The sequence below is a fragment of the Paraburkholderia graminis C4D1M genome, from assembly GCF_000172415.1.
Taxonomy (GTDB): Bacteria; Pseudomonadota; Gammaproteobacteria; order Burkholderiales; family Burkholderiaceae; genus Paraburkholderia; species Paraburkholderia graminis.
The window spans coordinates 1-178,818 of record NZ_ABLD01000012.1; the positions used below are offsets into that span (position 1 = coordinate 1).

162 protein-coding genes, 3 tRNA genes and 4 pseudogenes are annotated in these 178,818 nt (G+C 62.2%); 81 read left to right on the forward strand and 88 right to left on the reverse strand.

Going from position 1 to position 178,818, the window contains the following annotated elements:
• The first annotated feature begins 121 nt into the window (after positions 1 to 121).
• Positions 122 to 1,039, forward strand: a complete 918-nt coding sequence (locus BGRAMDRAFT_RS19155) for a ComEC/Rec2 family competence protein (RefSeq protein ID WP_006050464.1) — start codon at positions 122 to 124, stop codon at positions 1,037 to 1,039.
• An 11-nt stretch (positions 1,040 to 1,050) separates the two neighbouring features.
• Complete coding sequence (locus BGRAMDRAFT_RS33245) at positions 1,051 to 1,872, forward strand: hypothetical protein (protein ID WP_006050465.1); 822 nt, start codon at positions 1,051 to 1,053, stop codon at positions 1,870 to 1,872.
• Positions 1,873 to 2,242: 370 nt separating this feature from the next.
• Here the strand turns inward: BGRAMDRAFT_RS33245 and BGRAMDRAFT_RS19165 are convergent.
• From BGRAMDRAFT_RS19165 to BGRAMDRAFT_RS19185, 5 genes are all read right to left on the reverse strand, one after another.
• Positions 2,243 to 2,318 (reverse strand) — tRNA-Ala (locus BGRAMDRAFT_RS19165).
• Between the two features lie 64 nt (positions 2,319 to 2,382).
• Positions 2,383 to 2,730, reverse strand: a complete 348-nt coding sequence (locus tag BGRAMDRAFT_RS19170) for a c-type cytochrome (RefSeq protein ID WP_006050466.1) — start codon at positions 2,728 to 2,730, stop codon at positions 2,383 to 2,385.
• On the reverse strand, positions 2,730 to 3,521 hold the full coding sequence (locus BGRAMDRAFT_RS19175) for a BON domain-containing protein (RefSeq protein ID WP_006050467.1): 792 nt from the start codon (positions 3,519 to 3,521) through the stop codon (positions 2,730 to 2,732). Before BGRAMDRAFT_RS19175 ends, BGRAMDRAFT_RS19170 begins: the two co-directional genes overlap by 1 nt.
• A 25-nt stretch (positions 3,522 to 3,546) precedes the next feature.
• Positions 3,547 to 4,134 carry a phosphoheptose isomerase gene (locus BGRAMDRAFT_RS19180; protein ID WP_006050468.1) on the reverse strand — a complete coding sequence of 196 codons (588 nt, stop codon included), beginning with the start codon at positions 4,132 to 4,134 and terminating at the stop codon, positions 3,547 to 3,549.
• A 255-nt stretch (positions 4,135 to 4,389) separates the two neighbouring features.
• The gene (locus BGRAMDRAFT_RS19185) at positions 4,390 to 4,911 is read right to left on the reverse strand and encodes a YraN family protein (RefSeq protein WP_044021411.1); all 522 of its coding nucleotides are present in this window, start codon (positions 4,909 to 4,911) and stop codon (positions 4,390 to 4,392) included.
• A gap of 37 nt (positions 4,912 to 4,948) precedes the next feature.
• On the opposite strand from BGRAMDRAFT_RS19185, the gene rsmI reads away from it, so the two are divergent.
• Complete coding sequence (rsmI, locus tag BGRAMDRAFT_RS19190; protein WP_006050470.1) at positions 4,949 to 5,827, forward strand: 16S rRNA (cytidine(1402)-2'-O)-methyltransferase; 879 nt, start codon at positions 4,949 to 4,951, stop codon at positions 5,825 to 5,827.
• A 148-nt stretch (positions 5,828 to 5,975) separates the two neighbouring features.
• On the opposite strand, the gene BGRAMDRAFT_RS19195 is transcribed toward rsmI, so the two are convergent.
• Positions 5,976 to 6,578, reverse strand: coding sequence for a septal ring lytic transglycosylase RlpA family protein (locus tag BGRAMDRAFT_RS19195; RefSeq protein WP_374710149.1), 603 nt, complete (start codon positions 6,576 to 6,578; stop codon positions 5,976 to 5,978).
• 644 nt (positions 6,579 to 7,222) lie between these two features.
• On the opposite strand from BGRAMDRAFT_RS19195, the gene BGRAMDRAFT_RS19200 reads away from it, so the two are divergent.
• The 3 genes from BGRAMDRAFT_RS19200 (at position 7,223) to BGRAMDRAFT_RS19210 (ending at position 9,042) form a co-directional block, all read left to right on the forward strand.
• On the forward strand, positions 7,223 to 7,867 hold the full coding sequence (locus BGRAMDRAFT_RS19200) for an MBL fold metallo-hydrolase (protein WP_006050472.1): 645 nt from the start codon (positions 7,223 to 7,225) through the stop codon (positions 7,865 to 7,867).
• Positions 7,864 to 8,493 carry a 3'-5' exonuclease family protein gene (locus tag BGRAMDRAFT_RS19205; RefSeq protein WP_006050473.1) on the forward strand — a complete coding sequence of 210 codons (630 nt, stop codon included), beginning with the start codon at positions 7,864 to 7,866 and terminating at the stop codon, positions 8,491 to 8,493. Before BGRAMDRAFT_RS19200 ends, BGRAMDRAFT_RS19205 begins: the two co-directional genes overlap by 4 nt.
• 90 nt (positions 8,494 to 8,583) lie before the next feature.
• Positions 8,584 to 9,042: an Lrp/AsnC family transcriptional regulator gene (locus BGRAMDRAFT_RS19210; RefSeq protein WP_006050474.1), complete on the forward strand. Its 459-nt coding sequence runs from the start codon at positions 8,584 to 8,586 to the stop codon at positions 9,040 to 9,042.
• 186 nt (positions 9,043 to 9,228) lie between these two features.
• On the opposite strand, the gene BGRAMDRAFT_RS19215 is transcribed toward BGRAMDRAFT_RS19210, so the two are convergent.
• From BGRAMDRAFT_RS19215 to BGRAMDRAFT_RS19225, 3 genes are all read right to left on the reverse strand, one after another.
• Entirely contained in the window at positions 9,229 to 10,470 is a 1,242-nt protein-coding gene (locus tag BGRAMDRAFT_RS19215) for a cation diffusion facilitator family transporter (RefSeq protein ID WP_044021448.1), read from the reverse strand.
• 325 nt (positions 10,471 to 10,795) lie between these two features.
• The gene (locus BGRAMDRAFT_RS19220) at positions 10,796 to 11,098 is read right to left on the reverse strand and encodes an H-NS histone family protein (RefSeq protein ID WP_006050476.1); all 303 of its coding nucleotides are present in this window, start codon (positions 11,096 to 11,098) and stop codon (positions 10,796 to 10,798) included.
• A gap of 395 nt (positions 11,099 to 11,493) precedes the next feature.
• Positions 11,494 to 12,156, reverse strand: coding sequence for a HugZ family pyridoxamine 5'-phosphate oxidase (locus BGRAMDRAFT_RS19225; RefSeq protein ID WP_006050477.1), 663 nt, complete (start codon positions 12,154 to 12,156; stop codon positions 11,494 to 11,496).
• Between the two features lie 281 nt (positions 12,157 to 12,437).
• On the opposite strand from BGRAMDRAFT_RS19225, the gene BGRAMDRAFT_RS19230 reads away from it, so the two are divergent.
• Complete coding sequence (locus BGRAMDRAFT_RS19230; RefSeq protein WP_006050478.1) at positions 12,438 to 13,649, forward strand: MFS transporter; 1,212 nt, start codon at positions 12,438 to 12,440, stop codon at positions 13,647 to 13,649.
• A 259-nt stretch (positions 13,650 to 13,908) separates the two neighbouring features.
• Here the strand turns inward: BGRAMDRAFT_RS19230 and BGRAMDRAFT_RS19235 are convergent, their stop codons facing one another.
• Positions 13,909 to 15,054 (reverse strand): branched-chain amino acid ABC transporter substrate-binding protein, encoded by a 1,146-nt coding sequence (locus tag BGRAMDRAFT_RS19235; protein ID WP_006050479.1) that lies wholly within the window; start codon positions 15,052 to 15,054, stop codon positions 13,909 to 13,911.
• Between the two features lie 468 nt (positions 15,055 to 15,522).
• A complete protein-coding gene (locus BGRAMDRAFT_RS19240; RefSeq protein WP_006050480.1) occupies positions 15,523 to 16,635 on the reverse strand; it encodes an NAD(P)H-dependent flavin oxidoreductase in 1,113 nt (370 codons plus the stop codon).
• Positions 16,636 to 16,945: 310 nt separating this feature from the next.
• On the opposite strand from BGRAMDRAFT_RS19240, the gene BGRAMDRAFT_RS19245 reads away from it, so the two are divergent.
• Together BGRAMDRAFT_RS19245 and BGRAMDRAFT_RS19250 are read left to right on the forward strand one after the other, a co-directional pair.
• Positions 16,946 to 17,644 (forward strand): dienelactone hydrolase family protein, encoded by a 699-nt coding sequence (locus tag BGRAMDRAFT_RS19245; RefSeq protein ID WP_006050482.1) that lies wholly within the window; start codon positions 16,946 to 16,948, stop codon positions 17,642 to 17,644.
• Positions 17,645 to 17,848: 204 nt separating this feature from the next.
• On the forward strand, positions 17,849 to 19,414 hold the full coding sequence (locus tag BGRAMDRAFT_RS19250) for an amidase (protein WP_006050483.1): 1,566 nt from the start codon (positions 17,849 to 17,851) through the stop codon (positions 19,412 to 19,414).
• A gap of 33 nt (positions 19,415 to 19,447) precedes the next feature.
• Here BGRAMDRAFT_RS19250 and BGRAMDRAFT_RS35420 read toward each other — a convergent pair.
• The 4 genes and pseudogenes from BGRAMDRAFT_RS35420 to BGRAMDRAFT_RS19265 all read right to left on the reverse strand — a co-directional run.
• Positions 19,448 to 19,697, reverse strand: a pseudogene (locus BGRAMDRAFT_RS35420) (MFS transporter); the annotation flags it as partial.
• Positions 19,698 to 19,746: 49 nt separating this feature from the next.
• On the reverse strand, positions 19,747 to 20,058 hold the full coding sequence (locus BGRAMDRAFT_RS19255; RefSeq protein ID WP_006050484.1) for a high-potential iron-sulfur protein: 312 nt from the start codon (positions 20,056 to 20,058) through the stop codon (positions 19,747 to 19,749).
• A gap of 156 nt (positions 20,059 to 20,214) precedes the next feature.
• Positions 20,215 to 21,321, reverse strand: coding sequence for an NAD(P)/FAD-dependent oxidoreductase (locus tag BGRAMDRAFT_RS19260; protein ID WP_006050485.1), 1,107 nt, complete (start codon positions 21,319 to 21,321; stop codon positions 20,215 to 20,217).
• Positions 21,322 to 21,575: 254 nt separating this feature from the next.
• The gene (locus tag BGRAMDRAFT_RS19265; protein WP_029969498.1) at positions 21,576 to 22,553 is read right to left on the reverse strand and encodes an AAA family ATPase; all 978 of its coding nucleotides are present in this window, start codon (positions 22,551 to 22,553) and stop codon (positions 21,576 to 21,578) included.
• 290 nt (positions 22,554 to 22,843) lie between these two features.
• Between BGRAMDRAFT_RS19265 and BGRAMDRAFT_RS19270 the strand changes: the two genes are divergently transcribed.
• From BGRAMDRAFT_RS19270 to BGRAMDRAFT_RS19335, 13 genes are all read left to right on the forward strand, one after another.
• Positions 22,844 to 23,392, forward strand: a complete 549-nt coding sequence (locus tag BGRAMDRAFT_RS19270; RefSeq protein WP_006050487.1) for a hypothetical protein — start codon at positions 22,844 to 22,846, stop codon at positions 23,390 to 23,392.
• A 156-nt stretch (positions 23,393 to 23,548) separates the two neighbouring features.
• Positions 23,549 to 24,346 (forward strand): endonuclease/exonuclease/phosphatase family protein, encoded by a 798-nt coding sequence (locus BGRAMDRAFT_RS19275; protein WP_006050488.1) that lies wholly within the window; start codon positions 23,549 to 23,551, stop codon positions 24,344 to 24,346.
• A 697-nt stretch (positions 24,347 to 25,043) separates the two neighbouring features.
• Complete coding sequence (locus BGRAMDRAFT_RS19285; protein WP_006050489.1) at positions 25,044 to 25,814, forward strand: ferredoxin--NADP reductase; 771 nt, start codon at positions 25,044 to 25,046, stop codon at positions 25,812 to 25,814.
• A gap of 418 nt (positions 25,815 to 26,232) precedes the next feature.
• A complete protein-coding gene (locus BGRAMDRAFT_RS19290) occupies positions 26,233 to 27,123 on the forward strand; it encodes a sensor histidine kinase (RefSeq protein WP_006050490.1) in 891 nt (296 codons plus the stop codon).
• Positions 27,124 to 27,133: 10 nt separating this feature from the next.
• Complete coding sequence (gene rqpR / locus BGRAMDRAFT_RS19295; RefSeq protein WP_006050491.1) at positions 27,134 to 27,790, forward strand: response regulator transcription factor RqpR; 657 nt, start codon at positions 27,134 to 27,136, stop codon at positions 27,788 to 27,790.
• A 235-nt stretch (positions 27,791 to 28,025) separates the two neighbouring features.
• The gene (locus BGRAMDRAFT_RS19300; protein ID WP_006050492.1) at positions 28,026 to 29,417 is read left to right on the forward strand and encodes an amino acid permease; all 1,392 of its coding nucleotides are present in this window, start codon (positions 28,026 to 28,028) and stop codon (positions 29,415 to 29,417) included.
• Positions 29,418 to 30,509: 1,092 nt separating this feature from the next.
• Positions 30,510 to 31,064 carry a (2Fe-2S)-binding protein gene (locus tag BGRAMDRAFT_RS19305; RefSeq protein ID WP_006050493.1) on the forward strand — a complete coding sequence of 185 codons (555 nt, stop codon included), beginning with the start codon at positions 30,510 to 30,512 and terminating at the stop codon, positions 31,062 to 31,064.
• Between the two features lie 10 nt (positions 31,065 to 31,074).
• Entirely contained in the window at positions 31,075 to 33,462 is a 2,388-nt protein-coding gene (locus BGRAMDRAFT_RS19310) for a xanthine dehydrogenase family protein molybdopterin-binding subunit (protein WP_006050494.1), read from the forward strand.
• Positions 33,463 to 33,484: 22 nt separating this feature from the next.
• Entirely contained in the window at positions 33,485 to 34,282 is a 798-nt protein-coding gene (locus BGRAMDRAFT_RS19315) for an FAD binding domain-containing protein (RefSeq protein WP_006050495.1), read from the forward strand.
• Positions 34,283 to 34,384: 102 nt separating this feature from the next.
• The gene (locus BGRAMDRAFT_RS19320; protein WP_006050496.1) at positions 34,385 to 35,272 is read left to right on the forward strand and encodes an AAA family ATPase; all 888 of its coding nucleotides are present in this window, start codon (positions 34,385 to 34,387) and stop codon (positions 35,270 to 35,272) included.
• A 64-nt stretch (positions 35,273 to 35,336) separates the two neighbouring features.
• Positions 35,337 to 36,599, forward strand: a complete 1,263-nt coding sequence (locus BGRAMDRAFT_RS19325) for a vWA domain-containing protein (protein ID WP_044021450.1) — start codon at positions 35,337 to 35,339, stop codon at positions 36,597 to 36,599.
• Positions 36,590 to 37,198 (forward strand): CoxG family protein, encoded by a 609-nt coding sequence (locus tag BGRAMDRAFT_RS19330; RefSeq protein WP_006050498.1) that lies wholly within the window; start codon positions 36,590 to 36,592, stop codon positions 37,196 to 37,198. The genes BGRAMDRAFT_RS19325 and BGRAMDRAFT_RS19330 overlap by 10 nt, the downstream gene beginning before the upstream one ends.
• Positions 37,171 to 38,193: an XdhC family protein gene (locus BGRAMDRAFT_RS19335; protein WP_006050499.1), complete on the forward strand. Its 1,023-nt coding sequence runs from the start codon at positions 37,171 to 37,173 to the stop codon at positions 38,191 to 38,193. Before BGRAMDRAFT_RS19330 ends, BGRAMDRAFT_RS19335 begins: the two co-directional genes overlap by 28 nt.
• A gap of 55 nt (positions 38,194 to 38,248) precedes the next feature.
• On the opposite strand, the gene BGRAMDRAFT_RS19340 is transcribed toward BGRAMDRAFT_RS19335, so the two are convergent.
• From BGRAMDRAFT_RS19340 to BGRAMDRAFT_RS19350, 3 genes are all read right to left on the reverse strand, one after another.
• Complete coding sequence (locus BGRAMDRAFT_RS19340) at positions 38,249 to 38,989, reverse strand: PepSY-associated TM helix domain-containing protein (RefSeq protein ID WP_006050500.1); 741 nt, start codon at positions 38,987 to 38,989, stop codon at positions 38,249 to 38,251.
• 295 nt (positions 38,990 to 39,284) lie between these two features.
• A complete protein-coding gene (locus BGRAMDRAFT_RS19345) occupies positions 39,285 to 40,310 on the reverse strand; it encodes a serine/threonine protein kinase (RefSeq protein WP_006050501.1) in 1,026 nt (341 codons plus the stop codon).
• A gap of 96 nt (positions 40,311 to 40,406) precedes the next feature.
• Positions 40,407 to 40,619 (reverse strand): hypothetical protein, encoded by a 213-nt coding sequence (locus BGRAMDRAFT_RS19350; protein ID WP_006050502.1) that lies wholly within the window; start codon positions 40,617 to 40,619, stop codon positions 40,407 to 40,409.
• A gap of 430 nt (positions 40,620 to 41,049) precedes the next feature.
• On the opposite strand from BGRAMDRAFT_RS19350, the gene BGRAMDRAFT_RS19355 reads away from it, so the two are divergent.
• Together BGRAMDRAFT_RS19355 and BGRAMDRAFT_RS19360 are read left to right on the forward strand one after the other, a co-directional pair.
• Entirely contained in the window at positions 41,050 to 42,315 is a 1,266-nt protein-coding gene (locus BGRAMDRAFT_RS19355) for an MFS transporter (protein WP_006050503.1), read from the forward strand.
• Between the two features lie 325 nt (positions 42,316 to 42,640).
• Positions 42,641 to 42,826: a hypothetical protein gene (locus tag BGRAMDRAFT_RS19360; RefSeq protein WP_006050504.1), complete on the forward strand. Its 186-nt coding sequence runs from the start codon at positions 42,641 to 42,643 to the stop codon at positions 42,824 to 42,826.
• A gap of 78 nt (positions 42,827 to 42,904) precedes the next feature.
• On the opposite strand, the gene mgrA is transcribed toward BGRAMDRAFT_RS19360, so the two are convergent.
• The gene (gene mgrA / locus BGRAMDRAFT_RS19365; protein WP_006050505.1) at positions 42,905 to 43,948 is read right to left on the reverse strand and encodes an L-glyceraldehyde 3-phosphate reductase; all 1,044 of its coding nucleotides are present in this window, start codon (positions 43,946 to 43,948) and stop codon (positions 42,905 to 42,907) included.
• A 210-nt stretch (positions 43,949 to 44,158) separates the two neighbouring features.
• Between mgrA and BGRAMDRAFT_RS19370 the strand changes: the two genes are divergently transcribed.
• The gene (locus BGRAMDRAFT_RS19370; RefSeq protein ID WP_006050506.1) at positions 44,159 to 44,365 is read left to right on the forward strand and encodes a DUF3185 family protein; all 207 of its coding nucleotides are present in this window, start codon (positions 44,159 to 44,161) and stop codon (positions 44,363 to 44,365) included.
• Between the two features lie 80 nt (positions 44,366 to 44,445).
• Here the strand turns inward: BGRAMDRAFT_RS19370 and BGRAMDRAFT_RS19375 are convergent, their stop codons facing one another.
• Positions 44,446 to 45,207 carry a phytanoyl-CoA dioxygenase family protein gene (locus BGRAMDRAFT_RS19375; RefSeq protein WP_006050507.1) on the reverse strand — a complete coding sequence of 254 codons (762 nt, stop codon included), beginning with the start codon at positions 45,205 to 45,207 and terminating at the stop codon, positions 44,446 to 44,448.
• A 497-nt stretch (positions 45,208 to 45,704) separates the two neighbouring features.
• Here BGRAMDRAFT_RS19375 and BGRAMDRAFT_RS19380 point away from each other — a divergent pair, with 497 nt between their 5' ends.
• Positions 45,705 to 46,076, forward strand: coding sequence for a hypothetical protein (locus BGRAMDRAFT_RS19380; protein WP_006050508.1), 372 nt, complete (start codon positions 45,705 to 45,707; stop codon positions 46,074 to 46,076).
• Positions 46,077 to 46,158: 82 nt separating this feature from the next.
• Here the strand turns inward: BGRAMDRAFT_RS19380 and metK are convergent, their stop codons facing one another.
• Positions 46,159 to 47,349 (reverse strand): methionine adenosyltransferase, encoded by a 1,191-nt coding sequence (gene metK, locus BGRAMDRAFT_RS19385; RefSeq protein ID WP_006050509.1) that lies wholly within the window; start codon positions 47,347 to 47,349, stop codon positions 46,159 to 46,161.
• A gap of 273 nt (positions 47,350 to 47,622) precedes the next feature.
• Here metK and BGRAMDRAFT_RS19390 point away from each other — a divergent pair, with 273 nt between their 5' ends.
• The 9 genes from BGRAMDRAFT_RS19390 to hslU all read left to right on the forward strand — a co-directional run bounded on the left by BGRAMDRAFT_RS19390 (position 47,623) and on the right by hslU (position 57,015).
• Positions 47,623 to 48,507 carry a lipid A biosynthesis lauroyl acyltransferase gene (locus BGRAMDRAFT_RS19390; protein WP_006050510.1) on the forward strand — a complete coding sequence of 295 codons (885 nt, stop codon included), beginning with the start codon at positions 47,623 to 47,625 and terminating at the stop codon, positions 48,505 to 48,507.
• A 35-nt stretch (positions 48,508 to 48,542) separates the two neighbouring features.
• Positions 48,543 to 49,406: a diaminopimelate epimerase gene (gene dapF / locus BGRAMDRAFT_RS19395; RefSeq protein WP_044021421.1), complete on the forward strand. Its 864-nt coding sequence runs from the start codon at positions 48,543 to 48,545 to the stop codon at positions 49,404 to 49,406.
• 93 nt (positions 49,407 to 49,499) lie between these two features.
• Entirely contained in the window at positions 49,500 to 50,219 is a 720-nt protein-coding gene (locus tag BGRAMDRAFT_RS19400) for a DUF484 family protein (protein WP_044021423.1), read from the forward strand.
• A 72-nt stretch (positions 50,220 to 50,291) separates the two neighbouring features.
• Positions 50,292 to 51,215, forward strand: coding sequence for a tyrosine recombinase XerC (gene xerC / locus BGRAMDRAFT_RS19405; RefSeq protein ID WP_006050513.1), 924 nt, complete (start codon positions 50,292 to 50,294; stop codon positions 51,213 to 51,215).
• A gap of 90 nt (positions 51,216 to 51,305) precedes the next feature.
• A complete protein-coding gene (locus tag BGRAMDRAFT_RS19410) occupies positions 51,306 to 52,508 on the forward strand; it encodes a class I SAM-dependent rRNA methyltransferase (protein WP_006050514.1) in 1,203 nt (400 codons plus the stop codon).
• A 210-nt stretch (positions 52,509 to 52,718) separates the two neighbouring features.
• Positions 52,719 to 53,831 (forward strand): CobW family GTP-binding protein, encoded by a 1,113-nt coding sequence (locus tag BGRAMDRAFT_RS19415; RefSeq protein ID WP_006050515.1) that lies wholly within the window; start codon positions 52,719 to 52,721, stop codon positions 53,829 to 53,831.
• A 608-nt stretch (positions 53,832 to 54,439) separates the two neighbouring features.
• Positions 54,440 to 54,859: an RNA polymerase-binding protein DksA gene (dksA, locus tag BGRAMDRAFT_RS19425; protein ID WP_006050516.1), complete on the forward strand. Its 420-nt coding sequence runs from the start codon at positions 54,440 to 54,442 to the stop codon at positions 54,857 to 54,859.
• 263 nt (positions 54,860 to 55,122) lie between these two features.
• Entirely contained in the window at positions 55,123 to 55,659 is a 537-nt protein-coding gene (hslV, locus tag BGRAMDRAFT_RS19430; RefSeq protein ID WP_006050517.1) for an ATP-dependent protease subunit HslV, read from the forward strand.
• Between the two features lie 9 nt (positions 55,660 to 55,668).
• Entirely contained in the window at positions 55,669 to 57,015 is a 1,347-nt protein-coding gene (gene hslU, locus BGRAMDRAFT_RS19435; protein ID WP_006050518.1) for an ATP-dependent protease ATPase subunit HslU, read from the forward strand.
• Between the two features lie 95 nt (positions 57,016 to 57,110).
• On the opposite strand, the gene BGRAMDRAFT_RS19440 is transcribed toward hslU, so the two are convergent.
• Complete coding sequence (locus BGRAMDRAFT_RS19440; RefSeq protein WP_006050519.1) at positions 57,111 to 57,653, reverse strand: response regulator transcription factor; 543 nt, start codon at positions 57,651 to 57,653, stop codon at positions 57,111 to 57,113.
• Positions 57,650 to 58,960, reverse strand: coding sequence for an ATP-binding protein (locus BGRAMDRAFT_RS19445; RefSeq protein WP_006050520.1), 1,311 nt, complete (start codon positions 58,958 to 58,960; stop codon positions 57,650 to 57,652). Before BGRAMDRAFT_RS19445 ends, BGRAMDRAFT_RS19440 begins: the two co-directional genes overlap by 4 nt.
• A 112-nt stretch (positions 58,961 to 59,072) precedes the next feature.
• Between BGRAMDRAFT_RS19445 and BGRAMDRAFT_RS19450 the strand changes: the two genes are divergently transcribed.
• Positions 59,073 to 60,701, forward strand: coding sequence for a tetratricopeptide repeat protein (locus BGRAMDRAFT_RS19450; RefSeq protein ID WP_006050521.1), 1,629 nt, complete (start codon positions 59,073 to 59,075; stop codon positions 60,699 to 60,701).
• Positions 60,702 to 60,757: 56 nt separating this feature from the next.
• On the opposite strand, the gene BGRAMDRAFT_RS33730 is transcribed toward BGRAMDRAFT_RS19450, so the two are convergent.
• A complete protein-coding gene (locus BGRAMDRAFT_RS33730; protein ID WP_081653027.1) occupies positions 60,758 to 60,982 on the reverse strand; it encodes a cysteine-rich CWC family protein in 225 nt (74 codons plus the stop codon).
• 261 nt (positions 60,983 to 61,243) lie between these two features.
• On the opposite strand from BGRAMDRAFT_RS33730, the gene argB reads away from it, so the two are divergent.
• From argB to BGRAMDRAFT_RS35015, 7 genes are all read left to right on the forward strand, one after another.
• On the forward strand, positions 61,244 to 62,143 hold the full coding sequence (gene argB / locus BGRAMDRAFT_RS19455) for an acetylglutamate kinase (RefSeq protein ID WP_006050522.1): 900 nt from the start codon (positions 61,244 to 61,246) through the stop codon (positions 62,141 to 62,143).
• Positions 62,144 to 62,246: 103 nt separating this feature from the next.
• Positions 62,247 to 63,050, forward strand: a complete 804-nt coding sequence (locus BGRAMDRAFT_RS19460; protein WP_006050523.1) for a pyrimidine 5'-nucleotidase — start codon at positions 62,247 to 62,249, stop codon at positions 63,048 to 63,050.
• Positions 63,017 to 63,691, forward strand: coding sequence for a nucleoid occlusion factor SlmA (slmA, locus tag BGRAMDRAFT_RS19465; protein WP_006050524.1), 675 nt, complete (start codon positions 63,017 to 63,019; stop codon positions 63,689 to 63,691). The genes BGRAMDRAFT_RS19460 and slmA overlap by 34 nt, the downstream gene beginning before the upstream one ends.
• Before the next feature lie 306 nt (positions 63,692 to 63,997).
• Positions 63,998 to 65,143, forward strand: a complete 1,146-nt coding sequence (gene metX, locus BGRAMDRAFT_RS19470; RefSeq protein WP_006050525.1) for a homoserine O-succinyltransferase MetX — start codon at positions 63,998 to 64,000, stop codon at positions 65,141 to 65,143.
• Positions 65,140 to 65,748 (forward strand): methionine biosynthesis protein MetW, encoded by a 609-nt coding sequence (metW, locus tag BGRAMDRAFT_RS19475; protein WP_006050526.1) that lies wholly within the window; start codon positions 65,140 to 65,142, stop codon positions 65,746 to 65,748. Before metX ends, metW begins: the two co-directional genes overlap by 4 nt.
• A 14-nt stretch (positions 65,749 to 65,762) precedes the next feature.
• Positions 65,763 to 67,157: an AmpG family muropeptide MFS transporter gene (locus BGRAMDRAFT_RS19480; RefSeq protein ID WP_006050527.1), complete on the forward strand. Its 1,395-nt coding sequence runs from the start codon at positions 65,763 to 65,765 to the stop codon at positions 67,155 to 67,157.
• Positions 67,154 to 68,425 carry a M48 family metallopeptidase gene (locus BGRAMDRAFT_RS35015; protein ID WP_006050528.1) on the forward strand — a complete coding sequence of 424 codons (1,272 nt, stop codon included), beginning with the start codon at positions 67,154 to 67,156 and terminating at the stop codon, positions 68,423 to 68,425. Before BGRAMDRAFT_RS19480 ends, BGRAMDRAFT_RS35015 begins: the two co-directional genes overlap by 4 nt.
• Before the next feature lie 113 nt (positions 68,426 to 68,538).
• Here BGRAMDRAFT_RS35015 and BGRAMDRAFT_RS19490 read toward each other — a convergent pair whose 3' ends face one another.
• The 5 genes from BGRAMDRAFT_RS19490 to gatC form a co-directional block, all read right to left on the reverse strand.
• Positions 68,539 to 69,321, reverse strand: coding sequence for an exodeoxyribonuclease III (locus BGRAMDRAFT_RS19490; RefSeq protein ID WP_006050529.1), 783 nt, complete (start codon positions 69,319 to 69,321; stop codon positions 68,539 to 68,541).
• A 67-nt stretch (positions 69,322 to 69,388) separates the two neighbouring features.
• Positions 69,389 to 70,225, reverse strand: coding sequence for a PPK2 family polyphosphate kinase (locus BGRAMDRAFT_RS19495; protein WP_006050530.1), 837 nt, complete (start codon positions 70,223 to 70,225; stop codon positions 69,389 to 69,391).
• A 175-nt stretch (positions 70,226 to 70,400) separates the two neighbouring features.
• Positions 70,401 to 71,876 carry an Asp-tRNA(Asn)/Glu-tRNA(Gln) amidotransferase subunit GatB gene (gene gatB / locus BGRAMDRAFT_RS19500; protein WP_006050531.1) on the reverse strand — a complete coding sequence of 492 codons (1,476 nt, stop codon included), beginning with the start codon at positions 71,874 to 71,876 and terminating at the stop codon, positions 70,401 to 70,403.
• 5 nt (positions 71,877 to 71,881) lie between these two features.
• Complete coding sequence (gene gatA / locus BGRAMDRAFT_RS19505; RefSeq protein ID WP_006050532.1) at positions 71,882 to 73,369, reverse strand: Asp-tRNA(Asn)/Glu-tRNA(Gln) amidotransferase subunit GatA; 1,488 nt, start codon at positions 73,367 to 73,369, stop codon at positions 71,882 to 71,884.
• A 217-nt stretch (positions 73,370 to 73,586) separates the two neighbouring features.
• Complete coding sequence (gene gatC / locus BGRAMDRAFT_RS19510; protein WP_006050533.1) at positions 73,587 to 73,886, reverse strand: Asp-tRNA(Asn)/Glu-tRNA(Gln) amidotransferase subunit GatC; 300 nt, start codon at positions 73,884 to 73,886, stop codon at positions 73,587 to 73,589.
• A 376-nt stretch (positions 73,887 to 74,262) separates the two neighbouring features.
• Between gatC and BGRAMDRAFT_RS19515 the strand changes: the two genes are divergently transcribed.
• The 5 genes from BGRAMDRAFT_RS19515 to rodA all read left to right on the forward strand — a co-directional run bounded on the left by BGRAMDRAFT_RS19515 (position 74,263) and on the right by rodA (position 80,939).
• A complete protein-coding gene (locus BGRAMDRAFT_RS19515; RefSeq protein ID WP_004189550.1) occupies positions 74,263 to 75,306 on the forward strand; it encodes a rod shape-determining protein in 1,044 nt (347 codons plus the stop codon).
• A 151-nt stretch (positions 75,307 to 75,457) separates the two neighbouring features.
• Positions 75,458 to 76,582, forward strand: coding sequence for a rod shape-determining protein MreC (gene mreC / locus BGRAMDRAFT_RS19520; protein WP_006050534.1), 1,125 nt, complete (start codon positions 75,458 to 75,460; stop codon positions 76,580 to 76,582).
• Positions 76,579 to 77,091 (forward strand): rod shape-determining protein MreD, encoded by a 513-nt coding sequence (gene mreD, locus BGRAMDRAFT_RS19525; RefSeq protein WP_006050535.1) that lies wholly within the window; start codon positions 76,579 to 76,581, stop codon positions 77,089 to 77,091. Before mreC ends, mreD begins: the two co-directional genes overlap by 4 nt.
• Before the next feature lie 139 nt (positions 77,092 to 77,230).
• Complete coding sequence (gene mrdA / locus BGRAMDRAFT_RS19530; protein ID WP_006050536.1) at positions 77,231 to 79,780, forward strand: penicillin-binding protein 2; 2,550 nt, start codon at positions 77,231 to 77,233, stop codon at positions 79,778 to 79,780.
• A gap of 10 nt (positions 79,781 to 79,790) precedes the next feature.
• Entirely contained in the window at positions 79,791 to 80,939 is a 1,149-nt protein-coding gene (rodA, locus tag BGRAMDRAFT_RS19535; RefSeq protein WP_006050537.1) for a rod shape-determining protein RodA, read from the forward strand.
• 117 nt (positions 80,940 to 81,056) lie between these two features.
• On the opposite strand, the gene BGRAMDRAFT_RS19540 is transcribed toward rodA, so the two are convergent.
• The 14 genes from BGRAMDRAFT_RS19540 to def form a co-directional block, all read right to left on the reverse strand.
• A complete protein-coding gene (locus tag BGRAMDRAFT_RS19540) occupies positions 81,057 to 81,767 on the reverse strand; it encodes a tetratricopeptide repeat protein (RefSeq protein ID WP_006050538.1) in 711 nt (236 codons plus the stop codon).
• A complete protein-coding gene (locus tag BGRAMDRAFT_RS19545) occupies positions 81,764 to 82,546 on the reverse strand; it encodes an HpcH/HpaI aldolase family protein (RefSeq protein WP_006050539.1) in 783 nt (260 codons plus the stop codon). Before BGRAMDRAFT_RS19545 ends, BGRAMDRAFT_RS19540 begins: the two co-directional genes overlap by 4 nt.
• 230 nt (positions 82,547 to 82,776) lie before the next feature.
• Positions 82,777 to 83,220, reverse strand: a complete 444-nt coding sequence (queD, locus tag BGRAMDRAFT_RS19550; RefSeq protein ID WP_085962942.1) for a 6-carboxytetrahydropterin synthase QueD — start codon at positions 83,218 to 83,220, stop codon at positions 82,777 to 82,779.
• A gap of 9 nt (positions 83,221 to 83,229) precedes the next feature.
• On the reverse strand, positions 83,230 to 83,862 hold the full coding sequence (gene queE, locus BGRAMDRAFT_RS19555; RefSeq protein WP_006050541.1) for a 7-carboxy-7-deazaguanine synthase: 633 nt from the start codon (positions 83,860 to 83,862) through the stop codon (positions 83,230 to 83,232).
• Between the two features lie 98 nt (positions 83,863 to 83,960).
• Positions 83,961 to 84,692, reverse strand: coding sequence for a 7-cyano-7-deazaguanine synthase QueC (gene queC / locus BGRAMDRAFT_RS19560; protein WP_006050542.1), 732 nt, complete (start codon positions 84,690 to 84,692; stop codon positions 83,961 to 83,963).
• A 383-nt stretch (positions 84,693 to 85,075) separates the two neighbouring features.
• Positions 85,076 to 85,151, reverse strand: a tRNA-Phe gene (locus BGRAMDRAFT_RS19565).
• 108 nt (positions 85,152 to 85,259) lie between these two features.
• Positions 85,260 to 85,949 (reverse strand): response regulator transcription factor EsaR, encoded by a 690-nt coding sequence (gene esaR, locus BGRAMDRAFT_RS19570; RefSeq protein ID WP_006050543.1) that lies wholly within the window; start codon positions 85,947 to 85,949, stop codon positions 85,260 to 85,262.
• Positions 85,950 to 88,364: a sensor histidine kinase gene (locus tag BGRAMDRAFT_RS19575; RefSeq protein ID WP_029969436.1), complete on the reverse strand. Its 2,415-nt coding sequence runs from the start codon at positions 88,362 to 88,364 to the stop codon at positions 85,950 to 85,952.
• Positions 88,354 to 88,953, reverse strand: a complete 600-nt coding sequence (locus BGRAMDRAFT_RS19580) for a DUF4390 domain-containing protein (RefSeq protein WP_006050545.1) — start codon at positions 88,951 to 88,953, stop codon at positions 88,354 to 88,356. Before BGRAMDRAFT_RS19580 ends, BGRAMDRAFT_RS19575 begins: the two co-directional genes overlap by 11 nt.
• Positions 88,950 to 90,389, reverse strand: a complete 1,440-nt coding sequence (gene rsmB, locus BGRAMDRAFT_RS19585; RefSeq protein WP_006050546.1) for a 16S rRNA (cytosine(967)-C(5))-methyltransferase RsmB — start codon at positions 90,387 to 90,389, stop codon at positions 88,950 to 88,952. Before rsmB ends, BGRAMDRAFT_RS19580 begins: the two co-directional genes overlap by 4 nt.
• 179 nt (positions 90,390 to 90,568) lie before the next feature.
• Complete coding sequence (gene htpX / locus BGRAMDRAFT_RS19590; RefSeq protein ID WP_006050547.1) at positions 90,569 to 91,426, reverse strand: zinc metalloprotease HtpX; 858 nt, start codon at positions 91,424 to 91,426, stop codon at positions 90,569 to 90,571.
• Between the two features lie 114 nt (positions 91,427 to 91,540).
• Complete coding sequence (locus tag BGRAMDRAFT_RS19595; protein ID WP_006050548.1) at positions 91,541 to 92,182, reverse strand: LysE family translocator; 642 nt, start codon at positions 92,180 to 92,182, stop codon at positions 91,541 to 91,543.
• A gap of 113 nt (positions 92,183 to 92,295) precedes the next feature.
• Entirely contained in the window at positions 92,296 to 93,282 is a 987-nt protein-coding gene (gene fmt / locus BGRAMDRAFT_RS19600; RefSeq protein WP_006050549.1) for a methionyl-tRNA formyltransferase, read from the reverse strand.
• A 37-nt stretch (positions 93,283 to 93,319) separates the two neighbouring features.
• On the reverse strand, positions 93,320 to 93,823 hold the full coding sequence (def, locus tag BGRAMDRAFT_RS19605) for a peptide deformylase (RefSeq protein WP_006050550.1): 504 nt from the start codon (positions 93,821 to 93,823) through the stop codon (positions 93,320 to 93,322).
• A 244-nt stretch (positions 93,824 to 94,067) separates the two neighbouring features.
• Here def and dprA point away from each other — a divergent pair, with 244 nt between their 5' ends.
• The 3 genes from dprA to BGRAMDRAFT_RS19620 all read left to right on the forward strand — a co-directional run bounded on the left by dprA (position 94,068) and on the right by BGRAMDRAFT_RS19620 (position 98,822).
• A complete protein-coding gene (gene dprA, locus BGRAMDRAFT_RS19610) occupies positions 94,068 to 95,363 on the forward strand; it encodes a DNA-processing protein DprA (RefSeq protein WP_006050551.1) in 1,296 nt (431 codons plus the stop codon).
• A gap of 111 nt (positions 95,364 to 95,474) precedes the next feature.
• Entirely contained in the window at positions 95,475 to 95,852 is a 378-nt protein-coding gene (locus tag BGRAMDRAFT_RS19615; protein WP_006050552.1) for a thioredoxin family protein, read from the forward strand.
• Positions 95,853 to 96,149: 297 nt separating this feature from the next.
• Positions 96,150 to 98,822: a DNA topoisomerase III gene (locus BGRAMDRAFT_RS19620; protein ID WP_006050553.1), complete on the forward strand. Its 2,673-nt coding sequence runs from the start codon at positions 96,150 to 96,152 to the stop codon at positions 98,820 to 98,822.
• A gap of 145 nt (positions 98,823 to 98,967) precedes the next feature.
• On the opposite strand, the gene BGRAMDRAFT_RS19625 is transcribed toward BGRAMDRAFT_RS19620, so the two are convergent.
• Entirely contained in the window at positions 98,968 to 100,068 is a 1,101-nt protein-coding gene (locus BGRAMDRAFT_RS19625; protein WP_006050554.1) for a LysR family transcriptional regulator, read from the reverse strand.
• A gap of 343 nt (positions 100,069 to 100,411) precedes the next feature.
• Positions 100,412 to 102,280: a phosphoenolpyruvate carboxykinase (GTP) gene (locus BGRAMDRAFT_RS19630; protein WP_006050555.1), complete on the reverse strand. Its 1,869-nt coding sequence runs from the start codon at positions 102,278 to 102,280 to the stop codon at positions 100,412 to 100,414.
• Between the two features lie 374 nt (positions 102,281 to 102,654).
• On the opposite strand from BGRAMDRAFT_RS19630, the gene BGRAMDRAFT_RS19635 reads away from it, so the two are divergent.
• Positions 102,655 to 103,668 (forward strand): D-2-hydroxyacid dehydrogenase family protein, encoded by a 1,014-nt coding sequence (locus BGRAMDRAFT_RS19635; protein WP_044021454.1) that lies wholly within the window; start codon positions 102,655 to 102,657, stop codon positions 103,666 to 103,668.
• Between the two features lie 30 nt (positions 103,669 to 103,698).
• On the opposite strand, the gene BGRAMDRAFT_RS19640 is transcribed toward BGRAMDRAFT_RS19635, so the two are convergent.
• Together BGRAMDRAFT_RS19640 and BGRAMDRAFT_RS19645 are read right to left on the reverse strand one after the other, a co-directional pair.
• Positions 103,699 to 104,562, reverse strand: coding sequence for a patatin-like phospholipase family protein (locus BGRAMDRAFT_RS19640; protein ID WP_006050557.1), 864 nt, complete (start codon positions 104,560 to 104,562; stop codon positions 103,699 to 103,701).
• Positions 104,563 to 104,604: 42 nt separating this feature from the next.
• Positions 104,605 to 105,009 carry a PaaI family thioesterase gene (locus BGRAMDRAFT_RS19645; protein WP_006050558.1) on the reverse strand — a complete coding sequence of 135 codons (405 nt, stop codon included), beginning with the start codon at positions 105,007 to 105,009 and terminating at the stop codon, positions 104,605 to 104,607.
• Between the two features lie 203 nt (positions 105,010 to 105,212).
• Between BGRAMDRAFT_RS19645 and BGRAMDRAFT_RS19650 the strand changes: the two genes are divergently transcribed.
• A tRNA-Lys gene (locus BGRAMDRAFT_RS19650) sits at positions 105,213 to 105,288 on the forward strand.
• A 72-nt stretch (positions 105,289 to 105,360) separates the two neighbouring features.
• Here BGRAMDRAFT_RS19650 and BGRAMDRAFT_RS19655 read toward each other — a convergent pair.
• Complete coding sequence (locus BGRAMDRAFT_RS19655; RefSeq protein ID WP_006050559.1) at positions 105,361 to 105,846, reverse strand: hypothetical protein; 486 nt, start codon at positions 105,844 to 105,846, stop codon at positions 105,361 to 105,363.
• Between the two features lie 405 nt (positions 105,847 to 106,251).
• Here BGRAMDRAFT_RS19655 and BGRAMDRAFT_RS19660 point away from each other — a divergent pair, with 405 nt between their 5' ends.
• From BGRAMDRAFT_RS19660 to BGRAMDRAFT_RS19680, 5 genes are all read left to right on the forward strand, one after another.
• Positions 106,252 to 108,489, forward strand: coding sequence for a TonB-dependent receptor (locus tag BGRAMDRAFT_RS19660; protein WP_006050560.1), 2,238 nt, complete (start codon positions 106,252 to 106,254; stop codon positions 108,487 to 108,489).
• A gap of 54 nt (positions 108,490 to 108,543) precedes the next feature.
• Entirely contained in the window at positions 108,544 to 109,230 is a 687-nt protein-coding gene (locus tag BGRAMDRAFT_RS19665; protein ID WP_006050561.1) for a Fe2+-dependent dioxygenase, read from the forward strand.
• Positions 109,231 to 109,516: 286 nt separating this feature from the next.
• Positions 109,517 to 110,170: a peroxiredoxin gene (locus BGRAMDRAFT_RS19670; RefSeq protein WP_006050563.1), complete on the forward strand. Its 654-nt coding sequence runs from the start codon at positions 109,517 to 109,519 to the stop codon at positions 110,168 to 110,170.
• 78 nt (positions 110,171 to 110,248) lie between these two features.
• Entirely contained in the window at positions 110,249 to 111,319 is a 1,071-nt protein-coding gene (locus BGRAMDRAFT_RS19675; protein WP_044021456.1) for an MBL fold metallo-hydrolase, read from the forward strand.
• A gap of 90 nt (positions 111,320 to 111,409) precedes the next feature.
• Positions 111,410 to 111,997, forward strand: coding sequence for a LysE family translocator (locus tag BGRAMDRAFT_RS19680; RefSeq protein ID WP_006050565.1), 588 nt, complete (start codon positions 111,410 to 111,412; stop codon positions 111,995 to 111,997).
• Between the two features lie 28 nt (positions 111,998 to 112,025).
• Here the strand turns inward: BGRAMDRAFT_RS19680 and BGRAMDRAFT_RS19685 are convergent, their stop codons facing one another.
• From BGRAMDRAFT_RS19685 to BGRAMDRAFT_RS35425, 7 genes are all read right to left on the reverse strand, one after another.
• Positions 112,026 to 112,871: a helix-turn-helix transcriptional regulator gene (locus BGRAMDRAFT_RS19685; protein ID WP_006050566.1), complete on the reverse strand. Its 846-nt coding sequence runs from the start codon at positions 112,869 to 112,871 to the stop codon at positions 112,026 to 112,028.
• Positions 112,872 to 113,022: 151 nt separating this feature from the next.
• Positions 113,023 to 113,817 carry an ABC transporter substrate-binding protein gene (locus BGRAMDRAFT_RS19690; protein WP_006050567.1) on the reverse strand — a complete coding sequence of 265 codons (795 nt, stop codon included), beginning with the start codon at positions 113,815 to 113,817 and terminating at the stop codon, positions 113,023 to 113,025.
• Positions 113,818 to 113,947: 130 nt separating this feature from the next.
• On the reverse strand, positions 113,948 to 115,102 hold the full coding sequence (locus BGRAMDRAFT_RS19695; RefSeq protein ID WP_006050568.1) for a pyridoxal phosphate-dependent aminotransferase: 1,155 nt from the start codon (positions 115,100 to 115,102) through the stop codon (positions 113,948 to 113,950).
• A 243-nt stretch (positions 115,103 to 115,345) separates the two neighbouring features.
• Entirely contained in the window at positions 115,346 to 116,749 is a 1,404-nt protein-coding gene (gene dbpA / locus BGRAMDRAFT_RS19700; RefSeq protein WP_006050569.1) for an ATP-dependent RNA helicase DbpA, read from the reverse strand.
• A gap of 35 nt (positions 116,750 to 116,784) precedes the next feature.
• Positions 116,785 to 116,985 carry a hypothetical protein gene (locus BGRAMDRAFT_RS19705; RefSeq protein ID WP_006050570.1) on the reverse strand — a complete coding sequence of 67 codons (201 nt, stop codon included), beginning with the start codon at positions 116,983 to 116,985 and terminating at the stop codon, positions 116,785 to 116,787.
• Positions 116,986 to 117,029: 44 nt separating this feature from the next.
• On the reverse strand, positions 117,030 to 117,461 hold the full coding sequence (cadR, locus tag BGRAMDRAFT_RS19710; protein WP_006050571.1) for a Cd(II)/Pb(II)-responsive transcriptional regulator: 432 nt from the start codon (positions 117,459 to 117,461) through the stop codon (positions 117,030 to 117,032).
• A gap of 48 nt (positions 117,462 to 117,509) precedes the next feature.
• A complete protein-coding gene (locus tag BGRAMDRAFT_RS35425) occupies positions 117,510 to 117,776 on the reverse strand; it encodes a hypothetical protein (protein WP_232292302.1) in 267 nt (88 codons plus the stop codon).
• Between BGRAMDRAFT_RS35425 and BGRAMDRAFT_RS19715 the strand changes: the two genes are divergently transcribed.
• Positions 117,771 to 119,882: a heavy metal translocating P-type ATPase gene (locus BGRAMDRAFT_RS19715; protein WP_232292303.1), complete on the forward strand. Its 2,112-nt coding sequence runs from the start codon at positions 117,771 to 117,773 to the stop codon at positions 119,880 to 119,882. The genes BGRAMDRAFT_RS35425 and BGRAMDRAFT_RS19715 overlap by 6 nt on opposite strands.
• A 48-nt stretch (positions 119,883 to 119,930) precedes the next feature.
• Here BGRAMDRAFT_RS19715 and BGRAMDRAFT_RS19720 read toward each other — a convergent pair whose 3' ends face one another.
• Entirely contained in the window at positions 119,931 to 121,004 is a 1,074-nt protein-coding gene (locus tag BGRAMDRAFT_RS19720; protein ID WP_006050574.1) for a helix-turn-helix domain-containing protein, read from the reverse strand.
• A 344-nt stretch (positions 121,005 to 121,348) separates the two neighbouring features.
• On the opposite strand from BGRAMDRAFT_RS19720, the gene adh reads away from it, so the two are divergent.
• The gene (gene adh / locus BGRAMDRAFT_RS19725; protein WP_006050575.1) at positions 121,349 to 122,869 is read left to right on the forward strand and encodes an aldehyde dehydrogenase; all 1,521 of its coding nucleotides are present in this window, start codon (positions 121,349 to 121,351) and stop codon (positions 122,867 to 122,869) included.
• A gap of 73 nt (positions 122,870 to 122,942) precedes the next feature.
• The gene (locus BGRAMDRAFT_RS19730; RefSeq protein ID WP_006050576.1) at positions 122,943 to 123,338 is read left to right on the forward strand and encodes a DUF779 domain-containing protein; all 396 of its coding nucleotides are present in this window, start codon (positions 122,943 to 122,945) and stop codon (positions 123,336 to 123,338) included.
• Between the two features lie 8 nt (positions 123,339 to 123,346).
• On the opposite strand, the gene eutC is transcribed toward BGRAMDRAFT_RS19730, so the two are convergent.
• From eutC to BGRAMDRAFT_RS34585, 5 genes are all read right to left on the reverse strand, one after another.
• The gene (eutC, locus tag BGRAMDRAFT_RS19735) at positions 123,347 to 124,162 is read right to left on the reverse strand and encodes an ethanolamine ammonia-lyase subunit EutC (RefSeq protein ID WP_006050577.1); all 816 of its coding nucleotides are present in this window, start codon (positions 124,160 to 124,162) and stop codon (positions 123,347 to 123,349) included.
• Positions 124,159 to 125,553: an ethanolamine ammonia-lyase subunit EutB gene (locus BGRAMDRAFT_RS19740; protein WP_006050578.1), complete on the reverse strand. Its 1,395-nt coding sequence runs from the start codon at positions 125,551 to 125,553 to the stop codon at positions 124,159 to 124,161. Before BGRAMDRAFT_RS19740 ends, eutC begins: the two co-directional genes overlap by 4 nt.
• A gap of 56 nt (positions 125,554 to 125,609) precedes the next feature.
• Entirely contained in the window at positions 125,610 to 127,013 is a 1,404-nt protein-coding gene (gene eat / locus BGRAMDRAFT_RS19745) for an ethanolamine permease (protein ID WP_006050579.1), read from the reverse strand.
• Between the two features lie 379 nt (positions 127,014 to 127,392).
• Positions 127,393 to 127,650, reverse strand: coding sequence for a PAAR domain-containing protein (locus tag BGRAMDRAFT_RS19750; protein ID WP_006050580.1), 258 nt, complete (start codon positions 127,648 to 127,650; stop codon positions 127,393 to 127,395).
• A 64-nt stretch (positions 127,651 to 127,714) separates the two neighbouring features.
• Complete coding sequence (locus BGRAMDRAFT_RS34585; RefSeq protein ID WP_157140631.1) at positions 127,715 to 128,026, reverse strand: hypothetical protein; 312 nt, start codon at positions 128,024 to 128,026, stop codon at positions 127,715 to 127,717.
• 188 nt (positions 128,027 to 128,214) lie between these two features.
• Between BGRAMDRAFT_RS34585 and BGRAMDRAFT_RS19755 the strand changes: the two are divergent.
• The 7 genes and pseudogenes from BGRAMDRAFT_RS19755 to BGRAMDRAFT_RS35430 form a co-directional block, all read left to right on the forward strand.
• A pseudogene (locus tag BGRAMDRAFT_RS19755) lies at positions 128,215 to 129,003 on the forward strand (plasmid partitioning protein RepB C-terminal domain-containing protein); the annotation flags it as partial.
• Positions 129,004 to 129,697: 694 nt separating this feature from the next.
• Positions 129,698 to 132,241, forward strand: a complete 2,544-nt coding sequence (locus tag BGRAMDRAFT_RS19760) for a type VI secretion system Vgr family protein (protein ID WP_006050582.1) — start codon at positions 129,698 to 129,700, stop codon at positions 132,239 to 132,241.
• 8 nt (positions 132,242 to 132,249) lie between these two features.
• Positions 132,250 to 133,053, forward strand: a complete 804-nt coding sequence (locus BGRAMDRAFT_RS19765) for a DUF4123 domain-containing protein (RefSeq protein WP_006050583.1) — start codon at positions 132,250 to 132,252, stop codon at positions 133,051 to 133,053.
• A gap of 34 nt (positions 133,054 to 133,087) precedes the next feature.
• Complete coding sequence (locus BGRAMDRAFT_RS19770) at positions 133,088 to 135,658, forward strand: T6SS effector BTH_I2691 family protein (protein WP_006050584.1); 2,571 nt, start codon at positions 133,088 to 133,090, stop codon at positions 135,656 to 135,658.
• Between the two features lie 10 nt (positions 135,659 to 135,668).
• Positions 135,669 to 136,634, forward strand: a complete 966-nt coding sequence (locus tag BGRAMDRAFT_RS19775) for a DUF6708 domain-containing protein (protein ID WP_006050585.1) — start codon at positions 135,669 to 135,671, stop codon at positions 136,632 to 136,634.
• Between the two features lie 42 nt (positions 136,635 to 136,676).
• Positions 136,677 to 136,961 (forward strand): PAAR domain-containing protein, encoded by a 285-nt coding sequence (locus tag BGRAMDRAFT_RS33745; RefSeq protein WP_083803833.1) that lies wholly within the window; start codon positions 136,677 to 136,679, stop codon positions 136,959 to 136,961.
• 102 nt (positions 136,962 to 137,063) lie between these two features.
• Positions 137,064 to 137,360 (forward strand): hypothetical protein, encoded by a 297-nt coding sequence (locus tag BGRAMDRAFT_RS35430; protein WP_006050586.1) that lies wholly within the window; start codon positions 137,064 to 137,066, stop codon positions 137,358 to 137,360.
• Here the strand turns inward: BGRAMDRAFT_RS35430 and BGRAMDRAFT_RS35435 are convergent.
• Complete coding sequence (locus tag BGRAMDRAFT_RS35435) at positions 137,315 to 137,854, reverse strand: hypothetical protein (protein ID WP_232292304.1); 540 nt, start codon at positions 137,852 to 137,854, stop codon at positions 137,315 to 137,317. The two genes, BGRAMDRAFT_RS35430 and BGRAMDRAFT_RS35435, sit on opposite strands and share 46 nt — an antisense overlap.
• Before the next feature lie 939 nt (positions 137,855 to 138,793).
• Here BGRAMDRAFT_RS35435 and trfA point away from each other — a divergent pair.
• Positions 138,794 to 139,885, forward strand: a complete 1,092-nt coding sequence (gene trfA, locus BGRAMDRAFT_RS19785; RefSeq protein WP_006050588.1) for a plasmid replication initiator TrfA — start codon at positions 138,794 to 138,796, stop codon at positions 139,883 to 139,885.
• Positions 139,886 to 139,923: 38 nt separating this feature from the next.
• Here trfA and BGRAMDRAFT_RS19790 read toward each other — a convergent pair whose 3' ends face one another.
• The 10 genes from BGRAMDRAFT_RS19790 to istA form a co-directional block, all read right to left on the reverse strand.
• Positions 139,924 to 140,127, reverse strand: a complete 204-nt coding sequence (locus tag BGRAMDRAFT_RS19790; RefSeq protein WP_006050589.1) for a hypothetical protein — start codon at positions 140,125 to 140,127, stop codon at positions 139,924 to 139,926.
• Between the two features lie 74 nt (positions 140,128 to 140,201).
• Positions 140,202 to 140,453, reverse strand: a complete 252-nt coding sequence (locus tag BGRAMDRAFT_RS19795; protein ID WP_232292305.1) for a MerR family transcriptional regulator — start codon at positions 140,451 to 140,453, stop codon at positions 140,202 to 140,204.
• 389 nt (positions 140,454 to 140,842) lie between these two features.
• Positions 140,843 to 141,157, reverse strand: a complete 315-nt coding sequence (locus tag BGRAMDRAFT_RS35440) for a BPSL0761 family protein (RefSeq protein ID WP_083803834.1) — start codon at positions 141,155 to 141,157, stop codon at positions 140,843 to 140,845.
• Positions 141,141 to 141,476 (reverse strand): hypothetical protein, encoded by a 336-nt coding sequence (locus BGRAMDRAFT_RS35445; RefSeq protein ID WP_006050591.1) that lies wholly within the window; start codon positions 141,474 to 141,476, stop codon positions 141,141 to 141,143. Before BGRAMDRAFT_RS35445 ends, BGRAMDRAFT_RS35440 begins: the two co-directional genes overlap by 17 nt.
• A 146-nt stretch (positions 141,477 to 141,622) precedes the next feature.
• Positions 141,623 to 143,173 (reverse strand): hypothetical protein, encoded by a 1,551-nt coding sequence (locus tag BGRAMDRAFT_RS19805; protein ID WP_006050592.1) that lies wholly within the window; start codon positions 143,171 to 143,173, stop codon positions 141,623 to 141,625.
• A gap of 42 nt (positions 143,174 to 143,215) precedes the next feature.
• Entirely contained in the window at positions 143,216 to 143,470 is a 255-nt protein-coding gene (locus BGRAMDRAFT_RS35450; protein ID WP_006050593.1) for a hypothetical protein, read from the reverse strand.
• Entirely contained in the window at positions 143,467 to 144,393 is a 927-nt protein-coding gene (locus tag BGRAMDRAFT_RS19810) for a TniB family NTP-binding protein (RefSeq protein WP_006050594.1), read from the reverse strand. Before BGRAMDRAFT_RS19810 ends, BGRAMDRAFT_RS35450 begins: the two co-directional genes overlap by 4 nt.
• Before the next feature lie 53 nt (positions 144,394 to 144,446).
• Positions 144,447 to 144,767, reverse strand: coding sequence for a hypothetical protein (locus BGRAMDRAFT_RS19815; protein ID WP_044021438.1), 321 nt, complete (start codon positions 144,765 to 144,767; stop codon positions 144,447 to 144,449).
• Positions 144,768 to 145,081: 314 nt separating this feature from the next.
• Positions 145,082 to 145,858, reverse strand: a complete 777-nt coding sequence (gene istB, locus BGRAMDRAFT_RS19820; protein ID WP_006046815.1) for an IS21-like element helper ATPase IstB — start codon at positions 145,856 to 145,858, stop codon at positions 145,082 to 145,084.
• Positions 145,848 to 147,374 carry an IS21 family transposase gene (gene istA / locus BGRAMDRAFT_RS19825; RefSeq protein WP_044020054.1) on the reverse strand — a complete coding sequence of 509 codons (1,527 nt, stop codon included), beginning with the start codon at positions 147,372 to 147,374 and terminating at the stop codon, positions 145,848 to 145,850. The genes istB and istA overlap by 11 nt, the downstream gene beginning before the upstream one ends.
• 776 nt (positions 147,375 to 148,150) lie before the next feature.
• Here istA and BGRAMDRAFT_RS19835 point away from each other — a divergent pair.
• Positions 148,151 to 149,251 (forward strand): ImmA/IrrE family metallo-endopeptidase, encoded by a 1,101-nt coding sequence (locus BGRAMDRAFT_RS19835; RefSeq protein WP_006050595.1) that lies wholly within the window; start codon positions 148,151 to 148,153, stop codon positions 149,249 to 149,251.
• Here the strand turns inward: BGRAMDRAFT_RS19835 and BGRAMDRAFT_RS19840 are convergent.
• From BGRAMDRAFT_RS19840 to dnaA, 7 genes are all read right to left on the reverse strand, one after another.
• Positions 149,248 to 150,180, reverse strand: a complete 933-nt coding sequence (locus BGRAMDRAFT_RS19840) for an alpha-glutamyl/putrescinyl thymine pyrophosphorylase clade 3 protein (protein ID WP_006050596.1) — start codon at positions 150,178 to 150,180, stop codon at positions 149,248 to 149,250. The two genes, BGRAMDRAFT_RS19835 and BGRAMDRAFT_RS19840, sit on opposite strands and share 4 nt — an antisense overlap.
• A 32-nt stretch (positions 150,181 to 150,212) precedes the next feature.
• A complete protein-coding gene (locus BGRAMDRAFT_RS19845; protein ID WP_006050597.1) occupies positions 150,213 to 151,274 on the reverse strand; it encodes a thymidylate synthase in 1,062 nt (353 codons plus the stop codon).
• Between the two features lie 73 nt (positions 151,275 to 151,347).
• Positions 151,348 to 151,650, reverse strand: coding sequence for a DUF4031 domain-containing protein (locus BGRAMDRAFT_RS19850; RefSeq protein WP_044021441.1), 303 nt, complete (start codon positions 151,648 to 151,650; stop codon positions 151,348 to 151,350).
• A gap of 494 nt (positions 151,651 to 152,144) precedes the next feature.
• Entirely contained in the window at positions 152,145 to 152,918 is a 774-nt protein-coding gene (locus BGRAMDRAFT_RS19855) for a reverse transcriptase domain-containing protein (protein WP_006050598.1), read from the reverse strand.
• 1,054 nt (positions 152,919 to 153,972) lie between these two features.
• Positions 153,973 to 156,444, reverse strand: coding sequence for a DNA topoisomerase (ATP-hydrolyzing) subunit B (gene gyrB, locus BGRAMDRAFT_RS19860; protein ID WP_006050600.1), 2,472 nt, complete (start codon positions 156,442 to 156,444; stop codon positions 153,973 to 153,975).
• Positions 156,445 to 156,557: 113 nt separating this feature from the next.
• Positions 156,558 to 157,661 (reverse strand): DNA polymerase III subunit beta, encoded by a 1,104-nt coding sequence (dnaN, locus tag BGRAMDRAFT_RS19865; protein WP_006050601.1) that lies wholly within the window; start codon positions 157,659 to 157,661, stop codon positions 156,558 to 156,560.
• Between the two features lie 236 nt (positions 157,662 to 157,897).
• Positions 157,898 to 159,526: a chromosomal replication initiator protein DnaA gene (dnaA, locus tag BGRAMDRAFT_RS19870; protein ID WP_006050602.1), complete on the reverse strand. Its 1,629-nt coding sequence runs from the start codon at positions 159,524 to 159,526 to the stop codon at positions 157,898 to 157,900.
• Between the two features lie 382 nt (positions 159,527 to 159,908).
• On the opposite strand from dnaA, the gene rpmH reads away from it, so the two are divergent.
• The 4 genes from rpmH to yidC all read left to right on the forward strand — a co-directional run bounded on the left by rpmH (position 159,909) and on the right by yidC (position 162,587).
• A complete protein-coding gene (gene rpmH, locus BGRAMDRAFT_RS19875) occupies positions 159,909 to 160,043 on the forward strand; it encodes a 50S ribosomal protein L34 (protein WP_004198824.1) in 135 nt (44 codons plus the stop codon).
• Positions 160,044 to 160,057: 14 nt separating this feature from the next.
• A complete protein-coding gene (locus tag BGRAMDRAFT_RS19880) occupies positions 160,058 to 160,555 on the forward strand; it encodes a ribonuclease P protein component (RefSeq protein WP_006050603.1) in 498 nt (165 codons plus the stop codon).
• Positions 160,556 to 160,667: 112 nt separating this feature from the next.
• On the forward strand, positions 160,668 to 160,898 hold the full coding sequence (gene yidD / locus BGRAMDRAFT_RS33770; RefSeq protein WP_006050604.1) for a membrane protein insertion efficiency factor YidD: 231 nt from the start codon (positions 160,668 to 160,670) through the stop codon (positions 160,896 to 160,898).
• Positions 160,899 to 160,928: 30 nt separating this feature from the next.
• Entirely contained in the window at positions 160,929 to 162,587 is a 1,659-nt protein-coding gene (gene yidC / locus BGRAMDRAFT_RS19885; protein ID WP_006050605.1) for a membrane protein insertase YidC, read from the forward strand.
• Between the two features lie 109 nt (positions 162,588 to 162,696).
• Here the strand turns inward: yidC and BGRAMDRAFT_RS19890 are convergent, their stop codons facing one another.
• Entirely contained in the window at positions 162,697 to 163,104 is a 408-nt protein-coding gene (locus BGRAMDRAFT_RS19890) for a transcriptional regulator (protein WP_006050606.1), read from the reverse strand.
• Between the two features lie 385 nt (positions 163,105 to 163,489).
• Between BGRAMDRAFT_RS19890 and mnmE the strand changes: the two genes are divergently transcribed.
• From mnmE to BGRAMDRAFT_RS35020, 3 genes are all read left to right on the forward strand, one after another.
• Positions 163,490 to 164,884, forward strand: coding sequence for a tRNA uridine-5-carboxymethylaminomethyl(34) synthesis GTPase MnmE (gene mnmE / locus BGRAMDRAFT_RS19895; protein WP_006050607.1), 1,395 nt, complete (start codon positions 163,490 to 163,492; stop codon positions 164,882 to 164,884).
• Between the two features lie 171 nt (positions 164,885 to 165,055).
• Positions 165,056 to 166,267, forward strand: coding sequence for a tyrosine-type recombinase/integrase (locus BGRAMDRAFT_RS19900; RefSeq protein ID WP_006050608.1), 1,212 nt, complete (start codon positions 165,056 to 165,058; stop codon positions 166,265 to 166,267).
• A 243-nt stretch (positions 166,268 to 166,510) separates the two neighbouring features.
• The gene (locus tag BGRAMDRAFT_RS35020) at positions 166,511 to 166,672 is read left to right on the forward strand and encodes a hypothetical protein (protein ID WP_006050609.1); all 162 of its coding nucleotides are present in this window, start codon (positions 166,511 to 166,513) and stop codon (positions 166,670 to 166,672) included.
• Between the two features lie 105 nt (positions 166,673 to 166,777).
• Here the strand turns inward: BGRAMDRAFT_RS35020 and BGRAMDRAFT_RS19905 are convergent, their stop codons facing one another.
• Positions 166,778 to 167,110: a hypothetical protein gene (locus BGRAMDRAFT_RS19905; RefSeq protein ID WP_006050610.1), complete on the reverse strand. Its 333-nt coding sequence runs from the start codon at positions 167,108 to 167,110 to the stop codon at positions 166,778 to 166,780.
• 241 nt (positions 167,111 to 167,351) lie between these two features.
• Here BGRAMDRAFT_RS19905 and BGRAMDRAFT_RS19910 point away from each other — a divergent pair, with 241 nt between their 5' ends.
• The gene (locus tag BGRAMDRAFT_RS19910; protein ID WP_006050611.1) at positions 167,352 to 167,777 is read left to right on the forward strand and encodes an HIT family protein; all 426 of its coding nucleotides are present in this window, start codon (positions 167,352 to 167,354) and stop codon (positions 167,775 to 167,777) included.
• A gap of 64 nt (positions 167,778 to 167,841) precedes the next feature.
• On the opposite strand, the gene BGRAMDRAFT_RS19915 is transcribed toward BGRAMDRAFT_RS19910, so the two are convergent.
• Entirely contained in the window at positions 167,842 to 168,054 is a 213-nt protein-coding gene (locus BGRAMDRAFT_RS19915) for a hypothetical protein (RefSeq protein WP_006050612.1), read from the reverse strand.
• A 467-nt stretch (positions 168,055 to 168,521) separates the two neighbouring features.
• Here BGRAMDRAFT_RS19915 and sap1 point away from each other — a divergent pair, with 467 nt between their 5' ends.
• Entirely contained in the window at positions 168,522 to 168,860 is a 339-nt protein-coding gene (gene sap1 / locus BGRAMDRAFT_RS19920; RefSeq protein WP_006050613.1) for a surface attachment protein Sap1, read from the forward strand.
• A gap of 275 nt (positions 168,861 to 169,135) precedes the next feature.
• Here sap1 and BGRAMDRAFT_RS19925 read toward each other — a convergent pair whose 3' ends face one another.
• The 5 genes and pseudogenes from BGRAMDRAFT_RS19925 to BGRAMDRAFT_RS19945 form a co-directional block, all read right to left on the reverse strand.
• Positions 169,136 to 170,869: an IlvD/Edd family dehydratase gene (locus BGRAMDRAFT_RS19925; RefSeq protein ID WP_006050614.1), complete on the reverse strand. Its 1,734-nt coding sequence runs from the start codon at positions 170,867 to 170,869 to the stop codon at positions 169,136 to 169,138.
• Positions 170,870 to 170,908: 39 nt separating this feature from the next.
• The gene (gene araH / locus BGRAMDRAFT_RS19930; protein WP_006050615.1) at positions 170,909 to 171,913 is read right to left on the reverse strand and encodes an L-arabinose ABC transporter permease AraH; all 1,005 of its coding nucleotides are present in this window, start codon (positions 171,911 to 171,913) and stop codon (positions 170,909 to 170,911) included.
• A gap of 86 nt (positions 171,914 to 171,999) precedes the next feature.
• Positions 172,000 to 173,568 carry an L-arabinose ABC transporter ATP-binding protein AraG gene (gene araG / locus BGRAMDRAFT_RS19935; protein ID WP_006050616.1) on the reverse strand — a complete coding sequence of 523 codons (1,569 nt, stop codon included), beginning with the start codon at positions 173,566 to 173,568 and terminating at the stop codon, positions 172,000 to 172,002.
• 91 nt (positions 173,569 to 173,659) lie between these two features.
• Entirely contained in the window at positions 173,660 to 174,664 is a 1,005-nt protein-coding gene (locus BGRAMDRAFT_RS19940) for an arabinose ABC transporter substrate-binding protein (protein ID WP_006050617.1), read from the reverse strand.
• A 145-nt stretch (positions 174,665 to 174,809) separates the two neighbouring features.
• Positions 174,810 to 176,251, reverse strand: a pseudogene (locus BGRAMDRAFT_RS19945) (aldehyde dehydrogenase family protein).
• Between the two features lie 147 nt (positions 176,252 to 176,398).
• On the opposite strand from BGRAMDRAFT_RS19945, the gene BGRAMDRAFT_RS19950 reads away from it, so the two are divergent.
• On the forward strand, positions 176,399 to 177,376 hold the full coding sequence (locus BGRAMDRAFT_RS19950; RefSeq protein ID WP_006050620.1) for a LysR family transcriptional regulator: 978 nt from the start codon (positions 176,399 to 176,401) through the stop codon (positions 177,374 to 177,376).
• A gap of 141 nt (positions 177,377 to 177,517) precedes the next feature.
• Positions 177,518 to 178,071: pseudogene (locus BGRAMDRAFT_RS19955) on the forward strand (YaeQ family protein).
• A 36-nt stretch (positions 178,072 to 178,107) separates the two neighbouring features.
• Here the strand turns inward: BGRAMDRAFT_RS19955 and BGRAMDRAFT_RS19960 are convergent.
• Positions 178,108 to 178,533, reverse strand: a complete 426-nt coding sequence (locus BGRAMDRAFT_RS19960) for a VOC family protein (RefSeq protein ID WP_006050623.1) — start codon at positions 178,531 to 178,533, stop codon at positions 178,108 to 178,110.
• Positions 178,534 to 178,818: the final 285 nt, after the last annotated feature.

Consider the following 178,818-nt stretch of genomic DNA (forward strand, 5'->3'; position numbering starts at 1 on the left):
CCCATGGCGAAGTTTATCAAGTCCGCGAATTGAGTGGGTGTCGTCGGCTCCCTTCGACTGTAGGGAGCTGCTCAGACCCGAGACAACGTTCAAGGGCGTCCACTCGTACCAAGGAAATCCAATGTCGATCGTAAAAAGCTTCGCCGTGGCAAACGGCGACATGTTCTACATCAAACACAACAGCGATAACTTCACCATTATCGACTGTAACCTTACTGCCGCAACTGCTCCGTTTCGCATCAAGGAGCTCAAGCGTGAGTCCCTCGACAAGGGAATCACTCGCTTCATCTCGACGCATCCCGATCAGGATCACTTCGGTGGAATTGAGCTCTTGAACGATGAAGTGCCGATCACGAACTTCTACGTGGTCAAAAACCAAGCGATCAAGGAGGTGGAGACCGAGTCATTCAAGCGCTATCGCTCGCTCCGCGATGACGCGACGAAGGCCTTCTATATGTACAAGGGGTGTACTCGCAAGTGGATGAATCTTTCCGATACCGACCGGGATAGTTCGGGCATCAATGTCCTGTGGCCGGACACCGGCAATCAGGATTTCAAGAGTGTGCTTGCGGCATGCAACGCCGGCGAGAGCTACAACAACATCTCAGCCGTCATTCGATATAAGGTCGCAGACGGTGCAAGTGTCATGTGGCTGGGTGACCTGGAGCACGAGTTCATGGAAAAAATTACCGACCATATCCACTTGGAGAAGACTACCATCGTCTTCGCATCGCACCACGGGCGGGAATCCGGGAAAATCCCCGACTCGTGGCTCGAAAAATTGGACCCCCAGATCATTATCATCGGCGAGGCTCCTTCGCGTCACCTGCACTATTACACCGGCTACAACACGATCACCCAAAACTGCGCTGGCGACGTCACGATGGAGTGCGTCGACAACAAAGTCCATTTCTATGTTTCGAATCCCGCCTACACGGTAGATCACTTGGTCGACGAAGGCAGGGGGGACACCTTCGACAACTACATCGGCAGCATCACCGTTGAAACCGAGTACACGCTGCAAGTGAAGGCCGCATAAAGGTGATGACGATGAACTGGACTCAAATCTTCGCAAAGATGCTTGACCCGTACGAACTGCGCGCGCGGCTCTTTCCCGGTTTGCTGCTACTTCTCCCGGCGATCACGTACCTCACGCTGCTATATGGCACCAAGAGTCCGATCATCGTGGGGCTTAGCAGTGTGCTTGCGACTTGCGGCGGCCCTTACTTTTTGTCCAGTTTCGTTCGTACGCGGGGGGTGCGAGCGCAGGAGGGCCTATATCGTCGATGGGGAGGACAACCGTCAACGCTACTGCTGAGGCATGGTGATTCGCATTTGCCTCAGCAAACTAAACTTCGTTACCACGGTCTTGTCGCTTTGCGGCTGGGAATCGTCATACCAAGTTTGGAGGACGAAAAGCAACATCCCATCCAGGCAGACGAAGCGTATGCGGCAGCGGCAGATGCGCTGCGGCCGCTCACTAATGACCGCAAGCGCTTTCCCTTCATCTATAAGGAATTGGTCGCTTACGGATTTAACCGGAATGCGTACGGTTCACGTTGGATTGGGTTCAGCATCGCCGTGGCAACGATGATCGCAACCATACTGCACGGCGGCATCGTGCACTTGCAAGCGCCATATTTGACTTATCCGAGCCTGAATCTCGCGCATTTTCTTGTGCTCCTTGTGTCATTTGTGCTTTCGGCCCTGTGGTCTCGTCACTTCACGGCTGACACTACTTGGTTTGCAGGCGTGTGCTACGCAAAACGGCTATGGGAGGCGTTGGAGGAGTTACCGAAGAAACCTGCTCGCACCCGGCCGAAGCGCAGAGGTTCCGACGAGCCTACAGCAACCTCAGTCGATCCGAAGTGAACGCAGCAAGCTGTTGGCCAGTTTGAATGCGGTTACCGTCGTGGGATTACCGTTGCAACCGGAAGTCAGTTGTCGTTCTTGCGAACTCGCTGAAGCCTCGGTCGACGTAGCTTTGCGAGGGACGATGAATGTCATCGAGCATGGCACCTCCTACGCTATCCAGACAATCGCTTCTTGCTTGGCCAATTCGAGGATTAGCCGCCAGAACGCCGCTCCTGCCCCCGCTCCGCACACAGAAACAACAAAGCCGACACAAGGCCGGCTTTGTTATGGAAGCGTTATTTTGCACTTTGTAGTAGGAAGCATATCTCTGCATCTGATGCAAAGTTATGGTTCCTGATTCATGCCATTCAATGAGATGCGAAACCTTTGGTGGAGAGGAGGAGGATCGAACTCCCGACCTTCGCATTGCGAACGCGACGCTCTCCCAGCTGAGCTACCCCCCCACTATCGAAACAATTCTAGCACAGCCCTTTTCGGTTTTGCCAAGCCGCAACGGGCCACAAAACCTCACTTCGACGGCGCCCCCGCAAGCACCCAACCGACTACAGTACGGACATCCGCATCGCTCATCGACTGATGCGCCGGCATGGGAATCATGCCCCACACGCCCGAGCCGCCGTCCTTCACCTTGCGCGCCAATTTTCCGGCCGCCTGCGCATCGCCCTTGTACCGGGCGGCGATCTGCTGGAACGACGGGCCGACCAGCTTGCGATCCACCGCATGGCAGCCCATGCACGCATTCGCATTCGCGACACGCTGACCAGCGGGTACATCGGCGGCAAACGCTTGAGATGCAAACACAAGCGCCACCGAGCCCGCCATCAACGCCATAAAAACACCGCCAACCCCACGCATCACTGCGGCGCCTTCGGATTGCCCGGATGCACCGCGTTCGAATTCGTGACCGGCGCCGGCGCCTGCTGTTCAAGCGGCCGCGCGCTCACCGACGAATCCGGAATCGCGCCCACCGTCGCCGCGCTCGCGTCGGGCTGCGACGCGGCGACCGGAGCCGTTGCCGCAGCAGCGGCCGCCGCAGCGGCTTCCTGCGGCTGGATGTACTGGAACACCTTCACGACCTGCGTCACGCCCGGCACCCGGCTCGCGACGTCCGCGCCGCGATTGCCTTCATCCATCGTGACGAGGCCCATCAGATACACCGAACCGCGCTCGGCCACGACCTTGAAATCGTTCGCCGAAATATCCTTCTCGGCGATCAGCGCCGTTTTCACGCGCGTCTCGAGATACGTGTCGTTCGTGCGCGACGAGAACGAACTCGCGGGCATGATCGCCAGTTCGTTGACGATCGTATTCACGTTGTTCAGTCCGCGCACGATGCTCTCTGCGCGCTGCTTCGACGCGTCCCCCGCGACTTCGCCGGTCAGCAGCACGCGGCGATTGAACACCGTCACGTTGACGTGCGCCGAGTCCGGCAGGTTCTGGCTCGTCTGCGAAAGCGCCTTCACCTGAATCTCGCGGTCTTCGGTCTGCGCGCCGAGCGTGCGCCGGTCGGTAGCCATCAACGCGCCGCCGCCCGCCGCGCCCGCAACGGCGAGAAAGCAACCCTGCAACGTCGCGGACAACCCCGCCGCAAAACCCACCACCAGCACGGTTCTCACCAGTGTCTTCTTGACGCGGAATACGCTCATCAACTAGCTCTCCTTCGGATCGTTCTCAGTCTTCGCCCAGCAACATGGCATCGATGCCGTCGCACAGACAATGGATGGTCAGCAAATGCACTTCCTGGATACGCGCGGTGCGATCCGACGGCACGCACACGTGGATGTCGGTATCGCTCAGTATTTCCTGCATGCGTCCGCCGCCTTTTCCGCTCAGCGCGACGACGATCATTTCGCGCTCATGCGCAGCTTCGATCGCGGCGATCACATTCGCGGAATTGCCGGACGTGCTGATCGCGAGCAACACATCGCCCGGCTGTCCGAGTGCCCATACCTGCTTCGAGAAAATCTGCTCGAACGAGTAGTCGTTGGCGATCGCGGTAAGCACGGACGTATCGGTGCTGAGCGCGACGGCCGGCAAGCCGGGCCGCTCGCGCTCGAAGCGGCCAATCAGTTCCGCGGCGAAGTGTTGCGCGTCGGCGGCCGAGCCGCCATTGCCGCAAGAAAGAATGCGATTGCCGTTGGCAAGCGCGGCGAACATCGTGTCGATCGCTGCAGCGATCGGCATCGACAAGGTTTCCAGGGCTTCGAGTTTGACTGCCGCGCTATCGCGGAAGTGTTGTTGAATGCGTTCGACTGACATCGAGTCTCTATCTTCTACCGCGAGTGGGCCGCAATGCGCAGCCATGTTGTGAAGTCGTATGAATGAAGTCGTGCAGCCTGCCGTGCCGCTGCGGTGAACGTGTTACGCAACGCGTGACGCGACATACGTGAATCCGAAGAACACCTCGCGAAATGCGCTGTACGGAGCACTGTTATGCCGCATGTCGTCCGCCGCCCCGTAGCTCGCACGCGAGCGCAAGTTTATCGCACTAACACGCGTTGTCCGCGCATTGCGTCAGACTTCGTCGGCGCGGAAAGCATCGCGCAGCCACACGAGCCGCCCCGCTTCGAAGGCAATCACGTCGAAGCGGCAAGCGGGCTGGGCGCCTTGCTGCGACACCTGCGTCGCGAGGTAATGCTGCGCGGCGCGCACGATCCGCTGCCGCTTCTGCCACCCGATGCTCGCCGCGGCGCCGCCATACTTGCGTTGAGCGCGCGCCCGGACTTCGACGAAGACCAGTGCGCCATCGCGCTCGCGCATGACCAGATCGATTTCGCCGCCGCGGCACGACACATTGCGCGCGACCAACCGCAAACGCTGGCGCTGCAGAAACTCCTGCGCGTGTGCTTCGAAAGCGGCGCCGACGAGCTTGGACCCGGGTTGCGTGGAAAAGTTGTCGCGCATGGGCGCATGCGGTTTTGGCGGCCTACGCTCCTGCTCCTGCTCCTGCTCCTGCTCCTGCTCCTGCTCCTGCTTCGAGCGAGACGCGCTCCGAGCACGCACGCCGCCAGGACCTGGTGCCCCTGCGTGGCACAATGACGGCCTCATTCCGTCCGTCTGCGTTTTCTGCCTCATGACTTCTCTCTCCGAACTCGCGCAAGGACAGCAGTACCCTGCCGCCGCGCTGTATGTGGTGGCCACGCCGATCGGCAACGTCGCCGACATCACGCTGCGCGCGCTGCACGTACTCGGTCTCGTCGACCGCATCGCCGCGGAAGACACGCGCAACACGGGTCAGTTGCTCGCGCGCTATGGAATCTCGAAGCCGCTCATCGCCGTCCATCAGCACAACGAGCGAGCCGCGGCGCAACGCATCGTCGAACATTTGCAGGCGGGCGAGCGGGTGGCGTATGTGTCCGACGCAGGCACGCCCGGCATCTCGGACCCAGGCGCAAAGCTCGTCGATGCAGCGCGCGAAGCGGGCTTTGCGGTCGTTCCGCTGCCGGGCGCAAGCGCGCTTGCCACCGCACTGAGCGCGGCGGGCGACTGGGTCGCGACGTTCTCGTTCCTCGGCTTTCTTCCGCCGAAAGCCAAAGCGCGCGCCGCCACACTTCAGGGGCTCGCCCATCATCCGCATGCGCTGGTCTTCTACGAAGCGCCGCATCGCATCGTCGAAACGGTGCAGGCGCTGGCCGATACGTTGGGCGGCGAGCGCAAGCTGCTGATCGCGCGAGAACTGACGAAGTTACACGAAGCGCTGCATTGCGGCACCCTGGCCGAAGGGCCAACGTGGCTCGCCGCCGATCCAAACCGGCAACGCGGAGAATTCGTACTGGTAGTGGAAGGCGCGCAGCAGGAAGCGGCCGGCGAACACGATCATGATGCGTTGCTCGAAACGCTGCTCGAAGAATTGACGGTGAGCAGCGCGGCCAAAATAGCGGCGGCGATCACCGGCGCGTCGCGCAACGCGTTGTACACGCGCGCGCTCGAGCTCAAGAAAGAAGAGGACTGACGCGCGAAGCGGCCGCGCCGCAAGCACAGCGGGATACGTCACGCAAAACAAAAGGGCCGCTCATACCGATGAGCGGCCCTTCTTGCATTTACACGCAGCAGCGTGGCTGTTCGTCATGCGAGGCAGCGCCCAAAGCGCCGCCGCAAAATCATTTCTGCGCAGTCGATCCCGAGTTGGACGCCAGCGTTTCGTCGCGTGCGGCGCGCGCTTCTTCCTGCGTCAAACCTTCGATCTTCACGCGCGCCGTGCCGGCGTGGCGCATATCGAGCACGTTCGCCGCCGCCATCGACAGATCGATCACCCGGCCGCGCGCATACGGACCGCGGTCGTTGATTCGCACGACGACCGAGCGCGACGTGGCGGGATTCGTCACGCGCACATATGAGCCGAGGGGCAGCGTGCGATGCGCGGCAGTCAGCGCGTGCATGTCGTAACGTTCGCCATTCGCGGTGCGGCGGCCATGGAAACCGCGGCCATACCAGGAGGCGCGGCCGATCTGATGAAAGTCCGACACGTCGGTGCCGTCATCGGTGAGCGGTTTGGCGTCGGCCAGCGACGAGCCCTGGACGGCGACGTCCGAGGCCGGCGCGCTGCCGTAGGCTTGCGGTCCGAAGGACGCTGCTTGCGCGTTTTTTGTGCGGAGCGGCACAGCGTTTGCAACGCTGTTGTCGGCCCCCGGCGGCGTGGCGCAACCGGCCAGCACAAAAAAGGCGAAAAGAGTCCCCAGACTACGGGATAACCGAGTTTTCATAAGACGTGCAATCACATTGTCGAGCCGCATCACGCGAAGTTGAGCGTGTTGCCTGCGACTCCGGCGGCAAAGGACGACAACGCGCCGCGCAGACGAGCGCAGTACGTCGAAGCCCGGATGCAGCTCACTGAGCCGCTACCGCACGGTTAATTTTCACGTCTGGCGCAACCTGTCCCCGGCAGCCTGACCAGACCCCACATGCCGCCATCGAACGTGGCAAACACGTTCTTGCGCGCGAAAGTTCAGCGCGCAGGAACGGCGGCGTAGGCCCCACCCAGCGTCACGACCGTTAAAGTCGTAGCAGGCGCGCGGCGCCTGGCTGGGCAAGACGTGTGCATCGAATGCATCGATACCTGATGGCCGTCATACCGCGACGGCCCTTACTTGAGTGGCGATCCGCGCGCCCATTTTTGATGGGGACGCATCGCCTTGTGGCAGCACGATTCCTCGTGCATGGGGTCCATTATACCCAAAACAGAAGTCTGCGTTGCTAAGCGACTGAAAACCTTGATGAATCTTCACCATTGCTGCAAGAATCGACAGACAAAAGCCGCAGGCGCGGCGTTTGCGGGGAGGCGACAAGCCTCGGCGCGCGCCGGAAAGACGCCGGTACAATCAACGTTTTCACTGCGGCGCCGTCATCCATGAAAGTCACCTTGATCCCCGTTACGCCGTTCCAGCAAAACAGCTCGCTGCTCGTTTGCGAGGCGACCGGACGCGCGGCCGTCGTCGATCCGGGCGGCGATCTCGACATCATTCAAGGCGAGATCGCGCGGCAGAAGGTGAGCGTCGAAAAAGTGCTGCTGACGCATGGCCATATCGACCACTGCGCCGGCGCGAAGACGCTGGCCACGCATTACGGCGTGCCGATCGAAGGCCCGCATCCGGACGAACGTTTCTGGCTCGACAAGCTGCCGGATCAAAGCACGCGCTTCGGCTTTCCGGCTGCGCAGGCGTTCGAGCCCGACCGTTGGCTCGACGACGGCGACACCGTGCAGTTCGGCGATGAAACGCTCGAGGTCTATCACTGCCCCGGCCACACGCCGGGCCACGTCGTGTTCTTCAGCCGCGCGCATCGGCTCGCGCTGGTCGGCGACGTGCTCTTCGCGGGCTCCATCGGCCGCACGGATTTTCCGCGCGGCAACCACGCCGATCTGATCCGCTCGATCCGCGAAAAACTCTGGCCGCTCGGCGACGACGTCACGTTCGTGCCGGGCCACGGTCCCACGTCGACGTTCGGCGCGGAGCGTCGCAGCAATCCCTATGTCGCCGACGGAGTCGCCGCATGAGCAGCGAAATCTATGTCAGTACCGACGTCGAAGCGGACGGCCCGATTCCCGGCCCGCATTCGATGCTGAGTTTCGCCTCGGCCGCCTACACGGAGGACAAGCAGCTGATCGCCACGTTCTCCGCCAATCTGGAATTGCTCGACGGCGCGGCGCCCCATCCGGTGCAGGAAGCGTGGTGGAAGACGCAGCCCGAGGCGTGGGCGGCCTGCCGTACCGACTTGCAGCGTCCGGACGCGGCGCTCGCGGCCTACGTCGACTGGGTCGAGGCGCTGCCCGGCAAGCCGGTGTTCGTCGCCATGCCCGCCGGCTTCGACTTTACGTACATGTTCTGGTACATGATGCGCTTTGTCGGCCGCTGCCCGTTTTCGTGGTCGGCGCTCGACATCAAGACGCTCGCCTTCGCGATGACCGGCCTGCCGTATCGCAAGAACATCAAACCGCGCTTTCCGAAACACTGGTTCGACGAGCATCCGCACACGCACGTCGCGCTCGATGACGCCATCGAACAGGGCGCACTTTTCTGCAACATGCTGAAGGATCTGCGCACGATGCAGGCCGCCAGCCTTGCGTCGGCGCAAGAAGGGGACGCCTCAGGACAAAATCCCGCTGAGGAACCGGCAAATTAGGTAATCTCCCTCGCGGGAGGCGTTTTGCATTGCGTTTCGTTTTCGCGCCCTCTACCATGCGGTGATACGGCGACGCAAACGGAGGCGCAGTTGACACTCGATACGTTCTCTCAAAAAATTCTGCGCCTTTTGCAGTTAGATGCACGCCGTTCGGTGCAGGAAATATCCGATCAGGTCGGCCTGTCGAGCACGCCATGCTGGCGGCGCATCAAGGACATGGAGCAGTCGGGCGTGATCCAGCGCTACACCGCGCTGCTGGATCGCGAAAAACTGGGGCTGCACGTGTGCGCGCTCGCGCACATTCACCTCACGCGTCACACCGAAGGCGGCGTCGAACAGTTCGAGCGGGAGATCGCCACCTGCCCGGAAGTCACCGAGTGCTACAGCACGACCGGCGAATCCGATTACATCCTCAAGATCGTCGCGCCGGACATCAAGGCGTACGACACGTTTCTGCACGAACGCATCTTCAAGATTCCCGCGGTGGCGCAAGTGCGCACGAGCGTCGTGCTGCGCGAGATCAAGTTCGATACGCAGTTGCCGCTTTGAGGGGATGCGCTTTGATGCGCTTCGCTTCGATGGGGTTTGATGCGCGTCGGTGTGCCAGAGGTGCACGTGTGATGCGCCTGATGGTCCGCAATCCGCCGATGATGCGCCGGCGAGCCGCCGCAATCCATCAAGAGCGCCGTTCGGCATGGCGACGCGGCCCGCCGCGCGTTGCGTTGCTCTCAAGCCTCAGTTAGTGCCATGCGGCACTGTGGTACGGCGACGACCATGGCCCGTAGCGCCCGCCTGCGTGGACGAACCGCTTTGCGTCGACGGCGTGCTCACCTCGCGTAACACCTCCAGCTTGCGCGCACCGAGCCGGCGCTTGAGCGCGGCGAGATCCACGCGCTCGAGCCCCTCTGCGTCGCCCTTGCCGGACCCATGCGAAGGCAGCGCCGGCAGCACGACTTCGACGTCGAGCCCCGTGCTCAGATAATGAATGTTGACCGCGGCCGCCTTCACGCCGCCGGCGGCCAATGCCGCGTTGACGTCCGCGACGATCCGCTCGCGCGGCGGCAAACCGACGGGCGGATGCGCGACGGCATCGTTCTCGGGATCGACGTGAATCAGCGCGTCCAGCACGCGGCTGTCGTTCAGCACGCGCAGGCGCGCAGTCTCCGCGATGTAGTGCCCCTCGGAAACCGAGATGAGCGGATCGACCAGAATATGCGCGTCGACAAGCGCGAAATCTCCCATTTTCCGCGTGCGTAATTCGTGGACGTCGCGCACGCCTGGCGTGGACAGCAGCAGCGCGCGCATGTCGGCGGTGGCGGCATCGTCGAGCGCGCGGTCGGACAGATCCTGCAGCGCGTCCCATCCGAACATCCAGCCCATGCGCGCCACCATGAAACCGACGATCGCCGCCGCGATCGGATCGAGCAGCCGCACGCCCGCAAGGCTGCCGAGAATACCGAGCGCAACCACCAGCGACGACGCCGCGTCCGAGCGCGCATGCCACGCATTCGCGATCAGCATGGCCGAACGCACGCGCTGAGCTTCCCGCAGCATGTAGCGAAACAGTCCCTCTTTGGAGACGAGGACGAGCACGGCCACGATAAGCGCGCTCAGATGAACGGCGGGGATGCTCTCGAGATCGGCGAGACGCGTACCGGCACGCCATAACATGCCGAAGCCGACCGCAATCAGCAGCGCGCCGAGAAAGAGCGATGCGACCGTTTCGTAACGGCTATGGCCGTAATTGTGATCGGCATCCGGCTTTGCGCCGCTGTGCCGATTGGCAAACAGCACGACAAAATCGGAAATGAGATCGGCGAGAGAGTGGATGCCGTCAGCCACCAATGCCTGCGAGTGCGCGAACACACCGACGGCGATTTGCAGCGCCATCAATACCGTATTCAGCGCAATACTGACAAACGTACTTTTGCGCGCGACGCGGTGTTTTTCAGCGGACTCAATGGCGGCGGAAGGCATCATGGAAGCGGTGGGTGTTCAACCTCTCCATTCTACCCGTCCGGTCTTAAGAATGAGCGCCCACGCCAACAAACATCTTTTAGAATCAATCGCTTATGAAAACGAAAAGCATTCGCATTCGAATTGCGCGAAGCGGCAGTGCGCGTGGCACACACACGATTTGAACGGACGACAAAAAAGCCGCGCCTGGAAACTGCGCGGCCTTAGTGAATGAGTCCAGCGCACTCGCGACGCGAGCCTCATTCGTATTACGTTAATGCTACACATGCGAGAGGCATTACACCTGATTAATTCCGGGCAAGCACTCAGTAAGCCTGGCGCCTGATTACTTCTGAATGAGAAACTTGTCGCGATCCATGCCCGCAATCCAGCGCGGCGGTTTGCCGCGGCCCGACCACGTGCTGCCGCTTTCCGGGTCACGATATTTAGGCGCAACGCCGGCACGCGGACGAGCGGCTTTTGCACCCTTGGGCGCGCGCCCGCCGCCGAGTTCGCTCAGCGAAATGCCGTAGTCGGCCATTTTCTGTTTGATTTCGTTCAGCACTTCCGCGTATTCGCGCGACTTCGCCTCTTCGATCTGCTTTTCCAGCTTCTCTCGCTGCGCGAGTAGTTCCTTGTAGGAAGACATAGGTTCCCTTGTGGTTTGGATTAACGACTGCCAGTCTTAAGCCGGCTTGCCCTTTGAAGGTGTTCATGCCTCGGAATTTGAACGCGAGATTAACACAAAATAGAAAGACTACAAACGCGTCCGCGTAAAACTAATACTTGTCCGTTTCAAAAACTTTCGCGGCGAGGCGCTGTCACGCGTCAGCTTTCATTTAGCCACTCCGCGTTTTTTGCAGACGAAGCGTCGCGCGAATCGGTAAATATGGGATTAATTATCAGCGCATGAAAATTAAGACAGTTTCCGCAAGCAAACATTTCATTGCATGAGAGCTTCGACATGAAATGTCGGCACATATTTGAAGCACTTTGGGCCCACCGTTTTCGGCGATAAGGTTTTCCCGAATAGGCAATAAACGCCTAATTGGCCCGCCGTCGAATGCAATCTTCTAGCGCCGCACGCAATGTTTCCATGTCCAGCTTCGCGCTTTCGAATGCGAAACGTTTGCGCAGACCGTTTTGCCGCAAATCGACGCCATATCTGTCGACGCCGATTAGCCGGTAGCCGCAGGCGTCGGACACTGCGTCGGCAAATTCGCCGATCAGCGCGTCTTCCTCGTCGTGCTCAAGCACCGGCAGCGGGTCGAGTTCATCGCCGCCGAGCCAGCCCATCGCGCCGAATCCGCCGATATAACGCAGGCGGTCGAGCTTCATCGTCCAGAACGTGAAGTCGCCGAGGACGAGGTAGCGCTCCGCGTCCGGGTGATAGCGCAGATAACGTGCGACAAGTTCGGGCGCCGGGTCGACCGGTTCGAAAGTGCCGAGCAACGTGACGCGCTGACCGTTGAGCACGTCGCCGTCCGGCGCATCGACGACGAGAAAGCCGGCACGCGGATCGGCGTGCAGATTATGCGTGTGCTCGGCGAGCCGGCTCACCAGAATCGTCGGCCGATGCTGTTCATCAGGCGCAAACGGCAGCACCGACGGATAAGGGAAGCCTTCGGGCTGGCGTGCGTGCGTCGCCAGCGTGCCGACCGCGGCGGTATGCAACAGGTGCAATGGAGCTTGTGCGGGAATGTTCAAGTGTCTTCCTTTCGTCGATGAGCGAATTCTTGCCGTCCGTGATGCGCGGATTGGCGTGACGTGCAATGCCGGCTGCCCGCCAATATATATTGCATGCACCTCGTGGATTCGCGGATTCGTGAGTCGCTGGGCGCGCACATCCGTGAACCGTCTGCCAACGCGCGACGAATCCAGCGAAAGCGCAATTCCGTGGATTCAAGCATAAGACAGCGCCCTTCGTTAGAATCGGAAATTCGCTTTCAGTGCGCTTTCTTCCGCATCTTCCTCCTCACGAGACTCCCGTGTCCGATCGCTCCACCGACTTCGCCGCCATCCCCGCCGCTCACCGGAACCTGTCCGACACCGCGCGTCAGCGAGCGCGCATCGCGACGATGGCGCTGTTTTTCATCGCCGGGATGGTGTACGGCTCGTGGGGCGTGCATGTGCCGACCGTGCGCGACCGCTTCCAACTGAGTCCCGCCTTGCTGTCGGTCGCGCTTCTCGCGGTTGCCGGCGGCTCGATCGGCGCGATGGCCGCGAACGCGTCGTGGATTGCGCGCGTCGGCACGCGCCGCGCCTGCCTCACCGGCGGGCTCGTGATGTCGGTCTGCGTCGCGTTGATCCTCGTGGTGCCGTTCTACTGGATGCTGCTGGCCGTGCTGGCCCTATTCGGCGCGGGCATGGCCACGCTCGACGTCGCGATGAACGCCGAAGCGAGCGCCGTCGAAAAGGCGCTGCGCAAACCGATCATGTCGTCGTTGCACGGCATGTTCAGCGTCGGCGGTATGGTCGGCGCGGCTGTCGGCGGCGCGCTGCTCGCGCATGGGATGGCGCCGGCCGTGCATCTCGGCTTGGCCGCGGCCGTCAGCGCGCTCGTGCTGATCGCGGCCTGCCCTTCCGTGTTGCCGCACGTGCCGCACGACGAACATCCCGACTCGGCGACGCCGCGTGCGAACCGCTGGCGCTCGCCCGCGTTGTGGGCGCTCGGCACGGTCGCGCTCGTCGCGCTGATCGCCGAGGGCGCGATGTACGACTGGGCGACCGTCTATATGCGCGATGTCGTCCTCTCTTCGCCGGCCGCCGCGAGCGCCGCGTATGCCGCGTTTTCGGGCGGCATGGCAGCCGCGCGTTTTGCCGGCGACGCGGTGCGGGCGCGCTTTGGCGCTCCGCAACTGGTGATGGCCAGCGCGACGCTGGCGCTTGCCGGCATGATCGGCGCGCTGTTGGTGCCGACGCCGGTCGCGGCGCTGACCGGCTTCACGCTGATGGGCCTTGGTCTCGCCAACATGATGCCGGTGCTGTTCGCGGCCGCCGCGAGCGTGAAAGGCATCCACGCTGCCGAAGGGCTCGCGCACGTCGCCGGGCTGGCTTACTTCGGGATGCTGTTTGGGCCGGTCCTGATCGGCGCGGTGGCGCAGGTGACGAATCTGTCGATCGGACTGTCCGTGGTCGCAGTGTGCTGCGCGCTGATTGCGATCACGGGGCCGAAGGTGCTGCAGCGGCTGAAGATTTAGCGGCCAGGCGCAGCGGCGCCCTCGCCAGTTTCGCGGATTGGGTGGGGTGGAGGCGCCGGGTCGCGTTGGTTGCGATAGCCGTTACTCCTCTTAGAACGCAAGCAACGCGGGCAACGCGCCCGACGCACGCAACGCGACCAACACGGCTGACGCCGAGCACCAAACCCCACCCCAAAACAAAAGGCACGCGACCGAAGGTACGCGTGCCTTTCCAATCATGCGATCACGGACAGCGCAAGCTGCCCGCACCCATGCGGTATTACATCTTCACCACGTCGAGCAGCGTCTTCTTGCCCGACTTGTAGTTGTACAGCGAGATCACGCCGTGCTTCAGATCGCCCTTCGAGTCGAAGGTCGTCTGGCCGATCACACCCTTGTAGTCGGTGTTCGGCATTGCAGCGAGGATCTTCGACGGATCGGTCGAGCCAGCGCGCTTCATTGCGTCGACGATGATGTATACAGCGTCATACGTGAACGGAGCGTAAATCTGGATCGGCTGACCGAAACGCTTCAGGTACTTCGCCTGGAACGCGGAACCGCCTTCCATCTTCTCGAGCGCCATGCCGGCTTCCGAGCAGACGATGTTGTCGGTTGCGTCGCCAGCGAGGTCCGACAGCTTGTCGGTACACACGCCGTCGCCTGCCAGCACCTTCGCGCGCAGGCCGAGCTGCTTGGCTTGCTTCGCGAACGGGCCGCCGGTGGCGTCCATGCCGCCGTACATGATCGCGTCCGGGTTTTCGCCCTTGATCTTCGTCAGAATCGCGCGGAAGTCGACAGCCTTGTCGTTCGTCGCGTCATGCGACATCACGTTCAGGCCCAGCGACTTTGCGGTCTTTTCGAATTCGTTCGCGAGACCCTGGCCGTAAGCGGTCGAGTCGTCGACGATCGCGACGCTCTTCACTTTCAGACCCTTGGCTGCATAGTTAGCGAGTGCCGGACCTTGTTGCGCATCGGTCGCAACGACGCGGTACGTCGTCTTGAAACCTTGCTGCGTGTAGGCCGGGTTCGTTGCCGACGGCGAGATCTGCACGATGCCTGCATCGCTATAGATCTTCGAAGCCGGAATCGACGTGCCCGAGTTCAGGTGGCCGACCACTGCCACAACCTTGTCGTCGACCAGCTTCTGCGCGACTTGCGTAGCAGTACGCGGGTCGGCTGCGTCGTCTTGTGCGTCGAGTTGCAGCGTGACTTTCTGGCCGCCGATCGTCAGGCCCTTCGCGTTGATTTCTTCAACCGCGAGGCGTGCGCCGTTTTCGTTGTCTTTCCCCAGGTGAGCGATACCGCCAGTCAGCGGTGCAACGTGACCGATCTTGACGACCGTGTCGGCTGCAGCCGATGTTGCCAACGTCGCGAACAGCATCGCCGCAGCGCTGATCGGCAACAGCTTTTGAATCTTGATGTTCATGTAAGTCTCCAGTTTCGGTCCCAAAAACAACGTAATCGCCCTGTGCCCCCGCTTCCCCAACACGTGTCGCTCAGTCCCGTGGACGACCACGCCGGTTGCATCGTTCATGCACTTGGCCAGTACGTCTGCCGGACTGTTTGTGACAGGCGGCAACCCGTACTTGCGCGCAAGTGTAGGCTATCAAATTAATTTGTGGGACTTTTTTGAGGAAGTGGGATGAACACTAATAGCGTTTATCCAGTGGCGCCGGCTTCCGGCTTGCGTCGCGGGCTGGAAAGCACCGGCCCATGCGGGTTTCCGCTATATGAGCAACGCATCGGCGAGTAAGCGCTAAAGGTTTTAGCGAGTCAAACCGTTAATGGTTCGAATGAGGCGGAATACGTCGAAATGGATTCGAGCGGCCGGCACTTTTTTTGAAAACGACGCGCGCCGCAAGCGGGGGCGGCACGCGTCCTGACTCGTCGCGGTTCAGCGTTTAAATCCAGCGACGAACGCCGCGATGCCGGCGCTTGCCGCACGCCATTCGTCGTCGAGTTGGGCCATCAGTTCTGCCGCGCCGAAGTCCTCGCGCCGCGAGCGGCCGAGCGGCGCACCTTGCCCCGACCACAGCGACAGATAATCGCCGTTCTGCGCGCGGCCGGCCGTCTGACGCAACTCCTGCGTCAATGCGTTCTGCACGGGATACGGCGCGATCTTCTGCGGCGCTTCGCTCAGGCGCTGCATCAGCGGATTGCGGATGCCGCGCGCGTGGCGGCCAGTGATCGCGTAGGTCACCGAAGTCGACGTGTCGGAAATCGAGCGCAGCCGGTCTTTCCATGCCTGCGGTATCGCGCTTTCGCGGGAAGTCAGGAACGCGGTGCCCATGACCGCGGCTTGCGCGCCGAGCGCGAGCGCGGCGACGATTCCCCGTCCGTCCATGATGCCGCCGGCGGCGAGCACCGGCAGTCCGGTTGCGTCGACGAGTTGCGGCACGAGCGCCATCGTGCCGACCAGCGCTTCTTCGAATGAACCGATGAACGTGCCGCGATGCGCGCCCGCCTCCGAACCCTGCGCGGCGATCGCATCGGCGCCCGCGTCGCGCCACGCGACGCCTTCCGCAACATGCGTCGCGGTGCCGATTACATATTGACCGTTCGCCTGCAGCCGCGCGACGTCTTCGCGTGACAGCAGCCCGAACGTGAAGCTGACCACCGGCACACGCGATTCGATCAGCGCCTCCAACTGCGCGCGAAAATCCGGCGCGTAGCGTTCGAGCGGCCGGCCCGGCGGCAAACCTAGGTCCGCGCGCACCGGGTCGATGGCTTCGAGCGCGCGGCGCACGGTGGCGTCGTCGGGCGCGGCAGGCTGCAGCACGAACAGATTGACGCCGAACGGGCGATCCGTCAGCGCGCGAATCGCCGCGACGTCGCTCGCGATTTTCTCCGGCGACAGCGCCGCACCGGCCAGCGTGCCGAGGCCGCCGCTATTCGACACGGCCGCGACCAACTCGGGCGTCGTGGCGCCCGCCATCGGCGCCTGCACGACCGGCACACGCAAGCCAAAACGCTCGGCAAACGGCGTCACAAAACTGCCTTCACTCATGATCGATTCTCCTTCGCGCAATCCGCTCGCCATCCCCGCGAGACCTTACCGTGGACTCTACCGGCGCGACGCGCAACAGGAAAATGAATAATCGAGAACGTTCGGATCGTCCAATGAGATTGCCTTGACGATGCCCGTCGAACGGGCTTTCGAAGGCTGTTCGCAAGGCTTTGCCGGGGGTGCCTGCACCGGCTTTCTTTTGGTGGCACACTGACCGCCCGCTTCAGGCATTCGCGCCTCTTGCATTCGTTTTGTCTCAACTCGCCCACTCAATTCATTCGCGCGACCGCGCGCGATTACGGAGGACACCATGAGCATCACTTCGCGATGGATCGACATTCCCGCCGGCAACGACACGTTCGGCGGCTATCTCGCGCTGCCCAAAAGCGGCAAGGGACCGGCTGTCATCATCATTCAGGAAATCTTCGGCGTGAACAGCCATATCCGCTCGGTCGCGGATCAATATGCGCAAGACGGCTACGTCGCGCTCGCACCCGACGTGTTCTGGCGCGTGCAGCCGCGCGTCGAGTTGACGTATGAAGGCGCGGACCGCGCGAAGGGCGTCGAACTGATGCAGAAGCTCGACGCAAACCAGGCCGCCGACGACATCGGCGCAACGGCCGCGGCGCTGCGCGCGATGCCCGAAGTCACCGGCAAGATCGCCGCGATCGGCTTCTGCTTCGGCGGACTGCTTGCATATTTGACGGCCGCGCGCGGCAGCGTCGACGCCGCGGTCGCCTACTACGGCGGCGGCATTCAGAACAAGCTCGACGAAGCCGCGAAGGTCAAGGTGCCGATGCAGTTTCACTACGGCGAACTCGACCAGCATATTCCGCTGTCGGCCGTCGGTCAGATTCAGGAGCGCTTTGCCGGCCGCACCGATGCCGAGTTCCACATCTATCCGAACGCGGATCACGGCTTCAACTGTTCGGACCGTGCGTCGTACAACCAGCGCGCCGCCGCGCTCGCGCATGGCCGCACGCTGACGTTCCTCGGCGAGCGGTTGTAAGTCGGGTAAGTGACGCAAGTCATGCACTGACGCGATAGGCTCGCCGCGGCGGCGCGCGAGTCGGTTACGCTTGAAGGGCGGCGCGCCCGCTCTTTTCGCGTCGATGCACGCGGCGGCAAATCACGGCGTAGCTGTGCCGCCGCGCCGCCGCTTGCGTGCATCGACGATGGACATTCCACATCCGCCAGCGAGGTCCTTTCCGCCGTGCTATCAGACTATCTCGCCCATGACGCCCTCGGCCTGGCCGAACTCGTGCGGACTCGCGAAGCCAGCGCGCGCGAGTTGCTGGACACAGCGATCTCGCGCACGGAAGCGGTCAATCCCGCGATCAACGCGATCGTGCTGAAGGACTACGAGGCCGCCCGCGAACGCGCGTCGCGTTACGACGCGAGCATGGCGAACGGCGGGAACGGCATCAACGGTACAAACGGCGCAAATGGCGCAAATGGCGCGGACGCCGACAGCCCGCAAACCGCGCAGACCGCGCTCGCCGGCGTGCCGTATCTGATCAAGGATCTGGGCGCCGCCGTCGCGGGCCTGCGCATGACGATGGGCAGCCGTCACTATCGCCACTTCATTCCCACCGACGACGCGCCGGTCGTCGCACTCGCCAAAGCGGCGGGCCTCAACATCTTCGGCAAGACGAGCACGTCCGAGCTCGGTCAAATGCCTTATACGGAGCCCGAACTATTCGGTGCGTGCCGTAATCCGTGGAATCTCGACCATACGCCCGGCGGCTCGAGCGGCGGTGCGGCGGCGGCAGTCGCGGCGGGCATCGTGCCGCTCGCGCATGCATCGGACGGCGGCGGCTCGATCCGCATCCCCGCGTCGTGCTGCGGACTGTTCGGGCTCAAGCCCTCGCGTGGACGCGTGCCGCGCATGCCCGCCGCGGTCGCGGCCGGCGAACTCGGCGTCGATCACGCCATCTCGCGCAGCGTGCGCGACAGCGCGGTGTTGCTCGACCTGCTCGCGGGCAACGCGGCCCGTCCGCTCGGCGCGCCGGGTACGTTTCTCGGCGCGAGCCGCGAGCCGTGCAAACCGCTGAACATTGCGTACGTGACCGAGCCGATGCTCGCCCCGTCGCTTTCCGCCGATGCACGCGCCGCGCTCGAAGACGCCGCGCAACTTGCAAGCTCGCTGGGACACAACATCGAGCCTGTTTCGCTCGGGATCGATTTCGACGCGGTCAGGCACGCGTTCCTCACGCTGTGGTCCGTGACGGCGGAAGACCTCGTGCTGAACGCCGAGCGCATCACCGGACGCAAGCCGTCACGCGACGAGTTCGAAATCTCGACGTGGGCGATGGCGCACGTGGGCCGCAAGCTCGGTGAGCGCGGCCTGCCCGGGGCGCTCGAAGAACAGCGCCGCATCACCGAACGTCTGACCGATCTGCTGAGCTGCTACGACGTGATCCTCTGCGCGACGCTCGCCGCGGCGCCCATCAAGATCGGCGAGATGCATCCGACGCAGGCCGAGCGCATGCAGATGCGCGCAGTCAGCGCGATGCCGCTCGAGCCGCTGATGAAGAAGCTGCTCGCCGAGGCATCGAACAAGGCGTTTGCGTGGGCGGGCTGCACCGAACTCTTCAATCTGAGCGGCCAGCCGGCCATGTCGATACCGCTTTACTGGAATGCGCGCGGACTTCCCGTTGGCGTGCAGTTCGCGGCCCGCGACGGCCGCGAAGCCACGCTGCTGCGCCTTGCCGCGCAACTCGAAGCGGCACGGCCGTGGTTCGACAAGCGTCCGCCGCTGATCAAGGCGCGCAGCTAGGCGGTGCGATGTGAGGTGAACGGTTTGCGTCGCGCGTGCGTCGGCATCGACGTGACGATGGCCCGGCATGCAAGCCACTGCGACGATCGACGCAGCCAGTCCGCGCATCAAGTAATAAGTCGGTGGGAGCGGCGAGCCGCTCGCCTCGGTAAGCGACGTGACGACGAACGGTCCAAAGCCGCCGAACATCGTCACGGCAATGCGGTAGACCAACGATAAACCCGTGCAGCGCAAATCCGCAGGGGAACAGTTCGGCGATCAGCGCGCCGAACTGCCCGTCATATTGCAGCGCACTTCAGCCAACGCATGAAGGCAGCGTGAGAACCACGCGATCAGGCCTTCTTGTTATACGCACTGCACCAGCCCTTCGCCGCAACCTGCTTGCCGGCGAACATCGGACACGGCGCGTACGGATCGCTCGCTTTGCCCTGATAGAAGCTGCAATTGCCGCAGTCCTGGCCCGGTGCGTACTTGGCGAACTTCGCCTTGTCGACCTTGCTGGCGTCTTCCTTGTAGCCGAGCGCCTGTGCGGTCGGGTCGCTTTCTGCGACCTTCGGTGCATCGGCGAATGCCTGGCGGGACAGTGCCAGCGACGAGGCCACGCCGATACTGGAAATCAAAAACGTGCGACGGGAAGCTTTCATGGGGACTCACTCCATTTATATTGAACTGATCGCCGTTCTGATGACAGCGGTCCCCAAGGATAGCAATGAAGCCGTCTCAGGTGACGGGTCAAATGATAGAGATAAGCGAATCGCAACGACATCGGGCCGCGCCGCGTGAAGCGCAACCGCGTGCGCTCATGCGCGGCCGCTCAATTCGCACACTCGCTGCGCGATCGCCAGGCAAGCCGTGAGTCCCGGCGATTCGATGCCGAACAGATTGACGAGTCCGCGCACGCCATGCGCGGCCGGTCCCTGGATCACGAAATCGGCGGCGGGTTCGCCGGGGCCCGACAGCTTCGGACGGATTCCCGCGTAAGCCGGCTGCAGCGCGTTGTCCGGCAGCGCGGGCCAGTAAGCGCGAATCGCTGCGTAGAAAGATTCGGCGCGCTGGGGATCGACGTCGTAGTTGATGGCATCGACCCATTCGACGTCCGGACCGAAGCGCGCCTGGCCGCCAAGGTCGATCGTCAGATGCACGCCGAGTCCTGCTTCGTTCGGCATCGGATAGATCAGGCGGCTAAACGGCGCGCGTCCGGAGATGCTGAAGTAGTTGCCGCGCGCGAGGTAGAGCGGCGGCACATGGCGCGCGTCGAGTCCGCGAATCTTGCGCGCCAGCGCGTTCGCGTGCAGCCCGGCGCTGTTGATCACGCAAGCGGCGCTGATCGTGGTTGGCGCATCACCGCCGACCTTGATGATGAAGCGGCCATTGCCCGCTTCGATTGCCTCGACCGGCGAATGGAACGCGAACATCACGCCGTCGCGCTCGGCGTCGCCTTGCAAGGCCAGCATCAACTGATGACTGTCGACAATGCCTGTCTGCGGCGAGAACACGGCCGCCACGCATTCGAGCACCGGTTCGAGCGCCTGCGCCTCGCTGCCCGTAATGCGCATCAGGTCGAGCACGCCGTTGTCGCGGCCCTTGGCCATGATGCTGTCGAGCTGCGGAATCTGATTGTTCGACGTCGCGACGAGCAGCTTGCCGCAGCGCGAATGCGGCACGTTACGCTCGACACAATAGTCGTAAAGCATCTCGCGGCCGCGCACGCATAGCGTTGCCTTCAGCGAGCCGCGCGGATAGTAGATGCCCGCGTGAATCACTTCGCTGTTGCGCGAACTCGTGCCCACGCCGATTGCCTCGGCGGCTTCGAGCACGATCACTTCGCGCCCGCGCGCCGCGAGCGCACGCGCCACCGCGAGCCCGACCACGCCGGCGCCGATTACGACACATTCGATCTGGTCCATGTCCCTCGACGCAGCCGACTTCGCTACGCGCCGCCTCGTTCATCCATGTAGATGGCAACAGCATGCGGCCAACGAACGCCGTACACCGCTCGCTGCCGAACGCACTGCCGTTTTGCGACCGTTTTACAACGGTCATCCGACCGCTGCCTCAAATTGTACGACGCCGCGCGCACGGCGATGCGCTCCCGCTGTTTCCAGCGGCAGCGCATCGTGCGGCCATTCGCAGTTTTTTGGCGGGAATGGACAGTGGCTGCCTAGAAGCCGATCGGCCTGCGACGGTTGCCGAAGTCGAGCCGGATGTCGCCGCCGCCGATCTCGTCGCGTCCGTCGATGCGCGCCGCGCCGAAGCCGTTCAGAATCGCCCGGCGCATTTCGCGAGGCGACGCGTTTTTCAGCGCGTCGAGCGCGTCGTCGCCGAGCTGCTCCGGAAAGCGCAGACCCCAGTTGTGGGCGCCGCGGATCTCCGCGTAGATGGACTGCGCGATGCGGCGCGCGCCGTCGCGATCCGGCGGCGGAATCTCATACACGTTCATCCGGTTCATGATCGGCTCGGGAATCGAGCGCGCGTCGTTCGCCGTCGCAATCCATATCACGTGGCCGGCATTGATCGGAATTTCCGCGAATTCGTCGATGAAACTCTGCGCCGTGTCGTGCTCCAGCAGCGCGTACAGCGCACCGAGCGGATCGTATTGCGAGTCGCCGGTAGCCTTGTCGATTTCGTCGACGGTAATCACCGGGTTCGCGTAGCTGCCGTTCACGAGCGCGTCGAACACCTTGCCGGGCTTGGCGTTTTTCCATTGCGACGACGCGCCCGAAAGAATCCACCCGGCCGTCAGCGAGCTCATCGCGACATACTGATAAGCCGTGCCGAGCAGGCGCGCTAACTGCTTCGCAAAATGCGTCTTGCCGATGCCGGGATCGCCGAGCAGCAGAATCGGCATCAGCTCCAGGCGGTCCTCGGTCTCGAGACAGAGCGCGACCTGCTTGCGGATGTCGTCGAGCGGATCGGCGAAGTTCGGCAATGCGTCGATCAGATCGTCGATCGACGGCATGCGGTTCGGCTTCACGCAGAACCGCAGATTGCCGGTTTTCAGCATCTTTTCGTAGGTTGTGCGCAGCGCGTCGTTGGCGCCTTCGCTCAGATCGTTCAGCGCGGTCTCGACCTGATCGAGGTCGTACACCTGACTGAAAGACGCTACGGCGATTTCCTGTCTGACCATTGCTGTTGTCATTGCTCACCCCGTCTGACTGGCCTTGCTAGGCGGCATCCGATGGACGCCGTTTCAGGTCCAGTTTAACGAGGACAGATCGGCACGCAAGCCAGCAGTCGGGCGGCTCTGCTGCTAACAGCCGGTTATGCTGCAAAGCCGCGCCAGGCGCGCAGCGAGCACGACCGGCGCGCTTCGAAATAGATTGTTGCTGAACCCGGCCCCGTTTAACGTGTCAGAAAAGCGTTGCGCTCATCAGGCGTAAGATGGCCCTCTGACCAGGCTGCCGGACGCAGTCACCGGAGATTCGTTCTATGTGGAAAACGTCTATCGCGGCCGTGCTGATCGGCACTTCGATGCTGGCACAGGCGCAGCAGCGGCCGCAGCAGCAGGTCGTGCAATGGCAACTGCAAGTGCTGCTCAACGGGCAGCAGATCGACACCTTCGACGGCACGACCACGGTCGGCCAGGCGCGCACGGACACGCATCACAAGGTGGTGCAGCACAACGTCGGCTGCAAGGATCAGCCGGCGGGCAGCATCGACCTGGCGCGCACGCTGACGGTGTCGCCGCTGCAGGCGGACAGTAACGAAGTGACGCTCTCCATCGAGGCGCAGGAAACGTTCGAGGACAGCGCCGCGCGCCAGACCGACACCGGCTGCAAACTGCCGCCGCAGCCGCGCCAGGTGAGCGCGAGCCATCCCGGTCTGAAGGTGGCGGCAGGTCAATGGGCGAGCTGGACGATCGTCGACAAAGACCCGGCGCTCGTCTACCGCGTCCGCGCAAATCTGACGAATGGCGCCAATGCGGCAAGCGCGACAAATGCGGCAAGCGCGGCGAGCGCGGCCAGTGCGGTGAACTGACTGCGCTGCGAGCCAGCGACAAACCCGCGGCAAATCAGGCGCAAGCGCGTTCCGTCGACGGGGTTGAAAAGCGAAGCTGAAGAGCCAACCTGAGAGACCCGCGAACAACGCATGAACAATCGAAGCTCCGAAAACAGAACACGTGGATAACGCGGCATGCGAAACCCCGAAGAATTGATCCGCGAAAGCACAGCACCCAAGGATTTCGTGGCGGTGAGCTGGAACCTTCACAAGGGCCGCACGCCGCTCGGCTTTCAAGCCTGGCAAGCCATGCAGCGCTGGGTTCAGTCGACCCACGCGGACGCCTATTTTCTGCAGGAAGCGATGGCGCGCCGCATGCCGTCGCCGGTATTGGCGAGCAGCTTCGGCGCGCCCGTCGCCGATCCCTTGAACGATGTCTGGCATTGCCAGGCAACCGAAATCGCGCAGGCGCTGCAACTGGAAATCGCGCTTGGGCCGAACGTGTTCAAGCCGTCGTGGCGGCACGGCAATGCGATTCTGTCGCCGCATCCGTTGGATCTCGGCGGACGCTGGGATATTTCCGCGCATCGCTTCGAGAAACGCGGGCTGCTGGTCGCACGCGCGACCTTCGGCGGACACTCGGTCACCTTGCTGTGCGCGCACCTCGCGCTGACGCGCTCGGCGCGCTTGCGTCAGATGAACTGGATCGCTCACTGGATCGCGAAGGAAGCGCCGGACGGTCCGCTCGTGCTGGCCGGCGACTTCAACGACTGGCGCAACGATTCGGTGCCGCTTTTCGGCGAGCACGGCCTGCATGAAGTGGCCACGCTGCTCGGCGAGGCGGGCCGCACGTTCCCCGCTTTTTCGCCCGCCCTCGCGCTCGACAAAATGTTCGTGCGCGGCATGAAGCCGATCGAATGGATTCCGCCGACGCAGGAAACCGCGTGGCTGTCGGATCATTTGCCGTACATGGCGCGCTTGCGGGTGGAGTGACGGCGCGGAGCGTGCTTTGGCATGCGGGCCGAAAAGCGCGCTTTCGATCGATGCGATTGCGTTTGCGCTTGCGAACGTCCGGTCACGTAGACACAAATGCAGACGCCGGCCGGGCCTATGCGCTTTCTGCCGAACGCGAGCCTCGGCGCGACGTCACTCGTTGCGTGGTTGCAGCGGGCAAACGCCCACATTCCCGAGCCTGGTTTTCCGCCCGTTTGCCTGCTTTATTGGCAGGGTCTATGCTGCGCCGCACGGCAGCTTTCTGTATCATCCTGAAAATGTTGCCCGCGCGGCGCGCCTACCCGGCGCGAGCCGGACAGCCGGTGGCAGCCGCCCCGCGCGGCCTTCGTCCATCGCCGTACCCTTGGTGACGCGCGGCGGCAAGCACGCCTGGCGCTGCCCGTCGCCGGTCGTAATCGGACCCGGCGGACCCAGCGAAAACCGGCGCCGCGCTCTTCGGCCGGAAATCCGCATGATGAGTTCGACGAACGCCGGTTGATCACCGCCGCTCGACCGCTTGATTCGCTGTTTGATTCGCTTTTCGCGCCCCATCGCCGCGTCTCGGCCCGCTGGCGGCGGGCGCGGTAAAATAACGGATTGCGCGCCATTCCGCCCGCGGGTGAGCGCAGCATCGCCCTTGCCGTGCCGGCCGGCTCCAACGACTGGCCGCCTTTGTTTTCGCACTATCCAAGAAGCCATGAGCAACCTCAATTCACAAACCGTCCTGAGCGTCCATCACTGGACCGATACGCTTTTCAGCTTCACCTGCACGCGCGATCCGTCGTTCCGTTTCGAAAACGGCCAGTTCACGATGGTGGGCCTCGAAGTCGACGGCAAGCCGCTCTTGCGCGCGTACAGCCTCGCGAGTGCGAACTACGAAGAACATCTCGAATTCCTGAGCATCAAGGTGCAGGACGGCCCGCTCACGTCGCGTTTGCAGCATCTGAAAGTGGGCGACCAGGTGCTGATCGGCAAGAAGCCGGTCGGCACGCTGATGGCGGACAACCTGCTGCCCGGCAAGACGCTGTGGCTGCTGTCCACCGGCACGGGCCTCGCGCCGTTCATGTCGATCATCAAAGATCCGGACATTTACGACCGCTACGAGCGCGTGGTCCTCACGCACACCTGCCGTTTCGTCGACGAACTGGCGTACAAGGAATACATCACCGACCACCTGCCGGCGCACGAGCATCTCGGTGAACTGGTGCAGGAAAAGCTGCTGTATTACCCGACGGTCACGCGTGAAGCGTTCGAGAACCGCGGCCGCATCACCGAACTCATCGAGACGGAAAAGCTGTTCGCCGACCTGGGCGTGCCGGGCTTCTCGCTCGAAAACGACCGCGTGATGCTCTGCGGCAGCCCGCACATGCTGCGCGACACGCGCAAGCTGCTCGACGACCTGGGGTTCCAGGAAGGCAGCAACAACGAGCCGGGCCACTATGTGGTCGAAAAGGCGTTCGTCGGTTAAGCGATTTTTCGCGGCTCGCGCCGCGAAACCAGGGAAAAGGAGCCTTCTGGCTCCTTTTTTTTCGCCGTTACAATTGGGCGCCGGATATTTGACATTTTCTGTCGGCAATCTTCCTACAGAACGGCATGAGCGGCATGTCAGGCGTTACGTGAACTAATGCCGCTAAGCCTTGGTGGGCCTGCATCTTTTTCTTTTTTGGGATATGATCGCGGCGCGCCGCCGGGCGATTTCACTGCCGCTCATGGCACGACCCGGTTGTTACTGAATGTAAATTTCGTTACGTTGCTGCGTAGTCATCTGCCCGTCGTAGTCATCCGATGCGGCCATATTGGAGGCCCGAGACCTGATGCGCTCTTTCGTCTTCGCGGCGCCGATGCGCCACCGCTTCGCCGTCCGCGCCGCTTTCTGAGAGAAAGTCATGGATACGTCGACTGTCGTCCGTTTCACCAGCCATGCTTCGGCCTTATTGCCGCGCGCCGCCGAAGACGCGGGCCGCGCGGCGGCGTCGGCGTCGGCGGAACGCGAATTGGCTCGCCTGCGCTCGCGCGTGCGGGAGCTTTCCGCCGAACTGGTCCGGGCGCAGGAAGCGGCCTGCCGTCACGTCGCGCGCGAACTGCATGACGGCGTGGGCGCCGAATTGACCGCGACGCGCTTCGCGCTCGCCGGCGTGGAAACCTGGCTGCCCGCCGACGCTCCGGCGCAATGCTCGGCCGCGCTCGCCGTCGCCAACCGCTCGCTCGACGCCGTTTGCGCCGCGACCCGGCAGGCGGTGGCCGAACTGCATGCGCCGGCGCTCGAAGCCGGCATCGTCGGCGCGCTCGCCCAGTGGACCGGCGACTTCGCCGCCCGCACGCAGTTGCGCACGAGCTTCGTCTGCGCGGCCGACGTGCGTCTCACGCGCCTATCCGCCGACGCCGCGCTCGCCGTGTTCCGGGTCGCCCAGGAAGCGCTGAACAACATTGCCAAGCACGCGCGCGCCGAATCCGCCGACGTGCGGATCGAAACCAGCCGTCGTCATCTGACGCTGATCGTCAGCGACGACGGCGTCGGCGTTTCGCGCCACGCGCATCGCAGACACGGGCATTTCGGGCTGAGTGGGATGAAGGCGCGCTGTGCGGCCTTCGACGGCACGCTGAGCGTGAGCGCCCGGCGCGGCGGCCAGCCGCTGGCGCAAAACCCGGCGCAAAAGCCGGCGCAACGCAGCGATACCGAAGGCCCGCGCGGCACGCTCGTGCGCGCGCGCTTCGCGTGGGACGCGATGCTCGCCGACGCGCAGCCAGGCGGCGGCCTGCGCGCGCTGCAATCGTGAGCGAGCCGTCATGAGCCTGCGCATCCTGCTCGCCGACGATCACGCCGTGGTTCGCCAGGGCGTGCGCCAGTTGCTGCTGGATCGCGGCGTCGCACGCGAGGTCACCGAGGCGCAGACCGGCGCCGAAGCGCTCGACGCCGTCGCGGCCCACAGTTTCGACGTCGTGCTGCTCGACATTTCGCTGCCGGACATGAACGGCGTCGAAGTGCTCAAGCGCCTGAAGCGCAAGGCGCCGCGCGTGGCGGTGCTGATGTTCTCGATGTATCGCGAGGATCAGTACGCGGTGCGCGCGCTGAAGGCTGGCGCCGCCGGCTACCTGTCCAAAACCGTCGACGCCGCGCAGATGATCGGCGCGATCCAGCAGGTCGCGGCCGGCCGCAAATACGTGAGCCCGGCGATGGCCGAGGCGCTCGCCGATTATGTCTCCTTCGACGGCGAGCAGTTGCCGCACGAAAAGCTCTCCGACCGCGAATACCAGACCCTGTGCATGCTCGCGTCAGGCAAACGGCTGACCGACATTGCCGAGGCGCTGTCGCTGTCGGTGAAAACGGTGAGCGTGTACCGCACGCGCCTGCTCGAGAAGATGAAGCTGCGCAACAACGCCGAACTCACTTTCTATGTGATGAGCAACCGGCTCGTCGACCTCAATCCGGCGATGGCGGGGTAAGCTGGCGGCTGCGGCAGGTCGGATGCCGCCGGGTTGCCGCCGGGTTGCCGCTGGAATGCCGCTGGAATGCCGCTGGAATGCCGCTGCGATGCCGCTCGGTCACGCCAGCGCCGCGTATCCAGAGTCCCGTCTTTTTAGTGCGTCCCAAAAAGTTGCATGCGCGCGCATCCGCTAAAATCGCGGGTTTCCCGACATTCGGCGCGCGACACGCGTGCACTACTGGAGACCCCCGCCAATGTCCCTGTTCCGCAAGAAGAGCGTCGAGCACATGCTCGCGACGAGCGCCCAGAACGCCGGCCTGAAGAAAGCGCTCGGTGCGCTCGACCTGACGTTTCTCGGCGTCGGCGCCATTATCGGCACCGGCATTTTCGTGCTGACCGGCACGGGCGCCGTGCACGCCGGCCCGGCGCTGATGATCTCGTTCCTGATTGCGGCCGTCGCGTGCGGTTTCGCGGCGCTCGCCTACGCCGAATTTGCATCGACGATTCCGGTCGCGGGCTCCATCTACACGTATTCGTACGCGACGCTCGGCGAACTGGCCGCGTGGATCATCGGCTGGGATCTGATGCTCGAATATGGGCTCGCGACGTCCGCGGTTTCGGTGGGCTGGTCCGGTTATCTACAATCGCTGCTGTCCGGTTTCGGCGTGTCGTTGCCGGTCGCGCTGACGGCGGCGCCGGGCGCGTTGCCCGGCCATGAAACGCTTTTCAATCTGCCCGCGTTCCTCGTGATGATGGCGATCACCGCGCTGTTGTCGGTCGGCGTGCGCGAGTCGGCGCGGATCAACAACGTGATGGTCGCGATCAAGGTGACCGTGGTGCTGCTCGTGATCGCGGTCGGCGTGTTTCATGTGACGCCGGCGAACTGGCACCCGTTCATGCCGAACGGCTGGAACGGCGTGTTCGGCGCGGCCGCGGTGATGTTCTTCGCGTTCATCGGCTTCGACTCGGTGTCGTCCGCCGCCGAAGAGGTGAAAAACCCGAAGCGCGACTTGCCGATCGGCATCATCGCGTCGCTTGGCGTATGCGCGGTGTTGTATGTCGCGGTGGCCGCTGTGGTGACCGGCATCGTGCCGTCGGCGCAATTCGCGAACGTGTCGCATCCGGTGTCGTATGCGTTGCAGGTTGCGGGTCAGCCGTGGGTGGCGGGCTTCATCGATCTTGGCGCGGTGCTCGGCATGCTGACCGTGATCCTCGTGATGGCTTACGGACAGACGCGCGTGATCTTCGCGATGTCGCGCGATGGTTTGTTGCCTGCACGGCTTTCGCGTGTGCATCCGCGGTTTGCGACGCCGTTCTTCACGACGTGGCTCGTCGGCATTTTCTTCGGGCTCATTGGAGCGCTGGTGCCGTTGAATGTGCTGGCGGAGCTGATCAACATCGGCACGTTGGCGGCGTTTTCGATGGTGTCGATCGCGGTGCTGGTTTTGCGTAGGACGCATCCGGAGTTGCCGCGCGCGTTCCGGTGTCCTGGTGTGCCGGTGGTGCCGGTGCTGGCTGTCGCTTCGTGTCTGTTTTTGATGGTGAATTTGCAGGCTATTACCTGGGTGGCTTTTTTGGTTTGGTTGGTGGTGGGGATGGGGATTTATTTTGGGTATTCGAGGAGGCGGTCGCATTTGGCCCGATGAGGGCAGGGGTTTTTGTTGTTGTTGTTGTTAGTAACCCCCTTGGCCTTTCCTTGATTTCGCGGTGGTCTATTTCGCGTTGCCCCTGTGCGGGGCGGCACTCACTTTCTTTGCCGCCGCAAAGAAAGTAAGCAAAGAAAGCGGGCTCACACCGGTGGCTTATAAATGGGTCCCACTGGCTCGCTTTGGCCTTTCCTTGATTTCGCTTTGGTCTATTTGTGTTGCCCCTGTGCGGGGCGGCACTCACTTTCTTTGCCGCCGCAAAGAAAGTAAGCAAAGAAAGCGGGCTCACACCGCCAGCTTTTAGATGGCTCCCCCAGTTCGGAGTGGGCAGTGGTGCGCCTTACATCCGTGTCCTCGCGCATTCGGCGTTAGTGACAAGGCAGTCATTCTTCCGGCGACGCTTCGCGCGCCGCAGCGGTCGTTCCCAAAACCATCGCGCGTTCGGCCGTGTCGCGGGCCGCGAGTCGTCGCGGGGACTCTGCGGTTCCCCGCGCCGCGGACCGTCGCTGCGCTTCGCGCTCTTCTGGCTCCGCCGCCGCGTTCGTCAAAAGCGCGATTGCAACGCAGGCATTTAGATTCCCGCCAGGCAAAACTATTGCCTTCGAGTGCGCCTCGCCGAGGCGAAGCCGATGGCCCCCACCGCGAAAAAACGCAAGCGGACGGTGTAAGCGAACCCTTCCGGCGAGCACGCAGTGCGAGGCGGGAAGCATGACTGCCTTGTCACGAGCGCCGAATGCGCGAGGACACGGATGTAAGACGCGCCACTGCCGTCTCCGAACCGGTGGACCCATCTAAAAGCTGGCGGTGTAAGCCCGCTTTCTTTGCTTACTTTCTTTGCGGCGGCAAAGAAAGTGAGTGCCGCCCCGCACAGGGGCAACGCGAATAGACCACAGCGAAATCAAGGAAAGGCCAAGGGTGTTAAAAAAAGCGCCGAAAGGCAAAACAACCCCCATAGCGCCCCCGCCCAATTTGTGCTTTACTTTTCGGCAGACTCATAAAAAACCGCAGCACCCTAATCGGACCTCGCGAACGAGCAGCAGGCTGAAGGCAAAACAAAAGCGGTCCGGTTTCCCCCCATCAGGAGACGACTTCATGGCGATCAGCATTAGTCTGACGGTGAACGGTGCGCCCATCAGCGCTTCAGTCGAGCCCGGCACCCTGCTTGTTCAGTTCCTTCGCGATCAACTCCGACTCACCGGCACGCACGTTGGCTGCGATACGGCCCAGTGCGGCGCGTGCACCGTCCACCTCGACGGCCGCGCGATCAAATCGTGCAACATCCTCGCGGCACAGGCGGACGGCGCGCGCATCACCACCATCGAAGGTCTCGCCAAAGACGGCGCGCTGCATCCGATGCAGGCAGCCTTCAAACACTGCCACGGCCTGCAATGCGGCTTCTGCACGCCCGGCATGGTGATGAGCGCAATCTCGCTCGTCGAACGTCAGCCCAATCTCACCGGCGACGACGTCCGCGCGCAACTCGACGGCAATCTGTGCCGCTGCACCGGCTATCACAACATCGTGAAAGCCGTGCTCGAAGGCGCCGCAGGCATGAAGTCCTCGGGCGCGGCTAACGCGGACGCAAACGCGACTGCAAACGCCAATGCAAACGCGAACGCAAGCGCCACCGCGCAAGCCACCGCCTGAGGAGCCGACGATGAACGCACCCGACACTCACAACCTGATCGGCGCTTCCGTCGAACGTAAGGAAGACTACCGATTCCTGACGGGCAACGGCCAGTACACCGACGACATCCTGCTGCCGCAGCAAACCTACGCGGTGTTTCTGCGCTCGCCGTATGCGCACGCGCGGATCAACAGCATCGACACGACCGCGGCCAGGCAGTCGCCGGGCGTCGTCGCGATCTTCACCGGCAAGGACATGGCCGCGGAAAACGTCGGCGGCCTGCCGTGCGGCTGGCTGATCCACAGCACCGACGGCAAGCCGATGAACGAGCCGCCGCATCCGGTCATCGCGCATACGAAAGTGCGCCACGTCGGCGACCAGGTCGCGCTCGTCATCGCCGATTCGATCAAGGCCGCGAAAGACGCCGCCGAACTGATCGAAGTCGATTACGACGTGCTGCCCGCCGTGGTCGACACCGCGCACGCAGCCGACGCCGGTCAGCCGGCCGTTCACGATGAAGTGCCGGACAACGTCTGCTACAACTGGGGCCACGGCGACAAAGCCGCGACCGACGCCGCGTTCGCCAAAGCCGCGCACGTGACCACGCTCGACATCGTCAATAACCGCCTCGTGCCGAACGCGATCGAACCGCGCGCGGTCAACGCGAACTACTCGCCGCAGGACGACAGCTACACGCTCTACGTCGCGAATCAGAATCCGCACGTCGAGCGCCTGCTAATGGCCGCTTTCGTGCTGTCGCTGCCGGAGTCGAAGTTGCGCGTGATTGCGCCGGACGTCGGCGGCGGCTTTGGTTCGAAAATTTTTCTCTACGCCGAAGACGTCGCGCTAACGTGGGCGTCGAAGAAAATTCGCCGTCCGGTGAAGTGGACCGCCGAGCGCTCGGAGGCTTTTCTCTCGGACGCGCATGGCCGCGATCACGTAACGAAAGCCGAACTCGCGCTCGACGCCAACGGCAAGTTCCTCGCGATGCGCATTCACACCATTGCGAACATGGGCGCGTATCTGTCGACGTTCGCCTCGAGCGTGCCGACCATCTTGTACGCGACGCTGCTCGCCGGCCAGTACGCGACGCCCGCCATTTACGCCGAGGTCAAAGCCGTCTTCACCAACACCGTTCCCGTCGATGCCTATCGCGGCGCGGGTCGTCCCGAAGCAACCTACGTGGTCGAGCGTCTCGTCGAAACCGCCGCGCGCGAGATGAAGATCGACCCGGCCGAGATTCGCCGCCTCAACTTCATCCGCGAATTTCCGTACGCGACGCCGGTCGGCCTCACGTACGACACGGGCGACTATGAAACGATCCTCGCGCGCTCGCTCGAACTCGCCGATGTCAAAGGCTTCGAAGCGCGCCGCCAGCAATCGGAGAAGAACGGCAAGCGGCGCGGTCTCGGTTACTCCTGCTATATAGAGGCGTGCGGTCTCGCGCCGTCGAACATTGCGGGCGCGTTGGGCGCACGCGCGGGCCTCTTCGAAGTCGGACAGATTCGCGTGCATCCAACCGGCTCGGTCACCGTGTTCACCGGCTCGCACAGTCACGGCCAGGGGCACGAAACGACCTTCGCGCAAGTCGTCGCAGACCGGCTCGGCATTCCGCTCGATAGCGTCGAGATCGTGCACGGCGACACCGGACGCATTCCGTTCGGCATGGGTACGTACGGCTCGCGCTCGATCGCAGTCGGCGGCTCGGCGATCATGAAAGCGCTCGACAAAATCGAAGCGAAGGCGAAGAAAATCGCCGCGCATCTGCTCGAAGCCGCGGCGGAAGACATCGAGTTCAAGAACGGCGTGTTCCGCGTTGCGGGCACCGATCGAACCAAGGCATTCGCCGAGATTTCACTCGCCGCGTATGTGCCGCACAACTATCCGCTCGAAGTGCTCGAACCGGGCCTCGAGGAAAGCGCGTTCTACGATCCGAGCAACTTCACGTATCCGTCGGGCGCGTATATCTGCGAGATCGAAGTCGATCCTGATACCGGCGTGTGCGAGATCCAGCAGTTCACGGCCGTCGACGACTTCGGCAACGTAATCAATCCGATGATCGTCGAAGGCCAGGTGCATGGCGGCCTCGCGCAAGGCATCGGACAGGCGATGCTGGAGCGCTGCGTGTACGACAACGAAAGCGGTCAGTTGCTATCCGGCTCGTATATGGACTACGCGATGCCGCACGCGTCGGACTTGCCCGACTTCACCGTCGAAACCGCGAAAGGCACGCCGTGCACGCACAATCCGCTCGGCGTCAAAGGTTGCGGCGAAGCGGGCGCGATCGGCTCGCCGCCGGCGGTAATTAACGCAATCATCGACGCGCTCGCGCCACTCGGCGTGACCGATCTGCAAATGCCGGCCACGCCGCATCGCGTGTGGTCGGCGATTCACGCGGCCAACGTGGCAGCCCATTGAGATCCTGAGCGGAGCATTCGACATGTATTCATTCGAGTATCAACGCGCGACGGACCCGCAAGCGGCCGCCGCGGCCATCGCCGCCGACAGCGAGGCGAAGTTTCTCGCCGGCGGGCAGAGCCTCTTGCCGACCATGCGGCTGCGTCTCGCGCAGCCGTCGCAACTGATCGACGTCACGCGCATTCCCGCGCTGAAGTCGATCGCCGTCGACGCCAACACGGTGAAGATCGGCGCGGCCGTCTGTCACGCCGATGTCGCGGAACACGCGGAACTGCGGCGCGTGTTGCCGGCGCTCGCGGAACTGGCCGCGCATATCGGCGACCGGCAGGTGCGCGCGCTCGGCACGCTCGGCGGGTCGCTCGCCAACAACGATCCGGCCGCCTGTTATCCGGCGGCGGCAATGGGTCTGGACGCGACCATCGTCACGCAACGGCGGCGCATTGCATCGAGCGAATTTTTCGTGGGCATGTATGAGACCGCGCTGGAACCGGACGAACTAATCGTCGGCGTCGAATTTCCGGTGCCCGAGCGCGCGGCTTATGAAAAGTTTCGCAACCCCGCGTCGCATTTCGCGCTCGTCGGCGTGTTCGTCGCGAAGTTCGCAAGCGGCGTGCGCGTCGCGGTGACGGGCGCGGCGGCTTCGGTGTTTCGCGTGCCCGAACTGGAAAGCGCGTTGTCGGCAAATTTCACGCCCGAGGCCGCGCGTGCCGTCAGCCTGTCCGCCGCGAATCTGAACGACGACATGCACGCGAGCGCCGAGTATCGCGCGCATCTGATTCCGGTGCTCGCCGCGCGAGCGGTGGCGAAGGCGAATAGTTAGCGATCCTTTGCATGTCCGGCCGGCCTTGAGATGTTGAACGGCACGCTCAGGTCGGCCGCATTCGCTCACCCGCGTCGCTGACCGCGCAGATTCAGGAACGCCATGCACCCCGCTTCAATCGACGACACCCTCGCGCAACTCGCCGCGCAAAACTATTTCGCGAGCCGCGAACTGGCGACGGCGTTGTACCTTGCGTTGCGCATGGAGCGTCCGTTGTTCGTCGAAGGCGAGCCGGGCGTCGGCAAAACCGAACTCGCCAAAGCAGCGGCGGGCATGCTCGGCACGTCGATGCTGCGGCTTCAATGCTACGAAGGACTCGATACCGCGAGCGCGCTGTATGAGTGGGACTATCCGCGGCAGATCATGGCGCTGCGTCTCGCCGAAGCCGCCGGCGAGCGTCCCGATAACGACACGCTGTATCGCGGCGAATTTCTGCTGAAGCGCCCGCTGTTGCAAGCGCTGATGCCCGACGAAAACCATCCGGGCGCGCGGCGCGTGCTGCTGATCGACGAGATCGATCGCGCCGACGAACCGTTCGAAGCGTTTCTGCTCGAACTGCTGTCCGACTTCCAGGTGTCGATCCCCGAGTACGGCACCGTGCGTGCGGCCGTGCCGCCGCTCGTGGTGATGACGTCGAACCGCACGCGCGAAGTGCACGACGCGCTGAAGCGCCGCTGTCTCTATCAATGGATCGGCTATCCCGAGCGTGATCGCGAGCTTGAGATCGTGGCGGCGCGCGCGAGCGCGACGTCGGCGGAATTGCAGCGGCGTGCGGTCGATTTCGTGCACCGGCTGCGCGGCATGGATCTGTTCAAGGCGCCGGGCATCGCAGAAACGATCGACTGGTGCCGTGCGCTCGAAGCGCTTTCGGTGACGGAACTCGATCCGCAATCGGTGCAGAACACCCTTGGCGTGCTGCTGAAGTATCAAGACGACCTCGCGCGCGTCGACGCCGAGCAGATCGCGCAGTGTCTCGCCGCGCCGGGATAGCGGCATGACGACGCCAACTCGCGTTGACAGCATCGGAGACGCCGATACCGCGCGCGTTCAACGCATGACGGACGCCATGAACTCAGCCCCCACCGCATCGCTAACCAACGACACGCCCACGCTTGCCCGCAACGTCGTGCATTTCGTGCGCGTGTTGCGCGGCGCCGGTTTGCCGATGTCGCCCGCGCATGCCGTCGACGCGCTCGCCGCTCTGCATTGGATCGACCTCGGCCGCCGCGACGACGTACGCGCCGCACTCGCCGCAACGCTCGTCTCCGCGCCCGACGAACGCGATCTGTTCAACGCCGCGTTCGAACTCTTCTGGCGCGATCCCGATTGGGAAGGCAAATTGCGCGCGCTGCTGTTGCCGAAAGTCCGCGACGGCCTGCCGCCGCCCAAACGCAACAACCGTCTCGCCGACGCGCTCGCGGTCCGCGCGCCGCCGTCGCCGAATACGCACAAGCCGCAAGAAACCGAGCAGCACGAACTGCGCGCGCACGCGACGTTCAGCGCGGAAGAGCGGCTGCGTCATCGCGACTTCGACACCCTTTCCGCCGATGAATGGCGCACGCTGCGTCACCTGATTCGCGCTCAGCGCCTGCCGCTCGCGAAGGAACCGACGCGGCGCCTGAAGGCCGCCTCGCACGGCACGCACGCGGACTTGCGCGCGAGCGCGCGCCAGGCCGTGCGCGCGGGCGGCGACTGGACCGTGTGGAAGTATCGCGCGGTGGTCGAACGCAAGCCGCCGCTCGTGCTGTTGCTCGACATCTCCGGCTCGATGAGCAGTTATTCGCGCGCGGTGCTGTATTTCTGCCATGCGCTCGTGCAGTCGCGCGAACGCTTGCAGGTGTTCCTGTTCGGCACGCGGCTCACGAACGCCACGCGCGCGCTGCGCGAGCGCGATCCCGACGTGGCCATTGCGGCGCTGACCGAGCAGGTTGTCGACTGGTCGGGCGGCACGCGCATCGGCGCGGCGCTCGCCGAATTCAATCGACGCTGGGCGCGGCGCGTGCTCGCCGGGCGCGCGAGCGTGCTGCTCGTGACCGATGGACTCGATCACGAAGCCATCGACGTGCTCGACACCGAAATGGCGCGCTTGCGCCGCTTCGCGCATCGCATCGTATGGCTCAATCCGCTGCTGCGTTACAGCGGCTTTTCTCCGAAGGCGCGCGGCGTGCTGGCGATCCTGCCGTATGTCGACGCCCATCGCCCCGTTCATAATCTCGAGAGCCTGGCCGCGTTCGGCCACGACTTCGCGCAACTCACGCGCGCGCCGCGTCCGCGCGTTCTTGCCACGCCAACCGCAGGAGCAAGTTCATGGAACTGACCGAAACTCATACGCTGCCGGTTTCGCAGCAGCGCACGTGGGACGCGCTCAACGACACCGAGGTTTTGCGCGCGTGCATTCCCGGCTGCGAAAGCATCGACCCGGACGGCGAAAATGCGTATCTCGTCGCGCTGAGCGCCGCGGTCGGGCCGGTTAAAGCGCGCTTCAAAGGACGCATGCAGCTGACCGACATCGACGCGCCAACTTCATACAACATCGTGTTCGAAGGCCAGGGCGGCGCGGCCGGCTTCGCGAAGGGCAACGCGCGCGTCGTGCTCGAAGCCGACGGCGACGCCGCGACCAAGCTCAGCTACACGGCGAGCGCGCAGGTCGGCGGCAAGCTTGCGCAGATAGGCTCGCGGCTCGTCGACGGCGCGGCGCGCAAGATCGCCGGCGAATTCTTCAAGCGCTTTAGCGCCCAGGTCGGCGGAAACAATGCAAGTGCCGCCGAAGCCGACGACGCCGGCAATGTTCCGGACGCTGCAGCCGCCGACGCGGCGGGGCACAATACTGCATCGACCGACGCCGAGGAAGGCGAGTCCGGTGGCGATGCAACGAAGAGGAAGAAATCATGGACAGCGTGGATCTCGAAGTCCTGAAGTCCAGCGCACGTTGGCTGGAGGAAGGACATCGCGCGCTACTGGTGACAGTGGTCAAGACGTGGGGCTCGTCGCCGCGGCCCGAGGGCGCGATGCTCGTGGTGCGCGACGACGGACTCGTGGTGGGCTCGGTATCGGGCGGCTGTATCGAAGACGATCTGATCGATCGCGTGCGGCAAAGGGGCATCGAACAGACGCATCCCGAGGCGGTGAAATACGGCATCACGGCCGAAGAAGCGCATCGCTTCGGGTTGCCTTGCGGCGGCACGATTCAACTGGTGCTCGAACCGTTGACGCCGCAGAGCGGCATCGCCGACCTCTGTCATGCGGTGGAAGAAGGACGGCTTGTCGCGCGCGAGCTCGACATGACGAGCGGCAAGGCGCAGCTCGGCAAGGCGCTCGCGACCGACGGCGTGCACTTCGACGGCGAGCGTCTTCTGACGATTCACGGCCCGCGTTACCGGATGCTCGTGATCGGCGCGGGACAGTTGTCGCGCTATCTGTGCAACATTGCCGTGGGGCTCGATTATCAGGTGACGGTCTGCGATCCGCGCGAAGAGTACACGGAAGAGTGGAGCATTCCCGGCACGAAGATCGTGCGGACCATGCCCGACGACACCGTGCTCGACATGAAGCTCGACGAACGCTGCGCGGTGATTGCGCTCACGCACGACCCGAAGCTCGACGACCTTGCATTGATGGAAGCGCTCAAGACGCCGGCGTTCTATGTCGGCGCATTGGGTTCGCGGCGCAATAACCAGGCGCGGCGCGAACGGCTGAAGGAATTCGATCTCAGCGAGACCGAGTTGGCCCGTTTGCATGGGCCCGTGGGCATTTATATCGGCAGCCGGACGCCGCCTGAAATTGCGGTGTCGATTCTCGCGGAAGTGACGGCGGCCAAAAACGGCGTTTCGCTGCCGACACTGCTTCAGGTGGAGGGCGCAAAGGCCGCGCGGGAAATCGCGGCGTCGGGCGGAGCGGCCTGCAGCGCGTAGGCTAGTGTCGGGTGCTGGGTCGCGCGCTGCGAGCGTCGGGCGCGCGTCGGCATGCTTACACCAAGCCGCACACCACGGCGGCGATGATCGATCCGCCCACCAGCACCACGCCCACCACGCGTCGTTTGTTCAACTCGGTCCACAACAGCACGCCCGTCAGCGAAAGCAGGATCAGCGAGCCGGCAATCGTGTCGACCAGCAGCATCCAGCCGATGCTCAGGCCCACGCCTTTGTGCAGGTTCGTCATCGTCGCGAGAAAGGTGTTTTGCGTGCGCTTCACGGCGACGAAACCATTGCCGACCCAGTATTCGGCCTGCACGTTCTGCGTCGGCGCGGCGAATGCCACCTGCCAGAATTCCGGCTGAATCGTGCTCTGATCGCCCCACGCCACTGGATGCGCCGGTTCGCGTTTCATCCGGCCCGGCTTGCCGTCTATTTTCAGCTCGCCCTTGAGCCACTTCGCCATGTCCATCGGCGAATGGAATGGCTTGTCGGGCACGGCCATCTGCAATTCCTCGACCTGCGGCTGCCCCGTCGACACCTTCATCGGGCCCGCGCGATGGTTCAGCAGAAAGCCGGTCGCGCCGAACAGCAGTCCGAGCACCGCGCCCCACAGGCCGACCCATCCATGCACCTTGCGCAGCCACTTGATAAAGTTCGCGCGCCGCGAACGCTGACGCCGCGCCGCCTGCTCGGCGCCGTCCATCAAATGACGGCCCGGCGGCTCGTCATGCGCGACGTAGCGCGTGGCGCCATCGGCAGCGGGTTTCATATCGATCGAGTCAGGCGCGTTCACATCCATGCTCCGGTGCAGCAGGTTAAGCCGCCGCCGGGGCGCACGCGCACAGCACGCGCGCGCTCGCAAACCGGCAGCGAAGGAATTCGAAAAAGGAGAAAGCGGACGGCTCCGGCTTGCGCTCGGCAGCCGCCCATTGAGAGGCTGGCTGGCAGTCACAGAGGAGGAGAAATGTGACAGGAAGCTGGCGACGCCCTTCAATTGAGAATGGCTATCATTACACAATTGATGCGTTTGCTCAATCGCGGCGTGCCGGGAATGTGGCGTCGGCGCTTCGGTTCACACGTTCACACGTTCACACGGGCCAGAGCGGCCCTTCCTGCATCGCGCCGAGCTGCTCGCGCATTTCGAGGATGCGGTCTTCCCAGTAACGCTGCGTATTGAACCAGGGGAACGCGGCCGGAAACGCGGGGTCGTCCCAGCGTCGCGCGAGCCATGCCTGATAGTGGATGAGCCGCAGCGTGCGCAGCGCTTCGATCAGATGCAGTTCGCGCGGTTCGAAGTCGCAGAAGTCTTCGTAGCCGGCGAGTAGGTCGGTGAGTGCGCGCGACGCCTCGGCGCGTTCGCCCGGCAGCAGCAGCCACAAGTCCTGCACGGCCGGACCCATGTGGCTGTCGTCGAAGTCGACGAAATGCGGGCCCGCGTCGGTCCACAACACGTTGCTCGGATGGCAGTCGCCGTGCATTCGCAACATGCGAATCTCGCCCGCGCGCTCGAAGGCGCGTTCGACGCCTTCCAGCGCAAGATTGATGACGGTTTCCCACGCGCCGCGCACGTCGTCGGGAAGAAAGCGGTGCGCGAGCAGAAAGTCGCGCGGCTCATAGCCGAAGGTCTGGATGTCGAGCGCGGGACGCTCCGTGTAGTTTTGCGTCTGCCCGACCGCATGAATCCGCCCGATAAAACGCCCGAGCCACTCGAGCGTATCGCGACGGTCGAGATCGGGCGCGCGTCCGCCGCGGCGCTCGAAAATCGAAAAGCGGAAGCCGTCGAACGTATGCAGCGTGCGGCCCTCGAACGTGCGCGCAGGCACGGCGGGAATTTCGCGCGCCGCAAGTTCGGCGACGAACGCATGTTCTTCGAGAATGGCGGCGTCGCTCCAGCGCTCCGGGCGATAAAACTTCGCGACCACGGGCGGCCCGTCTTCGACGCCCACCTGATACACGCGGTTCTCGTAGCTGTTCAGCGGCAGCATGCGCCCGTCGGTGCGAACGCCGACGGAGCCGAGCACGCTGTCGAGCGCGTCGAGTACGACTTCCGGCTGAAGCCGGGCGAAAGGCACAGCGCGCGCGGCGCCGTCCTGTGGATCGAGAATGTCGTTCATGCCCGCATTGTGCGCCGCGCCGCCGTCAAAGACGAGTGGCCCGGTTCGCGGCGCGCGTCTGCGAGATAGCGGCAGACGCGCGAAACCGCAACCGCTTCAATGCATCTGCGCGCTTGACGGACGCACGAGTTCGCCGGTGTCGATAAGGTCTTCGAGGAAAAAGGGTTCGGTGTTCAGTTGCGGCGAAGCGCCGGGCTCGCCGGCGTACCACGCCACCATGGCCATGTCGCCGAGAATGCGCATGACGATTCCGCGCGCGCCTTGCGGCACGGCGATATGCACCGATCGGACAATGGAACCGATTTGCATGATGTTTCCCCGTTCTCCCATAGCCGGCTTTCTGGATTCATGCCGGTCAAGGTGATGATAAAAGCGCCGCTTCGCCGGTAACGTTGCGTACGCACCCAAACTGCTGCGCGTGAATACGCGTGAGAGCATCTCGTCATTGTTCCCGTTTTGCGGGGCCCTTGAAAGCCGGAACTCGGGGCGCTTCGCCCGTCGTTTCGCTCGATTCGTTGCGACGCGCGCATCGCAACGAGACCATCATAAACCCTGCTGGGCGCGGAGATCAAAAACGCGGAGCGTCGGCGCAACGCGCGCAGCGCTCGCACACCAGGGCGCGATTTTCAGCGTATCCTTAACTGCTTTGCATGCGCGGCGTGCCGCGAATAGCGGCCGTGATCGTGGCAATGGACATGACCATGACCATGACCGGCTGATGCTTTAGAACGCTTCGATCATGCGGCCGTTTGCACTTCCGCCTTTTCCGCTTTCGTCTTTCTTCGTCTTTGCCGTGCCCAACGCTCCCCACCTCTCTTACCTCGAACGCGGCACTCGTGCCTATTGGCGCGCCAGCATCGCCTTGTTGTTTGCCGGCTATGCCACGTTCTCGTTGCTGTATTGCGTGCAGCCGCTGCTGCCGTCGTTTTCGTCGGCATTCAATGTGACGCCTGCGCAAAGCAGCCTCACCGTTTCGCTGTCGACCGCCGCGCTCGCCGTTTCCATCTTCACCGCGGGCTTTGTCTCCGAAGGCTGGAGCCGTCACAAGCTGATGACGATGTCGCTGACGGCTTCCGCGTTGCTGACCATCGGCGTGTCGATTGCGCCGCAGTGGCATCAGTTGCTCGTGTTGCGCGCGCTCGAAGGACTCGCGCTCGGCGGCGTGCCGGCCGTCGCGATGGCCTATCTCGCGGAAGAAGTTCACCCCGACGGTCTGGGCCTCGCGATGGGGCTGTATGTCGGCGGCACCGCGATCGGCGGAATGGCGGGGCGCGTGATTACCGGCGTGGTCGCGGATCTGTTTTCGTGGCGCGTCGCGATCGGCACGATCGGCGTGCTCGGCATTCTGTCGATGCTCGCGTTTCGCGCGCTGCTGCCGCCGTCGCGTCACTTCGTGCCGCGGCGCGGGCTCGGCTTCACGCATCATCGCAGCGCGCTGCTGCGGCAATTCACGCGGCCGGGCTTGCCGTTGCTGTTCCTGCTCGGCTTCGTGCTGATGGGCAGCTTCGTCACGCTGTACAACTACATCGGCTACCGGCTGCTCGCGCCGCCGTATCGCCTGAGTCAAACGGAGATCGGCGCGATCTTCGTCGTCTACCTGACGGGCGTGATCGCGTCGCCGTGGTCGGGGCGCATGGCCGATACGTTCGGGCGCGCCCGCGTGCTAAGCGCGAGTCTTCTGCTGATGGGCGTGGGGCTCGCGCTCACGATGCTGAGCGCGCTTGCGGCGATTGTCGGCGGCATTGCATGCGTGACGTTCGGCTTCTTCGCGGGACATGCTGTCGCGAGCGGCTGGGTCGGGCGTCTCGCGAAAGAAGCCAAGGGCCAGGCGGCCGCGCTTTATCTGCTCGCGTATTACATCGGCTCGAGCGTGATCGGCTCATATGGCGGCCATATGTGGGCCGGATACGGATGGAGCGGCGTCGCCGGACTCGTTGCCGCGCTGCTCGTGATCGGTCTGCTGGCGGCGTTCAGATTGCAGCGGCTCGACTCGGCTCACGGCTGAGTCGAACACGACTCGAACGCGACTTGGCCGCGAGGCGCTCGCCGACCGCGCCAACGATTCACATCGCATCGAAAATCGATAAAAAGTAAGGGGTGCGTAAGCAAACGCTTCACTTTTTGCAGCGTATTTTGCTGCGCCGCCACAAGCGCCGCGAGCCTTGCAGGCGTTGGCTTCTGCGGCCTGCGAATAAGCGTCGCGAAGCTCGTGGACGCGGCTACGCCGCTTCAGGCGTCATCTATACTCAAATCGAGCGTTGGCAGTGCACGGCTCTTGAACAGAGCTGCTGTTTGGCGGCCACACGCGGCCAATACAACAGGAGACGAGTATGACGACCTACTTCACGATTGGCGACTTCATCCTGGTCATTCCGATGGCGCTTGCCGGGGCATTGTTCGTGGGCGCGCTGCCTTGCAAGACGGAGTTGCGGCACAACGCGCTGCGCGTGCTGGGCGCGCTGCTCGGCGTCGTCTTCGCAGTCGTGCTGGTCGAAGGCTTGCCCGCGCTCGTCTAGCGAAAAAAAGCCGCCTGTGCGGCGGCTTTCTCTTCATCTGTTGATCTGTTCGTTTGCAAGGCGGCAGCGTCGCCGGAATCAGATCGCCTGATCCGTCGACGGTTTCTCCCACAGATTGACGCCGCCTTCAGTCGCGTAACGATCGATCTCCGCGAGTTCCTCCTTCGAGAACGCGAGGTTCTTCAACGCGCCGACGTTTTCGCGCACCTGCTCCGCGCGGCTCGCGCCGATCAGCACCGAAGTCACGCGCGGATCGCGCAGCGCCCAGGCAAGCGCCATTTGCGCGAGGCTTTGTCCGCGACGCTGTGCGATGTCGTTCAGCTTGCGCACGTGCTCGATGTTCTGCTCGCTCAAATGTTCCTGCTTCAGCGATCCGCCGCCCGGCTTGTTGACGCGCGCGTCTTGCGGCACGCCGTTCAGATACTTGCCGGTCAAGAGGCCCTGCGCCAGCGGCGTGAACGCAATCGTGCCCGCGCCGACCTGTTCGAGCGTGTCGAGCAACTCACGTTCGATCCAGCGATTCAGCATGTTGTACGCAGGCTGATGAATCAGCAACGGCACCTTGTATTCGGCGAGCAGCTTCGCCATTTCGAGCGTCTTGCTTGCCGAGTACGACGAAATGCCGATGTACAGCGCCTTACCCTGCTGCACGGCGCTGGCCAATGCGCCCGCGGTTTCCTCGAGCGGCGTGTTAGCGTCGAAGCGATGCGAATAGAAAATGTCCACGTAGTCGAGGCCCATGCGCTTGAGACTCTGATCGAGACTCGCGAGCACATACTTGCGCGATCCGCCGCCTTGTCCGTACGGACCCGGCCACATGTCCCAACCCGCCTTCGACGAAATCAGCAGTTCGTCGCGATACGGCTTGAAGTCGTCCTTGAAATGGCGGCCGAAGTTCGTCTCCGCGCTGCCGTACGGCGGCCCATAGTTGTTGGCGAGATCGAAATGCGTGATGCCGAGGTCGAAGGCGGTACGCAGAATTTCGCGCTGCGTCGACAGCGGTGTGGTGTCGCCGAAGTTGTGCCACAAGCCGAGCGACAGCGCGGGAAGTTTGAGACCCGTCTTGCCGCACACGCGGTACTGCATGTCCGAATAGCGTTCTGAAGCTGCTTCGTAAGCCATTGCTAGTGTCCTTGATGATGATGTCGCCCGGTGATCTCGGGCATGGGCAAGCGCATTCTGCGGGAGGCGTGCTGCTGCGATCTGTTTTTATAGGCGGCGAGACCGCTATGGTAGCCAATCGACGCGATGCGTGCAGACGCCCGCCATGCAGGATGGACGAGTGCTTGCAGGTCCCCTACACTTTCGCCGACCAGGCTTAGGGAGCATTCAATGGCGAAGGCAATTTCGATTGCGCTGATTGTCGGCGGCGTATTGCTGCTGTACTTCGGCGGACAGGCATTCAATTCGGTGAGCAGCGACGTCTCGCGCGTCTTTACGGGTTCGCCGACGAACAAGGCGATCATGCTGATTGTCGGCGGCGTCGTGGCGACGCTCGCGGGAATTACGGGCATGGCTTTGTCGGGACGCAAGCGCTAGCCGGCTAAGCGGCGGCGCCAGGGTTAAACGCTCTCGCGCGTGCGTTTGGCGCCGTCACAAAGCGCTAGTGAATCGTCGGATCAGAAAGCAATTTCAGGCTTCGCGGCCGACCGCGTTCCGGGCAACGGCACATTGCTCGCGCCGTGATAGGTGTAGACGAGCGAGAACTTCACTTGGTTGCTCAAGTTCTTGCCCGCCGAGTGCAGCGTATTGCAGTGGAAGAACACCACGTCGCCGGCTTTCAGTTCGGGCGAAACGGCCGCGCGAATCCACGCCTGGTTTTCCTCCAGATCGGAGCGGAAGAACTTGGCGTCGTCGAAACGATCGCCGGTGAATGGCGCGCTGTGCGAGCCGGGCACGAGCCATAGCGCGCCGTTGTTGACGGTTTCGTCGCCCAACGCAAGCCACACCGAAACGAGATCGTCGCGTTCGAACGACCAGTAACGCACGTCGCGATGCCAGCCGGTCAGGCTGCCGTACGCCGGGTGCTTGGTCATCATGCAGTTGTGATGCGCGCGCGACAGGCGCGGCTCCTCGCCGAAATACAACTCCATCCAGCCGCGAATCTCGGGCGCGGTCGCCCATTGCGCGAAACTGGGATCGCGGCCGTAGGCGTCGAGCAAACGCCGCACGGTATGACCGCCGGGCGCGAGTTTCGACGACGGCGCGCCGGGATATTGCAGATCCGCTTCGAACTCGATCGGCGCGGCGGCTTCTTCAAGTTGACGTTGCGCGATCTGCTTCATCTGCTCGCAACGCTCGGCCGACACGAGACCCGGCACGACGACAAAACCCTGCTCGCGCAACGTGTGAATCTGCTCTTTCTTCGAATGGAGTGACATGGTGATCCGTGACCGTCGACTAACCGATCTTCGATTGTAAAACGGGCGCGATCATACCGCGTGCTGTTTCACCGTCGCGCGTCGACATGAAGTTGATGCAGGTCCGCAATGCCGCGCACTGTTTGCAGGCGGCATGCGGCTTGCGGACGCACGCGGGCTGTGCGGGCACGCACGGTAACGTGCATGAAGAGGGTCCGCGAAACCCGTGTGCGCTTGTCCTTTGCCGCTCTGCGAACTACGTATGAACCCTCATCCGCAGGGTAAAAACCGACTTTCAGACGTCATGAATCACGTGTAGCCTGCACGCATGTTGATCGCTATTCCCGTCTGTTTTCGCGTCCCACGGGCCATGAAGCCCAAGGCGCAGTTCCCCGCCGCGCAGTTTTCCACCGGATTCCGGGCTCCCGAACCATCTATCGCGAGACCGCCATTGGCACGCTTGGTGCTGCTATTGGGCGCACATTTCGTCGCGCGACACGCTGCCTACTTGTGAAGCCATGCATACTCTTCTGAGCACACGTTTTACCCGAGCCGCCCTCAAAGCCGCCCGTCCGGCGCGCCGCCATGTCGTGCGCGCGCTGCGTCATCACGCCACGCGCACACGCGCCTTGGGCGAACAGTGGCGCGACACGAAGGCCGTCGACGGCATTCGCACCTGGTTCAACACATTCTTCTCGGCCTTGCGCACGCGGGGCGGTTCGCGCCGCTTCTCACTGCGCACGCTGCTGCGCAAGCCGACGCCGCTGCGCCTGACCGCAGCGCAGCGCGCGCCGGTTGCCGTGCCGTCGCAAAGCACGAGCCGCCGCCCGCGTCGTATGTCGACGAACGGCAGCACGGGCTGGTTCGCGTTCGCTTTCGCGAGCCGCTAGGAGCCACCACGAGCGCCAAATAAAAAACCCTGCGCGGCGCAAGCCGGCAGGGTTTTTCGCATTCAGACGCCTGAATCTAGCGTTAGTCCGCCAGCGCAGCGACCGGCTCAGTGCCGGCGGCCTCCGCGAGGGCCAGCGCCTTGTCCGTGGCTTCCCACGTGAATTCCGGCTCTTCGCGGCCGAAGTGGCCATAAGCCGCGCTCTTCTCGTAGACCGGACGCAGCAGGTCGAGCATCTGAATGATGCCCTTCGGACGCAGATCGAAATGCTCCTGCACGAGGCGCGTGATCGTCGCGTCCGACACGCGGCCGGTGCCGAACGTGTTGACCATGACCGACGTGGGCTGTGCGACGCCGATCGCGTACGACACCTGGATCAGGCAGCGCGACGCGAGGCCCGCGGCCACGATGTTCTTCGCGACATAGCGGCCGGCGTAAGCGGCCGAACGGTCGACCTTCGACGGGTCTTTGCCCGAGAACGCGCCGCCGCCGTGCGGAGCCGCGCCGCCGTACGTATCGACGATGATCTTGCGGCCCGTCAGACCGCAGTCGCCTTGCGGACCGCCGATCACGAACCGGCCGGTCGGGTTCACGAGGAACTTGATGTCGCCCTTGATGAGCTCGGCCGGCAGCGTAGGCTTGATCACCTCTTCGATCACGGCTTCGCGCAGCGTATCCAGATCGATGTCCGGCGAATGCTGCGTGGAGAGCACGACGGTGTCGATGGAATGCGGCTTGCCGTCCACATACCGCACGGTGACCTGCGACTTCGCATCCGGGCGCAGCCAGGGCAGGCGGCCGTCGCGGCGCAGATTCGCCTGACGCTCGACCAGACGATGCGACAGGTGGATCGGCAACGGCATCAGCTCAGGCGTTTCTTCGCATGCGTAGCCGAACATCAGGCCCTGGTCGCCGGCGCCCTGATCGAGGTTGTTGTCGTGCGCGCGATCCACGCCCTGAGCGATGTCCGGCGACTGCTTGTCGTACGCGACCAGCACCGCGCAACCGCGATAGTCGATACCGTAGTCGGTGTTGTCGTAACCGATGCGCTTGATCGTGTTGCGCGCGATCTGGATGTAGTCGACGTTGGCAGTGGTGGTGATTTCACCTGCGAGCACGACGAGACCGGTGTTGCACAGCGTTTCCGCTGCAACACGCGAGTACTTGTCCTGCGCCAGGATGGCGTCGAGAATCGCGTCCGAAATCTGGTCCGCGACCTTGTCGGGATGGCCTTCTGAAACGGATTCGGAGGTGAAGAGATAGTCGTTTGCCACGTTGCAGACTCCTGTTATGTGGTTACGGTTAATGTTCACGTAGCCAGCTTCGGGAGCCTGAAGCGGCGACGCTTTAGCGGATTACCTGACTGGCAGGCGCTTATCACATGGATCGCGCCGCCTGGCTTCGCCCCGCAAGTTGTCTATTAACTCGGCGAAGCCCTTATTATAGCGACTTCCGATGATTGTCACAGAGTGTCTACGAGTGCGGTATTACGTCAACTTCTCCGCTTTCCTTAAATGCATCACGCCGAGCGCCTTCCAGGAGGTCACATGCTGAGCCGCCTTGGTCCCCGGCTCGCGATCGGCCTTCTCAAACTGTTTGCACTATTGCCGTATGGTTTCATCGCCCGCCTCGGCGACGGACTCGGCTGGCTGCTCTATCAGATTCCGAGCCGCCGCAAGCGCATCGTCCACATCAATCTGAAACTGTGCTTTCCGGAGTGGAACGACGAGCGCCGCGAAGAAGTCGCGCAGAAGCATTTCCGTCACGCGATCCGCAGTTACCTTGAGCGCAGCGTCCAATGGTTCGGCTCCGCGAAGAAGCTCGAAAAGCTGGTTCAGGTCGACAGCGCAATCGATCTGACCGATCCGAACCTGCCGCCCACGCTGTTCCTCGGCTTTCATTTCGTCGGCATCGAGGCGGGCTCGATCTTCCTCAATTACTCGCTCAAACGTCAGTGCGGCTCGCTGTATCAGCCGATGTCGAACCCAGAGCTCGAGGAGGTCGCCAAGGCCGCGCGCGCCCGCTTCGGCGCGGACATGGCAAGCCGCGCCGACAGCGCGCGCATCGTGCTGCGCTGGCTGCGCGAGCGCAAGCCGGTGATGCTCGGCGCCGACATGGACTACGGCGCGCGCAATTCGACTTTCGTGCCGTTCTTCGGCGTACCGACCTGCACGCTGACCGCGGTCGGCCGCCTCGCGAAAGTCGGTCACGCGCAGGTCGTGCCGTTCATCGGCGAAGTGCTGCCGAACTACAAGGGTTATCGGCTGAGGGTGTTCAAGCCGTGGGACAACTACCCGACCGGCGACGACGACGCGGACGCGCGGCGCATGAACGCGTTCCTCGAAGAACAGATTCCGTCGATGCCCGAGCAGTACTACTGGGTGCACAAGCGTTTCAAGACGCGGCCGCCCGGTGTGCCGAGCGTGTATTGAGGGCGCTCGAGGGGCGCGTCACTTACAATAGCGTGATGAAACTGAAATTCACCAAGATGCACGGCGCGGGTAACGACTTCGTCGTGCTCGACGGCTACACGCAGGCGCTCAACCTGACGCCGGAGCAGGTGCGCGCGCTCGCCGACCGCCATTTCGGCGTCGGCGCCGACCAGTTGCTGCTGGTCGAAAAGCCTACCGTGGATGGCGTCGATTTCAGGTATCGCATCTTCAATTGCGACGGCGGCGAAGTCGAGCATTGCGGCAACGGCGCGCGCTGCTTCGTGAAGTTCGTGCGCGACAGCGGGCTGACCGATCAGCGCAGCGTGCGCGTGCAAGTGCAGAACGGCACCATCACGCTGACCATGCAGGAAAACGGCGAGGTGCTCGTCGACATGGGCTCGCCCGTGTTCGAACCGGAACGTGTGCCTTTCGCCACCAAAGGTCTCCAGGGACGTCGCGAAGGCGCGGATACGCTCTGGCCGCTCGACGTGAACGGCACGACGCGCTGGATTTCGGTGGTGTCGATGGGCAATCCGCACGCCGTGCAAGTGGTGGACGACGTCGAGGCGTTTCCGGTGCTCGTCGAAGGTCCGGTGATCGAGCGGCACGCGCGCTTTCCGCAAAAGGTGAACGCGGGCTTCATGCAGATCGTCGGCCGGAGCGAAATCAAACTGCGCGTCTATGAGCGCGGCGCCGGCGAAACGCTGGCGTGCGGCACGGGCGCGTGCGCGGCGGTGGCCGCGGGCATTCGCCGCGGACTGCTCGACGCGCCGGTGCTCGTTCATACGCACGGCGGCAAGCTCACCATTTCGTGGGACAGTAATAAGGAAAGCGAACCGCTGCTGATGGCGGGTCCGGCCACGACCGTTTTCCAGGGCGAGATCGAACTGGCCGACTGAACGTGTCGCCTTCGATCGCGCATGAACGATTCATTAACTCACTGACCGACGCGTCGCATGAAGGCGTCGTCCTGTAGTCCTTTAGCCGAAACCATGAACGATCGCGAAGTCGCCGAATACCTGCTCGCCAATCCCGAATTCTTCGCCGAACACGCGGAAGTGCTCGCCACCATCCGGCTCGCGAACCCGCACGGCAAGGCCGCGGTGTCCCTGCAGGAGCGGCAGATGGAAATGCTGCGCGACAAGAACAAGCATCTCGAACGGCGTCTCGCCGAACTGCTGCGCTACGGCCACGAAAACGACAGCATCGCCTCGAAGTTCAACCGCTGGACCATCCGCGTGATCGCCGAGCGCGATCCGTACGCGCTGCCGCGTACCGTCGCCAATGGCCTGCGTGAAATCTTCGACGTGCCGCAAGCGGCGCTGCGCGTGTGGGACGTCGCCGAGCCGTATGCTCAGGCCGACTTCGCGCGCCACGTCGGCGAGGAAGTGCGGATCTTCGCGAACAGCCTCGCAGCGCCTTACTGCGGCGCCAACACCGGTTTCGAGGCAGCGCAATGGCTCGTGCCGGCTGCCGGCAGCCCCGACGAAAACCCGTCCGGCGGCGCGGCGCCCGAGCCCGCGCACGTCACCGAATCGATCGCACTGCTCGCGTTGCGCGACCCGGAAGCCAATGAAGAAGCGTCCGCGTTCGGCCTTCTCGTGATGGGCTCCGCGGACGCGCGCCGCTTCCACGACGGCATGGCGACCGACTTCCTCACGCAGATCGGCGCGCTCGCAAGCGCCGCGCTGAGCCGTTTGCTGCCGCGCTGAACGCGCGAGCGCACGCGTCCGCCGTCAGCAAAAGTTAGCCGAACCCAGCTCGATCAAGCCAAACCGCCCATCGTGACCGAAACCGACTTCATCGCCGCGTATCTGTCGAATCTCGAGCACGAGCGGCGGCTGTCGGCGCACACCTTGCGCGGCTACACGCACGAACTGGAGCAACTGCGGCTGCTGGCGAAAGGCCGGCCGCTCGAAAGCCTGACCGCCGTCGACGTTCGCGGCGCCGTGTCGCGCGCGCACGCGGGCGGGCTAACGGCGCGCTCGATCAGTCACCGTCTGTCGGCGTGGCGCGCGTTTTACCGCTGGCTCGCGGGCCGCATCGATCTGCCGGCCAACCCCGTCGCCACCGTGCGCGCGCCCAAGCAGCCCAAAGCGCTGCCGAAGGCGCTGTCCGTCGACGACGCGAACCGCCTGATGGAAAGCCCGCCTGCCGCATCGGCGGAAGGTTTGCGCGATCACGCGATGCTCGAACTGTTCTACTCGTCGGGGCTGCGTCTGTCGGAACTCGTCGGTCTGGACGCCCGTTTCGCCGACGCCGACGGTTATCGCTCGGCCGGCTGGCTGAAGCTCGATTCCGCGGAAGTCGAAGTGCTCGGCAAGGGCAAGCGGCGGCGCATCGTGCCGGTCGGCAGCAAGGCGCTCACCGCGCTGAACGCGTGGCTCGCCGTGCGCGACCAGATGGTCAAGCACGATCCGCATCCGCTCTTTCTGTCGGCGCGCGGCAATCGCCTGTCGCCGAACGTCGTGCGCGAGCGTGTGAAGCGCGCGGCGCTGCTCGCCGGCATTCCGGCCAATGTGCATCCGCACGTGCTGCGGCACTCGTTCGCGACGCACGTGCTGCAGTCGAGCGGCGACCTGCGCGCCGTGCAGGAATTGCTCGGCCACGCGAGCATCACCGCGACGCAGGTGTACACGGGGCTCGATTTCCAGCACCTCGCGCGCGTCTACGATCAGGCGCATCCGCGCGCCAAAAAACGCGAATGACGCCGTCCTTGCGGCTCGCTAGTCACCGCCCTTGCTTCACCCGCCGCGCGCGCCGCAGTTTGCGCGGCCCTTGCTTCTGCTGACACCCTCATGAATATCGTTACGCTCAAACCGTCGAAAGAAAAATCGCTGCTGCGCCGCCATCCGTGGGTCTATGCGAACGCGATTGACCGGATCGACGGCAATCCCGCGCCGGGCGCGACCGTGCTCGTGCGCGCGCACGACGGCCGGTTTCTCGCGCGCGCCGCCTACAGCCCGCACTCGCAGATCCGCGCGCGCGTCTGGAGCTTCGACGAAAGCGAGCCGATCGACCACGCATTCTTCAAGCGCCGCGTGCAGCGCGCGCTCCTCCATCGTCAAACGATGGTGCGCGACACCGGCGCCGTGCGGCTGATTTTCGGCGAAGCGGACGGCCTGCCGGGCCTGATCGTCGATCACTACGTCGCCGAGGACGAAGGCCAGCGCAGCCAGCTCGTCTGCCAGTTCATGGCGGCGGGCGTCGAAGCGTGGAAAGAGGCGATCGTCGCCGCGCTCGTCGGCGCGACCGGCTGTCCGAACGTCTACGAACGCTCGGATGTGTCGATTCGTCAGAAGGAAGGGCTAGAACAGACGACCGGCGTGCTGGCGGGCGAAGCGCCGTCGGAAGCGCTGATCGCGAGCGAAAACGGCGTGCGTTATCACGTCGACGTGCGCAACGGCCACAAGACCGGCTTCTACGTCGACCAGCGCGATAACCGCCTGCTCGTGCAGCAGCTCGCGCAGGACCGCGACGTGTTGAACTGCTTCTGCTACACGGGCGGTTTCTCGCTGGCGGCGCTCAAAGGCGGTGCCAAGCGGGTCGTTTCAATCGATTCGTCCGGCGAGGCGCTCGCGCTCGCGCAGCAGAACGTGGCGGCGAACGGCTTTAACGCCGAGCGCGCGACCTGGCTCGACGCGGACGCCTTCAAGACGCTGCGCCGCCTCTACGACGAAGGCGAGCGTTTCGACCTGATCGTGCTCGATCCGCCGAAATTCGCGCCGTCGCGCGAGCATGTGGACCGCGCGTCGCGCGCGTACAAGGACATCAATCTGACCGGGCTGAAGCTGCTGCGCCCAGGCGGACTGCTGTTCACCTACTCGTGCTCCGGCGCGATCGATTCCGAGCTGTTTCAGAAGATCGTGGCGAGCGCGGCCGCGGACGCGCGCGTCGACGCGCGGATTCTCAAGCGTCTTGGCGCCGGGGTGGATCATCCGTTGCTCACAGCATTTCCGGAAGGCGAATACCTGAAGGGCCTGCTGTTGCAAATCGCCTGATCGCCTATAACTTCACGGTTATTTCGCAGCGGGACGCGAGCGGCGGCGGCCCGGCCGTGCCGGCTGCCAGCGCCGCGTGGGCAGATATGTTTCAATAACCGGCTAGACAGGCTGCGCGCCGCGAGGTTGCCGCGCCCGGCTCATGCACACCGCTATGCATACGCTAAGCATACGATTACGCATCGTTTCACGACTCTATAGGCGAACAACATGATCCCAGTCACCATCCTGACCGGCTTTCTCGGCAGCGGCAAAACTACCCTGCTCAAGCGCATCCTGAACGAAAAGCACGGCATGAAGATCGCCGTGATCGAGAACGAGTTCGGCGAAGAGAACATCGACAACGAGATTCTCGTGCAGGACACGAGCGAGCAGATCATCCAGATGAGCAACGGCTGCATCTGCTGCACGATCCGCGGCGACCTTTCGCGCGTGCTGGGCGATCTTGCGGCGCAGAAGCAGTCGGGCAAACTGGACTTCGACCGCGTGGTGATCGAAACCACCGGCCTCGCGAATCCCGGCCCCGTCGCCCAGACCTTCTTCATGGATGACCAGATCGCCAGCGAATTCCTGCTCGACGCGATCATCACGCTGGTCGACGCCAAGCACGCGAATCATCAACTGGACGAGCACGAAGTCGTGCAGCGCCAGGTCGGTTTCGCCGATCGCCTGTTCATCACGAAGGCCGATCTCGTCGACGAAGCGCAACTGGGCGATCTGCGCCACCGTCTGCTGCATATGAATCCGAAGGCGGCGATCAAGGTCGTCAATTTCGGCGACGCGGACATCAAGGAAATCTTCGACCTGCGCGGCTTCAATCTGAATTCGAAGCTCGAGATCGATCCGGACTTCCTCGTCGAGGACGAACACGCGCATAACCACGCGCACGCCCACGACGAGCACGGCCACACGCACGGCCACGATCACGATCACGACCACGCAAATTGCGATCATGACCACGGCCATTGCGATCACGAAGGCCATGAAGGCCACGATCATGCGCATCGCCATCACGCGCATCACGACGACAAGATCAAGTCGTTCGTGTACCGCAACGATCGTCCGTTCGATCCGAACAAGCTCGAAGACTTTCTCGGCGGCATCCTGCAGATTTACGGCGAGCGCCTGCTGCGTTACAAGGGCGTGCTGTACATGAAGGGCGTCGACCGCAAAGTCGTGTTCCAGGGCGTGCATCAGATGATGGGCAGCGACCTCGCGGCCAAATGGCAGCCGGCCGAGAAAAAGACCAACAAGATGGTGTTTATCGGCATCGAATTGCCGCAAGACCTGATTACCGACGGCCTCGACGCCTGCCTCGCCTGAGCGTCGCGCCTGGCAAAAGCGTATTGGTCTGCTGTTACTCGGGGCGCGGGGGCCAAATGGCCCTCGCGAAATGTGCGGTGGCGCACATGTATGAAAAACGCGTGAAAACCCTGCTGTATTAGTGGACGCTCAACCATCGCTTTTTGACCGTTCGCGCGTTATATTTTCGGGATACCAGTGCGCCGCCGAGGGATTTCCACCAGTTGCGGCGCCGGATTGTGATTCAGTTACAATACGTGCCCACTGGAGAATGAGAACGATTTGCCCGGTCAGTGCGCGGTGATTACATATTGCGCAGTGGGGCGCACCGGGCTTGTAGCGGCGCCGGAAAATCTTGTCCGGGGAACTCGCCGACAATACCCGCCGCAGCAGCCCGAGGAGGCTCGCTGCCCGGGAGCAAATACCTCAGGAGCATTTGAGAACCGGTTTCCAGAGGAGTTCGGCCCCGCATTGGCGTTGCGACGCCCGAGGTGGGCGTGAGGCGCTTCGGCGTCACGACAGTTCATCGTCCGTGTCAGCTTGTGCTCAACGTCCCAGGCGCCTTGCGGGCAATACGAAAGTGCGGGCACTATGTAAGAGTTTTGCCTCACATTGAAGAAGTAAGCCAGATGACGACGAAACGACTCTTGACCGAAGCCGAAATCCTGAAGATGAGCGACAAGGATTACATGAATGAGGATCAGCTCGCTTTCTTCAAGAACAAGCTCGAACAGCTGCAGGCGGAAATTCTCCGCAATGCCGGCCAGACGACCGAGAACCTGCGCGAAACAGTAATCGTGCCGGACCCGGCCGACCGCGCAACGATCGAGGAAGAGCATGCACTCGAGCTGCGCACGCGCGACCGCGAGCGCAAGCTGCTGAAGAAGGTGCAGCAGTCGCTCGCCCGCATCGACTCTGGCGACTACGGCTGGTGCGAAGAAACCGGTGAGCCGATCGGCATTCCGCGTCTGCTCGCGCGGCCCACGGCCACGCTGTCGCTCGAGGCGCAGGAGCGCCGCGAACTGCGCCAGAAGCTGTTCGGCGACTGAACGCCGGCGGCGCGGCTTCGGCGCCGCGCCCACAAACGCTGCTTCGTCGAGAGGCGCACGGTGATCCGTGCGCCTTTTTTCTTTTGTCCTATCCCATTTGCCGGCTCTTGATATGCCCGCGCGCGCCCTAAAATAAATCCGACATGCGCTGCACTAGCGCGCGAGGCGGCTCACTTCCCGCGTCGCGCGCCGTCTGCTTCCAGGATTCATGCGGTCGCGCATCGCGCGGCCGCGTCCTACCCGCTTTGCAAAGAGGAACGCATATGGAGCAATTTCACGGCACGACGATCGTCTCCGTGCGCCGCGGCGACAAGGTCGCGCTCGGCGGCGACGGCCAGGTGACGCTCGGCAACATCGTCATGAAAGGCGGTGCGAAGAAGGTCAGGCGCATTTACAACGGCAAGGTGCTGGTCGGTTTCGCGGGCGGCACGGCCGACGCGTTTTCGCTGCTCGACCGCTTCGAGGCGAAGCTGGAAAAGCATCAGGGCAATCTCACGCGCGCCGCGGTCGAACTCGCGAAAGACTGGCGCACGGACCGCATGCTGCGCCGTCTCGAAGCCATGCTGATCGCCGCCGACGCAACCACCACACTCGTCATCACCGGTAACGGCGACGTGCTCGATCCGGAAGGCGGCATTTGCGCGATCGGTTCGGGCGGCGCGTATGCGCAGGCCGCCGCGAAAGCCCTCGCGGACAACACCGAGTTGTCGCCGCGCGAAATCGTGGAGAAGTCGCTGGAGATTGCCGGCGACATGTGCATCTACACGAACCACAACCGCGTCATCGAGACGATCGAGTAAGGACCCACGATGAGCACCATGACCCCTGCCGAGATCGTCTCGGAACTCGACAAACACATCATCGGCCAAGGCCGCGCGAAGAAAGCGGTAGCGGTCGCGCTGCGCAATCGCTGGCGTCGTCAGCAGGTCGACGACCCGCTGCGTCAGGAAATCACGCCGAAAAACATTCTGATGATCGGACCGACCGGCGTCGGCAAAACCGAAATCGCGCGGCGCCTCGCCAAGCTCGCCGACGCGCCGTTCATCAAGATCGAAGCCACCAAGTTCACCGAAGTGGGCTACGTGGGCCGCGACGTCGACAGCATCGTGCGCGATCTGATCGAGATTTCGGTCAAGCAGACGCGCGAATCGGAAATGCGCAAAGTGCGAACCAAAGCCGAAGATCAGGCCGAAGACCGCATTCTCGACATTCTGTTGCCGAGCGCGCGTCCGGTCGGTTTCGGTTCCAGTTCGAGCACGATCGACACGGCCGACGAAGGCGGCACCACGCGCCAGACTTTCCGCAAGCGTCTGCGCGAAGGCCTGCTTGACGACAAGGAAATCGAGCTCGACGTCGAGCAGCCGCAAGTCGGCATGGACATCATGGGGCCGCCGGGCATGGAAGACATGACCGAGCAGATCCGTTCGATGTTCGCGAACATCGGCGGCGGCAAGAAAACGCGCCGCAAGATGAAGGTGAAGGAAGCGCTGAAGGTTCTCACCGACGAAGAAGCCGGCAAGATGCTCAACGACGAAGAGGTGAAAACCAAAGCCGTGCAGAACGTCGAGCAGAACGGCATTGTGTTCCTCGACGAAATCGACAAGATCGCGTCGCGCAACGAAGCCGGCGGCGGTGAAGTGTCGCGTCAAGGCGTGCAGCGCGATCTGCTGCCGCTCGTCGAAGGCACCACGATCAACACCAAGTACGGCATGGTGAAGACGGATCACATTCTGTTCATCGCGAGCGGTGCGTTTCATCTCGCGAAGCCGAGCGATCTGATTCCCGAACTGCAAGGGCGTTTTCCGATTCGTGTCGAGCTCGATTCGCTGTCGGTGAACGACTTCGAGTCGATCCTCGTGTCGACGGATGCGAGCCTCGTCAAGCAATACCAGGCACTACTGGCAACCGAAGACGTGCATCTGGAATTCGCCGACGACGGCATTCGCCGTCTCGCGGAAATCGCTTATTCGGTGAACGAAAAGACGGAGAACATCGGTGCGCGCCGTCTTTACACGGTCATCGAAAAGCTGCTGGAGGAAGTGTCGTTCGCTGCCGGCAATCACTCGGGACGCACGGTGCAGATCGACGCGGCGTATGTGGATCGCGCGCTGAACGAAGTCGCCGAAGACGAAGACCTGTCGCGCTACGTGCTGTGATGTAACGCGGAAGCGACGAAGCAAAACGGGCCGCCTGTAGAAAGGGCGGCCCGTTTTCTTTGCGCCACATCAAACGATGCGGCGATGAAGGCAACTTACTGCTTGACGGGCCGCTTCGCGAGTTTGCGCTGCAAGGTCCGGCGATGCATGTTCAACGCTCGCGCCGTCGCCGAAATATTGCCGCCGTGCTCGGCCAGCACGCGCTGAATATGCTCCCATTCGAGACGCGCAACGGAGAGCGGCGTGGGATGCTCGATCGCCTCTTCCGCCTGCAACGCACTCGCCTCGCTTTGCAGCGCCGAGAGAATGGTTTCGACGTTCGCAGGCTTAGCCAAGTAGTTGTCCGCGCCGTCTTTCACCGCTTGAACCGCGGTAGCAATGCTCGCGTAACCGGTCAGCACGAGCATGCGCGCGTCGGGTTGCAGATCGCGCAACGGCGCGACGAGCGTGAGGCCCGAGTCGTTGCCAAGATGCAGATCCACTGTGATCTGACTGAACTTCTGCTGGTTCGCCAGCCTGATCGCTTCGTCCGCGTTGTGGGCTTCGCTCACCGTATAGCCGCGCCGCGTCAAACCGCGCGCGAGGATACCGGAGAACACTTCGTCGTCGTCGATCACCAGAAAATTCATCTCGCTCATGCCTGTTTCTCCGTGTTGGATGGCGCGGCGCCTTGGCGGCCCGGGCCGGAACTTTTGCGACCGGTGAGCGGCAGCCGCAAGACTGCGCGCGTGCCACGCGGTTGGGTCGCATTGACGTCCGTCAATTCAATCGATCCTTTCAGGCGCGCCGCCGCCGAAAACGCCAGGTACAGGCCGACGCCGTGCCCGCCTTGCGTGCTGTCCACCGGCATCGCTCCGAGTGAGCCGCGCAGCGCAGCCGGAATGCCGGGGCCCGCGTCGCAGACTTCGAATTCGATCTGATCGCCGCGCGCCGTGAGCCGGCACGACAGCGTGACGTGATCGCGGCTCGCGCGCGCGGCGTTGTCGAGCAGAATCGTCAGAATCTGGCTGACGGCTACCGTGTCGTCGAGACTGACATCCGCGGGCGGAGCGCCAAGCCGCTCGAACTTCACATGCGGATGGCGCAAGCGCCATTGCTCGGCGAACGATCCGAGCCACTCGTCGACCGGCTGGCGATTCGTGGCGGTGGTTGCACGGCTCCTCAACCTCGCGAGCGCGGATGTGCACAAGCTCATCTGCTGTTCGAGCAGTTCGAGATCGGCGCTGTACGGCGCGAGCCCTTTGTCGGTACGCGCCGCGTCGCGCAATTCTTCGGACAGCATTGCAATTGTAGACAGAGGCGTGCCGATTTCGTGAGCGACGGTAGCGGCCTGGACACCGAGCGCGACCGCGCGTTCGTCCTGGAGCAAGCGCTGCTGCGCTTCTCCGAGCGCTGCGTCACGTAGCCGCAGGGCTCGCGACATGCGCGCGACGAACCACGCGATCAGCCCGACGCTCACCATGAAGTTGACCCACATGCCGGCACGGTAGTAGTCGAACAGGTTGGCCGGGTTGTCGAGATTCAGCGGCACCGAATCGAAGCCGAGGACTGCATAGCAGGCCACGGCAAACGCGGCGAGCCACGCCATCAGTCGCCAGGGCAGCACGGCCGCCGCGATGGCAAGCGACGGCAGGTACAGCGAGACAAAGGGATTGGTCGTGCCGCCGGACAGAAACAGCAACGCGGACAACGCGCCGAGATCGACCCAGATCTGGCCGAACAGCTCCATGTTCGACTCGGGCCGCTGCTGCGTGACGCGCCACCATGTGAGTGCGTTAAAGATCACCTCGAGCGCGATGACGAGCAGCATGGCAGGCAACGGCAAATGCACGCCGATGAAGATCTGCACGAACGCGATGGTCAGCAACTGCCCGATGATCGCAAGGCTGCGCAGCCAGAACAGATGGCCGAGATTGACGCGGCCGGTGTTGGTTATACGATGCATGACTTCAGTTCACTTTACCCGTTCGGACGCTTCCCAATAGTGCCGCCGCAGCCCGGTGATACTATAGCTTTCTCTGTTAGCGCCTCGCGCCGATCTCTCGGCCGCAATCCTCATGGTCGACTCCGACATCCCGTCAGCTTTCCTTAATTTTATGCAGCAAGCCGCCGCGGCGCGTGTGAGCGGCGCGGTTGAGCCGGAAGCACAAGCGCTTCGCGCGGCAGCGCAGCTTCATCCGCTGGACGAGGACTCGCTGACCTCGCTCACTCAGAATCTGATCGAGCAACAACGCCTGGGCGATGCGATCGAACTGGCCTCCATTATTGCCCAACTGGATAGCGGCAACGCGCGTGCGCACTTCCGTCTCGGTTACGCGCTTCAGGTCGCGGACCGGCACGGCGAGGCGGTCGCTCCCTACCGCCGCGCGCTCGCACTCGAACCCACGTTGCCGTCGCTACGCAGCAACCTCGCTGGCGCGCTTTCGCTGTCGAATGGCGACCTTCGCGAGCAAACTGCGCTTCTTGAACAAGCCGTGCTCGCACATCCCGACGATGGAAACGCCTGGACCAATCTTGCAAACGCTTATCGCCAGAACCTGGATTTGTCGGGCTCGCTCGAAGCCGGCGAGCGAGCGGTTCAGTGCGCGCCGTCCAGTGCGCTCGCCCACAACAACTATGCGCTGGCGCTAAGAGAGGCACAACGTTGGGACGCGGCTTTGCAGGCCGCCGAAACAGCGTGCACACTCGCGCCCGACCACGCGGGTATGCGTTCGAATCTGTCGATGCTGCAACTGATGCGCGGCGACTACGCGAACGGCTGGCTCTCGCATGAGGCGCGCTGGAGCGGCTCGTCGGAGCTGCGCGGCAATCGTCCCGCCTTCCCGGCGCCGACCTGGAAGGGCGAGCCGCTCGCCGGCAAAACATTGCTCGTATGGGGCGAGCAGGGCATGGGCGATCTGCTGCAATTCTGCCGGTACATTCCAATGCTGGCCGAGTACGTGCATCGCGAAGGCGGCCGTCTCGTGTGGAACTCGTTCCCGCAGATGGGCGGCTTGATGGCACGCAGTCTGGCCGCTCATGTCGATCAGTTTTCGGCGGGCGGCGGCGTGGAATCGCTGCCGCCCTTCGACTTCGAGATTCCATTGCTGAGCCTGCCGCTGGTCTTCGGCACGAGCGAGGCGACCATCCCGTCACGCGGGCCTTATCTTCACGCGGACGCCGCTGCTCTCGAGTGCTGGCGTCAACGGCTCGCCGGCGAGCCGAGGCTCAAGGTCGGACTCGCGTGGACGGGCAGCCACGGGCATCAACGCAATCCGTTTCGGCGTGTCGGCTGGGAACGCTATGCGGAGCACTTTGCGGGCATGCGCAATGTGGCGTTCTACTCGCTGCAACCGGGCGCGAGCGCCGACGTGAATGCAGCCGCGGCCGCCGGCCTGCCGATCACCGACTACACCGCCGAATTCGCCACCTTCGACGACACCGCCGCGTTCGTCGGCGCGCTCGATCTCGTCATTACCGTTTGCACGTCGGCCGCGCATCTGAGCGGCGCACTCGGGCAACGCACGTGGGTGCTGCTCGACGTCAACCCGCACTGGGTCTGGCTGATCGATCGATGCGACAGCCCGTGGTATCCGAGCGCGACGCTGTACCGGCAACCGAGCTTCGGCGAGTGGACGCCGGCGCTTGACGCCGTCGCCCGCGATCTGGAAGCGCTCGCGGCACAGCACGTCGCCGTACAACGCTAAGCGCTAAAGCGAGGAGCGAGCGTGACCGTGACCCTGACCGCCCATAGCAGACGCGTTCACGGCACGTCCGCACCGGGCTCCGGCTGAGCCGTCCGCGCGATTTCCGCAGCGAGGCATTCGGGGCAAAGGCAACGGCCGGCGGGGTCCAGCCGCTCGCGCGGCAGTGCCGGCATCTCGCGGCACCAGCAGTCGAAAGGCTCTGCGTGCATCGCGCAATCGAACGCGTTGCCGCAGCGCGGGCAGCGCGCGCTGCCTGGTGGGCGGGAAACAGACGGTTTCATGACAGGCGGACGGTCTCGCGGGCATCGACAGGGAAATGATGCCACGGCTTGCGTCCTACCGTGAGTCGTCCATTCGGCTAGTTCACAGGCACACGGAAGACGCGCTACGCTTGACTCCGAGTTGCCGCTGCAAAGCACGGTTTCATAGCACGCAAACGCGGCGTTGCACGCCGCCGCCGCACGCGTCGAAAACCCTGTTGCAGCGCGCCAGTCCTGTACAATTCGCCCTGTTTTAACTGTTCCGTGCCCGAGCCTGCCGCCATGTCCGAGCTTCCCGACCTTTCGCAGATTGCGCCCACCCTGAAGGCTGAAATCCTGGCCGAGGCGCTGCCCTACATTCGCCAGTATCACGGTAAGACCGTGGTCATCAAATACGGCGGCAACGCCATGACGGAGGAGCGGCTGAAGCAGGGCTTCGCGCGCGACGTCATTCTGCTGAAGCTGGTCGGCATTAACCCGGTCATCGTGCACGGCGGCGGTCCGCAAATCGACCACGCGCTGAAGAAGGTCGGCAAGCAGGGCACGTTCATTCAAGGCATGCGCGTGACCGACGAAGAGACGATGGAAGTCGTCGAATGGGTGCTCGGCGGCGAAGTGCAGCAGGACATCGTCACGCTGATCAATCACTTCGGCGGTCACGCGGTCGGTCTGACGGGCAAGGACGGCGGCTTGATCCACGCGCGCAAGATGCTGATGCCGGACCGCGACAATCCCGGCCAGTACGTCGACATCGGCCAGGTCGGCGAGGTCGAGGCGATCAATCCGGCCGTGGTGAAGGCGCTGCAAGACGACGCGTTCATTCCCGTCATCTCGCCGATCGGCTTCGGCGAAGACGGGCTGTCGTACAACATCAACGCCGATCTCGTCGCGGGCAAACTGGCGGTCGTGCTGAACGCCGAGAAGCTCGTGATGATGACGAACATCCCCGGCGTGATGGACAAGGAAGGCAATCTGCTGACCGATCTGTCCGCGCGCGAAATCGACGGGCTCTTCGCCGACGGCACGATCTCGGGCGGCATGCTGCCCAAGATTTCGTCGGCGCTGGATGCCGCGAAGAGCGGCGTGCGCTCGGTGCACATCATCGACGGGCGTATCGAACATTCGGTGCTGCTCGAAATTCTCACCGAACAGCCGTTCGGCACGATGATCCGCTCGCATTGATGCCTGCGTCACACCGGGCACACGGGGCGCGCCGCTGCACCGCGCCTCGTGTGTCCATCACGCCGCTAGCCGCAGCGCCCGGCGCCTGAACAGCACTCTTCCCATGCGCACTCCGACTTCCCGGCGCCGTCGTCCGCAGATCGCAAGTGGCGGTCCGGTCTGGCTGTTCGATCTCGACAATACGCTGCATCACGCGTCGCACGCGATTTTTCCCGCCATCAATCAGGCGATGACGCAGTACATCATCGACGCGCTGCAAGTCGAGCTCGACGAAGCGAACCGCCTGCGCACCGGCTACACGCAACGTTACGGCGCGGCGCTGCTGGGCCTCACGCGCCATCATCCGCTCGATGCAAACGACTTCCTGAAGGTCGTCCACACGTTCCCCGATCTCGGCTCGATGATCCGCCACGAGCGAGGCGTCGCGCGTCTCGTCGCGGCGCTGCCGGGCCGCAAGATCGTGCTGACCAACGCGCCCGAAAGCTATGCGCGCGCAGTGCTCGCGCAACTGCGAATCGAGCGTCTGTTCGAGCAGGTGATCGCCATCGAGCATATGCGCGACCGGCGCCGCTGGCGCGCGAAGCCCGATCACGCAATGCTGCGCAAGGCGATGCGCGACGCGCATGTGTCGCTGAAAGACGTGATCCTCGTCGAAGACACGCGCTCGCATCTGAAGAACTATCGGCGGCTCGGCATCCGCACCGTGTGGATTACCGGCCATCTGCCGCGTAAGCCGCATATGGACGGCGTGCCCACGCGTCTGCCGGGCACCGGCCGGCCGCATTATGTCGATCGCAGCATTCGTTCGTTAAAATCGCTACGACTGAGCACCCGCTCGGTTCGATTGAAGCGCCAGCAGACGGGACGACAGCCATGCAGCCGATCGACAAGCCTGACGAAGCCCTAGCCGAACCCGACCCCGCCGCGGCGGCTGTCCCGCGAGCGCAGCGTCTGAAGCCAGGCGAGCGCCGCGTGCATATCCTGCAGACGCTCGCCGCGATGCTTGAAGCGCCGAAAAGCGAAAAGATCACCACCGCCGCCCTCGCCTCGCGGCTCGGCGTGTCGGAAGCGGCGCTTTATCGTCACTTTGCGAGCAAGGCGCAAATGTTCGAAGGACTAATCGAGTTCATCGAACAGACCATCTTCGGCCTGATCAATCAGATCGTCGACAAGGAAAACAACGGCGTACTTCAGGCGCGCGCGATCGCGTTGATGCTGCTGAATTTCTCCGCGAAAAATCCTGGCATGACGCGCGTGCTGACATGCGAGGCGCTGGTCGGCGAACATGAGCGGCTGACGATGCGCGTGAATCAGATGCTCGAGCGCGTCGAAGCTTCGCTGAAGCAATGTTTGCGCTTGGCCGCGGTGCGTGCCGATGCGTCCGCGCAAGAAGCGTCCGCGCCTCTCCCGGCGGACTACGATCCTGCGGTGCGCGCGAGTCTGCTGTTGAGCTATGTCATTGGACGCTGGCATCGCTTTGTCCGTAGCGGCTTTGTGCGCATGCCGGCCGACGACGCCGATTCGCAATTGCGAGTGATCCTTCAGTAGCGTTCTCGGGAAGCCCCGTGGGCTGTCGGCCAGACGTTGCCGCCCGGAATTTTCCGCTATACTTTGCGCCTGACTGCGGCCTTGCATTACCTGAAAGCACATGACAGGTATCGAGGGAACCGCGCTCCAGAACACACGTACTACGCGCCGATTTGCTGACTCGATTGCGGGCGCGCGAACCAGTGGAACAATTCCGCGGTTCACTATAAATGCGGCTAAAGAGGTCGTCAGCCGCGCACAAGTCGTTCTCCTCCGTGCTTTGCCGACGCCGTCTAGCCGCCCTGTCTTTGTCAAATGGCGGAATGAATGGAATCGATCGGTATCGTCGCTCCACAAAAAATGCATTTCACCGAGCCGTTGCGTCTGCAAAACGGCAGCTCGCTTGCCGGCTACGACCTGATGGTCGAGACCTACGGCACGCTCAACGCCGCGCGCAGCAATGCGGTGCTCGTGTGCCACGCGCTCAACGCGTCGCATCATGTGGCGGGCGTCTATGCGGACAATCCAAAGGACATCGGCTGGTGGGACAACATGGTCGGCCCAGGCAAACCGCTCGATACGGATAAGTTCTTCGTGATCGGCGTGAACAATCTCGGCTCGTGCTTCGGTTCGACGGGGCCCATGAGTATCGATCCGGCCACCGGCAAACCGTATGGCGCGGCCTTCCCCGTGGTGACGGTGGAAGACTGGGTCAATGCGCAGGCGCTCGTCGCGGACCGGTTCGGCATCGAGCGCTTCGCCGCGGTCATGGGCGGCAGCCTCGGCGGCATGCAGGCGCTCGCGTGGAGCATGATGTATCCGCAGCGTGTCGCGCATTGCATCGTGGTGGCGTCCACGCCGAAGCTGTCCGCGCAAAACATTGCGTTCAACGAAGTGGCGCGCTCGGCGATTCTGTCGGACCCCGACTTCCACGGCGGCAACTACTACGCGCACAACGTCAAGCCGAAGCGCGGCTTGCGCGTCGCGCGCATGATCGGCCACATCACCTATCTGTCGGACGACGACATGGCCGAGAAATTCGGCCGTTCGCTGCGACGCGCGGAAGGCGCGCTCGACGCGTACAACTTCAACTTCGACGTGGAGTTCGAAGTGGAGTCGTACCTGCGCTATCAGGGCGACAAGTTCGCCGACTACTTCGACGCGAACACGTATCTGCTGATCACGCGCGCGCTCGATTACTTCGATCCGGCGAAAGCCTTCGAAGGCGATCTGACAGCGGCCCTTGCGCACACCACAGCGAAATATCTGATTGCCAGCTTCTCAACCGACTGGCGTTTCGCGCCGGCCCGCTCGCGCGAACTCGTGAAGGCGCTGCTCGATCACAAGCGCACCGTGACGTACGCGGAAATCGACGCGCCGCACGGCCACGACGCCTTCCTGCTCGACGACGCGCGCTATCACAACCTGATGCGCGCCTACTACGAACGCATTGCGAACGAGGTGAACGCATGAACCAGCGAGCACTCGATTATCTGGCGCTGCGCCCGGACTTCCGCGCGATCGCCCGCTGGGTCGAACCGCGCGCCACGGTGCTGGACCTGGGTTGCGGCGACGGCTCGCTGCTGTCGCTGCTCACCGAGGAACTGGACGTGCAAGGCTACGGCATCGAAATCAACGACGCGGGCGTGCTGGCCGCGACGCAAAACGGCGTCAACGTGATCCAGCAGAATCTCGAAGACGGCCTGCGTCTTTTCGAAGACGGCAGCTTCGATTTCGCGGTTTTGTCGCAGACGCTGCAAACCATTCATCAGACCGCGGCGATTTTGCGGGAAACCGTGCGCGTCGGTCGCGAATGCATCGTGTCGTTTCCGAACTTCGGCTATTGGGCGCATCGGCTTTCCGTAGTTCGGGGACGCATGCCGGTGTCGAAGTCGCTGCCCTATCAATGGCACAACACGCCGAACGTGCGCGTGCTGACCATCAAGGACTTCGAGGCGCTCGCGCCCGAAGTCGGCATCGAAATTCTCGACCGTGTCGTGCTGCACGACGGTCAGACGGTGCGGTGGGGCGTGAACTGGCGTGGTAGTCTTGCGGTCTATCGCGTCAAGAAAAGCTAACGCAAGCTATCCACATGTCGAACCCGCCGCACGAGGCGCCTGCACTTACCGCTCACGAAGAACATCCCGGCTGGCGCGCGTTTTTTAATACGCGCATGCTGATCTGCGTCTTTCTCGGCTTTACGTCGGGATTGCCGCTGTTCACGCTCGTCTATCTGGTGCAGGCATGGTTGCGCTCCGAAGGCGTCAATCTGAAGGAGATTGGCCTTTTTGCGCTGATCCAGTTTCCCTATACCTGGAAGTTCATCTGGGCGCCGCTGATGGATCGCTACGTCCCGCGCTTTCCGGGCTGGCGTCCCGGCAGACGGCGGGGCTGGATGCTCGTCACGCAGATTCTGGTCGCGGGCGCTATCGGCACGCTTGGGTTCGTGTCGCCGCGCGACGCGATCTGGACCGTCGCGGCATTGACGGCGCTCGTCGCGTTTTTCGGCGCAAGCCAGGACATTTCAATCGATGCCTACCGGCGCGAGTTGCTAAGCGACACGCAACAGGGTCTCGGCAATGCGGTGCACGTCAATGCCTACAAGATCGCGGCACTGGTGCCGGGTTCGCTGGCGCTGATTCTGTCAGATCATTTGCCGTGGACTACCGTGTTCATCGTGACCGCTGCGTTCATGGTGCCCGGCATGGTGATGACGCTTGTCGTACGCGAGCCCGAAGTGCACGGCACGCCGCCCAAGAATTTGCGCGACGCGATCGTGCAGCCGTTCCGCGAATTCGTCGAGCGCGATGGCTGGCGCGGCGCGCTGTTCGTGCTCGGCTTCATCTTTCTGTACAAGCTCGGCGACACGATGGCGACGACGTTGTCCACGTCGTTCTTTCTCGACATCGGTTTCTCGCGCACGCAGATCGGCGTGATCGCGAAAACGACGGCGTTTGGCGCGAGTCTCGCGGGCGGAATTGTCGGCGGCATCTGGCTGATGAAGATCGGCATCGGCCGCGGCTTGTGGATCTTCGGCATCCTGCAGATGGTGTCGACGCTCGGCTTTGCCTGGCTCGCGCATCTCGGACCGGCATCGCCTGGCTTGACGGCGATTTACGACATCGCCGTGTGGACCAGCGAAGGCACGACGAAGCTGCTGTCGTGGGTCGGCATCGACTGGTCGGTGCAACTCGAACCGCGCTCGGTCGCGCTCGCGCTCGTCTACGGTTTCGAAACTTTCTCCACCGGTCTGACGATGGCGGCCTTCACCGCGTACATCGCCAGCACGACCGATCCACGCTATACGGCCACGCAGTTTGCGCTCTTTACGAGCCTCGCTTCGGTGCCGCGCACGTTGGCGTCGGCGGCGAGCGGCTATGTGGTCGCGAAGATCGGCTGGTTCGACTACTTCATTGTCTGTACCGCGTTGGCTGTGCCGGGCATGCTGCTTCTGTTGCGCATCGCGCCGTGGAGAGTGCGGTCGTGAAGGTGCTTTTCGCAAAACAGCCATTGCGCTTCGGTGCAAGTCGCGGCGTCGCGTTGCGCGATGCTGGCCGTGGTGCGCTTCGCGCAGCGTTGTGGGTCGGCTGTTCGGGGTTTGTGAGTTTGATCGCGCCGTCCGCTGCTGTTTACGCAGCCACTGGAGCGCCGGCCGCCGCCGCGCCGACCACCGCTGCACCGCCCGCCGCTAACAGCGCCGCGACCGGCACGGCGCTCAACGCTGCAACGGCTGCTGCGCCGCAACCGCCCGCGCCCGCGGCCAAATCCGCGGCGGCGGCCACGAACGCCGAAAGCGCGCCGATTGCACCGCCGGCCGCGAACAGCGCGACGAGTTCCGGCAACGCGCCGCCAGGGCCAACCGCTCAACCATCCCCGAGCGCGAAAGCCGCGGCGCCGACGTCATCGCCCGCTGGCGCTGCAAAGCCGGCTGCGTCGTACGGCCCGAGCAACCAGTTGCGTTACGGCGGCTATCTGGTGTTCCGCAACCTGATTCCGTCGCCGATGCTCGAGGCGCAAGCCGCCGAAGAGTTCAGCCAGATCGCGTACGGCGCCGAGCACGCCAACCGTCTGTACGGCGACGCCGATGCACACGTCACGCGCGTGCGCTCGATCGTCGACAAGATGGTTCCGTACTCGCTCAAATGGAACGAGCGGGCGAAAGGCTGGAAGTGGGACGTCGCCGTCGTGCGTTCGCCCGACATTCGCATGTACTGCCTGCCGGGCGGCAAGATCGTCGTGTACGGCGGGCTGCTCGACCGCGCGCATCTGAATGACAACGAGCTCGGTATGCTGATTGGCCATGAGATCGCGCATGCGCTGCGTGAACATGCGCGTGAGCGGCTCGGTCAGTTGCAGGCAAGCCAATTGGATTCGTCGGGCACGATCCCGCAGCTCTTCGGTCTCGCGGACCTGGGCGCGGCGCCGCTCGGCATCGGTTCGCGCCTGCTCGAAATGAAGTACGAAAACACGGACGAAACCGAAGCCGACGTGATCGGCAGCGACATCGCCTCTCGTGCGGGCTTCGATCCGCGCGCGGCAGTCACGCTGTGGGACAAGCTCGCGCAGGCCACGCGCAGCAATCGCGAGCAGGGCTTTATCTACGTGCATCCGTACTCGCCCGCGCGCCGCCAGGACATCGTCAAGCGTCTGCCGGACATGCTGCCGCTTTATGCCAAGGCCATCGGCAAAACCGTGGATGCGCTGCCGGACTATGCGGGCATGGGCCGTCCGCGCCGCAAACTGGCGCGCGATTAACGGGCGTCACGCTTCACGCCTCCGCGATCTCGAGCGGGCGTCTTGCGGACGCCGCTCAAGCGCTCTTACCGACGCGGCGCTTCAACTCAAGGCCGCCGCGCAGAATCTAAAACTCACTTCTTCGTCACGTCGTGGTCGTAGTCGACCGTCAGCGGCGCGTGATCGCTGAACTTGATGTCGCGAAACACTTCAGTGCGTTTCGCCTTGCTCGCGATGCCCGGCGTCGCGATCTGATAATCGATCCGCCACCCCACGTTCTTCGCATACGCCTGGCCGCGATTGCTCCACCACGTATATTGCTCGGGCCGCTGATCGAGCGTGCGGAAGACGTCGACGTAACCGACTTCGTCGAACAGTTTGGTGAGCCACGCGCGCTCTTCCGGCAGGCAACCCGAATTCTTCTGATTGCTCTTCCAGTTCTTGATGTCGATTTCCTTGTGGACGATATTCACGTCGCCGCACAGGATCACTTCGCGCTCGCGCGCGAGCTGCGCGAGATGCGGCATGAACTCGTCCATGAAACGATACTTGGCCTGCTGACGCTCTTCGCCGCTCGACCCTGACGGCACATACACCGACACAACCGACAGCTTGCCGAAACGCAGTTCGACATAACGCCCTTCGGGATCGAATTCCTCGCTGCCGAAGCCGATCACAACCTCATCCGGCTCGTGACGCGTGTACACACCCGCGCCGCTATAACCCTTCTTCACCGCGTGCTGGAAATAGCCGGTGAAATCATGCGGCGCGAGGAATTCCGGCGTCATGTCGTCCTGCGAACATTTGATTTCCTGCACGCAAAGTACGTCGGCATTCTGCTCGCCGAACCAGTCGAAAAAACCCTTTTTGGCCGCTGAGCGGATGCCGTTCAGGTTGGCGGTAATCACACGCAACATGTCGTTCCTTTGTGTTCGATTCGTTTGGAGATTCGTCTTCGAGATGGTTTTCCGACGACGCCGAAAGTCATTCGATCTTCACGCCTTTCAGCGATTCCTTGGCCGGCGGGAATTCCAGCTTCAGGTCCTGGAAAGTGCGCAATAGCAACTCGGCGACCATCACATTGCGATGCGTTTTCGAGTCCGCGGGAATGACGTACCACGGCGCGTATTCGGTCGAAGTCGCGGCCAGCGCGTTGCGATAAACGCCCTGGTATGTGTCCCACTGCTTGCGTGCGTCGAGATCCGCTACGTCGAACTTCCAGTGCTTGGTCTCATCGTCGACGCGCGCCTGAAGCCGCTCGCGCTGCTCGTCCTTCGAAATATGCAGCATGCACTTGATGATCGTCGTGTCGCTATCGGCAAGCAGTTCCTCGAACTGGCGAATGTGGCGGCAGCGCACGTCGAATGCATTCGCGTCGATGTTGCCGAGCACGGTCGGCACCAGCAGGTCTTCATAGTGGCTGCGATTGAAGATTGTCAGTTCGCCCGCAGCGGGCGCTTGCGCATGCACGCGCCACAGGAAGTCGTGCGCGAGTTCGTCGGGCGTCGGCGCCCTGAACGGCGCGATGCGCAGGCCGAGCGGGTCGACTTCGTGAAATACGGCGCGAATCGTGCCGTCCTTGCCGCTCGTGTCCATGCCTTGCAGGACCAGCAGCACGCGGCGTTTTCGTTGCGCGTGCAAGCGTTCCTGCAAGACGTCGAGCTTCGCGCCGATCTCGGAGAGCCGCTCGCGGTCGGAATCTTTCGATCCCGTGGAAAAAGGCTTCGACGCGGGATCGAAATCGTCGAGCGAGAATTTGCCGTTCTTTTTGCCCTCGAAATAAGGCACGCGGAAATCGTCGAGGTCGGGTCGCTTCGCCATCCACACACTCCGTAATCTGCGTTCGGGTTCGCAAAAGCGGGCCCGCAAATGAAACGGGCCGTTGCCGCACTTTCGTTTCCGGCAACAGCCCGCGGTCGCCGAAGCGCAAACAATGCTTCGGCTATAGACGTTCGACCGCACGTCGGCCAAATTTCAGCCTGGCCCGAACGAGGCGTCAGCCCAGCTTCTTCTTCAGCAGTTCGTTCACCTGCGCCGGATTCGCCTTGCCCTTCGTCGCCTTCATGGCCTGGCCGATCAGCGCGTTGAACGCCTTCTCCTTGCCCGCGCGGAATTCTTCCACCGACTTCTGGTTCGCCGCGAGCACCTCGTCGATGATCGCTTCCAGCGCGCCGGTATCCGAAATCTGCTTCAGGCCCTTCGCTTCGATGATGCGATCCGCGGCGGCTTCGTCGGTCGCCTTCTCTTCCCAGATCGCGAGGAAAATTTCCTTCGCGATCTTGTTGGAGATGGTGCCGTCGGCGATACGTTGCAACAACAGCGTGAGTTGCGCGGACGACACCGGGCACCCGGCAATGTCGAGACCTTCGCGATTCAGTTGCGACGACACTTCGCCCATCACCCAGTTCGCCGCGACCTTCGCGTTGGCCGCGCCGAGCTTCTCGACGACCGCTTCGAAATACGCGGCCGTCGCCTTGCTCGACGTCAACACGTTTGCGTCATACGGCGTCAAACCGTATTGCGACACGAAACGCTGCTGGATCGTTTCCGGCAACTCCGGCATGTCGCGCTTCACGCGCTCGACCCACGCTGCGTCGATCACGAGCGGCATCAGATCGGGATCGGGGAAATAGCGGTAATCGTGCGCGTCTTCCTTGCTGCGCATCGAGCGCGTTTCGCGCTTGTCCGGATCGTACAGACGCGTTTCCTGCACCACCGTGCCGCCGTCTTCGATGAGTTCGATCTGACGGCGCACTTCGTACTGGATCGCTTCTTCGAGGAAGCGGAACGAGTTGAGGTTCTTGATCTCAGCACGCGTGCCGAATTCGGCCTGGCCGACCGGACGCACCGACACGTTCGCGTCGCAGCGGAACGAGCCTTCCTGCATGTTGCCGTCGCAAATGCCGAGCCACGTGACGAGCGTGTGCAGCGTCTTGGCGTAGGCCACTGCTTCGGCCGCGCTGCGCATTTCCGGCTCGGTGACGATTTCGAGCAACGGCGTGCCCGCGCGATTCAGGTCGATGCCGGTCATGCCCGCGAAATCTTCGTGCAGCGACTTGCCGGCGTCTTCCTCGAGATGGGCGCGCGTCAGATTGACGACCTTCGTGTACGCCGCCGTGCCCGCCTTCTCGTTGGCCGGCACCTGGATCGTCACCTGGCCGCCCTGCACGACGGGAATCTCGTACTGGCTGATCTGATAGCCCTTCGGCAGATCGGGGTAAAAATAGTTTTTACGCGCGAAGATGCTGCGCGGCGCGACCGTTGCGCCGATTGCAAGACCGAACTCAATTGCGCGCTCCACGGCGCCGCGGTTCATGACCGGCAACGTGCCGGGCAAGGCCAGATCGACGGGGCAAGCCTGCGTGTTCGGCGCGGCGCCGAATTGCGTGGGGGCGCCGGAGAAAATTTTCGATTGCGTGGACAGCTGCGCGTGGGTCTCCAGACCGATCACGACTTCCCATTGCTTGGTCATGGTGCTCACACTCCTGCCGGTGCCTTGCGGTGCCAGTCGGTCGCGCGCTGGAACGCGTCGGCCACCTGCAGCATCCGGGCTTCATTGAAATAGTTGCCGATGATCTGCAATCCCACCGGGCGCTGTGCATTCGTGCCCGCGCCGAAGCCGCACGGCACGCTCATGCCCGGCAAGCCGGCGAGGCTCACGGACAGCGTGTAGATATCGGCGAGATACATCTGCACGGGGTCGTCGCCCTTCGCGCCGAGATCCCACGCCACCGACGGTGCGACCGGTCCCATGATGACGTCGCACTGTTTGAACGCCTCCTGGAAATCCTGCGCGATGATGCGGCGAATTTTCTGCGCTTGCAGGTAATACGCGTCGTAATAGCCGTGGGAAAGCACGTAAGCGCCGACCATGATGCGACGCTTCACTTCGGGCCCGAAGCCTTCGGCGCGCGACTTCTTGTACATGTCCAGCAGATCGCGATATTCAGCGGCGCGATGGCCGAAGCGCACGCCGTCGAAGCGCGACAGGTTCGACGATGCCTCCGCCGGCGCGATCACGTAATAGACCGGAATGGACAGCTCGGTCTTCGGCAGCGATACGTCGACGAGCGTGGCGCCGAGCGCCTCGTATTGCTTGAGCGCGGCGTCGACCGATGCGCGCACGTCGTCGGCGAGACCGGCGCCGAAATACTCTTTCGGCAAGCCGATGCGCAGGCCGTCGAGCGGCTTGCCGGCGCCGTCCTGCTTCCATGCCTGACCGAGGTAGCGCGTGTAGTCTTCGTCGTCGCGCACGAGGCTCGTGGAATCGCGCTGGTCAAAACCGGCCATTGCGTTAAGCAGCGTTGCACAGTCAGCGGCGCTTTGCGCCATCGGACCGCCCTGATCCAGCGACGACGCGAACGCGATCATGCCGTAGCGCGACACGCGGCCGTAAGTCGGCTTGATGCCGGTGATGCCCGAGAACGACGCCGGCTGACGGATCGAGCCGCCGGTATCGGTGCCGGTTGCAGCAGGCGCGAGGCGTGCGGCCACAGCCGCCGCGGAGCCGCCTGACGAGCCGCCCGGCACTGCCTGACGATCCCACGGGTTCTGGACGGGGCCAAAATACGAATTTTCGTTCGACGAGCCCATCGCGAACTCGTCCATGTTCGTCTTGCCGACGCACACCATGCCGGCGCTCTGCAGACGCTCGACCACGGTGGCGTCGAACGGGCTTTCGTAGTTCGACAGCATTTTCGAGCCGGCCGTGGAGCGCCAGCCTTTGGTGACGAACACATCCTTGTGCGCGATCGGTACGCCGGTCAGCGGGCCGCCGTGGCCCGAGTGAAGCAGCGCGTCCGCGGCTTTTGCCTGAGCGAGCGTGAGATCCGGGTCCACCTGGATGAACGCATTGAGGCCGCGCGCCGCGTCGATGCGTTTTAGATAGAGCTGAGCCAGCTCGACTGCGGAGCATTCCTTGGCGGCCAACGCGGCGCGCAGTTCGGTCAAATTTTTTTCATGCATTGCGTGTTGTCCTGGAAAGCGCGGCAACGCGGATCGCGCTGCCGTGGAAGCGTTCGGTTGCGGGCCGGCGAACCGGGCCGAGGTGTCGACGAACATATCGGCGAACATACCGGCGACAAGCGAAGCTGCGCGCGCCGGATTCGGCGCGGCATGCCGCTCGCGGTGGTGGCTCGCGGCCCGCAAGCCGCGCCGCGCCCGCCGCGCGCTGTTATCGCCGTTATTCGATCACCTTCGGCACGAGATACAGACCGTCCTGCACGGCCGGTGCGGGACGCTGGAAAGCCTCGCGCTCGATCGTTTCGGTCACCGCGTCGTCGCGCAGACGCAGCGCGACGTCTTCGATCTGCTCGATCGGATGGGCAAGCGGTGCGATGCCCGTGGTGTCGACCGCCTGCATCTGCTCGACGAGGCCAAAAAACTCGTTGAGCTGGACAAGCGTGTGTTCGGCGTCGGCGTCGGCCAGTTCGAGCCGCGCGAGATGCGCGATGCGCTTAACATCGGTCAGGGTCAAAGCCATGCAGTCACCGGAAAAAGTGGCGGACCGCCGCAGCCGGAAAAGCGCGCTGCGACAGCGAGTTAGGACGCTGGAGGAAGACCTCGAAAAAGGGGCCGGCGGCGGCAAAAAGTGCCGTCCGTTTCCTTCAAATCATCCAAAATTATAAGGTATCATTACGCGTTCGACCCAAACCCGGACCGACTTACCCAGGCCTTTCTGGACATTTCGTAAAGAGAGTTCGGATATTTCTGACCTGGCTTTGTATCGGCCTCCGGTAGACTCCCCCGCAGCTTCAAGTTCCAGTGGCGCCGCTTCGCCAGGTTGAAGCTGTTATTTTTTTCCGCTGCCGCCCTGCGCAACGTTGCGAGGCCCGGCCCCAAGCGAGACAGGATTTTGAATGTTCGGTTTTTTGCGCAGCTACTTCTCCAACGATCTGGCGATTGATCTAGGCACCGCCAACACGCTTATCTACATGCGTGGCAAAGGCATCGTTCTTGACGAACCGTCGGTGGTGTCCATCCGCCAGGAAGGCGGTCCCAACGGCAAGAAAACCATTCAGGCAGTCGGTAAGGAAGCCAAACAGATGCTCGGCAAGGTGCCGGGCAACATCGAGGCCATCCGCCCCATGAAAGACGGCGTGATCGCCGACTTCACGGTGACCGAGCAGATGATCAAGCAGTTCATCAAAACGGCTCACGAATCGCGCATGTTCTCGCCGTCGCCGCGCATCATCATTTGCGTGCCGTGCGGTTCGACCCAGGTCGAGCGCCGCGCGATCAAGGAAGCCGCGCACGGCGCGGGCGCGTCGCAGGTCTATCTCATTGAAGAACCCATGGCCGCGGCAATCGGCGCAGGCCTGCCGGTGTCGGAAGCCACCGGCTCCATGGTCGTCGACATCGGCGGCGGCACGACGGAAGTCGGCGTAATCTCGCTCGGCGGCATCGTGTACAAGGGCTCGGTCCGCGTAGGCGGCGACAAGTTCGACGAAGCCATCGTCAACTACATCCGCCGCAACTACGGCATGCTGATCGGCGAGCAAACCGCCGAAGCCATCAAGAAGGAAATCGGTTCGGCCTTCCCCGGCTCCGAAGTCAAGGAAATGGAAGTGAAGGGCCGCAATCTGTCGGAAGGCATTCCGCGCAGCTTCACCATCTCGAGCAACGAGATTCTCGAAGCGCTGACCGATCCGCTGAATCAGATCGTGTCGTCGGTGAAGATCGCGCTCGAGCAAACGCCGCCGGAACTCGGCGCGGACATCGCCGAACGCGGCATGATGCTCACGGGCGGTGGCGCACTGCTGCGCGATCTGGACCGCCTGCTCGCCGAAGAAACCGGCCTGCCGGTGCTCGTCGCCGAGGACCCGCTGACGTGCGTCGTGCGCGGCTCGGGCATGGCGCTCGAGCGCATGGACAAGCTCGGCAGCATCTTCTCGTACGAGTAAGCGAGCGAGTTCGATGTCAGCAGCGCGGATCTGGCAGACGGCCCCTTGCGGGCCCGTTTGCCGTTGGCTGCGCCGCCCAGCGTCCGTACGCTGAACCGCGTTTTCAGCGCGCCGCCGCCTCACCCAACCGCTTACGCCCCCGGCGCCGACCATGGAATACAGTCCGCCGCCTCTGTTCAAGCAAGGCCCGTCCGCCCTCGCACGACTCGTGTTTTTCGTCGTGCTGGCGCTCGCCCTGCTGATCTCCGACGCACGCTTCAAGACGCTCGAAATCGTTCGCGGCGTGCTCGGCGTGGGTCTCTATCCGTTGCAGCGCGCAGCGCTGGTGCCGCGCGACGTCTTCATGGGCGCCGCCGATCTGGCCGTGACGAGCGCAACCTTGCGCAGCGACAACGAAAAGCTGCGCACCAGGAATCTTCAACTGTCGCAGCAGGCCAATACAGCCGCCGAACTCTCCGCTGAGAACGGCCATCTGCGCGCATTGCTGCAACTGTCGCAGCGCGCGACCACGCAATCGTTGCCCGCTGAAATCCAGTACGACACGCGCGATCCGTTCACGCAAAAGGTCGTCATCAATCGTGGCGCGCAGCAAGGCATTCAGAACGGCTCGCCGGTCGTGAACGAAGACGGCGTGATCGGTCAGGTGACCCGCGTGTTCCCGCTGCAGGCCGAAGTCACGCTGCTGACCGACAAGGATCAGGCCGTGCCCGTGCAGATCGTGCGCACCGGCTTGCGCAGCGTCATTTACGGCACGCTTAAGGGCGATACGCTCGACCTGCGCTTCGTGCCGATCAGCGCCGACGTCCAGACGGGCGACGAACTCGTCACGAGCGGGCTCGACGGTGTGTATCCACCGGGGCTGCCGGTCGCCAAGGTCGTGCGCGTCGACAAGCAGGCGGACACCGCCTTCGCGCGCGTGATCTGCCTGCCGATTGCGCCGGTGCGCGGCGCGCGTCAGTTGCTGGTGCTGCATTATGTGAACGACGTGCCGCCGCGTCCCGCCGAAGAGCCCGACCCGGCCGCAGCCGCCAAAGAGGCGGCCAAAGCGAAAAAAGGCGCGAAGGCAGACGGCAAGGCCGCCGCCGACAAATCCGCGAAACCGGCGGAAAAACCCGGCGCGGACAAAAACGCCGCGGCCAAACCTGCGGACAATACGCCAGCCCAAGCTGCGCAAGCAGGCAAGCAAGGCGCCGCCGACCAGAAATCCGCTGCATCGAAGAAACCCGCCGCCGCCGAAAAAGCGAAGCCGCAAGCCGCGCCCGGGGCAAAGCCATGAACCGCCCTCAATACATTCTGCAGCCGGTCAATCCCTACTTCATCGCGTTCAGCCTCGCCGCGGCGTTTCTGCTGAATCTGATGCCGTGGGGCCGCATGATCGGCGTGCCCGATTTCGTCGCGCTCGTGCTGCTGTTCTGGAACGTGCACCAGCCGCGCAAGGTCGGCATGGGCATCGCGTTCTTCCTCGGCTTGCTGATGGACGTGCACAACGCGAGCCTGCTCGGCGAGCACGCGCTGGCGTACACGCTGCTCTCGTACGGCGCGATCACGATCCATCGCCGCGTACTGTGGATGTCGCTCGGCGTGCAGACTTTTGCAGTCATGCCGCTGCTCGTGACTGCGCAAGTAGTGCCGTTCGTGATCCGTCTGCTGACGGGCGCGGCATTTCCCGGCTGGGGCTATCTGGTCGACGGTTTCGTCGAAGCCGCCCTCTGGCCGGTCGCGAGCGTGCTGCTGCTGATGCCGCAGCGCCGGCCCGCCGACCCCGACGATACGCGGCCGATTTAACCAGGCGTCGAGCGCGCCGGCCGTCCATGGAACGTATGTTTTCTGCCCGCCCGACGCCTACTGCCGTTCATGCCTTCCGGTTCCGCCCGGATCAGGCGCACACTCATGATGGCCGTCGCCCGGCCTTTTGCAGAATCGCATGACCGAATTCAAGGACACTCAGCAACAGCTCTCGAAGTTCCGCCTGCGCGTCGCGGCGGCGGGCCTGTTCGTGTTCGTCTGCTTCGGGCTGATCGGCTTTCGCTTCCTGTTTCTGCAGGTCTGGCACTACAGCAAGTACTCGCTGCAAGCCGACGAAAACCGCATTTCCGTCGCGCCGATCGTGCCGAACCGCGGCATCATCACCGACCGTAACGGCGTGGTGCTGGCCAAAAACTATTCGGCCTACACGCTGGAAATCACGCCGTCCAAGCTCGGCGCGCCGCTCGAAACGGTTATCGACGATCTGGCCACGGTTGTCTCCATCGACGCCCGCGACCGCCGCCGCTTCAAGAAGCTGCAGGAAGACTCGAAGAACTTCGAGAGTCTGCCGATCCGCACGCGCCTGACCGACGACGAAGTCGCGCGCTTCACCGCGCAACGCTTCCGCTTTCCCGGCGTCGAAGTGCGCGCGCGCCTGTTCCGCCAATATCCGCTCGGCCCGACGGCCGCGCACGTGATCGGCTACATCGGCCGGATTTCGCAGCGCGACCAGGAGCGCATCGACGACGCGAGCGATCAGAACGACAGCGATCCCGAGCACTACGATCCGCGTCTGGACGCCAACAACTACAAGGGCACCGACTACATCGGCAAGATCGGCGTCGAGCAGAGCTACGAGACCGAGTTGCACGGGCAGACCGGTTTCGAGGAAGTCGAAGTCACCGCGGGCGGCCGGCCCGTGCGCACGCTGTCGCGCACGCAGGCCACGCCGGGCAACAATCTCGTGCTGTCGCTCGACATCGGCCTGCAACAGGTCGCCGAGCAGGCGTTCGCGGGCCGGCGCGGCGCGCTGGTCGCGATTGAACCGGCAACCGGCGATGTGCTCGCGTTCGTGTCGGCGCCGAGCTTCGATCCGAATTCGTTCGTCGACGGCATCGACCAGCAGACCTGGGACGAGCTCAACAACTCGCCCGACCATCCGCTGCTGAACCGGCCGCTGCACGGCACCTATCCGCCCGGTTCGACTTACAAGCCGTTCATGGCGCTCGCCGCGCTCACGCTGCACAAGCGCACGCCGGGCTGGGGCTTCCAGGACCCCGGCTCGTACACGTTCGGCGGTCACACATTCCGCAACGACGTGCGCTCCGGCCAGGGCTGGGTCGACATGAACCGCGCGATCGTCGTCTCGAACGACACGTACTTCTACATGCTCGCGCACGATCTCGGCGTGAACAACATCGCAAACTTCATGAAGCCGTGGGGCTTCGGCCAGATTACAGGCATCGACATCGCGGGCGAGGCGCGCGGCATCCTGCCGTCGACGGAATGGAAGCGCAAGGCGTACCGCAAGCCCGAGCAGCAAAGGTGGTACGAAGGCGAGACGATCAGCCTCGGCATCGGGCAAGGCTACAACTCGTTCACGATCCTGCAGCTCGGGCACGCGACGGCCACGCTCGCCAACAATGGTGTCGTGATGAAACCGCACCTCGTGCGCGACATCGAAAATCCGATCACCAAAGACACGCGCCCGGTCGTGCGCGATCCGAGCGACAAGATTCCCGTCAAGCAGTCGGACATCGACATCATCAAGCGCGCGATGGAAGGCGTCGTGACGAACGGCACGGCGTCGAAGGTGTTCATCGGCGCGCCGTATCTGGCGGCGGGCAAGACCGGCACGGCGCAGGTCTACTCGCTGCAGGGCGCGAACTACAAGGGCCACGCGATCGCCGAACATTTGCGCGACCACGCGCTTTTCATCGCTTTTGCGCCGGCCGAGCAACCGAAAATCGCGCTCGCGTTGATCGTCGAAAACGGCGGCTGGGGCGCGGAGTCGGCGGGGCCGATCGCGCGCAAGGTGCTCGACTACTACCTCGTCGGCAAGAACAAGCCCGGCGCTCAGGCGGCGGCTGTGGCAGCGGCGGCATCGGCGACCGAGGACGCGTCCGCGCCGGAAGTCGGTGGTGCGCCGGCGCCGCAGGAGGCGGCGCAACCGGTGAAGATCGCGGCGGGGTATACGGCGTTGCCGATGCCGGGGGTTGCGGCGGCGGGTGCGAGTGCGAGTGCGGCCGTGAATGGTGCGTCTGGGGCGGCGGCATCGGTGAACGGCGCCTCGGGGGTGAATGGTGCGTCGGTGAGCGGTGCGCCGGCGAATGGCGCGCAGGTGAACGGCGCACAGGTGAGCGGAGTGCCGGCGAAGGGCTCGTCGGTGAACGGTGCGTCTACGAACGGTGCGTCTGCCGCCACAGCAACGCCTGCCGCTTCAGCTCCGGCAGCGGCGACATCAAAGTCTCCTGCACTCACGGCGCAAACCGGCGCAGCGCGCAATCTGCCGGCATCGGCGACATCGGCTGCGGCCACACCAGCCTCAGCGACAAAAGCCCCAACCCAGCGCAAACCCGCCGCCCCGCGTCAGCCAGGACCAGCAAGCGAGCCGGCGCCCGCTGCCGCCGCACGCTCCACGCCCCACCCGGCCCGGGAATCATCGCGCGACAGCGGCACTGAGCCCGCGCCGCCACGCCAGCCGGTTTCCGGCGGCATCGACGAATAAGGAGAAAGGCATGCAATTCGACAAGCGCGCCTGGCTCGACCGCATCAAGCGGATGTTCGCGGGCTTCGATCGCCCGCTTGCACTGATCGTGTTTCTGCTGCTGTGCGTCGGCATCGTCACCTTGTACAGCGCAAGCCTTGACGTGCCGGGCCGCGTGGAAGACCAGTTGCGCAACATCATGCTGACGTTCGTGCTGATGTGGGCACTCGCCAATGTTCCGCCCACCACGCTGATGCGCTTCGCCGTCCCGCTCTATACGTTCGGCATTGCCTTACTCGTCGCGGTCGCGCTGTTCGGCCTCACGCGCAAGGGCGCGAAGCGCTGGATCAACGTGGGCGTGGTGATTCAGCCGTCGGAGATTCTGAAGATCGCGACGCCGCTGATGCTCGCCTGGTACTATCAGCGGCGCGAAGGCGTGATGCGCTGGTACGACTTCGTGGTCGGACTGCTGATCCTCGCCGTGCCAGTCGGTCTGATCGCCAAGCAGCCTGACCTCGGCACTGCGGTGCTCGTGTTCGCGGCCGGCTTATTCGTGATCTATTTCGCGGGCCTGAGTTTCAAGCTGATCGTGCCGGTGCTGATTGCCGGCGTGATCGCGGTCGGCTCCGTCGCGGCATTCCAGGACAAGATCTGTCAGCCCGACGTGCAATGGCCGCTGATGCACGACTACCAGAAGCACCGCATCTGCACGCTGCTCGATCCGACTTCCGATCCGCTCGGCAAGGGCTTCCACACGATTCAGGCGGTGATCGCAATCGGCTCCGGCGGGCCGCTCGGCAAGGGCTGGCTCAAGGGCACGCAGGCGCACCTGGAGTTCATTCCTGAGAAGCACACCGACTTCATCTTCGCGGTGTTCTCCGAGGAATTCGGGCTCGCGGGCGGCATCGTGCTGCTCACGCTTTACATGCTGCTCATCGCGCGCGGGCTGTATATCGCGGCAAACGGCGCGACGTTGTTCGGACGCCTGCTCGCCGGCTCGCTGACGATGGCGTTCTTCACCTACGCGTTCGTCAATATCGGCATGGTGAGCGGCATCTTGCCGGTGGTCGGCGTGCCGTTGCCCTTCATGAGTTACGGCGGCACCGCGCTGACGACGCTCGGCGTCGCCATCGGCCTCATCATGAGCGTTGCTCGCCAGAAGCGGTTGATGCAGAGCTAGCGTCCCGGCATCGCGAGCGCGAACGCGAACGCAAGCGCTGCAAAACAGAAGGGGCGCACCGCAAGGCGCGCCCCTTCTCGTTTACTGCGTCGACCGCATGCACTGCGCTCACTGCACCTACTGCGGCTTCACTTCCTTGTGATCCCGCAACTGCGCACTCAGTTGCTGATACTTCAGGCGCGCCGCCGGATCGCCCTGCGCGGCGGCCGCTGCGTAATACGCTCGCGCCACGTTCAGATTCTTGTCCACACCGTCGCCGCCGCGCTCATAGAACGAGCCGGTCACGTACTGCGCGGTCATGTCGCCGCCCTCGGCCGCCTTCTTGTACCAGACGAACGCCTGCTTGTTGTCGCGATCGGTGCCGCGTCCATCGAGGAACTGATTGGCGAGCGCCAGTTCCGCCTGCACATGGCCCTGCTGCGCGGCCCTGAGAAACCAGCGGTGCGCCTCGACCGGATCGCGGCCGACAAACTCGCCATCGTCGTACATCTTGCCGTACACGTATTGCGCGTGAGACATGTTGGCATCCGCGGCCTTGCGCAGCCATTTCTTGCCTTCGTCGACGTTGACCGCCGTGCCCTCGCCGTTGAGCAGCATCATCGCGTAATTGAACTGCGCGAGGCGGCTGCCGCGCTCGGCCGCCTTGCGGAATTCGGCAAGCGCCGCAGCGAAATTGCCGGCGTTGTAGTCGGCAACCGCCGTTTGCGTCTCGGGATCGTTCGGTTTCGCGAGGCGATCCTGCGCCTGCGCCGCCATGCCCGTCATGCCCGCCGTCAGCGCCGCCGCGACAGCCAGCCGCACGACGACGCCACGCATCATCCACTTCATGCTCTTACCTCCTGCAACGCCTGGCGGGTTGCGCGCAACATCCACATGACGTCGGCGGCCAGAGCGATAAAACGAAAACCGCTGTCGCGATGCTGCCTTGCGCTCGCGGCGTCCATCGAAAAAATGCCGGCTGCGATGCCCGCCTTGTCGGCCGCGCTGACGATGCGCGCCATGGCCGCCTGCACGTCGGCGTGCTTCGAATCGCCGAGATGGCCGAGGCTCGCCGCGAGATCGGCAGGGCCGACGAACAGGCAATCGACGCCCGGCGTCGCCGCGATCTTTTCCACTTCGTCGAGTCCGCGCGCCGACTCGATCTGCACGATGGTCGCGATCTGCGCGTTAGCCGTTTGCACGTAGTCGCGCCGCATGCCGTAGGCCGCGGCTCGCACCACTCCGGCGACGCCGCGCAGACCATCGACCGCCTCGGCGCTCGGATATTGCGTGAGCCGCACCGCGTGCGCCGCTTCTTCGGCGGACTCGATGTTCGGAAACATCAGCGTGCGCGCGCCGGCATCCATCACACGCTTGACGAGCCACGCCTCGCTGGCCGGCAGACGCACCACCGGTTCGCTCGGCAAATGCGCGGCGGCGATCGCACGCAATTGCGAGGTCACGTCGCCGCTGTCGTTGGGCGCGTGTTCCATATCGATCAGCAGCCAGTCGAAGCCGGCGTGCGCGAGCGCCTCCGCGGCGGCATCGCTGCCGAGCGACAGCCATAGCCCGAACAGCGGATCGGCTTCTTTAAGACGTTGCTTGAGGGGATTCGTGAAAGTGCTCATCGCCCCGCTCCATGACGGTGAAGGCCGCCGCAGATGGGCCCGCGGCAGCCGACGAGCGTGCCTGCCGGATGATGAGTGCGGCGAGAAGCCTGGCCCGGACGCGGGTGGCCTCTTTGCCTGCTGCGACGCAATGCTGTGACCGGCATGTCTCGCTCCGTGTGGTTGTGGGAGCGATCATACCGTGACAATAACGCGGCAGCAGGGCCGCGCAGCCGCAGCGTTCGGAAGCGTTAGTCGCGGACCACGTCGGCCCAGCAGTTCGGCGTCTCGTACAGGCGCACCTTATGCAGACGCAGATTCACGCCGTAGTGCGCGTCGTAGACGTTGGCGAGCACGTCGAACGCGACGGCCGCGAGATTTTCCACGGTCGGAATACGGTCGAGCACGACCGTCTTGTGGCCCGCCATGGTTTCGAGGAAGCCGCGCACTTGCGAGTCGCATTCGTAGACGAGGAACGCGTGGTCCCACTTGTCGACGAGATGCTCGACAGCCAGCGACTTCACGTCGGCGAAGTCCATCACCATGCCGCGATCGGGCGCGCCTTCGGTGTCGACCAGGTCGCCTTGCAGCGTGATTTCGAGCACATAGCGATGGCCGTGCAGATTACGGCACTGGCTGCGGTGATCGGGGATGCGGTGACCCGCGTCGAATTCGAGTTTTCGTGTAATCGTCAGCACGGCAAATCAGGGAATGTTCAGATACTTGTGGGTCTGCATCGACAGGCGCCATTGCGGATGGCGTTTGCACCAGTCGATCGCGAGCCTGGTGTTGATGTCGCGCGACGGGCCGTCCATCGGCTGGACGAGGAAATAGTCGAAGTCGAGCTTCGCGTAGTCGGACAGGCGCTGGTTGTCCTGCGGAATCACGACTTTCAGTTCATTGCCCTTCGTGACGACGAGCGGCGCGTCGGCCTTCGGGCTCACGCAAATCCAGTCGATCGTCTCGAGAACCGGCAACGAGCCGTTCGTTTCAATGGCGATTTCGAAACCGGCCGCGTGCAGCGCGTCGACGAGCGGCTGGTCGATCTGCAGCATCGGCTCGCCGCCGGTGCACACGACAAAGCGCTGGCCCTCGCCCTCGGGCCATTGCGACGCGATCATCTGCACGAGGTCGGCGGCGGTGCGGTACTTGCCGCCGTTCTCGCCATCGGTGCCGACAAAATCCGTGTCGCAGAAGCGGCACACGGCGTCCGCGCGATCTTCCTCGCGACCCGACCACAGATTGCAGCCGGCGAAGCGGCAAAACACGGCCGGGCGTCCGGCATTCGCGCCCTCGCCTTGCAACGTGTAGAAGATTTCCTTGACCGCGTACGTCATGCTGCTTTCCGCCCTGTACCGTGTGCTGGTACTTTCGTACCTTGTAGTGCTTGTGTACCTAACAATGATTGCCAAACCCGCGCCGCTGCGCGGAATTCTCACGCCGGCTCGGTTACCTTCTCGCCGGCGAGATAGGCTTCATAGCCACGCTTGCGCAAGCGGCACGCCGGGCATTCGCCACAGCCGAAACCCCACGCATGCAGTTCCGCGCGCTCGCCGACGTAGCAGGTGTGGGTCTCGACGCGCACCAGTTCCACCAGTTCGTCGCCGCCCAGTTCATGCGCGAGCCGCCACGTGTCGGCCTTGTCGAGCCACATCAGCGGCGTTTCGAGCGCGAAGCGCGAGTCCATGCCGAGATTCAGCGCGACCTGCAACGCCTTCATCGTGTCGTCGCGGCAATCGGGGTAGCCGGAGAAATCCGTCTCGCACATTCCGCCGACCAGCACCTCCAGACCCCGCCGATAAGCGATGGCCGCGGCGATCGTCATGAACATCAGGTTGCGGCCCGGCACGAAGGTGTTCGGCAAACCGCTCGCCGTGGCCTCGATCTCGATTTCGCGCGTCATTGCCGTTTCGCTGATCGCGCCAAGCACCGACAGGTCGATCATGTGATCGTCGCCGAGGCGCTCGCCCCATGCGGGAAACGTGCGCGCCACTGCATTGCGAAAACCCTCGCGGCATTCGAGTTCGACGCGATGCCGCTGACCATAATCGAAGCCGAGCGTCTCGACCGTGTCATATCGTTCAAGCGCCCATGCGAGGCACGTGGCGGAATCCTGGCCGCCGGAAAACAGCACCAGAGCGCTACGTTTAGCGTCTTTGCGGATCACCGTGAAACTCCGTGAATGATGAGTGCCGCGTCGCGCTGCGCGAGGTGCGCCATGCAAGCAACGCGGCGCGACGCGAGCCGGCACTGCTGCCGGCCCAAAGCAGTATAGGCCGCGCCTTTAGCCGCAAAGCTGCTGGGCGCTTATACCGTTGATCGTCGGGCGAGGGGTTCGGTGCGGATCGCGGCGTGGTCGCACGCGCTTCGACACATTCGGCGGCGGGCGACGCACTCGCATGCAAGTCATTGAACTGGCGCGATTTTATCACGCGATGCCGAAACTCGCCGGGCGCCCCAGCCTACTGCTGACGCCACACGGATGACGCAATGAAACCCACCGCAAAAGGAAAAGCCCCAGGAATCTTGCGATTTCCTGGGGCTGAATCCTGGTGGCCTGGGACGGAATCGAACCATCGACACGCGGATTTTCAATCCGCTGCTCTACCAACTGAGCTACCGGGCCAACGAAGAACGAAATGATATCAAAGGGTCATCTACTGGGCAAGCCCCCTTGTCCAAAAAATCTGCGAAAGCAAAGTCGGCCCGCGATCCGCGGTCTCCGCTCGCCCTTTCACTCACCTTTGTTCTTGCCGAGATCGACGCCGAGTTGCTTGAGCTTGCGATACAAATGCGTGCGCTCCAGTCCGGTCTTTTCCGCGACGCGCGTCATGCTGCCGTTCTCGCGCGCGAGGTGATATTCGAAGTACGCGCGCTCGAATGCATCGCGTGCATCGCGCAGCGGAATGTCGAACGAAATGGACGCCGTTTGCGCCGCAAGCACGCCGCTGCCGTGACCGTCGGCGGACAGCATCGGCAGAGCCGCGGCCGAAGCCACCGTCGACGAATTCATCGGCAACGGGGATTTCGCCGCCACGCCGCCAGGCGCGACCGCCGCCGTGCCGCGCGCGAGGCCCTGTTCGACGGCTTTCAGCAGTTTCTGCAACGCGATCGGCTTCTCAAGAAAGTTGAGCGCGCCGATCTTGGTCGCTTCGACTGCCGTGTCGATGGTCGCGTGACCGGACATCATGATCACCGGCATGGTCAGTTGCCCTTGCGCAGCCCATTCCTTGAGCAACGTCACGCCGTCGGTATCGGGCATCCAGATGTCGAGCAGCACCAGGTCCGGCGCCTGACGCAAGCGGAACTCGCGCGCCTGCTGCGCGTTTTCCGCCGCCTCCACGACATGCCCCTCGTCGCTTAGGATCTCCGAGAGCAATTCCCGGATGCCCATTTCATCATCTACCACCAGGATGGTTGCCATTTACGCTGCCTTTGTCTGCACTGTTGCTTTTGTCTTTCCCTGCGACGTACCGCCGTGCGCAGGACGCGGTCCCGCTTCGGGAGCCGCGGCGTCGTCTGCCAGTTGAAGGAAGAGAATCGAAATCTGCGCGCCTTCGATCACATCGCCCGCTTTCATGCGGTTGCGAATGTCGATGCGCGCGCCATGTTCGTCGACGATCTTCTTGACCATCGCAAGACCCAGGCCCGTGCCCTTGGCCTTGGTCGTCACGTAAGGTTCGAATGCACGCGTGAGAATGCGCGTGGGGAAACCCGGTCCGTTATCCGACACTGTCAGCCGCACCGCGATGCGCGCCTTGCCTTGCGCATCGGGGTCTCCGTATTCTACTGTCCTCGTCTCGAGCAGCACACGCGGGCGCTCGACGTCGGCCACCGCGTCCTGTGCATTCTGCAGCAGGTTGTGGATCACTTGGCGCAATTGCGTGGCGTCGCCGCGAATCGCGGGCAGTTCGGAGAGCTCGACCTGAATGGCGCCCTTGCCTTCTTCGATACCGTACAGCGTCAGCACTTCGCTCACGAGTTCGTTCAATTGCAGATGCGCGAGCACAGCGGGCGGCGTGCGCGCGTAGTCGCGGAAGTTGTCGACCATCTGCTTCATCGCCGCGACCTGGTTCACGATCGTGGTCGCGCCGCGCTTCAAGACATCGGCGTCGGACGGCGTCAGCTTGTCCGCTAGCTTCATCTGCAAACGCTCGGCCGAAAGCTGGATCGGCGTGAGCGGATTCTTGATCTCATGCGCGAGCCGCCGCGCCACTTCGCCCCACGCAATGGAACGCTGCGCGGAGATCACGTCCGAGATGTCGTCGAACACAACGACGTAGCCCGACGTCTGCATGTCCTGCGCGTCGCGATCGGTTGCGGACACAAGGCGCGCGCCGCGCACGAGCAGCGTGAGCGGCTCGGATTCGCCCGCCACCTGAACCGAAAACTGTTGCTGCCAGTGACCGCCGTCGTCGTGACCGTCGCCGCTTGCCGCTTCGCGATCGGCAAAGGCCTTGCGCACCATGCCGCCGAATTCGCTTAGCACGCCGATCTGTTCGAGCGCCGAGCCGAGCACTTCCTGGAACTGCTGACGGAAGATGCGCTCGGCGCCGCGATTCGCGGTAGTGAGGCGGAACTGCCGGTCGAACACGAACACGCCGGCCGTCAGGTTCGCGAGAATGCTCTCCAGATACGCCTTCGAATGCTCGAGCGCGATGCGGTTGTTCTCAACCGCGGCGCGCGCCTCGGACAACTGCCGCGTCATCGCATTGAACGACTGCGTGAGAAAGCCGAGTTCGTCGCGCGACTTGATTTCGCGCTTCGGCGTGTAATCGCCCTCGGTGATTTCCTTCGTGCCTTGAGCGAGCAGGAAGAGCGGCCGTGCGAGCTGATTGCCGAGCGCGAGCGCGAGCATCATCGCGATGAAGGTCGCGAGGAACAGCGCGAGCGTCAGCGTGCCGATGTACATCTTGCGCAGCCCCGTACGTCCGAGCGCTTTCTCCTGATACTCGCGATACGCGCGCTGCACGGCGTCGGCATTGCGTGCAAGCGATTGCGACACCGGCTGCGTGAGTTGCAGGAAGCGCTCGGTGGGCTGCAGCAGCGAAGCGTTCGAATCGGGAATGCGCTGCACGACGCGCAGCCGCAGCGCGCCCTTGCTGCCGTGGGCGCGAGGATCGCCGTCGACTTCGCCTTCAATCGCCGCGTAGCCGCGCCCGCGCGCCGCGTCGACCATCAGCGGCGTGGGCAGATCGTTCGGCACGAGCGACGCGTAGTTACTCGATGCCTGCGCGACCACATGCATGTCGGGCGTCGCGCCGGACATGCTGCGCGTCGGTTCGACGATCGTCGCCTCCTGCACGCCGAACTGATCGCGCAGACGCAGCAACGTGAGCGTCGTGCCGGCGGCGTCCGCGCTCGCAAGCTGCTCGGACATCAGGCGGCCCTTGGTTTGCAGATCGGACAGCGACGCGTCGAGCATGCCGCGCCCGAGATTCAGGCCCGACGTCAGCGCGGTTTCGACATTCACGTCGAACCACGATTCGATGCTGCGCGACACGAACTGATACGAGACCACATAGATGATGCCGCCCGGCACCACGCCGACGAGCGCCATGAAAAACGCCAGCTTCGCAAGCAGCCGCGTGCCGAACTTACCCTTTCGCAATCGCACGATGATGATGATGACGAGCGTCGCCACCACCAGCAGAAAGATCATCGCGACCACCAGATTCGCGGCATACAGCCACTGGTAATAGCGGTCGAAGAATTCGGTATTCGCGCTTGCCGCGGCGAGCAGCACGAGCAGCAGCACGGCCGTCACGGCGACCGTAGAGACCAGCACGCGCACGACGATGCTGCTGACACTGGTGGCGGAGCGCACTTTATTTAGCACGTTCGGTCACCGTGAAAGTAAAGCGCTTCCATTCGGAAGCGAGGTTCCAGTCGCGGTTATTCACCGCGTCGATCTGAAACGGCTTGGGCATCAACGCGATGTCGAGCTGCATGCGCACCGACGCGTTGTACGTTTCGCCGGCATGCACGTCGTTGCGCTCGATCACATGCCACGACGACACATGCTTGATGACCGCGAGCGCGTCTTTCAGCGTGGAAAAGCCAAGCTGCAAACCGCCGGACGACACACTCGACACGCGATATTCGCGCGTGAGCGGCTGGAACGACAGACGCAGACTCTGCGACACGTTGACCGGCTGTTCGTCGAACCAGTACCAGCGCGGCCGGCTCAGTTCGAAGTCGGTCGTGAAGTAAAGCGGAATGCCTTTATTGACCGCGTCTTCGAGATTGCTGTTCAAATCGAAGTCGAAACGCGCGTCGAGGCTCCAACCGGTGTTGTCCGCTTGCAGCGAAGCGCGCTGCACGGCGATCGAGTCGGCGTGCGCGGCGCCGGGTGCCGCAAGCCAGACGGCCAGCGCGACCCAGAGCACGGCAGCGAGCCGAAGCGGGAAGAAGCGTTTGATGGTCACCGTTTCTGAAAGCGCGCGTAGAAAAATCCGTCGTGGTCTGAGTTCGCGCCGGCGCTGATGTCAGCGAATTCTCCGGCATGGGAACCGGCCGATGTGTCGGCGGGCGCGCGGGCGACTGAAGGTAGAAGTTGCCCCGGCGCGTCCAATCGTACCGCATCCTGATATTTGTTTCCAAACCACTGCGCCTGCAACTCGCCTTCTTCGGGAAAGATCGAGCACGTAACGTAAAGCAATTCGCCGCCAGGTTTCACGAGCGGCCAGAGCGCGCCGAGAATGCGCCGCTGTTCGTCGACGAGCGCGGGAATATCGGACGCGCGGCGCAACCAGCGAATGTCCGGATGACGCCGCACGATGCCCGACGCCGAGCACGGCACGTCGGCGAGAATGCGGTCGAACGGCTGGTCGATGTCGTCGTGCCATTTGGACGGCGCGCCGGCGTCGCCGATTCGCACCTCCGCTTCGAGCTTGAGCCGCTGCAGGTTTTCGCCGATCCGCCGCGCGCGCGACACGTCGCTTTCGAGCGCCACCAATTGCAGGTTCGCGAGTTCCAGCAGATGCCCTGTCTTGCCGCCCGGCGCTGCGCACGCGTCGAGCACGCGCATGCCGTCGCGCACGCCGAGCAGTTGCGCGGCGAGCTGCGCGCCCGCGTCCTGCACGGACACGACGCCCTCGTTAAAGCCAGGAATGCGATCGACCGGCATCGGCGTGGCGAGCATCACCGCGTAGTCGCCGACCTTGCTCGCGCTGATGTGATGGTCCTCGAGCACTTGCAGGTACGCTTCGACCGTCGAATGACGCGCGTTCACGCGCAGCGTCAACGGGCCTTGCGTATTGCCGGCCGCGAGCACGTCTTGCCATGCTTCGGGCCATGCGCGTCTCACGGCGTCGATCCACCATGTCGGGTAATTCCAGCGCGCGACTTCGTCGGCTTGCGCTTCTGTCAGCAGCGCGTCGCGTTCGCGTAGGAAGTTGCGCAGCACGGCGTTGACGAGCCCCTTCGCGAAAGCGAATTCACGGCGAGCCGAGATCGCCCCGACCGCCTGGTCGACCACGGTGAACGGCGTATAGGCGGCGCTCGCTTCGTCGTCGATTAATAGCGCGAGCGCGCAGGCCAGTACGTGACCGACATGCGGCGGCGGCGCTTTCTTAACGAGCTTCGCGATCAGCCACTCAGCCGTCCCGAGACGCCGCATCGTGCGATACGCGATGTCCTGCACCGCGCCGCGCGCGGCAGCGGCACTGCCCTCGGGCGCGGCCACGAAAACGGTTTGCAGCGCGGCCGGCAAAGCCGCGCCGAGGCGCACGGCGCCGACGGCCTGCGCGGCGCAATCGAGCGCGAAGCCGAGCGATTCCGGCGCGAGATGCAGCACGGACAAGCGGGATTCGCGCGGACGCGCCGACGAAGAAGCAGAACGCGAAGAAGGCTTTGGGATCATGGAAGAACAAAGGCAGGCCGCGCGGTAGGCGCGGCACAATGAGCACACATTGTAGCGTGGCGCGGCGTGTGGACCGCGAGCGGGCGTGTGCAGTGCGCGCGGCCGCGTCGATCACCGCGGCCAGCAAATAAAAAGGCGAGCCCGAAGACTCGCCTTTTGTCACGCCGCGCGCTACGCGCTTATTCGAAGCGCCCGGTGCGGGCCATTTCCATCAGGCGCGCAATGCGCTCTTCCGTTGCCGGGTGCGTCGAAAACAGATTCGCGATGCTGCCGCCCGCGAGCGGGTTCATGATCATCATCTGCGCGGTGGCCGGATGCTGTTCGGCTGTGGGAAACGGAATGCCGCTCGCATAACGATGAATCTTGTCGAGCGCCGACGCGAGCGCCTGCGGGTCGCCTGAAATCTGCGCGCCGCCGCGGTCGGCCTCGAATTCACGCGCGCGCGAAATCGCCATCTGGATCAGCGCACCGGCGATAGGCGCGAGCAGCGCGACCGCGATGCCGGCGATCGGGTTCGTGGTACGCCCGTTTTCGTCGCGGCCGCCGAAGAACATCGCGAAGTTCGCGATCGCCGAGATCGCGCCGGCCATGGTGGCCGAGATCGTCGAGATCAGAATGTCGCGATGCTTGACGTGCGCGAGTTCGTGCGCCATCACGCCGCGCATTTCGCGCTCGGACAGCACGCGCAGAATGCCGGTGGTCGCGGCAACCGCCGCGTGCTCCGGATTGCGGCCCGTAGCGAACGCGTTCGGCGCATCTTCGTTGATCAGATAGACGCGCGGCATCGGCAAGCCGGCACGCGTGGAGAGTTCACGCACCATGCGATAAAACTGCGGCGCACTGGTTTCGTCGACTTCCTGCGCGTTGTACATGCGCAGCACCATCTTGTCCGAGAACCAGTACGAGAAAAAATTCATACCGAGCGCAATGACGAGCGCGATCGTCATGCCGCGCGACCCGCCTATCATTCCGCCGATCACGATGAAAAGGGCCGTGATCGCGGCCATCAACATCGCGGTTTTGACCCAATTGAACATGTCTGCAACTCCTTGCCCTAACGCGGGGTTCATATCCGTGCCGCATCATCGCGGCGCCTGATTATGCCTGACTGTAAGCGAAATGTTAGATATGGACGCGCGCGAAAAATTCAATCATCTCGATGCAGTGGCGAGCTTGATCCCCAGGCCGACAAAGGCGCTGCCGACACCGCGGTCCAGCCACTTCTTGACCGACGGCTTGCCGGAGAAGCGCTGCGTGACGCTGCCGGCGATCCACGCGACAAAGCTGTTCCACAGCATGCTCATGACCACGAAGACCGCGCCGAGCGTCAGAAAGGCGAGCGCCTTCTGATCCGTGCCGGCGGTAACGAACTGGGGGAAGAACGAAACGAAGAAAAGCACCACCTTCGGGTTCAGCACGTTGGTCCAGAAGCCTTGCAGGAAAAGCTGGCGCAACGACTTCGGGGCACCGGCCCCGCGTGCCTGGCCGCGGGCCTCGTCGGCGGCTGGCTTCGCAAAAATAAGGCGTACGCCGAGATAAATCAGATAAATCGCGCCGACGAACTTGATGACGGTGAACGCAGTGGCCGACGCCGCGAGCAGCGCCGTCAGGCCGAACGCGCACGCGAGCGAGTGCACGCAGCAGCCCGCCGAAATGCCCAGCGCGGACATGAGCCCCGCCCCGCGCCCCTGTGCGACGCTGCGCCCGACGATATAAGCCGTATCCGGCCCGGGCGTGACGTTCAGCAGAAAAACGGCGACGACGAAAAACTCGAAATGGGTGATGCCGAACATGGGAATCCTCGAAAGCTGGGCCTTTGCATGACGGATTCTAACGCGCGGCGGACGCGCGACGGGGCCGCTCGCCATCGGCCGAATGGACGATGGGCAAGCGCCGCGAGGCCGTGCTAGTTTGCGTCGGGAATGTGGAAACGCTGGCCTGCGGCGAGTCCGAAGCCAGCCAGGAATTCGCGCGCCGGGAGCCGCTTGCCGCCGGGTTTTTGCAGTTGCGTGAGACGCAACGCGCCTTCGCCGCAGGCCACGACGACGCCTTCCGGCGAAACACCGGTGATCGTGCCGGGCGCCGCGTTGTTTGTGCTGTCTTGGGCGGCGGCCGCCCAGATCTTGATCGCGGTTCCGTCCTCGAGCGTCGCCACGCCGCCAGGAAACGGATCGAATGCGCGCACCTGGCGCGCGAGCACCGCGGCCGGCCGGCGCCAGTCGAGCGCGGCCTCGTGCTTGCCGATCTTTTCGGCGTAGGTCACGCCGTCGGCGGGTTGCGGCGTTGAGGCCAGCTTGCCGCTGCGTTCGAGTTCGACGAGCGCCTCGACGATCAGCTTCGCGCCGGCCTGCGCGAGGCGGTCGTGCAAGGTGGCGGTGGTGTCGTCGGCGGAAATGGGCGTGCGGATTTCGGAAATCATCGCGCCCGTGTCGAGGCCGGCGTCCATCTGCATCAGCGTGATGCCGGTTTCGGCGTCGCCCGCCTCGATCGCGCGATGAATCGGCGCCGCGCCGCGCCAGCGCGGCAACAGCGACGCGTGAATATTGATGCAGCCGTGCGTCGCGATGTCGAGCACTTCCTGCGGCAGGATCAGGCCGTACGCGGCCACCACCATCACGTCGTGCGGCGTGGCGCGCAACTGCTCGATGGCCGCCGCCGCCTCAGCCGGATACTTGCCCGCGCGGCGCAACGAAGGCGGCTGTGCGACCGCGATCCCATGTTCCACGGCGTAGCGCTTGACGGGACTCGCCTGCAATTTCATGCCGCGCCCCGCCGGCCGGTCCGGCTGCGTGAGCACGAGCGGCACCGCAAAACCGGCGCCGTGGATGGCCGCCAGCGCAGCCGAAGCGAATTCCGGCGTGCCGGCAAAGACAACGCGCAACGAATGACTCATGAGCGGGAGGGCGAGCAGGTAGCGGAATGGGCGCGCATTACATTGCGTGGGCGAGCTTCTTCATCTTGCTCTTGATGCGCGTTTGCTTGAGCGGCGACAGATATTCGACGAACACGTGGCCCATCAGGTGATCCATCTCGTGCTGGATGCACACGGCAAGCAGTCCCTCGCAGTCCATCTCGAAGGTTTCGCCCTTTTCGTTGAGCGCCCGCACGCGCACTTTCTCCGCACGCTCGACGTTGTCGTAAATGCCCGGCACGGACAGACAGCCCTCTTCCGACAGCTTCTTCTCGTTGCTCGACCAGACGATTTCCGGGTTGATGAACGCGAGCAGTTGATCGTGCGCGTCCGAGACGTCGATCACGATCACGCGCTCATGCACGTCGACCTGGGTGGCCGCGAGGCCCACGCCCGGCGCGGCGTACATGGTTTCCGCCATATCCGCGACGAGGCGGCGGATACGGTCGTTAACCTCTTCCACCGGCTTTGCAACCTTGTGCAGCCGTTTGTCCGGGTAATTGAGGATGTTCAGTAAAGCCATGATTTCGAGAGTGATTTTTAGACGCCGCTGACCATGAGAAGGCCCGCGTTGGCCATTCGGCCAGGTTGTCGGCACGTCGCAATGCGCACACGATAGATGGTGTCGAACCGGTTCGATTCAACGCGCCACACGCGCTAGACGACGAGCCCGCGCGGGTGGGCGCGGCGCTGCAGTTATTTCGGATGATGAAAATTTTAGCATGGCGCCCGCCTGCCCGCTGGCGCTGCACGAGGATCGACCCGCAATGCACACCTTGCCTTCAACGGATCTTGAACTCGCCGCGTGGCTGCGGCTCTCTCTCGCGCCGGGGCTCAAACCCACCGCGCTGCGCCTGCTGCTGGGCGCTTTCGGGCTGCCCGAGGCGATTTTTCGGCAGGAGCATGAGACGCTCGCCGCGATTGCCGGCGACGCCGCGGCGCGCGCGGCGCTGGCGCCGACCGGCCCGGACTTCGACGCCCAACTGGAAGCGGTGATCGCATGGCGCGAGCTGCCCGGTAACCAGGTCGTCACGCTCGACGACCCCGCCTATCCGCCGGCGCTGCTGACCATGCCCGATCCGCCGCCGCTGCTATATATAAAGGGGCGGCTCGAGCTGTTGCACACGCGCGCGGTCGCGCTGGTGGGCAGCCGCAGCGCGACGCCGCAAGGTGAGGAAGACGCCGAACGCTTCGCGCGGACGATTTCGGCGGCGGGCGTGACGGTTGTGTCGGGGCTCGCGAGAGGCATCGACGGCGCGGCGCATCGGGGCGGGCTCGCGGGCGTCGGCAGCACGGTCGCGGTGATCGGCACCGGCGCGGATCTCGTTTATCCGGCCGCGCACCACGCGCTTGCGCGGCAAATCGCGCTGCAAGGCGCGATTCTGTCGGAGTGGCCGCTCGGCACGCCGGCGCGCGCGGCCAACTTTCCGCAGCGTAATCGGCTGATCGCCGGACTCGTCAGCGGCGTGCTGGTCGTCGAGGCGGCCATGCGCTCGGGCTCGCTGATCACCGCGCGGCTCGCCAACGAGATGGGCCGCGATATCTTTGCGTTGCCGGGCTCGATCCACGCGCCGTTGTCGCGCGGGTGTCATCGGATGATCAAGCAGGGCGCGAAGCTGGTCGAGACGCCTGAGGAAGTGCTGGAGGAATTGGGGTTTGCGAAGACTGCGGCTGTGGGCGTTGCAGGCGTTCGCGGGCAGCGGGCGCCGACGCGCACGTTCGACGACGACGCAACGGCGGCGGACTGCACGGCGCCGGCGCGACGTTCGGCGCAGCGCGACGAGGCGGCGACATACGCGCAGTCCCAGGCGAAGGCGCAGGCAAACGCCGAGCCGCAACCCATAGCCGCCGAAGCACGCGCCCCGAACGTACGCGATGTACCCGACCCCGACGCGCAAAAACTGCTCGCCGCGCTGGGCCACGCGCCGACTAGCCTTGAAATTCTCGCCACGCGCACCGAGATGGAATACGCGGTCCTGCAGACGACGCTGCTGCAACTGGAACTCGCCGGCCACGTCAGCGCGCTGCCCGGCGGGCGCTACACGCGGGCAAGCCACGGCTAACGCATGTTGACGCCCCTTGACCACTCTCCGGGATCGGCCATGCTACATTCGCGCCAACGCATCCGCCAACGCATCCGCCAAAGCATTCGACAAAGCACTAGAGGAACCACCATGCCCGCGCTGAATCTCGACACCGACCACGACCGGATCGCCGAGCGCGTCAATGAGCCCGACACGCTGTTCGTGGCCTGCCTGTGCGCGGAATGGTGCGGAACCTGCCGCGAGTATCGCGAGGCGTTCGACAAGCTGGCCGAGCGGCATCCGCAAATCTGCTTCGCATGGATCGACATCGAAACGCATGCGGATCGATTCGACGATCTCGACGTCGAGAATTTTCCGACCATCCTGATCGAAGACTCGGTAACGACACGTTTTTTCGGCACCGTTTTGCCGCAAGCAGGGATTGTCGAGCGGATGCTCTCGGACCTGACCGCGCTGCCGGGCGTCGTCGGCGCGCCCAAATTGCGGCCCGCGCTGGCGGCTGCCTGAGCGCCAGATTCACGGCTTCGTCGACAGCGCCGAGCGGATCGCGACGGCCTCGGCGGCACGGCGGTTGCGAGCGGCGCACAGCGCGTTTGCCGCAGGTTGTCGGAGCGCCGGACGCGCAATCATGATGGCGCGCTTTTAGGGCCGCTTTTATGCCCGCTTTTATGGCAGTTGACACGCCGCTTTCGCGCCGTGTGCTATAAAGCGGTCGTTAATGGGTAGCAAGGTCGCAAACGAGGGTCGCGCCAACTGGGCGCGCTCAAGGCCACCAACCCGGATATACCAACCTCACATCGAGTCATGTCTAAAGCACTGATCATCGCCGAAAAGCCTTCCGTCGCGAACGACATCGCGCGCGCTTTGGGCGGTTTTACCAAGCATGACGAGTACTACGAGAGCGACGAGTACGTTCTCTCATCGGCAGTGGGCCATCTGCTGGAAATCGCCGCGCCCGAAGAATACGAAGTCAAACGCGGCAAGTGGAGTTTCGCCAATCTGCCCGTCATTCCGCCGCATTTCGATCTGAATCCGATCGCGAAGAGCGAGTCGCGCCTGAAGGTGCTGACCAAGCTGCTCAAGCGCAAAGACATCGACCGGCTCATCAACGCATGCGACGCGGGGCGCGAGGGCGAGCTGATTTTCCGCCTGATCGCGCAGCACGCGAAAGCGAAGCAGCCGGTGCAGCGCCTGTGGCTGCAATCGATGACGCCCGCCGCGATCCGCGACGGCTTCGCGCGTCTGCGCAGCGACGAAGAGATGCAACCGCTTGCGGACGCGGCTCGTTGCCGCTCGGAAGCGGACTGGCTCGTCGGCATCAACGGCACACGCGCGATGACCGCGTTCAACAGCAAGGGCGGCGGCTTCTTCCTGACCACGGTCGGACGCGTGCAGACGCCGACGCTGTCCATCGTCGTCGAGCGCGAGGAAAAGATTCGCCGCTTCGTGCCGCGCGACTATTGGGAAGTGAAGGCCGAGTTTGTCTGCGCGGCCGGCTTCTACGAGGGCCGCTGGTTCGATCCGAAGTTCAAGCGCGACGAGTTCGACCCGGAGAAGCGCGACTCGCGTCTGTGGGCGCTGCCCGCGGCGGAGACGATCGTCGCCGCTTGCCGCGGTCAGATCGGTGTCGTCAGGGAAGAGTCGAAGCCGTCCACGCAACTGTCGCCGGCACTGTTCGACTTGACGAGCTTGCAGCGCGAGGCCAACGGCCGCTTCGGCTTCTCGGCGAAGAACACGCTGGGTCTCGCTCAGGCGCTGTACGAAAAGCACAAGGTGCTGACCTATCCGCGGACTGACGCGCGCGCGCTGCCCGAAGACTATATGGACACGGTCAAGCAGACGCTCGGCATGCTCAAGGAGAGCAACAACTACTTGCCGTTTGCCAAGCAAGTGCTCGACAAGGGCTGGGTGAAGCCGAACAAGCGCATCTTCGATAACTCGAAGATCAGCGACCACTTCGCAATCATCCCGACGCTGCAGGCGCCGAAGAACCTGTCCGAGCCGGAACAGAAGCTTTACGACCTCGTGGTGAAGCGTTTTCTGTCGGTGTTTTTCCCGGCTGCCGAATACCGCGTGACCACGCGTATCACCGAAGTCGTCGGTCATCACTTCAAGACCGAAGGCAAGGTTCTGGTGGAGCCGGGCTGGTTGCAAATCTACGGCCGCGAAATCAGCGGTGAAGATGCCAACCTCGTGCCGGTGCAGAAGGACGAGAAGGTCAAGACCGACAAGATCGCCGCGCAGCAGCTCGTCACCAAACCGCCGGCACGCTACAACGAAGCCACGTTGTTGTCGGCAATGGAAGGCGCGGGCAAGCTCGTCGAGGACGACGAATTGCGTGAGGCGATGGCCGCGAAGGGGCTCGGTACGCCGGCCACGCGCGCCGCCATCATCGAAGGGTTGCTGGGCGAAAAGTATCTGGTCCGCGAAGGCCGCGATCTGATTCCGACCGCCAAGGCATTCCAGTTGATGACGCTCCTGCGCGGGCTCGGCGTGAAGGAATTGACCGCGCCCGAACTGACGGGCGAATGGGAATACAAGCTGTCGCAAATGGAACGCGGCAACCTGCCGCGCGACGCGTTCATGCAGGAAATTGCCCGCATGACGCAGACCATCGTCAAGCGCGCGAAGGAATACGATTCCGACACGATCCCCGGCGATTACGCGACGTTGCAGACGCCGTGTCCGAACTGCGGCGGCCAGGTGAAGGAAAACTATCGCCGCTTCGCGTGTTCGAAGTGCGAGTTCTCCATCTCGAAGATTCCGGGCGGCCGCCAGTTCGAGATCGAGGAAGTCGAAGAACTGCTGAAGAACAAAACGATCGGGCCGCTGTCGGGTTTTCGCAGCAAGATGGGCCGTCCGTTCTCGGCGATCCTCAAGCTGTCGCTCGACGACGAGATCAAGAACTACAAGCTCGAGTTCGACTTCGGCCAGGACGCGGGCGGCGAAGACGGCGAACCGCCCGACTTCTCCGATCAGGAACCGGTCGGCGCATGCCCGAAGTGCAAGGGCCGCGTGTTCGAGCACGGCATGAGCTACGTCTGCGAGAACTCGGTTGCGAACCCGAAGACTTGCGACTTCCGCTCGGGCAAAGTGATCTTGCAGCAGGAGATCGCTCGCGAGCAGATGGCGAAGCTGCTGGAAGAAGGACGCACGGATCTGCTGACGAACTTCAAATCGTCGCGCACGGGCCGTAATTTCAAGGCGTTCCTCGTCAAGCAGAACGACGGCAAGATCGGCTTCGAGTTCGAGAAGAAGGAGCCGTCGGCCAAGACCGCAGCGAAGACGGCGGCGGCGAAATCGGCTGCGAAGGCAGGCGGTTCGGAGTTCGAGTCGGATGACGGCGATGCGGCGGTCGCGGTGAAGGCAGCGCCGGCGGCGAAAAAGGCTGCGGCGAAGAAAGCGCCTGCGGCTAAGACAGCGGCTGCGAAGAAGGCGCCGGCCAAAAAGACTGTAGCTCGCAAGACCGGTTCGTGATTCTTCGGTAAGCGCGACGGGCGCCTGCGGTGCATATCAAAGCCGATGACAAAAAGCGCGATCACCTGCAAGGTGACCGCGCTTTTTTATGCGTTCAGCAGCCGCGCTGGACGCGCCGACATCCTACATCGCGCCTGAACCGCCTCTACAGCGGCGTCAACGCCGCCGGCCGCGTACGACTTCCGGGCTTCGCCAACGTCTTCGGCACCGGCGATAACTCGCTGTCCAGCAGACGCGACAGCGGCTCGGCGCCGTCGAATGCTTCCGGCGGCATCGACGCATCCGCCGGTTCAAACGACGCCGACGCCGGACGTCCAACGCCGTCCTTGATCCATTGTTCGCCGAGCAGACTATTCGGCGTCTGGCTGAAATGCTCGACCAGATGATCGATGAACGTGCGCACCTTGGCCGGCAAATGACGACGGCTCGGATAGGCGATGTTGATCTCGACTTGCGGCAAACGGTAATCACCAAGGAGGCGCACCAGCCTGCCGCGCGTCATGTCGCGCCCGATCAGATAGCTCGGCAGAATCGCGATGCCCATGCCGAGCAGCGCGAACTGACGCAGCATCTCCGTGTTGTTCGCGACGATCACATTCGACGGACGCACACGCACTTCGCCTTCGGGACCGGTAAACACGCGCTCGTCGCCCCAATACTCGGAGGGCAGGCTCAAACACGGATGCTCGAGCAGATGCTCGGGACGCGTGGGCGTGCCGTGCTTCTCCAGATACGCCGGAGTGGCACACACGGTCATGCAGCCCGTGGTCAGACGCCGCGTGACGATGCTCGCGCTGCGCATCTGCCGCGCGATTACCACGCCCACGTCGAAACCTTCTTCAACCAGATCGACCTGACGATCGACGAGCGTGACGTCGGGAATGACCTTCGGATAGCGCTCCGCGTACGTTTGCAGCACCGGAGCGAGATTGTGCAAGCCGAACACGACCGGCGCGACGATGCGCAACGTGCCGACCGGCTCGTGATTTCGCGCGACCACCATCTGCTCGACGTCTTCAAGCTCGTCGAGAATCTGGCGCGCGCGTTCCAGATAAACCTGACCCGATTCGGTCAGGGACAAACTGCGGGTCGTACGGTTGAGCAGCCGCGTGCCAAGACGCCCTTCGAGGTCGGCAACGTGACGGGTGGCAACTGCGTTGGAAATATCCATCGCGCTCGCAGCGCGGGCAAAACTGCCGAGATCCGCCACTTTGACGAAAACTCGCATCGACTGCAAATGATCCATATCACAACTCCTGCCGTGTTACGGCTCCCTGACAATTGGTGATAACCAGTGGAAGCGAATTAGGGATTCTCCTACGACTCGCGCAATCGTGCAGAAGTTGCCCGCAAAAGCGGAAATTTCGTCAATTTTCGTGCGACTGTATGCCCGAATGTGGGGCATCGGGGGCGATTGTTCCGTCGTTAGAAACAATGTGCTGCGGCGCAGCTTGCCCACGCGTGCCTTTCGAACAGATGAAAGATCAGTGTGTCGAGCGCTGAACGCGGCTCTCGCCCGGCTTGGCGGCGCTGAAAATGAAAAAAGCCGCCCGAAGGCGGCTTCTGCGAGTTAGCGAACACTCACGTCGTCAAGCCGCGAGCTTGCTCTCCAATTGGCTCTTGGCTTTCGCCAGCGCGGGCGGAAGGCCGTGCTGCAGCGTGTCAAAGAGCTCCGTATGCAGCGCGAGTTCGGCGCGCCAGGCCGCGTCGTCGACGGAAATCACCTGCTCGAACTGCTCGCGGCTGAAATCCAGACCGCTCCAGTCGATGTCCTCGTAATGCGGCGACACGCCGAACGCGTGCTCCTCGCCCTGCGCCGTGCCCTCGATGCGGCCAACCATCCAGCCGAGCACACGCATATTTTCGCCGAAGCCCGGCCACACGAACTTGCCGTCCGCGCCCTTGCGGAACCAGTTGACGCAGAAGATTTTCGGCAGCTTCGCGTTCAGTTGCTGCAGCCGCTCGCCTGTCTTCAGCCAATGGCCGAAGTAGTCGCTCATGTTGTAGCCGCAGAACGGCAGCATCGCGAACGGGTCGCGCCGTACGACGCCTTGCTGGCCCGCCGCGGCGGCGGTCGTCTCCGAACCCATGGTCGCGGCCATGTAGACGCCCTCGACCCAGTTGCGCGCCTCGGTGACGAGCGGCACGGTCGTCGAACGGCGGCCGCCGAAGATAAACGCGTCGATTGGCACGCCCGCCGGATTCTCCCAGTCGGCGTCGATGGACGGACATTGCGACGCCGGCGCCGTGAAGCGTGCATTCGGATGCGCCGCCTTGCGGCCCGTTTCCTTCGCGCTCGCGGGCGTCCAGTCCTTGCCTTGCCAGTCGATCAGGTGCGCGGGCGGTTCGTCGGTCATGCCTTCCCACCAGACGTCGCCGTCGTCGGTCAGCGCGACGTTCGTGAAGATCACGTTTTCCTTCAGCGTGGCCATTGCGTTGAAGTTGGTTTTTTCGCTCGTGCCGGGCGCGACGCCGAAGTAGCCGGCCTCGGGGTTGATCGCGTACAGGCGGCCGTTCTTGCCTGGTTTGATCCACGCGATGTCGTCGCCGATGGTCGAGATCTTCCAGCCGTTCAGCCCTTCGGGCGGAATCAGCATCGCGAAGTTCGTCTTGCCGCACGCCGACGGAAACGCGGCCGCCACATGGTGTTTGCGTCCTTCGGGCGAAGTCACGCCGAGAATCAGCATGTGCTCGGCAAGCCAGCCTTCGTCGCGGCCCATCGTCGATGCAATGCGCAGCGCAAAGCATTTCTTGCCGAGCAATGCGTTGCCGCCATAGCCCGAGCCATAGCTCCAGATTTCGCGCGTCTCCGGGAAATGAACGATGTACTTGGTCGGATTGCACGGCCACGGCACGTCTTTGGCGCCCGCTTCGAGCGGCGCGCCGACCGAGTGCACGCACGGCACGAACTCGCCGTCTTCGCCGAGCACGTCGTACACCTTGCGGCCCATGCGCGTCATGATGCGCATGTTGGTGACCACGTACGGGCTGTCGCTCAGTTCGACGCCGATATGCGCGATCGGCGAGCCGAGCGGGCCCATCGAGAACGGCACCACGTACATGGTGCGGCCGCGCATCGATCCTTCGAAGAGGCCGTCGAGTGTCGTGCGCATTTCGTCCGGCGCGACCCAGTTGTTGGTCGGACCGGCGTCCTCACGACGTTGCGCGCAAATGAAAGTGCGGTCCTCGACGCGCGCGACGTCGGAAGGATCGGACCATGCGAGATACGAGTTCGGACGTTTCGCCGGATTGAGCTTCCTGAGTGTGCCGGCTTCGACCATCTGCGCGCACAGGCGGTCATACTCTTCCTGCGAACCGTCGCACCACACGATGTTGTCCGGACGGGTCATAGCGGCAACGCGCTGGACCCAGTCGATCAGTTTCCGATGTTTCACCCACGCTGGCGCTTCTACTGCCGCCTTGACTGCGGGCTGTGCCTCGAATGATGGAAGATTCATCGACTTGTCTCCGTTTGTAGGGATTGGAAAACGGTACAAGCCCGGCGACGCTGCATGCGAGAGGCATTTTGTTCGTTGCGCCAGTTTCTACAAACCGACGCGCAACTGCACAGGTCATCACGGGCTTCAACGCAGCTTGTTGGGCCAGGGCGCATGGGACGGGCGTCTGCAACCGTCTGTAAAGCGGCTTGCCTGTACACTCAACAAACTGTTAAAAACGATGTCAATTGGCCTTGCTGTAGCGCTATCGTTCTACGCGGTAGTTGCTACGGTAAGGCATTCAGCTAAACCGGCATGTGACTTGGGTCACATGATGGGACAGTCAGCATAACACTCCGTTCCGCACCGCCATGGTGCGCCGCAAGACACATACCATGAAGATTGCCATCCTCGACGACTATCAGGACGCCGTTCGCAAGCTCGACTGCTTTCAATTGCTCGCCGATCACGAAGTCAAAGTTTTCAACAACACCGTCCGCGGACTCGGGCAACTCGCGAGCCGTCTTTCGGAAGTCGACGCGCTGGTCCTGATCCGCGAACGCACCCGCATCAGCTCGCAACTCCTCGACAAACTGCCGCGTTTGCGCATGATCAGCCAGACGGGCAAAGTGTCCAGCCACATCGATCTCCCGGCCTGTACCGAGCGCGGCATCGCCGTGCTCGAAGGCAGCGGCTCACCGATCGCGCCCGCCGAGCTGACGTGGGCTCTCATCATGGCGGCGCAGCGGCGCATTCCGCAATACGTAGCGAACCTGAAGCAGGGCGCCTGGCAGCAGTCGGGGCTCAAGACTTCGGCGCTGCCGCCAAACTTCGGTTTGGGTCAGGTGTTGCGCGGTCAGACGCTGGGCATCTGGGGCTATGGCAAGATCGGGCGGCTTGTCGCCGGTTACGGCAAGGCCTTCGGCATGAACGTGCTGATCTGGGGCCGCGAGCATTCACGCGAAGCCGCTCGCGAGGACGGTTATGGCGTGGCCGAGAGCCGCGAAGCCTTGTTCGAGCAGAGCGATGTGCTGTCGCTGCATTTGCGGCTGCACGACGACACGCGCGGCATCGTCAAGCAGGAAGATCTGATGCGCATGAAGCCGACCGCACTGCTCGTGAACACGAGCCGCGCCGAGCTGCTCGACGACAACGCGCTCCTCGGCGCGCTGTCGCACAATCGCCCGGGGATGGTCGCCATCGACGTGTATGAAAGCGAGCCGATCCTGCAGGGCTACAGCCTGCTGCGTATGGAGAATGTGATTTGCACGCCGCATATCGGCTATGTCGAGCGCGAGAGCTACGAGTTGTACTTCAGCGCGGCGTTCAAAAACATTCTGGCTTTCGATGCCGGCGACACGGCCAGCGTGGCGAATCCCGAAGCGTTGCAGGGTGGACGTCGGCGCTAAGCGATAGCCGCGGGCGTCAGGCGTCCTGCGTCAGGCGGCAAACTCCAGCAGGTCGGGCATGCGTTCGAGGAAGGTCTCGCCGTCCGCGCGGCCGAGGTTGTACGCATGCACCATCTGCGAGGGGCTCGTGTAGTCCCAGCTCGAGATCGGCACTTTGCGCGACGGCTGCACATACAGGCGCTGCTGCACGCCGTGAGGCACCACGAACATCTGCGGCCGCGGATAAAGGCGCGTCACCATGACGAGCACGTTGCCGGGCGCATCGGCGTCAAGCGCGCCGACCGGCACGTTGTCGACCATGCCGCCGTCGAGCACCGGGCGGCCGTTGCGCCGCAAGACCGGCGTGAAAGGCGGCGTGCTCGACGATTGCAGAATCAGATCGGCGAGATCTTCGACGGTCGCGCAGTCCTGCGCACGCACGAATTCCGGATGAAAACCGAGCGTCTGACCAAGCGTCGGGTGCAAGGTCTTGCGCACATATTTTTCGATGTTGTACGCGATGAGTCCGGCGGCGACTGCGCTGCGCGCGCCAAGCCAGCGCGGCAAATGTGAAACGCCGATGCGAATCTCGGGCGCATCGGCAAGCGACGAAAACTTCTCACCGTAGATGTCGAGCAATGCCTGACGATAGATGCGGTAATGCGGAAACACCGACTGACCGCGCAGCAGGTTGCCCCAATAGGCGTTGCGCGAATTGTGGCGCAGCGCGTCTTCGTAATAGCGCATGACCCACTCGGAATCGCGCGTGTAGAGCATGCAAGCGGTGGCCGCGCCCGCCGAAATGCCCGTGATGACGCCTGGACGGATGCGCAGTTCCGGTTGCACGACGTCCCAGAAACCCGCCTGCCACCAGCAGCGATTGCCGCCGCCGGCGAATACGACCTGATCGAACATCTTATTTCCTGGTGCCTTGTCTTATGATGCGCGCCGCTTTGCTTATTCGAGCAGCGCGTACGTCGTGGTCGCGTGGACGGCCATGTTGCCGGTCTCGTCGAACAGCTTCACTTCGCCGAAAACGAGGTTGCGGCCGAGGCGCAGCACGCGCGCGGTGACGAGCACGTCGCCCTTGCGCACGGCGCGCATGAAGCTGATGTTGAGCGACACGGTGGTCATCGGCTTGAAGCCGCCTAGCGCCGCGGAAATCGCCACGATCATCGCTGTATCGGCGGCGGCCATGAACACCTGGCCGCAAATCACGCCGCCTGAATGACGCAGCGCGCCGGCGAAAGGCAGGCGCAGCGTGGCGCCTTCCGCATCGGCTTTGACGGGCGTGAGCGCCAGTTCGCGGACCCACGGCGCGAGGATGCGGTCGAGCAGATCGATAGTCTCTTTGTCGTCCATGGCGATTCCCGTCGAAGGCCGCGCGGAGCGTGAGCGGCAAGTGTCCGCGAGTCCGCGACATGATACCGGGATGCCCGGCGCAGCGCCTTTTCGGAGGCAGCGCTTTCGTTGAGGGATGACTCGAACGGGGGACGGTTTTTTTAAGAAATCTGCTAAGGGGGCTTGGCAAGCCCAAAAACATCCTGCATAATTTCGCTTCTGTTGGGGCGTTAGCTCAGTTGGTAGAGCAGCGGACTCTTAATCCGTAGGTCGAGTGTTCGAGTCACTCACGCCCCACCAAAGAATTTCGAAGGGTTACAAGCGATTGCTTGTAACCCTTTTTGCATTGGATCTGCGTCCCAAGCAAACCCGTCAGTCGTAGCTGACCACGACCGTCACCGGTTTGTTCGCCGAAGGCACATTGCCGCTTTTCGCGCCGAGCGACAGTACGCCGCCCGCGCCGCCCACGTGATACTGACCGTCCGCTCCTGGCCGGGCCATACGGCCTGTGCCGTCGATGAAAGACGTCGCGACGGTATCCAGCGCGGCGGCGCCGATGCGTGACGCCGCGCCGTCGTTGATCCGCAACGTCACATCAGCGCTTGGCGCGCCGCCGGGTGGCGCCGCGAACGTCACAGTGACCGCGGACCCGTCGTGTCCAGTCCAGAGCGTATCCGACCGCGGCGCAGGTGTTTGTCGCACGGTCGTGATATTGAACTGCGGACCGACGAGCGCGCCGGAGAAATGTATCGTGCCGCCATTCGCCGCGGATGCCGCTCCCGGAACCGCCAGGAACGCCACCGTACCCCATGCAACCACGCGGGCCAACCGCCCAATTCGCCGACTCTTCGCTTTCATCACGACCTCCGTGCGGGCAATCCTCTGTGCCGCCTTGCGGCGGATCCAGTGCATCAAGCCTTGTTTACGGCATGTCACGAATCTGTCTTGAATATGACGAAATATAGTAGGCAAATCGTAAGACGGTGGATCTTTTCACCATCCGCCGACAGCGCCCAAGGTTGAGCGCGTCATGCGCCGTCATTCCCACATCCCGCCAAACCCCCGCACATTCCCCCCGCCGCCGTGTTACCGATGCGTAACGAATTATTGCGAACTATTATCATCCGTGTAATGATACTGATTCTCATTTGAGAACAAGACGATGGGTCCAGCCCTTTGACGCAGACAGTCCGGCTGTCGGTGCTGCAACGGGCGCTGGCGTCCGTCGAATCAGAACAATAGCGACAACGACAGGGTATTGAGATGTTCCGAAACACGCCTCTCGCGGCGGCCGTTCTGGTCGCGTTCGCGACGCCGCTTTACGCTCAAACGACGACAACGCCCGCGACCGGCGCCCAGCCCGCGTCATCCAGTTCGACTCCGACTCCGACTTCGACTTCCACGCCCACCCAGACCGCCGACAGCGCCACGCTGCCCGCCGTCAAGGTGACCGGTCAAAACGGCGCGTCGGCGGAATTCGCGGCTGACGTCTCGAGCGTCGGCGCAAAAGTGCCGACCGCCCTGCGCGACATTCCGCAAGCTGCCGTCGTGGTGCCGAAGTCGGTGCTGCAATCGCAAGCCGCGAGCTCGTTTACGGACGCGTTGCGCAATGTGCCGGGCATCACCATCGGCGCCGCGGAAGGCGGACAGATCGGCAACAACATCAACCTGCGCGGCTTCTCGGCGCGCACCGACATCTATCTCGACGGTTTCCGCGATCGCGGCCAGTACTATCGCGACACCTTCAACCTCGAATCGATCGACGTGCTGTACGGCCCGTCGTCGCTGTACTTCGGACGCGGCTCGACGGGCGGCGTCATCAATCAGGTCAGCAAGCAGCCCACACTGAAGCCGCGCGCGGACGTGTCCGTGCAAGCGGGCACGCACGACCGCTATCGCACGACCGTCGACCTGAATACGCCGATCACGTCGACGTCCGCGTTCCGCATCAACGCGTTCGGCCAGGACCTCGGTTCGTCGCGCGACGTGATGAAGAGCAAGGATTACGGCGTCGCGCCCGAAGTCAAATTCGGCATCGGCACGCCGACCGAAATCACGCTGTCCGCGCTGATCCAGCACAACCGCGATCAGCCCGACTACGGCATTCCGGCGCTCAACGGCCACCCGGCACCGGTCAATCGCGGCACGTTCTACGGCTTCACCGACGACCGCACGATGCAGGACGTGCAAACGCTCAACGCACGCATCGAACACCGCTTCAACGACAACCTGAAGGTGCGCAATCAGACGCAGTTCAGCCACTACAGCACGGAAGCCCGCGCGACAAACGCGGCTTCGGTGCTGACGGGTCCGCTGCCGACATCGACGGCGCTGACCAACGGCAATTTCACGAGCATCGATCCGTCGAAACTGTTCGTGAAGCTGCAAGGCAAGGACCGCAACATCAATGACCACTCGGTCTACAACTCGACGGACGTCGAGGCAAAATTCAACACCGGCTTCATCAAGCATGAAGTCGTCGCGGGCGTCGACCTGAGCCACGAGACGTACAGCAACCAGAGCTTCACGACGACGACGCCGGGCTTACCGTCGAACACGATCGCCATCGTGCCGCTCGTCGATCCGTCGTACACGAAGCGTCCGTCGAATGCGAAAACCGTTGCGACGAATCTCGCGGAGTCGAGCGCGAACGGCGTCGGCGTTTATGCGAACGATACGGTGTCGATCGGCGAACACTGGAAGGTCGTGGGCGGCCTGCGCTGGGACCGCTACGAAGCGTCGATTCACAACTCGATCAATGTGCCTTCGTATGCGACGCAGACGAACTACTTCACGAGCGTGCGCGGCGGCGTGATCTGGCAGCCGACCGACTGGCAGTCCTACTACGTGTCGTACGGCACGTCGTTCAATCCGTCGCTCGAAGCGCTGACGCTCACGAACCAGCAGCAGAATCTGCCGCCGGAGCATAACAAGTCGTATGAAGTCGGCGCGAAGTGGGACCTGCTCGGCGGCGGTCTGTCGGTCACGCAATCGCTCTTCAACATCGAAAAGACGAACGCGCGGACGTTGAACTCGGACGGCAGCTACACGCTCGACGGCGACGTGCGCGTGCGCGGCTACCAGCTCGGCGTGGCCGGCCACATCACGAACAAGTGGCAAGTGTTCGGCGGCTACACGTACATGGACGCGACGATTCTGAAGGCGCTCGACGGCACCGCCGGCAAGACGCCCGCGAACACGCCGCGCAACATGCTGACGCTGTGGACGACCTACGCATTCACGCCGCACTGGGAAATCGGCGGCGGGCCGATCTACACGTCGTCGCGTTACGCCGCGAACAACAACTTCGTGAAGGTCGGCGGCTATACGCGCTGGGACGCGATGGCCGCGTATCACGCGAAAAAGTACGACGTCCAATTCAACGTGCTCAACCTGACGGACAAGAACTACTACGACGCGCTGATTCCATCGGACGGCGGACGCGCGGTGCCGGGCAACGGCCGCACGTTCCTCGCGACGCTAAACTATCGGTTCTTCTGATCGCCGAGGCGGCGATCAGCAGCACAACGCGCGGTTTCGCAGGAAAGTCCAACGATGATTGTCTCGATTCCCGATGTATTCAGTCCCGCCGACACCGCCGCGATGCGTGCGCAACTCGAAGCGGCCACGGACGCATGGGTCGACGGCCGCGCGACCGCGGGCTATCAGGGCGCGCCCGTCAAGCGCAACCAGCAGATCGCGGAAGGCTCATCCATCGCGCTCGAAATGGGCGACAGAATCATCGCGGCGCTCGAACGGCATCCGCTTTTCATCAGCGCCGCGCTGCCGAACAAGGTTTATCCGCCGCTCTTTAACCGCTACGAAGGCGGCATGCATTTCGGCAGCCATGTCGACGGAGCGATTCGCCTCGTGCCCGGCAGCGGCGTACGCGTGCGCACCGATCTATCGGTCACGCTGTTCCTCACGCCGCCCGACGAGTACGACGGCGGCGAACTGCTGATCGAAGACACCTTCGGCGTGCAGGAAGTGAAGCTGCCCGCGGGCCATGCGATCCTTTATCCCGGCACGAGTCTGCACCAGGTGCGGCCCGTGACGCGCGGCGCGCGCGTGTCGAGCTTCTTCTGGGTACAGAGCCTCGTGCGCGACGACACGCAGCGCGCGATGCTGTTCGACATCGACGGCGCGATCCAGCGTTTGAACGCCTCGAACGCGGACGATGCCGCGCGCCGCACGCTAGTCGGCTGTTATCACAACCTGCTGCGCATGTGGAGCGAAACGTAAATCGGCAATAGCGGCGGATTTGCCCTGCAAGGTGGCTAGAGCGATGCGCATTTTTGTCCTACGCTTTAAGCGCGACGCGTGGCGCATCCGTGTGTTTGCGCACCACAGCAATCCGGCGAGCACTCCGCCTTCACGCGTGCGCAAGGTCCTCCCGCACAATCACAGTCCAGGTGGCTGGAGGCTGATCGTGAGTCAAGCAATCGCCTGATCGAAGATTCAGGCAGCCCGGGGATTGCAGCTCCGAGAACCGGTGCACCTCCCCGGCGCATTCTCATGGAGGATGACGATGTCGATTCGACTTGGAGAAGAAGCGCCCGATTTCACCGCGGAAACCACCGAAGGCACGATCCGTTTCCACGAATGGATCGGCGACCATTGGGTGATCCTGTTTTCGCATCCGAAGGATTTCACGCCCGTCTGCACGACCGAGCTCGGCTACATGGCCGGCCTCAAGCCCGAATTCGAAAAGCGCAACACGAAGATTATCGGCCTGAGTGTGGACCCCGTCAGCGATCACGAGAGGTGGGTGAAGGACATTGAAGAGACGCAGGGCCACGCGGTCAACTATCCGCTCATCGGCGACGCGGATCTGAACGTCGCGAAGCTCTACGACATGATCCACCCCAATGCGGGCGGCGGCACGCGCACTGCGGCGGACAACGCGACGGTGCGCTCGGTGTTCATCATCGGGCCGGACAAAAAGGTCAAAGCCATGCTCGTGTATCCGATGAGTTCCGGGCGCAATTTCGACGAAGTGCTGCGTCTGCTCGACTCGTTGCAGTTGAACGCGAAGCATACGGTGGCCACACCCGTGAACTGGAAACCGGGGGATGATGTCATCATTCCGACATCCGTCTCGAACGATGATGCGGCGAAGAAATACCCTGAGGGCTTCAAGACCTTGAAGCCGTATCTGCGGTACGTTGCACAGCCACGGTGAGATTGCGGCGCAGTAAAACCGGGCGCCGCCACGCGCCCGGTTGTCTCGACGATGCGCGCCACGGAGAAAACAACCTTGCTGATTTTCCGCCAACTAATCGACCCGCAATCGTCCACGTACACGTATCTTCTCGCCGATAGCACGACGCGAGAGGCCATTCTGATCGATCCGGTATTCGAGCAGGTGCGCCGCGATACGGCGCTGATCCAGGAACTCGGGCTGCGCCTCCTCTATACAATCGACACCCACGTCCACGCCGATCATGTGACGGGTGCGTGGATGCTCAAACGCCGCACCGGCAGCGCGATCGCCATATCGGCGGCAAGCGGCGCGGAAGGTGCGGACCGCTATCTGAATCACGGCGACCGATGCGAGTTCGGCACGCACTGGCTCGAAGTGCGCGCGACGCCAGGCCACACGAACGGCTGCATCAGCCTCGCGCTCGACGACGGCACGATGATGTTCACCGGCGACTGCCTGCTGATCCGCGGCACGGGCCGCACCGACTTTCAGAAGGGCGACGCACGCGCGATGTTCCGCGCGATCCACGGCGAGATTTTCAGCCAGCCCGAAAGCTGCCTGCTTTATCCGGCACACGATTATCGCGGCTTGACCGTGACGAGCGTCGGCGAAGAGCGGCGCTTCAATCCGCGCCTCGGCGGTGAACTGTGCGAAGACGACTTCGTCGGCTATGTGACGAATCTGCGGTTGCCGCATCCGAAGCAGATCGACATTGCGGTGCCCGCGAATCTCAAGTGCGGCGTTGCGGCCAGCGATCCCACGCAAGCGGCCGAACCCGATTGGGCGCCGCTCGTCTACACGTTCGCGGGCATCTGGGAAATCGGCCCGCAATGGCTCGAGGACAATCTGCGTTCCGTGCAGATAGTCGACGTGCGCGAGCCCGATGAGTTCAACGGGCCGCTTGGCCGCATTCCGGCAGCGCGGCTCATCTCGCTCGGCGAGCTTGCCACGCGCGCCGCCGAGCTCACGAAAGAGCAGCCGATCGTGACCGTGTGCCGTGCCGGCGGCCGCTCCGCACAAGCGACGGTGATCCTGCGCCAGGCCGGATTCGACGAAGTCGCGAACCTTGCGGGCGGCATGCTGCGCTGGCGCGCGGAAGGCCGCGTCGTCGAAAATGCCGGCATGTAGCGCACATAGCAATTTCCTTCAATACACACCGCCCTGCCGCCGATACCGTTGAACCGCGTCAATCCCGCGCATTCACGTATCGAGGCACCGATGTCCGCTTTGCTTTCCATGGCCGCGTTCGCGCTGGCTTCGTCGATTTCGCCAGGTCCCGTCAACGTCGTCGCGCTGAGCGCCGGCGCACAGCATGGCTTCGCCGCGAGCATGCGGCATGTGAGCGGCGCGACCGTCGGTTTTACCGTGCTGCTTCTGCTGATCGGCCTCGGACTGCATGAACTGCTTGTGCATGTCCCCGCACTCGTGAGCATCGTCAAATGGGCCGGCGTCGCGTTTCTGCTGGTCATGGCCTACAAGCTCGCCGTCGATGACGGTCAGCTCGGCGCCGATAAACCATCGCGCGGCCCATCGTTCGCCTATGGCGCGGCGATGCAATGGCTCAACCCGAAAGCATGGCTCGCGTCGCTGGCCGGCATGGGCGCGTATGCCGCCGATGGCGACGGCAAACTCGTCTGGCAATTCACCGTGATCTACTTTGTGATCTGCTATGTGTCGATTGCAAGCTGGGCCTACGCCGGCACGTTTCTACGCAAGTACTTGCAGGCGCCGCAGCGCGTTAGGTTGTTCAATCGGATCATGGCGGCGTTGCTTGCGGCGAGCGCGCTGTATTTGCTTGTGACGTGAGGCGCCGAAAACTGCGGCAACCCCGCAGTCAACTGCGATATTGCCCCGGCGTCGCGGCGACGAGCCGCTTGAACGTGCGCTGCAAATGCGCCTGATCGGCGAAGCCGGCGTCGAGCGCGACGTCGGCGATCAATCGGCCGCGCCTCAGTTGAGCGCGGCTGTACTGAATGCGCCGATTGATCAGATACGCGTGCGGCGTCATGCCGTAGCGCTCCTTGAACGCGCGAATCAGATGCGACGCGGACAGGCCCGCTGCCTCGCATATGTCTTCAAGCTTCAGCGAGCGCGTGCAATTGTCGGCGATGAATTCGGCCGCTCGCGCGAGTTGACGGCTGGCGTCGTCGTGTGAAAGCGGCGCGGGGTTCAGGCGCTGCTGCACCTCAGTGAAAAACGCCACGGCGGCGCTTTGTTTGCGCAGCAAATCCGCATCGTTGTCGACCAGAATTCCATGCAGCCGATTGAGGCCGTCGAAGAGTTCGGCGTCTGTCGTCATGGTCTGCGAGAACGCGCGAAACGCGTGGTTCTCGCTGAAGCCGAGTTCGTGTTGCAACGACGTGAGCCACGCGACGTCGACGTGAAGCATGCGATACGACCAGCGCTCGTCGGCGATGGGATTGCATGCATGAACGTCGTCGGGATTCATCAGAACAACCGCGCCCGCGCCGGTCCATTCGCGCGAGTGGCGGTTCACGTACACGCTGCGTCCGCCAGTGACCGCGCCGATGGAGAAGGTTTCGTGAGAGTGCTTCGCGTAGCAGATTTCGCGGCCGTCTTCGATGGAGCGCGCCTCGATGAACGGCAACGCCTCGCTACGCCAGAAATGCGGCTCGCTTGCGCGCTTCGCATGAATTGCCGCCGCTGTCGTTCCGCTCATTCGCGCGCCCTCCTCCGGTGTACGTGGGCCTCGCGGAAATGCGCGGCTGTCAAAAGCCGCAAGTTCGGCGAGGCCACTTATCGTAGCCGTCAAACGCGCGGCCAACAAGCGGACTTATGCGTGCGCTGCGGATGTTGCGCACCGCAAGCGGTTACTTCGCGGAAACGTCGATATTGCCGAGGTATTTCGCTGCGAGCGTCTTCACGGTGCCGTCCGCCTGCACCTTCGCAATCGCCGCGTTCAGGCGGTCGCGCAATGCCGTATCGCCCTTGCGGATGCCATAGGCGATACCGCTGCCGAGAATCTTGTCGTCGCGCACCGGTTGTCCGACGAATGCGTAGTCCTTGCCGTTCGGCTTCGACAGAAAACCGGTTTGTCCCGCGGGCGCGAGCACGAGCGTTGCATCGACACGCCCCGCGACCAGGTCCGTGTACACCTGATTCTGATCCTGATACGGCACGACGGTGACGCCCGCGGGTTCCCAATGCGTCTTCGCAAACGTCTCCTGAATCGACGCCTGCAACACGCCCACGCGTTTGCCCTTCAATGCTTCGGCAGTCGGCAGCAGACCGCTGTCGCGCTTTGCGATCAACTGCGTCGGCACGCGATAGACGACCGTCGTGAAGTCGATCGCCTGGCGACGCTGTTCGGTCGCATTCATCGCCGAGTTGATCGCGTCGAATTTGCGGCCTTGCAGCGCCGGAATCAAACCGTCGAACGATGTCTCCACCCATTTGCAGGTCATCTTCGCGGCGGCGCACACTGCATTGCCGACGTCGATGTCGAGACCTTGCAGCTCGCCGCCCGGTCCCTTCGATTCGAACGGCGGATACTGCGCTTCGAGCCCGAAACGCAGCGTCGATGTGTCAGCGGCAACGGCAGCGGACGATGCCGCCACCGATGCAAACGCGCAAGCGAGCGCCAACAAAGACTTGAGCAGTTTCATAGCAGGTCCCTTTCCTTCGGTTTCGTTGTAGTACGCGTTGTAGTACGAATGCGTAGCGTGTGAATATGCAATGGCGCGACGATCATACTGCGTTCAAAAATGACAGCGCCGCGCTCACGCGCACGCAGTTTCATATCTCGCACAAACGGCGCGCGCCTTCGATCAGCGTCGCGTCGTCTTTCGAAAAACTCAGGCGAATCAGGCCGGAATCCGTACCGTCGCTGTAGAACGCCGAGAGCGGAATCGTCGCGACGCGCGCATCGCGAATCAGGCGCAACACGAAGTCGCTGTCCGTTTCATCGGAGAAGCCGCGAAAGCGCGCGAGCATGAAAAAGCTGCCTGCACTCGGCAGCAACTCAAAGCGTGATTCGCGAAGCCCGTGTGCAAGCAGATCGCGTTTTTGCTGATAGAACGCAGACAAGCCGAGATAGCTTTCGCGATTCGCCAATACATCGACGAACGCGTACTGCATCGGTGTATCGGCGGAAAACACCATGAACTGATGCACCTTGCGGATCTCGTTCATCAACTCGGCGGGCGCGAGGCAATAGCCGACGCGCCAACCCGTCACGTGATACGACTTGCCGAACGACGACACGATCACGCTACGTTCGGCGAGTTCGCTGTGGCACGCCATGCTTTGATGTTTTGCGCCATCGAACACGACATGCTCGTAGACCTCGTCGGCGAGAATCACGATGTCGGTGTTGCGCGTGAGCACCTTCAGGCGCGTGATGTCGGCGTCGTCGAACACGGTCGCGGTCGGATTGTGCGGCGTGTTGATGATGATCATGCGCGTCTTCGGCGTGATCGCGGCGGCGACCTCGTCCCAGTTCACGCGAAAATCGGCGAGCGACAATTTGATCGGCACGGGTGTCGCGCCTTGCAGCCGGACGATCGGTCCATAGCTGTCGAACGAAGGCTCGAAGTAGATCACTTCATCGCCCGGATGCACCAATGCGCTGATCGTCGAATAAAGGCCCTCGCTGGCGCTCGCGATCACCGTTACTTCGCTCGCGGGGTCATAGCGCACGCCGTACAGCGTCTCTACTTTATCGGCGAGCGCTTCGCGCAAGGCCGCGATGCCGGACATGGGCGCGTACTGGTTGTGGCCCGCGCGCATGGCGTTCGCCACGCCGTCGATCAGCTTCGCGTCCGGCGCGAAATTCGGCGCGCCTTGCGACAGATTCAGCGCATCGTGTTGCGCGGCCAGTTGGCCGATCACGGTAAAAATCGTGGTGCCGACATCAGGCAATTTCGAGCGGGCTTGCATGGCGCTCTGCATATGGCTTCTCCCTATCTTCATCCGGCGGCGGACTGACGGCGGCGAAGTATGCAGCCGTCCATTGCGCTCGAGCGCCGGTTGAATGATTAGGCATCAGCCAAAGAACCATCACAATCGAAACTTTGTCATGCAGCGCATGCGTTTATTTCATGGCTTAAACGCACGCGCGATCGTGACGGCGACGCGGCGGGGAAAACGGCACGCGCCGCTTTTCGCACGCGCGCCGCCGCCCAGGCCACGAGATCAGGCGTCTTCCATCAGCCGGACCTTGACCTTCTTGCCCTTCACCTTGCCCGCACTGAGCTTGCGCACCGCTTCGCGCGCAATGCTGCGCTCGACGGCCACATAGGTCGACATCTCCGTCACGTTGATCTTGCCGATCTGCGAGCCGGCGAAACCGGCGTCGCCGGTGAGCGCGCCGAGCACGTCGCCGGGACGGATTTTTTCCTTGCGGCCGCCGAGAATCTGCAGCGTTTCCATGGGCGGCAACAGCGGCTCATTGCTCTTTGGCGTGAGCTCGGACAGCTTGTGCCATTCGACGTCGCGCTTGTGCGCCTGCTCCAGACCGCCGACGCGCCCCATTTCATTCATGCTCGCGAGGCTCAATGCCCAGCCTTCCTGATCGGCGCGACCCGTGCGGCCGATACGGTGCACATGCACTTCGGGATCGGGCGTCACGTCGACGTTGATTACCGCCTCGAGTTGCGCGATGTCGAGGCCGCGGGCGGCGACGTCGGTGGCGACCAGCACCGAGCAACTGCGATTCGCGAACTGGATCAGCACCTGATCGCGCTCGCGCTGATCGAGCTCGCCGTGCAGCGCAAGCGCATGAAAACCCTGCGCGCGCAGCACGTCGAGCAAATCGCGGCATTGCTGCTTGGTGTTGCAAAACGCGAGCGTGCTGACCGGACGATAGTGGTTGAGCAACAGACCGACGGCATGCAGACGCTCGTCTTCGGTCACTTCATAGAAGCGTTGGCGGATCTTCGTATTGTCGTGCCGCTCGGCCAGCTTCACTTCCTTCGGATTCCGGAGGAATTGCTGACTCAACTTGACGATACCCTCGGGATACGTCGCCGAGAAAAGCAGCGTTTGCCGTTCCTTCGGGCATTGCCTGACCACCGTCGCGATGTCGTCGAAGAAACCCATGTCGAGCATGCGGTCGGCTTCATCGAGCACGAGTGTATTGAGCGATTGCAGCGGCAGACTGCCGCGCTCGAGGTGATCCATGATGCGGCCCGGCGTGCCGACCACGATATGCGCGCCGTGTTCGAGACTCGCGGTTTGCGGACGCATCGGCGTGCCGCCGCACAAGGTCAGCACCTTGATGTTTTCTTCGGCGCGCGCGAGCCGGCGGATTTCCTGCGTGACCTGATCGGCGAGTTCGCGCGTGGGACACAGCACCATCGCCTGCACGGCGAAGTTGCGTGTGTCGAGACGCGCGAGCAGCGCGAGAGAAAACGCCGCGGTCTTGCCGCTGCCGGTTTTTGCCTGCGCGATGAGATCGTGGCCGGCGAGTGCGATAGGCAAACTCGCGGCCTGAATCGGCGTCATCTCGACATAGCCGAGTTGCGTGAGATTCGCGAGCGTGGCGGCCGGCAGCGGCAGTTGGCTGAACGGCGCGCCGGCCGTAGTGGGACTGTTCATAAATGGTTGGCTCGTGATCGGCTAAAGGCTAGGGACTATTCGGCGATGGGTCCGGGCGACGGACGGCCGTCCATCTGCTCGTACAGCACCGCGCCGTCGTCGCCTTCGAAACGCTCGACGTAATTGCGCGCGCCACACAGCGGGCAGCGGAACAGAAGCCCTTGCCCTTCGTTTTTGATGATGACGTCCGACTGCTCCCACTGCGCGCCGCAGGACTGGTTTCTACATGTAAACACGTTGCTTCTCCAACTGGATTCGATTGTTGATTCGACTGGCCGCATCAACCGAGATGCGTGTGCCGTGTGCACGGCGCGCTGACGTCCATTTCGCTGAGACCTTGCACGATGCCGCAGTCTTCGACCGCCTGTTCGCCGTGGCATTGCTCGCGCAGCACGTGCAATTGCGCCTTGAGCTGTTGCAGTTCGTCGATACGCGTATCGACGTGCGCAATATGCTCGTCGATGAGGTTATTGATGCCGCCGCAGCCGTTGGCCGGCGCGTCGGTCAGACGCAGCAGCGCGCGAATTTCGTCGTGCGTCATGTCGAGCGCGCGGCAATTGCGGATGAAGCGCAGCCGCTCGACGTGCTTCGCCGTATAGCTGCGGTAATTGGCCTCAGTGCGCTCCGCTTCGGGCAGCAGCCCTTCTTTCTCGTAGAAGCGGATGGTTTCGGTCGTGCAATGGGCGATTTTCGCCAATTCGCCGATTTTCATGGGCCCTCCGATACCGGCCTTGACCTTGTAGTGGCTTCAAGGTGTTTACTAGACCACAAATCGAACGAGGAAGCCACCATGCAGCACGCGCACGACGCGAAAGACGACCGTCTGGAACAAGCGGAAGCAAGCTCCTGTGAGCAAGGGCATGAACATGAGCATGGGCATCGGCACGAAAAGCGCGCACATGACCATGCGGGCGGAGGCTGCTGTTCTGCTGCCGCCGATGCTTCCTTGCCATTGCCAGCCGCAGATTTGCCGCAATCCGAACGAGTGCAAGGCGGCGATGTGCGCACGGCGATCCGCATCATGCAAATGGATTGTCCGACCGAAGAAGCGTTGATCCGCAAAAAATTCAGCCGCATGGCGGACGTGCACAGCATGGAGTTCAACCTGATGCAGCGCGTGCTGACCGTTGTGCATGCACCGAATGCGCTCGACCCCATTCTCGACGCGCTGCGTTCGCTGGACTTCACGCCGGAACTCGCGGATACCGACTCGCCGAATGCATCGGCAACGACGCGGAACGCTGCGCAAGATCAGCGAAAGCGCGTGTCATGGTGGCCGCTCGCCTTCGCAGGCGTCGCCGCGGTCGCTTCAGAGGCCGCTGGCTGGCTCGGCGCGCCGGCCTGGATGGCAGCGAGTCTCGCGATCCTCGCGATCGTCTCCTGCGGGCTCACGACCTATCGCAAGGGCTGGCTCGCGATTCGCCACGGCAACCTCAACATCAACGCGTTGATGAGCATTGCCGTGACGGGCGCGCTGATCCTCGGGCAATGGCCGGAAGCGGCGATGGTGATGGTGCTTTTCACCGTCGCCGAACTGATCGAGGCGAAGTCGCTCGACCGCGCCCGCAATGCGATTCAGGGACTGATGCAACTGACGCCCGAGCAGGCGAGCGTGCAGCAGCGCGACGGCGACTGGCGGCTCACCGATCTCAAGGCAATCGCGCCGGGCGCGCTGGTCCGCGTGAAGCCGGGTGAGCGGATCGCGCTCGATGGGGAAATCATCGCGGGACGCTCGAGCGTCGATCAGGCGCCGATCACAGGAGAAAGCCTGCCCGTCGACAAAACCGTGGGCGACGCGGTGTTCGCGGGCACCATCAACCAGGCCGGTTCGTTCGACTATCGCGTGACGGCCGCGGCGAGCAACACGACGCTCGCGCGCATCATCCATGCAGTCGAAGAGGCGCAAGGCACCAAAGCGCCCACGCAACGTTTCGTCGATCAGTTCGCGCGCGTCTATACGCCGCTCGTGTTCGCCGTCGCGTTGGCGGTGGCGCTCGTGCCGCCGCTCTTTTTCGGCGGCATGTGGCACGCGTGGGTGTATAAGGCGCTGGTGATGCTCGTGATTGCGTGCCCGTGCGCGCTCGTGATTTCGACGCCGGTGACGATCGTCAGCGGGCTCGCGGCGGCTGCGCGTAAAGGGATACTCATCAAGGGCGGCGTGTACCTTGAACAGGGTCGCAAGCTGAGCCGTCTCGCGCTCGATAAAACCGGCACGATCACGCACGGCAAACCTGTGCAGACCGATTTCGCGATGCTCGCCGGAATGCTCGCGGATGCGGATGCGGACGCAGCGCGTTGCCGTACGCTCGCCGCGAGTCTTGCGGCGCGCTCCGATCATCCTGTTTCGATGGCGATTGCAAGCGCGGCGCAAAAAGACGGCGTGACGAGTCTCCTCGTCGATTCCTTCGAAGCGCTCGCCGGACGCGGCGTGCGCGGCGAGATTAACGGCGCGACGTACTGGCTCGGCAATCATCGGCTCGCGGAAGAACTCGGGCGTTGTTCACCGTCCCTCGAAGCGCGGCTCGACGCGCTCGAGCGTCAAGGCAAGACCGTCGTGCTGCTGAGCGACGCGCAACGCGTGATTGCGCTATTCGCCGTCGCCGATACCGTGAAAGAGACGAGCCGCATGGCTATCGGCGAGTTGCATCGCGCGGGCGTGCGCACCGCAATGCTCACCGGCGACAACCCGCACACGGCGGCGGCCATCGCGGAACAGGTTGGCATCGACGAAGCGCGCGGTAATCTTTTGCCGCAAGACAAACTCGACGCGGTCGCGCAGTGGTCGGCCGAGGGCGCGACAGTCGGCATGGTCGGCGACGGCATCAACGACGCGCCCGCGCTGGCCCGTGCCGACATCGGCTTTGCGATGGGCGCGATGGGCACGGGCACCGCAATCGAAACCGCCGACGTCGCGTTGATGGACGACGACCTGCGCAAGATCCCGCTGTTCATCCGCCTGTCGAAAGCGACGCATTCGGTGCTGGTGCAAAACATTACGCTCGCGCTCGGCATCAAGGGCGTCTTTCTGGTGTTGACCGTGATGGGTCTCGGCACCATGTGGATGGCCGTGTTCGCCGATGTCGGCGCGAGCTTGCTGGTGGTCGCGAACGGTTTGCGGCTGCTGCGTAAATAGTTAGCCATCCAATGCAATGTGCCGCACCGCGCTGCACATCCAAAGCCGCTAGTGCGCGAACGAGCGGGTATTCGTTGCCGAATGCGTGCCGATTGCGGCCTTCAACGTATCCGAAGGCCGCATGCCGAAGAGCTTGCGATAATCGGTTGCGAACTGGCTCATGTGCCAGAAACCCCAGGCCGCCGCCACATCTTGCACCGAGCGCGAATCGCGCGATGCGTTGCAGAGATCGCGCCGCGCGCCGTTCAATCGGATTGCCCGCACATAAGTAGCGGGCGCCATGCCGAGCACGTCCTGAAAGCAGTATTGCAATGTGCGTCGGCTCACATGCAGACGCTCGCACAACTCCGGCACGCTGACCGCGCGATCGCGATTCGCGAGCACATAATCGCGCGCCTCCGATACGATCGACTGACGACGTGCACGCACCGGCATTGCAATCGGTTCGGAGCACGCGGGCAACGCGCCCACGTCGAACAGGGAAGCAAGCACGGCGGCCTGCAAGTTCTCGCGCGCAGACGACGACAACGGCGCGGCACTTGCGGCGCTCTGCTGAAGTAGCTCGCGCAACGAAGCACATAAACGCTCTTTGCGCGCCATGCCGATCTTCACGACCTCAGTGTCTGCCCACTGCTCGGCCAGCCCGACGCGCTCCACTTGCGCTGCATAGCGGCGCAACACTTCGCCCTTCACGACTACACCGAAAATCTCATAGTCCGCCGACGTCAGCAATTCGAATTCGATGCCACCCGGACGAAACGCGAGGGCATCGCCGGTAATGATCTGCGCGTCGATGCGGCCCGATCCGGCGCGGCATGTCGGAATGCCGAACCAGTACGCGTCTTTCTGCACTTCGCAGGTCTGCCGCAACGTGTGGCTCGTCGTTTCGACGAACACCTGCATATGGTCGAGGCACAACTCCGTGAGACCGCCGACAAAGCTGCCCGCGGTCAATTGGTCGTAGGTCTGATGCCAGCCGTGAAGATTGCGCGCCTGCTCGTCGGCGTCGTGAGCGATGCGGGTCTGTACGCGAAAGCTCGGCTGCGGCGCACGCGTCGAAGCCGCACAGATGGCCGAGGTGGTCGGGGTTGTCGCGCTGTCGCTGAGGGTTTCGATCGTCATGGCCAATCCGCGCGATGGAGTATCGAAGAGAAAAAACAAGGCAAGTCCCATGCCGATCGCGAACGCCCATTCAACACGCCGATTGCTCCAACCCGTGCCAAGCTCCTGTTCAATTGATGAACAGCAACAACTGCACTGCTCACAAACGACGCGCGCACGACCGCCGATTCGACCTTGAAACACAGGCTGCGGTGCGCGCGTGCTTGCCGTGCGTGCACGCCTCACCAGCCAGGTGCATTGGCATGGTTCTGGCTCTATGGGTCACGCGCCCGCTTCAACGGATTGCAAACCGGTCGCGACATCGCGCCGACTATAGCCCATTCAAACATGTGAGGAGCACACAGATGAATCACGCGGAGATGCAGTTTCTGACGACCGAATTCCCGTTCAAAAAGCAGTATGCGAACTTTATCGGCGGCGAATGGGTGAAGCCCGTGGGTGGCGAGTACTTCGACAATGTGTCGCCGATTACGGGCGAACCGTTCACCTCCATTCCGCGCTCGCGCGAAGCGGATGTCGAGTTGGCGCTCGATGCCGCGCACCGAGCCAAAGCTGCGTGGGGCAAGACGTCGACGACGGATCGCGCGAACATTCTGAACCGCATTGCCGATCGTATGGAAGCGAACCTGCAGCGCCTTGCAGTGGCGGAAACGATCGACAACGGCAAGCCGCTGCGCGAAACGATGGCCGCCGATATTCCGCTTGCCATCGATCATTTCCGCTATTTCGCCGGCGCCGTGCGTGCGCAGGAAGGTTCGATCTCCGAGATCGACAACGACACCGTGGCCTATCACTTTCATGAGCCGCTCGGCGTAGTCGGTCAGATCATTCCGTGGAATTTCCCCATTCTGATGGCTGTGTGGAAGCTCGCGCCCGCACTCGCCGCCGGCAATTGCGTCGTGCTCAAACCGGCGGAGCAAACGCCCGCGTCCATTCTCGTACTCGCCGAACTAATTCAGGACTTGCTGCCCGCAGGCGTGCTGAATGTGGTGAACGGCTTCGGTCTCGAAGCTGGTAAACCGCTCGCGTCGAGCAAGCGCATCGCGAAGATCGCGTTTACCGGCGAGACGACGACAGGCCGTCTGATCATGCAGTACGCGAGCCAGAACATCATTCCGGTCACGCTGGAACTCGGCGGCAAGAGCCCGAATATTTTCTTCGCCGACGTGATGAATCAGGACGACAGCTATTTCGACAAAGCACTCGAAGGCTTCGCGATGTTCGCGTTGAATCAGGGCGAGGTGTGCACGTGTCCGTCGCGCGTGTTGATCGATGAAAAGATCTATGACCGCTTCATGGAACGTGCGTTGAAGCGCGTCGCGGCGATCACGCAGGGTCATCCGCTGGATACGAAAACGATGATCGGTGCGCAGGCTTCGCAGGAACAATTGGAGAAGATCCTGTCGTATGTCGATCTCGGCAAGCAGGAAGGCGCCGAGTGTCTGATCGGCGGCGAACGCAATACATTGAGCGGTGAATTGAGCAAAGGCTATTACGTGAAGCCGACCGTGTTTCGCGGCAATAACAAAATGCGCATCTTTCAGGAAGAGATCTTCGGGCCGGTGGTTTCGGTCACGACGTTCAAGACCGAAGAAGAAGCACTCGAAATCGCCAACGACACGCTTTACGGTCTCGGCGCCGGCGTATGGACACGCGACGGCACGCGCGCCTATCGCTTTGGCCGGCAAATTCAGGCGGGCCGCGTGTGGACCAATTGCTATCACGCATATCCCGCTCACGCGGCGTTTGGCGGCTACAAGCAATCGGGCATTGGCCGCGAGAACCACAAGATGATGCTCGACCATTATCAGCAGACGAAGAACCTGCTCGTCAGCTATAGCGAGAAACCGCTCGGCTTCTTCTAAGCATTCAACCGTAGCGATTCTATTGAAGCGGGCCGCTTTGCGCGGCTCGCTTTATTTCTGCGAGGACCTATTGATGGCCGACGAAAAAGAAGTGGCTCGCGTGATCGCAACGCCCGCCGCAAAAGAGCTGATCAACAAATTGCGCGCGGAACATGGCGATGTACTGTTTCATCAATCCGGCGGATGCTGCGACGGCAGCGCGCCGATGATGTTTCCGCAAAGCGAATTCATGGTCGGTTCTTCCGACGTGAAACTCGGCACGCTTGCGGGCGTGCCGTTCTACATGAGCGAATCGCAATTCGAGTACTGGCAGCACACGCAGTTGATTATCGACGTCGTGCCAGGCAACGGCGGTATGTTCTCTCTCGAGCGGCCGAGCGGTCTGCGCTTTCTCACACGCTCGCGACTCTTCGACGACGATGAGAATGGGTGGCTCGCAGTGCATCCTGTGCAACGCGCCGATGCGTGAAAGTGCTTTTACTTTACGTCGGAGTTTGAGTCTGGTTTTGCATTCGCTTCGCCGCCGATTGCGGGCGCTATCGGCGCAGCGGCGAGCAGCGCGTCGCTGTCGTCTTTCAAACCAACGCCGGTGAGGCCGAGGCGCCGCGCATGCGTCAGCAGATAATGCAGCTTGTGCGCGGCCAACGGATAGTCGAGTCCTTCGGGACGCACGTTCGAAATGCAATTGCGCTGCGCGTCGCTGCAACCCACTTTCGGCGCGTACGTAAGGTAAATGCCGAGGCTATCGGGCGAACTAAGTCCAGGCCGCTCGCCGATCAGCATCACGACGATCTTTGCATGCAGCAACTCGCCGATCTCGTCGCCGAGTGCAACGCGTGCCTGCCGTGCGACGACGACAGGCGCGATCTTCCAGTCCGCGAGTTGCGGAGCGACGGCTTGCAATAGCGGCACCGCTTGCTTCGATGCAGCGAACGCCGACAAACCGTCGCCGATCACGAACACCACGTCCGGCGCTTCGTCCGCCAATTGCGCGAGCGCGACGCGACTCTCTTCCGACAAGCGCCGGCCGAGATCGGGGCGGCGCAAGTAGTGCTCGCGATCGGGCGCAGCGCTATGCACGTCCAGCGTCTTGAAGTTCAGCACATGCAACTGCTGATGCAATGCTTCGGTGTCCAACGGATGATGCACCGCGTCCCGCGCTTGCGCATGCGAGAGATTGAACGCAAGTAAAGGCTCAGTGGGCACGCTGTTGCCCGCGCGACCCAACGCAATGCGCGCATTGGTGAACTGACGCAGCGCATTCCACGAGTTCTTTTCGACAAAGTCGCTCATGCGATGCCCATCCAGTCGCGCGCGCCCTCGAGCAGCGGTTGATGTGTCGACGCACTCAGCAATGCGCCGCGCGCGTCGGTAATCTGCATCGACTCGAGCCACTCTTCGAATTCCGGCGCGCGGCGCAAGCCGAGTACGTCGCGCACATAGAGTGCGTCGTGGAAGGACGTGCTTTGATAATTGAGCATCACGTCGTCCGCGCCCGGAATGCCCATGATGAAATTGATGCCCGCCACGCCAAGCAGTGTGAGCAGGTTATCCATGTCGTCCTGATCGGCTTCCGCGTGATTCGTGTAGCAGATGTCGCAACCCATCGGCACGCCGAGCAGCTTGCCGCAGAAATGATCTTCAAGGCCGGCGCGCGTGATCTGCTTGCCGTCGTACAGATACTCGGGGCCGATAAAGCCGACCACGGTATTCACGAGAAACGGATTGAACTTGCGCGCGACCGCATACGCGCGCACTTCGCAAGTTTGTTGATCGACGCCGAAATGCGCGTCCGCCGACAATGCGCTGCCCTGCCCCGTTTCGAAGTACATCAGATTGCTGCCGACCGTGCCGCGTTTGAGCGACAGTCCCGCTTCATACGCTTCTTGCAGTAGCGCGAGCGAAATGCCGAAGCCGGCGTTGGCTTTTTCTGTGCCCGCAATCGATTGAAACACGAGGTCGACGGGTGCGCCTTTTTCGATCGCGGCAATCGTGTTGGTGACGTGCGTCAGCACACAGGATTGCGTGGGCACCTGATAGCGTTGACGGAAGTCGTCGATCATCAGAAGCAGTCGCGTGATCGCGGCGAGGTTGTCGCTGGCCGGATTGATGCCGATCATCGCATCGCCGCAACCGTACATCAGGCCATCGAGCATCGAGGCTGCAATGCCTTTGACGTCATCTGTCGGATGATTGGGTTGCAGGCGCACCGACATGTGGCCCGGCAAACCCACCGTGTTGCGAAAGCGCGTGATCACCGGACGCTTGCGCGCCGCTGCGATCAGATCCTGGTTGCGCATCAGCTTCGAAACGGCCGCCACCATTTCCGGCGTGAGGCCCGCGGTGATACGTGTGAGCGCGTCCGCATCCGTCGACGTGCTCAGCAGCCAATTGCGAAAGTCGCCTACCGTGAGATGCGAAATCTCGGTGAATGCCTGCGGCGAATGATCGTCGATCACGAGACGCGTGACTTCGTCGCTTTCGTACGGAATCAGCGCTTCGTTCAGGAACGTGCGCAACGGTACTTGCGCCAACGCCATTTTTGCGGCGACGCGCTCCTCTTCGCTCGCTGCCGCGACGCCCGCGAGTTGATCGCCGGAACGTTGCGGGCTCGCCTTCGCCATGAGTGTCTTCAGATCGGCAAACCGATACGTGCGGCTGCCGATTGTCTCCGTATAGCTCATCTTTACGACTCCAGCTTACGACTCAAACGCCGCTGCGCGCGCAGCGGCTTCGACCGTCATTCTTCGAGCAATGCGTCGGCCGGTGCGGCCTCGCGTTGATGGCGCGTCATGAGGAAATAGACGTAGCCGAGTGCGAGGAAGATGGCGAACACCACTGCCACCAGAAAGTTAAAGTACACCATAGTGGCCAGACAGATCACCGCGGCCACCAGCGCGAACGCCGGAAAGAACGGAAAAAGCGGCGCGCGAAACGGACGCTCCATGTTCGGCTCGGTGCGGCGCAGCTTGAACAGCGACAACATGCTGATGATATACATCACGATAGCGCCAAACACGGACATCGTCACGATGTTCGCCGTGAGCGTCTGGCCGCCGAACTGAATCAGCTCGTCGCTATAGATCGCGGCGATGCCGATCACACCGCCGGCGAGAATCGCGCGATGCGGCGTCTTGAAGCGCGGATGCACACTCGAGAGCCACTCCGGCAAATAGCCCGCGCGAGCCAGCGCGAAGATCTGCCGCGAATAGCCGAGGATGATGCCGTGAAACGACGCGACGAGCCCGAACAGTCCGAGCCACACGAGCATATGCATCCAGCCGCTATGTTCGCCGACGATGTACTTCATCGCTTGCGGCAGCGGGTCGTTGATATTCGACAGCTTGGTCCAGTCGCCGGCCGCGCCAGCAAACACCATCACGCCGATGGCGAGCACCACGAGCGTGAGAATGCCCGCGACGTAGGCGATCGGAATCGAGCGCTTCGGGTTTTTCGCTTCTTCCGCGGCCATCGCGACGCCTTCGATCGCGAGGAAGAACCAGATCGCGAACGGGATCGCTGCGAACATGCCGTTGAATGAGCCCATGCTGAACGTGTCCGCGCCGGCCCAGCCGCCCTTCATAAAGTTCGACCATTGAAAGCCCGGCGACACGACGCCCATGAAGACGAGCAATTCGAAAATCGCGAGCAACGTCACGCACAATTCGAATGCCGCGGCGATCTGTACACCGACGATGTTCAAGGCCATGAAGACGAGGTACGCGCCCATTGCCGCGTGCTTCGGTTCGAGACCTGGGAACTGCACGTGCAGATAGGCGCCGATGGCGAGCGCAATGGCCGGCGGTGCAAAGACGAATTCGACGAGCGTGGCCGCGCCCGCGAGATAGCCGCCCGTCGGGCCGAATGCGTGACGCGCGTAAGCGAACGGACCGCCGGCATGCGGGATCGACGTGGTGAGTTCGGTGAAGCTGAAGATGAACGTGGTGTACATCGCGGCGATAAAGACCGCCGTGACCACGAAGCCGAGCGTGCCCGCGCTTGCCCAGCCGTAACTCCAGCCGAAGTATTCACCGGAAATCACGAGGCCGACCGCGATTCCCCAAAGTTGCCACGTGCCGAGCGTCTGCTTCAACTCGTGATGCGTGACTTTGCCGACGTGCTGACTGGTTGACTCTGATTTCATCGGACGCTCCCGGAGTTTGCCGCTTGCTCGGCGCCGCAAGGTTTTGCGGTGCGTGGGCGGGCAGGCTTTCGCCGATGGTAGTGAGCCAATATTCGAGGTGTTATCGAAATTCGGCAAAGTTTGGGGGGTGGTTTGTGGGGGGAGTGCTTAATTCGGGGGGCACTCGTTTTGGCTAGGGTGTGTATCGGGCTGGCGAGGGTGATTGTGGTTCTTCTGGTTTTTATAGTCTTTGTATATGTATACGTAGTAATAGTTAACAAGCGGCGTTCGCGGTTGTGGATAAGCGATGGGCTCAGCTCTGCGACTTATTCCGTCAGGCTCTGGTCACGCGAGTTCTCACTGCAATGGAACAGCGCGACCCAGGAACACCAAGCCGCTTTTACAGCGATGCGATCAACGTCGCACCGCACTCGGTCGGGTCCCCGTGGTAGGCAACCGCTTTGCCGAGATGTTGGCGAGTGCTGTCCTTCGGCAAGATGGCGTAGGTGCCCTGACACTGCGGGCACCACGTCTTGTCGCCTTCCAGTGCGACGGGCACACCCATTACCTCGAAGTCGTCGCTGGCGGTCGTAACATGCCCGCCGTGTGTCGTCTTGTCATTCAGGCGGATCACGCCGCGCCCTGCTTCGTCCTTCATCTGTGGCCTCGCATTGTTCTTTCTGCCGCGTCGCCGGCCGGATGAAACCAGTGCCGGCTTCGTTTTATCCAACGCTTTCCGGAGCAACGCCGCTGAAAGTTTTGGGATGCTGGCCATCGGCACACGATCGGTTCCATCCGGTCAGTTCGAATGAAGTCACATATTTACCGCCATTTTCCTCATCACGAATCCCGTAATTTATATCGGGCTTCTCCACGCTCAGAACATGTCGACCGGCCTGCGATGGATCGTCCGAATGAGAAAGATAGATGAAACGCGCCTTGACGGATCTCCCTGCCTCATTCTTATAGGTATCAGTCTGGCCGACTGCGATTTTTGGATGAGGCCACGAAGGTCGACGATCGAGCGGACTCACGCTTGGGACGCCCGCTGTCGACGTTCCCTAACCGTGTGCGGGAAAGGGCTATCCGAAAAAAAGAATACCTCGACATGCTGCTCGCGCGCGGCCCGATAGTCTCGACGCCGGCAGTGCTTGCGCCGCTTATCGAGGAATGCGCGCGAGAATTGAACGACCCTAATCCGCCGAGCGTTATCAGTGTCTAGATAAAAACCTCGATCGAGGAGGTAGGCCTCATAGAACCGCTCTGTGTAACAGCTGCGGACCAGTCGTCCGGACAGCATGTTCTACTGGATGGTCATCTGCGCTTACTCGCCATCCAGGGGTTGGGGCACGAGCGGGCTGCCTGTCTCGTCGCGACCGACGATGAGACCTACACATACAACAATCGCGTCAATCGCCTTTCGACAATCCAGGAGCACTATATGATTCGGCGCGTGATTGACCGAGGCGTATCGCCCGAACGATTGGCGAAAGCTCTTTCCGTGGATGTATCCCAAATCATGAAGAAGATGTCGCTGCTCGACGGCGTGTGCCCAGAGGCGGCTGAACTTCTCGGGGACCGGCAGTTCTCGCCGGAGCTTGTTCGCGCTATTCGCAAAATGAAGCCCACACGGCAGGTTGAATGCGTTGAACTGATGGTGGCCGCGAACAATGTGTCCGTCTCTTACGCCGAGGCATTGTTGGTAGCTACGCCGACAGCACTTCTCGTGGAGGGCAAAAAGCCACGCAAACTGACTGGCGTTAGCCCCGAGCAGATGGCGAAAATGGAGCGGGAAATGAGCAATCTGCAGGGGCAGTACAAGCTCGTTGAACAGAACTACGGTCAAGATGTGTTGAATCTTGTGCTTGCGAAAGGGTATCTCGCCAAGCTCCTCGAAAACGAATCTGCGCGGCAATACATTGCACAACGCCATCCGGATTTAATGGCGGAGTTCGAGTCCATCATTGCAACCATCTCTCTCGACCAGCAGCAATTCAGCGTGGCAATTTAGTCGCGTCCGCACAGAGTTACCGTCCACGTTATGTCGCCGTCTCGCGAACGCGGCAATAGGCTGACAGCAGTTGCGCGTTCCTACTGTCTGCCTTAAAGTTTCCGCGCAAGCCGGCGACGCAGTGATTGCCGCCCGTTCGATTTTGGCAGTGTTAATAGCAGCAGCATTTTGGTCGCGAGCGACCTTCTCGATGAAGCGTCGGCCCAGCATCATTCCATTCATAATGCATAGGACAGAACTTTCAGATTATCAGGGAGGCCTTATACGGCATCGTCCGGTTAGTACTGTTGGAAGAACAGGTGGCTTGGCTAGTATCGAGGTCGACGGCCAATCGACCGGGTTGGAAAGATGACCCATGGCACAGCCAGTTAATGGCTTCCAATACATAAAATGCGCGAGCGCTGACCGGGTGGCGCGAAGACTGTCGATTCGCAATAGCGGCCCCGCTGGCCACTCGTGACGACGCGAGTTGGGTGGTCACAATTTCGACGCATTCGGCCGGCACAGGTGCTGGCCGCTACTTGACTATCTTGTTACGGCAGGCAGTCGTCGGTGGAGCGGCAAAAAATACCTTTTATATTCCCTGGTTAGTAAATGGTGCCGAATTGGTCCCTGCCACACGCGTTTTACAAAAATTGTCCGCCGCGGATTTTCATCATATTATTCGGCGTGGCAATTTGGGGCTTACTCGGAAATGACGGTAAATGACCTGGCAACAGTGCTGAGCGCGGGGATGGACCAATCCCGACGCTTGTTGAAACTCGATACTGCGTTGGGCGCAAATGCGCTAGTGCCAGTCCGCGTCGTCGGCACTTCGCGCATTGGCCGCAACTACGACTTTACTGTCGATGTCGCTTCGCTAAAAGATTCGATAGAGCTCAAAACCCTCATTGCGAAACCGGTCACGCTCTGGACGCAACAGACTGACTCTTCGTATTTACCGCGTCACGGCTACGTTCATACTGCGCGATTTTTGGGCTCCGACGGCAGCGTTCAGCTTTACCAGATTAGTTTTTCGTCGTGGCTGCATTTCCTGAAATTTCGCAGTGACGCGCGGATATTTCAGGACAAGACGGCAGAAGACATTATTTCGACGGTATTCGACGAGCATCCCCAGTCAAGCGGCGCGTATCGCTTTGACCTGCGTAACCAGCTAGCTCCACGGTCGTTCTGTGTTCAATATGAAGACGACTGGAACTTCGTGCACCGGATTATGGAAGCCGAAGGTCTTTTCGGCTATTTTGAACAGGCGGGCGATGGCAAAGCGCACACGCTGGTCATCACCGACGACCTCTACACCGTTAAAGCTCTAACGCCTCAAGAGGTACCGTTTTATCGCGCAGGCGCTGGAAGCGAAACGGACGCGATAGTTCAGTGGGGCGGAGCGCGCACGTTGCAGAGCACGAGCTACACCACGCGCACATTCGACTATAAGAATCCAACTTTTAACAAAGAGCTGTCCACACCGACAGTTGACAGGCAGGGCGACCTGCCCGACCAGGCGGAGGTGTATGAGTACACGGGCGCCTATACCTATGGCGACAGTGCTCGTGGCAACGCTTTGTCCAAGACCCGGATGGAAGAATGGGAGTCCCGCGCGAAGCGCTTCTTTGCGACAGGCAGCGTACGGCGGGCCGATGTGGGTCGCTGGTTCCAACTTGACGGCGCAACCGCTCTCTCGTCGGATAGCGCGGAAAATCGTCAGTTCGCGATTCTGGCCGTCACTTGGTACATCGAGAACAACCTGCCCGTTTCGACGGGAACACAGTTCCGCCACAGCCTCCAGTCACAACTTGCTGAAGCTCGCTCATATCACGCGGGTTCGTCCGACGTCTTCAATGTAAAGGACGCGTTGGGTGGCGAAGGTTTCTTCCTCGTCGAACTCGAAACGCAGAGACGCACCGTTCCGTTTCGTAGCCCCTTCGAACACCGTAAGCCCCTGATGCATACCCAGACCGCGACGGTGGTCGGCCCGAATCAGGAGGAGGTCTTCACGGACAGCCTCAATCGGGTCAAAGTGCAAATGCACTGGGACCGCATCAGCGACGCAGATGAAAAGGCTTCCTGCTGGCTGCGCGTCATGTCACCAAATGCCGGTGGGACGCTCGGCGGGGTATTTGTCCCGCGTGTGGGACATGAAGTGGGAATCGTCTACCTGGACGGCGATTGTGACCGACCGGTCGTCAGCGGCAGTCTGTTCAACGGACAGCAGACACCGCAATGGCATTCCAACGGCTTGCTGTCGGGTTACAAATCGAAGGAATTTCAGGGCACAGGCTACAACCAGCTCGTAATGGACGATTCGACGGGCCAGAACCGCGCTCAGCTTTTTAGCAGTACGTCCGAGAGCTACTTGCATCTTGGATACCTCATCGACCAGCAAGGTAACACTCGTGGCTCCTTCGTCGGGAAGGGCTTCGACCTCAAGACGAATTCTTACGGAGCGGTACGTGCCGGACAGGGCATGTATCTGTCGACCTATGCGCGGGGCGGCACGTCGAGCCAGCCGCTCGATGTGAAGGAAGCGCGTCAGCATCTCGTCGATTCGGGCGGCGTAGTGGAGCGGCGTTCAGAAGTGGCCACCAGTAGTCAGGCGGAAGGGCTTCAGGATGCGCAGGACACAATCAACGACTTCGCCGCCGCGACACAAAATGCCGTTCAATCGAACACAGGCGGCGGCAACACGGGCGGGGGTGGGACAGGCGAGGCGAACGGTTTCTCCCAGCCAGTGATGCTGCTGGCAAGCCCATCCGGTATTGGGCTGTCGACACAGAAATCCATTCAGGCCGCGGCGACCGAGCACGTCAACATCGTGAGTGGCGCCAGCACGCACATTGCCGCGTCCAAGTCACTCATTGCAAGCGTGGGCGAGAAACTTAGCTTCTTCGTGCAGAACGCAGGGATGAAGCTATTTGCGGGTAAAGGAAAGGTCGAGTTGCAGGCCCAGTCGGATAACGTGGAAATCACGGCCGATAGGACGGTTATGGTCGTTTCGACCTCTGACGCCGTCAATATTACTGCGCAGAAAGAAATCAAACTGACAGCGGGAGGTGCCACGATTCGCATCGCCGGCGGCAACATCTACGTACACGCGCCAGGTCTCGTCGAAGTGAAAGGCAGCCAGCATTCATTCGAAGGACCGGCGAGCGAGAACAGTACGGCCCAACTACCGTCCACTGAAGCCTGTGCGCAAAAGTTCGCTTCCGCCGCGCGGGCCGGTGCCGCCATTGTTGACTAGGCGCTCCCATGGACCTTTATCTGATTGTTGAGCCGGACAATGGGCATGTCGACCTGGGCGCGGCGCCTCGAATGTTTGAGATTGGCGAGATTGTTCCCCCCGCCATGCCTGAGTTGAAGGGCGTGATGCCGATTCTGTATGCGATTGAGCATCCGGAACAGCAGGTACCGGTCATCCAGGCTATCGCCAGCAAGGACTTCGAAGCTGGTCGGCCGCCACGCGCGTGCGCACTCCTCGAGACTCAAGCGAGCGCCGGGGACCTGATGGCCTCTCTCAGGAGCACCATCGCGTTGGCTCGCGAGTCCGAGGGATATTCCGTGTTTCGCTTTTACGACCCTCGAGTCTTCCGGCACCTTCCGTGGGTGCTTCAACCGGAGCAGCTTTCGGCGCTTTTCGGGCCGGTCAATCGTTGGCGCTATCTTGACAATAACCAAGGCTGGGCAACAGTCGAGCGTCCACTCGAACCTGTGTTGCCCTTCAAGCCGACGGCGGAGCAGCGCGCGACGTTGACGCGGCTTCACCTCATTGAGAAGGCGTTGAAATCCATCGGTGAAGCGGGCGAGGCTACCGACCATCGCACGGCGCGCCAACTTGATTCGCTCTTTGAAAAAGGCGCCCGTTACAGCCTCACCGACGAGGACCTTGCGGTATTCGTTGTTCAGGGCGCACTCGTTTCCCCTCACTTTGACCGACATCCTAAGGTTATCGCGGCCCTGCAACGCAGCGCGTCTTCGTCCTATGCGGAGGTCACGACACAATGGTCCGACGAAGAATGGGCGCAAATTTTCCATGACACCCAGTCGTACGTGTGACCGCGACAGCGAATAACGAAAAGAGAGAGCCATCATGGCAACCGCAAGCAACATTCCCAAGGTACAAGCCGCGTCAGCGAACGCGAAAGCAAATGCGGCCGGGCCGACTAGCTGTGACATGTGCGAGAAGAAGGGCCTTCTTATCTTGCCCGTCCGTTACGCCGCAGCTGCGGCAAGCGGTGCGCACAATCTCGGCGGGGCGACCGCGCTCGCGTTGCCCAAAGGGCAATTTGGCGACGGTGTGACAGCAGTCGGCGCAAAGAAGGCCAGCTACTTCCTGCGCTCGGTTCGAAAGGGTTTCATTCACGTCTACTATCCGTCCACTAACAAGTGGCAGATTTACGGTGTCACGACGGAAGGCTACGTCTTCAACTACCCGCTTGATGCCGACCTCAGTCCGGCCCAGGAAAAGGCGTTCAGTTGCAAGCAGGCGGGGCATATGCAACTCGCGCAGTGCATCAGCATCGAACAGCCCAAGAAGGCAGGTAAGGTTTATCTCGCGTTCAGCGATGTGCGGTGGACTGCGCCAGTACGCAAACGCTATGAGACGAACGAAAGCGGCTGTCGTGACCATCGGATGCAGATGCTCGACGCTGCGGGTTGGGCGGGCGGCAACCACACTCAGAAGCACGCAGAGAAGATTGACCATCTTGCAGACTTTGTGCTCGAGTACAAAGGTGGACTTGCCATTGCAGCTTCCGGTTCGCCCTTTCACTTCATGGACCGGACAGGGCAAGCCCAGGCTCTCAAGGATTCCATGGATTCGCATGTCAAAGGACAAGGGCTTTTCTTTGCGCTGTGGGACCCCGCTGGTATCACGCAGGAAATCAATACTGAACAGGTTCTGGCGTATGGGGCCGCGATGGCGCCCTATCAACGCAAGCTGTGGACCGCTAGCGCCATTGAGGGGCTTAAAACCGCAATCGAAGAAAGCGCAGAGCAGGACGAAAACGCTGCGGCGGAACAACTCAAGGGGCAGGCGGCTGAATCCTACGCGCTGTACTCACTATTCGATGGCGGGAAGGCGTACGAGCGGCAAGTACAGTCCATCGATACGCAGACGGAACGCGAGATGGAGTCAGTGAAGACGGCCGCCTGGAAGCCGTACACCGAGTCTTACAGTCCGAATGCGGTTACGCAGTTCCGCAATGACATGAAAAAAAACATGCAACAGGTGGAAGACAGCACACTCAATCCAATCGCGGATGACCATGTAGCCTGGTTAAAAAGCACTGCCCTGAAGACCGTGTTCGCCTTCGACTACCATGAACACGACCCGGTCAAAGGCATCGACTACGCTGAGCTCTTTCATGCGTGCATTGCTGATTCTGCCGACCGCAAGCAGGTGTTTGACCTGATTCTCCAATGGGCACAAGGCGATGTAATGGATAGACACAACCCGTTGCTGCGCTCCTTGGTGCTTAACCACAACCCGACCGCGGAAAAAGTTAAGGAAGCGGCCGCATTTCCTTTGACTGAATTGCGCGAACCGCTCGCAAAGCTTATCGAGTCCAACAACGTCACCAACGAGATTCTCGAGCGCGAGGAAGCTGGTCTTTTGCTGCGCGCGGACAAGGTCGGCGCCAGCATCATCCATCAGGTCGGTGGGCCGGTTGCAAACTTTATTGCACGCGGAGGCGACGCCGTCGGCACGAAGGTCTTCATCGCCTGCATGTGTCTGCGCACGAAAACGACCGTCGTCTATAAACCCGTGGAAGGAAATCTTAACCAGTGGCTTTCATACATGGCTCGAGAGATTTATGAGCAGATGCCAGCGAATCGGCGGCCAAGCCTGAATTCCCTGAAAGACAACCTTCGCAAGTCGTTCAAGGCCTCATCTCCTCAGGATGGACCCATTAAAGTCCCACAATACGTCCTTTTCAATGCCGACGAAGCTCTCGCAGCATCAGCGGAGGCGAAGTCCGGTCGGGCCATTGGAAATGCGATATTCGGGCCGGGTGTGCGGGCAGTGCTGACGGAAGAGAACGTGACGTCCAGCTTCCTGCCGAAGTTCCGAGCCGTGACGCAAGGCGAAGTCGGTTATGGTGCGATTGGTGTCATTTTCAATGGTGTGAACTGGATGCTCGCCAGCAAGGAGCTTGAAAAGTCGAGCGCGTTGAACCGGACGGAAACCCAGCAAAAATTTTGGGCTGCAATTGTGTCTACCTGGGCTGCTGGCGGCCAGACCGTAGGAAGTGGTTTCAAGGCGCTCGGCAAACTGGAGCTCCGCTACTCTGCAGTTATGGCTCGCTATGGTAAGTTCATCGAAATCGCTGGTCGTACGATAGGTGCTGTCGCCGGACTGATAGGCGCGTGGTATGACTACAAGCAATCCCAGTCGGAAATGAAACAGGGACATGCGATGCTCGCGCGCTTATATGGCGCTTCCGCTATAGCGAGCGCGATTCTCTGTGTCGCGACAATCGCCGGCGCGACGAGCCTCGTTCTCCCGCTCATGATTATTCTCATTGTTATTGGAATCTTGATAGCATGGAAAAAGCATCGCGAAATCGATGAATGGCTAAGCAAATGCATCTTCGGCACGGGCGACGAGCACTTCTCTGCCGAGGACGAACGTAAGCAGTTTGAGGCCTTGACCTCGTGAGCGAGATGATATGGCATATGACTACATGACGCGGATTGCCTTCAACCGCCCCGTCACCGAGAAGGAAGCTTTGAGACGCGTAGACGTTCGCAAGCCGGTAGCAGACGAAGCCGCAGACGCCTACACGGTCTTTGGCATGAACGACACATACCTTGAAATTTGCGACGCATCCTTTTTCCAGGTGGGCTGGTGTCTTATGGCTTTTCTGGTTGGGTTCCCGGTCCTGCTATTTCTTGCCATCTCGAACGCGATGGACTCGATAGAGGTGCCGGCGGCGATTGTCCGCAATGGGGACGCGGCCTGGTTCAGTGCATCGGGTTGGGCTCTGTGTGCCGTCGCGCTTGCCGGCTGCGCCTTTACCATTGTCCTACTACTCAAGGATTGTTTTAACTATCGCCATAAGTCGGTCAGGTTCAACCGCCGAACACGGATGGTCTATGCGTTCCGCCACAACGGCCCGGGCGGTGTCGTTCAGGTTCCGTGGGACAAGGCATTCTTCTATGTGCACAGGCAGGCTTCCAACTCCATGATGGGCGGAGCGCCAACGATGATGCGATGTCTTGTGCTAGACGACACCAGTAAGGTAGTCAATACATTCAGTTTCGGCTTGCGCACCGTAAATGGTGCCAACGAGTCTTCCGAATATGGACGACAGGTTCTCTATCAGGTGCAGGCAAACTTCGAGTTCATCCGGCGATATATGGAAGAAGGCAGGACCGCCGTTCCGCCGGTGAAGAAGTATTTGCCGCGGGAACCGTCCTTGCGCAACTCAATGAGCGTCTGGTTCTACGGGCTAGGCGATATTGGTCGCGCGAGCTCGGCGTTGCGAGCCTTTTCCTTTGTGATGAGCGGACCGGTTTTCTTACTATCAGTGCTTCATTACATCGCGCAGCTAACAAGTCGAGAGCCCGTCTGGCCCGCGGAAGTCGAGGTCGCCTGCCGTGATACATCAGCCGCGCCGCTTGCGCGCGCCTAGCGCGACACCCGTACCGAAAACATTGCTCTCAGAGATAAAGACATGGGACGTAGATTCATCGTTCAGGGCGACACAACTGACCGTAACGGCGTCGTAATGGACGGCATAAGTGGGTCATCGCTGGACGGAAAACCACTGGCTTACATCGGCGGCGTCGTCAAATGCCACAGCTGCGACAAAGAGGGTGTCATCATCACTGACGGTACGCCACATACCGTATCAGTAATGGGTAAGCAGGTTGCGTTGGAAAATGACGTCTGCAAATGCGCTTGCGAACCGTTGCCCAAGCTCGTTGCATCTCAGACACGTGGCTCTCTATCCACTTAGTGACGAGTGCGGTATCTGCGGCGTAGCGAATTCGAGAAGGCGGATGCGTACGCGTGGCGACGTTTCGAGACCCATCCGACGGCTGAAGCATTTCCGGCTTTAATGGAGGTCGCGACTGCCACCGGCAGACAGGCAGAAACCCGGGAGCGTGCACTCAAACATCTCTGGGCGCTGGTCAGCGAAGAGGAAGCGACTGCAAAATTGAAGCGCACCGTCTGGCAACGCGGCACGCGAACCGAACTGGTCAGGATTTTTCTTGCTGGCAAGGAGAACGAGGTCGCATGGGAAACATTCACCGGCGGCCCGGTCGCCACGCAGCTATGGCCTGAAATGGCGTCGGTCCGTGGCAAGACTCATCCGCACGAGGCCATCGCCTGTATCACCGGCTGCTTCCGGTAGCGGCCGAGGGCGGTACGCGCAACGCCCGATATGACGAGGCGTTCGAAATCGTGCGGGCTATCAGCATGCTGCGGGCGCGGGTGGATGAACGTGCAGAGTTCGCGAGTGAACTGGAGGAGATTCGGGCTGCGTATCGCGCGAAGCGCAACTTCATCAAGCTGCTCGCCAAACTGTCGTGAAGTCGCCCGCAGAAAACGGATGCATCTGCCGGCTACGGATTCGTGCGCGGTAACGCGGCGGCGAACGACCAGAGCTGATTCACCCTTGTTGTTGCACGTCGAGAAGGAGTCGCTGAACAGCAAGAACGGATGGTGCCTGTCATTGACGAGCGGTATCGCGTCGGGCCGGGCTATTGTTTGCGCGGCGCCGGCACCCGGTGTTTCGGCGGAAGCCTGCATGCTGGCCAGGTATTCGTCCGCAGTCATCGTTGATGCGAACCGCCGATTCACATTGAGGTTCACCGGCGCACCGGAGACTGGCTTTTCAGCGCGCATTGGGGCATTCACTGGAAGGCGGAAGTTGCGTCGCGCGCCCGGAAGCGCGGTGAGGGCGGGACTGTTGGAGGGGCATTCATAAACGAGAGGCGCCACGCCCATGGGGTGGTAGCAGCACTCAAGACGCGCGGTGTAGTACCGGCCGCCCTGGTCAGCAAGACGTCGACCGAGGATTCAATTCCGGTTCTCGTAGCGGATGGCGTTTGCGATGACCGTCCGGTTGCCTGCGAACTTGGGCGTGACAGGAGACTCGCGGGAGGCACGCCTTGCTGACCAGGGCGGTGACTGGCGCTTGCATTCACGATGAGTCGCGTCGCATCGCCGTTTTCCTTGAACATCGGGCGATGTCGCGCGACTAAAAAATGCAGGCCGAGTCGGCTGGAGGCATCCGCGCCGCCTCGGAGCACCGGAAGTCAGTTGACGAAGAAGCTCGCCCGCCTTGGGCTGCACTCGCCCGGCTATCTCGATTACAGAGTCTACAGATATTAGGCCATGCGGCGGCCGGCGATAATTTCCTGACTTCAGTGGTTATTCTTCGCGTCGGCCACGCGGAATGCGATGCAGAGTACACGATGCGGTGATGTGGGGTACGCGTGCCGGCGATGCAGGGTGCAAGCCGCGCCGATGCGGAGTACAAGTCGCACAATCCGCAGCCGAAGCGGAGCTACCCTGATTTTTTTGGGATATTTGGGCTGGTAGTGCTGCAAGGCCCATCGTCGTGATGCCATGGTCGTCCGGCGCGCATATACACAGGTATCACCAACCTGCACGTCCTCGTCATGACCAGACCAGATTTACGTTGCCCGCTTCGACCGGTGCGCTATTCGAGCGGCCTGCGCTTTCCGCGGTGCACAGCTCCCGAATTATTCCGATTCCACGTCGTTGACGCCGCGATGTCGCAGACAACGAAAGCCATGGTCCAGCTCCCGGAGCAGCACAATGATTAGGCCGCGGGGGACAAAGCATCCGGGGGGCAACGTCGCCGACCTGCGTACTCTTGCGCATCTCACGGCCGACGCGGCATTGACTGCTGCTCCCGACCGGCAGCGTACTGTACTCGACGCGGCGAAGCGGCTCCATGACATCGCCGACGGACTCGAACGCCGGAAGAGAAAGTCGCTCGAACAAGTCGCGGTCGCCGAACTTCCCGCAAATGCCACGGCGTACGAGATTCATCATTCTCGGCGGCGACAGGCTACCCGCGTGGGCGCGGAAGTGTATCTGCCGGGCTGGTCCGCAACAGCGCGAGCGCTGCCGAACGTGTTTCTCCGCTCAGCCCTGTTTGCGGCGACGCGAGGTGTGCAGGCCGACAGCGCAGACCTGCTCGCGGGCGGCTCGACCGGTCCGGTGGCTGAAGAGAAAATTGGTACGTTCAAAGACACCACCATGATGTTCAGCGGGTACCGCCTTTGTCAGTTCGACCGGCTGGTCTACTCGACCTGCCTCGAATACTACCGTGACCTACCCATTTGCCCTGAAGAGAGTCTGCAGTATCAGCGAACCACGTTCTATGAGTTCGCGAGCCGCTTGGGAAACAGTTACAGCGTCAAGGCGCACAGGGCCATACGGGCCAGTCTGCTGCGCTTGAGCTTTGCCCATGTGCGCATTCGCCAGGAGCGCATGAACATCGAGGTGCCCAGGCTGCTGTCGGTGAAGTTCGAGGGTAGTGAGTCCGTTGAAGGTTTCAAAGGCCGTGACGCGCTTTTGCTTCGGGTCACGACTTCCGTGGCGGAGCTGTTCGGACCGGGCGCGTGGACAGCTGTCGAAAATGACGCCGCAAGATATGATGGACTGCGAGGATGGCTCGCAAACTTTTACGCGGGGCACGCTCAGCCGAAGCCGCTGCCGGCTGAACTGTTGCATCAGCTCTGCGGATACGGGCCCAGCAAGAGTAATTTCAGGGCCAGTCTCGTGCGCGCATTGGAAAAGCTCAAGGACCCATTCACGCCTGCATGCTGCCGCGTGGCGAGCTATCACTTCTCCAAGGAAAGCAAGACCATTTACGTAGTTCGCACCGCGTGGGTGGCATGACCTCCTGATAGGTGACGTAACGATAGTGCTCGCGAAGTTCAGCCGCTATTTCGAGCAAGCATGGCGCGACATCGTTCCAGCTCTTTTGTGAGGAAATCTATTTCGGCTTGCATATCACCTGCTCGCCGTAGAAGCTGCCCGATTGCGTGCCAGTAGGCGAACCCTAAATCGCCGTCTGCGATAGCCAGCTTGTGAATCTTCCGAAGCGCAATATCCAGGTCCAGACTGTTTGGCGAAGACATATTTCCCTCCTCATTAGCGGCGAGCGATGGTTAAACGGTCGGGTACCCGAATCACAGGCCGACGTAACCCACTCTCATAGTCCCAACGGGTCGCTGTCCTCGGTCTGCGAATCGACATAGGCGCGCATCGCGGCGTCCCTCGCAGTCCGGTATGACTCTACGGAAAAAACGTCGATATTGATGCGGCCAGTTGGGTCTCTCGGCAACACCTCAGTATGTTTTCCTGCGGCGAAGAGCTTGCGAACGTGTGGACGACTGACGAACAGGTAGTTTGCTGCTTCTGCGATAGTCACAACGGCCCCCTCGGCAATCATCCCGGAATCCATACTCATAACGTGAGAACGTGCGGTGGGCGCGTATTGTTACCAACCCCCCACTGCCTCCTATGCCATTTCGCGCTGCCGACAGCAGCTTATGCAAGCGATTCCACGTCCACGCTATCTCTGCGCGAGAAAAATCCCACTGGCCGCCATCCACCTTCGCTTTCAGACCTTTCTCGACCCGCTCCAGTGCATCGTCCAACGACAGGCCAGACGCAGACATCTTTCGCGACGCGTACTCCGCGAGCTGACCCGCCAGGTCCTCGCACGCGTCATAGCGTGTCCACAGCTCTTCGTCCGTGAGACCGGTGTAATACCGCCCGTGCGTCTTGCGCACAAGAAGCTTTGGCTGCGTACCCGGCACCAGTCCGGGCGATGGCTCTCTCGGGAAGTCCTCAGGAACCACATGCCGTCTGGCCATCGTCGGTTCCTTGATTGCGAATCTCATCAGCTTCACTGCGACTGGGAATGGGTGTTCGACGTTCTATCGCTGATGTAGAGCAAGACCGTCGGCGTTTCGGCGCGGCCCAGATTTCGGGTGATGCAGCGGCCGACACGTCCAGGTCGATGTCGAGCGGATAGTGCCTGAGCAGGCCTAGCGCCACCGTCTGGACAAGACCGCCGATGGTTATTTCGTCGGCACGGGCGAGCATCCGCAATAGCTCCCGGGTATCAGTCACGGCTTTCGTACGCTCAAGTGGGGTCGTCATCACCAGCTCCGTCAAGCAGACGTTCGGTGACGTCGGTGTACGACATCACCTCGTACAGTTCGCACCACCGCATCCAGACGTAGTCAACGTTCAATGACGAGCCTTTGCTGCCGACCAGCTCGTAAATGCGTCCAGTGTGAGTCGTGCCCTGCATAGTGACCGGGTCGAACGTCACTATCGGGGAGCTAACGCGTCCCGACCGGTCAAACATATCCACGCCAACAAAATGACGACTCCCATCCTCGGTCTCGAATATGCGCCAACGGGACAACGGAATCCTTGGAATCTCGGAAGCGGGTCGCGGTTTCCAGATGGGCATCGCAGTCTCCTGATGGTGGTAGAGAGCCATACGCTTCGTTTAGACGGAGAGACAGGGTGGCACTCCGTGCGGGCCCGACCACGTCCCGACCGGCGCACAATTCGCCGGCCGGAGCATGCCGGTCATTCGACGTGTCGCTCGCTGGTTCATGGCGTCAACGATGCAGGCACAAAAAGGTCATGCCCTGCTCTCGCACCGATAACCGCCAGCCGGCCGAGCTCGGCGATACGCAGCAGCGCGCCGCGCGTGGCGCCGTCAGGAAGCTGCTTCGCACCGACCAGTTCGACGCCGGGGAGCGAGCGGGACAGTGCCGATGACCTCGAACCCATGGCACGGGCAAGGTCCGCTAGCGGAACGTAGGCCTGACAGAACTCCAGCAACTGTGACGGCAGCACGACGCGACAAGGCTGACCGCGCCGTTGAATCAGTTCCGATGCCAGCAGTCCTTCGTCCACCCAGTTCTGGATGGACTCCCATTTCCATCCAGTCGCTTTGGCCAGTTGCTGAATTGACATGCCGGCCTCAAGCAGCGGAGTGCCGAAATACTGCGACACATCTGTCGTCAGAAAGGACATTTCGCCGAGATTCCTGCCGCGCGCGACAGCTTTCACCTTGCCAGTTGCGATGGCTTGCATCAGCGACTCGATTGCCTTTCTGTCACCCATACGCCGGCTGGTCAACTGCGCCCACGTGAGCGTCGCGTCGTCGGCCAGCGCAATGGGCTGCGCCCATCGTTCCACACGCTCATACAAATCCAGGATGGATTGACGTTCAACCGGACCACCTTTCATGAGGTCTTCGCGCCAGCGCTTGTCTGACCGGACCACCCCGCCGGTTTTCATGCGTTCGAGCACGATGGGAGGCACGCCCGCCAGTTCGCTGGCGTCGTAGTCGGAAATCCACCCGGCGCGTTGCCGCTGTATGCGCTCTACCTCAGCGCACGGAATTTCGAACAGTTGGCCGCGGGTGCCAGTGCGTCGCGCGCGGTGTTCGCACTCGCCAGCGTCTATCGAGTCACGCAAACTTGAAACGCTGACGCCGATAGCCTTCGCAGCAGCTGGCGCGCGCATGTAGCCCGTCGCATCTTCGGCCATGCCTTTGGCCGAATCCATGCCCAGAACACACTCGGACTTCTGCGCGGCGACGTCGATGACAATTTGAATCAGAGGTTCGAGCGCAGTGCCGAGGCAGAGCTTGCGCAATCTGATGTACCAGTCGCCGAGCAACGTGTTCAGCGTGCGGGCATCTTTGCGACCGGCAGCAATGCGCTGCTCGACGTGACTTCGGAAGCCCGTCGGCCAGTCCACCAGCAACGCTTCGAGCGGCGAAAGAAACTCGACCGCATCGGCGATAAATTTCGGCAATGCCGCGCTGCGCGGCAACCCGGGGCTCGTCGGGTCCGCGTACTGACAAAGCGTGCGGATGACTTTTACCAGCACGTTGATGTCCACGCCGTGCACAGGCGGTTTGACGCTGCCAGACTGCTGACCGTTGCTCGCAATCAGCGTCGATAGCCACTGCTGACCGCGAGTCGCCCGCACACGCGGCAAGTTGCCCAGGTCATGACCGCACGAGCACAATCCGATGTAGAGCCGCTCCTGCGACAGGTGCTTTCCGCAGGCGTCGCACTGGTCGACCAGCAGGATTTGATGCTGCGAACACGCGGTGACATAGGCGTGCTCCCAGTGGTGTCGCAAGTAAGGCGACTCAGCGAGGCACGCGGGACACACGGCGTCAGATTACGCACGGTGCAGCCCTCCCCAACCCCGGCAGAGGTCTTCCTGTTGCCGGCTGAATTCGGTCCACGCTGATTCCAGGCCGAGGTTACGGGCCACGTCGGCTGTGCGCGTTAGCAAGGCGCGGCGATTACGCTCGACACCCGCCGTACTTGCAAGGTCGCGCCAACTGAAAAGCGCATTGCCCGCGGCGAGGCGTCGGTAAAAGCCCATTCCGGACTCATCGTCCTTCGGCGCGTAGGTGATAACGAGGCTCATTGCTTCACTCCTGAGTTTTTACGAATTGGTACGGACGCTGCGTTACTGGTCAGGACATGAACGTATGCCTGCTTCAGCGCCGCTGGCTCCACGACTGCGCCGAGGCCAGAGTCCTGAAATGACAGTCTGTGCGGTGACCCCGCGTGACTGACATCCTTAAGCGCCTCGCGACAGTCAGCGTACGTAATGGCACGCGGCGCTTCGTTCGCAATCCAGCTGGCCAGCTCGCGCATGAAGTCGGCGAGCACGCCTATGAGGCCGCCGGTGAGCAGATAGCATTGCTGGGTGAGTACGTCTGCGGGCACGTCGATGCGATAACCCGCCGCAGAGAACAGGCGAGCGTAAGCGACGACGCAGTCGCCATAAGCGGTCATCTGGTCGGCGTCGCTTGCGTCGTACGGAACAAAGTTGCGCGGTGGGCAAGCGCGGCTGCGCAGCTGTTCATTGGCCAAGAAAAGCCGCTCGAGTCGCGGAATGCCGAAGAGAATCAGCGTCATGCGGAGCGTGTCTGAAAGGGTCTTGAGCCAGTCGCCTGCTGCGCGAGGAGGCACTCGGGACCCTTCGTCAACGAGGTGCGAAATCTCGTCGAAAATCACCACGCGAGTGCCAGCCAGGCGAAGTTGCTCCGCCATCAGGTCGAACATCGCGCCCGCAGTCATGCTGCGGGGAACCTGGATGCCTAACGCAGCCAGCACGCTATTAGGAAGTAGTTTGACCGTCGCAGACGGGGGTACCTTCACGACCAGAATGGGCACATGGCGCCGGCCGTCGATGCGGTTGGCGGGGTAGTCGCGCGCCAGGCGCGCGATGAGCGAGGATTTGCCCGCCCGGCTGGGCCCCGGAACGCGAACAATTTTGGGTGCAAATTCGGCGAGGGCGTCATCGACGCGCCGTTTGAGCGCAGTGAGGTGCGCCATGAACATAGGATGTCCAAGTTCGCATTCCTCAATTCTTTTACGCAGTAGTTGGGCTGGCGTCACAGCAGTTTTTCTCCAGTGTTTCTGTCTACGATTTCCATTGACGGCGCGTTGTCGTAAGAGATGACGACGCGCTTAAAATCTTCCGTCGGCAATGACGGATTCGTCGAAGGTGCAGGTCCAAACGGCGCTTCCGCTGAGAGCGGCCGGTCGATGGCTCGCTGAATTGCCAGGCCGTCTCTGGCGCGACGCACGGATTCCCTGTTTTCCTCGCGCTTACCGCGGGTCTTGCGCTTGCTGGCTTTTCCGTTTCCGGTGACCGCCTCGTCCATGTCGCGCTCGAATTGGACCTTTGCGTCCGGAGCCGTCCAGTTTTTCATGCCCGTATCGATTCGGGCCTTAGCTTCTGCGAAAGTCCAAGCCGGTGTGTCCGGGCGAACGTGTTCGTGCGTTAACGTGACGAGCGGACGGTCACTTCCCTCGTATACATACACCTGGCGGAAATCGTCAGGGTTGTAGACCACGTGAAGTTCAGCATGGTCGCCATGCGTGGCCAGCAGGTACGAAATGGTTTCGCCCTTGTACCTGAATCCATGCTTGAGGGTGATACCTGTGTGGGCGTGTTGATTTGCACTGAATCCTGACCCACGATTTGCATTGAATTCTGACCCACCCGTTGGACCAGCTTTGCGGGTTATTCGGTGGGTATCTGGGTCTTCTTTCTCTCCTTTTTGGGCTGTGTCGTGCTGTTTCTGAAACGATAGCTATCGTTGCCTGTTTCTACAATGTGGCAGTGGTGCGTAAGCCGGTCGAGCAGCGCGGTCGTCATCTTGGCATCGCCAAACACACTGGCCCACTCGGCGAAGCTCAGATTGGTGGTGATGATGATGCTGGTTCGTTCGTAGAGCTTGCTAAGCAGGTGGAACAGCAACGCACCGCCGGTCTGGCTGAAGGGCAGATAGCCGAGCTCGTCCAGCACCACAAGATCGGCATACATAAGTCGTGTGGCGAGCTGTCCGGGCTTGCCCACGAGCTTCTCCTGTTCGAGTGCGTTGACCAGCTCGATGGTGGAGAAGAAGCGCACCCGGCGGCGATGATGTTCGAGAGCCTGCACACCGATCGCGGTTGCCAGATGCGTCTTTCCCGTACCGGGTCCGCCCACCAGGACGATGTTGTGCGCCGAGTCGATAAACTCGCACTCGTACAACTGCCGCACCAGCGCCTCGTTGGCATCGCTGCAGCTGAAGTCGAAGCCGCCGATATCGCGATACGCCGGGAAGCGCGCCACCTTCATCTGGTAAGCGAGTGAGCGCACTTCCCGTTCTGCAATTTCTGCCTTGAGCAATCCGGCAAGCACCAGTGAAGCCGCCTTGTAGGCCGGCGAGTCCTGAGCGGCGAGCTCGCCCAGTGCCTGAGCCATACCGTGCAGCTTGAGTGACTTGAGCATCTGCATCATCACGTCAGGCTGCATGATTGTCCTCGCGGTCTCTTAGCCGATCATACCGGCCGACATTGGCCTGCGGCTCGACGGTCAGCGTGAACGCCTGTGGCGTCTGCAGCGGTGGCACAGGCGGGCTGTCAAGCAGGCGGCTCAGGATGTTCAGCACCGTCTGCTTGTTCGGCGCGCCAGCCTCGAATGCCAGCTCGACGGCAGCGAGCACCATCTGTTCGTCGTGCAGCAGCACGAGCGCCAGAATCTCGACCATCTCCCGGTCGCCCCCCGGGCGCTTGAGCAGCACGCCCTGCAGCTTGCGGAAGCCAGCTGGAAACTCGGTGAAGGGTGCACCGTTGCGAAGCGCTCCCGGTTTGCGCTGCAGGACTGCCAGGTAGTGACGCCAGTCGTAGATGGTCTCGCCGTGGTTGTGGCTGCGGTTGATACGCCGTTCGTGCTCGGCGATCACCTGACCTCCGGCGACGAAGACAAGCTTTGCGGCATACACGCGCAGGCTGATGGGCCGGTTGGCAAACGACGCCGGTACGCTATAGCGGTTGCGCTCGAAGTTCACCAGGCAGGTGGGCGAAACGCGCTTGGTATGTTCGACGAAACCATCGAATGGCTGGCCCACCGGCATCAGGTGTGGACGCTCGGCCGCCCACGCATCCCAAATGGTCGTGTCGTGCTCCGGGTGCCGCGTCTGTTGCCACAGCAGCACGCACTGGTCGGCCAGCCAGTCGTTAAGCGCGGCGAGCGAGCCGAACGCCGGCGCTTTCTGCCAAAGCCGGTGACGGCTGTCCTGGACGTTCTTCTCTATCTGCCCCTTCTCCCAGCCCGAGGCGACATTGCAGAACTCGGCGTCAAACAGGTAGTGACTAACCATCGCGCTGAAGCGCGCGTTGACCTCGCGCACCTTGCCGGGTCGCACTCTGTCAACGGCGGTCTTCATGTTGTCATAGATGCCGCGGCGTGGAATGCCGCCCCAGGCGACGAACGCGTGATAGTGCGCGTCGAACAGCATCTCGTGAGTCTGAAGCAGGTAGGCGCGCAGGAAGAAGGCGCGGCTATGGCTGAGCTTGAGCTGTGCGACCTGCAGCTTGGTGCGCTCGCCATTGATAACGGCCCAGTCCTCGCTCCAGTCAAACTGGAACGCTTCGCCAGCGGCAAACCGCAGCGGCACGAACGTTCCCCGTCCCGTTGTCTTTGCCTGCTCGTGCTGCTCCTGCCGCCAGCGCCGAGCGAACGCCGCCACCCGGTCGTAAGAGCCGGTGAAGCCGAGCGCGCACAGATCTGCGTGGATCTGCTTCAGGGTTCTTCGCTGCTTGCGGGGCCGGTTCGCTTCGGTCTTCAGCCAGCTCGAGAGCTTCGCAGCGAACCCGTCGAGCTTGCTGGGACTGTGTCGTTCCGGATAGGCGGGCAGGACCGTACCGGCCCGAATGTAACGCCGGACCGTGTTTCTCGACACGCCCAGTCGTTTGGCAATCTCGCGCAACGAGACATGATCGCGAAAGTGCCAGCGTCGGATGATGCTCAATATAGCCACGTCGATCACTCCGTTCCCCTGCCCGTTCCCGAGCAGGTCAGTGTTCTACGTGGGTCAATATTCGATGCAAATTACTGCGTAGGGTGGGTCAGGATTCAGTGCAAATCAACAGCTAGCTTTCCGTTTCGTCCGTGCAGTCGCGATGGCATGCAGCTGTTGAGCTGCTTCTGCCATGCGGAAAATCAGCGGGACGATATCCTGAGCTTCTTAAACGGCGGGGTTCTACACATAGTATTTGAAGTTCGCGCGCCACTTCTCCGGCCGGAAACTACCGTCCCAATCGTGCGCCTGCGGCATATACTAAATTATTGGTAAGATGTCGCGCTTGAAGCGTGCGTCAGGATTCTCTAGCCAATGGCTTGCAGCTCCCCTCAAGCTCGCGCAATCCATCAAGACGATGACACTCGCCATGCGAGCGTTCAGGCGGGCCAGCTTCTCGGCCGCCGGCATAGCCAATAAGATGCCCATAAAACTGGCGTTTCAAGACGAGAGGCTCCGGAAGGTGTGTGAGAGCACGGTTTCGGCAAAACGGAAGTACGGGGAGGTCGCCGGACCGTCAATCCATGCTCGGCTAGCGGACTTGCGTGCGGCGAACTCGCCGATGGAGTTCGTTGAGATTGGCTTCGGACGTTTTGACGAGACAGTGCACGACCGGATTGTTATCTTCATCGCAGGGGGTTACCGTATGCTTGCGGTGGCAAACAATAGACCTCCTCCTGGTGCTCCGGGAGCGTTGGACTGGGCGCAGGTGACGCGGGTGAAAATCCTATCAATCGAGCGTACACATGAGAGCTGAAGCCGAATTCGCACCGATGTGGGCGGTTCCGCCAGGTCACACCATCAGCGATTTGATGCAGTCGCGAGGCATAGCTTCGGCGCGCATGGCGCATTCGGTCGATATGTCTGACGAAGACTTTGATAGTCTCCTTCAGGGTAAATGTGCTCTTACGGCTCACATAGCCGCTCGTCTCGCGGCCGACCTTGGCGGTTCGGCTGGATTCTGGCTGAGTCGTGAAGAGCAGTATCGGGAGCAGTTGGCTGAGCTTGCAGATAGTGTCGACCCAGAAGGCGACGAGTGTCAGGCGTGGCTCAGGAGCCTTCCGTTAAGGCAGATGCAGGAATTCGGTTGGGTCGAGCCAACCAGGGACAAGCGGGAGAAGCTTCGCCGATGCCTTGAGTTCTTCGATGTGCCGAACCTGGATGCTTGGCGTCGTACGTATTCAGATACGAAAGGCGCAGCTGCGTTTCGTACGAGTGCAACGTTCGAGGAGGATGAGGTCGCGACCGCAGCGTGGCTGCGCCGTGGTGAACTTGAAGCAGAAAAAATCGCTTGCAAAAAGTGGAGTCCCGCGCTCTTTGAATCTCAGCTTTCGAAGATTCGGGCACTGACTAACATTCCCAACCCATCGGAATTTCTACCGAAGCTTCAGCAGCTTTGTGCTGAGGCTGGCGTCGCAGTTGTCGTTGTGAAGGCCCCGAAAGGTTGCCGCGCGAGCGGAGCTACTTTTTTTGGTGGCCCCGACAAAGCGGTCCTACTGCTGTCGTTCCGATACCTGAGTGATGACCAGTTCTGGTTTTCCTTCTTCCATGAAGCGGGACACCTAGTTTTGCATTGGGACGCAGACCTGATGATTCTCGAGACCTCGGACGGGCCAATGTCTCCCCAGGAAGATGAGGCTAATAAGTTTGCTACGGAGCAACTTATTCCCCTTCATCTCCAGGCACGTCTACCGACGGCGTCGAAGTCGCTCAAGGGCATCATGCGTCTCGCTCGGGACGCTGGCGTATCGTATGGCATTGTCGTTGGACAGATGCAGTTCCGTGGACTGGTCAGCCAAAAAATCTATAACAATTTGAAAAATCGTTATAAGTGGAACGCCGTTTAACCCCGGAATGGTTCGTACTTCGCAGGACTCTTTTGCCAGTTGCAAATTGAGTCTTCAATCACTTGCATACCGACGCCCAGAGCGTTTCCGAGTTGGATTGCGAGTACATCCAGCTCTTTCTTCGAATATGTCTTGTTGTCGACCGCTCCGCTGAAAAGCAGGCGTGCACCGCGCTCAGGGCCCGTTGCGCCGACCATGTAAGCTGACGGCGGCTCAATGTCGATAAGCCCGACCTTGCCAATCATCGTCAGATAATCAAACTTACCTGCTCGACCAAATTGCTTCACCGCCTTCATTTTTTTGTACAAATAGTCGAACAACTTCTTCGGGTCGTTTCCACATTTTGCCTTTGCTTTTGCATCTGCGATGAAGGCTGCATGTGACCGTTTTGGGCCAATCCATTCGGCGTAGCTCTTGAGAACGATGTCAAGCTCCCGTCGACTCTCAAACTTGCGGTGGTTCCCGAACGGGAAGTCTTGCTTCTGAGCTTCGATGTCATCCAGATGCTGATGAAGCCACAATGTGAATTGGCCTGGATCCTTCGAGAATTTCTCCCAAGTCCAAGTGAATTTGTCGTTGTAGGCGCCGTAGACCATTCGCAGAAGACCATAGCCTTTTGTCAGGTGCTTGCCGCAAACAACGAAAAGAAATACCAGCCAAAACGCCTCGTCAACGTTGCCATTGCGCATGTGATGAATGGCAGCGCGCAATGGGTCAAACATCTCGGCGTTCTTTGGGTCAAGACGCATGAGCGAGATTGGGCGCTTTGCGATTAGCTTCACGTAGTCGATGCGTGCGACGCTGTCGACGATTTGGGCGACCAAGGCCTCGCGCTCTTCAACTTTTGATATTCCCGGTAGAACTTTACCGTCGAGACGGTAGGCGGAAAGGATAGCGTCGAGCTTTTTCGTGAGAACAGGATTCTTCATGTGTGAGCCGTCGAACGTGTGGTTTCTATCAACTATCGTTTATTTGAGTCGGCGCTCGCTGGCTGCCGAGCATCAAGTGCTGCGCCATCAAACAACAGCGGGGTAGACGGAACAGGCATGGGCGCTTGTCGCTGACGCTTTGCGATGTGCAAGTCGTAGACGTCGGTGGTCATTTGCGCCTTAATGTCGGCCAGCTTTTCTCGGTCAGCTTGGCGGGCCCCTTTGCGGGAATAGCGATATACCTGCAACAACCGCGCTAGGTCCGCCCAGTACGACGGAAGCTGGTCGAGTTCTGGCTGCTTCCCTTGTCGGACCATGCGCTCTGCCTCCAGTACCTTCGCTACCGTCGGCCAAGGGTCTTCTGCTGGCATGTGAGGCATCAAAACGCGCTCTTGATAACCCTCGTCCAGGTAGTCGAGCACGGACTGTATGTCCGTTGCATAAAGATGAAGACTGCCGACCGCGTGCTTGTATTGTCCGACCTCAACTCCCAAAGAGCGGGCGATGAGTTCTTGCAGCATCGTGAAGGCGAAGATGTCGTGCGGCAGTCCCATGAACGCATCGTTCGAACGCATCATGACCATTGCGTGTAGTTGATGGTCTCTGACTGTGAATTGCAGCGTGCATGTGCACGGAAGGTCCTTGCGCCTCTTCTCGAGATTTTGGGCAAGGTCTTCGCCATGGTAGAGCTGAATGGCGGCCCGGCGAGATGTGGAGCTTGCTCGGAGCGTCTCAATGACGTTCTGTACTTGGTTCGGGGCCTTATCGGAGCCGAATAAGCGTGGGCCGTAGGCGCCGAAAATCGTCTCGTTGTCGTCAGAAAATTCCGAGTATGACTTGATGTAATACTGGATGAAGTCCAGTTTGTTAGACCCGGATAGGTACCAGAGGAATTCGCCGAGGCAGCTGAAAACAGTATTTTTTCTTTCGCTCTGGCTTAGCCTGGCCCGCGGGTTTTTTAAGAGTAAAAGCGCACCGTATATTTCGGTATTGGTGCCTTTCGTGGGAACGATGTCACCGGCACCGCGCTTTCTCAGAAGGCGACGATAAACCTTATTGAGCAGGTCATCGATTGTGTCTGCAGTCAGGTACATGGCGAGGGCAGCAAGCTAGGCGCGGTCTATCGCCTGCGAAGCCGAAAAAATTAGACAGCACGAAACTCAAATCTCAGTCAAACAGCCTCAACTGAGCATTTGCTCTTGCGAGCGATTCATGAAGTTCGAGTTTCAATTGGCGGCCACGCGAGACGAGCGTGCGTCGGTCGGCCTGCATGGCACCCCGACTCATCGCCAAGTCTCTAACTTCGACAGTCACGTCGTAGTGTGGCAACGACGCTTTCGCTTGAAACCAACCGCGCTTCAATCCTAAGGACTTCGCGAAGCCATGCAGCTCATCGAGCGAATCGGCAACCAAATGGCACCACTGGCGGCCACGCCACGCTATTCGAGCGTTATCTACATAGACCGCCACGGTCTCTCCCTCGCAGAAAGCTTTTATTTTTCCCTTACTCTCCGGAGATGATACCCGAAACCGGAAAAAACGTCCTAACGCTTATCCGTATCCGCAGAATGATGCATGCCTGCTCGGCCTAAAGAGAGTTCACACCCGAGGAACTCATCCATGAGCATACTCAGGGCAGAAATCTACATCAACGCTTTCGTTGGAGTCACCAGCGCCGCACTTTGACCGCATCTTGTGGCGAGTCGGGTGCGCGACTGACCCAGAGATTTATCGAGAGCTAGCGAAGAGCTGCACCGCAGTTCTTTACCTCGGCCCACCTGACAGGCAGAAGGAATTCACGCAAGACATAAAAGTTTATGTCGGACCCGTTGCAGGCTGGCAGCCGCCCCGTGCTCCCAGTAGAACCTGATTGGATTGGCTCGTTTGCCGCACTAACTAGCTGAACTTGTTCGAGGCGCTGGCACGCTCGGTCAAGGTGTCACGCCTAATCCGATGCGGAGGTATCAGAGCATCTCTGCCTGAAGCTGATTGGCTTGAGCCGGGTTCACCGAGTCTACATACCCGAGGATGGCTTGGTGTCGATGGGGATTCCCGTCTTGACGCATCGCATCGAGAAACGCGTGCCACCTGTCAGGCAATACATGCAGAGAATTCTGCGACAACTCGATATTGAAAGCGCTGATTTTGTCAGCCGGTCTCTGCTCTTTCTTTTGATTTAAATCGAAACCGCTCTTCTCGGCCATGCGCCTAACGTCAGCGAAAATATTTTCCGCCAGTGCTTCGTCGTTCAGAGAAATGATTATGTCATCAACATAAACGCTTACCTCAATGCCGTCGGTCGCAGAGAGCTGTTTCAGGTAATTGCCCAGTGCACTTTTACGGAGGCAGATGCTCGCAAGCAAAGTGGATTGAACAAATCCATACGGCAGTATGTAGCGCTTTTGCGCATCCTCAGGCAATCGGACCGTCGAGAGATTCGCAATATCTCGAGCTTCTGCATAGCTGTACATCCCTTTCAGGACACGAGTTACCCGGCTGCGGTTTATACGCTGAAAGAAGTTCTCGATGTCGACGTGAATAAAACAGGTCTGCCCAAGGTGGGCCTTCAACGCTGCAACGTGGCCACCCTGACGAAGATGGTAGTAGTACGCGGGCGCCTTCCAGCGTTCGCGTAGTTCGTCTTTGATTTTTGCCCCAAGCTCTATCGTGTCGCCATTGGGAACGAAGACCCACTTCCCAGGCTTCAGCTCAAACTTGGAATCCCAACGAGGTTCCATAATTTTTATAATTAGCAGTCATGTTCTTGACGATGTCCTCTGCGAGCCGAACGAGTTCGGTCGCAAAGGGAATCAGAGCAAGAACTAGACGCTGTACGAAAGTAAATTTTTTCATAGCAGCTTTCTCCATTCAATCCCGGCTTGTCTAGCGCTGTGCGCAATGACTACAAATCAAAACTGATATGCATATTGGAAATATTATCCGCAATGCTATATCGCGATATCACATAGTGACGCAATGGAGGATAGGCGCCAACATGGTGCCTATCGCCGGGAAGATAAACACTACCAAAATGCACCGAAACACGCAAGTAAATATGACTTGAAAAATGCGCAATCGGTAAAAACGCGTGATTTTAGGTGCGGGCGGGCTGATTACGGGTGCGGAAGGTAGGTAGTCCCTGCAGTGCTCGGGTCACCACCGCGTGGTCTTGTGGGGAGCGGCTAGCGAGGCACCGCCTTCCGGGAGCGAGCAAGCTGCGAAAGGAAATCGAGGGTGTGAGCGCAAAAAAAGGCGCTGGAAAAAGCTCCAGCGGCCTTTTTACATTAATTCTAGCTACGTCCTGTCTGGTAAGGCTCAGCGGCAGGTAAGAGCCCCCGTAACCGAAACTAAATCGAGGCCTCGTAACCGAAATTAATGCAACTCAGCAAGCAGCAGCCCCCCATCGCCTCACTCACTCCACCGTCACCAACTTCGCCACATTCCACGGTTTGTCGACATCGGATTGGAAGACGTCGCTATTTTTCCGTCGTCGACAAACCCAAGCTATTAAGAAAAAAGCCACCTAGCTTCATCTGACATTAGGCCATCGCTATGACTAGGTAGCCGGCGGCAGTGTTGTTCGAAGGCGAGACCGCCGGCGACTATCGCGAACCCCAGTCCGGGACTTCTCACTAAAAACACAACGGCCACCTCATAAAGGTGGCCGTTTTTCCTTTCGGAATAGCGCTTAACGGGACGTCATCAGCTTGAGCTATCGGGACGCATCATTCAATAAAAGTCTCAATGGATGCCTCCCAAAATCTCACCTTATGGTTCCCGCTACACCTACCCTCAAACATCAATATTCCCCGCCCTCAACGCATTCGACTCAATGAAAGCCCGCCGCGGCTCAACATCATCCCCCATCAGCGTCGTGAAAATGCCATCAGCCGCGATAGCATCCTCAATCTGCACACGAAGAAGACGACGCACGGTCGGGTCCATCGTAGTCTCCCAAAGCTGCCCGGGGTTCATCTCACCGAGCCCCTTATAGCGTTGCTTCGAGATATTGCGTTCGGCATCAGCCAGCAACCACTTCATCGCAGACTTGAAGTCAGTAACAGCCATACTCCGCTCACCGCGCTTGATAACGGCGCCAGCGCCAATCAACCCCTTAAACGTATTCGCGGTGTTCACCAACTGCTGGTAGTCGGCAGTCAATTGAAACTCTTCATCGAACACGGAGATTTTCTGATTGCCGTGATGCGTCCGCGCGACCTTCAGCGAGCGCAATTCACGCACCGGGTCATACATGGTCGTAACCCTAACCTCGGGCTTCAGAGCATCATCGCGAAGCTTAGCCTCAAGCGCTTTAGCCGATGTCTCAGCGGCCGCCTCGCTGGAAAGGTCAATAACGACCCCGTCCATCACAGCCTCTAGCGCGCCCGCGTCATACAAGCGGCTCAACCGGTTCACCACCGCCTGCGCCAGCAAATAAGCCCGAGCCAATTCGCCCAACGCATCGCCGGTAATCGGCGTTGCATTCTCAGAAGCCAACAGTTCCGAACCCTGCAACGCGAGCTTGAGGATGTGAGCATTAACCTCGCTCTCGTCCTTCAGATACCGCTCGTCCTTGCCCGCCTTGATCTTGAACAACGGCGGCTGCGCGATGTAGATATACCCGCGCTCGATCATCTCCGGCATCTGCCGATAGAAGAACGTCAGCAGCAGCGTGCGGATGTGCGCGCCGTCCACGTCAGCATCGGTCATGATGATGATGCGGTGATAACGCAGCTTATCGAGGTTGTAGTCTTCCTTGCCGATACCGCAGCCGAGCGCCGTGATCAGCGTCACGATCTGCTCCGAAGAAAGCAGCTTGTCATAACGCGCCTTCTCGACGTTCAGCACCTTGCCGCGCAGCGGCAAGATTGCCTGGAACTTCCGGTCGCGCCCCTGCTTCGCCGAGCCGCCTGCCGAGTCGCCCTCGACGATATAAATCTCCGACTTCGCCGGGTCCTTCTCCTGGCAATCCGCGAGCTTGCCCGGCAAACCGACGCCATCGAGCACGCCCTTGCGGCGCGTCATCTCACGCGCCTTGCGAGCCGCGTCACGAGCGCGCGCGGCGTCGACGATCTTGCCGCAGATGATCTTCGCGTCGTTCGGCGTTTCCAGCAGGAATTCCTCGAGCGCCTTCGCGACCACGTCTTCCACGGGCGCGCGCACTTCCGACGACACCAGCTTGTCCTTCGTCTGCGCGCTGAACTTAGGCTCGGGCACCTTCACCGACAACACGCACGAAAGCCCTTCGCGCATGTCGTCGCCGGACGTCTCGACCTTCGCCTTCTTCGCGACTTCGTGATCGGCGATGTACTTGTTCAGCACACGCGTCATGGCCGCGCGCAGGCCGGTCAAGTGCGTGCCGCCGTCGCGCTGCGGAATGTTGTTCGTGAAGCACAGCACGTTTTCGTTGTAGCTGTCGTTCCACTGCATTGCCACTTCCACGCCCACGCCGTCTTTCTCGCCGCTCACGTGGAAAATGGTCGGATGCAAGACACTCTTGGTCTTGTTGATGTACTCGACAAAACCCTTCACGCCGCCGACAAACGCGAAATCATCCTCTTTGCCCGTACGCTGATCGGTCAAACGAATCCGCACGCCGTTATTCAGGAACGACAGTTCGCGGATGCGCTTGGCCAGAATGTCGTAGTGATATTCGACGTTGCCGAAGATCGTCTCGTCGGCCATGAAATGCACTTCGGTGCCGCGGTTTTCGGTATCGCCCACCACTTGAATCGGCGACACGGCCACGCCGTCGATCTCTTCGATCACGCGATTCTGCGGCACGCCACGGTGGAATTCCATGAAGTGCTTTTTGCCGTCGCGGCGAATCGTCAAACGCAGCCACGCCGACAGCGCGTTCACGCACGACACGCCGACGCCGTGCAAGCCGCCCGACACCTTGTAGCTGTTCTGGTCGAACTTGCCGCCGGCGTGCAACTCGGTCATCACGATTTCGGCGGCGCTGCGCTTCGGCTCGTGCTTGTCGTCCATCTTGAGACCGGTCGGCACGCCGCGGCCGTTGTCGGTGATCGAGATGGAGTTGTCCGCGTGAATGATCACCTGGATGTCGTTGCAATAGCCGGCCAACGCTTCGTCGATCGAGTTGTCGAGCACTTCGAACACGAGGTGGTGCAAACCGGTGCCATCCGATGTATCCCCGATGTACATCCCCGGCCGCTTGCGCACCGCCTCCAGACCTTCGAGGATCTGAATGGACGAGGCGCCGTAGCTGTTGTCGGGTTGCGTATTGTTCGTTTCAGTCATGGATTTTTTCCGGTTCTGCATTACTGCTGGGTTGCTGCTCGGGACTTTTCAAAACACCATAAAAATGCCAAAGGGGCGCTGCGCCCCTTGGTGTGTTCTTGGTGTTGGACGCGTTAGATGCGCATCGGCATCACGACGTATTTGAATTCGTCGTTCTCGGGAATCGTGATCAGCGCACTCGAGCTGGCGTCGCCAAGGCTCACTTGCAGCGTGTCGACCTTCAGGTTCGCGAGCACGTCGAGCAGATACGTGACGTTGAACCCGATATCGACGCTGTCGCCGTCGTACGCGATTTCCAGTTCTTCCTGCGCCTCTTCCTGGTCGGCGTTGGTCGACATGATCTTCAACTGGCCCGGCTCGATGATGCAGCGCACGCCCTTGAATTTGTCCGACGTCAGAATCGCGGCGCGTTGCAGCGAACGCTGCAATTCTTCACGGCCGATCACGAACTGATTCTTGTGCGACTTCGGAATCACGCGCTGGAAGTCGGGGAATTTGCCTTCCACCAGCTTCGACACGAGTTCGACCTGGCCAAACGTGAACTTCACCTGCGTTTGCGCGATGTCGATCTTCAGCGTGTCGTCGATGTCTTCCAGCAGACGCTGCAACTCCAGAATCGTCTTACGCGGAATGATCACTTCCTGGCGCGCAAACGAGCCTTCAATCTTCATCGACGAAAACGCGAGGCGGTGGCCGTCTGTCGCGACCGCCATCAACTGGTCGCCGTCCACCACCAGCAGCATGCCGTTCAGGTAGTAGCGAATGTCCTGCTGGGCCATCGAAAAATGGACCATGCCGAGCAACTGGCGGAACGTCTTTTGGGGAACCACAAGGTTCGCGCCGTAGTCTTTAGCTTGCGCGACGGTCGGGAACTCGTCCGCGGCGAGCGTTTGCAGCGCGAAGCGGCTCTTGCCGGATTGCACCGTCAGACGCTTGTCGTTCAGCGTGAGCGTGACCTGGCCGTCGGGCATGGCGCGCAGGATGTCGAGGAGCTTTCGCGCTGCCACCGTGGTCGCCACGGTATCGCCGCCCACGCCGAAATCGGCGCGCGTGGTGATCTGCAACTCCAGGTCGGTTGACAGGAACGACACGTCGGGACCGTTCTTGGTAATCAGCAAATTGGCGAGGATCGGCAACGTATGGCGGCGTTCGACAATGCCGCTCACGGTTTGCAGCGGCCTGAGGAGGTTATCGCGTTCGGTCTTGACCAGTTGCATAGAGTTCCTTCGTTGATATAACGGCCTGCGCGCCTTCGAGCCGTTCAAGGCATTTCCGGCATGCTGCCGTGGCTCCCCGCCGGCGCCACGCAGCGCCCGTCACGGCGTGAAATCCGCCCGCGGCCGCGCCGGGCGGTTAAACCTGTATTGTGCCTGAAAAAGGAACCGCCTCACTAAATTGGGGGCGACTTTGGAAATAAACAGGTCGATTTTCCCGCCCACCACCTAGCCCTTGCCTAGCCCTTCAGCGTCTGCTCCAGCACGTGCAATTCGTGATTCAGCTGCGCGTCCTTGCTGCGCTCGTCGGCGATTTTGCGCACCGCGTGCAGCACTGTGGTGTGGTCGCGTCCCCCGAAAAGCTCCCCGATTTCCGGCAGGCTTTTCTGCGTGAGCTCCTTCGCCAGATACATCGCGATCTGCCGCGGCCGCGCGATGTTCGCCGGACGCTTCTTCGAATACATGTCCGCGACCTTGATGCTGTAGAAGTCAGCGACGGTCTTCTGAATGTTCTCCACCGAAATCTGCCGGTTCTGTACCGTCAGCAGATCTTTCAGCGCTTCTTTCGTCAGTTCGATCGTGATCTCGCGGCCGTGGAACTTCGAGTACGCGAGAATTTTCCGCAGCGCGCCTTCCAGTTCCCGCACATTCGAGCGCAAATGTTTCGCGACGAAAAACGCCACGTCCTCATTCAGGCTCACGAATTCCGACTGCGCCTTGCGCATCAGAATCGCGACGCGCATTTCCAGCTCGGGCGGCTCGATGGCGACCGTCAGGCCGGAGTCGAAGCGCGAGATCAGACGGTCGTCGATACCCGAAATTTCCTTCGGATACGTGTCGCTGGTGATGATCACCTGCGCCTTGTTCGCGACGAGCGCCTCGAACGCGTAGAAGAACTCCTCCTGCGTGCGCGACTTGCCCGAAAAGAACTGAATATCGTCGATCAGCAGCAGATCCAGCGAGTGGTAGTAGCGCTTGAAGTCGTCGAACGCCTTACGCTGGTAAGCCTTCACGACATCGGACACGTACTGTTCCGCGTGGATGTAGCGGATGCGCGCGCCGGCCTTGTCCATCAGCAACTGGTTGCCGATTGCGTGGATCAGGTGAGTCTTGCCGAGGCCCACGCCGCCATACAGGAACAGCGGGTTGTACGAGATGCCGGGATTGTCCGCGACCTGGATTGCCGCGGCGCGCGCCAGCTGGTTCGCCTTACCGGTCACGAAGTTGTCGAAGGTCAGAACCGGGTTTAGCTTGGAACGCTCGTACATGGAGTCGTTCTCGCCGTTGCCATTCGAACTCGCGCTCTGGCCCGGACGCCATGTGCGGCGCGCCGCGGCGGCTTCGTTCGCGTCGAGGCTCGGCAGATCGAGGTCGGCGGCATCTTCGGCCGCCGCGCGTGCGTTGGCGTTGTGCTCGGCTGCCGCGCGGGCATTCGCGTTGAGGTTGGCCATTGCGCTGTTAGCGCTGTTCGGGCCGTTCGCGCGCGTGGCCTGCGCCGCTTGCACGGCGCCAACGGCCGCGTCCACGGCAGCGGCATTGCCCGCGCTGCCGCCCATGGAATTCGGCGCGGAAGCCGGACGCGCCGGAGCCGGCGCCGCTGCCGCAGGAGCGCGCATGCCGGCTTTCGGGTCCAGTACGAATTGCACGTCGACAGGCGCCTGCCAGAAATCGCGGGCCATATCAGCGATGCGACCGGAGAACTGGCTCTTGACCCAGTCGAGCTTGAAGCGGTTCGGCGCGGCAATGCTGAGCGTGTTCGCAGCGGCGTCGAAGGCGACCGGGGCCAACGGTTTGATCCACGTCACGTACTGCTGGGGCGTGAGCTCACGCTCCAGCAATGCGGAACAGTGTTGCCAGAATTCGTTCATCGAGTGCTGTCGTTATGGTGTGCACGCGGTTCGCCGCAGCCCCCGTCGCGCGCACGCAACAAGGCCCGGAGCAGCCAGGCGTAACAGCTCCAGGCGCTTGCGCCACAAGGGTTTGCGGGACAAGCGAGCCGGAGCGGCGTGCAATATTTTTGGGAAGTAAGGCGAGATTCTAACGCCAAATCGGAGGCGAAAGGGAGTTATCCACAGGGACGGATCATCCGCCGAAGCGGGCCGCGCGCTCGCGCCGCGCCGGCTAAACTATTGACGGTCAACGAAAAACGGGTTTAAATAGCGGGTTCCGCGAAAACCAATTCAGTAAACCTCCGGCCATTGCGCTTTCAGCGATGATCGCGCGGTTTTTTTTCGATCAAGTGAGAGCAACATGAAACGTACTTACCAACCTTCCGTTACCCGTCGCAAGCGCACCCACGGCTTTCGCGTTCGCATGAAGACCGCTGGCGGCCGCAAGGTCATCAACGCACGTCGCGCGAAGGGCCGCAAGCGCCTCGCCATCTAAGGCAGGCGAGCGGATTGCGCGCTCTGTCCGTGCCAGGCGACAACCGCGGCGAAGCGGAATCGGCAGAGGCGCCGCAGCAGGGCTCCGTACCGTTGCGAGCGCAAGCCGCCTTTCCCAAAGCCGCAAGGCTACTGAAAACGGATGAATTTTCATCCGTTTTTCGTTTGCGCCCCTGGCGCCGCACCGCGCACTTCGTCGTGTACGGCCGGCCCACCGGCAATGACGCTCGCCTCGGCCTCGTGATCGGCAAGAAGTATGCGCCGCGCGCGGCCACGCGTAATCTGGTGCGCCGGATCGCGCGCGAAGCCTTCCGGTTGCGTCGCGCGGAATTCGGCGGTTGGGATGTGCTGCTGCGTTTGCACACGCGCTTTGACAAGAAGGCTTTGCCGAGCGCCGCGTCGCCGCCGTTGAAGGCGCTGTGCCGCAGCGAAATCGAGGCGCTGCTCGACAAGGCAGCGCGCGAAATCACCCGTCGTCAGGCGCCGCCCGCGGAAGCGCCCAGGACGGAATGACGTTCAGATGACCGCCCGCCTTTTCGCTCGTGCCGCCACAGCTTCGGCAGCCACGGCCAGCGGGCGTCGTCCGGTATTTCACGTTGCGCGGCGCCGTCCGGCCGCATGAGCCATGCAAACGGTACTCATCGCTTTATTGCGCTTTTACAAGCTTGCCGTCAGCCCCATGCTCGGCAACCGGTGCCGTTTTTACCCTTCCTGCTCTGATTACGCGCGCGAAGCAATCCAGTATCATGGCGCCGCGCGCGGGACTTATCTCGCCGCCAGGCGTATTTGCCGCTGCCATCCGTTTTCCGCGGGCGGCATCGATCTCGTCCCGCCTCCCACTTCTGAAAAGCGCTGATGCGCCGTTCCATCGACACTGAGACAACGCATGGATATTAAACGCACCGTCCTATGGGTCATCTTCTTCATGTCAGCGGTCATGCTGTTCGACAACTGGCAACGCGACCACGGACGCCCGTCGATGTTCTTCCCGAGCGCCACGCCGACCAAGACGGCCGGCAGCGCCGCACCGGGAACCACGACGCCGGGAACCCAGCCCGCCGATTTGCCGGCCACCAACGCAGCCGCGCCGGCCAACACGCCGGCCGCCACGCAATCGCAGCTCGTCAAGTTCAGCACCGACGTCTATAGCGGCGAAATCGACACGCGCGGCGGCACGCTGTCGAAGCTGTCGCTCGTCAAGCAAGGCGACGGCAAGCAGCCGGATCTCGTCATCACGCTGTTCGACCGCGCGGGCAATCACACGTACCTCGCGCGCACGGGCCTGCTCGGCGGCGATTTCCCGAATCACAACGACATCTACACGCTGATGCCGAATCAGCAGACCGAGCTGAAGGGCGATCAGAAATCGTTCAGCCTGAGCTTCGAGTCGCCGGTCAAGGGTGGGCTGAAGGTCATCAAGACCTACACGTTCACGCGCGGCAGCTACGTGATCGGCGTCGACACGAAGATTCAGAACGTCGGCACCGCGCCGGTCAGCCCGTCGGTGTACATGGAACTGGTGCGCGACGACCAGCCGGTCGAAACGCCGCGCTTCTCGCACACGTTCATCGGCCCGGCTGTCTACACCGAACAGAATCACTTCCAGAAGATGACGTTCGGCGACATCGACAAGAACAAGGAAGACTACGCAAAGCAGGCCGACAACGGCTGGATCGCGATGGTGCAGCATTACTTCGCGTCGGCGTGGATTCCGCAGCAGGGCGTTAAGCGCGACATCTACGTCGAGAAGATCGATCCGGCGCTGTATCGCGTCGGCGTGAAGCAGCCGGTCGCGGCCATCGCGCCGGGCCAGACCGTGGACGTTTCCGCACGTCTTTTCGCCGGTCCCGAAGAAGAGCGCATGCTCGAAGGCATCGCGCCGGGCCTCGAACTGGTGAAGGACTACGGCTGGGTGACGATCATCGCGAAGCCGCTGTTCTGGCTGCTCGAGAAGATCCACAGCTATGTCGGCAACTGGGGCTGGGCAATCGTGTTGCTCACGCTGCTGATCAAGGCGGTGTTTTTCCCGCTGTCGGCCGCGAGCTACAAGTCGATGGCGCGCATGAAGGCGATCACGCCGCGCATGCAGGCGCTGCGCGAACGCTTCAAGGGCGATCCGCAGAAGATGAACGCCGCGCTCATGGAGCTGTACAAGACCGAGAAGGTGAATCCGTTCGGCGGCTGTCTGCCGGTCGTGATCCAGATTCCGGTGTTCATTTCGCTGTACTGGGTGCTGCTGTCGTCGGTGGAAATGCGCGGCGCGCCGTGGGTTCTGTGGATTCACGATCTGTCGCAACAAGACCCGTACTTCATCCTGCCGGTGTTGATGGCCGTCTCGATGTTCCTGCAGACGAAGCTGAACCCGACGCCGCCCGATCCGGTTCAAGCCAAGATGATGATGTTCATGCCGATCGCGTTCTCGGTCATGTTCTTCTTCTTCCCGGCGGGTCTCGTGCTGTACTACGTGGTGAACAACGTGCTGTCGATCGCGCAGCAGTACTACATCACGCGCATGATGGGTCAGTCGAAGGCAAAGCCGGCCTGACGCCGGTCTGAAAAGACGCAGCAAACGTAGCCGCAAAAACGAAGCCGCCCGGTTCAACGAACCGGGCGGCTTTTTTCATGGACGCATGCGTGCGCATGAGACGTGTCCGCTACTCTTCTTCGTTATCCTCACCGTAGAAGCGCACAATCATTTCCTCGACGAGAAAGCGGTCCTTCGGCGTCAGCGACTGAATCTTGGAAGCGAGTTCAATGATTTCCGGCGATGGCGGATACTTCTCGCCGCGCGCCATGGGTCTGGCGCTCGCACCGGGCGAAGGTCCATAGTGGAGCCAATGCTCTTTCACGTTCAACCACTCGGCCAGCGTGCGTAACTTGTCCGGCTTCGGAATGGTCGTGCCCGTCAGCCACTTGTGCGCGGTTTGCGGCGTGACCGGACGATCGCCGCGATAGCGAAGGTTGAATTGCTCGGCGAGTTTGGTCCCGCCGCGAATTTTCAGCGGCTCCAGGCTGTCCTTCAGCCTCTTGGCGAAGGCGGCTTTTTCTTTTGGGGTTGGCATGGGCCAGATTGTGCAATTCAGCGTCCTCCCCGTTGACAACCAAACAAGTTCATGTTTAGCGTATTTGAGATACTTTTAGCTTGACGCGCCCAAGGCATCGGCAGTTCGGCGCGATGTCAAAATTTGCGAATTTTCCATGCTCGGCTTGAGTTCGTGCGATTCGCGTATCGCGTCGAATGTGTGGATTTGTCCTAATGCCGCAGTAACAATCCTAGCTTGATTAAGATCAATCTTACGCGGGGCAAAAAAAGCGCGCGCGGCGACCGGTAGGCGACCAACAGGCGGCTCCTCGGCAGGCTTGCCGCAGGCCCCGCGTTACAATGCCCAGCGCCGCGCAGCTGTGCGCGCCGCCCTCCCCGTTCTCCGATTTCGCCGCCCTTCTCTCATGCTGACCACCGACTCCGATCCCATCGTTGCCATTGCCACCGCGCCCGGCCGTGGAGGCATCGGCGTCGTGCGAATCTCGTTCGGGCGCGCGGGCGATGCTGCCGCGCAGCCGCTGATGCAGGCGCTCACCGGCCAGGCGCTTGCGCCCCGCCACGCGAGCTACGTGCCTTTTCTCGACGACAACGGCAACCCGCTCGATCGCGGCATCGCGCTGTACTTTCCCGCGCCGCATTCGTACACCGGCGAGCACGTGCTCGAGTTGCAAGGTCACGGCGGCCCGGTCGTGCTGCAACTGGCGCTGCAACGCTGCATCGACGCCGGGCGCGCGTTCGGTCTGCGGCTTGCCGAGCCCGGCGAATTCACGCGCCGCGCGTTTCTGAACGACAAGCTCGATCTCGCGCAGGCCGAGGCCGTCGCCGACCTGATCGAGGCAAGCACGGAGGCCGCCGCGCGCTCGGCGGGCCGTTCGCTCGACGGCGCGTTCTCGCGCGACATCCACGCTCTGGTCGAAGAAGTGATCACGCTGCGCATGCTGGTCGAGGCCACGCTCGACTTCCCCGAAGAAGAGATCGACTTCCTCGAGGCCGCCGACGCCCGCGGCAAGCTCGCTCGCATTCGCGAGCGCCTCGCGAGTGTGCTCGCCGAGGCGCGGCAAGGTGCGCTGCTGCGCGAGGGGCTTTCAGTGGTGCTTGCGGGGCAACCGAATGTCGGCAAATCGTCGCTATTGAATGCGCTGGCGGGCGCCGAGCTCGCCATCGTCACGCCGATTGCGGGCACCACGCGCGACAAGGTCGCGCAGACCATCCAGATCGAAGGCATTCCGCTTCATGTGATCGACACCGCCGGCCTGCGCGATACCGAAGACGAGGTCGAGAAGATCGGCATTGCGCGCACCTGGAGCGAGATCGAGCGCGCGGACGTGGTGCTTCATCTGCTCGATGCACGCACCGGCATGACCGCCGAGGATGAAACCATCGCAAAGCGCTTTCCCTCGGGCGTGCCAGTCGTGCGCGTGCTGAACAAGACGGATCTGGTTGGCTTGCCGCCGCACACGCGCGCGCTCGACGCCGACCTTGAACTCAGCGAAGTCCGGCTGTCGGCGAAACAGGGCGACGGCGTGAGCCTTTTGCGTGATGAGTTGCTGCGCATCGCCGGCTGGCAGGCGGGCGCCGAGAGCGTCTACCTTGCGCGCGAGCGTCACCTGATCGCGTTGCGCGCGGCGCAGGAACACCTGGCGACGGCCGCCGCCCATGCCGATCAGAACTCGCAGGCACTGGATCTGTTCGCCGAGGAACTGCGGCTCGCGCAGGATCAGCTCAATTCGATTACCGGCGAGTTCAGTTCGGATGATCTGCTGGGAGTGATTTTTAGCAGGTTCTGTATTGGCAAGTGAAGCCGAAGTCGAATGCACCTATAGAGGCACTGTAAACGGCGGCGCACGAGGGAACTCCGCCATTGCGAGCCAAGCGCGCCAGCCGCGTTTGTAGACCATCAGTGCCGCGATTACTTGGTACACAGCACCAAACAGTTTAAACTCGCGCTGTCGCCTCTCAGCCCTCCGAGCATGCCCCGCCGAGCCGTTCCCCTCACCGAATCCCAAGTGCGCGGGCTCGAACCGCGCGCCGCCCGCTACAGCCTCGCCGACGGCAACGGCCTCGTGATCGAAGTGATGACCACAGGCACCAAAGTCTGGCGCTTTCGCTATTCGCTGAACGGCAAGCGCCAGCCGCTCGCCACCATCGGCGATTACCGGATGATTTCGCTGCGCGTCGCGCGAGCCAAGGCGCAAAAGTATGCGGAACTGGTCGCGCAAGGCATTTCGCCGGTCGCCACTGCGCGCCGCGATCGCGGCGCCGAAGCGAAAGCGGAGCTCTTGCGCGAAGCTGCAGAACTCTACATGGCGACCGAAATGGCGGGCAAATCGGACGAATATCGCCGCACCACGCGTCGCGCGCTCGACAAAGACGTGCTGCCCGCAATCGGCGGCCTGCCGGTGAAGGCCGTCACCGCGGAGCACGTCGTCGCCATCTGCGACAGGATCAAAAGCCGCGGTTCGCCCAAAATGGCGCTGCATACCCGCAACGTCGTCAAGCGCCTGTACGAGTATCTGATCGCGCGTCAGCTCGCGACGGCCAACCCGGCGGAAGTCGTGCCGGCGCGCTCCATCGCGACTTTCGAGAGCCGCACGCGCGTGCTGTCCGGCGACGAAATCGGCGCCATGCTGCATTCGATCGAAACATCGAGCATCCGCCGGCCGCTCAAAATCGCGCTGCATCTGCTCGTGCTGACGATGGTCCGCAAATCCGACCTGGTGGAATCGACGTGGGACGAGTTCGACCTCGATAAAGCGCTGTGGCGCATCGGCGCCGCGCGCCTGAAGAAGGACGCCGATCAGCTCGTCTACCTGCCGCAGCAAGCGGTGACGATGCTGCGCGAACTGCATCGCACGCGGGCGAGCGCCACGTTCGTCTTTCCGAGCGTGAGGGGCGACGACCGGCCGATCGCGAAGAGCACGCTGAACCAGGCCGTGAAGGCGCTCGGCCTCGACGTCGAGCATTTCGTTCTGCACGACTTCCGGCGAACAGCGGCCGCACATCTGCGGGAGATGACGGAGCACGCGCAAACGGACAAAACTTCAGCGAAAACGCGACAAAGCGCGTCACGCGAGGACAGCTCACGCGATGCCGCGGAACAGCGGCAAATCGCACAGCGTTGGGCAGACTTTGTCGACGCCCAGCTTGACGCAGCGCGGCAAAGCGCGAGCCGCACGGGCTAACGAACGCCGCAGCGCCACGCGCGGACATGCAGTGGTCGCAAGCCCTCATTTTAGGTACACAGCGCCACCACGCCACGCGGTAACGCGTTGTCCGTAAGGAGAAACCGTGTGCGTTCATCAGGTTACTAAAACACTGCTCCGAGCCGCGAAGCACCCTGGCGGCCATAGCGTCACGCGGCACTTTTCTCCTGCAATTGATCGCCTACACTGGAGCAACGATGCAACCTTTCCAAGGAGGCTGCCATGTCCGAATCGTTGATCGCTTACCTGCTTGGGCCTACCGTGATGCTGCTGGTCGGCGCGGCAATCTGGGCGACGTCCCGCTATTTCCACAAGGCGGAGCCACCCAGGCTTGAGCGCTGGCTCGATACGCATTACGCGGAGTGGCTGCATCACAGGCACTGACTCGTAACGCCACGTAGCGCCACGCGGCGCTCAAAATGAAAAAGGCCGTCGCAGTGTGGCGACGGCCTTTCTGTCTGCGGCGCGCGGTCATGGCGCGACTACGAGCTACCACCTAGGGTCCGCATACTCGTATTGCCGCGGCTGCGCTCCGCATGCCACATACGCGCGCTGGTACTGGTCGTAGCAGTAGCCCGGCGGCGGGCCGTCGTAGGCCGGCGCCGGCTGATACACCGGCTGCGCGTAAACCGGCTGCGCATAGACAGGCTGCTGATAAGCCACCGCCGGCGCCGGATTCAATACCGACGTCACCACCGCGCCGAGCACGGCGCCGCCGATCAGCGCACCGACCAGATCGCCGCCGTCATGGCCATGAGCCGACGCTTGTCCCGCGACGCTCAGGCTGCCCACCATCATCAAAGCCACTGCTAACTTTTTCATTTTTCGCTCCCGCCGTTGAGGCATGGAACGGATTGTCGGCGAGCCGCACGGAAATAGATGCTGCAAGTGGTAACGACACATTACCTGTGTAACTTCGATCCGTGCCTGTCGGTACGCGCCAAGCAGCGCGGGGAATGTCGCGAACGCGGTCGAAAATCGAACTGACGCCGATCTGGCGGACAATAGGCGCGAATGCCCTGCCCGCACCCAATCTGCAATGATCGATATGGAGAAAAAAGCGATGACCTACGACGACAGCAACCCGTTCGCGAAGATTCTGCGTGGCGAACTACCGTGCATCAAGGTCGCGGAAACGGATGCGGCGCTCGCCTTCATGGATCTGATGCCGCAAGCCGACGGCCATCTGCTCGTCGTGCCGAAGGAAGCCGCCGCGGAAATCTTCGATCTCTCGGACGCGGCGACGGTCGCGTGCATCCGCATGACGCAAAAGCTGGCCATCGCCGTGCGTGCGGCGTTGCGTCCGGATGGCGTGTTCATCGGCCAGTTCAACGGCGCGGCAGCCGGTCAGACGGTGCCGCATGTGCACTTCCACGTGATTCCGCGTTGGGAAGGACAGCCGTTACGCATGCATGCACGCGACATGGCCGACGCCGACACGCTCGAAGCGCTCGCCAAACGCATTCGCGCGCATTGGCGCGCGGACTGACGAACTGCGCTTGCGCATTCGAGTACGACGCCGCTGCACCGTCATCGCCCTAGACGAACACCGCTTATAGCCGATGCCGCGAACGACGCAGCGGATGACGCCAGTCGAGCCGCCGCGGCTTCGCGTGCATGGGTCGCATGTCGTGCAGATGCCGGTGTTCCTGCCACAATTCGTCGGAGAAAAGAAACGCGACGATGAGGAGCGGAAGGACGAGAAAAACGCCCAGTATCAGGTTCTCGATCACGGTGGCCTCCGTTTGCACGAGCATCGAATTCATTTTAGAGCAGCGCACGTACCTGCGCTGCCGGCCACCGCGCATTAACTCTGGCGCATAACGCGCGACGTCGCCTGGCATCGTTTATCTTCTGCACGTGCACCGTTATTTCCCAATTTCGACGCGAGTAAACAAATGACTTTGTGTGCAATGCACCAAGCGCATTCCCGCTTGTAGTAATTCGCTTAAATCGAATATCGCGTTTACGCTAATGCCGCATCGCAAAGCTTTACTGGTTAAAGCGCTGCACGATATAAGTCGCTTAGGTATCCGTCGTATTTCAACTGGTTTGCCGCGCTGCCTAAGGCTTAAGCACATGCGGCGCGCGGTGCGACAATTCGCCACTGTTGCAACCGCACACAAGATGTGCTTGTTGTTCTGCCCAGTTCTCCTAGAGTGCAAGGTGCGGGTTAGACGATGGAGTTAAACACATAGCTAACCTGAGCATTTGGCCCGCACCGGAGGAACCTATGAAAGCTCGACTCGCCCTTGTTTTCGCCATTGCAAGTCTGGCTGCCGCAACCGTTCAGGCGCAAGACGCCGTGATCAAGCCGCAGCAAACCATTCAGTTCAAGGCCAACGCGTACGGTTGTCTGTCGAAAGACAAGCTCGACGCCGTCAGTCAGCACGCGCAAGCCGGCGAACAGCAGAAAATGCAGGAGTTCTTCTCCGGATATCAATGCGTTTCCACGCCGGAGAATTCGAGCTTCCGCGTCGTGCGCGTTGTCGGCCACGATTTCGAATTCGTGAATGCAGGCAATAGCGACACGCAAGGCCTCTGGGCGAACGATCGATTCATCAAGCAGTAATTTGCAGCACGCCAGTATGCGGACGTTCCGGTAAAACGCCGGAACGCAATTGGCTTAAGCAAATTCTCTGGCTTTAAACGCCGGAGACGCTGAGCTTGCGATTAAAAAACCCCGGTTGGACATTTCGAGTGTCCAACCGGTTTTTTTTTTTTGCGCGGAACGATTTACGCAGAGCGCGAAAAAAAGCCGATGCGGCATGTCGATCCGCATCGGCAGTACGCCTTCTCGCAAAGCGCAGGAACAACCGTTTATCTCGTCGGAATCGCTCGCGACGTTCAGTGAGAATCGCGCGGCACCGGCGCGCCGCTCGAGCCGACGAGGAAGTCGAGATCCGCGCCCTGATCCGCTTGCAGCACGTGCTCGACGTAGAGCTTGTAGTAGCCGCGTTTGGGCGCCTCGGGCGCCTGCCATGCAGCGCGTCGGCGTTCGAGTTCCTCGTCGCTGACTTCGAGGTGCAGGCGCCGCGCTTCGACATCGAGTTCGATCATGTCGCCGGTCTGCACGAGAGCCAGCGGGCCGCCCGCGGCCGCTTCCGGCGAGACGTGCAGCACGACCGCGCCATACGCGGTGCCGCTCATGCGTCCATCGGAAATGCGCACCATGTCCGTGATGCCTTTTTGCAGCACTTTTTTCGGCAGCGGCATATTGCCCACTTCCGCAAAGCCAGGATAGCCCTTCGGCCCTGCGCCCTTCAGCACCATGATGCAGTTTTCGTCGATGTCGAGCGCTTCGTCGTCGATCTTCGCGTGCAGCTCCTCGATGTTCTCGAACACCACCGCGCGGCCGCGATGCTTGAGCAGCTCCGCAGTCGCCGCCGACGGCTTGATCACCGCGCCATTCGGCGCGAGATTGCCCTTCAGCACCGCGATGCCCGCCTTTGCCTTGAACGGCTCGGCGAATGTCGTGATGACTTTCTCGTCGTAATTCGACGCGTTGCGCACGTTGTCCCAGATCGTCTTGCCGTTCACGGTCAGCGCTTCGCGATGCAGCAGACCTTGTTCGCCGAGCTGCTTCAAAACAGCGGGCAAACCGCCGGCGTAATAAAAATCTTCCATCAGGTATTCGCCCGACGGCTGCAGGTTGACGAGACACGGCACGTTGGAACCGAGCTCCCAGTCTTCCAGCGAAAGCTCTACGCCGATGCGCTTGGCAAGCGCGATCAGATGCACGACCGCATTGGTCGAGCCGCCAATCGCGGCGTTCGTGCGAATCGCGTTTTCGAACGCCTGGCGCGTGAGAATCTTGTCCATCGTCAGATCTTCGCGAACCATGTCGACGATGCGCCGGCCGGCCAGATGCGCAAGCACCTGACGGCGTGCGTCGACGGCCGGAATCGCCGCGTTCTGCGGCAAGCCCATGCCGAGCGATTCGACCATCGAAGCCATCGTCGAAGCCGTGCCCATCGTCATGCAATGGCCGCGCGAGCGGTTCATGCACGACTCGGCTTCGGTGAATTCTTCCTGCGTCATCGTGCCGGCGCGCACTTCCTCGGACATCTGCCAGACACCCGTGCCCGAGCCGATATGCTTGCCGCGAAAGCGCCCGTTCAGCATCGGTCCGCCCGACACCGCGAGCGACGGCAGATTGCACGACGCCGCGCCCATCAGCAGCGCGGGCGTGGTCTTGTCGCAGCCGACGAGCAGAATCACGCCGTCCATCGGATTGCCGCGAATCGATTCCTCCACGTCCATCGATGCGAGGTTGCGAAACAGCATCGCCGTCGGTCGCAGATTCGTTTCGCCGAGCGACATTACGGGAAACTCGAGCGGCAGGCCGCCGGCCTCATGCACGCCTTTTTTTACGTACTCGGCGAGCTCGCGAAAATGCGCGTTGCAAGGCGTCAGTTCCGACCACGTATTGCAGATGCCGATGACCGGGCGGCCGTCGAATTCGTCGTGCGGAATGCCCTGGTTTTTCATCCACGAACGATGCAGAAAACCGTCGCGGTCCTTGAGGCCGAACCACGCCTGGCTGCGCAGCGGCTTTTTAGTCTGGTTGGAATCAGCCATGAAATCTCCTGTTGGCAAACGTGTAGAGCGGGGCGCCTGTCAGTGCACGCGCTTGCTGCGGCGGAACTGGTCGAACAGCACCGCGAGCAGCAGAATCCCGCCGCGAATCAAGTATTGATAGAAAGTCGGCACGTTCATCAGGCTCATTGCGTCCTGCACCGAGCCCATGATCAGCACGCCGACCAGCACGCCGGAAATCGTCGCGACGCCGCCCGTCAGCGACACGCCGCCGAGCACGCACGCGGAAATCACGCCGAGTTCCAGGCCGACCGATGTTTTCGGATCGCCGAGACTCATACGCGACGCAAGCATCACGCCCGCAAAACCGGTCACGAGGCCTTGCAGCACGAACACGGTGATCTTGATGCGCGTGACGGGCAGACCGGCAAGCAACGCGGCCTCGCTATTGCCGCCGACAGCCAGCACGTTCTTGCCGAACACGGTCTTCTTCAGCAGAAAACCAAACAGCACGAAGCCGACGATGTTGCTCCAGATCGGAAACGAAATGCCGAGGAACGAGCCGCCGCCAAGATCGAAGAAGCGTTCTTCCGAAATCATCACCGCGTCGCCGCTCGACGTGATGTAGGCGAGACCGCGGACGACTTCCATCATCGCGAGCGTGACGATCAGCGAGTTGATCTTGTAGCGCGCGACCAGCACGCCGTTGACAAGCCCGACCGCGCCGCCCGCGAGCACGCCCGCGGCCACGCCGAGCATCACGCTATGCGTCGCCGTGATGAGCGTGGACGCCACGACGCCCGCAAAGGCCACGATCGACGCCACCGACAGATCGACTTCGCCGAGCGCGAGCACGAACATCATCGTCACCGAGATCGAGCCGATCAGCGTGACGGAAAGCAGCAGGCCCTGAATGTTTCGCGAGCTCAGGAAGTCCGGCACGGTGAACGACAGCACCGCGAACAGAATGATGAACACCATCACGATGCCGGACTTATTGATCAGATCCCACGTGCGCGCCGCGCGCGCGCTCAGGCCCGCGGAAGCGACGGCCGGCGTGGAGGATTCGGTTGAAGGTGTGTTCATGATGTGTGTTCCGTTTCAATGCCGCGGTTTCGATTCAGCGGCGCGACTCAGTTTGCGTTCGGTTGCGTTCGTTCGGTTGTATGCGGCTAGCGGGGCAGGGCGAGCTTGATGAGCACATCGGGCGTGGCCTGCGCCTTGGGCAGATCGCCGACGAGGCGTCCTTCCTTCATCACGATCACGCGGTCGGCCACGCCGATCACTTCCGCGAGATCGCTCGACACGACGATCACCGTGCGGCCCGCTTCAGCGAGCCCATACAGCAGCCCATAAATTTCGCTGCGCGCGCCGACGTCGATGCCGCGCGTGGGCTCGTCCATCAGAAATACGTCGATCTCTTCGGCCAGCCAGCGCGACAAAATCACCTTCTGCTGATTGCCGCCGGAGAGCGTGCCGATCGGCGTCTCGCCGTTGCGCGTCTTGATCGCGAGCTTGCCGATGAACTCCTTCGCGGTCTGCGCTTCCTTGCGGCCGTTGAGCACGTTAAAGCGGCTGAAATGGCGGCGGCAACTGATGTTGAGGTTGTCCGATACCGAAGCGATCGAGACGATGCCTTCCTGCTTGCGGTCTTCCGGACACAGCGCGACGCCCGCGCGCACCGCGTCGCGCGGCGTGGCGAAACGCGCCGGCTTGCCTTTGAGCGTGATGTCGCCGGCGGTCGGCTTGACCGCGCCGTAGATGAGCTTCATCAACTCCGAACGCCCGGCGCCGACGAGCCCGAAGAAGCCGACTATCTCGCCCTTGCGCGCGGAGAACGTGGCCGGTTCGCGCAGCCCCTTACCCATGAGTCCCTTGACGTCGAGCTGCACGTCGCCGAGTTCGCGCGTGCGATAGCCGTACACGTCGGCGATCGAGCGGCCCACCATGCAACTGATCAGACGATCGCGGTCGAGCCCGGCGCCTGCATCGAACGTATCGATGCGGCGGCCGTCGCGGAACACGGTCACGCGATCGCACAGTTCGTAGACCTCGTCCATCCGATGCGTGACGTAGACGATCGCGCGGCCTTCGGCCCGCAACGCCCGGATGATCCGAAACAGTTGCGTCGTTTCGCGCGACGACAGCGAACTCGTCGGTTCGTCGAATGCGATCACGCGCGCGTCGCGCATCAGCGCCTTGCCGATCTCGATCATCTGCCGCTGACCGATCGACAGATTCTTTACCTGCTGCGACGGGTCGATTTTTTCGCCGAGCCTTTCGAGTTCGCGCAGCGCGCGCGCAACCAGCGCCTTTTCGTCAAGGATGCCGAAGCGATTCGGCAGCGCGCCGAGCATCAGGTTTTCCGCAACCGTCAGCTCGGGCACCAGATGCAATTCCTGATAGATGATCGCGACGCCCGCCGCGATCGCCGCCTTCGTCGTAGTGAACTGCTGCTCGACGCCGCCGAGCGACAACGTGCCCGCCGCCGGCTGATTCACGCCGGACAGCACCTTGAGCAGCGTCGATTTGCCCGCGCCGTTTTCGCCCATCAGGCCATGCACTTCGCCGCGCCGCACTTCCAGCGACACCTGGTCGAGCGCGAGCACGCCGGGAAAGCGCACGGTGATGCCGTCGAGTTGCAGATACGGCTCGCTCGACGCAAGCGCCACGGCAGGCGAGGGCGCTTGCACCGGCACAGAAGCATCGCCGGTGGAAGGCGCAGTGTGTGTGGACGTCATCGAAAAAAACCTCGGTAGTGATCAGGCTGGGCGGGCCGCGCGCGCTTCAGCGCATGAGACGCGGCCCGCCGCGTGCAAGGTCGAACGCGGCTTAAATGCCGAGTTCCTTGCGCACGTCCTGCCAGTTGCCGCGCACCATCAGCTTGCCGGTGGTTTGCGTATCGGCGGGCGGCTGCTTGCCGTCCTTGATCCACTGCACGAGGTTCTCGGTGCTTTCGCGGCCGTGCATCGTCGAGCTCACGGCGATCGTGCCGTAGAAGCCCGTCGGCTCCTTCTTCTGGAATTCGGCAAAGGCTTCGCCGGCGCCGTTGATGCCGACGCCGATCACGTCCGCCGCCGGAATGTGCAGTTGCTCGGTGGCGCGCACGCCGCCCAGCACGCTTTCCTCGTTCAGCGCGAAGATCACCCACTTCTTGATGTTCGGATGCTGCGCGAGCACCGGCGACGAAGCGTTGAAGCCGCCCTCGTCGTCGGTCGTCTTTTGCGGAGCGTCGAAGATGTTTTCTTTCTTGAAGCCGCCGGCGAGCAGCGATTGCGTCGCGCCGTCGGTGCGCAGCTTCGCGGTCGGCAGCTCGTAGTTCGTGATGCGCAGCGCGCCGACTTCTTCCGGCTTCCAGCCGCGGCGCTTCATTTCCTCGGCGATCGCCGTGCCGACCTGATTGCCGATCTTGAACGCGGACATGCCCAGATGCGGCACGTTCGGCAGCGGCTTGCCGCTCGAGTCGACCAACTGATCGTCGACGGTGACGAACTTCATGTTGTAGCGCTTCGCGCGCGCCTGAATCGCCGGTCCGAGACGCACGTCGGGCGCGCAGATCACAAAGCCCTTCGCGCCTTGTGCGCCGAGATTGTCGATGGCGGACAGCACTTTTTCACCGTCCGGCGTGCCGATGTTCACCACCGAAAAGCCGTCCTTCTGACCGAGCGCCGTCGCGGCTTTCTGTTCGTTGATGAACCATGCCTGTTCCGGCATCTTCACGAGGAAGCCGACTTTGAGCGGCTGATCCGCATGCGCGGAAAGTTGCATCGCGAAGGGCGCGGCGAGGGTGGCCGCGGCGATCGCGGTGAGCGTCAAACGACGAAGCTTGCTGGTCATGTCTGTCTCCTGAGGTTGAAAAGCTGCATTGATTTCGTTTATGTGCAGCGAGGCGATACACGGCGTTAGCCGGAACTTGAAAACTGAGCCAGGAAATCCGATGCGGAATCGATGCGGGCGGCGACGTGCATATGAGTCACCGGGATCAGCTCGCGACGTAGGCCGTTTTCACGGCCGTCCAGAACGCCGCGTCGGTCGAGCCATACGCGGATGCCTTGCGCCCGCCGCCAGGCGCGTGATGCTCGACTGCCGTCGTCGGCAGATTGATCGTGACGAGGCCGCTATGCACATGGCGGCGAAAATGCCGGGCGCGGCTCAACGAACGCGTGCAGATGCCGGCGCACAGACCATAGGCGGTGTCGTTCGCGAGATTGAGTGCGTGCTCGTAATCGTCGGCGCGCAAGACGACCGCGAGCGGTCCGAAAATTTCTTCGCGCGCGATCCGGTGCTCGGCTTCGCCCGCGAACAGCGCCGGTTCGAAGAAGTAGCCGCGCGTCGCGCGTTCGAGCCGCCGGCCGCCGCGCAGCAGTTGCGCGCCTTCCTGCGCCGCGATTCGCACGTAGTCGAGATTGCGCTCCAGTTGCGCGGCGTTCGCGACGGGGCCCACGTCGGTGCCGTGCTTCAGCGCATGGTCGACGGTGAGTTTCGCGAGCCTTGCCTGCAACGCGTCGACGAACGGCTCGTAGATCGCGCGTTCGACGATCAGACGCGCCGCCGCCGTGCTGCGCTGGCCGGTCGAGCCGTAGGCGCCGGTCAACGCGGCATCGACCGCAATGTCGAGATCGGCGTCGGCCAGCACGACGACGAGTCTGCGCCCATCTCATGCACGCGCGCCTGACGCGCCGCCGCCGCTTGCAGCACACGCGTGCCGGTTTCCGCCGATCCGCTGAAGCTGATGCCCGCGACGAGCGGATGCGCGACGATCCGCGCGCCGACCTGCCGGCCGCTGCCCATCACCAGATTGAACACGCCCGCCGGCAAACCCGCGCGGCTCACGATGGAAGCCAACGCCGCCGCGCAAGCCGGCGTCGATTCCGCCGGCTTGAAGACGACGCAATTGCCGTGCGCCAGCGCGGCGCCGATCTTGGCCGCGGCAGTCGCGAGCGGCGCGCTCCACGGCGCGATGATGCCGACCACGCCGAGCGGCTCGCGCGTCATGTCGATTTCGACGCCGGCACGCGCCGACGCCACAGGCTCCGAGTACGCGCGCTGTGCATCGGCGGCGAGCAGCTTGAAGGTCTGGCCAGCGCGCGTGGCTTCGCTCAGCGCTTCGGGCAAGGTCTTGCCCACTTCGCGCGCTAGCAGACGGCCGAGTTCGTCGCGGCGTGCGAGCATTTCGCTGCCGATTGCGTCGAGCGCGTCCGCGCGGCGCTGGCCCGAACTCAGCGACCATTCGCCGAAAGCCGCATTGGCCGCTTCAATCGCGCTGTCGGTCTGCCGCACGTCGGCGCGAACATATTCGCCGACGGGGTCGTCGAGATCCGACGGATTCAGCGAAACACCCGTGGTCGCGCCCGTCTCCCAGCCGCCATTGATGTAATGGCGCAGCGGGCTGGCAACGAGCGGGACGAGCGGATCGCGGTTCATCGACGGAATGGCGCCATAGGAGAAGCCTGGAAAGTCCACGAATGGTATGAGCGGGCGCAATAACTTTCCAATCCCTTTTTAGGCTATCCCGATAACAATTCCGGTATGGCATCATGGCGCCAACGATAATGATGTTGGAGACAGGCCATGACGCGTAGCTACTCGAACTGGTTCGTGCGTGCGCGGCTAAAGACGCGGCAGTTGCTGCTGCTGGCCGCGATGGAGGAAGAAGGCAACGTGCGGCGCGCCGCCGACGTGCTGGGCATGACGCAGCCGGCGGCTTCGCGGCTCCTCAAGGAACTGGAGGACATGCTGGGCGTGAGCCTCTTCGACCGCACGCCGCACGGCATGCACGCGACGCTGTACGGCGAGGTGATGATCCGTCATGCGCGCATGGTGCTCTCGAATCTGAGCCACGCACACGACGAAATCTCGGCGCTGCGCGCGGGGCTCGCCGGGCAGGTGCGCATCGGCGTGATCGCGGCGGCGGCGGCCACGATGGTGCCGCGCGCGATCGCGAGCGTGAAGGAGCGTTATCCGCAATTGCAGATCTGGGCGGAAGTCGAAACGTCGGACGTGATGTTGCCGCGGCTCGCCGAAGGCGAACTCGACATCATGATCGGCCGGGTGCTCGAGCGGCAAAATCAGTTCAAGACCGAAGTCCGCTACGAACCGCTCGCCGACGAACCGCTGTGCGTGGTCGCGCGGCCGGGCCATCCGCTGGAAAACGAGAGCGGGCTGACGCTGCGGGGAATCGTCAACGCGAGCTGGGTGCTGCATCCGCCGGGCAGCGTGTTGCGGCATCGTTTCGATCTGATGTTTTCGCAGATCGGCCTGAATCCGCCGCAGAACGTGGTCAACACCAACAACTTTCTGGCGATTTCGAGCCTGCTGCTTCAGAGCGACATGTTGGCGGTTTTGCCGAACGAAGTGGCGGGCCAGTACCAACAGTACGGCGTGCTGAAGCGCCTGCCGATCGATTTGCCATGCAGGATGGACACTTTCGGTATCATCACGCGCCAGTCGCACCTGCTTTCGCCGGCCGCGTCGGTCGTGCTGGAAGCGCTGCGCGAGGCCGCGGGCGAGGTGTACGGCGCGCCGTCGGAGGCGGCCATGGTTCGATAAATGCTTCCTCCCTTCATGAGATGGCCGGCTGACGGCAGGGAGGGACGCAAAATGTACAACAAACACGGAAGACGGCAACGCGCCGTCGACGATTCATTTTCCGTTCGCTCCGGTGGGGCGAGCGTCTGGTTTAGCAACGGCATGGCTCTCAAATCGACGATTTACAAGGCGGAACTGCAGATCGCCAACATGGACCGGCACTATTACGCCGACCATTCGCTCACCATCGCGCGTCATCCGTCCGAAACCGACGAGCGCATGATGGTCCGCGTCGCCGCGTTCGCGCTCTTCGCGCAGGAACGGCTCGAATTCTGCAAGGGTTTATCGGATGTCGACGAACCGGATCTCTGGCAAAAGGACCTGACCGGCGCGATCGAAACGTGGATCGAAGTCGGCCAGCCCGACGAGCGGCGCATCGCGAAGGCGAGCGGCCGTTCGAACGAGGTGATTGTGATGCCTACGGCGGCCGGACTTCGGACATCTGGTGGCAGGGCGTGCGCAACAAGGTCGAGCGCATGCGCAATGTGACGGTGTGGTCGCTCGGCGAAAACATCGCGGCCGAACTCGGCTCGCTCGCGGAGCGCACGATGCGGCTGCAATGCACCGTGCAGGACGGCGAAGCGTGGCTCGGCAGCGCTGAAGCCGACGCCGTGAAAATCGAGTGGACGGTGTTGAAGGCGCCCGCGAACGCTTGACTTTGCGCCGGCCCGGCCGCCCGCGACGCGCGAGGTTCAGAGCGACGTCACGCGCGCCGCTTCGGGCGGTCCTTTGAGCTCGACCATGTTGCCCTCGGGGTCGAACAGATACAGCGACGGCCCGTAGCCGTCCGCGCCATAACGCACGCCTTCTTCGCCGAGCCGCGCGCCTTGGGCGGCCAAGTGCGCCTTGAGCGCCTCGGCGTCGAACGGCTCGACGCGCAGACACAGATGATCCATATTGCGTCCCGCGCCGGGCGTGCCGTTTTCCGGGCGATCGATCTTCGCGCCCACCTGCAGCAGGTCGATCAGCGAGCGCCCCGCCCGCAACTGTGTGAGACCCAGCTCGCGCTGCTCTTTTTCGACGCTGCAACCGAGCACGTCGCAGTAAAAGCGCGCCATCGCGGCGACGTCGGTCGCCCGAATCACGACGTGGTCGATCTCGCGGATATGAATCTTCATATTGAGCGCCTCCCGTGGCTGATTTATCAAACGGAGAACAGCCAGTTTATGGGAAAGCGGGGCGGGTGTTGACGGGCTAGATGCCGTCCAGCGCCGGCCGACACGCAAAACGTATAGACGAAAAAAAGCCCGCTCTATGTGGAGCGGGCTGAATCCATATCAGGAGGAGACATGGAGGAGACAGGTACTAATATACACATGCGCTTGGTGCGACGCAATAACTTTTTAGGGGAAAACCCGACATCGTGCAAAATTGTCGCACCTTGAGGCAAAACGAGCCGTCAG

Bases quoted from the DNA above. Each gene is read 5' to 3' on its own strand.
- dksA (WP_006050516.1), top strand. From the start codon at position 54,440: ATGACGACGAAACGACTCTTGACCGAAGCCGAAATCCTGAAGATGAGC.
- def (WP_006050550.1), bottom strand. From the start codon at position 93,823: ATGGCTTTACTGAACATCCTCAATTACCCGGACAAACGGCTGCACAAG.
- BGRAMDRAFT_RS19480 (WP_006050527.1), top strand. From the start codon at position 65,763: ATGTCGAACCCGCCGCACGAGGCGCCTGCACTTACCGCTCACGAAGAA.
- dnaA (WP_006050602.1), bottom strand. From the start codon at position 159,526: ATGAACGAATTCTGGCAACACTGTTCCGCATTGCTGGAGCGTGAGCTC.
- eutC (WP_006050577.1), bottom strand. From the start codon at position 124,162: ATGAGCGACTTTGTCGAAAAGAACTCGTGGAATGCGCTGCGTCAGTTC.
- BGRAMDRAFT_RS19835 (WP_006050595.1), top strand. From the start codon at position 148,151: ATGAGAGCTGAAGCCGAATTCGCACCGATGTGGGCGGTTCCGCCAGGT.
- BGRAMDRAFT_RS19175 (WP_006050467.1), bottom strand. From the start codon at position 3,521: ATGAGCGTATTCCGCGTCAAGAAGACACTGGTGAGAACCGTGCTGGTG.
- BGRAMDRAFT_RS19890 (WP_006050606.1), bottom strand. From the start codon at position 163,104: ATGCCAACCCCAAAAGAAAAAGCCGCCTTCGCCAAGAGGCTGAAGGAC.
- BGRAMDRAFT_RS19625 (WP_006050554.1), bottom strand. From the start codon at position 100,068: ATGGATCATTTGCAGTCGATGCGAGTTTTCGTCAAAGTGGCGGATCTC.
- BGRAMDRAFT_RS19940 (WP_006050617.1), bottom strand. From the start codon at position 174,664: ATGACCAGCAAGCTTCGTCGTTTGACGCTCACCGCGATCGCCGCGGCC.
- BGRAMDRAFT_RS19680 (WP_006050565.1), top strand. From the start codon at position 111,410: ATGTCCGCTTTGCTTTCCATGGCCGCGTTCGCGCTGGCTTCGTCGATT.
- BGRAMDRAFT_RS19685 (WP_006050566.1), bottom strand. From the start codon at position 112,871: ATGAGCGGAACGACAGCGGCGGCAATTCATGCGAAGCGCGCAAGCGAG.
- yidC (WP_006050605.1), top strand. From the start codon at position 160,929: ATGGATATTAAACGCACCGTCCTATGGGTCATCTTCTTCATGTCAGCG.
- BGRAMDRAFT_RS19330 (WP_006050498.1), top strand. From the start codon at position 36,590: ATGGAACTGACCGAAACTCATACGCTGCCGGTTTCGCAGCAGCGCACG.
- BGRAMDRAFT_RS19445 (WP_006050520.1), bottom strand. From the start codon at position 58,960: ATGCATCGTATAACCAACACCGGCCGCGTCAATCTCGGCCATCTGTTC.
- BGRAMDRAFT_RS19620 (WP_006050553.1), top strand. From the start codon at position 96,150: ATGTCTAAAGCACTGATCATCGCCGAAAAGCCTTCCGTCGCGAACGAC.
- rsmB (WP_006050546.1), bottom strand. From the start codon at position 90,389: ATGATCCCAAAGCCTTCTTCGCGTTCTGCTTCTTCGTCGGCGCGTCCG.
- adh (WP_006050575.1), top strand. From the start codon at position 121,349: ATGAATCACGCGGAGATGCAGTTTCTGACGACCGAATTCCCGTTCAAA.
- sap1 (WP_006050613.1), top strand. From the start codon at position 168,522: ATGAAAGCTCGACTCGCCCTTGTTTTCGCCATTGCAAGTCTGGCTGCC.
- BGRAMDRAFT_RS19300 (WP_006050492.1), top strand. From the start codon at position 28,026: ATGTCCCTGTTCCGCAAGAAGAGCGTCGAGCACATGCTCGCGACGAGC.
- BGRAMDRAFT_RS35435 (WP_232292304.1), bottom strand. From the start codon at position 137,854: ATGCGCGCTGAAAAGCCAGTCTCCGGTGCGCCGGTGAACCTCAATGTG.
- BGRAMDRAFT_RS19335 (WP_006050499.1), top strand. From the start codon at position 37,171: ATGGACAGCGTGGATCTCGAAGTCCTGAAGTCCAGCGCACGTTGGCTG.
- araG (WP_006050616.1), bottom strand. From the start codon at position 173,568: ATGACGTCCACACACACTGCGCCTTCCACCGGCGATGCTTCTGTGCCG.
- BGRAMDRAFT_RS19345 (WP_006050501.1), bottom strand. From the start codon at position 40,310: ATGAACGACATTCTCGATCCACAGGACGGCGCCGCGCGCGCTGTGCCT.
- BGRAMDRAFT_RS19615 (WP_006050552.1), top strand. From the start codon at position 95,475: ATGCCCGCGCTGAATCTCGACACCGACCACGACCGGATCGCCGAGCGC.
- BGRAMDRAFT_RS19310 (WP_006050494.1), top strand. From the start codon at position 31,075: ATGAACGCACCCGACACTCACAACCTGATCGGCGCTTCCGTCGAACGT.
- BGRAMDRAFT_RS19795 (WP_232292305.1), bottom strand. From the start codon at position 140,453: ATGGATTCCGGGATGATTGCCGAGGGGGCCGTTGTGACTATCGCAGAA.
- BGRAMDRAFT_RS19350 (WP_006050502.1), bottom strand. From the start codon at position 40,619: ATGCAAATCGGTTCCATTGTCCGATCGGTGCATATCGCCGTGCCGCAA.
- BGRAMDRAFT_RS19905 (WP_006050610.1), bottom strand. From the start codon at position 167,110: ATGAAAAAGTTAGCAGTGGCTTTGATGATGGTGGGCAGCCTGAGCGTC.
- mnmE (WP_006050607.1), top strand. From the start codon at position 163,490: ATGCTGACCACCGACTCCGATCCCATCGTTGCCATTGCCACCGCGCCC.
- BGRAMDRAFT_RS19810 (WP_006050594.1), bottom strand. From the start codon at position 144,393: ATGTTCATGGCGCACCTCACTGCGCTCAAACGGCGCGTCGATGACGCC.
- istB (WP_006046815.1), bottom strand. From the start codon at position 145,858: ATGCAGCCTGACGTGATGATGCAGATGCTCAAGTCACTCAAGCTGCAC.
- BGRAMDRAFT_RS19390 (WP_006050510.1), top strand. From the start codon at position 47,623: ATGCTGAGCCGCCTTGGTCCCCGGCTCGCGATCGGCCTTCTCAAACTG.
- BGRAMDRAFT_RS19660 (WP_006050560.1), top strand. From the start codon at position 106,252: ATGTTCCGAAACACGCCTCTCGCGGCGGCCGTTCTGGTCGCGTTCGCG.
- BGRAMDRAFT_RS35440 (WP_083803834.1), bottom strand. From the start codon at position 141,157: ATGACGACCCCACTTGAGCGTACGAAAGCCGTGACTGATACCCGGGAG.
- rpmH (WP_004198824.1), top strand. From the start codon at position 159,909: ATGAAACGTACTTACCAACCTTCCGTTACCCGTCGCAAGCGCACCCAC.
- BGRAMDRAFT_RS19655 (WP_006050559.1), bottom strand. From the start codon at position 105,846: ATGAAAGCGAAGAGTCGGCGAATTGGGCGGTTGGCCCGCGTGGTTGCA.
- BGRAMDRAFT_RS19180 (WP_006050468.1), bottom strand. From the start codon at position 4,134: ATGTCAGTCGAACGCATTCAACAACACTTCCGCGATAGCGCGGCAGTC.
- BGRAMDRAFT_RS19960 (WP_006050623.1), bottom strand. From the start codon at position 178,533: ATGAAGATTCATATCCGCGAGATCGACCACGTCGTGATTCGGGCGACC.
- BGRAMDRAFT_RS33730 (WP_081653027.1), bottom strand. From the start codon at position 60,982: ATGAAACCGTCTGTTTCCCGCCCACCAGGCAGCGCGCGCTGCCCGCGC.
- hslV (WP_006050517.1), top strand. From the start codon at position 55,123: ATGGAGCAATTTCACGGCACGACGATCGTCTCCGTGCGCCGCGGCGAC.
- BGRAMDRAFT_RS19410 (WP_006050514.1), top strand. From the start codon at position 51,306: ATGAATATCGTTACGCTCAAACCGTCGAAAGAAAAATCGCTGCTGCGC.
- BGRAMDRAFT_RS19205 (WP_006050473.1), top strand. From the start codon at position 7,864: ATGAGCAGCGAAATCTATGTCAGTACCGACGTCGAAGCGGACGGCCCG.
- metW (WP_006050526.1), top strand. From the start codon at position 65,140: ATGAACCAGCGAGCACTCGATTATCTGGCGCTGCGCCCGGACTTCCGC.
- hslU (WP_006050518.1), top strand. From the start codon at position 55,669: ATGAGCACCATGACCCCTGCCGAGATCGTCTCGGAACTCGACAAACAC.
- BGRAMDRAFT_RS19240 (WP_006050480.1), bottom strand. From the start codon at position 16,635: ATGAGTGAAGGCAGTTTTGTGACGCCGTTTGCCGAGCGTTTTGGCTTG.
- mreC (WP_006050534.1), top strand. From the start codon at position 75,458: ATGGAATACAGTCCGCCGCCTCTGTTCAAGCAAGGCCCGTCCGCCCTC.
- BGRAMDRAFT_RS19495 (WP_006050530.1), bottom strand. From the start codon at position 70,225: ATGGCGAAGCGACCCGACCTCGACGATTTCCGCGTGCCTTATTTCGAG.
- BGRAMDRAFT_RS19320 (WP_006050496.1), top strand. From the start codon at position 34,385: ATGCACCCCGCTTCAATCGACGACACCCTCGCGCAACTCGCCGCGCAA.
- BGRAMDRAFT_RS33745 (WP_083803833.1), top strand. From the start codon at position 136,677: ATGGGACGTAGATTCATCGTTCAGGGCGACACAACTGACCGTAACGGC.
- BGRAMDRAFT_RS19260 (WP_006050485.1), bottom strand. From the start codon at position 21,321: ATGGACCAGATCGAATGTGTCGTAATCGGCGCCGGCGTGGTCGGGCTC.
- dapF (WP_044021421.1), top strand. From the start codon at position 48,543: ATGAAACTGAAATTCACCAAGATGCACGGCGCGGGTAACGACTTCGTC.
- BGRAMDRAFT_RS19950 (WP_006050620.1), top strand. From the start codon at position 176,399: ATGACGCGTAGCTACTCGAACTGGTTCGTGCGTGCGCGGCTAAAGACG.
- BGRAMDRAFT_RS19380 (WP_006050508.1), top strand. From the start codon at position 45,705: ATGCATACTCTTCTGAGCACACGTTTTACCCGAGCCGCCCTCAAAGCC.
- esaR (WP_006050543.1), bottom strand. From the start codon at position 85,949: ATGGCAACCATCCTGGTGGTAGATGATGAAATGGGCATCCGGGAATTG.
- argB (WP_006050522.1), top strand. From the start codon at position 61,244: ATGTCCGAGCTTCCCGACCTTTCGCAGATTGCGCCCACCCTGAAGGCT.
- gyrB (WP_006050600.1), bottom strand. From the start codon at position 156,444: ATGACTGAAACGAACAATACGCAACCCGACAACAGCTACGGCGCCTCG.
- BGRAMDRAFT_RS19275 (WP_006050488.1), top strand. From the start codon at position 23,549: ATGCGAAACCCCGAAGAATTGATCCGCGAAAGCACAGCACCCAAGGAT.
- BGRAMDRAFT_RS35445 (WP_006050591.1), bottom strand. From the start codon at position 141,476: ATGCCCATCTGGAAACCGCGACCCGCTTCCGAGATTCCAAGGATTCCG.
- BGRAMDRAFT_RS19370 (WP_006050506.1), top strand. From the start codon at position 44,159: ATGGCGAAGGCAATTTCGATTGCGCTGATTGTCGGCGGCGTATTGCTG.
- BGRAMDRAFT_RS19665 (WP_006050561.1), top strand. From the start codon at position 108,544: ATGATTGTCTCGATTCCCGATGTATTCAGTCCCGCCGACACCGCCGCG.
- dprA (WP_006050551.1), top strand. From the start codon at position 94,068: ATGCACACCTTGCCTTCAACGGATCTTGAACTCGCCGCGTGGCTGCGG.
- BGRAMDRAFT_RS19690 (WP_006050567.1), bottom strand. From the start codon at position 113,817: ATGAAACTGCTCAAGTCTTTGTTGGCGCTCGCTTGCGCGTTTGCATCG.
- BGRAMDRAFT_RS19450 (WP_006050521.1), top strand. From the start codon at position 59,073: ATGGTCGACTCCGACATCCCGTCAGCTTTCCTTAATTTTATGCAGCAA.
- BGRAMDRAFT_RS19595 (WP_006050548.1), bottom strand. From the start codon at position 92,182: ATGTTCGGCATCACCCATTTCGAGTTTTTCGTCGTCGCCGTTTTTCTG.
- BGRAMDRAFT_RS19770 (WP_006050584.1), top strand. From the start codon at position 133,088: ATGGCAACCGCAAGCAACATTCCCAAGGTACAAGCCGCGTCAGCGAAC.
- BGRAMDRAFT_RS19765 (WP_006050583.1), top strand. From the start codon at position 132,250: ATGGACCTTTATCTGATTGTTGAGCCGGACAATGGGCATGTCGACCTG.
- BGRAMDRAFT_RS19195 (WP_374710149.1), bottom strand. From the start codon at position 6,578: ATGAAAACTCGGTTATCCCGTAGTCTGGGGACTCTTTTCGCCTTTTTT.
- BGRAMDRAFT_RS19760 (WP_006050582.1), top strand. From the start codon at position 129,698: ATGACGGTAAATGACCTGGCAACAGTGCTGAGCGCGGGGATGGACCAA.
- rqpR (WP_006050491.1), top strand. From the start codon at position 27,134: ATGAGCCTGCGCATCCTGCTCGCCGACGATCACGCCGTGGTTCGCCAG.
- BGRAMDRAFT_RS19265 (WP_029969498.1), bottom strand. From the start codon at position 22,553: ATGACAACAGCAATGGTCAGACAGGAAATCGCCGTAGCGTCTTTCAGT.
- BGRAMDRAFT_RS19360 (WP_006050504.1), top strand. From the start codon at position 42,641: ATGACGACCTACTTCACGATTGGCGACTTCATCCTGGTCATTCCGATG.
- BGRAMDRAFT_RS19255 (WP_006050484.1), bottom strand. From the start codon at position 20,058: ATGAAAGCTTCCCGTCGCACGTTTTTGATTTCCAGTATCGGCGTGGCC.
- BGRAMDRAFT_RS19490 (WP_006050529.1), bottom strand. From the start codon at position 69,321: ATGTTGCGTGTGATTACCGCCAACCTGAACGGCATCCGCTCAGCGGCC.
- BGRAMDRAFT_RS19730 (WP_006050576.1), top strand. From the start codon at position 122,943: ATGGCCGACGAAAAAGAAGTGGCTCGCGTGATCGCAACGCCCGCCGCA.
- BGRAMDRAFT_RS19285 (WP_006050489.1), top strand. From the start codon at position 25,044: ATGAGCAACCTCAATTCACAAACCGTCCTGAGCGTCCATCACTGGACC.
- eat (WP_006050579.1), bottom strand. From the start codon at position 127,013: ATGAAATCAGAGTCAACCAGTCAGCACGTCGGCAAAGTCACGCATCAC.
- BGRAMDRAFT_RS19440 (WP_006050519.1), bottom strand. From the start codon at position 57,653: ATGAGCGAGATGAATTTTCTGGTGATCGACGACGACGAAGTGTTCTCC.
- BGRAMDRAFT_RS35020 (WP_006050609.1), top strand. From the start codon at position 166,511: ATGTCCGAATCGTTGATCGCTTACCTGCTTGGGCCTACCGTGATGCTG.
- BGRAMDRAFT_RS19270 (WP_006050487.1), top strand. From the start codon at position 22,844: ATGTGGAAAACGTCTATCGCGGCCGTGCTGATCGGCACTTCGATGCTG.
- BGRAMDRAFT_RS19720 (WP_006050574.1), bottom strand. From the start codon at position 121,004: ATGACGATCGAAACCCTCAGCGACAGCGCGACAACCCCGACCACCTCG.
- trfA (WP_006050588.1), top strand. From the start codon at position 138,794: ATGATTAGGCCGCGGGGGACAAAGCATCCGGGGGGCAACGTCGCCGAC.
- rsmI (WP_006050470.1), top strand. From the start codon at position 4,949: ATGACTTCTCTCTCCGAACTCGCGCAAGGACAGCAGTACCCTGCCGCC.
- BGRAMDRAFT_RS35450 (WP_006050593.1), bottom strand. From the start codon at position 143,470: ATGAGCCTCGTTATCACCTACGCGCCGAAGGACGATGAGTCCGGAATG.
- BGRAMDRAFT_RS19645 (WP_006050558.1), bottom strand. From the start codon at position 105,009: ATGGACGACAAAGAGACTATCGATCTGCTCGACCGCATCCTCGCGCCG.
- BGRAMDRAFT_RS19155 (WP_006050464.1), top strand. From the start codon at position 122: ATGTCGATCGTAAAAAGCTTCGCCGTGGCAAACGGCGACATGTTCTAC.
- fmt (WP_006050549.1), bottom strand. From the start codon at position 93,282: ATGAGTCATTCGTTGCGCGTTGTCTTTGCCGGCACGCCGGAATTCGCT.
- htpX (WP_006050547.1), bottom strand. From the start codon at position 91,426: ATGTTCAATTGGGTCAAAACCGCGATGTTGATGGCCGCGATCACGGCC.
- BGRAMDRAFT_RS19515 (WP_004189550.1), top strand. From the start codon at position 74,263: ATGTTCGGTTTTTTGCGCAGCTACTTCTCCAACGATCTGGCGATTGAT.
- gatB (WP_006050531.1), bottom strand. From the start codon at position 71,876: ATGACCAAGCAATGGGAAGTCGTGATCGGTCTGGAGACCCACGCGCAG.
- BGRAMDRAFT_RS35430 (WP_006050586.1), top strand. From the start codon at position 137,064: ATGGAGGTCGCGACTGCCACCGGCAGACAGGCAGAAACCCGGGAGCGT.
- BGRAMDRAFT_RS19910 (WP_006050611.1), top strand. From the start codon at position 167,352: ATGACCTACGACGACAGCAACCCGTTCGCGAAGATTCTGCGTGGCGAA.
- BGRAMDRAFT_RS19815 (WP_044021438.1), bottom strand. From the start codon at position 144,767: ATGAAAAACTGGACGGCTCCGGACGCAAAGGTCCAATTCGAGCGCGAC.
- BGRAMDRAFT_RS19400 (WP_044021423.1), top strand. From the start codon at position 49,500: ATGAACGATCGCGAAGTCGCCGAATACCTGCTCGCCAATCCCGAATTC.
- BGRAMDRAFT_RS19540 (WP_006050538.1), bottom strand. From the start codon at position 81,767: ATGAAGTGGATGATGCGTGGCGTCGTCGTGCGGCTGGCTGTCGCGGCG.
- BGRAMDRAFT_RS19740 (WP_006050578.1), bottom strand. From the start codon at position 125,553: ATGAGCTATACGGAGACAATCGGCAGCCGCACGTATCGGTTTGCCGAT.
- BGRAMDRAFT_RS19695 (WP_006050568.1), bottom strand. From the start codon at position 115,102: ATGCAGAGCGCCATGCAAGCCCGCTCGAAATTGCCTGATGTCGGCACC.
- BGRAMDRAFT_RS19750 (WP_006050580.1), bottom strand. From the start codon at position 127,650: ATGAAGGACGAAGCAGGGCGCGGCGTGATCCGCCTGAATGACAAGACG.
- queE (WP_006050541.1), bottom strand. From the start codon at position 83,862: ATGACGTACGCGGTCAAGGAAATCTTCTACACGTTGCAAGGCGAGGGC.
- BGRAMDRAFT_RS19305 (WP_006050493.1), top strand. From the start codon at position 30,510: ATGGCGATCAGCATTAGTCTGACGGTGAACGGTGCGCCCATCAGCGCT.
- BGRAMDRAFT_RS19630 (WP_006050555.1), bottom strand. From the start codon at position 102,280: ATGAATCTTCCATCATTCGAGGCACAGCCCGCAGTCAAGGCGGCAGTA.
- araH (WP_006050615.1), bottom strand. From the start codon at position 171,913: ATGAACACACCTTCAACCGAATCCTCCACGCCGGCCGTCGCTTCCGCG.
- BGRAMDRAFT_RS19715 (WP_232292303.1), top strand. From the start codon at position 117,771: ATGCAAATGGATTGTCCGACCGAAGAAGCGTTGATCCGCAAAAAATTC.
- mrdA (WP_006050536.1), top strand. From the start codon at position 77,231: ATGACCGAATTCAAGGACACTCAGCAACAGCTCTCGAAGTTCCGCCTG.
- BGRAMDRAFT_RS19775 (WP_006050585.1), top strand. From the start codon at position 135,669: ATGGCATATGACTACATGACGCGGATTGCCTTCAACCGCCCCGTCACC.
- slmA (WP_006050524.1), top strand. From the start codon at position 63,017: ATGCAGCCGATCGACAAGCCTGACGAAGCCCTAGCCGAACCCGACCCC.
- BGRAMDRAFT_RS33245 (WP_006050465.1), top strand. From the start codon at position 1,051: ATGAACTGGACTCAAATCTTCGCAAAGATGCTTGACCCGTACGAACTG.
- BGRAMDRAFT_RS19900 (WP_006050608.1), top strand. From the start codon at position 165,056: ATGCCCCGCCGAGCCGTTCCCCTCACCGAATCCCAAGTGCGCGGGCTC.
- BGRAMDRAFT_RS19220 (WP_006050476.1), bottom strand. From the start codon at position 11,098: ATGTCTTCCTACAAGGAACTACTCGCGCAGCGAGAGAAGCTGGAAAAG.
- cadR (WP_006050571.1), bottom strand. From the start codon at position 117,461: ATGAAAATCGGCGAATTGGCGAAAATCGCCCATTGCACGACCGAAACC.
- yidD (WP_006050604.1), top strand. From the start codon at position 160,668: ATGCAAACGGTACTCATCGCTTTATTGCGCTTTTACAAGCTTGCCGTC.
- BGRAMDRAFT_RS19215 (WP_044021448.1), bottom strand. From the start codon at position 10,470: ATGCCTTCCGCCGCCATTGAGTCCGCTGAAAAACACCGCGTCGCGCGC.
- mreD (WP_006050535.1), top strand. From the start codon at position 76,579: ATGAACCGCCCTCAATACATTCTGCAGCCGGTCAATCCCTACTTCATC.
- BGRAMDRAFT_RS19415 (WP_006050515.1), top strand. From the start codon at position 52,719: ATGATCCCAGTCACCATCCTGACCGGCTTTCTCGGCAGCGGCAAAACT.
- BGRAMDRAFT_RS19915 (WP_006050612.1), bottom strand. From the start codon at position 168,054: ATGAATTCGATGCTCGTGCAAACGGAGGCCACCGTGATCGAGAACCTG.
- BGRAMDRAFT_RS19315 (WP_006050495.1), top strand. From the start codon at position 33,485: ATGTATTCATTCGAGTATCAACGCGCGACGGACCCGCAAGCGGCCGCC.
- BGRAMDRAFT_RS19325 (WP_044021450.1), top strand. From the start codon at position 35,337: ATGACGGACGCCATGAACTCAGCCCCCACCGCATCGCTAACCAACGAC.
- BGRAMDRAFT_RS19840 (WP_006050596.1), bottom strand. From the start codon at position 150,180: ATGAAGAATCCTGTTCTCACGAAAAAGCTCGACGCTATCCTTTCCGCC.
- BGRAMDRAFT_RS19855 (WP_006050598.1), bottom strand. From the start codon at position 152,918: ATGGAACCTCGTTGGGATTCCAAGTTTGAGCTGAAGCCTGGGAAGTGG.
- BGRAMDRAFT_RS19925 (WP_006050614.1), bottom strand. From the start codon at position 170,869: ATGGCTGATTCCAACCAGACTAAAAAGCCGCTGCGCAGCCAGGCGTGG.
- BGRAMDRAFT_RS19635 (WP_044021454.1), top strand. From the start codon at position 102,655: ATGAAGATTGCCATCCTCGACGACTATCAGGACGCCGTTCGCAAGCTC.
- BGRAMDRAFT_RS19460 (WP_006050523.1), top strand. From the start codon at position 62,247: ATGCGCACTCCGACTTCCCGGCGCCGTCGTCCGCAGATCGCAAGTGGC.
- gatC (WP_006050533.1), bottom strand. From the start codon at position 73,886: ATGGCTTTGACCCTGACCGATGTTAAGCGCATCGCGCATCTCGCGCGG.
- BGRAMDRAFT_RS19245 (WP_006050482.1), top strand. From the start codon at position 16,946: ATGAGCATCACTTCGCGATGGATCGACATTCCCGCCGGCAACGACACG.
- metX (WP_006050525.1), top strand. From the start codon at position 63,998: ATGGAATCGATCGGTATCGTCGCTCCACAAAAAATGCATTTCACCGAG.
- gatA (WP_006050532.1), bottom strand. From the start codon at position 73,369: ATGCATGAAAAAAATTTGACCGAACTGCGCGCCGCGTTGGCCGCCAAG.
- BGRAMDRAFT_RS19845 (WP_006050597.1), bottom strand. From the start codon at position 151,274: ATGTACCTGACTGCAGACACAATCGATGACCTGCTCAATAAGGTTTAT.
- BGRAMDRAFT_RS19545 (WP_006050539.1), bottom strand. From the start codon at position 82,546: ATGAGCACTTTCACGAATCCCCTCAAGCAACGTCTTAAAGAAGCCGAT.
- BGRAMDRAFT_RS19640 (WP_006050557.1), bottom strand. From the start codon at position 104,562: ATGTTCGATCAGGTCGTATTCGCCGGCGGCGGCAATCGCTGCTGGTGG.
- BGRAMDRAFT_RS19170 (WP_006050466.1), bottom strand. From the start codon at position 2,730: ATGCGTGGGGTTGGCGGTGTTTTTATGGCGTTGATGGCGGGCTCGGTG.
- BGRAMDRAFT_RS19670 (WP_006050563.1), top strand. From the start codon at position 109,517: ATGTCGATTCGACTTGGAGAAGAAGCGCCCGATTTCACCGCGGAAACC.
- BGRAMDRAFT_RS19355 (WP_006050503.1), top strand. From the start codon at position 41,050: ATGCGGCCGTTTGCACTTCCGCCTTTTCCGCTTTCGTCTTTCTTCGTC.
- dnaN (WP_006050601.1), bottom strand. From the start codon at position 157,661: ATGCAACTGGTCAAGACCGAACGCGATAACCTCCTCAGGCCGCTGCAA.
- rodA (WP_006050537.1), top strand. From the start codon at position 79,791: ATGCAATTCGACAAGCGCGCCTGGCTCGACCGCATCAAGCGGATGTTC.
- BGRAMDRAFT_RS19200 (WP_006050472.1), top strand. From the start codon at position 7,223: ATGAAAGTCACCTTGATCCCCGTTACGCCGTTCCAGCAAAACAGCTCG.
- BGRAMDRAFT_RS19790 (WP_006050589.1), bottom strand. From the start codon at position 140,127: ATGTCTTCGCCAAACAGTCTGGACCTGGATATTGCGCTTCGGAAGATT.
- dbpA (WP_006050569.1), bottom strand. From the start codon at position 116,749: ATGAACAGTCCCACTACGGCCGGCGCGCCGTTCAGCCAACTGCCGCTG.
- mgrA (WP_006050505.1), bottom strand. From the start codon at position 43,948: ATGGCTTACGAAGCAGCTTCAGAACGCTATTCGGACATGCAGTACCGC.
- BGRAMDRAFT_RS19290 (WP_006050490.1), top strand. From the start codon at position 26,233: ATGGATACGTCGACTGTCGTCCGTTTCACCAGCCATGCTTCGGCCTTA.
- BGRAMDRAFT_RS19235 (WP_006050479.1), bottom strand. From the start codon at position 15,054: ATGAACATCAAGATTCAAAAGCTGTTGCCGATCAGCGCTGCGGCGATG.
- BGRAMDRAFT_RS19375 (WP_006050507.1), bottom strand. From the start codon at position 45,207: ATGTCACTCCATTCGAAGAAAGAGCAGATTCACACGTTGCGCGAGCAG.